Source organism: Natrinema halophilum, assembly GCF_013402815.2.
GTDB lineage: Archaea > Halobacteriota > Halobacteria > Halobacteriales > Natrialbaceae > Natrinema > Natrinema halophilum.
This window is the reverse complement of sequence record NZ_CP084880.1, coordinates 57672-288357: the sequence shown is the minus strand read 5'-3', so window position 1 is coordinate 288357 and position 230686 is coordinate 57672. Positions and strand designations below refer to the sequence as shown.

Genomic DNA, 230686 nt, shown 5'->3' with positions numbered 1-230686 from the left:
CTGCGAACTCAAACACTCGAACGTCGCCCACCCTGGCAGTACCCCCGTTCACGCGATATGTACGTAGCTATCGACTCTAACTACAACTGAACAGTACGAAAACCACATACTGTAGAGTAGTGTGGAACGGACGCACTATGAATACTACTCGATCCCGCGCTCGAAGACGCGGAATGCGCTCGCCCTGTGCCACATTGTGATTCAAAATAAATCAGTGGTTGTAGGATAATAACCCACAACCTTTGCTCGTGCGTATTATTTTCCGCTGAACCACGGACGACTGACATATCTAACCCGGATATTCCGGAATATATGTCGTATCAGGTAAGGGGATACAACTCTATTCAATGAGATGATAGCTTCAGGATGGCATTGGAACCGGTTGCGTTCTACGGCCGCCCCGGGGAAGGGGGACTCTCTTCGTTCAAAGATAGACGGAATTTTATACGTTGGTCTACAGAGTAGAAGTATGTACGATCTCACTGGATTCCAGCGCGACCTGTTGTACGTGATCGCCGGTCAAGACGAACCCCACGGGCTCGCCATCAAGGAAGAACTCGAAAACTACTACGAGAAGGAAATCCACCACGGGCGACTCTATCCGAATCTGGACACGCTCGTCGACAAGGGGCTCGTCGAGAAGGGGGAAAAAGATCGCCGAACCAACATCTATTCGGTTACTCGACGAGGTACCCGGGAACTCGAGGCCCGACGGGAGTGGGAAAATCAGTTCGTCGGTCTCGAATGACGTAAGCGACGACAGACTATTTCCGGACTCGCTTATATGTGGAGTTTCAATCATAGAGAGTGAGAGCCGCGTCTTGACCCACTGCACTTCCAGATAGCTACGGCCTCTCCGAGGTGCCGTCGTAAATCACGAACCCATACGGGGCGACTGTAGGTGAATCGCCACCGGGCAACGTATCATGCAAGCGGCTTCCGTCCCGCAGCAGTAGTGTAGCGATGGTCTTCGGATACGACGACGCAATAGGAATTCGCGAACTGAACGGTACATTTTTTAGAGACAGTAGCCTCGGTCCGGTGTGGGACGCTACCAGCCGGGAATCCACGACTCGTATATCAAGTGCGATACGCCACGATGTGGTGCCAATAACGCTCCGGAAGAATCCTCAGAGTACGACACGGACTGTTGGCGGTGTGGAGAACCCCTCGGCGGAAAGCCCGAACTCGGGGACACCGTTGCTGTCGATATCGTCGACGAGAAGTCAGACGGCACGCTCGTCTGTAAAACAGAGAGCGGTTTCGTCCTCTTTCTCGAGGCAGACATTTCGGCGATTGAGGCAACAGTTCGCGTCACGTCTGTCGACGAGACGTACGGTGAGGCAGAACTGATCGAAACAGGTTGATACTCGAAACTGCCGTCGTGGCAGCATATTGGGTAGCCCGATCTCCCCTTCACTCGCACCCGACTGGGGCCGACCTGATCACGACCGTTGTCTCGGTGACGCCGCCAGTCCTCTACAGCAACTCCGTAGAAGCGGCAACTGTGTTTCGTACGCATAGCGAATGATCGCGTTGACAACGCTTGAGAAGAAGGAGAGATTTCGGATAGGCCAACTAGTTAGCCCAACCAGTAATGCTACTCGATGAGCCTTTCTGGAAAGATGCACGTCCCGTTCTGTCTCCGTGGTATAACCAGTGATCAGTATTCTGGAAATTGGCGGAAGGGGAAGGCCGTCTGGTTAGGCTGGCCAGATAGGCTATCCGAATATGCTATTTCGTCTCCCTCCGGAAAGCGTCTAACCCGAAGAAACGATTCTGCTATACAACCCCATTATCCTAACCCGTTAGCCTATACGGATACACCGATTAGTTAGGTTAACTAGTAAAGCTATCAAGAAGGCCTGTCTAATAACTACAGCTGGACTCAGTTCCGAGACCTTCCGCCTCCGTGGCCAACACCCCCTGTCTGAGAAAGGAGGGGGAAACTGGTCGAATATGCTATTCGGTTAGGCTATTGGGTTAGTTTCTCAGGATAGGAGTATTCCCGTCGAACTGCCGTTCCTGACGTAATTGGACGGGGCTGTTAACTAACCAGGTTGACTTATTGGTTAGGCTATTCGGATATGCTATTCCGTTCGGCTACTCGACAAAGCCACACGGTATCAGGGACAGGAAACCCGGTATCAGCCGGAGTATACCTATTGAATAGATATACCGGTAAGGCTAATCGATTAGTCTGATTGGATAGGCTGCTTTACGTTATACGGATGGAGCCTGTCGATTTATCAAAACACCTGTGATCTAATCGCACGTGCTTGGCAGGAGTTTCAACCAGATAGGCCAGTTGGCAAGACTTCTTGAATAGGCGTGCCAGTGATCCTAACTAGAAAACGCAGACGAAACCATATAGATCACGTACTCAAACCACTTGCGGCGCATAATCCGGTTGTTCTATCGAATTAATTGGCCTGCGTAAACAGAGTTATCCGAACTCGATCAATCACACGAAAGATGTTATAGAATGGCCAAGAAAACATATTCTGCTAGACAACACATCTGGTCAAGCGTCCCGAGTGGCCTAACCGATCGTAGCGGGTCGAAATGGCGGATACGAACCAAGTAATCGCTCATCTGGAGATGAGCTATTCGGTTAGGCCAACTAGTTAGACTATCCAGACGGTGTGGCGAAGTATTATATTCAAGAAGACTAACCGACAACCATGCTCACATATACGACCTACTCCGAAGCGGGTGGTGTCGGAAAAACCACCATAGGCGCAGCACTGCTCGAGTCCCACGCTGCACACGGACTCGATGTCCTCGCGATCGATATGGATCAACAAAACGGATCGCTCACCTACTTTCTCGACGTCGATGCCCCACGAGACGATAGCCAGGCCGACAACATCGTTCGACATCTGATCGATCGGCCGAAAGGGCCACTCGAGGACCTCGTTCACGAAACCGAATACGGACTCGATTTACTTCCAAGCCATAATATGCTGGAAAACCTCGAGGATCTTCTCAACCGGGCACAGCAGATGGCGGAGGATCTCGGCGAGGGAGACGAGTTCGACCCATACGATCGGCTCCGACAGGTACTCCTCGAATCTGGGCTTCCCCAGAAATACGACGTCATCGTCGTCGACCCGCCTGCGACTGCAGGCCCCCACCTGTACAATGCAGTCTCGGCGACACGGAGTCTGGTAATCCCCGTCGAGCCGACCGGCAAGGGCATGCAAAGCGTCCTCGGACTGGAAGAACTCGTCGATGGTCTCGAGGATCGGCTCGAAGCGGAAATCGGCGTCCTCTCTGCAGTCCCAAATGGTGTCGGTCGAACGTCCGATCAGGAACGGTATTTGTCGGAAATTCGCGATCGGGGCTATCCGGCACCCGTTGCGATCCGCGACCGGTCGTCGCTCTTCGAGGGATGCTGGGATCAGCAGTGTACCCCACGCCACTACGTCGATGCACACAGGGACCGACAGCGCGACCACGAAATGGAGACGCTCGAGAAAATCGATCAACTAGCAACGAAAATCGAGGAGGTGGGCGGTCTATGAAAAAAGGAACCGGGAGCGATCCATTCGCAGACATGGGCCAAGACGATACCGCCGGAAAACAAACTACTGAAGAAAAGCCCACCGATGAAGCAACCGACGATGAACCCGATTCAAAACCGGATCGGCAAAACGAGGAATCGGAATCAACAGCGGAGGCAAAAACGACGACCGATGAGACAGTTACCGAACGGGAAACGGGATCGAACGACTCGATCGTAGACGATCCGCCACAAAACAGTGCGAGCGATTCGGGCGTTCCATGGGTTTACGTCCGCGATAACGTAAAACAGGACCGCGAGATGGTGCAATTTTACTTGCGGGATTATGTGACCGACGCAGAGAGCGATTTCGTTGACGCGGTAAGCGAAGAACTCGGAACTGACGTTTCGAAGACCGACGTTCGAGAGGCAGCCTACGAAGCAGCAATGTACAACGTCGATGACGTCGTCGATCGGCTTCGAGACTGGGGCTTCGAGTCGGTCGACTAGTCCGTATAGTAAGTTCGGTCAAGTTGCGAACGATACCAGCCATTCACGGGCCCGGTTCGTAGTACATGGAGACCTCCGCCCCGTCGTAAACGGAGAGTGATCATCGATCCCTCAAGCGGTTGGGCACAGCCCGACGACGGGGCTTTCCGAACTACACGGCACCGTTGGGATAGTTACCGGTCTACGGTTGGACCTGTTCTTGTGAGGCAACTCCCCCCGATTTGATTGTCGAACAGGCGAACCGATGGCTGGGCTAGATAGCCGTTCCTATCCTGGGCAGGACGCGGAGTTCCCGCCGCACGCATATTCTCAGCCGCATTCACGTCACTATCAGCCACCAATTCGCAGTTCTTCACATGTATAACCCGCGTTCACCGCGATTCGAGGCTGCTTCCATCCCCCATTCACAGCAGGGTTTAATTCATGAACATTCCGATAGCCGACCATGGTTTAAATAATTTGAGCGACCGCCTCGGAACACACACTCGTTTACCCTCTAGTTCTGGGTTCCCGTTTCGGGAGAGCCTTCAGTAGCCAAAACAGTTGTTTTGGTTGATTTCGCCGATGAGTTTCTGTTCGAAGTTTCGTGATAGGTGAACACCTTCTAGTTGGTTGGTCTTCGGATAACAGGGCGGCAAAACGGGGTAATCCCACGAATATCTGTGATGGCATTTACAACGCAACACGCCCGAGATAGATATAGCGCCATTTGGTGTATGGATGTAAGAGTAGCAACCTCGACAGAGTTCAGACAGTAAAGACCACTATCAGTTCATCACAGTATGACCGAAAATAGAAGGCGTTACTGAGCAAACGCCTTCGTGAGACGCTTGCGCATATATTCTCGACGGTGTTGGCGACGCTGCTGTTCCGAGAGGTAATTTTTCAGGACAACGCTTACGTCCGAACTCCCCTGGTCAGCCGCAATCGCCTCGAGGTTGTCGAGGAGGGCGTTTTGCGAATCGAGGTACGTAGTATACCAGAATCTGCGCCCCATCTTCGAAGTTGGCGTCTCCCCTCGGACCTGAACGCTCGCACGGTCCGCGATGCGCTGAAAGCGAGCTTGAACCGTATCGCCGATAATATGACCAGACGTGGACTGATCGGACGGAAAGAGATACCCGTTCCAGTCCCCGTCTCGAGCGCTAAGCGCATCGATTCGATCGACCACTGTCTGGCGACCGTAGATCAACGCGACCGTACCCGGCCCGTTCTTGCGTTCTTCGAAATAGATGTGCGGATCGGATCCGTCGAGTACGAATTGGGACACGTGGAGCGATGCGACCTCGCTCCGTCGGAGACCCCACCCGCAGAGAGCGAGTACGAGAAGTTTTTCTGACGGTGATTCGACGGCATCGTAGATCCGATTGACCTGCTCGTCGGAAAGGGCGACGTTATCGGGCTCTGGTCGTTTCCAACCGTATTCCATATCGATCGTTTCCGCGGGGTTGTACGCTGCTTTTCCACGTCGAACGAGATGCTCGTAAAATTGTGACACGTCGCCCAAGTACCTGAGTTTCGACTCGTCACTATCGAGGTTGCGATCGAGTTCGTCGAAAACGGCGAGAACACGCTCGATTTCGTGAGCTTTCTCTTCGATGTCATCTATGCGACCGGTTAGGTCGGCCCGGCCGTGGACGTCTCGATACAATCGCGCGTACGTGGCGAGCCGGGACTGTTTAGTCGCAATCGTATTTTCGGCGAGGTCCCGCCGCCGATCGAGGGTTCGAATGTACGACCGGAGTTCGTCGACGGTAGATTCGTCCCCGATATGCCACCTGTACCCGTCCGCAGACTCGTCGACGAAACCAACGGATCGAAGAAATTCTGCGAGCGTCAGATCATGCTGTTCTCGAAGCGCATCCTGCAGGCCGCCGAATCCAGCGTCGAGAAGGTCTCGATAGGTCGGCCGATCGTCGAGGTCGTGACCGTGACGACGAAGTTCCGGTTCGATGCGGGCCGTCCAGAACGTTCGAAGCTCTTCGAGTGATTTGTGTGACCAGCGAATCGTGTCGGTATCGGCATCGGTCATGGTTTGACGCGACCAAAGAGTGGATTCGCTCCGTTCAGGGTGGATTTTGAAACTGGCATTTTCGTGCATCTACGCAGTGGTGACAGATATTAAAAACTACCGTGTAGACTGTTGTCGCAAGTGGACAACCGATCTACACCCATTAGTACCCTGAACCCGCCTGCAATCCATGAATTCTATTCCGCTATATGAAATTCGGACAGGGGTGGCGCGAATACCACCCGCGTCTAACAGCAGAGTCTTGCCTCAGACGCATTCTCGACCGTACTCCGACTCGCCTCTGTGCAGGGACCTGCCGTTCGATCCTGACGGAACGCAGTGACGGGATCGGTACGGTAGTGGACGTCTTGCAGGTGGGAAGTACATGCCTGCATAGAATTCAGACCTCGCACAACCAGCTTCGCCAGTCGATAGGAGGGCGGAACGAGCAAGACCCGACACAACTCCGGAGGAGAAGCTACCAACTACACGTGACGGAAAACCGCGAGCGGAACTAGTCCGCCGACTCGCCGACCACGCCGGCGTCCCGAAGGGAGGCGATCTCTTCGTCGTCGAACCCGAACCGCCGGAAGACGCTATCGGTGTGTTCACCGAGGTCTGGCACGGGTCCTTTTCCCCCGTCGAGTCCCTGTTGAACCGACGCGGGAAAGCCGATTCGCTGCGGGCCATCCCCACCGGTTTTGATGACATCCCGCTCACGGAGGTGGGGGTCCTCGAGTGCCTCCTGTGGCGTGTTCACTCGTCCGATCATTACGTCAACGTCTCCGAGTTGGTCCTCCCACGCTGCCAGGTCCTTGGTTCGGAACGTTTCGGCTAATTCGTCCCGTACGGCCGTTCTAACGGCTTCATCCCCTGATTGGTGTTTCTCGAGGAGATGTGGCTTGTCGAGTTCGTCACAGAGCGTGGCCCAGAACTTCGGTTCCAGTGCCGCGAGAGTCAGATACCGGCCATCGGCTGTCTCGTAGACGTCGTAGCACGGATATTTCCCGGTTAAATGCGTCTTGCCTGGGCGGGGGTTTTGGCCGGTCATCGCCAGCACCCCGACAGCCTGGGAGAACGAGAGGACGGCGTCCGTCATCGAGATGTCGATGTAATTCCCTCCGGTAGACCCTAGTTCCCGACTGAGAAGGGCACCGACGATGCTGAGAGCGGCGAAGGTCCCGCCGGCCATGTCGCCGATGGGGTAGCCTGGGAGCCGAGGCCGTTCGTCTTCATCGGCTCGCGTCATATCTATCAGGCCGGCGAACCCTGCATAATTGAGGTCGTGACCCACTCGCTTGCGGTACGGCCCCGTCTGGCCGTATCCCGAAAGCGAACAGTAGACGATTTCCGAATTGTACTCCGAGACGTCCTCATACCCTACGCCTAACCGATCCACCACTCCTGGTCGGAACTGCTCGAAGACGACGTCCGCCTCCGCCGCGAGTCGGTAAAACGCTTCCCGTCCCTCGTCGCATTTCAAATCGAGAGTGACGCTCTCTTTTCCTCGGTTGACAGCCGTGAAAACCGCCCCCTGGCCGCTATCCATCGTCGGTTCGGTGTAGCGTGAGTAGTCACCGCCGTCCGGTTGTTCGATCTTGATGACGTCTGCGCCCATCTCTGCTAACAACTGTGTGCCGTAGGGGCCCGGTAACAACTGCGACAGATCGAGTACCGTGATGGAACTGAGATCCATACCAGCACGATTCGCCCGGACGTGAATAAAACTCCCTTCTGCGTTCCGATTCAGATGGCCTGTATCGAAGCGAGCACTCGATTTTGTTGCAGCCCCGGGTTCGGAGGCCGTACTGACCGGGATGGCTTACGATCGAACGTACCCGCCATTGACGCTCAGCGTCTGTCCCGTGATCCAGTCTGCAGCGTCGCTACAGAGGAAGGTCACGCCGTCGGCGATGTCTTCCGGCCGGCCGAGACGATCCAGCGCGTAGCTCTCGAGGATTTTCTCCTCGTATTCGTCGATCCAGTCCTCAGTCGCGGGTGTCCGCGTCGTACCGGGAGAGATACAGTTGATACGGATGCCTTCGTCGCCGACTTCCTTCGAGACGGTCCCTGTAAAGGATACGTTCGCTGCCTTCGCAGCGCCGTAGACCGCCAGCCCGGGGTCGTTACCCTTGTAGGAGTCGCTTGCGAAGTTGACGATTGCACCGTCACCGCGCTCTATCATGTGAGGTAACACGGCATGCGTGCAGTTCATCGTTCCATAGAAGCAAACGTCGACGGCCGTGTCCCAGTCCTCGGGCTCAGATTCCAGGAAGCTAGGCGTTCCGGCCGCTACGCCTGCGTTGTTGACGAGGTAATCGATCTTGCCGAGGTTGGAGACGACCGTCTCGACCATCGCCTTTGCGTCGTCGGCCGACGAAACGTCGCATTCGACTGCCACCGCATCGACACCGTATTCGGCTTCGATCTCCTCGGCCGTCGACGCCGCCGTCTCTTGCTGGATGTCGGCGATGGCCACATCTGCGTCGCTTGCCGCGAACGCTTCGACTATCGATCGTCCGATACCCTGTGCACCACCGGTGACGGCAGCAACGTCTCCGGCAAAATCACATTTCTCCGCAATGGTAGTGGTTCGCATCTCGTAAAACGATTGACCGAACGAACAAAAAGAGTTGTCATTTGACAGGCCGCCAGCAACCGATCCCAGGGCGGAACACGTCGAGAGCGACTACTCGCTGACACGGATGTCCACGAGGAATTCACACACGAGTTTCGCTGTGCGGTCCAATCGTTCCACCATCGGGTAGTGTCCAGTGTCTTTCATAGTGACCGCCTCACAGTCCGGCAATCCGGTAACGGTCTCCTCGAACACGTCGTCCTGAAAGAAGGAGTCGTCGTCTCCACAGACCAAGAGCACGGGACAGGTCGCCTCGGCCAGCTGGTCGGAAACGTCGTGGTCGGCCCACGCTTGCAAGTCGTTCGCTGCTGCGTGCTGGGATTCGCGATGTTGCCACTTCAATTCCTCGAGAAGGGGCTCGCCGTGGTCGCCTGCCGTGCAGTCGACGACCGAGTAATCGAGAAGGTCATGCCAACCGGGGCAAGCGTGCGGGTGCGACTGGCGTCTGAGCGGGGCGCCACGGGTTCGACAGGCCCTTCTGATGGAGATCGCAAAGGCGATGTCGTCGGCGTGGTTAACGGCGACATCGAGGATGGTATCCCGCCGATTGAACAACCAGCGACGACTGGTTGCTCCACCGCAACTGTCTGAAGGAACGGCCAGAGGAATTCGGCGTGCTGGTGAAGGCGTGAGTGTGGCACCCAGTCGACGGATAGGACGTGCCATGTCCGGGAAGATCCGGTACGAAAACGTGGTAGCCAGCTTGTGCGGGTTTCGGGCCGACGTACCGCCACTGGCGCCCCTCCGCGCCGGCAGTGTGGACGAGGACGATGGCGGGCCCAACGGATCTCCCGCCGTCTCGTAGTAGGTCCTCGTTCCCTCGATATCGACGTACTGTCCGCTCAAATCCGCATCGACGTCCGTCATTGGATCGCCTCCCGCTCGAGCGTCTCGAGATGACGAACCAGCAACTCGAGACAGTCTCGCATCCGGTTCCTTTCGATTTTGTTGCCCTTCGTCCGAAGGCTGCCGTCGTAGAGGAGTTCAGACAGCGATGCGTCGGTGCAGACGAGTCGAGCCCAGTTGTTCGTCTCGCCGACGACGCTGAACGTCTCCCCGGCCATGGGAACGGACGGTTCCGTGGCGATGATCGCGCGCCTGTAAATCCTGAGCCAGAGTGTCCGGGACCCGGTTTCGATGGTGATCGACCCGTCGAACTGTTCGGTCGCCGATTCGAACCGATGATCGTCATTCGCTGCTTGGACGAGATCCTGGGGCCCCTGCATAGCAGTTGTCACGTCGGAGCAACCAAGCCCGCGACAAAATGTATCACTATGTCGTTGACAGCGGTCTCGTAGCCCGAAAGCGCAAGAATGGCAGCTATTCCACGGCCTATTTGTTCGCTTCCGACTACTGCAACTGTCTCGATGGTGTCACTATCGACTACCATTTGTATGCGGCATCAGATACGGATAAAAGTGTCCTGTTCGGGTCAAGGCGTCCATTCGGTCGCCCGTCACCGTTTAGTTCATGTCCCAAAGGAGTAGCTATATGACGTTAGTCAATAATAACCGGAACGCATGCCAACCGAATTCGAAACGACCGCCGTGGAATTTGATGCCGAAACAGGGATTGGTCACTTGACGCTCGACCGTCCCGACTCGCTGAACGCACTCAGCGGTCAGCTTCAGACTGATATTATCGCCGGGCTCGAAAAACTTGACGCGGAGAACGACGAGGCTGACGGGGTCGCACTCCGCGCAGTAGTTATCGAGGGCGCAGGAGGGAATTTCTGTGCTGGAGCGGACATCAACGAATTCAGTGATGCATCCGCAGGTGATCGGTCAGACCGCTCTCACTACGAGTTCATCCGGTCGTTCCCGGTCCCGATCATCGCAAAGATCCGCGGTTACTGTCTCGGTGGCGGGTTCGAGACGGCGATGTCCTGTGACTTCCGGTTGGCTCACGAAGATGCACGATTGGGGCTTCCGGAGGTCGACCTCGGACTGATCCCTGGCGCGGGCGGGGTGCAACTGATCAGCGAACTAGCCAATCCCGCAGTCGCGAGAGAAATCGCGATGACCGGCGACCATATCAGCGCTGACCGTGCACACGAGTTGAATCTCGTCAAACGATTTTCCGATGAGGAATTCGACGACGCCGTGGCCGAGTTCGCGGAAAAGATCGCATCGAAGCCACCGCTTGCGATTCAGGCGATCAAACGATCTGCTTCTGTCGCCACTCAAACCGACCTCGAGGAAGGTTTCAAATACGACCGTCAACAGTTCAAACCGCTGCTGGCGACCGAAGACCACGAAAAGGGTGCCCGTGCGTTCGTGGAGGACGACTACGAACCGTCGTTCACCGGACGATAATAGCTCGAACGCGACAAAGTTTCGACGACATTTTCTAAACGAATCGCTTTCGGATAGACGGCAACGCCATCAGAAAGCGGAACGAACCCCGAAGCTGGTCGTTTTCGCGTCTGGCCAACCATCGATGGCCACCGTCCGCCGAGAGTCAGACCGATTCGAACGTAGTCAGCGAACCATCCGCACAACGATAGTTCGTGGAATGAACCCAGCAGGTCTCTCGTCGGGTAGTTCCCGTTCCGTATTACGGAAGATGAGCTATCGGTCCCGGATCGTTCCGTTCACCCCTTTCTCGGTATCGCCCGATTGTACGGCCAACAGAGCCGTGAACCGTGACCTGAATTCATATCGGAAACCGAATTGTGCGAGTTTTCGCTCCGTCTTTTCCACCCATATGGTTGGTAAGGTCACCGGCGATCGATGACTGAAGTGTGGTACTTGAGCCCATGCTATTCTCTTTCAGGAACGGAGACCATACCGCAAAAACCGCCGAAGCGTACGCTGAGTGAGGATGACGGAACATGAGAAGGAAAATCGACGATATAGTGTGTTCAGCCTGACCGAACTGATAGAAGACGCATGATTATTACAGAATAATAGTACCGAATTGAGATGAAAACTGTCGATCTGAGACTCGTATCGCTGTTTCGACCCTCCATGTAGCCTGACAGCAAGTGTTCGAAAGCAAGATTTTAGGAGAGATGAATTGCTCTGGTTGCGGAATGCCAGAACGCGAATCAGCATATGTTGCTGGTGCCTTCGAACATTCGACACGGAAAGCACCGGAAATGTCGACTCCGCAGTTACCTGCCGAAGTGGCCAAGGGTGCACTCGATGATGCAGGTCTATCGAAAGCCAGTATCAACGGGCTCTTTACTGCGAAGATTCCCGAGTGCCGATCCGGACTGACCCCGCTCCGTCATAGCGGACTATCTCGGAATGAAGCCGTCAAACGTCGACACAACCGATTATGGTAGCTCATCCGATATCGCAAACGTCGGACACACAGTCAGCGCTATCCGTACTGTGAAGTGTGACGTTGCACTCGTCATGCTCGCCGGTCGTCCCCGCTCTCGCGGTTACGCGACGGGACCAGGTGCGAGAGAGATCAAAACAGTACAGGATAATTTCGGGCGGATAGACGGCGCGACCAGCATCACGATGGGTGGCATGGCCGCGCGACGGCACGTGCGCGAGTACGGCACGACGAGCGAACAGTTCGTCGAGATACGCGTCGCTGCCTCCGAGCACGCACAGTACAACGAAGACGCAATGTATCGAGACCCCGTCTCCGTCGAAGACGTCGTCCAATCACGGGCCGTAGCCGATCCACTTCATTTACTCGACTACTGCCTGATTTCCGACGGTTGCGGTGCGCTGGTCATCGTTTTCGACGACGTTCGCGCCGGTCTCATCCGCGAGGCCGTCGAAGTGCTCGGTCATGGTGAAGCTCCCTCACACCACGGTGCCGGACGAATCGATATCACCCACTCCGGAGCCGAATCGTCCGGTAAACAAGCCTTCGCAGAAGCCGAACTCAGCCCCGATGACGTCGGTTACGCGTCGATCGACGATTCCTTTACCATCACCGTCCTCGAGGCGCTCGAGGGCCTGGGCGTCTGCGAAAAGGGCGAGGGCAGTGAGTTCGTCGAGGGCGGAACGTTTCAGGCTCCTGATAGTGCCCTTCCGCTCAATACGGACAGCGGGGGCCTGTGCTCGAATCATCCGGGGAACCGCGGCGGGATGACCAAAGTGATCGAGGCCGTCCGGCAACTCTGCGGCGAGGCGAATCCGGAAGTGCAAGTCGACACTGAGGTCGCTCTCGCCCACGGGACGGGTGGAAGTATGGCGACCCGTCACGGTGCAGCGACCGTCGTACTCGGGAAAGAAGACCAGTGACCTGGAGCCCGCGCCCCGCTCCAGAAGCGAACCTGGAAACTGAGTGTTACTGGCGGGCCGCATCTAACGGTGATTTCCTCGTTCGGGAATGCAACGACTGTGGACTCGTGTATCACTACCCGCGGTCGCTCTGCCCCGATTGCTTCAGCGACGACGTCGAGTGACATGATACGTCGGGCTGGGGCGAAGTATACTCGTATTCGACGGCACGAACGATGAACGGCTGACTGGAAGCTGACTTACCGCTTATCCTTGCGTACGTGGAACTCGACGAAGGGACGCGACTGATGACGAACATCGATGTCAACTCCGAGGAAGTCGCTATGGGAAGGCGCGTTGCGGTCCAGTTCGTCGATACCGAAGACGAGAACGTCTCGATTCCCATCTTCGTTCCGAGAGAGGGGGGAGCGAAACCGGGTTCGACCAGCCCTACAAACGGTCGAGTGGATGAGATGCCAGGAGACACGACTGATACCGACGCAACGATCCGGTATCTCGCCGGGAAATCTATCGACTTCCGATCGAGTGATAACCGAAGGTCGAAGCAGGCGAGTTGCCAGTCTCCCAGTGTTACAGGAGTTTGAAACGTAGTCTGGCCTTTTACCGATGAAGAACTCCCAGACCACCACCGATCGAAAGTGTTGGTTTTCATCGCGGAATTCGAACAGCACGTCGATAAGCGAGTCCCACCGGACCCTGAAAGAAGGATTCATCGGGAAGGTTCGCGTTCGCCGAACATGAAAGAGAGAAGCAAGCCGATATCATCGAGACGATCGGTGCTGCTGGCACGGACGGATTCACTCACAATGCCAAGGCGATCGGGAGTGAATATGAAACGGCAGATAATGCGATTACTATCTGATTGAGCGTCATCGAAGACGCGATGGGAATCACACTGAACGGGTTTTAATTTCATTTCGGCGGTGCAGAAATGTCGAATTCGTTCCGTCGAAGAAACGAAATGCGACCGAGTGCATGAATAGTGATCGAAACACCGAGAACGTTAAACTCGTGGAACCAAGTGGATCGTTCGATGCGGGACTGGTGCAAAAATATCATCGACGAAACTGACATCGGCGACATCGACGACATCGACGACATCGACGACATCGACGACATCGACGACATCGGCGACATCGACGACATCGGCGACATCGACGACATCGGCGACATCGGCGACATCGGCGACATCGGCGACATCGGCGACATCGGCGACATCGGTTATATCGGGGATCGGGTCGTCGAACCAGGCCACGCCGATCCGATCGACGATCGTATCGCGACCGACGAGAGTGATGTGAAGTTTCGACGATAGATATTAGAATTGATGAGGACGGCGCTGCTCGAAGAATCCCGGAGAGTGTACGATTCGATGATAAAGTGATCGATACTGCATATATGAGAATTGCCAGGCATATTCTGGAAGGGGCCACGCGTTTGATGTGGCCGACTAATTCCGTAGTCGACGGCTGACTGATACCGTGGTTGACGGTCGACTAATTCCGTAGTCGACGGCCGACTGATACCGTGGTCGATACTGCACGCTACCATAACTTCCGACGGGACGATACACAGTGAGTCGAAACGATCGAGAGCATCGGATTACTGGAGAAAGATCCTGATAACGTCGGCCACACTACAAGTTTCGATCGTCTAAGAGCAGTCGTTTTCGTACTCGAACGACGAATAACAGTCGTCGGGCATAGCGTCACCAGTAACACGTGCAGTCGGTTTTTCACTCTGTCTGGATCAGCCGGGTGCAAGCGTAACGACGATTTGTCATATTCCAGGTAGGTCCGTATCCCTTCTTCTCGGTACCAAGACGGGCGGATGGCCGACAATCATATTATCATATGGAACCAAGTGTTCCCACAACGATGCACCCCCCCGAAAACGTACCCGAGTTCCTGTGTGAGGAAATCGAAAAAATGGACGACGATATCAGAATGGCCGTAGCCGCATTCGCAGAACGCGGCGGTTCAGCCCCCGCTCAAGTTCCCGATACGATCAGATGGGCATTTGCGGTACAAGAGGACGACGTTATCGAAAAAACCGGCGAGTACGCACAGCGTCTCGCGGAAATGGGCGAATCCGAAGAAGTAAACCCGGTTAAAACCGAATCGGATTCGAACGAATCGGATTCACCGTCCGACAACAACGGATCTGACGAAGCCGGGTCCGGACTCTTCAGTGGTGGGTTTTAACGTCCGTGTAAACCCATCTCGGGTTGATACCACTCTCGTAAGCGAACGAGTCGCGGAAAGTGGAACAGAATAGTTGGCCTCTACACGGCTGGGGCAGATGGGGTCGGGGATTACGTAGCAGTACTCAGAGACATCTGACGGCACGACTACTGGCCGCTCGACGACAACAGGTCTTCGGCGTCGATCCGGTCGACACGAGGGAGTTGTCCAGGTAGCTCTAGGTCGTTTCGTATCTATTGTATCCCGCCAGTCGTCGGCTCCAGAGCGGTCGCCACGAGGCAACTGCTTTCAGTCCGTCCTCGAAATACTACTTTCAGCGACGACACGACGGCGGCCGATCGCATCACGAGATTGAACGCCTCCCCAGAAATCGTTTCGCACGGAGGGGCGATATCGGCGTCTTCTGTCTTCGGATCAATCAGACGGACGTGGTGTCGGAATTCGCTGAACCGCTCGAGGAGCGGTTCGATCTACAGGTCGTCGACAGCGACTCCCCTTCCAGATGAACGCTGTTGGACGTGACTCGATCACCGGCTCACAGTGGCCGGATCGATCGCTTCTTCGGTGGCCATCCCTCCTTGGTCGGCCCGGATGTCGCTTTGAGCGTGTGGGCGATCCAATCCCGGGTTTCGGAAGGATCAATAACAGTGTCGATTCCCATCCCTTCGGCCGCACGGACGGCATCAGTCCGATCTTGGAACGTTTCTACGAGTGTCTCCCGTTTCGCGTCCGGATCGTTGGCCGCCTCGATCTCTGATCGGTATGCGATATCGACGGCTCCTTCGATACCCATCGCACAAATTTCTGCAGTCGGCCACGCAGCTGCGAGTTCACTGTTGTTAGATCGGCCGCTGGCCATAAGGTTGTAGCCGAACCCGTAGCCACGACGGAGCACGACGTTCAGTTTCGGCACTGTGGCTCTGTTCACCTCGAAGAGCATGTTGGCAGCGTGATTGGCAATCCCGGCGCGTTCGGTATTAGGTCCTGGCATGAGACCTGGCGTATCGGTAAGGGTGAGTAATGGGAGGCCGAAGGCGTCACATGTCGCCACATGCTGGGCGGCTTTGTCCGCAGCGTTGGCGTCGACGGTTCCTGCCTTGAACCGGGGGTTGTTGGCCATGATCCCCACCGATCGCCCCTCGATGCGAGCGAATGCGGTGACGAGATTCCGTGCGAACGCAGGTTTGATCTCAAACACTGACTCGCGGTCGACGATCCCGTTGATGACCTCGTGGATGTCATAACCCTTGGTTTTTTTCTCGGGCATAATATCCAGAAGTCGTTCCTTTTCTGCATCGGTCGGCGGTTCGTACCTGTCGCTACGCGGTGGCTCCTCGTTCGAGTTAGTCGGGAGATACGAGAGGAACGTCCGGATGACGTCGAGGCAGTGTTCGTCGTCGTCACAACCGATATCTGCGATGCCGCTCTCGGTGACGTGAATCTGTGCGCTTGCGTAATCGTCGACGTCGACATCGTCGCCGAAGGCTTCCTGCACGAGCGCAGGGCCAGCGACGCCCATCCGCGCTTGTCCGTGAATGACGGGGACGAACGTGCTCTGCGTCGAGTAGTTCGTCGGGCCACCAAAGCTGTCGCCCATGACTGCGGATACAGTCGGCACCCACCCAGAGAGCTTCCGCAACAAGGTAATCGTGTTGTCGCCGGCGACGGTTCCGCTCTTACCGAAGGTTCGAGCGTCCAGTCCTTCCTGGATCCGCTGTCCGCTACCGTCCTGAAGCATAACGACCGGTATCCCCCGACGCAGGGCGATCTGGAGGATGCGGTTCTCCTTCTGGCGGGCTGTCTCGCCCCGTGACCCGCCCTTGACGGTGTAGTCACTCGCGACGATTCCCACGGACCTACCGTCTATCTGGCCAATTCCGGTGACGATTCCATCGGCAGGCGCATCAGCTCTGTCCCAGTTTACCGTCTCCGGCGTGTTCGGAGCTGGAGCTGCGAATAGTCCGATTTCTTTGAATGAGTCGTCGTCGCAGAGGTACTTGATCCGCTCGCGCGCTGTCATCGATCCCTGCTGGTGTTGTTTCTTCACGGCCTCTGGCCGACCCTCGTCACGGATCTCGCGTCGGATCGACTGGACGTATTCGTAGAGTGAACGCGGATCTGTATCCCGGTCTTGGGCCATGCGTAGGCAGAACAATAAGGAAGTTGTTAACGTTTTTGCCCCCGTAGAGTCGTGTTTAGATAAGCGCATTTTGGCGGTGGGCGAGGGCCTGCGATCACGATTCGGAGGGCTCTGGTGGCACGTTGCCGAATGTTTTTGAGAACTGCTTAGTTCGGCGTTTTACTTCTCGATACACACGTTCGACGGTATTCCGATTCTCATGAGTTTATGCTGGAATCGGAGCCCATGGCGATGGAGGGCTACCTGCAACCATGGTGCCGAATCGGCGAGAAACATCGCATCATCGACCTGATGTTCGTCGCGGAGTTTGACGAGGAATATCAGGGTCACTGCCTGATCACTAGTCAGATAGAGTCTGACACACAGCAGGCGGTTGGTCTCAGCATCGACCGCGGCGTACCGCCAAAACTGCTCGTCGTTGATTCGAATCACGGTCCCATCCTCCGCGACGTGATTCGGGTCGAAACCGGAGGTGGGCTGGAGGTCGGCCTTCGTCACCCAGTTGTGAACGGTGGTTCGATGCCGATCTCCACCCAACCTCTCAAGAACAGAGACGGTATCCGAGAGAGATAATCCAGCATGATGGAGATGGATACCAAGCTTCATCGCCAGCTCGGGTGTCACTTCTCACTCCAGTAAGTCTAACCCGATTCAGTCGTTATCCCCGGCGAGGCGATCGATATCGAGCATATACCACTCACAAATCGTTCCCCGCCTCATTCTTCGACCTCATCGCAACACTACCCCCTTGGATGGCAAAGTGCCTATCACTTCCAGTAACCACGTTCTCACTGCTCAGATGTGCCAATGGTGGTGAACAGAAAGACGGAATTGCATTCACGAGTGCAGACGGCGCGATATCTGCCACGGGATCGGAACCGTCGGGATTCGGTGCGCTTGGGAAATGATTCGTTCTTCCATCTGGACCGCAGTTCCCAAGGCAGTAAGTGTTGTCACCGCAGGACACGATGACAGACGCCGTTTTTGTCACAACCATTCGAATGATATACGGTAAGCACGACTGTTCGTTCAGAGTTCAGATCTCGATATCCCGCCGGCTGGATCGTCGTCGAATCTACGTAGATCTGAACATGCGTCATCCTTGTCATTGAATTCATCAGGTTGTCGTTCGCGTCGAACTGGTGTGACACAAACGAATGTGGTAGTATAGCACGAGATCACCCGTCAATCATCGATAATTGGTTCTGAATGATAAGTTTTCTATGAGTAGACGAGCAGTCACTGGGAAAAGTATTTCACGGCAAGTCTACTGCATTCACCATGCCTCTCCCGACTGAAGAGGAGTGGGAACAGTTCGACAGGCTCACCGAGGCTTTCGAGTGGGAGTGGAACCTCCCGGAGAAGTTCAACGCGACGGTGTATCTCTGTGATCGGTGGGCCGACTCCGGTGACCGAACAGCGTTCGTATATCGGAACGAACTCGCCGATGAGGCGGGAACAGTCACATTCCAGGAACTCACTGAATGGACCGGCAAACTCGCGAACTACTTTGAGAGTGTTGGAGTCGAGAAAGGAGACCATATAGCCATCAACGCCCCGCGAGTGGTCGAAACGGTCGTGGCGAATCTCGCAGCTTGGCGGCTGGGCGCCATCTCAGTTCCGATGAGCACGCTATACGGCTCCGACTCGCTAGAGTACATGCTCGCCGACACGGAGGCAGACGTCTGCGTCGTCGACTCATCCAACCTTGAGACATTTCGAGAAGTACGTAGCGAGGTGGATGATATCAGCCAGACGCTCCTGACCGGGGCGGCGGAACCGACAACCGACGAAGCCGCCTTCTGGGACGTGATCGATGCCGAATCCAGCGGGCGCAACCCAGTCGACACCGCCGCCGCCGACGACATGGTAATCATGTATACGAGCGGCACGACTGGTGACCCAAAAGGGGTAGTGCATCCACACAGATCAGTCATCGGGCAGCTGCCGGGGATCTGGGCGAACTTCTTCAACTGCGACCTCCGGGATGAAGACCTCATCTGGTCACCGATGGACCTGAGTTTCGCTGGCGGGTTGACCCAGCTAATCGCCGGGTTATACTTCGGTACGACGGTGTTGCTCTACGAGAGCGGCTCCGGGTTCGAACCCGAAACGCCGCTTCAGCTCGTCGAGAGCCACGGCGTTACACACACGCTATTGCCACCTACCAGTCTCCGACGGATGCAAGGAATGGTTAATCCAGAGGACTACGACCTCGACTCCCTTCGACTGATATTGAGTGGCGGCGAAGCACTCGACACCGGAACCACTGAGTGGGTGCAGCATTCTCTCGACGCCACGATCCACGAATCGTACGCCCAGTCCGAAGCGTGGAACCTGATCGTCGGAGACTGTACAACTCACCAGCCGTTTCGGCACGGCCTGATGGGATATGTGATTCCAGGACATGAAATGGTCGTTCTCGACCCAGACACCCACGACGAACTGGATAACGGGGAAGTCGGGGAACTTGCCATCGACAGGGCAGATCCAGTCATCTTCACCGAGTATTGGAATAAACCTGACCGGACCGCGGAGAAGTTCGTAGAGGACTGGATGCTGACTGAAGACCTTGTCGAGATGCACGAGGACGGTCAAGTGAAATTCATCTCGCGGAAGGACGATGTGATTATTAGCTCCGGGTACCGAATTTCACCCGAGGAAGTCCAAGATTCGGTCGGAACCCACGAAGCCGTGGTCGACGCTGGTGTTATCGGGATTCCGGACGATGAACGCGGCCAAATCGTGAAGGCCTTCATCGTCCTCCGGGACGAATACACGCCGTCTGCCGAATTGAAAGACGAGATACGTCAACACGTGAAACAGCGACTCGCCAAATACAAATACCCCCGCGATATTGTATTCGTCGACGAGCTTCCGTTGAGCCCTCAGGGCTTTATCAAGCGCTCAGTGCTTCACGAGTGGGAAGCGGATGCCGAATCGGATGCCTGACCGAACACCATCGCCCGGGTCTCGGAACAGGGCAAGTTTGACTCGGTGTTCATCGCGGATAATCTCGCTCCCTACGATACCTACCAAGACTCCCAAGAGTCGACCATCACGTCGAGACTGGTCGTATACGGATGGTCAAGCACCGCCCGATACTGGATACTCATGTCGACGTAGTGTGTCGGATAGTGTTGCTGGCGGGACTCGTGGTGCTCGCTGATGGTGAACTCTATTCCGGAACGCTCGGTAACTGTGTCAAGGACATCACGGAGATCGTCTTCTGATCCGTTGTACCGGCCTTCGATGCCGAAATCGAAATCTTCTGAGAATCGCCACGATTGGAGGAAGTACAGTTTGCTCAGCGCCGTTCCACCTTTGAACATGAGGTTCTCGCCAAAGCCACTCGTGAAGATACCCCAGAGAATCCAGGAACTGACGTAGTTCTTCTCAGCATAGCCCTGGCGGCCACCTAGCTCACGGGCAAGGACACGGAGTCGGTTTTGACTGATCATTAGAATCAGGACTCCGTCGGACCGAGCGTGCCCGGGTAGATAGCGTGATGATGTGGCGCTTCTCTCAGAAATTCACTGACTGTTGAGTTAATATTTTATATGTCTGACATTCAGTGTGGATGGATACAGGCCTCTATTGGTGGTATTCTTAAACAGACCGATGACTGAGAATGTAGTAGGAAGGCGAGATGAGCAGGATCACCCATCCACGGCCACCGCTTCCAGAATGGATCTTGGATGCGTACGAGAATCTCTGTACTCATAGCCTGACTCCGACAAGAGTGGTGATCTCAAGTCAAACCACCGAGAGCAAGCGCTCGAGATCCTCGGCAGTTCGGACGAACTGGCCCTCGAACCCGCAGACGCAACCCACGCACTCACTCGATTACTCGAACGTGGGTACTTCTATGAAGTTGATGGTGAACTCCGCGTCACGATGCCGGAAAATGAAGAACCGTAGCCACACTCCTCGTCAGTTTATTGCTGTGCGATGTCCCGAACTTGACGCTCGTGGTCTGCGGACAGTCCAGTTTGCTGGGCACTTTCGAGTTGGGAATCGACCACTGCATTCTGTTTCGGACCCCATACCTCGGGTGGGTGTTCTTTCATGTATTCGACCCACTGACGGACGGCCGTGAACCGCTCTTCCGTGATCTGATCGTGCTTGGCTGCCAGATGCTCAAATTTCTGTGAGTCGCTTATTGGTTCGGGCTAACATCGGCGACGTCTAGATCGGGTTCGTCGAACTCGAGTGCGTCTGCGACAGCGACTGGAAGTTCTGGGCGCGGTGCCGCTTCGTGGCGCTCGATCTTCTCAGTTTTACGAGTATTCTCGTAAAGAGCGCGGGCGGCTGGGAGGCCACGCAGATACTTGTAGTCGTGGAGAATCTCAACGCCGCGTTCCGTGAAGCCGTAGAACTGCGATGGGAGATTACGCGTTCCGTGACTCGGTTCGTAAGTGTACCGTGCGACGATCCCTGCTTCGATCAACGTCTCAAGTTGGTCTTTGATCGCTGCCTGGCTCTTTCCAGTCATGTACTCGAGCTCCGCAAGCGACATGAGATGAGTGGGATGGCCAAGGAGTTCCTGGATGATGAGGTGACGCGTATCCTGGGACAGCAACTTGAACAGTCGCTGCTGTTCCGCGAACGGCCCCGAATCGGGTGTTCCAGTGTGACTCTCGCTCATATGTGCTCCTACGGGGAGCGATGCTATAATGGTTTGGGGCATCCAAGTTGGCTATTATAAGAAAAGCCAATGTGGTTCAGAAGCGATAAGGTGTTCTGGTTTGAACCGTGAGCTGATGAGTGATCCGAATCCCCCGCCCGATGCTGCGGATATTATGACGATAGTTCATGAAGCAGTCGGTGATATCGAACTCGAGCCTGCAGAGAAACGAGAGGTGTGGCGCTTTATCCAGCGGGAATTGCCATATCTCTGGAGTCAACGGACGTCGTACTTCATCCTTGGTAGCTATCGCAACCCCTACATCCGTCACCTCCGCGCCGTACAGAACGAGCTTACGAAGCAACTTGGGGCCTATCCGTTTATTATGGGGGATCTCATCGAACTTCCGACTGAACGGCTCAATACGTTCGATATCATGTTTTCACTGCTGGCGACGTACAGCGACTACATCGTTGGCATCTTCGAGAAGGAAAGCGGTGGCGAAGCATCGGAACTAGGAGAGATCGACGACTCACCGTATTTCGACAAATCGTATGTGTTCCCACGTGACTACTCATGGGTCACTGACGCGAATCTCGAGTCGAAATACCATGTTATCCAAGCAGCCCTCGAAATCGCGTTCACGGACGAGTTGTCAGAGGACAAGATCCAAGCGAAAGTTGACTCGGTCATTGAACGTGCGCAGGACACTGGCGTTAACATCGCTGACCAAGATGTCTGGGACGTGATCACCGTCCGGAAGGACGAGGGAGGGGAACCCGCAACGTACAGCTGGGTTCACCTCAACAAGTTTCGCAAATTCGAATTACATGATCGGTGTTTCTCATGGACGACTGAGGAGGAGCTCCGAACTGCAGTTGCCGACCTTCCGTCGCCAACGCCGCGCCCGGATTGGGAGAAAGACGAAGAATTGTGATAGTGCGGCTGCATACTCGCATCTGCAGTCGCTAGCGCTAGTCAAGCAACCCGTACCTCGTCCTGGGAAACGAGAACACGACATCTTTCAATCGAAAATCGAATTTCGAGATCACTACTTTCGGTCACCGAATCCACGAGTCGCTCGAGCGTTTCGATATCGATCACTCGCAGTTGGTACTCGTCCGGATTGTGTAGTCGATCCGGGTTGATAGCGACATAGTTCCGTTGCGGGATCTCCCGGATTCGTATGGCTCCGGTGTTGTCGAGAAGTTCGATGGCTCGCCATACCGTTGATCGAGTAACCCCAGTTGCATCGACGAGTTCCGGTATCGTATATTCCGTTTCGTGGGCGTTCGCCTGAAGACGGAGGATATCATCTGCAGCCCCGATTCGGAAGACCTCAGTATCCGTATCTGGATACGCGTCGATACACACTGGTATATTTCGTTGCGCAGTTTCAGACGCTATCTGATTTTGTGCGACGAGTTATAGATAGATGGCGGTGCCAATTTACGGTTCATTGCTCCAGTATATGCGCGTATCAAAATTGGCCAAAAAAATAATTAGTATACTGGCATTTGTTTACTAATGTGTTGAAATTAGACAATATCGACCGGCGAAGTTTACTGAAATCCACGGGTGTGCTCAGTGCTGGCACGGCAATGGGCCTCTCTGGCTGTCTCGGGAATAGTGACAGCGACGATGAAACCTTGAAAATCGGCGTCATCGGCGTCCACTCGGGCGTCTTCTCGTCGATGGGACCGCCGCTGCGACGGGGAGCAGATCTCGCAGCGAAACAGATTAACGAGGCGGACGAGGGGTACAACGTCGAACTCATTCACGAGGATTCCGAGGCGAATCCCGACACGGCCGTCACCCGCGCGCGCAAGCTGATCGAAGAGGATAACGTCGACGCGATCACCGGAATGGAGACGAGCAACAGCGCAATCGCCGTGTCGGAATTCTGTGCATCCAGGAACACCCTGCTGGTTTGCAACACACAGTCGATGAACCTTCAGATGGGCGACTGTCAGCGGACGACCTTCCGCGCGCAAGCCAATCTCACCGATAACGGTCGGGCAATGGCGGACATCTTGATCGACCAATATGGTGACGAGATAGACACGATCGCTGGCATCAACCCGGATTACACGTTCGGACACGAATCGTGGGAGGAGTTCACGTCGTATATGGACGAAAATCACGACGTCGAGGTAGCTTACGAGACGTTCACCCAGTTAGGTAAAGGGAACTACCAGAACGAGATACAGGCAATCTCGGACGCCGAACCCGACGTTCTACACACTGGCCTATTCTCGGGCGACCTGATCACGTTCATTCAGCAAGCCAACAGCGTCGATCTGTTCGAGATGGAATCGCTTCAGTCGGACGACGGACCGCAGTTCTGTGCCGTCGGAACCGCGGCCTTTCCAGACGTTCCGGCAGCGTTGGGCGAAGACATGCCGGAGTGCCTGTTGACCGCGACGTACTACCCCTCATTCCCCGACACGGAGGTGAACAACAACTACGTGTCGAGCTTTCAGGAGGAATACGACCGCACGCCAATAGGGTTTGCGAGCGAGGGGTACCAGTTCGTGGACATCGTCAAAGAGGGCGCCGACAAAGCGGGTAGCAAGAATACTGACGATGTCGTCGATGCCCTCGAGGGATTCGAGTACGAGGCGCCCGAGGGCACGATCCGCCTGCGCGAGGAGGATCACCAGGGCATCCAGGAGTACACGATTCAGGGACGAATGGGGCCGGTCGACGAGTTCGACTACTACGGCCTCGCCGAAGTGATTCCTGTCGAAGGCGAGTCTGTCGCCGTTCCGCCGTCCTCAGAGTGTTCCTTAGTGGACTGATATCCGTCACCGTTCGGCCGAAGCGCCGTTCGTCGCCGAAGTGAAAATATAAAATTTCATTTCTCGATTGGTTCTATTGGTTTGATATATAGTTTGTATTTTTGTAATTTGCATTGTTTTATATTATGAACAAGGGCAAAGGTTGGACCGTGTCGGTGAGGTGCGGTTGCTGGCACATCTGCCAGAGAAGTAAGACCCAAGAAATGTCTAACAACTTATGGTATATGTCTCAATCTGAGCGACGACTCTGCGCCAAAAATTGCGTGTTCGGCTTTCGAACCACACTACCGACGATTGGCTGGATGTAGACTTCGAACGCACTCTCGTAGTTCACAACGACGCTTCTCATCACCAGTTTGCGTCGGTGTTCACTCTCACCCGGGAAGTGTTGTCAGTGGTGCTGAACACTCCATCATCACCTATTGGCAGTGATGCTCCAGCATGGACTCCGGAATTCATCCTTCATCACATTCGCGCAATGTTTGACCACGAGTACCCCCTGGCACACAGGTGCGGAGAGAGTTCCGCTAGCGACTAGATCGAGACGTTCCTTCCGGTCGTTCAGTAGTTACGCTGGCCACTCTCGCTTCAGCCTGCACCTCGTGACGCGCTGTGTGCTCCTCAGAAAGCATTTCGTGCCACCACAGTACGGTTCCATCAGCAACGATCACGCTTCTAACCCGGTTGGATTGCACAGTGATGGTGGGAGATGTCATCACCTCGTCGAGCGGAATACTCGATGAGGTCACGGAGGTGCTCAGCGAACGGCGGAGTCGACTGCTGATAGAAATTTCCCGGAGAGAGCGTACCTTCGGAAGTAGAATTGTAACTGCATCAGAAGTCGGAGAGTGTTCAGCGAAGTCGGACGTGACGACCACAAGCAGTGGGAGCAGAAGTAACCCCTCACGCTCGACCACGGATGTCTTTGGCGTGGGTTTCGTACGCTCTGGGGGAAGAAGGGCAGTGAGCCGACATTCAACATCGAATGAGGTGGCTTCAGCCTGTGTTTTTATTTCCACCTACTGCTTCCGAGATGTCGTCCTGATAAGCCGTCGCAGTCATTCAGTTCATCGCTCACAAAAGAGGGGCGATGCTTGGCCAAACGGATCGAATAACGTCGCCCGCCCTGGGAGTGCGTCACGGATGTCTCACCTTCTTCATCGTGTGGCTTCGCCTCGTACTCGATGTAATTCGATCGGGGACTGTCGCCTCTAACGCGTAAACCGTTCTCCGTGAAGATTCATCCCCGTAGTCTGCCGCTAATAAATCAGCTACATTCTATTTTCGATCTAAATATCGGTCTTTTACTTTAAACCGTTGTTTCTTACCCACGGCATTCTTGTCAATTGTATCAATGAACCAAATGTATTTTGGAGCTTGATAACTTGCCAGGTGCTTTTTTGTAAACTGTATTATATCGTTCTCAGTCAATTCCTTATTATTCTTTAGTACGATTGCAGAGGTAATTGCCTCTCCCCATTCTTCGTCATCAACACCGAACACAGCTGCTTCCTGTACGTCAGGATGCTTTTCAATTGTATCTTCTACGAGGATAGCAGAGACGTTTTCTCCACCCGTGATGATAATATCATCTTTTCGCCCAATATATTGAATTCTGTGATCAGAATACCGTCTTACAATATCTCCTGTGTAAAGCCAACCATCTTTGATTTTATCGCTTGTTTTATCGGGCTCTTGCCAATATTCCGTCATCATATGCTCGCCTCGAAATAGTAATTCGCCTCTTTCACCTGGCGGTACTGATTCACCAGTCTCGTCAACCACATCGACTTCACAACGCATCGATGTGCGAACGGCGGAGCAATTCAGATATTTTGGATCATCATTCATATAATCAATGTAGTTGATGAAGCCTCCATTAGCTCCTGCTTCGGTTTGTGCCGCCGCGTTAGTCACATTACATCCAACGAGTTCAATGAATTCACGTCGCTTTTCAGGATCGTGAGGCTCTCCCCCGTCAAAGACCGTATGGAGATTTGAAATATCATATTTATTGAGCAAGTGTTTATTTCGAAGGATCCGATTCATCACAGTTGGCACGATAAATACATAGGATACACATTCATTGTCGATGTGTTTCAACCTATCTTCAAGGGGATTGTCTTCCTCCATTATGATATTTGTACCGCCAAGGTACATTGTGGGAAGGAGTCCGTTAATTAACGCCCCTGCATGAAAGAGTGGTGCCGTTGATAGAGTTCTGATATCGTTATGCAGTTCGTGGAACCCCTTATTTAGAATAATCTGATTCGTGATTGATTCGACTATCGCCTTATGCGATAAGGCAACTCCTTTCGGAATTCCGGTTGTTCCTCCTGTTAAAAATATATTTGCTATTTCGTATTCATCGCCCGGCTGTGCGTCTATTTCCGATAGTAAGGATATATCTGCTGGATCATCATCAAACGGTTTCAACTCTGGATAGGTTCCGTCCATATCTATGAATTTGTCAGGTTTGCCACGGTCATGGATAGGTGAGGCTCGAGAAGAAACAAACGTGAGTTTGGGATCGTATTTTTGGCGTAAATTCGATAGCGTATCCTCATTTAGACGCCAATTCAAGGGCAGTGCGATTGCACCGCATTTCCAAATTGCAAATATTGATTCGATCAGCTTATATGAATTTTTTGAATATATTGCTATGATATCATCAGTGTTAACGTTATAATCACGAAGGGTCTGGGCTAAGGATTCAATACGCTCGGCAAACTCAAGGTAGGTAAGGTCAACGTTGTATGTGAGATCCCGTATTGCGAGATTCTCCGGTGGATGACTCTCAACCACACGCTTAGGGAATTCTCCTAGAACGAGAGGTTTCAAGTGTCGGTAATCTCGAACTTCGTCAGGCACTACCATACATTTGGTATTCAACTTTGGCCATAAATAATTTCCTTGTCGTATTTAGATTGCATTTGATTGGCCCAGATGAATCGCCAGTTATCATCGAATTGAACTGTCACAACATGGAAATTGATTCAAGAAACGGCGGACGCCCTTTGTCCAAAAACGGCTAATTCAAACAATAGTTCCCCACAGCACCCAAACTTTTATGTAATTTTCAATATACTGTACTAACAGGATGAATAACACTTCGGAAAAGGCTGTTCAGTATAGAAATGAAGCCCGCGACTTTATCGAGGACCATTTTGAAGAATTAAGTGAATATAGGGATAAGAATGAATTTCCACATGATTTATACAAGAAGATTTGCCATCTTGGTGGCAATCAGATAATACCGGAAGAATACGGTGGACTCGGCAACGGTGGGATTGTCAGATACCATGTTCTAGAAGGTCTTGGGCCGTATCACCAACTCGTCCATGGAAATAGTTACCACATAGCTAGGATTATTTTAGAGCTCGGTAACGAGAGACAGAAAGGAGAGTTGCTTCCGAAGTTGGCAAATGGAGAAATCATGGGCGCAGTAGCTGTCACTGAACCGGAAGCCGGCTCAAGTTTCGAAAAGATGAAAACGACAGCCGAACGTGAGGGCGATACGTTCAAAATAAACGGGAAAAAATCTCAGCTTCACGAAGGGGCAGAAGCCGACATCATCCTTGTCTGGGCCACGGTCGACGACCAATTGACGACATTTATCGTTCATCAAGATAATCCAGGCTATACACCGACGAAGCAATACGGTATCGTTGGAGGTCGGGAGATTCCTACTTGGGATGCTGAACTCGATGACTGTGTTGTCCCCGATGACCAGGTTCTTGGAGAGATTGGTGATGGATTCGAAGCATTCACAACGGCTTGGGACGAATCGAGGGTCGGAAATGCCAGCGGTCTTATAGGTACTGGAGAGTATGCACTAGATCGTGCATTACATTATGCCAGTCAACGGGAAATTGGAGATAAAGGGTATGTGACTGACTTTCAGGGAAATCGATGGCGAATTGCTGATGCTTATGCCCGTCTCGAGAGTGCGAAGGCACTTCGCGACCGAGCGGTAACCAAAGTAATAGATGATGACCTTACTCCACTAGTATCTGCAACTACCAAGCTAGAGGCAGCAAAGGCTGGAAAAGAGGCGACTGATACGGCGATGGCCATCACTGGAGGCCACGGTATTTATACGAATACTCCTTTCTTTGAGTATATTGGCGATGTCTGGATGTTTCAGACTGGAGGCGGAACTCGGGCAGTGATGCGGAATACAATCGCAGATCGGTTCCTCGAATCCTACGAAGAAAGTCGTGAGAAAGATCAAACCGATGATCAAACGCCTGGCCAGTCATGATGAATAGTAATCGAACTAACAATAGTTGATGCGATATACTCCTGATCCGGAGAAGACGGTACGGGTCACATTTCACAGTCCGCGTTTAGGAAACACTTGAACGGGCACTGTTTAGCATCTCCGCTGGTGGTCGTCCGTTGAGTGGCTGGTGAGGCCGTTGCGTGTTATAGTGGGGGCTATTCAAGCCGTCTACGACGCTGGCCCGACTGCCGACTGTAGATTACCGATCCGAAGTTCGTATCGACCACGCCGGTTGGATCACTCGCTAGGGGTTTCACAGCCCCGATTCCCCCCGCTGACCGAAGGGTGAGGGTCGAATTCGATCTGTTTCACAGTTGCTTCCAGAATCAGGTTCGTATCGAGCCACGCACACCTTCCTGCGGACCTGGGATATTTCAGTCGCTGGGTCGAGAGAGCTCACGGTTCGCCAACAAGAAGCGTATTCTCACGTCTGTTCAACCAGCACTCAACTAGCCGACGTCACGGAACTTCGTCACGATGAACCACGGACTTCTACTGTCGAATACCCGCGGCGTAACGGAACTCGATCAGGTTAAAAAGTCGAATTCCCCGCCCAAGTACGATAGATAGCATTCGATCAGCATCCGAGCCGTGTAACCAGCTAGCATAGAAGGCCCCGTCAAACGGTTCCCTCACAGTGGTACCGGTGATATAGATAAACGGCCACTTCACAGTTGTGATGATACTGAAAAATAGCAGACGGTCCAGGCGATCAATTTCCACGTATTTGCCTGATTAAACCGTACATGAACACGAGGCCAGCTAGAACACCGATCGCGTCGAACAGGCGCAGTCGAACGTCCAGCAACTCCGGAGTCGCCTCGTCACCGTCGCCGAGGACAGACACGAACGGCTTGCCGACACCGATCACATCGGTATTCAAACCCCGGGCGTGTTCGTCGACATGAGCGTCATCTGTGAAGAGTGTGGGGCCCAATTTGATATCGGGGATATCGACGAGGACGTGCAGTGTGACTGTGCCCAACTGGATCAATGATATCGCTGTCGGTACCTGCAGGCCTGCCGTTTGACTCCTGTCGGCCAGTCGTTCAGTCGCTGGCAACGCGAGCAACTCGGTCGCGAGCGCGCGACCGGTCCGAGGGAACGGGGAAAGCCGTACGTTTATGTACTGAAACCGCCAACCTGTCGGTAAATGGATAGTGACGTAAAGCTACACAGAGACATTACAGTCGATGTGAACAACGTCGGCGGTATCGATCAGGCCGCGGTCGAATTCTCACCCGGAGTGACGGTGCTTGCAGGGCGGCACGCGACCAACCGAACATCGTTTCTCAACGGAATCATGGCCACGCTCGGCAGCGACAATGCCTCGATCAAGGCGGATGTCGAATCGGATGCCCGACTGTCAACGAGAGTTATTGCTTTAAGCGTTTGAACCGGATAATTCGTCCAGCGGCAGTAGCGCCTGCTGGCACTTTCGCGGTCGAATCCCGATACAAAACCGGACGAAGATATGGCGATGGCGGCCTTCGAGTGTCGACACTCATTGAACGTGAGATGGCCCGAAACGAGGCCCGTCAGTCGTCCTCTTCCGACCCTCGCCGCCGAACGAGGTTGTGCGAGATAACCGACATCACTTCCTCGTCGTCGTCGGTGTATGCACGCCGCATTAGATCGACGTATCCGCGGTCGGAGTGGCTGTTGCTCGGCGTTTTCTCGAGTACTTCTACGCGTACCGAAAGCGTATCGCCGGGGCGGACGGGCGTGTACCACCTGAGTTCGTCCATCCCGCTGCCGCCCATGTTCGCGATGTTACTCAGACAGGCGTCGATGCTCAACCGAGTGGCGATAGAGAGCGTGTGGAGTCCGCTGGCGACTAGTCCGCCGAACATCGAGTCCTCGGCTGCCGCTTCGTCGACGTGAAATGGCTGCGGGTCGAACTGCTTTGCAAACGAGATAATCTCCTGTTTCGTTACCGTGTGCGAATCGCTATTGAACGTCTCTCCCTCACTCAGATCTTCGAAGTGCTTCGTCATGGGCGGTCAAACGAAGACGACTCGGAAATAGTCTCCGTCATACGTCCGAACAGTAGGTATCGTGCGTTCGAACAGCTAATGCGACTTACCGACCCTGAAATTGCAGCTCCCGCTTCTCGAGGATCGCAGCCATCGCCTCGCTTTGATGGTACGTATCGAAGCAAGCGGCGATCACCTCGAGGCTGTGATTGATGCCCGATTCGATACCGTTCGATCGGAGTGCCCGAAAGACCTGCGACTGCCACTCGAGGATACGAGGGGTCTTGCTGGCTAGCGTCTCGACGAGGTCGTCTACAGTCTCGTCGAACGCGTCCGGCGCGACCGCGGAGTTAACCAATCCAAATTCCTCGGCCTCTCGGCCAGATCGGAGACGGTATCGGTTGAGGACGGACGACCCGCTGTAGCGGGCGAATTCGCCGATTGCCTCGAACTGGTACCGCGGGGATTTGACCGACCGGCGCCGACAGACGCTGGTCGGGCAGGTCACAGGGATTAATGTTCGAGGAGGTGTTGCCCTCCACGATGACGGCCTTCGATAAGATTTCGGTCACGACGGACGAATCGAACGAGCGGATCGTCCACGTTCTGCTCGACAGCGAAGCTCAGCACAACACGCTCGATTTACAGACGATACAGGAGCTGGACGACGCGTTTACGGCAGCCGACCGTAAGACGGATATCGACGCGATCGTTCTCGGGACGACCAGTGACGTCTTCTGTTCGGGGGCCGACCTCGGGACCCTGACCGAGATGTCGTTCGAAGAGGGGACGCGCTGGATGAGCCAATACTTCGAGGCGATCGACGTGCTCAGAGAGACGGGGAAACCGACGATCGCTGCCATTGAAGGGGTCTGCGCAGCCGGCGGAAACGAGCTCGCGATGGGATGTGATCTGATCGTCGCCGGTGAATCGGCTACATTTGGGCAGCCGGAAGTGGGCGTCGGATCGACCGCTGCCGGCGGTGGTGTCCAGTTGCTCCCATTGCTCGTCGGCGAAAAACGGGCGCGAGAGATGCTGTTGCTCGGAGAGATGTATCCCGCGTCACAGATGCAGGAGTGGGGACTACTCAACCGTGTCGTCCCTGACGGCACCGCTCGTGACGAAGCTGTTTCGCTTGCAGAAGACATCGTTTCCACCAAGAGTCCACAGGCCTACCGCACCATCAAATCGATCATGAAAACCTGGACGAACATCGGCATGGTCAATCGAGAGATGGCTCGAGACATGACGGCAGCAGTCTGGGATTCCGAGGAATTTCGCGATCGAGCCGAGTCGTTCGTCAGCGGGGACGAGCACACAGCAAGGTCGTTCACCGGCTCTCAACCGGCTAACAAAGAGTAACGCTGTCGCGGTTTGCCTCGGATCGCCCCGATTTCCCTACTCGCCCGTGAATTCGGGATCACGATCTTCTTCGAACGCGGCAACAGCTTCGGCGTGATCGTCCGTTTCGCGACACTCCCCGATCGCCTCGATCGCGTGTTCGAGACCCGTCTCCAGGTTGACGTCGTGAGCTTCGTTGATGAGTTGCTTTGCGTTTCCGAGTGCGACGGAGGGGCCGTTCGCCAACTCGCGAGCGCGATCGAATGCGACCTCTCGAGTGCGATCGGCACCTCCGTCGACGACCGTCGATGCGATGCCGAGTTCGCCGGCCTCTGTGCCGGAGATCTGACGGCCGGAGAAGATCAGGTCCTTCGCAACCTCTTCACCGACGAGTCGGGGCAGCATGTATGCCCCGCCGTCGCCCGGCGATAGTCCGACGTTCACGTAAGATTGACTGAGCGTGGCATCAGCCTTGACGACTTTGATGTCACAGCCCAGGGCGAGATCCATCCCGGCTCCCATCGCATATCCGTTTATCGCGCCGACAACTGGAAGTGGTGAGCGGCGGAGCGCCTTGAGCACCCGCTGTGCTCGGTGGACGGTATCCAACGCCTCCGGCGTCGATCGGCTGAGCCCACCTTCCTCACCGAGGTCGACGCCGGCGCAGAACGCTCGGTCGCCGGCAGCCGTGAACATGATCGAACGAACGTCGTCGTCCGCCTCGAACGTTCGGATCGCGTCGTGTAGTCCCTCGAGAACACGAGGAGTAAACGCGTTCATATTCTCCGGCCGATCGATTCTCATTCGGCCGACTCCTTCCGTGATCGTAGTGGTAACGACATCAGCAGACATGATCGGAGCCACGAAACGTCGACGAATAACGTTTTCCCTCGATGATTGATGTGCTACGTACGAGGTCGGAAACCGTACTCAGCTGAGCCCGAATAGATTGCTCCGAGAGTGCTCTAGAGGGGTCTTGGTGACTCTATGGGAGTCTTGGTGACTCTATGGGAGTCTTGGTGACTCTATGACTACCGACGGAGGTCCTCCTGTAGCGAAACTAATATACCACCGGTCGCAGACCTATTGGGTATATTAATTGATAGTAAACCCTCACGTCAGCTCCGGCAGGATATCGATTACCAGTTCGTAGACCAGAAGAACGCCACCGGTTACTGCCGCGAGTTGACTGGGATTCGAGAGCATTCACGCCGATTGCTGCCGCGACTGGGACACCGTTCGGGAGCAACAGCGTCGACTATCGAGACATTCCCGGTGAAACAACAGGAGAGGTAAACGATGACCGCACCCCGTTCGTCGTATCGAACGACCGCCCCCCTGAGAACGGGTCGGATACGAATTCTGCGACAAGAATTGGCGCCGGAACGCACTCAGTGATGGACATGACACGACAATTCGATGATCGGTACTAAATCGACACCACAATTTCCGCTGTCCGACATCACTGTCGTAGAATTCGATTATCTCGTCGTAGCACTCTTCACAGGACTTATGCTCGGCGATCTCGGTGCCAAAGTGATCAAAGTCGACCAACCGGGAATCGGGGACATGAACCGTCAGTCGGGCGATTCCGGCTCTCAGTCTTCACCAAGGAACAGGATTTGAGAGGGAGCATTCACATCGAATAAACTGCCGCCCTCTCGCACTGAGACACCCCCTTATCGATCTGTTTCTGAGATAACTAGTCCATCGGCAGTGAATGTTTGGCTACCGCGACAGGTGCCAATTTCCAGCGTCGTTTTAGAAACCTCGAAACAGAGTTCGGATCGGTCTCTACCCCTGTCCTCGATTGTTTCCGGTCATATCCTCGCCGATGTGACGCATCCAGCTAATTGTGGGTGGTAGTTACGTAAGCAACGCGTCAGCGATGATGCGCTTTTGAATCTCGTTCGTTCCTTCAAAAATACGCGTCAATCGTGCATCCCGCCAGTATCGTTCGACGTCGAAATCGGTCGTATAGCCGTATCCGCCATGAATCTGAATCCCTTCGCTAGTTACTTTCTCGGCGATATCGCTGGCAAATAGTTTCGCCATCGCAGCTTCGGCGTCGGCTCGTTCACCGGAGTCGACCGAATCTGCAACGAGCAACATCAACGCGCGCGCAGCCTCAACCTGCGTGGCCATCTCAGCCAGTTTGAACCGGATTGCCTGGAATTCGGAGATTGGTTCATCGAACTGCACGCGCTCTTGAGCATAGTCAACCGAGTCTTCGATCGCTCCTCGGGCTAATCCCACCGACCGAGCTGCAGTGTGAACGCGGCCTTCCTCGAAGAAATCCATAATCTGATAGAAACCGTTCCCCTCTTCACCGCCGACGAGTTTATCGGCGCTGACGCGCACGTCGTCGAAGTTTACTTCCCACGTTTTCCATCCGTGATAGCCGATTTTGTCGATCGATTGTCCGCTGAGCCCGTCACGATCAAACGTGCCAGCCGGTTTTTCGACGATAAAACCCGAAATACCGCGATGGGCTGGCTCCGCGTCCGGATCAGTTACCGCGTACGTGAGAATGAAATCAGATCCTTTCGCGAACGTCGTCCACGTCTTCTGACCGTTGAGGACGTACTCGTCACCGTCGCGCTCGGCGCGGGTCTGCATATTCGCGACGTCACTACCCGCGTTCGGCTCGCTGATTGCGATACTTTTGAGCGCGTCACCGGACGCCATCTTTGGCAAATACTCTTCTTTCTGCGCTTCAGTGGCCCCGGCCAGACTCTGCCCACGAGCGATGATACTCCCCACACTGAGCCACCCTCTAGATAGCTCTTCGGCGATTATCGCATACGATTTCAGATCCATTCCGAGTCCACCATACTCTTCATCGATCAAAATACCAAAAAATCCCATTTCTGCCAGTTGATCGACGAGATTGTCTGACATCTCTTCTTTCTTCGGATCGCGTTCGCTCGCCTCGGGAATTACCTCGTTCGCGACGAACCGCTTCGTTTCATCGCGCAGCATCCTATGTTCGTTTGACAGGATAGTATCCGAAATATTGTTCATGCAGGTATCTCGTCCCGCTATCGTTTATTAAATCTTTTAATATCTTCCCGAACGGACGGGAACTGACAGAAAGCAAATGATATTATTGGACTGTTTTTGTTGCGTTTCTTTGTTCAATATGTTCAAACCCTCCAGCGGAGATTCATATTGGGTCCGACTCGATCGCACGCATATATGATCGTTCGAACAATTGGTATGTGGCTGATCCACTCTCGCACCCGGTCCATTCTCCAACGAATAGTAACGACGCGTCCTATCTTTGAGTAGACGCAGACGGCGATTCGATCAATTGAGGAATTTTAATAGCACACGTCCACCATTCTTGATTTCCGTCAAACCAGTCGTCTCGATTTCCGTCAAACCAGTCATCGATACTATATCAGGTCGAAATGGCGAAATCTCTACACCACACCAGAATAAACAGAAGACTTTACTGTGCATGTTGTGACCCCCGATAAAATACTATCCCTATCAGCGGAGCAGGAGATGGTAGTATTATCACTAGAGGAACTCGCCCAAACGAAATTTTTGGATATTGCGTTCTCCTGGGACGGCGAGGTACCGATGGAGAACATCGAGTTGCTCGCCGACCGGGGGTATCTTGGATTGAATATCGCAGAAGAGTACGGCGGCGGCATGGGCGAATTCGAAGCAGTGCTCAGTATCGAAGCTGTCGGACAGGTCTGTCCTGAAACGGCCGAATATCTCTACAAACAGCAGGTGGTCGCACCCCGAACGATCTAGATGTTCGGGAGTGACGCTGTCAAAGAGCGGTACCTTCCTGGGGTCACGTCGGGTGACGACGTAATCGCGATTGCCATTTCCGAACCCGAAGCCGGATCGGACGTCGGTGCGATGGTTTCATGTTCATAATGGCGGAACGCATCACAGTGATAGCGATTGCCTAGGGTGGCCGGTATCATCATTGGGCGAGGCGACCAGTAGCGTGACTAGTCGAGACGACAGAGAATGCAAATATTCGAGACTTGCTTTACAATAGTACTGGTGGAAGGAAGAGAAAGTGAGTACTGGTGGAAGGAAGAGAAAGTGAGTACTGGTGGAAAGCGGCGAAGGTCAATTACTCACCGACTATTCGAAGGGAAACGATTTTGAGGATGATACACCAGAAGTACGATGAGCATGACGATCAGGAGACTACGGAACTGGAAACACGAGATCTGGAGGGAAGACTCAGATGGGTAACCCTATCGACAGCGAACGACGATGCGCGTGCAAAATCGGTCGAACGATCGAACAGTACGGTCTTACTGATCTCAACGAGGAGATTCGACACCGTCGTGACGGACAGAATGCGAGTCTTCGGGTTCTAGCCGATTACATTAATAAACAAATTCTCGAAGCGGCACTTGCCGAGGCGGAAACTGACCTCACGAACGTCGCGTACGGTGCCGTGAGCGCCGATGATGCACTATCAGCAGTATATGAAACCCTTGCAGACGACCAGATACCGGCCGATCGTGAAGCGAGAGTTCGCAAACGCTTCGAACAGAACGGTATAGATCTCGGTGAGATCGAGTCGAACTGGGTCACCCACCCGACCGTTCGGTCACATCTCAACAACTGTTTAGATATCGACACTTCGCGTGGAATTCGCATTACGACCAACGCAGCCCGAAATACGATCGAATGGGCACGCACCCGATGCGGACAGGTCGTCGAACAGACGATATCGCGACTAGTTAGCGCGGACATCGTTACAATGCAGAGCACTGATGTTTCGGTCATGATACAGATAACGTGCCCGGAGTGTGGCAATACGTACCGATTCGGGGAGTTACTCGAACAGGAATCGTGTGCGTGCAGTTCAGATGAAACGGCTGAACCCACCCCTAAATGAGTGTGACTTGCTTCGTCGCTGCTTGACTTGCTTCGTCGCTGCTTTTTCACCCCTCGCGCTTCACCCCTCGCGCTCAATTATGATTTTCGGGCATATTCAGTGGGACACGTTTTGAACTTCGAGATTTATTTTTCGTTCCCGATGTGGAATTCGATGACATCAATAAGCGAGTTCAGCCACTAATCTGAAATTGAATTCCATCGTTCTCCCCTGGAATGACACTGTTATTTTCCGGAGGAACCCTGTTTCGTGACGATTTGTCTCATGACGGTCCGTTTCATTCATACCTAATGTATTATACAGAAACAATATATTATACAGAAAGAATTGAAACGAGACATTATACAGAAAGAAGCGGCGTAGAATTTGTGAGAGTGGAAGCCGTAGAATTTAAATGGCACGGTGCGATAAAGAGGAATAATGTCATATCCGGACGAGACTGTACAGAAGCCGACTATCGACGAGCGGGTCGAACTGGACGTTACTAACTTGGGCGGCATCAATTCGTGCTCCGTCGAATTCCAGAACGGGGTCAATCTTCTCACGGGGAGAAATGCAACCAATCGAACAAGTCTTCTACGAGCGGTCAGTGACATTCTCGGTGGGACGAATGCGACGCTCAAAAGCGATGCTGACGAAGGCCACGTTACACTCACCGTTGGTGACAGGGAGTATTCGCGCCACTACAAACGGACGGAAACCGGGGTTCAGGTGACTGGAGAACCCTATATGGAGAACAATGAACTGATCGATCTTTTCATCTCGCTTCTCGAAGATAACCCGGCACGCCTCGCAATAGAGCGCGGTGACAACCTCCGAGAAATCATCATGCGGCCAGTAGATACAGCAGAAATCGAACGCCGCATCCAGCATCTAAAAAGAGAACGCGAGCAAATCAGTGCAGAGCTCGATCAAATCGAACGGCGTTCGAATACGTTACCGAACCTCGAGGAAAAGCGGCAGACGCTTTCAGCGGAGATCGAGTCGCTCGAAGAGGAGATCGAGATGCTTCGGTCGAAAGTGACCGAATACGAGGCTAACGCCGAGATGGCAGAAGAGGCCGAAGAACTCGTCGATAGGCTCGACGAACGGCGGAAAGAACATAGCGAACTCACGGACCAGATCGATCTCATTGCAGCGGAAATCGATGCCCTAAAAGAACGGCCAGCGGAACTTCGCTCGAAACGTGACGATCTATCAGAGGACACTCAAGCAGATTTGAACGCAATACAGGGGGAACTCCGATCCAACCGGAACCGAAAGCGAAAACTCGAGAATACGGTATCAGATCTCGCTTCGATCGTCGAATTCAACGAAGATATACTCTCCGAGAGTATATCCAATTTGCCCGATGAACCATCCACCGATGGACCTGTTACGGAACTCGCCCCCGAATCGGACCAGGAAGTCACCTGTTGGACCTGCGGAAATCGAGCCGATAGAGGAGCGATAGCAGATCGCCTTGAGAATCTTCGAAATGTCGTCACTGAAAAACGAAACGAGATCTCCGATCTCGAGTCGCGAATTAACGAACTAGAGAACGAACAAATGGAGATTCGAGACGCGATCGAGGAGCGAGAACGCCTTAGCAGTGAAATAAACGATGTCGAACGCAAACTCGAGGCAAAAAAAGAGCGCAAGGCAGACCTCGAAGCGGAAGTAAAAGAAGTGGGCAAAACGATTAGCGAACTCGAATCCGATGTCGCCGACACTGAGGAACTTCGCGACAGCGATCTATTAGAAACATACGAGCAAATAAGCGATTTACAGTACGAACAGGGCCAGAAGCAACAGGAGCTAGCATCAGTCGAAGAAGAGATCGACGAGATCGAATCGCTACCAGATAAATCGACGCTGCAGGATCAACTCGACGAAATCCGCCAAGAACTCAATCGCGAGCGCGGTCGAGTGGCTGAAATCGAATCCGAATCCGTTTCAAAGTTCAACAAGCACATGGACGAAGTACTAAATATCCTCAATTATCGAAACATATCACGTGTCTGGATTGAACGAAAAGAATCGCAGGCGAGAAGTGGGGATGAAACGACGTTCGACCTGCACCTCGTACGAGAATCGGGAACCGGATCCGTTTACGAAGACATAGTAGCAAACCTAAGCGAAAGCGAACGCGAGGTGATCGGCTTGGTAGTTGCACTCGCAGGCTATCTTGTTCACGAGGTATACCAAGAAGTACCGTTCGTGTTGTTGGATTCGTTAGAGGCGATCGATTCTGAACGTATCGCAGACCTGGTCGAATACTTTTCTGCGTATTCGTCGTACCTTATCGTCGCACTCCTCCCCGAAGATGCGTCTCGTATTACGGATCAATATACACAGATAACGGCAGATCAACTGAGTTAACGCAGTCAGCCGGCAGTAATATCTGATCACAGATACCTTATGTCTCGTACGTTCTTCTCTTCGGTGACCAAATTCGGTCCTAACCCTTTCAGTGACCAAATTCAGTCCTAACCCGATTTGGATCTAAACCGTTCAAACACGGAGATCTGGCCTAATACGGTGATAACACAACGTTCATATCCGTGATTTGTGAATCGATTCTCATGGGACTCAGTGCCTTCTCGCTGAAAGGCAATGTAGCGGTAGTGACGGGAGGTAGTCGCGGTATTGGCGAAGAAATCGCGGTCGCCATGGCCAAGTCAGGAGCAGACGTCGCCCCAGTCGCTCGGTCCGAAGACGCTCTCGAGGCAACGGCGGACCGTATCGAAGATGCCGGCGGGACTGCCCACCCGTGTACGCTCGACGTGACTGACGGGGCATCCGTTGAGGCGATGTTCGACGACGTCGAGGCGTCGCTTGGTTGCGTCGACGTGCTCGTAAACAATGCTGGAGTCAACCCATTCTTCGGAGACGCCCGGAACCTGGACATGGAGACATGGAACAAAATTCTTGGAGTTAACGTTACAGGCGCGTTTCGTTGTTCGCGTGAGTTCGGCCGTCGAATCGATGATCGGGACGGAACAGGTTCTATTGTGAACGTCGCCAGCGTCGGCGGTGTCGTCGCACTCCCATACCAAACGCCGTATACAGCCTCAAAACATGCTCTGGTCGGAATGACGAAATCACTAGCTGTCGAGTGGACTCCAGAGATCCGTGTAAACGCCCTGGCACCGGGATACGTAAAAACCGAATTCACGAAGGGCGTCCGTGAAAACGAGAACATTCGCGAAGACATCCTCGAGTCAATCCCGCAGAACCGATTTGCAGATCCCGACGAAGTTGCTGCGAGCGCCGTATACCTTGCAAGCGATGCTGCTGGGTACGTCACAGGTGAAGTTCACGTTGCTGACGGAGGGATAGCAGCCCAGTAAGTGTCACTGCGAACTGAGCATCGATCTGAATTACATTTCAAAAGAAATAATACCGAACCGTTTAGGTACTGCTGCTGAGAATGAATACACTTCGATAGAGGGGTGTCTGATTTCTCAGAATCTGAAATTACACATCGAAGAATGAGTTCGGAGCGACAGTTACGCGAATACCCGTCCTAAGAGTACGGCCGTTCTCAATGAACAGAATTAGATCTGGTTATACGAGAGAAATAGCCTCTTGTACAAAACGAATTGTCCATAGTTATTCGTTCTAGGTACACTTCGATAGAGGGGTGTGGTACTGCTCGTCGTTCGAACCCACTACGTGTGTCCGGGTAGAGTATCGACGTGTGATCGGATACTGAAACCGAATACCGAATTCAGGCGCGAGAGCAAATGATATGGCAGTATATCGGCATGAGTGTACGAGGTCGTATTCGAATACATATACAGCTGACATACAGATGAACTACTAATTTAAAAATGTAGTGGGTACACTTCGATAGAGGTGGGTAATCCTCGGGTGGGTTATCCTCGGGTGGGTTATCCTCGTTTGCTGTCGCTTCGTCAGCTTACGTCTCGTTCATGATTTGGGCTTTGACTACACTCGAGACCTCGCTCGGCGAAACCATATCGATACGCGAATCCTCACGGAGTGTTTCGAGAATTGTTTCGGGACGCTCGCCGAACTGGAACTCCAAGAACATCCCTGAACTTGGTCCATGACTTCGTCGCTCGAAATTGACCAGCGAATACGTCGTCATTTCCTTCATTTTATTCACATACGTTTCCTGATGATATTGCTCGGCGTCGATTGCCTCCGTGAGGAACTGGTACACACGGTACCCGGTGGTGCTCCGAGCAGCCTCGTTGTTCGTTTCAGCAGCAACCGCCGCCGTCGCATAGAGGCAGAGTTTCTTCTGAGTGCTGATACCGCGAACGACTTCGAGGACTCGATTCTTCTCGACTTTGTCCTGTGCTTGCCGAACGTGTTCTTCGCGAACGTTAGTATCGCCTTCCCGTTCGGCGAGTTCGCCGGCAACGCGCATCAGATCGATTGCTTTGCGCGCATCACCATGAGTCTGGGCTGCGAAAGCCGCCGCTAATGGAATTACGTCCTTATCGAGAACGGCTTCGTAGAACGCATCCTGGCGCCGACGAAGAATCGACTGCAGCTGGTTCGCGTCGTAGTCGTCGAAGTGAACATCTTCAGGTGTAAATGAACTCAACGCTCGACTTCCAACGGATTCCATCATTTTCGTATCGTTGGAGATAGCAACAACGGATATGTGTGCGGTGAGTTCGTTGTTCGCGCCGGCCCTCGAAAGTTGATAGAGGAGACGAGAGAATGCCGGCTCCTGTTTGTCTCGACGTCCGACGAGCATATCTAGTTCGTCTAAAACGAACACAGCTGAATCGAAGTTTTCATTGACAATTCGATAGAGTTCGTCCCATTTTTCCTTCGTTGCGACTCCGTGCTTGGGAACCTCAACCTCGACATCTGCTTCCTCAGCAGCGCAGTTTACTAGTTCGTATACAGCAACGCCTAGAGTGTCTAGATCCTGACAATTGACTTCGATAGTTCCAAAACGGATATCTCGTGTTTCGCAGATACCACTGATATTCTTACAAACAGCCTTTGTGATTAATGATTTTCCAGTCCCAGACGGCCCGTAAAGAAAAAGATTCGGCGGTCGATTATCACCAAGAGCAACACGAAGCATTTTTGTAACTTCCTGTAGTTGTCTGTCGCGGCCAACGATCCGATCTTCTTCGACGATATGATTTGGATCGAGTAGCGACCGGTCGCGGATAAGACCCTCTTGCTGGTCGAACTCTAGTAGCATATCCTCGATCGATTGTGACTCACCCGCATTCGTCGGATCACTCGAGGATAGAGATTCCGACGCCTCGGAAGAATCCGATGAAGAAACATCCCCCTCTGTTGTCTCCTCATTCGGTCTCCCCGTCGTGTCTCGAGGATCCTCGAAATCATCTGTTCCCATACGGAGGTCCATACAGGGCGCAACCAAAAGTGTTACCCACCTCTATCGATGTGTGTTCTTCCGAATGAGGCGGCAGAAAGGCCGGGAAGAAGACTCTCACTTAGCTCACCATCAACCCATCGAGAAACTGAGGGAGCGTCTGATGAAAACTCTTGAAGTTCGAAGAGACACGATCCGAGTAACAGACACCCCTCTATCGAAGTGTTTTCTCTCTCAGTGAGAAGAACTATCTGATGGGTACACGACGAAAAACAGCGTATCGAAATTTAGATGTGCAAATTTGAGGTGCTATGAGTTCTAGAATACACATTAGTTAGGTATTTCGTGGATATTATCCGTGAAATAGATTAGATATAGGCTATTATTGGAATGAACATATTTTGAGTAGATGAGTAGATGACCCCACTCTGTGGTTAGGGGAACAACAGAATAAAAGAGTGAGTGAACACATCGAACACATCGATAGAGGGGTGTGGGGGTTCATTCTAGACTAGTCTAGTCTAGTCTAGTTAATAGAGGGTAAGAATGAAAAAGGCGTAAATACTCTCTTTTGTCCATCTGTATGCCAATCTTGTTTTAGGATCGGAACATAATACTACTGATTTCGGCCATATGATCGGTAGAACATCCGGTGGATTGGCACAAAGTACTTAATATCGTCTGCCCCACCCCTCTGTTGAGTAGTTGAACACATCGATAGAGGGGTGTGGGTGTTCGAAAAATAAAGAAGGTCTTTCAAGTTTTCTTGTGTCACCGGTCAGCGATAAGACTATTATTACTGAAATCAACGGCCAGCTCCAAGGACACTAACAACGAATGCTCCCGGTAGATCGTCTACTTCAGTCGAGGAAACCATCCACCTCAGCCGGTCTTATACACATCGATAGAGGGGTGTCTATGCGATTACTGACGTCAGGACGTTCGCTTGAGAACGAACTTCACCGTTAGCCGGAATTATAGGGACCTTTTAACTGACGGATAGATCAGTCTCGATTCCACAATTCTCGCTCTATTTCTTCCTTCCAGCTCTTGGATTATATGGAGATGGCATATTATTCGAAACTGAGTAAGTATATTGTTATTCCGACATGAGTGAAAATATTATTATTATAGGGTTTTGAGTATGAAAATATTATTATAGGGTTTTGAGTAATTTGTCGAGTGCTGTTTTGACAAAACCGTCGGATGCTCGCTGGAGTTGTGTGGGATTCACTCACTGTACACTTCGATAGAGGGGTGTCTGAACGTTCGACCGACTAATAATATAACAACCATCGATACTTACTCTGGGAAATGAACGGGCAACCGGTGGATAGTCACGATCTCGATAGGCTCCTCTAATACTGGTGTAAAAAGCGACAATCTGCATACTGATCGTCATCACATAGTAGCGAAAGCACCTGAACGTCGCATGGGCAGGAGTTAGTTCTCATGCTGAGATGGAGGTCATGTCGTTATGGGATGGAGGTCATGTCGTTAGTTATTCCAACCCAGCCGTATATCTGAACATTCATGATAATATGTGAGTTAATCTCGGAACCGGCAGAAACACATCGATAGAGGTGTGTCCGTGCATAACCCTCGGTCGAGACGGAAAAGGACAATAGAGTATCCACAAATAGGAAACACGCTTCTTTGGCTATCATTCAACTATTTTATTTTCAACCAGTCCTACGTGTGATGTTTCAGTACGAATTCGTAGTTTGTCAGGCGAGTGATGCGGGGTTGGTTTCAGAAGCTCGGAACCCACATCGAACTAAAACACTACTGCAGCCAAGCGGACGAATTCGCGTTCCATTACTACCTTTACTCAGCGCATCGGTCTATTTGACGTCTAAACCGATATCAGAATCCAACTCGCGGCGGCAATCGCTAACCGAGGAGATGAAGTCGACGCCGTCTTCGTGATAAAGACATACACGTATGACATCGGCATTCCCTTTCACACTCGTGGCTCGAGTGCGATTTTGGAAGCGGCGATCACACCTATTACGGACAAAATACAGCGTCCGCTGTATTTTCTACCTTCGTGTGTGAACTGCGCGTTCGACCAGAAAGACGTTGCGGGTGATTCCGTCTGGTCGCCACGACGTTCGTTCACTGGAGTTTCTCAGCGAACCACTCGCCTGCGTGATCGGCGACCGCCTCGAGCGCCCCTGGTTCTTCGAATAGGTGTGTTGCACCGTCGATGACCTCGAGAGACTTCTCCCCCGCCAGTAGTTTGTATGCTTCTTTGTTCCATTCAAGAACCGGTTGGTCATCACCACCGACGATGAACAGCGTCGGTGCCGTTACTTGATCGAGGACGTCTTCAGCCATGTCGACTCGTCCTCCTCGCGAGACGACGGCTGCGATGTCCGTTTCAGGTCGTGCTGCGCCACGGAGTGCCGCCGCAGAACCGGTACTCGATCCGAAGTATCCGATCCGGAGACCGGCAGTATCGTCAAGTCGGCGGACCCACTCCGTTGCGCCGACGAGACGATCGGTCAGTAATGCGATATCGAATCGCGTTTCATACGTTTGATCCTCTTTCTCGGTGAGCAGGTCGAACAGTAACGTCCCGACCCCGCGCTCACGAACCCGCTCGGCGACGAAATTGTTTCGCGGGCTGTGTCTGCTGCTGCCGCTCCCGTGGGCGAACAGGACGAGGCCAGTTGCGTCTTCTGGGACGAGCAACTCCCCCTCGAGATCGACGTCGCCGACGGTGACCGTGACGATCGAATTATCAATCATTCCCACCGTCGTTCGTCCACCGGCCATGCTATTGAATGTGGAGGGCTGTGCTAGTCGTTCCCTCAGGGCAGCAGCATCCAAACAGGGGACTGGCGAACCTCGACAGCCTGCTCGAACTTCTCACCGAACACGACGTATTGATTTCGCTTTATTTCACCTCCATTCCCAACGGCATGCAAGACGAAGCGGGCGGCCGCATGATAGACGATCGGAAGCGGTAGCCAATCAGGATCGAAAGGGAGGTCTCGACTCGTTTGCTCGTCTAAGTTATTTCGTTCCGGTCGTCGTCAGCATTCGTGTAGCATATGACTCAGCCGACGCTCGGCCACATCGATTCGCACGACCTTTCCGTGTTCACCGATCGATACGAACTTTCAATGATGCAAGGGTATATCGAATCGGACCACACTCCAACGGCGACCTTCTCGATGTACTTCCGGCGTCTCCCGCCAGATCGGGGATACGCAATCGCAGCCGGACTCGAGCAGGTAATCGAGTACGTCGAGACGCTCGAGTTCGGCGATCAGACGATTGATTTCCTCGCTGAGGAGGGATTCAGAGATGACTTCCTGTCGTTTCTCGAGTCGTTCGAATTTACCGGGGCGATTCGTGCCCTTCCCGAAGGATCGCTCGTCTTCCCAAATGAGCCCATGCTCGAGGTGACTGCGCCGATCCACGAGGCGCAGTTGTTCGAGACGCTCATCCTCAATCAGATCGGGTACCAGACGCTGGTCGCGACGAAGGGGGCTCGGATGGTCGACGTCATTCGCAGACAGGGTGATGGCCAGGACCTCGTCGATTTCGGATCGCGTCGTGCTCACGGAACTGATGCGGGACTCAAGGCCGCGCGAGCGGCATATATCGGCGGATTCGACGGGACATCGAACGTGCTGGCTGGCAACCGATTCGGTGTGCCGACCTACGGGACGATGGCACACTCGTGGGTGCAGAGTTTCGACAGCGAACGCGAGTCCTTCGAGGCGTTTGCCGATTGCTACGGCGACGACGCGATCTATCTCGTCGACACGTACGATACGATCGGTGGTGCCGAACGCGCGGTCTCCGTGACCGAAGAGCGCGACGTCAGCCTGGGTGGTGTTCGATTGGACTCGGGCGATCTGATCGACCTCTCGAACGAAGTGAACGAGATCGTCGGCGACGCTGGCATCGTCGTGTCTTCGGGCGTAGACGAGTATTTTCTCGTGGAGTTCTTCGAGGAAGGCGGCGTCGCATCAGCGTTCGGCCCCGGAACGGCCGTGACGACGAGCAAGGACGCACCGGACAGCGGCGTCGTCTACAAACTAACTGCAGTCGAGCGCGATGGCGTACTTTCCCCGAGCATGAAACTCTCGCCCGGCAAAGTGACCTATCCCGGCCGAAAGGAGATCCATCGCGTCGAACGAGATGGGTCGTATCAGTACGACGTACTCGCGCGCCACGACGAGTCACTCGAAGGAGCAGGCGAACCTTGCCTCGAGACGATTTTTGAGGACGGCTCGATCGTCTACACGCCGCCAGATTTGGAATCGATTCAGGAACGGGCTCGACGAGAACTCGAGGCGCTTCCCGAACGATACAGACGTATTCGAAACCCCGACACGTACGAGGTCCGAATCAGTAATGAACTCGAAACGACAACGGTGGAGACAGAACGGTCGACCCGAGACAGAGAGATGTAACAGCGAACATGGGGCGGACACCTGTCTCGAATCAGTCGGCGCTATTCGCCGAACTCGGGTTCGTCGGTTCCAAACAGCTGGTCGAGGAGTCGTCGCTGCCCGAGCCGGAGATGACGGTTGATAGCGTTCCTCGTATTACTCCCTTTCACGAGACCCGCGACTGTGACTGTCAATACGATTGGGAGGAATGCATTTGGAATTGGATGGATCGCTCCACCGGTTCCATTCCGGACACCAACGGCCGCGAAAACCACGAACGCACAGCCAAGTACCACCCAGGTCCATTTCGAGCGGACGCGCCGTGGTATCCCTCGTCCGTCACTCCACTTCATCCTGGTTTCGAGCGGTATTCACTTGCGCGGTCGGGATAGTGGGCCCGGGAAAATACGACGATCGAACCCGTCGACCGGTTCGCTATTCGCCGTCGTGTCCGTCTACCGATGAGTGATACTGATACTGACGAGCGGCGAGCGATTCGTTCGCCGACGATGTCGAAGTGTGTTGCGCTCGACTGGCTCGAAACCGAGTCTAATCACGAACTGTTCTGTGCACGGATCGCGATACGTAACGGTAGTACCGACCCCGCGACGAGCGGGATTGCTATCAGTTCCCGGTGGGAATCGTCCGGTTCCGAAACGACTTCTCGCAGTACGAGCTCAGACCCGATCGTTCTGAAATCGTTCCGGACCCATTCACCGTGTCCGGTTCGAAAAAACATCTGTCGTCCGTGAGACGCGAAATCCGCTTCAGCGGCGCCACTGGCGACTAGATTGCTGCCCGCCAGTCGGCTGCGTCTGGAGGCCACTGCTAACCGAGTCGAGCGTCTGCTGTGCCGTTTCGACGAGTTCCTGAATCTCCGGCTGTTGCTGGTATTGCTGGAGTTGTTGTATCCCGCTCTGGATAACCTGTTGACTACACTGACCGAATTCCTGGGCAAGGGGGTTTTCCTCGACGATGTGTTCCTTCTGGATGTGGGCGATGTCTTTCATCGCGTCTGCAATCTTTGCGACCTGACGGTTCCCTTGCTGCATGGCCTGTGCGTCCGCAAACTCCGCGACCGTCTCGAGTCTATCGAGGCTTTCGACGGCTGACAGGATCTGTTCCGGAGCCGATTGGGCAAACTGCTGGCCGAACGGTGCCTGTTGGGGCCCCCGCTGTTCCCCCTGCTGGGACGGCTGACTGAGTCGACCAGTTCGCTGTGGCTGTTCCTGTTGATACTGTCTGGTTTGCTGTGGCTGTTCCTGTTGATGCTGTCTGGTTTGCTGTGGCTGTTCCTGTTGATGCTGTCTGGTTTGCTGTGGCTGTTCCTGTTGATGCTGTCCCGTTTGCAGTGGTTCCTGTCGCTGATATCGGCTTTGTCGTGGCTGTGACTGGTGTTGATTCATGGTGTTTCGTTTGTTCGTGTACCCGAACTAGATCCGTACGATGGTAATCGTCTATCAACACGGTCTATTCGAGCGCTCAAATATCGGATCGTTCATCGACGGTACATCGCCCGTTTTCCCTCGTGGCTTTCAACTCCTGATTTCGGATCACCACCGGTATGCTGGCGACCATCGGCGAGGGTATAATACCATTGTGCAAACTGGTGGAATTATCTCTGGCTCTGTACTCTAATCGCGCCGATACTATCGGCTGGCACAACGATACGACACCGGACCCTGGTTTCCCTCTGCCTTCGATATAGTCCCACTCGACTTCAATACAGTCTCACCTGACTTCATTGCTGGTTCACGGCTATTTCCGACGATCGTCTCCTGCCGATTGTTCTGTGCACTCTGTTACTTCGAGGCTGATAGTGATGGCTCGAGCCCACTGTAGCGACAATTCAGAAACGTCACCGCTGTATGGAGCGTGAAGCGGAGAGAACTATGCGGGGTTCGGACAGGTCAAACCCCTGCTCGAATTCTTCGGTGTCAGCACGATTTGGCGTGTTCTCAGTGTGTTGTCGACGTCACCACCGCTGCGATCTCTGCGGGAAGAACCACGGTATCAGTGGGGATCTTCGTTACCACGTCGAGTACCTCGATCTAAAGTCGGTGTCCACTGATGGGTTGTCGCGGAAGATCCCGCGAACGAACTCCGACTTCCTCTGGAATAGCAGGATCTGTTGGGACACTCCGGCAAGGATGTCGCTCCCTCCCAGATACGGTCGACCGAGACGAGTGTGTCTCGGCATTTTTGATATTCGCCGTCGAGAGGAGTGATATGGCTCTCGATGACAAGATAGCGATCGTCACTGGCGGCTCGTCGGGGATCGGCAATGCGACCGCAGCCAGATTCCTCGAGAACGATGCCAGTACGACCAGGTAACGGCCCTCGTAGAGGACGTCGTCGACGAATACGACCGACTCGACGTCATGGTGAACAACGCTGGCATTTCTCGCGTCGAAACGCTCGAGCAAATGTCGCTCGAGGACTGGCACGACGTCATGCAGACGAATCTAGACGCCGTCACGCACGGATCACTGGCAAGACTGCCGCATTTCGAGGAACCAGGGGGCTGTATCCTCAATATCGCGTCGATTCGCAGACTCGTCGGTGGACCAGACATGGCGGCGTACGCTGCCTCGAAAGGCCGTGTCGTGAACCTAACTCGAGAGGTTGCCGTCGATTACGCCGATTGCGGTGTTCGCGCAAACAGCATCTGTCCGGGCTTTGTCGAGACACCGATGATCGATGCGGAATTCGACGATGCGAATTTCTACAACCTCGTCACCATCGAGAAAGAATCCGTGTGTCACCGAGACAGAGCGTCGATTCTCCGATCGGGCGCGCCGTCGTTAGTTGCTTGCAGACCGTCCAAGCTGGTGTTCGACTGTCGCCACTCGATCCGACGTGTGCTGGTCCCGATCTGGTTGCTGATCGATTTCCACGAGGTGATCACACGGTTTTCGTCGATAGCCTCGTGTGCAGCCGCGGCGGCATCGAAGATTTCACTTACGTCGTCGGCTTCGATGACCGTGTCCATCGGCGTCAGTTCGTACGTAACGTCGAACCCAACGAGCGTCTCGATCGCGTCGGCGATCTGGTCCGACATGTGTCTCTCTCGAACTGGAATGATCTCGAGTCGGGTTATTGCAATCATGTTCGTATCCTCCAACAGGTACACGGTAGTTTCGCTTGCGTTTTCTGACGTCCGGGTCGAATAGAACTGGTGCATCGGACTGGACACCGGGTATCTCAAAGAACAATGAGCAGTACTGGGGCGATCAGAAGGGTGATGAGAAATCCGACGAAATACCCTGTATCGTTGAGCAGTTCCGACTGAGCCGAGCTGATCACCTTCGTATATTTTTTGTAGAACACCATCGGGATTAGAGACGACGAAACTGATGCCGAGCAAGAGAGCCACGGTCATGACACCGACGGGTGTATTGAGAGCGATTGCGACGATGAGGGTGTCGACCAGGGTTCCGATGTTTGCACCCAATACGTACGGGATTATTTCGTTCCGTTTGACGTGACCACGGTTGTAGAGCGGAACGATGACGCCGAGGGAAAACGCAACGCTCGTCGTCAGGCCGGTGAACACGAGACCGATTCCAAAGGACGTCCACTTGTTATTGAGTTTGGTCACGTACCGATTCCGCAATCGCTGCTTATCAATAGCGTCGAGCGTTCTATCGAACAGTTGCATACTCAAAAAGATCATCCCAATCGCTACGAAAAACGCGATCGCTCCTCCAGACCAGCTACTGAATCCGTCGGTGACTGCGGAGAGAACGTCGGGAATGGCCGCCTTGACTTCTACCACGTTGTGATCGAGTATCACTGTTCTGCCGCCAGAATCCATAGATAGGGTCATCACCCTGTCCGTTTCCAGTAACGTGCGTTCAAATACTGGTACCAAAACGTACCCGACAATCAGCACGGGTACGTAAATCGAATGCGTCAGCAAAAAAGTAAGAAGGCCGAGGCTCACTGAATCGCTGAGTGATTCAAGTTCTTCGTTCAAATAATCGAACGCTCCGATGAAGATGATGACCGCTGCGCCGCCGAGCCGGGACCCAACGACCATGAGGAACAACTGCGATGGAACGATGAGATCCGAACTTAACAGGGATAGCGAAAGGGCAGCGACGATTGACCCATTTGCCAACGCGTACGAAGCGAACCAACTAACACCGAGCGCTGAACGGTCGCCGACGATGATTCGGTTGAGAGAGCGCCTGAGGAACGGGGCCAGCGACTCGACTGCCGAACCCAACAACAATCGTATCGCGACCAGGAACAGGACGACTGTTATAATCGCTTGAAACGAAAGCAACAGCCTCGACCGGGTCGATACCACGCTTCACCTCTCGACGCATATGCGCCAGTCTCACTAAAGAGTTGCATATGTATGGACAGAGTAATCGAAAATGTGGACGATTAGTAGACGATACGATCTAGGCAAACTATCTACTCGTAGCTCGAAGACGGGCTGACCCAACCGATTGCTGTCACGAGAGTTCCTCTATCTCCAATCGCCAAGTAATTCTCGTGTTCTGTGACTCTCGTGTGCTGTGACTCTCGCGTTCTAGGGCGGAGAGACTATCATCCAGCAGGTATATACATAAACCAGCATTCGTGGTACTGCGAACCGGTGTACGTCCACGTCCATAGACATAGCAGATATCGACACCACAGAGTTCACAGCATTCGACGCATACGCACCGGTTTCCGAGACAGCGGCGCGTTCGAGGATCCGACGGGGGAGGGGATCGGAGAACTGTTCGGCTAAGGGTTCTTTCATTTTCGATGCTGCGCATACTGACCGCTCAGGGCTCCGTTTCGTTGTTCGTCCTGCCGCTGTCGTCCGAATTATACGCTCGCGAGTCACCACACCCGTATTGTACGCGTACGTGTCACGTCAGCCACGTCTCAGAACCGAGACCCACTGCCACGTCTCAGAACCGAGACCCACTGTGTCGGTACTGTTTGATCGAGGTTCACGCGTGCCTCGCTATCCACTGATCGTCTCGTCATCGTGTTAGGACGATCCGTTTGCTCGTCCCCGTACCAGTGTCGTGGGTATCGTGGATCGGCGTGATACGGTCTCGGCGACGCTTCCGGTGATGATTCGGGTTGGGAGTGATCGGCCGTGGCTACCCATGATTATCTGATCGAATTCGTTGTCTCCGGCGTAGTCGACGATGCAGCGTGAGGGGTCACCGAATTCGAGATTCGTCTCGACGACGACGTCATCATCGTCGACCGATTGCTCGGCTGCATCGAGAATCGCATCACCTCGGCTGGACAGATTGTCGACAACCTGGTCGAGATAGGTTCCGTCGACGGTGTCTCTCTCGTACTCGAACGGGAGCGCCACCGCGTGGAAGATCGTTATCCGCGCATCGGAAAACCGGCTGGTGGCGTACTCGAGTGCGGCGAGTGACTGCTCGGAGCCGTCGACCGGAACCAAGACCCGACCGGGTAGATCCCTCTTTTGAAGTTCCGTTCGTGACTCCGGAACGATCGTCGTGGAAACGGGTGTCCGCCGAACGACAGCCTCACTTACGTGTCCGAGGAACGGTCGCACGATCGGCGACTCCCCATGGCTCCCCATCACGACGTGATTAATGTCGTGTTCGACGGTATACTCGACGATAGTCCGGTGTGGGATTCCCGACTCGAGTACCGTCTCGATCGACCGTCCGTGGTCTGTAGCGACCTCAGCTGCCCGGTCGAGGATCCGTTCCCCCGCCCGCTGGACCTGTTCGTCGTGCGATTCGGGGGACCCGACCTCTGCGTACGCGTCGTATTGGCTATCGAGAACGTGCAGTGCAGTGACGGTCGCATCCGGAAACGATACGAGCGCATACACGAGACCGGCGATCGATTGTGACGACCTATCGACCGGTACGAGAACGGTTGTGGTCATGGGTACTGGGTGATCGCATCGTCCGTTTGCGATGCGAGATGGTGCCATCGACGACGCCCAATCGAATAAAATCGGGGTGTCCTCACCCTACCACTCGTCTTCGATTGGCGCCGTCTCGGCAATTCGAGGTTGCGACTCCCGAGTCGCGTTCCGATATCGACGATGCTTTCGAGTGTTCTCGAGGCCATACGGAGTTGGAACGGGGTGAAATGGGGATGCACGAACGCACCGTCCGAATCAACTCGGTAGCGTGAGTGTGGTGCTTCGGTACCCGCGCTGCCGTCGAGCGAATCAGGTTCTACTGATGGTTCGCTGCACGGGACCTCGGTCGCTACACGGGATCTAGCATCGTTCGGGTCGTTATCCACAGATCAGCCGAGTCACGATACCGTCGTGCGATTACGAGTCGAGATCGAGTGCGGATTTCGTCCGTCGGGCGGTGTCTCGCAACAACGCGACGTCGTCGGTAAACACTTCAACTGCGACGGTCCCGTCGAATCCCGCGAGGTGCTCGGAGACGATGTCGTAATCTACCTCGCCAGCGCCGATCGGGAGATGGGTGTCGCCACGGCTTCGAACGTCGTGGACGTGGAGGTGCGAGACGAGGTCGCCGTACCGCGAACAGAATCGTTCGACGCCGTCGTCTCCGTCTTCCATAAACGCGTGGCCGACGTCGAAGCATACGGCCGTTTCCGTTTCGCGTGCGAGGTCACCGAGCACCGTCAGCGGGACCCCTCGTTTCTGATGACCGACGTTCTCGACGACGAGTTCGACGCCGGCATCGTCAGCAGCCGTCGCGATCCTCGTCAACTGATCGGCGAAGAGAGGCCGGAGATCCGTATCGTGTGGATCTCTGGCGGTTCCGTGAAGGACCGCTTTTTGTGCACCGACTGATCCTGCCCACTCGAGCAGTCTCGTGAGATATTCGACGATCGCGTCGTTGATTTCGGGAACCGGTGTCACGAGAACCTGTTTGAACGGCAGGTGGACGCAGAGATCCGCGTGCGCATCGGCGAGTATCGCTTCGAGACGGTTCACGTCGATGTCGTCGGTATCGACACTATCACCGATCGACAACTCCGCGAATTCGAATCCCTCGATCGTTCGGTCTGTTCGCTCGAGTGAGTCACCGACAGTGAGGCCGACGTCCATACTGACATATCTATTGCTACCGACTTAATGGCGCTGGAGACTGGTATCGATACTGCCGTAAGGAGCGTCTACCTTACAGTACACCGACTGACGACGAATATTTACAGGATACGGGCCTTGTGCTTCGATGGCACGTATTCGTCGCGGAAACGGAGAAAGAACGGTCACAGAATAATTCTTCTCCCTCCGCAGAGAAACTCCTGTCATGGCCCGGGAATTCGGATACCGACCGACGGAAGCACGACTCGTTCCGACGCCCGACGAACTCGTCGTCCATCTACGAGAGGCGGGTGCATCAGGGGTTTATCTCTCACGAAACGACGCCTTTCGTGACGGTGTGATTCCCATCACCGCAACCTTCGCAGCAACTCCCGGCGAGTCCGCATACGGATGTGAATCCGGGGCTGTCCGTGAGATGCTACGAAGCGTGTTCGAGTCGATCGGCGATCAGCTCCGGTTTCACGGTCACGAATGGTTTCTCGAGTGGACCGTCGAACCTGCGTTCGCTGAACCGAACACGGACCTCTTCCCGCTGTACGATCGCAGAATCGAACAGACGTACGGTGACGGGTTCAATCTGTGGAATCTGGTTTTCGTTTACGAGGAAAGTGACAAATAACGGACCGATCCGTGAGCCGAACGGTCACCGTGGTTTCAGCGCAGGCCCCATCGTCTCGTATCGCTCTTCCTTCGTGACACAGGCTACGTCGTCGTGTCGCGGTGGTCTTCACCCGATGTCGGTGCTTCGAATCGGGTGTCGGTAATTCGCAATCGGCCCCAGGCGCCGTCCCACTCCCGCTCGAACTCGAGGGCGATGGGTTGTGACATATGTGGACCGTCGGTAACGATCGTTTCGAACTCTCCTCCTTCTCCCAGGAGGTGGACACCGTACTCCTGGTGGAGTGATTCCAGATCATCCAATGCAGTCCTATCCAGTCGCCGGCCGAGCCATGATTCGTCGAACCCTGGTGCCGCTACCTCGGCGAAAACGATCTCCAACCCGCTATCGATCATCGTCTCGAGAAGCCTGTGCGGGTCCGCATGCCACAGCGGCGCGACGAAGTCACACCCGATGCGGTCGCACATCGACCGGAGTCGATCGGCCCGGTAGTCGCTCTCGACGATTCCCGCGATGACCCCCCTCAAGCCACCGTCGAGTTCCGAATCCAGCGTTCGAAGACCGGACTCGAGGGTTTCGATCGCGTCGCCGTCTCGCGTTTTCGAGCGCTGGTCACTGCGTCTGCCAATATCCGGTGGCTCGACGTCGACGGGAGGGATCGTGACGTCGACGATGGGGATTCCGGTGCTCTTCGCAGCCAACCGGATCACCGACATTGCGGGCGCGTGGTAGACGTGTGAGCCCGCCAGGGGATGGACGATAATCAGTCTGTGAACCTCACGACCAGCGTCCTGGGCCGTGCAGAGTGCCCACGAGGACTCTTTCCCCCCGGAGAAGAGCGCGACCCATCCGCCGTCATGTTCGGACATACGGCCCGTATTCCATCGTGGGCTAAATTCCTGTGGTTCGGTGATGGAATCCTACCCGTCGCTGAAAAGAGTTCGTGAACGGAAGTATACCCATCGCACCGACACGAAGCTGAACTCGGTCATTGGAAATGTACTATCCCCATTATTCGTTCTATCCCTCCCCTGTAAAATGGCTGAACGAATCTGGAAACACCATATTAATATCACCGAGTCAGAAAATCGGCTGTTTCGTCCAACTGGACCAAATTCTGAATGCAAACCGGGGTCGATCGGCTACACGAGTCGACTGTATGGTGATCTACAGGCAGGGCAGGCCGAGTGCCTCGGAGTCGTTCGGCAAGTTTTCGATCTTCCGCGATGACAACGGGACGAAGGCCGTTTGACCGACATGATCCGAGGCGGTTCAGTACTGGCGAGAGGTCGTCGGCGTTCCCTGGATTGAAGACGGGTAGCTCTCCTTCACGGGGAAGTTTTAACCCACCACGAATGGCCCACTCAATGGGCACTAGAGCGCCCGTGAGAAGTGTTATGACTGATGAAAGTGACCCGTTCGACGGGTTTGAAAAGCAACTCCACCGGTTACAGCAACAGTTCGAGAACATTACGAGAATGTGGGACCGTGAGCGATTCGGGCTCTCCGAGTCGGAAATGACAACGATGGGGATAGATCTGGTCGATCATGGGGACGAATTCGTGCTTACAGCGGACGTTCCGGGCTTCGAAAGCGACGACATCGACGTTCGTCTCTCGAATAACACGCTACACGTCACGGCAGAACGCGACGAGACGACCGAAGAACAGGAGGAACTGTACATCAAAAGCGAACGCGCGCACAGGTCGATCAGTCGCTCCGTTCGACTTCCGGAACCAGTCGACGAGGAGAACGTGAGTGCGGCGTACAACAACGGTGTGCTCACGCTTACGCTCCCGAAAAGACAGCCGAGTGATATCGGCAGCCACAGGATCGAGGTCGAATAGCCATTTCATCCTCCCTGTGTCGAAGTCGTAATTCGTGATGGAGCATCGGGACGGTCCGATTGTCGTCTGTGGGACCGTACTGGGGGCTGGTTCGAGAACCCCCGCATGCGAATCACCCCGGCTCTGATCCAGTTGTGTGCCGCACAGACTCACCCCGGTTCATCGATCGACATGGTCCGAACCCAGCACGCTCGCTATTTTCGCGGCCTTTCGGGTCGCAAGCACCGATGGTGGGGCCGTCCGGTAGGCGATTTTCGTCCGTTCCTCGTTCCCGTTGGCGTCACCGTTTTTGAGCCGATCCGTCGTCCAAAACGGCTTGTGGACATCCTCGCGCGGAACAACGTCGCTCCGCATCCGCTGATTTGATCCCCCCGACGTCCCGACGTTAGTGATTCGTCACCTCCCCGTTCCGATTTGGATCGAGTACCTCGATACCGATGAGTGGGTCTCCAGTAAGCGCGCGTGTGTATGCCCCGCCAGCGATCGAGACTCGGGAGAAGTCGTTCTCGTCTAGTTCGTACAGTTCGATCGAACGAGAGGTGTCTCCACCACCGACGACCGAGAAGCAGTCCGTGTCGGCGATAGCTGAGAGAACATCGACGGTACCGTCGGCGAATCGTTCGTCCTCGAAGACGCCGAGTGCTCCTTTGACGAAGACTGCAGCGGAGTCGGAGACGAGATCGGCGTAGCGTTCGGCCGTTTCGGAGCCGATGTCGAGAAAGGATGTTTTCTTCGTGATGCCTTCGACGGGCGTTTCCGTGCGCGTTCCGTTTTCGTCCTCGAAGGCGAGGTCGATCGGAAGGAACAGACGGTGACCGTACGCCGCGAGCACGCGTTCGATCGTCTCGTGGTGGTCTTCCCACTGATGATCGAAGAGCGTCGTTCCCTCGACGTCGTATCCGACGTCGGAGCCGCTGGCCCGCAAGAAGAGTTCCCCGACGATGCCACCGAGACAGAACTGGTCGACGGTGTCGGCGACCCGTTCGATGATCGGGATAGCGTCTTCGGCTTTCCTGCCGCCGAGGATCATCGTCACAGTGCCGTCGAATGATCGTTCCCGGATGGCGGAGTTTGCCGAGTATTCGTGTTCCATCACGCGACCCGCATAGGCATCCATAACGTGCGGGAAACCGACGATCGAGGCGTGAGAGCGGTGGGCGGTCGAGTATGCGTCGCCGACGTACGCGTCGAACATCGGTGCGAGCGTCCGAACGAACTCGGTTTCTGCTTTGACCGACGGCTCTTCCTCGGGCAGTTCGCCGTCGCACATACGCACGTTCTCGAGAAGGAGTACGTCATCCGATTCGAGCTCCTCGATCGCCACGAGAGCGTCCGTTCCGTAGGTGTCGGCGACGAAATCGACAGTCTGATCGACGTAATCGCCGAGGATTCCGGCGTGTTGCTCGAGAGAGACGAACGTGTTACGGCCCGGTCTCCCCTGATGGGCGAGGAGAGCGATCGCGTGATCGTCGTCAAGCAGTTCCAGGATCGTCTTGGCGTGGCGGGCGAACCGACGATTGGCCTGTACGATTCCGTCCTCGACGGGCGCGTTGACGTCGATACGTGCCAGTAGCCGCTGATTCGAGTCGAGGTCGTCGATAGTTCGAAACGTGGTCATGGGATGGAGATGCGAGGGAGCCGCCGTCGTCCACGGACGTCGTCAGTGCGCGATCGCTTCTCCGGTATCGATAGTTTCGCTTCGGGTTGCGACGTACTTCGCGAGTTTCATCATCTGCACCGAGAAGCCGTACTCGTTGTCGTACCACGTCAGGACCTTCACGAGGTCGTCGGCGACGACCATCACGGATTCGAGGTCGACGTACGAGGGGAAGGGTAGTCCGATGACGTCCCGTGAGACGATCTCTTCGTCCGTATACCCGAGAACACCCGCGAGTTCGCCGTCGGCGGCGTTGCGAATGGCATCAGCCAGCTCGTCTTTCGTGACGTCGGTTTCGAGATTGATGGTGAGGTCGGTAATCGATCCGTCTGGAACCGGGACGCGCATCGCCATTCCGTCGAGTTTGCCCTCGAGTTCGGGTACGACTTCGGTGGCGGCTATCGCAGCACCGGTCGTCGTTGGAACGATGTTTTCGGCGGCCGCGCGGCCACGGCGGCGTTTGTCGAGCGGGCCGTCGACCAAACCCTGGCTCCCGGTATAGGCGTGAACGGTCATGAGCAGGCCGGAGTCGATGCCGAACGCCTCGTCGAGTACCTTTACGACCGGCGCGACGGAGTTCGTCGTACAGGAAGCGTTCGAGATGACGTCTGCGCCGTCGTACTCCTCGTGATTGACTCCGTAGACGAACATCGGTATTTCCGTCTCGCCTTTCGGCGGGGCCGAGATGATGACCGTATCGGCACCGGCTTCCAGATGCTGGGCTGCCTCGTCGTACGTCTGGAACAGGCCGGTCGCCTCGAAGACGATGTCGACTTCGAGGTCGTCCCACGGAAGTCTCGACGGGTCGTGCTCGGAAAGCAATCGGATCTCTCGAGAGCCGACGAAGAGGGTGTCTCCCCGACGGGTAACGTCGTCGAGCCGTCCGTGAACCGAGTCGTATCGGAGTAGATACTCCATATCGTCGTCGTCCATAACGTCGTTGACGGCGACGATTTGGATGTCGTCGTCGGACAGCGACGCACGTAAGACTGTCCGACCGATCCGCCCGAATCCGTTGAGCCCGATTCGGAGCGTTTCGCCCGATCCTGTGACATTGCTGTGTGAATGGGTCCCCATGTATGACGTGTCTCCGTTCGTCGTTAAACCCGTTGTGCCGGAACGGTTAGAAAACAGTAGATATCGGCCGTATAGCATGGCGGCTCAGACTGAAAACGATATACGTGTACGAATATTGATTACTAGAAATTGGGCTTGCCTCAGCTGGAGACGATAGGTATGCGCTCGCCTCGGTTCGATCGAGTAGCCGATATGAGCACAGAGGAGTCGTCGTCCGATGCCTCTCCCCATACGGTCGATTGCTTCGCGGCTGGTGATTGTGGCGTCGCCTGGACCCGTTCGGTGAGCGCAATGACGGTGGCTCGGTATTCGAGCGCTGGCCGGCCGACGTGGGTCCGATCGTGAGACGCTACTGTTCCGCCCGCACCGGACAGTCACTTCCCGTATCGAACGTCCACTCCTGGGCGAGTTTCCGTGGACTCTTCGCCGCTTCTCTTAGGCGAGTTTCGGGGGGATCTCCACCGTTTCGTCGGGTTCCTCAGGGACGGTACGGGCGCCACGAACCGGTACGATGAGCGTGGTGATCGACGAGGCTGTCCGTCTCGATCGCGTTCAGTAGCCGGAAGCCGTACCCGATTGGGAGTATCGAAGGGATCTGGAATCACTATCGCTCCGTCTCGAGGAGAGTAGCAGTCGCCGCTGTGTCGCGTTCGTCGAATTCGGTTGGATGTCGAGTGCGGTCGCGGTTGCGGAGCGTTCGTGAAGAGCTGTGGACGACGAAGACATCGTGGCATCGAGACCTGATGAGGACGTCATACACCGTCGGCGGCGTCTGTCGACAAGATCGCGTGGATACCCTCTCCGATCGTCAAATCGACGTCTCTATCAGTTACTCGAGGCGAGCCCGGTTCGCGCGGTCGCGAAAGCTGTTATGTCACTGTAACGGTCTATAGAGACTCTGACTCTTTTAAAACGGGGATGAAGCAACCGGATTACCTTCTGCAAGGATCGCTGGTGACATGTGATCTTTCCGTCATACCGTGTCAGACTCCGTCAGACGGCGACGAAATGGCGTGAAACTTCTCTCAGGGCCGACTGGTGTTGACGGTGAGGGAGTGAGCGGTACCGATCTATTTAGTTTTTCCGTACAACTGTGATATCGGTTCGCTCGAGCCCCGTGAGAGAACACTGGTTAGCCGCTGGCGATTTCGGTCCACCGAACTACCGTGTCGAGTTGGAGAACCGGGTGATACGGTCGAAGTCGGTATCTGGTATCTCTATTACTGTTGGGATGCTTTGTACCGATGAGGGAAAACGAACCGATGACAGGGAGTCAGTCTACAGCAGCAGTTATCGGCGGTTCCGTTTCCGGTCTCGCTGCGGCGACGGGATTAAACGACGTACCGTCGATCTCCCGAGTGATAGTCTACGAGCGTCAAGGATACGAGGAGAAGCGGGTCGATTGTGGCGAGGCGATAAATAACGCGGCGCTGATACCGCTCGAGAAGACGCCTGAGAACGGATTTGTCAACGATATAGACGGGTTCCAACTCCGCGTCTACGCCGATACTGATCGCCCTCCTGAGACGAACCCATTGACGACATCGAATCTGCGATGCGATTCTGGATACATCTGTGAACGAGACGTCGTCGAACGTCGATGGGCGGAATGGCTTGCATCGCAGGGCGTCGAATTCCGTACCGGTCGATCCATTTCTCCGGATGAGTACGAGGACATCGTCGCGTTACACGACTACGTCGTCGATGCATCGGGACAACCCTCTCTGACTCTCAAATCGAAGGGGAAAACGCGGGAATACACGGGTGACATGGTTGCTCTCAACGCAACAGTCGAAGGCGACTTCTCGTCGTACGTGAACCAGCCGCGGATCTTTTTCGAGGGATACGTCGGCTACTCGTGGTCGTTCCCGAAGTCAGATCGCCATGCGAACGTCGGGATTGGGTGGGCGGGTAACAGGCGACCGGATGATTATTTTGCCGCTTTCGAATCCGCGGCCGAGCGGAACGTGGTTCCGATACCGGAGCGAGAGCGAGTAAACATCGCCACCATCCCGAAAGGACCGAGCCTCGACCCCGAAACTGCGTATTACCCCGAACAGAACGTCTTTCTCGTCGGTGACGCGGCCGGGATTGCCAATCGATATCAGGGGGAAGGCATCTGTCAGGGGATCAGATCGGCATATCTCCTCACCGACCTAATCGCGGACGGGAACGAGTCTCTGTATCCGCGAGCACTGTACGAACTGATGCAATCGGAATACAGACTGGCTCATCTGATGCGCGGTGTGTGGGTCGAACACGAGAATCCCGAACTGTTGGCCGCGGTTGCAGAGACGCTCGACGGGCTGACTATCGACAATATAACCCGTCGACCTGCGGTCGTCATTCGCCGCGTCACGAGTCGGCCGATGACCGCGGTCAAACTCGTCTCTGAAATCGGGATGATTCGGCGACTGTACGAATCCTATACCGATTCGTGGGAATACAGCACAGAGAACGGACCGTGACGTGACCGACGACAGTCCAACAGTTCGAGTGCCCCCTTTCGGCATCGAAGTGTTAAACAATGATGACTATTATCGACACGGGCGAACGTATTCCCGGCGGAGAGGCCGCTACACAACCGTGTGGTCACCGGTGGAAATACGGATATCGTCTTATACTCCGAATAAGGAAGTCATACTGGCCACACCGCTATGTTGCCGATCAAAATGAATGATCGATCTCGACGGAGTATACTTGGTATAGTTGGCGGTGTGACCGTAGCCGGTCTTGCTGGTTGTCTGGGCGGCAGCGACGACCCAGCGGACGATGACAGCAGTGATGGGGATTCTGACACCCCAACCGATGGAAATGACGGCCAGGAGGACGAGGACGGCAATCAGTCTGGAAACGAAAGCGATACTGACGAAACTGATGGCGCGTCCGGTGGTGCCAACGTCACGATGCTGACGAACGATTCGGGCACCCATTTTGATCCCCACGTCGTCCGAATCGAACCCGGGGAGTCGGTTACGTGGACCCTCGAGAGCGGAAGTCACACGACGACCGCGTACGCGTCCGCGAACGATAGGCCCCAGCGGATTCCCGACGATGCCGAGGCCTGGGACAGCGGAACGATATCTGAACAGGAAACGACCTTCGAACACACGTTCGAAACCGAAGGTATCTACGACTATTACTGCAGTCCGCACGAACGTTCGGGGATGATCGGAAGCGTCGTCGTCGGCGATCCCGACCTCGGTTCCCATCCGGGCATGGCCGAACCACAATCCGAACTGTCTGACACAGCACAGGAGAAGATTCACGAACTGAACGAAATGGTTCGAAACGATGGCGACGGCGGGCATAGTCACGAAAACGGCCATTAATGGTCGCTGACTGACTCGCGTGCTCCCTTTCGCCGGGAATTCAGCCGAGTGATGTACCGCTACTGGTATCCGCCGGTTCTGGGACCAACAGCCGATGGGCCCAACTCCCCCGATATCCAGTATCCGACTCTCACCCGGTGAACCTTTCGGCGGATGGCGGGTAGCGATGATCACGACTGAGACTGCTGTCCACCACGAAGCTTTCCGCTGGTGTGCGGCCGTGACGGTGGATAGGATCTTTAGTGATTCGCACGTACCCGCTCACATGGCTATCGAAGTACGGTCCAACGACCGAGTCGACATCGTCGACGTTACGTCGGACGTCGCGGACATCGTTGCCGGCGAGATGCAACGCGGTATCTGCACCGTGTACGTCCCGCATACAACGGCCGGGGTGATCGTCAACGAACGCGAGGAACGGCTTTGTTCGGACATCAAGAACGCCCTCGAGCGACTCGTTCCTCGAGACGAGGGGTACGGACACGATTCAATCGACGATAATGCGGACGCTCATTTGCGCGCAACGCTTCTCGGTGAGAGCGTCACGATTCCGGTCCGTAGCGGAGAACTCGCACTCGGGACGTGGCAGTCGATTCTGTTCGTCGATTGTGATGGTCCCAGAACTCGTCGGCTCCAAGTTACCGTGGTCGAGGGCTGCGTAGGGGAGTAATTTATGCCGCTTGCGAGTGGTATGGTCTCTCATGGGCCGAACGATAGAGCTCGATGACGACCTCGCGAAACGAATGGAAGCCCACCTCGAGGACGACGAGACCATCGAAGAGTTCGTCGAGGAACTGGTCACGATATACGAACAGGAAGGGAGGTTCCTCCAGGAAGGTGCATAACACCTCCTGACGGTAACCGACGGGCCACTCATCGCCCGATGTCGGACGTGGAATGAGAACCTCCCAGTTGGGGTAGGCAGATATTTCAGATAGCGCTCCGACGCGCCCCGTCTGTCAGAAGAATCTGAAGCAGTGCTGCACGTTCCACATTGTGTGGCAATTGACAAACACTTTAGGTGGACCCCGTTCTCTTGGGTGATGATGCCGGTCGATAAACTCAGTGACTACGGTATAGATCGGATGGATGACGACCAGATCCACGGGTTTCTGTCCAGTCAGAGTGTCGGAGTCCTGGGGCTCCCGGCCGAAGGTGCCCCGAGTATGCGCCCGCTGTCCTTTTGGTACGATGGAGAGTCACGAGTTTACTTTGTGTACGTTCGGAGTACCGAGAACCGGAAAGAAGAACTAAGTGACCGAGCGGATACCGCTCGATTCCTCGTGTACCGACAGGATACGCCGTTCAACTGGACGAGCGTTCTTCTTACGGGTCCGATCGAGAACGTTCCCGAGAGCGAACGGGATGCCGTCGAGGACGCCATAGAGATGCGGTGGCGACCAGACGTGTTCGAACAGGCGAGCTCGTCGGAGAACGTCAAACTCTACCAGTTCCGGATCGAAGACCAGGTCGGAATCAGACAAATGGGACTTCCGCCCGAGTTCGAAACGGATTCAACCGATGACCGGTCGGAGTGACGATGCGAGGCGGTGACCGGTACGCCTCACCCAGGCCCAGTTGAACGTTTGCTGGATACGACACCCCGTATACTACGACGGTCTCCTTCGTCGAGCAGTCGTCACGACCCTGCGGCGTTCAGCCGACAGCGGTCGGATCTTTCGAGTGCGTAACGGTTACTGTGCTGATCGGCATAACTGATTAGCATAACTGATCGGACTAACGTAGCAGGGTACTCGATTGGCACATCTAGTTGGATATTTGGCTGGTACGGCCGAACGCCGTCAGTGCTGCCGGGTGAGTGGTCGACTGGTTTCCAGGGGCGAAGCCGGTGGGTGTGGCCTCGGAGATCGGCACGTAAATTCGGCGAACAATCACCTGGGACGGGGTGGCACGTCCCAAAAGCGAGAGTCCTGGCCATTCGCAGGCCCGGATTGAATGACGGTGAGTCGGTTTTCGGACAGGACCTTCGATCAGTACGGAGGTCGTTGGGCCCGAATGACTTCCGCTAGTTCCTGCTGTTCGTCGGCGAGTAACTCGTTTAAATCGTCGACCGTGATGATACCGGCCAGGTTGCTTTCGGCATCCATAACGGGAAGTCGTCGGACGCCGTGTTCACTCATCAGACCGGCGGCTTCAGAAAAGCCAGCGTCGTGATCGACCGTCTGCAGCTCCTCCGACATCACGTCTTCGGCAACGACTTCGTCAGGGTCGGTTCCCTCAGCGAGTACGTGCATCGTCAGGTCGCGGTCAGTGACGATGCCGGCCGGTGCATCACCATCGGTGATGACGATGCTCCCGACATCCTCCTCCTGCATGGTTGCTGCGAGTTCGTGGATTGCATCGTCTGTCGAAGCTGTAACGACGTCGCTTCGTGCGAGGTTTTCAATGGGCATTTGTTCCCTCCGTTGTCTTTTCTACAACCAGCACCATAATTAGTAGAGGGCCGTCTCGGTGAGAGTCAAATTGTATGACCAGATGCCGCTCGTCGATTCAACTGATCGTATCTACCCTGCCTCGAGGTGGACACGAACGACGCTTCGATCCGGATGGAGATCGAGGATATACGGTTTGTTGATAAAGGGGGAAACGAGTACGATGGGTACGTCTTGTATCTGATCGGCAAGCGGCTCGTAGTGTATCAGTCTGAGTCCGTTTTCCGCGTCGACTTCGTCGTGAGGGGTCCGACCGTCGTCCCGAGCGATCGATTCGAACGACCGTGCTGCCATCCTCGTTCGAAACATAGAAGACGTCGTGATGGCAGTTCCGATAGCAGCGCCGGTCGTGTCAGGTGGGTAATTCGGTCTCATAGGTCTCTCTTCGGTCTGGGGAACTTTGAACAGCATCGACGAAGTGTGAGACGGAGGCCGGTACTTCCACTGGCTTCGGCCATCCATCACGGGTAATCGTTGCCCGCGCCAAGAACGACGACGCGATGGTACGAAGAACACCCGGAGATGACGTGATCGATCGACAGTTCGACGACGTCGAAACCGCGCGTCGGTACTCACCCCACCTGTTCTGAGAACGTCCGTCCGATGACCGTCCTGTACGGCTCTCGTAGACGGCGGAGCGGATTCGCTGATACTCTCGGGGGATTCTTTCTTCTCACTTCGTCTCTTCAGTCGGTGACTGTTCGTGCTCCTGCCATCCGCCAGCGTCGACGACTTCGAATAGTTTGCCCCAGTTTTCGTCTTCCTGGCTCTCCGGAAGTTGATCGCGTAGTTGTTGAAAATCCGACGACGCCACTTGTGTGCTCACGAGATCGATGATGACGCGAGCGTGATAGGCTGCCGTGGACTGATCGACCTGTTCGATTTCACTGACTCGGGAGACGAACTCGTGCCAGTCGAACCGCTGGCCGTGATCGGAGACGGCCCCAGTCATATACCAGCGAATCTCCATCGGCAGGGAGCTAGCGAGATCCTCGGTCGCGCCCGCCGGGATTCGCTGCCCGAGCGTCATGAGCGTCGCCCGAATTGCCCGCACGGTCTCCCCGGTGCCCGGAAGTTCGAGACGGTGCTGAACCTGGCCTGTGAATTCGTCGAAGTTCATGCTCTCACTCTTCGGACGATAATCATCGACATAAAACCTCTATCACGAAGGAGCGACTTTTTCTCTCGAAATACTGAGACCCTGTCTCGTGACGAACCGTAACACAGTATTCGATGCGACTCTCATCAAGTCGCCCTCAGGCGATCCATATCGCAGCGGGTCCACGCTTTCAATAGCGAAACGGAAACCACACGCTGAAGAACGAGTGATTCGGATCGTAGCCGTGGGGTACCGCGGGCTATTCTGTCAGGGGTACGGTCGCCCCACTCGCCGTACCCGATGTTCGGCCAGTACCCGACGGCACGGTGGTGAACGATGACGACAGCCTCCCGATAACCGATTCTGACTAATATTAAAGAAATTTACATTTGGGCAGATAGATGCGGAGATGGACTGTTCAAGAGAATGCCAGCCGTCCTGCAGTCGCCCGTAATCTCGTTCGGTTCCCGCGTTTCATGCTCTCGATCCGAGTTTATGAAAACTTCGCGCTCGTCAGTGAGACGCCTGTAACCGGCAGCTCGTTCATCAATCCGAATTTCCGCGAGGAACACGGCATCGTTTCCCTCGTCTTCGCCGAGAGCGACTGATACCCCGAAAACATCCGCTTTTGGCACAATACCGGTTTCACGTCAAACGTGACGAATCACGGGACGGCACGACGTATCGTTTCACAAGCAAGTGGTCCATCGCCGTCACTGATGAAAATAAATTCGTCGGGAAAGGTCGTCAAACGTACTTGTTTGAATGGAGGTCTTGGGAGACACGTGGGACTGTCGATCGGTGATTCGTCCGTTTGCGTTGAATACCGACTCCGAACACGATGGCGTCATCGGAGACCGCGACCACGGATACGTGTTCGTCCACGGGTCGACCACCGATTCTGTCGCCGCCAGTCGGGCTGTTTCGATAGGATTGCCGCTTATGGAGTTGGTAGTCGATTCGATCGGTTCGTCGCTGTGCTGGATGGATCGGCCGGAATCGGCGTCGAAGAGGTGCGTCTTCGACGATGGAATGTGCATGTCCAGACGCTCGCCGGGGTATAGCACTGACGTTCTCTTCGGCGGTGACCCTCACCGATACTTCGCCAACGGGTAAATATATGATCGTACTATTTCCCATCGGCTCGGTGACGGCGACTTCTGTTTCGATAAGCCGTTCCAGTTCCGCATGCGAGCCCGGCGATTCTGCGAGCGAAACGTGTTCCGGTCGGATTTCGATGACGAGGTCTGTGGAATCTATACCGGTTGCGATCGAATCCATCAGCGGCACGGAAAACCCCGGATGAACCGAGCGTTCCCTCCTCGTTGTCGAGTTCGACGTCTCGTTTACATCGTCTCGGGCCCCGATCTCGATATAAAAAATTTGGAAATCGAAACGCTGCCGAACGCCTCTGTCAAGAGAGCAGACGGCGTAGTCCGCAGCCTGGAAGGTATTTCAGAAACGCCGATTCAAAAACCGCCGAACCATCGTTGCAGACCTCTACATATTCTGGAACCAGCAAAGCTGAACGATGTCCCCTTGCCCGAATCACAGAACCGCATCGTCGGACTAGAGAACGGACAGACGAGATCCCAGGTGCAATTTTCCGAGGCGTCCTGATCTCACCCGCCGTTGCAGGTGTGTATCCTCAGACTTAATGCGTGTTCCTCCCCATTCAAAATATCAGATGCCAACCAACGGCGAAAATCAAAACTCATACGGGGAGTCCGATACCAAAGTAGCACGTCTAATTAAGTCGTATAACTTAGATGCGGATACTGGTGATCGCCTTGAAGAACTCTGGACAGCAGACGGAGACAGACGAGAAAGCTTGCGAGACCTTGCCGATCGATTCAACAAAGCGTTGCTCGAAACGGCGGTGGCAGCCGCTGGGGTGTCGACAGTTGATGGCGAAATCGACAATCTATACCGGCTGTTGACGAGCGACGACGTCAGCAGTGGAAACCGAACCGAAGCACGAGCACGACTCGAGAAGAATGGTGTAGACGTCGACCAACTGGAACACGACTTTGTCACATACCAGGCCATTCGTTCGTATCTCAAAAAGGTCTACGGAGCTGAATACGAGCGTGACAGTGAGACGACTCGAGTAGACAAAGTTATCGAGACGAGTCAACGACTGCAATCTCGGATTCGCTCTGTAACTGAAAAAAGTCTTACCCAGCTCAAAGAGACGAACCAAATTTCGCTCGGAGAGTTCCATTTGTTCATCGATATCACCGTCCTCTGTGAAGACTGCAACACTCAGTACGGCCTCGTTGAATTGCTCAGAGAAGGTAGCTGTGAGTGTCAGTCGGAGTAGCCCCGGTCGAGAAACGACGGACGGATCAGACGCAAACGGTCCTCAAATACCGATGATGCTCGCGCTGTATATCGCCGACACGTCGTCGATATCGGTGTCAGCGCGCTCTATGGCCGTCTCTGCGGTCTCGCAGGCCATCGTGATGAGATTTTCATCGCTTCGAGGACGCAGATTACGTCTCCAGCACTGACATCGTCTCCCTCAGCGACGTTGACTTCGAGGATGGAACCTTGCATCTCTGCGGTAATCTGCTGGCCGTTCATGGCGACCGCCGTATCGCCGTTCGAACTCGAACTGGAAGCGGAGCCCGTATTGGCACTCGATCCACTCGAGGCTTCTTGTGCGGAATTATTGACAGCTAATCCTGGGTCCCGAGTACCACTTCGAACCGCTGCCCGTCTACTTCGACGGTCATTTCCTCGACAGTCGTGTCACTGTCAGTGCCGTCGAAGGACTCTGCTGAGGAGCCCCACTGCGACTGTGCCTCCGAGATCTCTTCTTCCTCGAGGTCCTCGTCGAGGTAGTGACATTCACCGACGAGTTTGTCCTTGCAAGCCGTGTCGCTACGACCGGCGAGTCAGCAATCATCTACCTTCTTATATGGTGTGATAACAAATTTCATGAGTTATTATCACACACTGGCGTTCCGATTAAACGCCTTTCTGTTGGTGCTCTATGGGAACATCTTCCTGTTCAACAGAGCCTGGGAATGCGACCAACGTCTGATTCTTGAGACCGAAATCCACCCATTGACGTACAAACTGGCTCAAGAACAGTAATGCTGCTGGAAAATATCGGCGTCGAAGTCCAGCAACTTTAGCATAATCCCGTCTCTTCGGGCAAACCGTCTATACCGTATGCAAGATCGAACCCCGATGCGATCAGAGAGGGAACATCGTAACGTGGGCGAGCAACGACGTCGAAACCGTTCAGCGCCTTCGATCGAAAGTCGACGAGGGCGGTCGGAACGACCGTACGCAGTTACGACAGACGGATTTGTTCGATCGCCGGTTCTACCTTTCCCATTTAGGTCGATGATGGTGTACGTATATGACCCCTCCATCGTGACGTCGAATTGTCTAAGTTGGTGCGATTAGGGCCGCGCAGGCAACCGACTCTCGAGCTATAACAGGAATAGGATTGTTATTTCCCTCACCAGAACGTCGAGGCGCATTGGCGACTGGCTGGCCGCAATTCGAGGATTCCCGTCAGCGCGCTCATAGTCGCACTTCGAGTACTCTCGTCGTTGCAAGAGTACTCCACTTTCAATCGCTAAACCGTCTGGAGCGGGTTTTGACCCCAGCCACTCGCCTATCGCCCATTCACTATTGTAGATCAAAATACGTTGTGCGTCGCTAGAAGTGTTCCCAACACGAAACGTACGACGAGTATATCGACTAGCTGATACGGGGCCCGACTCGAGTACGCGGGTAAAGCGGTTCCAATAGTCAGATTTATAGAAACACATATGAGTAGATAGTAGTGTAGATACTATACAATATATAGTGGCTCCACAAGAAATCTTTTTGCTACTGTCGCTGGATGCCAGGACGAAGATCGTGACGTATCATTTCGTCGTAAAATACGTGTGGCGAAAAATCACGATAATACTAATCATCGCCGATAATTTGACGAATTATTCAATGGCTTGCTTTATATATCTAATCATTGTAACTCTACCAGACGGAATGTACTCCGCAAGTGGCCTCAGACCGAGTCCATACGATACGCAGATTCACGACTCACCGATCTACCTGGTGAGTGGCGAAGTTGTATTGCAAAAGTATAACATTACTATTATGTGTAATACATCTACAGGTCATATACTGTGGATTTATAGCGTGTTACTGAAGTAGCCGCGAAAACAGAAGTAACTATGTACTGTGGTATTTGGGTAGACATGTTTGAGAGACGTGCCGGCCGGTAAGTTAGTTTGGAGGCGCTGTTCGTAGTTCAGTTCCGTGAGTGCCACGCAGCGGGGACAAGAATCGCACGTATGAGAACAGACGGCGACAGCCGTTCGGATAGTTGTCGCTCGACTGTACGCACTCGGACAGTCGCTCTGAGGTACAGAGGCATTCTTCGCTCGACCGGCGTCGAACGCACTTGTATCCACTTCTGAAGCGGAACCAACGGACGGATGACAACAGTCCAGATTCGCCGAGGGTTGCGTTGTCGTAGATCGGAACTCTCAGTTACAGGTACCCGCTCCTGTCAGCGATGACTGCGCTACTTCAAGCCCTTTGAAAATATATTGAATCTGACCAATATTTGTAGCAAACAGGCTAATACCATCAAACAAATGGAGGGATTCGATCCGATATTGGCCTCTTTATATTCACTAATCGGAAGAGGTATCTCCAATCATTAAATAAGTTAATAGGCTATCCATTCAATAGTTCGGCTGGCCGGGGGAAGGAAACGATCGTAGATCCACTCTCGATCATCTCCGAGACATTCAAACCTCGCCTCCCTGGGAGCACTTCAACGTCATAGCACCGACATACCGTAACTCGGTCCCAAACCCGCCCATTGGTAGATTACCGACGGGAATGGGCGGTTCGAAACGCCGACGCGATCGGCGTTTTTGCTACCAGTTGATGTGATACAATACGTGAATTACCACCTATGTCAGTCCAACAACCCCGCGATGATCTCTTGATTGCCGTTGCGTTAGCCGAGTTTTCATATCGTCACGAGGAAACGAATCCCGATATCGCCGAAAGAGCATGGACTATTGCTACCGGATACACATCAAAGTATGATATCCATCCGTACGAAGCCATCGATGCGCTCAGAGTTCTCGACGAACTCGAAGCCGGCAACGCGGCCCCTCTCGAGATTACGGACGGAGAACAGTGACTCGGATATCATTTTCTCCCGTTGATCCGGTTGGGGGTGGGAGATAGTACTCTACTACGGTGAACACGGCGTCGTATACAGGGCGATGCCGTTTCATATAGAGCGGACTGCTTTCGACGACTCCTGGATCAAATTCACCTGCTAATGCGCTAGTCGACGAACGTGACGTCCGAAAACTCGAAGCGAGCGCCTCCGTCAGTTCCGTCCGTGACAGCGAGTCTCCAGCCGTGTGCGTCTGCGACGTTTTTTACGATAGCGAGGCCGAGACCAGTGCCCTCGACTCCCGGTGAGTACCCAGTTTCGAATATCCGATCTCGATCGTCCGGTGGAATACCGGGACCGTCGTCCTCGACGTAGAATCCAGTTTCCATCGTCCCGACTGTTACCGTAACTGAGTCGCCCCCGTGTTCAACCGCGTTCCGGAAGAGATTCTCGAGCACCTGAGCGACTCTGCTCTCGTCTGCCGTAAGCGTCTTGCTGTCGATACATCGAATCGTGGCGGTTTCTGTGGCGATATTCCGCTTACAGTCTTCGACGAGTCTGCGCAGGTCGATGCGTTCGGTCTCGCCTACATCGACCCCTTCGCAGGCGAGGGTCAGCATGTCTTCGATCAGCTCATCCATTCGATCGTGGGCCCATTCGATGTTAGCGATGTGTTCGGAATCGACCTCTCGCGTTAGCTGATCGAGTTCTCCCGACGCAACGTTCAATGGATTCCTGAGATCGTGTGAGATGATACTTGCGAACTGGTCGAGCCGTTCGTTCTGTTTCGCCAGTTCACGTTCCCGTTCGCGAAGCTCGTTCGTTCGATCGACTTGCTGGAGCGCAGCGGTGACGTTGTTCGCCAGTATTTTCGCGAGAACCTTGTCCTGTCTATCGAACGTGTTGCTCGTCGGAGAACCGGCAATCATGATGCCGTAGTCCCCGAGGGGGAGGAACATCTCGCTTCGCATCGGTGTGCCCGGGTTGTAGACGTCCGAATCATCCCTGATGTCGTCGTAGACGAGCGGCTCACCCTCCTTGTAGACCCGCCACGCGATGCTTTCGCCACCAGTAAACGTCGGCGGGTCTCCGATTAACTCGCGTAACACGTCCGTCGCAGCAACGGGTGTGAGTGCTGTCTGCTCCTCAGTTCGGAGGTGTATCGCCGTTGCGTCGAGTCCGAGAATATCTCGAGCGGCTCGTACACCGGTATCGACGACAGATTCGCGGCTACTCGCTGCTACCAACTCTTGTGTCGTTCGACTCAATTCTTCGAGTTGACGTTCGTGTCGCTTCCGATCGGTGATATCGACCGCTGCGCCGGTGAATCGGTTCGGATTTCCATCTTCATCACACTCGACTGTGCCGCGTGCCGATATCCACCGGAGTTCGTCGTCGTCGTTTCGGACGCGATACTCTTCGTAGTAGTCACCGCACTCGTCGAGGGCTTGTTCGACCGCCCAACTGACACGGGGCGTGTCGTCTTCGTGGATGGCATCGAGGAACTCGTCGATGGAAATCGCATCGACTGGTTCTGCCTTGGCGACGTCGAACTGTCTCGCAAAGCTAGGGTTCGTGACGATTGCATCGTTTTCTACGTCCCATTCCCAGGTACCGACGGAACCAGCTTCGATCGCGGCTTCGAGTTTCGTCTTCGCATCTCGAATGGTTTTCTCCCGTTCTTTCTCGTCAGTTACATCACGATAGAGCCACAGGTGGCCGCTATCACCAGGGAGGTCGATCGGAAGGTAACTCCGTTCGAACGTTCGACCGCCTTCGAGCGAGAGTTCTTCCCGTCGAACCGGCTCACGGGCGCTTACTAGTTCGTCGATCCGATCGACGAACCCCTCTGGGTCCGAAAACTGCTCGCTGACTGTTTCAGCGAGGCGCTCACAATCTCTGCCAAGGGCATCTTCTGGCTCGCCCTCCCAGTCGAGTAATTCCACCATTCGCCGGTTCATCGTCAGCACCGATCGAGAGGCGTCCTCTACCAGTATCCCGATCGGCATCGATTCGATCAGCGTACTGAGTATCGCGTTCGTTCGGTCGAGCTCGCGTTCGCGTTCTTTCTGGGAGGAAATGTCGCGACCGGTCATGACGTACCCGTCAAGCGACGAGTCGGTCATGTTGCTACCGATCGACTCGAGCCAGACCCACGAACCATCCGCAGTCTCGAACCGGTGTTGTACCCGATCAGTTCGAAGCCGATCGGAGTTAATCAAACTCGAGAACGTCGACCAGGCGTTGTGTCGGTCTGCTGGATGCATGTACCCGAACGCGTTCTCTCCCCGTAGTTCAGCAGGCTCGTAGCCGAGGATGTTCTCGACGGAGGAACTGACGTAGGAGATACAACCGGATCGATCGATGACGGCCATCACGTCCTGTCCGTGCTCGACGAGTGCCTCGTACCGGTCCTTGAGCGCCTGCAACTCCTCTTTGCGCTCTTTTTCCTGGGTGATGTCACGCACGTATCCAACGATCTGGAGAACGGTGCCGTCTTCGACGACCGGTTCCGTTTTTCCGCGAATCCACCGGAGTTCACCGTCCGGTCGTTGGACGCGATACTCGACCTGGTCCGGCTCGCCGGATTCGAGCCGTTTCATCGATTCTATGGCCTTCTCCCTGTCTTCCGGGTGAATGTAGTCGAGAAACGATTCGGGGTCGTTACGCAGTTCGGACACCGGTACTCCCCAGATATCTTCGTATGCTTCGTTTACGAAGTAGAGCTCGCTCCAGTCTCCAGAGTAGACGAAGAAAACGTCGCTCGCCTGTCCTGCGATGGCTGACAGTAAGCGTCCTGCTCTCTCGTTGGAATACCTGGTATCGGCTGGCTGAACGGTTTCCAGCAGTCGGTCACGAAATTCACGCGACTGACGCTGGTCCGCCGGCACCTGTATGCAGTCCGTGACTGGCGCTGGAACGTCTTCGTCCACTGTCTCTCCCATACTACTGTTCACGCCGTCTGCCTCCTCACCGAGTCGGATGATCGGGATGTCGAGTCCGTGGTCAGTGACCGTGCCGAATAGCTCGGCCCATTCGTCGTCGGGAAGGCCAGCCTCATACACGAGACCCTTGTAGGATGTTCCAAAGAGGTGGTCGATCGCTTCGGCCGCAGTGGATACCACGTCGATACGAAGTCGACCGTCCCAGGTACCGAGTCTTCCTACCGGATCTCCCTCCACCTCCGATCGGCTATTCACGTAGAGAACCCGGATTGGTAAATTCACTATCGGAACACATTCCGAACGTGGTGATAACTGTGTTGGAATTGTTTGGCTTTTGGTGATTATTCCCCAACGTTATTTCTGTCCCGGATGAAAACAGACTAGAATTATATCGAAGAGGGAATATCAATATGAAACATTCGCATCTCTTCTTTTCACCCTCACTGGATGTGGTGTGGTCCGCATCTCGATTACTGTCAATTGGTTACCTGAAACCTCATCTCCGTCTGCAGTTCCTCGAAGCTCGATCCGAGGTTTGGCATTGTGGTGTTACTGATATCCACGTACTTTTTCTGAACGCGAGTCATGAACGCTCGAGACTAATTCCCGGCGACGACCCGATTAATTCCGTTCTCGCCGTTGTGAACCTCGTGATTAAAGCTCTCACAGAACCACCCACACCACTCCGCTCTGTAACTACTCCGTTTGAGAGACATATGGTGTCACTGGGACCACTTCCAATCGCGTCTCGAGCACGGACCGACGACGACCGTGACGCTCGAGGTGGCTACCGTAGTCCTGCAAGCGCGGCTGGTTCTCGCGAACTCGCGACCATCCTCGGGGCGGTCGTCCGCCGTCTCGCGCTCTAACTGCGGTGGAGCAACCGAGCCAGCGCCATCAGACGGGCGGACGCCGATCCCGCAGAATGGCTCGTCACTAACGGGGAGTGCGAGGCCGACGGTGGCGTCAATCATCGGCCACCCTCGTGAGATCCTCGACGTCGGTCTCGAGTCCCTCGTATACGCCGATCGTCATCTCGATGTGCGTAATCGCCGGTTCGAGGGTCAGCGGCTCGAGCAAGTGCCGATCGAGCGTTTCCATCTCTGCGAGCACTTCCTCGAGGCGAACCCGCGTTCGGTCACGGTCGCGGGGAGTCATTCGCGACCACCCTTCTGACTCCCGTCGTTGAGTGAGAGGTCGGTTGCCGGCGGAATCGCCCACTCGAGCGGCCGTCAGCCCCGAAAATAGATGCCTGCGTCGGCACTCGAATTCGGGTATTCGATGCTGGTTTGTTCAGTCGGTACTACCGAAACGGTTTCGTAGGTTGGTGTTCGAATATACATTGTCCCTGAACGGTTGGGACGCAGGTCGGGTGTCCTACCACCCGGCCAATTTTACGCAAATTGGCGGTACTGCGCCACTAATTTCGCTGATCATCGGTAGTTACTTATAGTTTCCTGTATAGGATCAAGCAAGGTAACGAGATGAAGTAAACTAACCCGGCTGTAGTAGCCACGATTCGATCCGTCGTCACGAGTCAGTCGCGGATCGGGTTCGCTCTCGAGTGCGTATACTCTGGTCCCACCGTAGAATCTCCACCTCTCGCAAGTCGCCTTTCAGCAAGAATGGATGGAACCAATCCAGCACTTCATCCAGACCGTCCAGTGGCTCTCGAGGAAGGTGTTCGAACGGGGTTGCTATAGCAACTGTTAGAACTTTCTACTCATAGATGGTTTCTGAGGCTGGTGGATCATCTCGACGAGGTCTCTGTCGAGGAATTGCAAGATGCTCTCGACAACGTGGTGGAAAAGAAGCCGATACAACGGCTCTTAGTGGCAATTGCGTACAAAAATAGTATTACACAGACTGAACTAGCCGAGTGGTACGACAGTCAGCGACGCACGATCTATAGCTGGCTCAAGCGATTCGACACGGACGAGTCACTTGAGCAGGCTGTGACTGATGATCATCAGTCTGAGAGAAAGCGAAAATTCTCAGGAAAAGAGTAAAAGAATTCAGAGAAGCTATCCACGACTCACCCGAAGAAGTTGGGGTTGACGCGCCGGCGTGGACGCCGGCGCTCGTCCAGCAGTATTTCGATGAGATCGACGATGTTGATTACTCAGTCCCGAGTTGCCGGCGGTTGCTCAAAGAGGCGAGATTGAGCTATCAAAAACCACGCCGCACAGCCGCTGAAGCTGAGACTGACGAACAAGAAATGTTCCACGAAGAACTCAAAAAGTGGCGGGCGATGGACGCCACAGTAGTCTGTATCGATCGAACGAAGCAATCTGTGCAAGTTGAGCCGCGTGCCGAATGGTTTCCGCGCGGCACGCGGCCGACGGTCGAACTCTCCAGACACCGCGATGAGACGTGTCTGTTGGGCACGATCACCGAGAACGGTGATCGCTTTTTCTCTCAATTTGAAGAGTACGCGACCGCCGAACATGCGGAACATCTAATCCTAGTGTCATGAAAAGAGTTCAGAGATGATTTGATCATTGTGTTAGAGGGAGCACCGTATTTCCTGGCGTCGGCCGTCACGGACCTGGCGGCCGTGACGACTTCGCCTTCGTCACGTTACCAGCGTATTCACCGGAATTCAACCCAGTCGAAGAGTGCTGGAGACAGCTGCAATCAGCCCGTAGCAACCGATCCTTCGGCCCTCTTTCTGAGCTCACAACAACGATCGATACCGCTTTTGATAAATTCTCTATCCCTGAAACGAGCAACTATTTCTAACGTCTACTTTAGCCCGGATGGCGCGGATCAGCAACGAGCCGTCCGACGGTTTCCCCGCCCGAGAAGTGCACATCCAGTGAATAGATATATACAGTGGATGAAAGTAAACATAGTGTGTCAGATATGGATAGCCAATTCACGTACATGGGCGAGGACTACTCCTTCATGCACGAAGATCGCACCAAGAAGCCACGACAACGAGGACTTACGATGGCGGAAGGGGCGATGTTTCAGATCGAGGGAGAACACTACGTAGAGGACCTCTGCCAGTACATCGGGCCCTACATCGATCTGTACAAGTTTGCCTACGGCGCCTTCGCACTTGAGCCACCGGAACTGCTCCAGTCGAAATTGATGATGTTCGACGAGCACGATATCACCGCGTTCCCCGGTGGAATTACAGTCGAGGCCGCCTTCCATGAGGGATGCACGACCCGGTACATGGAACACCTTCGCGACGTCGGGATCCCGGGCATCGAGATCTCCTCGACCGTCGTCGATATGGCGCCCGAAGAGAAGATGGAACTGATCGAGCGAGCCGACGAGCTCGGCTTCTACGTCATCTCGGAGATCGGCAAGAAGGCCGTTCGAGAAAACGTCGACGAAGGGATAGACATCGGGGACGCTGTCGACGAACTCCAACAGAGTCTGGATGCCGGAGCGGACATGACGATCTTCGAGATGCAGGAGGTCGAGAGCCAAATTCGGGACGAGGAATCGAGTGACAAGGCCGTCGAGGTGGTCGATGCGATCGTCGATAACGTGGGAATTGAGAACGTCATCTTCGAAGTCCCCTTCGGTGATTACTACGACGTTCTCGGAACGACGTGGTGGTTCATCGACACCGTCGGGAAGGAGGTAAATCTTGGAAATGTGAATCCGGAATACATCATGCCACTCGAACAACAGCGCCGGAAGATGGGCACGTTCTCCTTCTCGAACCGAGTTTCCTGACACCGCCGAACGAGTCGCTCTCGGTGTCGCCTCCGGAGGACCATCGACGAGGGAATCCGCTTCGATCGATTCCTCCGGTACGAGCCACGTAATCAGCACCAGCGACGTGATACTATTGCCCATCAACGCCATGGGCACGACGATCACTGGGACCAATCCAGCACGCTCGAGTTCCCCGAGGCGAATCTCGGCTCCGAGTCCGACGAATGTGGCTGTTGATGAAGCTCAGTATTCCGCTCCATCTTGCTTGGCTCTCGCGTTCGAATACTGTTCGAGCGCCCGAAATATTTGGTGTTGAGGCACCGCCTAGCAACGATCTTCGAGTAGAATATTCTAACAGTTACGATAGCTTCTGAGGATTTCAACGGAGCTCGAATGTCGGATTGAAAGCGACAAACCACTACTATCCAGGTCCGAAGGCCGCGATATCGGCTCCCACTGTCGCCAGTGCGTCGGCGGGGTTTGGGTCGCTATCGCTCAGATGCGTGTATTGGTGTTCCGGGATGCTCGACAGTGCCGCTGTGATGGCCTCGCTATACGTCTCAACGCCCGATTCAGTCGGACCATCGCCACCCCAGACGTCTCGGATAACCGTCATCGAGTCGATGCGCACTTCCACCCTCTGTGGCTCGTAGCGAGCTACCAGTTCGGAAAGCCCGAGTTGGAGGGCGACGTACTCGGCAGTGTTGTTCCCCGTTCGGGAGCCGACAGGTCGACCGAGACGAGCGAGCTGGTCCTCCGCAGCGTCCATGATCACAGCGCCCGCACCTGCGGGGCCGGGGTTGCCGCGCGAACTGCCGTCGACGTAGAGAACGAATGTGTCGCTCGTTGACTCGGGAACGGGTGGCCGGGTGACCTCCGACGCCAGTAGGCTTTCGAGCGCGCGACGCAACTCGGCCGGGGTGGTCGCGGGGTCGAATAGACCGCCGTAGCCGGGGACAGCGTCGTCGATGGCGTCGGCGGCGGCCGCCACCTCGTAGCCGACTTCCGCGAGTACCTCGTCGGCGAGCGTGGCGAGCGGCGAGAGGTGTTCGGCCGGAAGCGGGTCGTCGGTCATGTCACTCGCCCCTTCAGGCTTCGGTTTCGGGCCCTCCTACCTTCGTTCCCGGATGATATCGTTGGCTGGTCGCACCACTGCATATCGGTCCTCGGTGGTCGAGCGGGATAATCTCTTCAGGTGGCACTGGTTGCAGAGTGTTTTGAATCGGCCGCTCAGTAGAACTGCGTCCTGAACAGGTGAAAACGCTACACGATTTCAAAAACCACTGCCAGGCCAAGTCCAGCGGCGACGAACGACAGACCGGCCAAGAACGACCAGGCAGCCCCGAACCCGCTTGCATCGATGAGGTATCCGAATGTCGGCGGCGCGAACAACCCGCTGACGGTCATGGCTAACTGTCCCGCGGCCGAAGCGGCACCGAGTTTTTCGTCGCCGACGAGCGTCGAAATGCAGGAATAGTATAATCCGGACGACCCGAGGACGAACACGCCAAGGCCGGCAAACACCAAACCCGCCGTGAGCGGCGTCTCGGTCACCGGAAGCACCAGAAACAATACGCCACCACCCGCCGCCTGGACGACCAACATCGCGCTCGTTCGGGCTCGCGGCGTCCCCGGAAGAATGTCCGCCAACATGCCGACGCCGATTTTGCTAGCGCTGTTGACGACCTGCACCGACGCGAGGACAAGCCCGCCCGTTGCGACGGTCGCTCCGATCGATTTGTCGATAAAGAGGACGGTATATCCGACCGTCGTGTAGAATGCGGCGCCGATACACACGCCTACCAGTAACAGGACGACGTACGCGTGATTTGATAGTAACCCTCGAAAATCAGGCGCTGTCGTATCGCCCTGGGATGCCCTGCGGTACACGACGAAGAATACGCCAGTGGTCACTAATCCGGCCCCTCCAGCGACGAGGAACCCGAATTGCCAGAAGAACCGACCGGCGAGCCCAGTGATAATAACAGCGCCGATGGCGCTTCCGACGGTTGGCCCGATCTGCTTGATCCCGATTGCACGGTGATGACGTTCCGCGTTGATCTGGTCGAAAATCGCCTTGTTCGTTCCCGGCGTGGCGCTGCCGTACATCGACCCGAGTAAAAAAACGGCAGCCAGAAATAGCCAGTAGGTGGGTGCGACGGCGACCAGGAGCATGCCCAAGGCGAGTCCGGCTAAGCCGACGGTTAGTGTCCGACGTTCACCGAACCGATCGGTCGCAACGCCGAAGGGCAACAAGAAGATCGCGTAGCCGAGTGTAAGTGCACTGATCACGAGGCCGACCCTGAAGCCGGACAAACCGAACGCGTCTTGAAAGAGTGGCGTTCCGGCATAGATCGCATAGTAACAGACACTTGCGGCGATGTGCCAGCCAGTCACGGCAAATACGATCCGCCAAAACCGAGAGACCATGATGAAGATTCCGACTATGGTTTGTTAACTATACCGATCACACATACTTGACACATACTTTACAGTCTGTGACAGCGGACCTCTGTATCGAACGACTCCACCGCTCACGCTTGTGGGCTACTGCCATGCGAGACTCGTTCCCTATCTCGCACAGTCGCCTCGAATACCATAGATTCTGTCAGGATCGCCGTGACCGATACAGAGGGTATATTAACCAGCTAGATGTGAGCCATACCGCGATAATGTTTGTATGGTGGCCTAAAAAGGATGGACTGCGATCGAACACGTCACCAAGGGAGCAACTATCTGTAGGAGACACGTGAGTGTGTAGATGTTTCCAAGTGTCGGCACGGCATCTACCCTGTGGATAATTGTCTGTATACAGTGGTTTGCTTTGTTGTACGGCCTCTCGGTGTTCTGGTGGTGGTACGAAACGACCGTGTTTGCCCGCGGTTGATAAGTCGACGATGACGAAATCGACGGGGAATTTAATGACATTCAAATAAGCACCTTGACAATTGGTGCAGAGGCAGTCATCCAAGCGACAGTCGGTGCTATCCAAGACGAGATTACTGATGTGCATGTCATTGTAGAAGTGGATATCTCGATCGAGGGGGGTGTCCGTTCATGTCGTCCCCGACGAGTTTGACTGGCACGCGACTAACAAAGGTCGAGCCGTCGAGCGGGCGCGGCGACACGTCCCCTGCGACAAAAAGTACGTTCTCTACTTGGATGAGGACACCCTCATGGCTGGGTTCGGGGGAGTGTCTGACGAAGACGTTATTCAGTTCACTGAAAAGCCGCTATACACTGGCTCGAAGCTAACATATCTCTCCGAGGTATTCCGTGTCGGGTACCAATTCGAACAGCTCGGTTTCCATCGGCTCCAATATCCGTTGTATGTGGGGTGGTGGTGTGGCTGTCCGCACCTCGCTCGAAGATCAAATCACATGGGACGTTTCGACGATTACCGAGGATACGAACTTCATCTGGCGGGCAGCACAAGCGCTGGATGTCTCCTTCCGTGTGCTAGACGTGCGGTTTCGGAATCAAGCGCCCCCTCACTTTATGCGATGGTCAAGCAACGACGTCGGTGGATTTCGGGGACAGTGAGGGATGGAAACATGCTCCCGCTGTGGTATCGACCGCTCTACTACACACGTATCATCGCGTGGGCATTTTCACCGTTTGTGCCCCCTGTTGTTGGTTGCAGGATTTTTGCTGCCAGGGACTGTTCCGATTCTATCACGCTATCAAGTAATTTCACTGGCGCTGGCAGGCATGTTGTTCGTATATCTGCTCGCCGGTCTCTGGGCATATCGGAAGCGCCCGGTATTATGTCTGGTGTTCGTTCCGCTCACACCGGTTGCGGTCCTGGTTCACTCGATTGGTGCATTATGGGGACTGATTCGGCCCGTGGAAACCGTCGAAGTAACTGAAAAAGTGACACCAGAAACCATCGAAAACGTCCATGAATCTCTCGATGAAGGCGACCTGTCTGCCCACGATAGGGCCGAGCGCCTCCTGCAAGAGTCGGATACTCAGTTTCAGGTTGCCGGTTTTGACGACTGAGCCATGGCGGGAGACAGGTCACAATACGCGTGACTGGCTTTGTTGAAACCCTCGAAGGTTGATATAGAGCGTGTGCTGCATAGAGAGTGTATCTGTCGATATCATTTCGCTTGTCCGTGGTCCTTATTTCGACAGGTGGGCAGTGATATCGGTTGAGGAGACCATTCCGACGTAATCGTTGTCGACGACCGGGAGGTGTTTGATACCGTAAGTGGTCATCATCGCGGCGACTTCCTCCATATAAAGGTCCGGGGAAGCGGTCTCGACATTGGTGATCATTACGTCAGTTACCTGTAACTCCGCGACGTTTCGTCCGCCAGCAACGGCGTCGAGTACATCAGTACTGCTGATGATAGCTCGCGGCGTGGTTCTGACAACTAGTGCGTTGATGTCCTTCTCTCTCATCTGCTGTGCGGCTTCCATGACCGTCGCCTCCTCCGAGATCGTCTCCAGGGGTGTGGACATCACATCTTTGACAGTGACTCTATCGCTGGGACACATACTTCTAAGAACAGACGCGTCCACTAAGATGTGTTCCTTCTAAGTGTAACAGCGACGGGGTCCCCTTTCGTAGCAGATAGAATGCGGGAGGACTCCACTGATGGGTGCAAGGGCGCGAGATACGCACGCTCTAGCCAGCACACCCGCCGAAACGTGTCACTGCGTGAGGGTTTCAACAAGGCCGCGTGACCACATCCATCCCGGTCTAAATGCGCCATCACCAGGCGATGATGCCTCCCATCCTGTGGATTGGCGAGCCGTACTTTCGATGGGTATCATGGAGATCGAAGAATGCCAGCATAGCTTTTGGACGAAATAAACCCATTTCTCCGCAACTTCCGGTCTAGAAATGCTAAACGTACTCATGTAACCCCTTCTTGGAGTACCAACTCGACTAATTCTGCTCGCGAAAGGATCTCAATTTCTACGAAGTGACCCATTGCAGTATAGAAGATGCCGACGGACACATCCCGGTCAGCGAACCACTCGTCTAAAAATCCAAATTTCGGGGTAAAATTACTTACTACATCGACTGGAGAAACAGAACTAATCCTTCCATAGTCCTGTATGTGGGGCTGTACGCCCAATTCTAACGAAGGAAACTTTTCGCTACATCTGACCGAATATTCGATCAACCTGCGGTGAGATATAGTGATTGATACTACATCGACCCTGATCTGTGGTATCGAGAGCCACCTCCGACTCTGACATTATTGTGGGAAATATACAATTCAAAGCGACGTCAACGCTATCAATACTATCAGTTAAAACGCCATACGACAGCGAAGTTGTCAGCTTCTTGTCCTATCGTCTGCCAGTTTATAATTTCATGTTAGGTCAATCGAGGGGGAGGTCGATGAAAGAATCAGCCTGTACTTGGACGTGAACACCTGATGGGATCGACGCCCGTTTCTGCTTCCAATATCCGTCACAGTCTAGTACGTTGTACTCGCCGAGCTTGTCTGGAAGCAATACGGACGGTCCATCAACCCCTTGCCTTTCGAGTTGGGTTTGCAGAGAGATGCAACTCTCATCATGGATCTGAATCACTCGGTCCTTTTGTACACGAATATTCGAAATTTCATCCGATCGAACCAGTAGGTCCTCTCACATTCAACTGAAGAATTCGGGATCAGTATCATCGCAGCCGTCGACCTGTTGGTTTACGGTCCCTTACAAACTTTCAATCAATCGATGCCTCGAATTTGTATCGGGCACCCCGAGCGCAGCCTCAGATAGCCATCGATCAGCCTACACTACCGTTTCCGTAATCCATCATCGCTCCATAACTTCGGCAACAGATGCTCTTTATTTAGGAAATCCATATACAACTTCTACCATGAGATTGATAATGATGCACATATATAATCAAAACGTCGCGTGCTAGCCGCACGTGACTAGCTACCTCAGCCTTATCCTTCGATCTATCCCTCTCAGTATCGTGCTAAATACTGAATAAGGAGTACCGTTCCCCGTCTCTCATAACCGACCACGTTCGAGCGAAAGGATTTCTGAACTGTATGTATCTTTATCTCTTAACAGTCAAATTCCAATCAATTCTATTGAATTGAGGTTCTGCCATCTGACTGTTCTCTTGCATCGATCGCTTCGACGATGAGTTCGGCGACGTCGACGATTTCGATTTCGTCTTCGTAGCCGCCGGTTTTGCGGCCGTCTTCGTACATCGTCATGCACATCGGACAGGCGACGACGAATTTTTCGACGCCACTGCCGGCGTCGGTGTCCTCTAAGGCCTCGCGAATGCGTTCTTCGCTGGGTTTGGGTTCTTCTTCGAAGTCCATCCAGAGGCCGCCGCCGCCGCCACCACAGCAGAACGAATTGCTGCGGTTGCGCGGCATTTCGTCGAGCGTACAGCCCGTCGCCGTGATGAGTTCGCGTGGGGCCTCGTACTCGTCGTTGTAGCGGCCGAGGTGACACGGGTCGTGGTAGGTGACCGTATAATCGAGTTCGGTGCCGGTAAGGTCGAGTCTGCCCTCGGTGACGAGTTCTTCGACGGCCTGGGTCCAGTGGAGGACGTCGATGTCGCCGTCGTCGTTCCACTGGTCGTCGTAGTCGAACGGCATCATCGGGTCGTCCGAGAACTCGTCGAAGTTGAGTTCGGGGTATTCGTTTTTGAAGGTGTTGTACGAGTGCGGGTCGGTACAGACGATCGTGTCGAACTCGCAGTCCTCCCAGGTTTCGACGTGGTGGCCGGCCAGTTCGACGTAGAGCAGTTCCTCGCCGACGCGGCGGATGTCGTTGCCGTCGAACTTCTCGTCGTCGAAGAGGATGCCGAAGCTGACGTCGGCTTCCTTCAGGATGGTCGCCAGCGAGCGGGCGACCTGCTTGTTGCGCTCGTCGTAGCTCGGGAAGTCGCCGACGTACCAGAGGTAGTCGACTTCCTCCTCGCGGGCGTCGGTGACGTCGAACTCGAGTTCGTCGGTCCAGTCGCCGCGGTTTCGGGGTGATTCGCCGAAGGTGTTGCCGTTTTGCATGACGTTCTGGAAGACATCCTGCATGCTGGGGGGAACGTCGCCCTGGTCGGTCATCTGGCGGTTGAGCCGCGTGAAGCTCTTGAGGTGCTCGATTTCGACGGGGCAGGCGTCCATGCAGGCCATGCAGGCCATGCAGGACTCCATCGTCTCCGTGTTGATGACGGACGTTCCGCCGTCGGCGATGATGGGTTGGTCATCGCCGCCGGCCTCGAGGTCTTCGCGGTAGGATTTCAGGTCGAGGATGACGTTGCGGGGATCAAGTGGGCGGTCTGAGGCCTTGGCGGGACAGACCGACGAACACCGACCGCACTTGGTACAGGCGTCCTGGTCGAGGATTTCCTTCCAGGTGAAGTCGTCGATGGATTCGGCGTTGGTCGCGTCGAGATCCGAGGGGACGTTCGGCAGGCGCCGGCCGGCTTTCTCGTCACGCGTGACGACGTTCGCGAATGAGGAGATCATGTGGAACGGCTTGGCGTACGGAATCCAGGCGATGAAGAAAAAGGCGATCAGCGAGTGGGTCCACCAGGCGAGCCAGTGGAGGTTCTCGACGTTGAATCCGGCGCCGTTGAGCCCGGCCTGTTGTGCGCCGAGCGTCGAGAGTCCGATCGCATCGAAGCTGAGTGCCATCCCGTAGGCGACGAAGCTGACGACTTCGTGGTCGGGGATGCCGGCGCTGTAGACGCGCAGTCCCTCGAGCAGGAAGCCGCCGGCGCCCAGCGCGAACAGCGTCCAGATGAAGAGGTCGTCCTCGACGGAGGTGTGTCGATCCCAGAGGCGGTGATTGCGCACCCAGTAGCGCCGGTACATCGCCATTCCGATGCCGACGACGAACAGCAGTCCCATGGCGTCGACCATGAACTGGTAGGCGAGATAGAAGTCGCCGTCCCAGAACGACATGTGCAAAATCTTCTTTGCGCCGTACTCTTCGACCATCAGAATGGACGTCGCGATGAACAGCGAGAGAAATCCCCAGAGGATAAAGGAGTGCATCAGGCCGCCATAGAGGTCCCTGTTGAACTGTTTTTCGTTGGAAAGCACGATCTTGGCCGCGCTTCTGATCCGGTTCGACAGATCGTCGAGTCGGGAGAACGAGTCGTCGTCCCCGTCGGAATAGCGGGCGAATCGCCGGTAGACGCCGTACGCGAAGACGGCGACGGCGGTAAAGGCGAGGAGATAGAACACCGCGTACTCGACGCTGGTGATCCCCCAGTACGTCTCCCTCGCCACGTCCGACTGTGCTAAGGCGTTCATATCAGATATGGGGCAGTATGTTCACTGGAACTCGTCGATAAGCGCCGGGACGACGTCGAAGAGGTCGTCGTGGATCGCGTAATCGGCGATGTCCATGATCGGTGCGTTGGGATCGGTGTTGATCGCAACGATCGTATCCGACCCCTTCATGCCGGCGACGTGCTGGACGGCACCGGAGATGCCGATCGCGATGTAGACGTCGGGCGTGACGACTTTGCCGGACTGGCCGACCTGGCGGTTTTTGGGCAGCCAGCCGTTGTCGACGATCGGACGCGAGGATGACAGCGTCGCGCCGAGGGCGTCGGCCAGATCCCGGATCAGGTCGAGGTTCTCCTCTTCTTCGATTCCGCGCCCGATCGAGACCAGCAGTTCGGCCTCGCTGATGTCGACGTCGCCGCCGCCGACTTCCTCGAAGCCGCTGACGGTCGAGCCGATGGCGGCTTCGTCGATGTCGGCGTCGAAGGCGTCGATCGTGGCGTCGCCGGTCCCTTCGGCGGCCGGCCACTCTGCGCTGCGGATCGTGACGACGGCGTTATTTTCGAGTTCGTTCGTCGTCTCGACTTTGCTGCCGTACATTTCACGGGTTGCGATCAGGGTTTCGCCGTCGGTTTCGAGGCCGATGGTGTCGGTGACGACCGGGAGGTCGAGTGCGTTGGCGACGGCGGGGGCGTAGTCGAGTCCGTTGACGCTGTTGGGCGTAAGGACGTACTGGGGGGCGAGTTCGTCGTAGAGTTGCGTGATCGCCTGCGTGTAGACGTCGTGGTTGAACTCTTCGCCGTAGGGGACGGTGTGGATGGCGTCGACGCCCTCGCGGTTGAGTTTGTCGGCGAAGTCGTCGACGGTGCCGCTGATGACCGCGAGGTGGAGGTCGCCGCCGGTTTCGTCGGCGAGGCTGCGGCCGGCGGTGATGAGTTCGTAGCTGACGTCGCGGAGTTCGCCGCGGCGGTGGTCGGTGACCGCGAGCACGTCGGTCATTGTGCCACCCCCTTGTCGCGGAGCAGTTCACCGAGTTCTGCGGCGGTATCGTCCGGGCCGCCCTCCCAGACGGTGACGTCGCTTTCGCTTTCGGGTTCGTACATGTCCGTCAGTTCGAGGTCGGCATCGATGGCGCTCTCGTCGACGCCGAGGTCGGCCAGGTTCTGGACGTCGAGTTCCTTGCGCTGGGCCTGGCGGATACCGCGGAGGCTGGCGTAGCGGGGCTCGTTGATCCCGGTCTGGATCGTCAGCACGGCCGGCAGCTCGATTTCGTTCAGTTCTTCGACGCCGCCCTCGAGTTCGCGGCGCACCGATACGGTGTCGCCGCTGAAGTCGTGCTCGAGGTGATTGACGACGGCGCCCCACTGGAAGCCGACGTTTTCGGCGACGGACACGCCGGTCGCGGCGAAACTGTCGTCCCCGGCCTGGACGCCGCTCAAGACGAGATCGGGCTCTTCTTCCTCGACGACGGCGCTCAAGATCTCCGTCTTCGCGTTGACGTCGAGCAGGTCGACGCCCTCGAGGGAGTCGTCCCAGACGCGGACGGCGCGGTCGGCGCCTTTGGCAAGCGCCTGGCGGATGGTCTGTTCACAGTCTTCCGGCCCGATGGTGACGGTTACGACTTCGTCGGCGATCCCGGCTTCCTGGAGCTGGACGGCTTCTTCGATCGCGTAGTCGTCCCACTCGTTGAGATCAGCACCGAGGTACTGATCTGCAATCTCGGTGCCGTCGATTTCGAACTCGTCTTCGACGGTCGCCACTTCTTTGACCGTTACGAGAATTTTCATTACGCTGCGGACGATTGGGACTATACATATAAAATCCTTACGTATCAAGTGTCACATGTCGATTTAACTGCTACTTTCCGAAATCTTCCAGTATCTCCATTCAGCCGAATAAGAAAAATAACAGTAATAATGAAAAGACACTCACAGTAGACAATCCGATTAATACGACCAGTGCGGGAGAGATCCCCGTAGAGCGCAACTCCGAAAAGCGAATTTCTGTCCCTAGACCAACGAACGCGAGTAAAAACAACCAATTATACACATTTACCAGTGACGATATTTGATTCGTCGATAGGAAACCAGCACTCGCAATAAACATGAACGCAATGAATCCCAGTATGAATTTCGGGAATTCTGCCCAGAGTATCCTGATTTGTGACTGGCTTGCATTTGTCCGTTTTCGTGTATAATACGCGGCGTATGCGACTGCGACTACACCGATCAGGGCATTCCGTGCGAGTTTCGTTATCGTTGCCCATTCCCCTGCTTTTGCCGAGTGCATGAATCCGACCGCGATCACTGGCCCCGTACTGAACATGCTCACACCTGCCCACATCCCGAATATTTTTGATGGTATTGCAAATATATTTCCAACAATTGGATATATGAATAGCGTAACTGCGTCGAATAACAACACCGTCGCCGCAGCGTAGGCGATATCTTCCTCAGAAGCACGAATACTCCCTGCAACTGCTACAACTGCAGAGACACCACAAATGCTCGAGCCTACCGCCAACAACGAACTTAGTTTCTCCGAGAAGCCGAAAACGACTCGAGATAAGAACTCAACATAAAAGATCGTGAAGGTTGTCACGGATAGTACTATCGCCAGTACAAGGATGCCTCTTGCAAGTATCGATTCTACCGTCAACGAAGCACCCATCAACACGATCCCCGTCGCAAGCCAGAGTTTGTGTGTTTGAACGCCTGGGCGGGCTACTGATGGAACTCCCGTGGTATTCGCGATGGTGATACCGATAATAACCGCGATTAATAGGTTATTGGCTCCGGGAATGAACGGGGCGGATACTTTCGCGAGGATTGCACAAACTCCTAGCAACGATACTCCAAGTATCAGTTCAAAAAAGAGCGTCCGATTCATCTTACCATGGAATCTGGATTTCAAAGAATACCACCGCTCCTAGCAATAGCAGTCCAATAATAATACTTTGCCAGTCGGTATCCAGACTCCTGAATCGCGAAATAAAGGCGAGGTCAATACTGCTCATAGGGTCCAATACGAAACCGAATATTCCACAGCTATATTAGACTAACGCTTTTTTGGATGGGTGACCGATCCCGACGCCGGTGGCGACTTTATACTGATGGTTCGTACGTGGGACAGAGTGCTGGGCGTTCGTCTCCCAGAGCCAAATCCATCCTAAATTACCGCTCTGCTTGTATTTCTGTAACCACTTCGTATTGTCATCCAAACTTGCCGCTGAAAGCGGGTTGTTCCTCAAAGATTAGCCGTCGGTGAGAACAAGAACACCAGTTGGTAGTCGACTGCGGACGGGATCTCTGGTTGCAAAACGCTATTATGATATCAAAATAGAAACTACCATATCCGAAAGATGAACCGCTGCCCAGTCATCCAAGCCGCCAGCGAACGAACCTATCACAAATTGACTCGAGCGACTCGAGTTCTCGGTACGGTGATTTCAGCATAATGGCGAACTCGCACATCCAGACTTTCTACGAACATGCGAGGGCGGTAGTCGGTGATCTTCAGAAGGATGGCCGCGGGTGGATGCTGATGGCGGTCTCGCTTGGATGGCTCGTCAGTCTTGGCGTCCGACTCGTCTTCCCAACCCTCCTCTCCAATATTCGGAGTGAGTTCGGGATGAGTCTCTCGACTGCGGGGCTTCTCCTGTCGATGCTGTGGGCCGCCTATGCATTGATGCAACTCCCTGGTGGGATCATTGCAGATCGAATGGGGGAACGAACCGCACTTGTTTTAAGTTGCTCAGTTTCGATAGCAGGAATTATATTCGTCATACTCGCGCCTTCGATCGAAGTGCTCTTTCTTGCAATAGTGCTGGTCGGTGTAGGAACAGGTCTCTACGGAACGACGCGCGTAACGGTAGTAGGTACTGTGTTTCAGGACCGAGGTGGCGTTGCGATGGGTCTTACTCAGGCCGCTGGTAACGTTGGAACGACACTCCTGCCAACGTTGGCCGGATTACTCGCCGTCGCGGTCGGATGGCGATGGGGCCTCGGAAGTATATTGCCGTTTTTCATCCTGGCACTTACCAGTCTCTGGATTACGCTCCCCCAGACTACTGCTACAACGACCAGAGGGGACAGTGAGCGGTCTTGGGATGATTTGCGTCCCTTCCTGAATAGCCTCCGCCATCGTCCCCTGATAATCGTCAATATTTCGATGGCGTTGAATGCGTTCGTTTATCAGTCATTTACCAGCTTTTATCCAACCTATCTCGTCGTCCGGAAAGGTCTTCATTCGGGGACCGCAGCAACGCTTTTAGGGCTGTTCTTTGCATCGGGGATCGTGATCCAGCCGGTAGCTGGCATCGTTAGCGACCGGCTTGGAACTCGGGTTACACTCGCTGGTGTCTTTGGCGGCACAGTGGCTGTGTTGGCGGTGCTTCCGTTCGTAAGTGGACTCTGGACTCTCGTCTTGATCACAGTTCCTGCGGCCCTCTTACTCGCTGTCTGGCCGATTACCAACTCGTACGTTGTCTCTGTCGTGCCAGGGGAGAGTAACAAGGGCGCAATAGTCGGCACAACCCGTTTCGCCTACCTTCTATTCGGGGCGACCGGTCCGATCGCCGTCGGAATCATAGCCGAGGCTGGAAGCTTCGACCGTGCATTTCTGTTGCTTGCCGGGATCGCACTCGTTGCCAGTGTCACGTCGTTGTTCCTCTCATCACCGTCGTCGTAGGTCCCACTCTCTGGCTAAATCGTCAAACAACGTGTTGCGGTTCCGTATGGGATCCGCTGGGGAAAATCAGAGTGCTCTCGTTTCGAGTTGATCCTCGCTTTCACTCGATGGTGGCGAAGATAGGGGAACTCCACGCCATTTCTCCGTCAGTCTGGCGAACCCGTACATAGTAGGGATAGGTGTCGGGGTCCGGATCGTCTTCGAACGCGATCTTGGTGTCTACTGTAGAAGATTGACCCACCCTATTGAGTTCGAGTCTCCGTTCTATGCGGCCCGCGTCGAAAACGACGCTGTCCTCGACCGAGGAAAGAGCGACAGATTCGGTGACAGGTGGCGTGCTAATGGAAAGCATCGCGTCCGTAGGCGCATCGAGCTGAAGCCTGACCCCCTGATAATTCCCTGCTGTAGCCGCATCCCATTTGACGGCCGTATCGGTCACGCTCTCAATACCCTGTTTCGGATGATCGAAGCCGAACGGTTCCACGTCGTCGATTCGCCCCCGGTCGAGGCTCACGCCGCCGGTCCAATTTTGGACTTTGTGACGCGTCTTCGACCGGGCGCCGGTCCACAGAACCTCCAGCCAGTCGTCTCCGTCTCTGAACGTCTCGGTAGCGACGCAATCGGTTCCCCGGAACAGATCTACTTCGGAGATCGGTGCAGTCCCCCTCACTTCGACATTGATCGTCGGAGACCCGGTGACGTCAACTGTAGATCCCATCGGGTGGCCGTCGATCGACGTGTTAAGGTCAATTCGAGCGCCAGTCGTCGCATAGCACCGCCGATTCTTGAACGCGTTCCAGAGCGATTCCCGGGTAAGCGAATCGGCGTGAATACCCATCAATCCGCCCTTGATCGGGAAGGACCATCCCGTTACGTTTGCTGGACGACTCGCACCAGGCCTCCCGGTGTGGTCGTCACTACCGCCAACGAACCCGACCTGGTATCCACGTTCGAGTGCCTCCTGTCCAAACCACTCGAAGACACCCCAGACCGAGAGCAGTTCGAGAAACGGTGTCAGCTCCGGATCGAATGCATCTAACGTCGCCGGTCGGCCGCCTTGATGGGGGATGATGAGGACGTCATCTCGACCACTGTACGTTTCGTAGAGTTCTTCGGCGGTATTGATCCCCTGGTGGCGCTCGTACCCGTTCTCGACTTGCCAGCTCGAACTCCGATTGATCTCGGCCTCGTCATCGAGGAAATAGACGTTGTGATCGCCTCCGTTCGGTGTGTTCGCCGACCACTCGTAACAGAGAAACGTCACGAATTCATCGGGTTCGTGAAATTCTTTGACGGTATCCTGGATCGTTTCCCAGAACGCGTCGGTGATCTGAAAGTCGTTGCCGGCGTGAGAGACGAAATCGAGAAACGCTTTCTCCTTGGCAAAGTCGAAGTATTCAGTGATCGTTCCGGTGCCGACCGTCTCTCCGGATTGCCCGTGGATATCGCCCCAATATGTGCGAGTACCGACGTCGGTGTCGCGACAGCACACCGGATTCGTCGTCGTCTCGGCACCGCTTTCATCGTCACTGACGGTTACTCGATAGACGCCGGGTTGGTCAAACGAGGCTTGAACGTGAACCACGCCGTCCGAGAGCGTGGCCGTTTCTGGAAGCTTGATGCCATCATCACCCTCGAATCGGACTGTGGTCGTATCGTCGGTAATCGGGTTCCCCCAGTAGTCCTCACCCCGAACGGAGAGAGTGACCGTTTCATCAATCGACGCCGTTGAAGGGACCACTGCGCGGAGCCTATCGAGTGTACCGGGAACGAGATCAAACGACAGGTCATCCGCTATCCGAACGTACTCTTCGGTTTCGAAGGCGTCGACGAGAACGATGAACTGAAATCCGGTCTCCGGATAACTCTGAGCGGACAACCCCATGCTTCCTTGACTTCGATCACCGAGCGTAAGCGTGATCGTGTCGCCAGGAGAGAGTGCTCCATCGTGCACATCGACGTCTATCGTGTCCGTCCAGGGGCGGGAGTAACCCCTCGAATGATACTCAGCTGTCACGCTCGCATCACCCGAGGTCGTCACCGAGCAGTAATTATCTTCTGTAGGATCGTCAAACTGCGGCGGGCCCCAGTCACTTGCCACGTTTGCGGCAATTTTCAGCCGAGCGCCATCGTCCAGACCGAGTTCACCAGCTGTGTACGTAATCGTCCACGTCCCAAACGACCCAACGACAACATCATTCTGCGGTGTAATCGTCGCTGTGCCGTATGTTTCGCGGATTGCTTCTTCGTCCATAGCCTATGTGAAACGTGGTGGCTTACTATTTATTAGTATGGGTCGTCTCATAGAACGTGGCGCGATTCTCCCCTCGGGATCGGACGTCCGGTACCCCTTCTCGCAGATACTCGAGCTAACTGGAGACATGAGTGAACATCTGAGGCAAGTACCTAGGCAGCGGTCGTCGGCCGATATCAACAGAGGCTATCTCACTGCAGATTCTTCAGCCCAACAATCGTATCCTCGCTCGAATCCGTTTCCGGGGCATCATAACGCCGATGCTTGGTACGGGAAGACGGTCGAAGCGAACAAAGCCCAGTCTCCTGGCCCGAGGAGTGGATCGTAGTCAGATATATCGCGTTCCATACTGTGGAAAGCTGATCGTGTCGCGGATCGTGTTACTGACGGGCACGAATAGCGAGCAACTGCCAGTGACTGAGAGGGCTCTGAATAGCCGCTCTTTCGGAAGAACAGTTCCAGAGTCCGTGATTACTTAGCATGTCGAGAAGATTTGCGTGGTATATATTCACTTTGTCCTGCTCAGAATAAATTGGTAGCAGTTAACTACGATATAGGACGCTCAGCGTTCCTCTCAGGTGCAATAGAGAGGATTTCACCGATGTAGTTAGAAATCTTCTGTAAGTTCCATATTATGGAATCCACAGAACTAATTACATTCATATGATCGTAACACAGCATTCGCTCACTGGGAAACCGACAGCGGATGTCAATTGACCCCATACGTCCTGAAACGACTCGGACGTTGAATTACAGCCATATGATTGTAATGGAGTTTGCGTGACCACCTCTACCAACGATCAGGTTCAGAAAGATAACAGTAGGGCTATGAAATCGTTTCGGTTGCATCTCAGTCCTTTACGTCGTGGAATTGTAATAGGCCGAGTAGCCATCCCTACTGCCACTCTCGATCCCGAGAGATCTAGATCGGAGAATTCCATATTGTGGAACACGGTCGGAGAAGCCTTCGCCACGATTTGTAGCGCAGAGAGGGAAAAGCAGGCACAACAGCATCTACAACCGGTGAGAATGAGACGTATTCAATTCGAGTTCATTCGCTGTTCCCATCAACAGACTCGGGAGGTCTTCTTTGAACCACTCTCCTTTCATTCGATGAGTTGGACCAGAGACGCTTAGCGCCCCGATAGCACGTTCATTTTCGTCCTGGATCGCAACGCCAATAGCCGAAAGTCCTTCGAGGATTTCGTTTTCGTTGATCGTGTATCCCCGGTCGCGAGTGAGCTCGAGGTCCTCAAACAGTTCCTCGGGATCCGTTATCGTATGCTCGGTCATTGCTGGCAATCCTCTGGTTTCAATGATGTGTTGCACCTTCTCTTCTGGCGTATATGCGAGGATTGCTTTTCCTGCAGCTGCAGCGTGAATCGGAATCCGTTTACCGAGACCAGGATCGGTCCTGACGGCGTTGTTGCCGATCTCCCGATGGACGTACACAGCTTTTCCGTGCTCTTCGACGACGAATTGCGCCCTCTCCTGTGTTTCTTCGGCAAGTTCGGCAACCTTTGACTCTGCCATTGTATACGCTTTTTTGCGCGTAGCCGCGTGTTCTCCAATATCTAAGAATCGAAGTCCAATATGATAGGTTCCTCGCTCCTTCACGACGTACTCTTGTGATTCAAGCGTGGCTAGATAGCGGTGGACCGTGCTTTTGGTGTATCCGAGGTGGTCGGCGAGTTCGGAAACACGGGCGCCATCGAGTTCCTGAATGGCCTCGATAACGGTCAGGAGTTTTTCTCCCGCTTGGATGGTCTGGCTTTCTTTTTCCATAGTATGGGTTAGAGGTCGGCACCATATTATATTTTCCATATTGTGGAACGGCCACATATTCGGAAATGGTTGTTAGGGCCTCCCTCTCGGCCGGTTAGCCAGAGAAATGAATTCGTCTGAACAAAACCATTATATACCCCGAGCTAATTCGGTCACACGTACCATGACGCAGCTTGACAGCGAGCTAGAAATGCTGAGGAATGAGACTCGAAACTTCGTCGAAAACGAGGTCATTCCCGAGGCAAACGAGCGCGATACAAAAGGCGAACGAATGAGTGATGAACTGATCGACCAGCTGGGCGATATGGGGTATTTCGGCCTCATGATTCCAGAAGAGTACGGCGGACTCGGAATGGGCCCACTGGCATATTCCCTCGTCGTCGAAGAATTGTGCCGCGGGTGGATGAGCGTCGGCACGCTGATCGCTCGAGGGCAGTACATTCCTGGAGCGACGGACGAACAGAAAGAAGAGTACCTCCCGAAGATGGCTACAGGTGATAAGTTCAAGGCCGTCAGTATTTCCGAATCAGGTGCCGGAAGTGACGTCGCTGGACTGTCCACAACAGCTGAAAAAGACGGCGACGAGTACGTTATCGATGGCCAGAAGATGTGGTGTACCGGAGCAAAACTGTCCGATTTCATCTGTGTATACGCAAGAACAGGGGATCAGAGTCGCGGTCACAAGGGCGTTTCCGGATTTCTCGTAGACAAGTCTAGAGGCGAATTCGACGTCGACGGTCTGTCCGGACAGAAATTGGACACGATCGGGTTCAAAGGATGGAATACGTGGGAGTTGAATTTCGACAACGTCCGTGTTCCTGAGAACAAGCTCATCGGGGAAGAAGAAGGGAAAGGGTTCTACCAGATCATGAACTTCTTCGAACCGGCTCGCATTCACGTCGCTTCACGCGGGATCGGGCTAGCGAGGGGTGCCCTCGAGGACTCGCTTGCGTACGCACAAGAACGCGAGCAATTCGGTGAGGAGATCGGTAACTTCCAGGCAATCCGTTTCAAACTAGCGACGATGGCGACGAAAATCGAAGCTGCGAGACAGTTGACCCACGACGTGGCACGAAAAAAGCAGACGGAAGACGGTCGGTTAGATCTCGAAGCGCGGTGTGACCACGAAGCTGCGATGGCGAAATACTACGCCAGCGAGATGGCTGAAGAGGTGACCAGCGAAGGTATCCAGATCCATGGTGGGAACGGGTACACAACAGATTATCCGCTCGAACGGTACTGGCGGGATGCACGTCTACTCAAAATCGTCGACGGGACGAGCGAGATTCAACAACGCATTATCGCAGACCGCCTCTTCGAAAAGGGAGTCAAGTGACAGCGATGAATTGCCTCCGTTGGACCACCCACCCCTCTAATCGCCCACTATCTAGTCTTCGATAACCGTCTTGGCACCGTCGTCCTTCCGGTATCGTAGATAACTGTGACACAATTTTCCGCTATGAATCGTCAGGGAGACTGAGACGTGGCTGGAGACGAACTAGTCACTGACGTAAGCCACCGAAAATTATAAATAGCAACGTGATTGTTCCCCCAGTATGGGAGACGCGTTAGAAGAGCAGTTAGCTGAACTTGAAGAGATGCCGCCGATGGAGTTTACGTTCCCGGTAGAGGCAGGCAAGATCGAGGAATTCGCTGATGCGATATACAGCAACCACGAGATATTCAGAGATGAAGCGGCTGCCGCCGAAGAAGGGTATTCTTCGATTCCAGCACCCCTTACGTTCGTAGAGACGTACCGATTCGAACGGTCTCGTCACCCGTCGTACGAGCCTGACGAATTCTTCGACGAACAGCTTGCGCTCCATGGGGCCCAGGAGTACGACATTCATCGCCAGCCGGAAGCGGGCGATCAACTAACCGCCAAACGTAGCCTCGAGGAAACCTTCACAAAAGAGGGATCGAACGGCGAGCTCATCTTCGGGATCTTCAAGACGGAGTACGAAGATGCAGATGGCGAGCCCGTTGTTACCACTAGAAAAACGCGGATAATCACGGAGTGAAATATGACACACGTACCTTCAACTGACGTAACACTAGGCGAATCGCCGGGGAAAACGTATTTCGAGGATCTCGAGGTCGGTGATCGCAGTCCAATGCTGGAGATAAGCGACATCAAGGTCTCTGACTTCGTCCGATATGCCGGTGCCTCTGGTGATTTCAACCCCCTTCACTATGATCACGACTTCACGACATCACAGGGATATGACGACGTATTCGCCATGGGAATGCTGAACACGGCATTTCTCAGTAACGTCGTCGTCGAGTGGCTCGGTCTCTCGACCGTGACTCACTATCGGACGCAGTTCGACGCAATCGCATGGCCCGGCGACGATCTAACTGGATATGCTGAAGTCGCATCGGTAGACGATGATGACGCGAGTGTCACCTGTGACCTCGTCATGGAAAACGGGGAAGGCGAACGTGTAATTTCTGGAACCGTCTCTGCAGACCTCCCAACGAGAGATAAGTAATCCGACGGTGGATCAGCGAAAAATATGGAAAGACACTCTCTACAGCGACTCTGGTCCACGGGAGACGGTGAAGAGACGGAGATACAAGCAACTGGATGACCAATGGTAGATAACTCAGAACAGACGAAGAAGGAAAACGGTGACGCGGGACCTCTCGCAGGCCTTCGTGTGATCGATATGACACACGTAATGGCAGGGCCGTTCGCGACAATGACGCTCAGTGATCTCGGTGCAGACGTGATCAAAATAGAATCTCCCGATGGGGATCTCGTCCGGGACAACGCGCCTCACCTCCAGCCGGATGAGGCGTACGGCGGATACTTCAATAGCGTCAACAGAAACAAACGCAGCGTCGTACTGAACCTGAAGACGGAAGAAGGCAAAGAGGTGTTCAAACTACTCGTCGAAGACGCCGATATCCTGATAGAGAACTTCACCGTGGGAACGATGGACGGTCTGGGACTTTCCTACGAGAGGCTCTCTGAAATCAACCCAGAGCTAATATACGCCTCCATTCGGGGGTTCGGTGACCCACGAGTTACTGATACCCCATATGCAGATCAACCGGCGTTCGATCTAATCGCACAGGCCATGGGTGGTATCATGAGCATCACTGGTACCGAAGAAACCGGCCCACTGAAGGCAGGTCCTGGTATCGGAGACATCTTCCCAGCGGTACTCACGCTCGTCGGGATCCTATCGGCCCTCCATCATCGTGAACGGACTGGCGAGGGCCAGTACGTGGACACTGCGATGGTCGATGGAGTCCTATCGCTGACTGAACGGATCGTCCATCAATACTCGGTAGGCGGCGATACACCCGGCCCTCAGGGGAATTCTCATCCGCTTCTGTTTCCCTACGATCGGTTCCCGACAACTGACGGATACATCGTCATTACAGCGATCACCAACGGCCAGTGGCGTTCGCTTTGCGAATACATGGACCGTCCTGACTTGGCCGAGCAGTATCCCGAGAAGGCAGACCGGCTGGAAAACAAGGATACGCTCCGTCCAATCATTAGTTCGTGGACCGAACAATTCTCGAAGAGGGAACTATTCGAGATGTTAGGAGACGACGTACCGTGTGGGCCGGTGTATACCGTCGAAGACATCGTCGACGACCCCCACTTCAAGGCAAATAACATGCTTCCCGAAGTGGAACACGCAGACACAGGTGAGGAAGTCATGATCGCTGGAAGCCCGATCAACTTTTCGAAGACGCCGAGTTCGGTCTCTCGGCGCGCCCCATTCCTTGGAGAACACACTGAAGAAGTCTTGGCTGAGATGGGGTTCGACGAAAACGATATCACGGAACTACAGGACAGCGGTGCGATCGACATCCGTAACGATGATTGAGTCCGTTCTGGGGATTGAACTCACCTACTCACTGTTGCTAGCACTCACGGGCATTCTGCTCGCAGCGTTCGTCAAGGGTGTTCTCTCGTTCGGAATCGGGCTCGTTGCGATTCCCATTCTCATCCAGATATTTCCGCCGCATCTCGCGATTACAGCGTTCATCGTGCCGATCTGGCTTAGCAATATGATCCTCATCATGGAAGTAGGCATCCCGTTTGAGATACTTCGGCAGCAACGCTGGTTGGGTGTCTCTCTCATCGCTGGCACGCTCGTCGGTGTTCTCATTTTCACGATTTCCGACGTGGACGTCCTGTACGTTATTGTTTCGCTGTACGTGCTTGCATATCTTCTATACATCAACAGCGGCAAAGACGTCGACCGATACGCCACGACGCGAGGCGCGAGCATATTCACTGGTGGCGTCAGCGGATTTCTAACGAGCGTCAATATGCCCGGCCCGCCAATGATCACCTATATGCACGCGCAAAAGGTCGAAAAACGAGTGTTCACAGGCGTCCTTGTGACGTGGTTCGGCCTGTTGCATACGATCCGATTCGGTGCATTACGTGCCGCCAACCAACTCGGTCTCGAAGAAGTCGTTCTAGGGGCGATCTTTTGTGTCCCAGTTGCGATCGGCATCCCCCTCGGCTCAAGAGTTCGACCGTACATCCCTCAGCGAACGTTCGAGAAATTAGTCGAGGTGTTCTTGGCGTTGATCGCTCTCCGGATGCTATCCAATGCGATATTGTGACAGAAATTGGTATTGCGCGTAGTACCGGCCCCGGTGTATCGTCAGGCCTCCGTATTTCAAATCGTTCCGCAAGTCGAAACCTAACATAAACGCTTATCTTTTCGCTGCTGTGAATTGTTACCTATGCGCTTTGGACTATACCTCCTCAACCACGCACCACCACGCACGAATCTCTCGACGCTATTTCAGGAGGTAGCCGATCAGACCCGTGTCGCCCAGGAGATGGATTTCGACATGCTCACGACCGGGCAACACTACCTTGCCGACTACGCGTATCTCCAGCCGATTCCGTTGCTCTCCCGATTGACGAGCATCGCCGGATCGATGACGGTTGGCCCTGCTGTGCTTTTGCTCCCACTCCATCACCCCATTCAGGTCGCTGAAAACGTTGCCACGCTCTCGGCCCTGGCCGACGACGTCGTTCTCGGTGTCGGCGCTGGCTACCGCGACGTCGAATTTCAAAGTTTCTCTATCCCGAAAGCACAACGGTCGAAACGACTTGAGGAGGGGATAGCGGTAATCAAGCAGCTGTGGACGAACGAATCGGTCTCGTTCGATGGTGAGCACATCACGGTGGACGATGTATCGCTCCACTCACAATCTGAACAGCCAGTACCGATATGGGTTGCCGCTCACTCACAACCGGCTGTCGAGCGCGCAGCACGCATCGGAGATACATGGATCGTTGGCCCGCACTCGACGCTTACTGAAACGGCCGAGCTCGTGTCGTCGACGTACCAACCGACGTGCGAAGAGTATGGAGCGGATGCCTCTGTCTCGATTATTCGAGAAGCGTTCGTAGCATCGACGACGGAAGAAGCTGAACAAGTAGCCAAAGAGTACCTTGCACCACGGTACAAAAAGTACGTGGACTGGGGCCAAAACAAATCGATGGCAGACGAATCAGAACTGAGTCAGCAGTTTCAGGCACTCTCAGACGATCGCTTCCTGATTGGAACACCAGCCGATATCTGTTCAGAACTCGAGCGATACCAGGACACCCTCGATGTCGACCACGTCCTCTTTCGAACGCAGTGGCCAGGTCTCTCCCACGAACGAACGATGGAGTCACTCCGACTGCTCGGAGACGAGGTTTTGCCACACGTCTAACGGCCAGCGGTATGAGCAACACTCGAAAACGACCAGGCAAGCCAACCCGAACAGGTGTACCTTAGAGTTAGATATAAGTAAATGTGGTTTGATGGATTACTATGGCAGAACATAGTCTAGATAGCCGTTTTGACTTCATGATAGACGAGCGGGAAACGAAACCACGACAAACTGGGTTGACGATGGTGATCGGGGATGGCCCGTTTAACGTCGGTGGAAAAAACGGACTGGAAGATTTAATCGAGGTAGCTGGCGAGTGGATCGACTGGTACAAGATCGTCTGGTCATCGTTTCCGTTCCAACAACCAGACGTAATGTCGGAAAAACTTGCGTTGCTCGATCAGAACGATATCATCGCGTTTACTGGCGGCAATTTCCTCGAGGCTGCCGTCGCTGATGGGCAAGAAGCGGAGTTCTTCGAGGCCGTTACAGCCGCAGGCTGTCCAGGTGTGGAAGTCTCTTCGACAGCGATCGATATGACGATCGAGAAAAAGACAGATTTGATCGCTGACGCCGCAAGAAATGGACTTCACGTCCATGCAGAGATTGGAAAAAAGGCTTCCGAAACGGATGGTGAAAGCCTCAAATCGGATGCCGTCATCGACGAAATGACTGCCTGTCTCGACGCCGGTGCTGATATTGTGATTTACGAGATGGAAGAGGTTGAATCGGCGATTTCCGGACGGAACGAGTCGGTTGACGATGGGTACGTAGAAAAGATCCACACAATTCTTGACACAGTTGGAAAAGAAAAAGTCCTCTTCGAAGTGCCATTGGGGAGTTTTGCTGAAGTGATGGAGGTATCCGGTTGGTTTGTCGAGAATATTGGTACGGATGTAAATCTCGGGAACGTCAATCCGAACCATGTTTTGCTAATCGAACAACAGCGCCGTGGTATCGGCCCACACTCTCTGTGAGTAAGTCCGCCCTGTAGGACCCTCCATCATATCTCACAGATCAGTTTTATCGATACCAACCATAACCTATAAGACGGCTTAGTTCGTTTTTCTTGCTATATGTTGATCAATGGCAGCGTAGTGAGTGATAGAGACAGTACGATCTCTGTAGTAAATCCAGCGACGGAAGAAATTGTTGACACTACCCCGAAAGGAACGGTGGAAGACGTCGATACCGCTGTCGAAGCAGCGTGGGATACGTTCGAAGAGTGGTCCGAGACCGATGCAATCGATCGAGGTGCTACGCTCTCAGCGGCAGCCGACCGCATCGAATCTGAAATTGATGATCTGGCCGTTCTCCTTACGAAAGAGCAGGGAAAACCAGTCCGCGAATCGAAGCTTGAATTACAGCAGTTTATCCGGACACTGCGGTACAATGCTGGGCTCGCGCGTGATATTCGGGGAGAACAGACCTCGCTTGCCCACGGGGAAACAGGAATCGTCGTAAAAGAACCATACGGTGTCTGTGGTGGCATCACTCCGTGGAACTTCCCTATATCCCTCTTTGGAAATAAGATCGCTCCGGGACTTGCTGCCGGGAATACAATGGTAATAAAGCCAGCATCGACGACTCCACTCACGACTATCCGCGTAACGGAGCTGATGGAATCAGCTGGGCTACCGGCCGGAGCAATCAACATCGTCACTGGCGATGGAAGTACTGTCGGAAACGCGATCGTAGAGCATGATGACATCAAGAAAGTCGGATTCACCGGGTCGACCGACGCTGGACGAACCGTTATGCGATCTGCAGCAAGTACGTTAAAGCCAGTCACCCTCGAGCTGGGCGGGTCAGATCCGATGATCGTCTGCGAAGACGCTGAGTTTGATGACGCAGTCCGAGCGGCTTCGGTGGGGCGATTCTTTAACAATGGCCAGGCTTGCCTCGCCATCAAGAGACTGTTCGTTCATGAGTCGATCGCCGAATCGTTCGTCGACGAACTTGAGTCGAAAGTCGAAGGGCTGGCCCTTGGAAACGGCCTTGACGACGCGATGATTGGCCCACTGCACGCAGATTGGTTAGCCGACGAAATGGACGAATTCGTCGACGATGCCGTAAGCCGTGGCGCAACGGTGCTGACGGGTGGTGGAAGATCCGAAGAGCACGAAACCGGTTATTTCTACGAACCAACGTTACTCGAGGACGTGAGCGAGGAAGCAAAAATCTCCAACGAAGAGTGCTTCGGGCCCGTTCTTCCGATTTATACGTTCAGCGACCTTGATGATGCGATTGAGCGTGCAAATGACACGATCTATGGTCTCGGCTCCAGCGTTTGGACCCGTGATATCTCAAAGGGCAAGCGAGTTGCAGAAGAACTCGAAGCCGGCTACACCTGGATCAATGCTAGACAGATCGAACGTAACGAATTGCCGTTTGGTGGGCTAAAACAAAGTGGTATCGGAAAGGAACATTCGCGTCAGGGGCTTGATGCATATCTTCAGACGCGATCCATAGTCGTTGGAAACTGAAGAATAACAGCAGAGGATTTCCTCGATTTTGCTTTTTCATCTGCCGACACATTCGACACTAGTCGTCGGGCGGTAACATCAGCACGATAAAATCCAATCACATATGAAAATCGGAATGCACTACTTCTGGCACAACGGTTCGCCAGAGAAGATGCTCGCAGATGCACAGCGAAGCGAAGCGATCGGTTTCGACCTATTCGGACTTACGGACTCACAGTTGTTGTTTCGGGATATATACTCTAGTTTGGCTCTCGTAGCAAACAACACGGAAGATCTCGTCCCCGGACCGATGGTGACGAATCCAGTTACCAGACATCCCGCCGTAACAGCAGGCGGTATTTGTTCGATAGCCGAACTCGCTGATAGAGGTGCCGTTTTAGGGATCGGTACGGGCCACAGCGCAGTAGATTCGGTAGGAAAAACTCCAGCCACGCTTTCGGAGATAGAGGATGCAGTATCGACAATCCGTTCACTCTGTCGGGGGAAAGAGGTGGAATATGACGGGTCCACTTATGCCTTAGATTGGGTGCGCCACGAGCACGAGGGTTTCACTGTCCCAATCATCATGGCTGCAGAAGGGCCGAAGATGCAGCGACTCGCTGGAGAGATTGCGGACGGTGTGATCTTTAACGGGCCGCACCCGGACCTGGTACGCGATTCTATAAGCCGGATTACTACCGCTGCAGAGAACGTTGGCCGGGACCCGGCTGATATCGAGAAATGGGTAAAGGTCCGAGCAAACGTGGCAGATGATCGATCGGCAGCGATAGCAGAAATAGAGACCTCATTAGCGAACTACGCTAACGTTTCATTGAAGATCCCGTCCAATAGAAAAACAATTCCAGATTCGTATAGAGATCAGATTGAATCGTTTATGGCAGAGTACAAATCACACAGTGGCTATCACGACAAGAACACTGCTAACGATGAAATTATCAGCGAGTTAGGCCTCTCTGGATTTTTCGCAGACCGGTTTGCCATTGTCGGAACGCCCAGTGAATGCATCACCCAAATCCGAGAACTGGAACAGATTGGCGCAGATGGTGTTTTGATGGCTACTGAGCCCGATATTCAACGACGCTTCATCGAGAAGATGGGTTCTGATGTATTGTCTAGCCTCTAAGAATCCGCCCGGCTTGTATATTACTAACGGATATCGGTAAACCGAATCATCTACGATCATCACAGGTCTCCTAAAGTCACGTGGATCGGTAAGAAACTCAATCACATCCAGTATCTCACAGTAAATATACATAATCTTTATTTGGTTATGCGAGAGGAGGGTTAATATGGCCCACAGTGGCAATTTCGATAGACGTACAATTCTGAAAACTTCAGCGAGTGCAGTTGCTGTCGGTATCGCCGGTTGTACCGGGAACAACCAATCATCAGATGACGGAGAAATCACGCTAGGCTGTTCCACACAAGGATCAGCAACGATGGCTGCGGGGCAAGCAATCAAGCGAGCACTGAACGAATACAGTGACTCTGTTCAGATAAACACGACCCAAACCCCAGGAGCCGGACCTGCTAATTTCCGTCTGTTTGACAGAGGACAAACCGACGGCGGTGGCTACGATAACTTCTCAGCACCTGACGCGTATGCTGGAACTGGTCCTTTCGAAGACCAGTCTGTAGAGGACGTTCCGCAGCAGGGATTCCAGTATCTTACTGTACAGATGTTCCCCCTTGCGCGCAAAGATACGGACATCGAAACGATTGACGATCTGAAAGGGAAGAATGTCTACCTCAATCCACCGGGAGTGGGTGTCCGACCCCCAGTAGACGCAGTGCTTAAATCGGCTGGCCTCTGGGAGGATATTTCGAAGCTCCAGATGAGCCGGAGCGACGTCCCCGGCGCACTGGAGGAAGGCCGGGTCGACGCGCTATTTATCTACGGCATTAATCGGAAAGGCCTCCCAGGATGGGTGAAACAAGTCGACTCCCGAGTTGAATTGAAAGGCATCCAGGGAACTGATAGTTGGGAGCAGGCGATCAAAGACACGCCGGGCGTTCCATATACAACGGTCGAGCCCAGTTCGTTTGATTTCAACAACGATCTCGGCTATGACAGCTTACCTGCTTGGCTACAGGCATACCAATTCAGATTCGGAGGGTATGTCTCGGAAGATAAGATCCAAGAGATTGCGCGAGTCGCTGTTGAACACAACGATTATATCTTGGAGGCCGACTCGAACTTCTCGGAATTCACGGAACCCGGTGGCCTCAAAGCTGGGTACCTTCAGGACCAACCAGTTCATCGTGGAGTTGCGAATTACCTGAAGGAAAATGATGCCTGGGATGACTCTCTCGAAGTTGGCGAAGAGACCCAGAAAGACTAACTCTTAATCCCACTCGCATATAGAAGATTTAAAATGAACAAGAGAATGACTAGTTTATCAAAGGGTGTTGAGACAACATTTTCTATAGCAGCTGTTGTCTTTTGGATTGGGCTACTTTACTATGCCTTCACCCAGAGCACAGCGCGAGCAAAAGTAGGTGTTGCATTTCTTGGCGCGGTCTTTTTCCTTTTTTTCCTTAGCGAGTTGAGCGATGCACTAGAGGAGAATAACGTAGTAGATGTTGTACTACTCGCCATATCTGGAGTTGCTGTGGTCGGAGTATGTATATACATGTTTGACAACTTTACTGTCCTCTATACGGTTCGAGTCGGCTATGCTCTCAGCCATGAGCTAACTATGGCGAAAATATTCGTTCCGGCAGCGATATATTTCGTCTATCGGGCGTACGGATGGAACTTCGTTATGATAATTCTTGCTGGCTTAGTATACGGTCTTTATGGAAACTACATCCCTGGTATTCTGGGGCACGGCGGTATCCCACTCGGTCGGATGGTACAGCTTCTGGTCCTCGATATTGAGGGTTTCTTCGGATTCCTAACGCGTTTGACGGCTGCCTGGATCGCACTATTCATTTTGTTTGCAGGCCTTTTGGAGGGGTACGGAGCGTTCGATTTGATGATCCGTTTTTCCCTCACTGTGTCTAAGCACATAAAATCCGGCGTAGCGCAGTCTGCCGTAGTCGCTAGCATGATTATGGGGATGATCAATGGAAGTACAGCGGCCAACTCTGCGATGACTGGTGCAGTGACGATTCCATTGATGAAAAAGAACGGCATGAAATCTGAGACTGCAGCGGGTATCGAATCAGTCGCCTCTACCGCGGGGCAAGTTCTTCCCCCAATAATGGGAGCGACGGCCTTCGTCATTGCAGCGATTCTATCAGTGTCCTATTTAGAAGTGATCGCTGCTGGATTTGTGCCTGGACTAATTCTCGTCGGGACGATCGCAATCTCCGTTCACTTCATTTCCGTTCCTCAGATATCCCAGTCAGATGTCTCTACTGAATCTGTGGAACCAAAATCGAAGCGGACGCTCATGATCGAGAGTGCGCAGTTTCTCTTCCCCTTCGCCCTACTTGTTTACTTCCTCGGGATCGCACAGTGGACCGTTCTGTCAGCTGCACTCTACTCTTCTATCGCGTTGATGATCTCGGGCTCCCTCGTTCGGATCGCGAAACCGTCTTCGAAATCACTTTCTGGAATTGCAGAAAACGCGAAGATTGCGGCTATAGATCTCAAAGATGGTCTCGTCGTTGCTGCGGAAACGCTTATTCCTATCGCGATTATTCTTGCAGCAATTAATGGCGTGGTCGACATTCTATTAGTAACCGGCGTGCCCGGTTCCTTGTCCCTCGCAATAATGGGTGTTTCTGGTGGATTCTTGCTGTCTGCTTCGATTTTGGCTATGGTCATATGTATTGTCCTCGGTATGGGGATGCCTACGGTGGCAGCATATCTTATCGTTGCAACACTCATCGCTCCCACCTTGATCAATCAGTTGGGAGTGCCGGAGATGGCTGCTCACTTTTTCGTGTTCTACTCTGCGATTCTGGCAGCGATCACACCCCCAATTGCCACCTCAGTCGCCGTCACAACTGGAATCGCGAACAGCGACTTCTGGAAAACCGGTTTCGAGGCGATGAAAATATCTGCGTCCCTATTCATATTACCCTATTCTTTTATCTTCCGACCCGAGGTTATCACTGGTACGCCAGTTCAGAAAATCACCATCGGATTGTTCATTTTCATCGGAGCGTGTGGCGTCGTGTACGCCATCAACTATGATAACATGTGGTCTGATATCGACGGGAAATATATGTCCGGTATTCGGGTCCTGCTTTTCGCCGTCGGGATTGTTACGATGATTTATCCCAGTCAATTACTCTCTCTGGGAGGATCGATTGCCATCGTGATATTGTACTTGATAATCACACCAACACCTATCGGAAAGGCGAGAAAGTATATATCTGCTAATTAACTATCGACATATTCGTTTCTTGAGGTCAGTCCGTCAGCGGCTCTGTTTGTGATCGAACTGGTGAGAAGATCAAATATTACAGCGGTGTTCGTTCGAATACGCTATTGAACAAGACGTTGAGTGTTGTTGCCTACTGCTATCAGAGCCGTTCTCTAAAATTTCACTATAGGCTACGATGTACCGGAAGGTGGTATTTATTACCGTGTGTACAGATGGGGTTCTTGTATGACAGTCGATAGTGGACGTGTAGATACGGTTATGTTTGATTCATTTAGTACTATAGTTGACGTCGACGTAAGTAGCGTCTTAGCGGAGTACGTAGAGGATCCGGAACTCACATCTCAGTTGTGGCGAACACAGATAAGCAGGTTTCGGCCCTTGGCTAACTTTATCGGCTACGTCCCCCATGAAGAAATAAACAAACAGGCGCTTCGATACGTTTTCGAGATGCTCGACGTCCCCTATACTGATGAGGATCTGGACCAGATTGGCAGTATATATCATCGCTTGGACCCGTTTGACGATGTTCGAGCCGGAATGGAACGGCTGAGCGACATGGGGTACGACCTCTATATTCTTTCGAACGGAGATCACGACGTTCTGGATTCAATGGTCGAGAATGCGGAAATTGACCACGTTTTGACCGACGTTATCAGTGCTGATGAAATAAAGACGTACAAACCCCATTCTCGCCTTTACAAATATGCGGCACGGCGTACAGGCGAGTATCCAGAGAACATCGTTCACTGTAGTGCGGCGTGGTATGATGTTCAGGGTGCAATGCACGCGGGAATGCAAGGTATCTGGGTCAACAGGAAGGACCAACCGCAAGGATTGCGCCCATTTGACGGTGAGATCGACAGTGAGGTGCGTGATTTCGACGAAATAGCCGATATACTTTCTGCCAAATAGGATTCTGTCTCACCGTCACTTTCAGTTTGATACGTTAACACGATTTCTGTCGGTACCGCAGCACCTCGAGAAACTATATTGCGAAACAAGCAAATCGGAGTGATGAGGTAGCTACGTCGCTCGCAGCCCGACTCAGCGAGAGCTGCATGACGAAATTTGTACATCGCTTGACCGTGAGTAAATGGTGATACGCGACCGACCGTTCGCTACGAGTGACACGGTCGATTCTTCGCACAGGCGACGTCGAACAGCCTGATCGAAAAATCCGGCAACGAGTACGTCGGGTAGCTGTCACCGTTCTAGCCCCGCAGTCGTTCACGAACAATTCGCTCCCGTGTCCCACATCCGCAGCGGGATTTTCAGAGGACGGCGAAGTCGTCAGGGATCACAACTAATGTGTCCGCCGGCAGGATCAATAGCGAACGGATTTGGGGGATACTACAAGAGACATCGACTCGATTCCGATTTTCGACGTCGCAGCCTTCAGTCGCCGAATCACTGATCTAACCGCTGCGTTTCTCGACCAATCGTCCGTGAGTCACGTTTTCACCGGTACTGTGTTTCTCGTCGATTTCGACGGCTATCTGACTGCACTCTCTCGAGTAGGATTGGCCGACAACCCGCCCCCGTCGAGCGATACCGCAACAAAGAGTGGTTTCTCCCCTAACCATGCGCAGCAACTACTTTTAGTGTCTCACGTAGAAATCCGTGGTGATCGCTTTCGTTCTGGGACTAGTAGAGCAATCACCGCCGTCCACACTATACGTATGCCACAATATTAATAATCGAACGGACATATACAGTATAAAATGGTATAAATGTTGAATAATGGGCGGAAAACCTTTTCTCTTTTCACAACAATTTCGAGATTGTGTTCCGAGTATTACTACCGATCGACTCTGACGAGGAACGTTCAGCTGCTGCAGCAGAGGTCGTCACCTCATTACCCGAAGCAGCAGAAACTGTACACGCTACGATTCTGAACGTTGAAGAAGAAATGGAAGTCCGGAACGAGGCAGTCGTAACGTCTGACGAGTGGTATGACGAAGAAAATTTTCCCTCGAGTCTTAAGCGGGTAAGAGACGTATTAGAAGATGCAGAGATCACCGTGGAGGTGCAACGAAGGCATGCGAACCCAGCAGAAGCGATTGTCATTGTTGCCAACGAAATCGACGCTGACCGGATCGTTATGGGTGGTCGGAAACGATCACCTGCCGGCAAAGCCTTATTCGGTAGCGTTACACAATCTGTGTTATTGAATTCGGACACTCCTGTAACGGTGATAACAAAGTAAACGAAATTTTGCACCAACTACGAGAAACACGCCGTCGCGTTGACGAGTGAAACACCAATTCGAGGCGAAACCATCGCGACTTCTTGTACAAACTCTCGAACTACTACACGCGGGAGTACGACCACGTCGCAGTCGACGATTTTGACGCGAAAGGCTTGATCGAACTCAACGGAAACCCTCGGAACCGGAACGGTGGGGCATGGGGAACGTTCCTCCAGATGTTCGTGTACAAGTGCGAACGTGACGGGATGCACTTCGTGGCCATCAATCCGGCTGGCACGACCGAGGAGTGTGCGACGTGTGGCATTTCGACTGAGAAGCCGCTGTGGGTCCGTGAACAGGAGTGTTCCTCGTAGGAGTGTACAGTTGACAGGGCCTGGAACGCAGTCGTCAGATTCCATGTATAAGATGGCGATCTGCGGTGGGAAAACCATCCAGCCTGGATCGAATATTGCCGTTCAATCAGCCATTTTGGGCGGATAAGTGCTGATCTGTCTGATGGGTTCGAGGATCGTGACGAATGGGAACCTTTCCCCCTGTTTACAGACATCCTTCCGACCGGGTCGCCAGACTGGCGGTCCGTAGTCCACAACTCGGATGTTGATCATTCTGTAAGGAATCAGTGGATGAGGGGGCTGAACGAGGGACCTGGCAGGATGGGGGGTACGTAGACCGTTGAAGGTCCTGCATTCCCTGCCGACCGGCAGTGCACCGGCCGTGCGAATGTTCCACATGGTTGCTAAAACCACTTCGGTTCGCGTGTGCAAGTCACACCTGTTAATATATTATACTATATTTCATGGAGAAAATCGTGGTGTCCGGGTGCAGGATGTACACTACCTGTGCGCTATCACTGGCACGGTAACCGCAAAAGAACTGGGGTCCGGTCCGAAACCACTGGGAAGACTGCACACCGACGAGCGTCGACCAACCCTGCCTCATCTTCAGAATAGACGATGCGACTTCGAGGTCGGAGTTTCGGAACCGGGTGACGCTCACGGCGTTTCGAGAGTCGGGTCCCTCTGCCAGCGACGAATGAGAGAACTCCATGCGTTAGGAACCCCACCGTCTATGGTATGGAGATGTCTCTGTCGACCAGTGCCTCTTGCAAGAAAGAGTAGGAGAGATAACACCCGGATACTGACTGATCCGTGCCAGCACTGATCCACGACTACCGTTTGTGGCGTCGACGAACGGGAAGCTTTTCTATCATCTCGTCAGAACACTAGTGTATGCCTGATAACACCGATACAGGCGTAGAAAATAAGTTTCAGGATCGGATTCACGAGCAGTATCCAGAACTTGACATCGTTCCTTCAGATGGCGAGTCAGTAGGTGCGGGACCGAAAGATCGATCGACGTATACTACTGTCGAGACACCCATCGAGGAGTTTTATGTCCTCAATCATCATCCCGTACCTGACATCGATGCAGACGAATGGTCTATATCGCTTACCGGTGCCGTCGACGAACCCACCGAACTATCGATGGACGAACTCCGCGAAGACTACCCTACTACCACGACTACCCACACCATGGTGTGTGCAGGCAACGGTCGAACGTACTTTTCGTCAGTCAACGACGAACCCGAACGGTATCTTCAGTGGGAGTACAACAGCGCGGGTACGGCACGCTGGACCGGAACACCACTTTCAGCCATCCTGGAAGACCATGGCGCCGAGACCGACGAAGGGTCGTGGCTGGCCGCTATTGGGGGTGACGCCCCCAACGATGATGCCGACGTTTTCGCACGCTCGCTACCAATGTCGAAAGTGCAGAACGACTGTTTGTTGGCGTACGAGATGAACGACGAACCGCTTCCGCCAGATCACGGCTTTCCGGTCCGGATTATCGTCCCTGGCTGGTATGGCGTCAACAGCGTCAAATGGGTAGAGGAACTTCGCGTGATGGACCGTATGCTGGCCGGTGAGAAGTGGGAGCAGTACACCCACTGGCAGCAGGATTTCTATCGGATGAAGTTCGATCCGGATCGCGAGGCGACCGAGCACGACGACCTGGCGGAATTTGACACCTGGGAGCAATTCACTGGCGATGCGGTGGCCAGTCCCTACCTGTACGATCAAAACGTGATGTCGCTCATCGGTTACCCGACCGATAACTCGTCGGTCGAACCGGGGCCGGATGGGAATATCGAGATCATTGGCGTAGCGTGGGCTGGTGACGACCGAGTCGAATCGGTCCACCTGTCCGCCGACGATGGTGACACTTGGCACGAGGCGCGGTTCGTTTCGCCCGACGAGGGGCCAGGTGTGTGGCGGCTGTTCCGATGTGTACTCGATTTGCCGGCCGGCGATCACTATCTCGTCTCGCGAGCCACTGACGAACACGGTCGGTCACAGCCATCTCGCACTTCTGACCCGGGAACCGAAAAGAAGGAAGTTGATCCCGACGAATACCCGTGGAACCGCGAGGGATATGGGAACAATGCTTACACGAGTTACGGCGTCGATTTCACCGTCAAGCGGTAGTAACTCGACAATCCCGACCGTGGCCGAAGGGCTCGCTCGAGCAGTTCGATCTGACGCCTTCTCCGATGTAGTCGGCCGTTCGCACCATCCGATTTTCGGAGATGTCGTGATTCGTTCACCGAAAATGGTCCTCCGTCTCCCGATGAGGATCTCACGACCGATTGCGTAACGTGGCGTCGTTCGCTGACCGATGGCCCCACTTTCTTGGTTACTCGTTCCAACCGCGCCCGACGCAGAACGGCTGCTGCGTGCCGGAAGTAACAACGTATTTTCAAAATGCGCTTTGAGGGAGATGGGTAGATATTGGCTGCCGCGGTTCGATGGCTCGCAAATTCACTCTATCGGATGTTGTATCGCTCAATCTCGATTTTGAAACGGTTCTGGTAATATATCAAATATTCTATAATACTTATGTGGGTCTCGAATGACCCTCCGTTTGAGTGATCCGCTTCAATGACTCCAACCACAGCGACTGATCGTGCGTATCGAACCAGAATTGACTGTCGCCGAACGAAAGGTCACAGGAGGGCCGATCGATGAACGACGCGCTCCGGAGAATCTACAGGTTCATTACCGAACACAATCTAATAGTGCTCGCTCTTCTGTTGGTTCTTACAGCTGGTATCGGTGCGGGGACGACTCAGCTCCAGGTTGGCGACGGAAGCGACGCCAGCGACACCGGGGGCGACACCCGTGTTGCCCAGAAAATGGAGTACGTACAGGACAGCTACGGGGACGAAAACGGATCGACGGGTGCTGACACCAGCCAGGTTGCCGTCTACGTCCGCACAGAGGACACCGCTCTCTCGAAAAGGGCGTTGCTAGACTCGTTGCGCTTCCAGCGGACGGCCCGAGAGAACGAATCAGTCGCGGCCGCTCTCGGTGACCGGGAAGTTCTTGGCGTCGCTAACCTCATTGCCAAGCGAGTAGCAGGAGATCCGGACGCGAGGATCGACGAGCAGATTGCGGCGCTCGAGGCCGCAAGCGAGCCGGAAGTCGAGCGCCACGTCAGGCAGACGCTCATCGAAGGTTCGTCCGCAATGGCGCTGTTACCAGAAGATTACGAGCCCGGGACGGCGACAGCCGAAAGCCACCGGATGGTCTTCCCGTTGGCTGACGACGACACTCGGTCTGCGGCGACCACCGCCCTCTACGAAATCGCCTCCAAGCGAGACGGCCCCGAGTACTTTACTACAGGCGAGCATGCGAGCGACGCGAGGACGGACGAGTACCTCCAGAACACGATGATGCTCATCGTCCCTGCTGCACTCTTGATGATACTCCTCGTCCTCGCGTTCTCCTATCGCGATCTCGTTGATGTCCTCGTCGGCTTTACCGGTGTCATCCTTTCGGTAGTGTGGATGTTCGGTATCCTCGGGTGGCTACGCATTCCAGCCGGTATATCGCTGATCGTCGGCCCAGTACTCATCGTCGGTCTGAGCGTCGATTACGGTCTCCACGTGTTCATGCGCTACCGCGAACAACGCGGCGACGGGGCGATCCGAGAACCGATGGTTCGCGGGCTTTCCTCGGTTACGACCGCGCTCGGACTGGTGACCCTGACTGCGATGGTCGGGTTCATGTCCAACGTCACCAACGACGTCACGTCCATCAGACAACTCGCGTACGCAATCTCGCTCGGGGTCCTCTCGACGTTCGTGATTTCGCTGACCCTGGTACCCGCGCTGAAGGTCACGATCGATCGGTTCCTCGAGAGGTTCGGCCTCGACCGGCAGAACCAACCACTCGGAAAGACCGGACGGATCAAGCCGCTGCTGTCGAGTGGCGCGTCGCTCGCCAAGCGCGGCGCGCCCGTCGTAATCGTCTTCGCGCTCGTGGTCGGATCGGCTGGTGCGGTCGCCTGGACGGACCTCGACCGGCAGTCGGTCCAGCATGGCGACAGCGACGTCGCAGAGTGGAAACAGAATCTCCCTGGGCCGCTCGCCTGGGAGGTCTCCGAGGAGTCGAAACAACGAACCTACGTGAACGACCATTACCGGGCCGCCGACGAAGACGCCCGGAGCCGGTCGAGCGTACTCATAGAAGGGGATGTGACCTCCTCGGCGGCTCTCGAAAGCGTTCAAACCGCTCACGATTCTGCTGCCGATTCCGCAGTCGTCTACCGACAAGGTGGCACTGTCCCGGTGACGTCACCGCTGACCGTGATGGCGGAGGTTGCCGCTGAAGACGAAGCGTTCGCCGAAACGCTGGCGGCTGCCGATACTGACGGTGACGGTGTTCCAGACCAGAACGTCGAGGCGGTGTACGACGCGCTGTACACCGCCGCGCCGGACCGGACTAGCCGGGTTATCGACCGCGATGATGGCGAGTACCACTCGGTACGCGTGGTCGTCCCGGTCGAATCCGACATCACAATTGCTGACCGGGCCGACGGTATGCGAACAATCGCCACCGCGGCCGACGGGGTTGATGGCATGTCGGCAGTGGCGGTCGGGTCCGGCACGCTCAGAGAAGCTAAACTGTCCCAGACTGCTGACAGCATCCTTCAGACGCTGATCGTGGCGCTTGTAGCGGTCGGCGTTCTGTTGACGGTAGTCTACAGGCTGCTCATCGGCAGCGCCTCCCTCGGGGCCGTAACGGCCGTGCCGATCGTGCTCGTATCGGCGCTGGTCATCGGTGGCATGTGGCTGTTCGCCGTCCCGCTGACGGTACTGACGGCCCTCCTTTTGAGTCTGGTCATCGGTATCGGTATCGACTACAACATCCACATTAGCGACCGCTTCGCCAGGGAACGTGACCGTGGGCGCTCTGTCCAGGCAGCGCTGGTCGAGGCCACGACCGGCACGGGTGGCGCATTGCTCGGAAGTACGCTCACCTCTGCCGGTGCGTTCAGTGCGCTCCTCTTACACCCTCACCCGCAACTTCGGAATTTCGGGACGCTAGTCGTGCTCGCGATGACCGCATCCTTCATCGTTGCCGTATTCGTCCTCCCGAGCATGCTCTCCGTGTGGGCTCACTACGGCCCCTCCCTGCCGAACGATCCCGACACTCCACCCGAACCCTCCGTTCCCGGGGACGACTAAACCAGTCGATCCTTCCTGCCGCCTCGTCGGGTCTCTACAGGCGGAGCAGAACGAGTGCCTTGGGATCGTCCGGAAATTTTCGATTTCCGTGATCAGGCGAATCGGAGATTCTCGAACGACTTGCCCTCGAGGCGGTTCGCAGTGTGTCCGTCGCTGGTAGTCCAACACACCGTGAATAGATCGCCTCTCGTCTCCGGGTGACGACATCGATCAGGACAGGTCCCGCATGAGATCGCGCCAGTGCGGGTCTATCTTTCCTCAAGGAGAGAATCCCGCCGTTTACGGCAGGAGTGAATCCGACACGTCCCACACAACCCACCGTCGATGGCATGGTGGATATTCAACGCTAATCCGTAGCACTAAGTAACTCTACCTACATAGGCTATGTATGGCGATTCAGGCCACTCGTACCTACGTTGGTTCCATTCAGAACCACCGGCAGGTCTGCGATGGCCTTGACTCGCTCGGAGATTCCGCCTCGAAAATCTGGAACGTCGCACGCTGGACAGCCGACCGCGTATGGGACGCAACTGGTGAAATCCCAGACGAAGGTCCGCTCAAATCGTATATGAAGAACCAAGCGTGCTGGAAAGACTTGAATGCACAATCCAGTCAAAAAGTCATCGAAGAACTTTCTGACGCTTTCCAGTCATGGTTCGACCTGCGACACAAAGACGACAAGGCGAATCCACCCGGCTACCGCAAACACGGCGACGAACGACCACGTTCCACGATCACGTTCAAAGCAGACGGGTTCAAACACGACCCCGGAACAATCGAGTCAGACTCAGGAAGGGGAAGAACCTCAAAGAACACTTCTCGGACTTCATCCTCTGTGAGTACCAGACTCGTCCCGACGTAGACCTTACAGAAGTCAATAAAGTACAGAACGTTCGCGCGGTCTGGAACGGCGACGAGTGGGAACTACACTTTGTCTGCAAAGTCAGTCTCGAAACGAACGACTCAGCAGGCGACGAAGTGGCTGGTATTGACCTCGGTATCACGAATATCGCCACGGTCGCGTTCCCTGACGAGTACGTCCTGTATCCCGGCAACTCACTCAAGCAGGACAAACACTACTTCAAACGTGCCGAGTACGACACGGAAGGTGAGAACGGCCCGTCTGAGAAGTCAATGTGGGCGCGTCGCAAACTCACAGACCGTGAGACACACTTCTACCACGCTTGCAGACACCATCATCACAGAGTGCATCGAACGCGATGTTGGAACGCTCGCAGTGAGTTGGCCCGAAGACGTGCGAGAGTCGGACTGGGGGAAGACGGGAAACAAGAAACTCCATACGTGGGCGTTCGACCGCATCTACCAGTACCTCGAATACAAAGGCGAAAAACGTGGTGTTGAGGTGTCGAAGGAGAACGAGTGGGACACCTCAAAGACCTGCTCGAAGTGTGGTGACGACACGAAGTCCAACCGCAAACATCGTGGGTTGTACGTCTGCTCGTCGTGCGGGTTAGTCGGAAACGCGGATTGCAACGGGGCAGAGAATATGCGACAGAAGATAACTCCGAGTCCTCACGGTGAGGATAGGAGTAACGGCTGTGTGGCACAGCCGTCGGTACACTTGTTCGACCGCGAGAGCGGGATGTTTCACACGAGAGAACAAGCCGTGTCGTAAACCAGCAAATATCCCACCTGCGGTACGGGAAGCCCCGTCGTCGTCGGGCTCTGCCCGACTGCCTGAGGGATCTTCGATCCCGCTCCGTTTACGACGGGGGGATGTCACCTCGTATGACGTTGATGGACTGTCGTCACCGTCTAGTTTCGCATTTCCGCCGATATTTATAATGGTATTGATTAGTATAGGTACTAGATGTTGTAGTAATGCACAGACCACACAAAACACCTGCTGACAGTCGATCGACAGCTCTTCCACGAGTTTTGGAAGCGGCCGACACGCATTTTGCTGGAATGAATCCCTTCTCAATCAGGTCTTGGTCGTTGTAACCGAACTGACCCGGTCAGTCCTCTTCGAGAGTGGGAAGTCAGACGGCCGTCTCCACCGACGAGAGATACGGCCCAGATGGGGTCGATTCCGCGGCCAATCGGTAAACGAAAACAGCAACTGGATTCGTCCCCACCGACCGATGACTGCGATATCGAGAATCACCCTCTAGTCGAGGAAATTGTAATACATGCACAATTCCAATCCCCATCGATATTGTCAGGAATAACATCAATACTGGGCCGCGACGGCAAAGCCGTCCTCAGAACGCTTCGCGTTTTGATGGGCCACACGAGAGTGTAACTCTCGTGGACGTCAGTGGGTCTGGTACGCTGGCAGCCAGCCGATGTACGTACTGCCAGATTATGTGATGCGTGCGTCCGTCGCTAAAAGTGCGAAGAATTGCTCGCGACTTCTGAAGCGAACACGCCCAGCAGATTAGCCCACGGAGTGCCGCTATGAGTGCAATGGGCTTCGGCGTATAATAGCGATCGGGGAAAAGAGCCGCAATTCGGGACCGAGACTCGAGTCACAACCGAACGAATGGCCGCCAACATCCGCTGATGTTGGTTGGCCCAGTTTCGTGCGGGTCACTCAGACGTCTCGAGCCTGACGTTGTCGTACATGCGTTTCACGCCCGTCTCCCAGATAATATTCATTCCGATCGCAACGGTCGCGGCTCCGTCGACGTCGCTTACGTCGTAGCGAAACGTCTTCCAGCCGGAGTGATTCTCGACGTCGTTGCTCCGGTCGAAGTCCGTTTCGACGAGTTCATCCGAGGCTTTCGGCCCGGCGTAGAACGCGACCTCCGTGAGGATGTTGAACGACTTCTGCTCGCTATGCACGTCGAAGAGCACAGAGTTGGCATCCGAGAGATCGACCGTCTGGGCGACCCAGATCGTTCCGTCGTCGGCGCTCCCGTCTAAATAGAACTGGGTCGATGCATTCCCGTCTGAGGCGTTCCTCGTAACGGTTTTTACACCGTGGTCGATCTTGCCGGACGAGTCACCCGGCTTCACGGGGAGATCTTTCCCGATCATCCAGCCGTCGAGGTCGTTCTCGAACGAGCCGTTCTGCACGGTCGTCGGCGCCTCAAACCCTGGATCTGTCTCATCGCCACCAGGATCGTTCTGGTTCGGGTCTGACCCGTCTGGGTCAGAGTGAGGTTCGTCGTCTTCGTTCGACGGTTCGCTCTGTAACATGCCCGTGCAACCGGCGAGAACCGCACCGAGGGCGGCCGTGCCAGCGCTCAGGAATTTTCTGCGCCGCATCGATCGTGATCGACGTGCGTTCGGGTAAGGTGTCTTGTGGAAGCTAAAACGGGCTTTTGTGCTACTGCTGAACGGTCGGATAACCGGTTGTTACCATGATACATGGTGCCGTGGAGATTTCCCGGTCGCTCCACTAGAGACGGGAGATGATCTCAGGACGGGAAACGGATCCGAGATTAAAAATCACGAGAACGACACCGGCAATCACGGTATGAACGTTCCCAAATACGCCGATTGAGGGGTTCTGCCCGGTCGCACCGAGCCCAGCAATCACACTACCGATGAGTATGAGCGTCCTGCCGCCAACGGATGGCGAAATGCTGATGTCGGGGTCGACGATGCGGATGATTCCGTCTGCAAACAGAGCACCGAAGGGGCAACAAGCGAAATGTCGATTGTACGGCGCGTTGACGGTACGAGGGCGGCGATCAATCCAACCACGAGGTGATCGACCACAATGGAAACGATGCCTTCTCGACGTGCGGGAGCCGCCAGGCCGCATAGTACTACACGCCGGGCAGGAACAACAGAATCACACTGCCGACGGCGCGAAGTACAGTTCTCCCGTTGGAGATGTCGTCAATCGACCGAATCACGAGTCCGAAGAAGATGATGCCGAGGATCGTGAACCCGGCTTTGTTGAGCAGGTCGAAGCCATTTCGATCCCCGTCCACGTCTACAGGCGGAGGAGGCCGAGTGCCTCGAAGTCAAGCCTCGAGGCGGTTCACGAGCGACATAGCCAAAGTAACTCTACAACCTGCTTGCTTCTCGAACTGGCCTAACTAGATCGTGTCTGGGCGTCCCAAGATGTTGAGCGGAGCTATATTATCGAATAGATGACTATCACCACGACTGGAACGGCGAGTAACGTAATCGCGCTAACGACTGGTTTTTCGCGACGAGACGCCGCTGTGGCGTACAATGCAGCAAAGACGGCGATCATTCCGAGATAGCGCAACAGTTCCGCCGTGCGGAGCTCAGCAGCGCCGGACAGCAGTATGGCTGAGACCGAAACCTCTCCCGCAAACGCAGGCCCGATAATGAACCAGACGAAATCCACAAACCACTGGGCGAGATACCCCCATACCGCGACAACACCAATTTCCCAGGTCGCCGCATCTGGTCGGTTTCGCGCGTATGCGAGGGTACCAACCACAACTGGCAACAAAGCCGCAATTCGTTCCAGTTCGATCGTCCACGCTGTCGTTTTCATCAATAAGAACGACTGTAAAGCCAGGCCGAGCGCGACGATACTGCCCATCAAACAAGCGAACGTTCGCCTGTCCAAATCGGCGACTGACGAGCGAGACGATAGAGAAGTGGGCATGCCACAACTTTCTTCGCAGAACCCAAGCACTTTCTGTTTTATGTTTACCGCTCGTTAGCTCCTCTGCCTGGTATCCAGGTTTTTACTGAGAGCCGTTATCAGTCGCCACTCTTTTGCGATAGAAGCCGTGAATCAGAAGTGTGTCTGACAACGATACTGACGGCAGCAACGAACAGACCCACGGTGCTGCGGATGACCAAGATGGATCCGACGGACCGTCCTTCCGAGAGCGCGTCGAAGAAATGCGCCAAGAAGGCGGTGAAGACGGTGACGGCGAGCAGCCCCAAAGCCCGTTCGGCGGTGGAATGGGTGGCATGATGGGCGGCGGAAACCCGATGGCGCAGATGATGGGTGGCATGATGGGTGGCGGTGGCGGCCCACCAGGCATGGGTGGCGGTGGCGGCCCACCAGGCATGGGTGGCGGTTCCGGTGGTCCTGACGGTCGCGGCGAAGAGGTCGGCAACGAGGAACTCGTTCAGGAAGTCCGACAGCTTCGTGACGAGATGCGCGACCAAACGCGTGCGCTCGGGCGCATCGCTGACGCTATCGAAGACTCGTAGAACAGGTGTAACACAGCCGAACCGGATGGTATACGACTCCATTCTGCACCTATAAACACCGCATTCATCTGTGCTCTCCCCAGTTTTCACACGTATCGGGGAGCTTATCAATTTGTGATACACGATACGTCTCGAACTCGAGATCAATCGTGTTTGTCCTACTTCTAGTGAATTCTGATGAATACCCTCATCCTACGCGCTCGCTTACTTGCCCTCTGTGAGGATGGGGCCTCTCAAGTACGGCACGTACATGAACCGACGCTTGCACAAACTGCCGTTCCACAAGTTTGAGCAACACGTTCGTTACAAAGCAACGTGGAACCAGATTCCGTGTGAGACTGTTGAGTCGCTCTACAACTCGAAGTCGTGTTCGTGCTGTGGACACCGTGGCTACCGTTAAGGGAGACGATTCCGGTGTACGAATGATTCGTGTGAGGTTCAGCAAGACCATGCTGACCGGAATGCGAGTGTGAATGTGGCGTGGCGAGCGTTGGCGAAATACGCTGCCGGAGACGTTGAATCGGTGAATTACCGGACTCAACCCAACAACCGGCTGTTCGGAAGGTGAGCCTGTCTAAGTCGGGACGTTCTGTAAATCACCCAACCCCATCCCGCGAATTCGCCTCGCGTGGAGTGCTATCAGAATAGACTGCGGGAACAAGAAAAGCCACGGTCTCCCCGACCCGTGGTCGGTTACCGAAGAGCGGAGACTCCCGTTCCACGACAACAGTGCCGTCTTCGTCCAGATTACAGCGCAGACGGATCGATCCGAATTCGAACCTCGATCTCGTCGGGGTCGTGGATGATGAAACCGCCATCCGTCTCGCTTACTAGAATCTCTCGGCTTTCCAGTCGCGATTGCACAGCAGTGAGAGCGTCCTGATCCGGGACAATCACCTCGAACCACGACAGCCCACGCCCATTGACAGGGGCTGTTCGGTGCTGCCAGGTATTCGCGCCGATATGGTGGTGATATCCACCCGCGGACACGAACGCTGCGGCAGGCACGGTCGTTTGCAGGTCGAACCCGAGGGTGTCCACGTAGAAGTCCCTGAACGTGTCCAGCGAAGAGACTTCAAGATGGATGTGTCCGATATCCGTTTCGGGAGGGGCCTGCGTGTCGCCCGTGGCCACGGCTTCGATGCTGTCGAGGTCAAGCGGCTCTGTACTGATCCGAACACGGCCGTCGTCGCTGCGGGGCCACTCGTCGCGTGGGAAGTCGCGGTAAATTTCGATCCCATTCCCTTCCGGGTCAGTGAGGTACAGGGCCTCGCTAACCCAGTGGTCGGACGCGCCGCCGAGGTGCCAGTGGGTCCGTATCCGAGCCAGCGCATCACCGAGCGCCGCCCGCGAAGGCACTCTGAAGGCGGTGTGGTAGAGCCCGGCACCCGACCGGTGCCGTGTCGGTGCGTCTGCGTCACCCTCCAAGACGAGCAGCGGGTTGTCCGCATCACCGAGAACGGAACGTGTTTCGGATTCTTCGAGCACACTAAGGCCAACGACGGTTCGGTAGAACTCGGTCAGCTCGTCGAGGTCGTTGACACGGAGTGCAGTTCGACCGATACGTGTCTCCTGCGGGAGCGTGTCAGTATTCGATGGCGTGGTCATGGTGGACATCTCAGAGGCCGATGTTGAGCGCGTACGGCCAGGCGGTTCCACTGAGTGCGACGAGTACGAGCGCAGCGCCAAAGAGCGTAGCGTTCTTCAGGAAGTCCGTCATCTCGGACTGGCGTTGTTCGGGGTCGTCGACCGTCCAGAAGCCGCGCATGACCGGCGTCACGCCCTAGAAGAATAGCGCGATCACCACTGCCCCGGGAAGTGGGTAGACGCCGAGTGCGATGGTAAGCCCACCCACGATGAGCATGAGGCTGGACACGATAACGGCAAACTGCAGGTCTGGAACGCCCTTGGCCTTGGCGGAGCCACTCATCCCGTCGAGGTCCGTGAAGTGACTCAGGCCCATGAACCCGAGCAGCAGACCGAAGACGAGACGGCCGACCAGGAAGGGGAGGCCGCCAGCTGTAGTCTCCAGCGCCATTAGGCTACCATCTCGGGCTGGCCGCCGGCCATTTGGACGATCTGCCCCGTCACGGCCTCATTCGAAAGCAGGTGGAGCACGTCATCGACGATGGCCTCGGGGGCCGTCCACTCCGAGAAGTCGGCATCAGGAATCGCTTCGCGATTCCCTGCCACGTCGATGAGAAACGGGGCGATCGCGTTGACGCGGAAATCGAGTTCGACGTCGAAACAATTAGGGACGCCATCGGCATCGCCGGAACCACCCACAACGCCCTCCGCGTAACCCGCACGGGTGGCATTAACGAGTGGAAGGGTATCGCGTCGGCCACTGCCGCCCGCAACGCCGTCTACGCGTCCTTGTTGGCCAGCGATGGTATGGAGGGACCCAAGAACCTCTTCGAGGGACAGAAGGGGTGGAAACAGGTGATCAGCGGCTAGTTCGAGGTCGATCTAGACCCAAGCTGCACCCGCATCCATGACGTCATGACGAAGCGATACGTTGCGGACACGTACGCCCAGTTTGCTGTCGAGGGCATCATCGAACTGGCCGAACAGGAGAATCTCAATGGGAGCGACGTCGAACTTGTCGACCTAGAGACGTTCGCCGGCGCGAAGCTCATCATCGGTGGTGGCGAGGGTGATCGCCACACGGTTGAGACGAAGGCACAAGCCGACCATTCGCCTCCATATATGCTGGCGGCAGCACTTCTCGACCGTGAAATGGGCAACGGCCAGTACGAACCGGAACGTATCAACCGTGATGACATCCAGTACCTCCCTCGGCACGTCACCGTCGAGGAGGACGAGGCAGTTACTGAACGGTTCGAAGCCGGGGAGATGCCTGCTCGCGTGACGGTCGAACTCGAGGACGGCACTACCCACGTAGTCGAGACGGACGCCTTCCAAGGCCATCCGACGAACCCGATGAGCTGGGATCAGATCGAGTCCAAATTCCACGACACGGCTCTGGCACTCACCTCGACGAAGATCGTCGGGACGATGCCGTTGCGACGGTCAGGAAGCTAGAGTCGCATACCGTTGACGACCTCGTTAACTTGTTGACGGAGGCCGTTTTCCCGTCCGTTGAGTCCCGCTAAACGGTCTATCCGCGTCGCTAAGTTTTCCGTAGACATCCCTCATATTCAGATCAACCTGATCATTGCCCCCCGCACTAAGAATACAGACACCGAAGCTGCTACCGGATTATGGTCGACCGCACGTTCGAGTTCCTGCATCACAACGAGCGCGAAGAGAAGCCCCGGGAGAAAGGTATCACGGAGATTCGGGGACCGTATTACGATCCCATGGGGCCCCGCGAACTCCGCGACATCCTCGAGACGATGGGGCAGTACGTCGACATCTACAAGTTTAGCGGCGGCTCGTTCGCCCTGATGCCGGAGGAGGCCGTGACGGAGCTAATCGACGTCTGTCACGAGTACGACGTCAAGGTGTCCACGGGCGGGTTCGTCGAGAATGTCCTTATCCGCGATAACGACAAGGTCGAGCAGTACTTCGAGGAGGCCGAACGGCTCGGGTTCGATATTGTAGAGCTTTCGAGTGGTTTCCTCGCGATTGGAACCGACGACATGGTACGGATGACTGAAGTCGTGGCAAATGACTACGAAATCGATCCAAAACCGGAGATCAATGTCCAGTTCGGAGCAGGCGGCGCTACCGATCCCGAGATTCTCGAGGAGCAGGGCCAACAGGACCCCGAGCAGGCCATCGAGGAGGGCCGTCGCCACTTAGATGCCGGCGCCGAGTTACTGATGGTCGAAGCCGAAGGCATCACTGAGGAGGTGACTGAGTGGCGAACCGACGTCGCCTACCAGATCGCGAACGAACTCGGGATCGAGAATCTCGTGTTCGAGGCGCCGGGTCCCGAGATGTTCGAGTGGTACATCAAGAACTTCGGCCCCGAGATCAATCTGTTTGTGGACAACTCCCAGATCGTCGAACTGGAATGTATGCGCTCTGGCCTCTGGGGCAAGGCAACCACCTGGGGGCGGACTGTTACCTGGAAGGGTACTGATCAGTAGCTAAAACCTATGTTGGTTGGGCAACAGCAATCACCATTCACTACGATAATTTCTATACAAACCTTCATTCTACACATTGTGTCAATCAGCATAATGGATTAGGTTACGGTACAGTCTGGCCGGAGTCTTTGTCGATTCGGTGTACCAGGAGACAAGTAGTGGTCGTGACTCTCAGACGCCCCTCCCTTGGCGGTCTGTGGCTGTTTATACGAGAACGCGATCGGATTTGTCTCGAACGACTGCTTGCATCGGTTCGAACAGAAGTAGTACATCTCACTGTCGTGGGTGACGCTCGGGCCGCTGTCGTCGATCCGCATCCCACAGACTGGGTCGCGGTACTGACCGGCCACTCCGAGCCCACGACGGTAGACGTAGTGGAGAAATCCGGAGAGTGCGAACGCGGTGATGTTGAGGTAGAACGTATAAGGAACACGTCTTCTTCAAGGAGCGACTGGAATCCACGGCGACGCCGGTGTGATCACCGGCGTCCCTGTCGGGGCTGCATTATCCCAACGAACCGATGACCACGAAGAGATAGTAGATCCCGACGTAGCTGGCGTTGATCGTACAGGCGATACTGATGCCGATGCCGATTCCGATGCCGATGCCGATGCCGCCGACGAGCGCGTTCCTTCTCACCCCAATAATAACTTGAGGCGAACATAACCGCCTCCGCGACGACGATGAACAGAGGCGCGTGCCCGATCCAGCCCAGCGGGGCTGTCAGATACGTCCATCCACCACCCTGGCTCGCAAGTAACTCGTAGCCGCTCTCCGTGACGAACGCGAATATCGCTGGTCCGAAATACGTCGCTGCCGTCCCGTACTCGCCGGCCAAGCGAAGGCCGACGTATCCCATGAACGTGATGAGGAGCGCCCACGCAAACGGCATGTACGCCGGCCCATGTGAACGCGGAGAAAAAATGGAGCGTGAGATGCTTCCAGTCGGCGAATCCGTAGCCTGCCGACTGACTCACCACCCCCGTTGGCTGACAGCATAGTGCTTTTGGACTAGCGACGCCGCTTGTTTCACGAACCGGAAGAGTGTCTTAGGCATATTCACTCACACACACTCTCTCTCCGCTTCGCTTTCACCATTAGAGCGACGCTATCCTCTCGCAGTCTGGGGATTCCATAGAGGAGTGCCGTTCCGAAAGGTACTGACTTGGAATACATCTCACACGTAGCAGTCAGGGAGCTTTTAACGGTCCCGAGTCCAGGATACGTTTGTGAGCACGACGGATCCGAAAGCGATGGCGAAATCTGTGTTCAACGGTGACGCTCTCGAACGGTTTGTGGTGGCGAGCACGTGGTTGAACCTGCTATTTGCGGTTCAGGTGATCGCCGGACTCTCGTTCGCGTACGCCACTGGGGAGACGGGACACCGAATTACACTCTTTTTGATCCCATTTATCTGGAGTACTGCCTCTGTCTGGGTCGTCTGGCACACGCAACCCACCCCAGCACAGCGTCGCTTTCGAATTTTCGCCGCAGTCGTTGTCGCGGCGTATCTGCTGGTGCTGTTCTACCTCTCGGGGTTACTTCAATCGAGTACGCCGCTCATGGAACAGATAACCGGACCGAACGGGATCGCGATCACCTGGGGTCGGTCGCTGGGTTGGAGCCCGGTACTGATGTATACCGGAGAGCGGATCGCGTTAACGATCGTTCCGTACCAAGCGATCGGACTGGCCGCGCTGGCCTATCTCGTCTACGATGCGCTCCTCGAACTCGCCCGGTCGACGATCGGGGGCGTTATCGGAGCCGCTGCGTGTCCGGCGTGCGTCGGACCGGTACTCGCCCCGCTGCTCGCAGGCGGTGCCAGCGGTTCCTCGTTGGTCTTGGCAGTTGGGCGGTACGGGTACGAAATCGCAACGGTCCTATTTCTCGTCGCGATCACGATCCTCTATCACCGACGGCGTCTCCACCGTCTCTACGCAAGCATCCGGTGATGAGCGGACGAGTCCGGCATAAGTGAGCGGATTGTAGCCGCGGGCCTACTGACGGCCCCTTCGCTTGCCTACAAACCGAACTTTGCCGACGTACTTGTGTGTTTGATTGTGAGTAAAAGACAATACATCGCGGGAACGGGCGTACTGGTATCGAGCGGAGCGATCGGTGCTACGGAGACTGGTCGCGCACACGAGAACAACAATTCCTCCGATCGGACGGTCGACTCGTCGTCCTGAGCGAGATACGCGTACAGCTGGGCCGGCTGTGGCTCCTCGAGGAGATCTGCAATCCAGAGGAAGTCTTGGACGATGTCGTCGTCGGCACGGTGTAGGGTGCGTGACACAGGCCATTCTTGATTACAGTTTACAGGGAACTAATAAAGGGTATTTGAGCCACTCCGCTGGCGTCGCGACGAGATGCTCCTCGAGGTCGCGCGTCCAGTACGTCGTCAGTCCACCCGGGCTACACCGCTCGCACAACTGCAACGGGCTTTCGAGATCACCGAGTTCTACCTGGAACCGCGTCAGTGCTACGAGCTCGTCGACGACGAGACCGCAGCCGTCGCAGGCGTGGTGGTCGCGCTCGTTGGGTTCCGGCCGCGTCTGAATGGAGTAGTCGACACAGATCGGGTGGGTTACCCGCTCGTTTTGCCCCAGATATGCGCCTCGCCAGTCTCGGTGCCGTGCGGGGCGTACAGAAGGCACACACCCAACGTGCGTTTGCTGCATCACTCGTCCTCCGCGTCGGCGTCGCGGGCAGCCGTCCAGCCCCGGTGGAAGACGGCCAACTGGCTGGTCGAGTCGAAGGCAGTGCTGCTCGGCTCGTGGACGAGGACTTGGTTCTCGGGAATGGGTGTGACGATGTTCGTGTCGACGAGCTCACTGACCAGATTGTGGGCCGTCGTATCGTCGACGTCCCCCGTTGCGATGCTGGCGGCGTCACGGTCCTGAGCGAGCCGCGCTTGCTCGAACTTTTCGTAGTCGGCACTCGTGTTGTCGCGAGGATTGGGATCTGCCACGGTGTATGACACCGCGCACGCTGCTGCACGCTGCACGCCTGTCGGCGCAGACAAAATCCCACCGGAGCATCTCAACGGCGGTAGTCCCTTCGCTTGGCCTAGACCAGTATTACCCAACGGACCAATGGTGTAGCAGACTGTGTAGGTCAATGGGCTACTTAGGAGGATTCGATATTCTCGAGTCGGCTTGACGAAGAACGTCCATAATTCCTTCACCGTCTGCCGGTCGAGGAGCTGACGGCCCGACAGCGCGAGGTTCTGGAGACTGCCTATCGGGCAGGATACTAGGCCCGGCCGCGAGAGAGTACTATCGACACCCGGGAGATGACGGCGCAGTGAGTGAGCGACAGCGCGGTGCTCGCTAGGTACGTCGCGTCAGGATTCACGTTCCTCGGCCCGCTGGCACGTCCATGGACAGTCCGGCCGACGGCGGCAACGACGGAACGGGACGAGTGACCAGGCGGCGCGTGCTGTTGACCAGCGCGACGGTGGCGACGGCCGGCGTGCTGGCGGGCTGCAGCAGTGGCGACGGCAGCGACGATTCGTCTGACGGCGGCGGTTCGACCTCGTCCGGGGACACGCCCGAGGCGACGGAGACGCCGAATTCCACCCCGCCCGGCGCCGACATCCTCGGCGGTCCCGACGACCTCCAGTCCAGTGCCGAGGTCCGCGCGACGGTCCTCGAGGAGGACCAGGGCGCCGGCCGGTACGTCTTCACGCCGGCAGTCGTCTGGCTGGAGCCCGGCGGGACCGTCTTCTGGAACTTCGAGGAGACCGACCACACTGTGACGGTCTATCACCCACAGTACGACAAGCCGAACCGCATCCCCGAGGGCGTCGAGACGCCGTTCAGTTCCGAATTCGCCAGCAGCGGCGAGCCAGGCACGGGGTTCAACTTCGTCTTCGACGTCGAGGGCGTCTGGAACTACTTCTGCAAACCCCACGAGGATCGCGGCATGGCGGGCATGGTGATCGTGGGCGAACCGCAGGGGGGCGGCGGCACTGCCCCGCCGACGGACGTCGAGAGCGCGAACGCGTCCGAGAAGCTGGCCCGCCTGCTCGAGGTCGCCGACATCGGCGAGTCGAGCGACGTCGTCGATATCCCACGGTACGAGTTCTCGGAAGGAGAATCCTACACCTTCGAGACGCTCTTCCGGACGAACGACGGGACCCGCGAGTCCACTGAGACGTGGCGGGTCACGGCGGTCGACGGCGACGACGTGACGGTCGAGGTCACCTCGGAGGTGGACGGCGAGACCACGACGCAGACGTTTTCGGGGACTCATGAAACGATCTACGACGCCGCTGCCCGGCAGCTCACCTTCGACGCCTTCTCGGTCGCCCGGAGTCCACTTCGGGTCGCCGAGATGGGCGATCTCTCCACCGGCAACAGCTTCACCGTCCAGCGTAGCCAGTTCCCCAATCAGGACACCATCGACTGGAGCACGGCGACTGTCGAGGTGGCGGGGGAGACGACCTTCAACGGCGTCACCTGCACCGAATTTACGCTGCGACCTGACGACGCGGATCAGACACAGACGGCCTGCGTGGCCGACGACTACCCGTTTGCCGTCTCGCTACGCGTCGAGCAGGCCGGCACGACGACCATGGAGTTGACGCTCACCGATTCGGCTCGGCGATGACAGTAAGTAAATTTCGTCAAATTTGAAATTTCGCAGCTGTGATAGTATTAGCTGCGATACTCGTGATGGGAGCGATACCTACGTCAGCCGCAGCCGCGAATGCCCCTTTCCCTCAGCCTGCGATCCAGGAAACGGATACTGGAATCAGGGAAGTCACGACTGATCAGGTATTCAACGCTAATGGGAGTGGTGGCGATGGATCAGGGGCTATCGGCAGTGGTTTCGATGCCGACGACGATGGTTGGCAAATCACTGGGGATGCCAAGGGAGAAGGAGAATGCCACTCCTGGAGGGGGATCTGGTTCGATATGGACGACGCCCGCGTACGCGAACGGTGTCACTCTCCCTCGGGACGAACGATTACAAATTCCACGCGATCGATGCAGCGACGGGCACGGAACTCTGGAACTACTCGACGCAAACCAACGTACGGGCTGGCGTTTTTGATCTCGAGCGTCATGGCGAGCGCAACGATGGTTTCGCGATCACAAACCTCGATTAGCGGTCGCTCACCAGAAGACGTGGATCGATACTGACACACGCCGTTGGCATCGCCGTGAGACCACTCCCGCTCAGGGACGATTTCTGCGTCAACCCTGAGTCGGTCAGCAGCCTCGAGATAGTCGTACCACCACTCAAGTACGCTGTGGGCACTGTCGGGAAACGGGGCCTCCTCGTACTCGCGAGATTTTCCGTACGCTTCGAGCCGGCCACGCTCGAGGTCGACGTCACCCCACCTAACCACCATCGAGAAGGGCGTCTACTGGTAAACACTGGCGACAGCCGTAGACTTCGTGGTCGTTGTTTCCGAACATTCGTGCGAATCTGGGTGTGACAAACCACCCACATGATCGGCAGTCGGGCATGATTGCTCCCTTATATCGGTTCTAGGGGCACCACCGGTACAAATCATAACCGGACGTGTGCTACGGTTACACTACCGGCCACCCGAAACGACGAGCCTTCTCCGCCGACAGTCATGGGAGATCTCCGAATACAAAAGCCGTTGGTCGATTGTTGTTTCGAACGAACGGTTTCCGTGATGCTATGTGAGGATTCGATTAGCCGGAGATATCCTCGAGAGAAGGTGGTTCGAGGACACTCAGTGAAGAGAACCGAAGGTGAAACGTACCCTTGTTGGTGGGCCGAATTCCATGACAACACGGCCATGTTACAAACTACCTATTCCCACAGTCATATCTACCTGGGGGGTTTCGACGGGATATGGGATTAGAAGGAGAACATGCGCCAGACTTCACGCTACCGAGCACCGGCGGCGGCGAGGTATCGCTCTGGGACCGACTCGATGACGGCCCCGCCGTCGTCATCATTATCCGCGGTCACTGGTGTAGCTTCTGTGCCGAACAGCTCCAGACGTTCAGCGAGGTTGCCTACGACCTCTGGTTCAACGACAACGTCGACATTCTGCCAGTCGTGACCGATCCGCTGGAGCGGGTGACCGAAATGCGCGACCAGTACGACATCGAGATCCAATTGCAGGCAGATCCCGATGGGGAGGTCGCCGACCAGTACAGCGGCACCGAGGAGACGAGACACGGCCTCACAGGCATCGCAGCCGTCTACGTCATCGACGAGGAGGGAACGATTCGCTACGAACAGATCGCCGATCACCCGGCCGACCGAACGTACGGCAACTGGGTTCGGTACTTCATCCGCAACGATTACGAGGATCGGTTCGCCCAGTAACCGGCGGTCTCACATTTTGACGACCATTGTTACGAGGGTTTCACGACCTCCGAGTATGCGTTGTCATACGTGTCCTGTCGCAGAATTCCCCTCCTCAGTTTCGCGTTCTCACAGGAGGCGAGCACACGGTCGTACTTGTCGAGCTGTTTTCCGTAGTGTTCGGTGACGACGTCGGACACGGTCGCAGTTGGTACGCCCCATGGCTCGTGGACGACATCGCATCGAATTCTTCGCCCACGAGCGCCTGCAGTCGGTCGAACGAGCACCCGACCCGAACGGCAGCGCAAAGTTCGACCGCGTCCTCTCCAGACTCGAGCCGGGCCGGTAGAACGAGATGGGCTCGAACGTACGGACTGTGATCGCGACGTGACCCGTTCTCGTCACCCGTGTTCGGAGGGGAATTGGCGAATACAGATCAGGGGATGAGACGATCACGCGACAACTACTGTGTCTCCGCTCCACGTAACAGACGTATGACGTTCAATTTCGACCGTGTCATGACGATCACGTTCGACTAGTACAGCACCATCGTCGACATCGACGCCGCCGTCCAGGCCCTCGCCGACCACGTTGGCGACCCAGAACCAGTGTCGACCCTCTGGCGGCTCCGATCGCTCGAATACACGCTCGTGGCGAACCAAATCGACGCCTACCAGCCATTCTACGAGATGAACCGTGACGCGCTTCAGTACGCTCTGGACGTGTTCGATATCGATATACGGAAGAGGAACGCCACGACGTACTGGGAATCTACCACGAGTTCGAGGTCTTCGACGACGTTCGTGACGGTATCGATCGACTTTAGGAGGCTGGCTACGACTGTTACGTCGTCTCGAACGGTGATCCTGACATGCTGTCGTCGATGATCGCTCATGCCGGGATCGGCGACCTTCTCGAGGATTCAATCAGCGCCGACGAGGTGGAGACGTTCAAGCCCGCTGCGGAACTGTATCGCCACGCGGCCACGAGAACTGGGACACTGATCAACGAGATCTTCCACGTGACCGCTGGCTGGTACGACGTCATGGGTGCAAAACACGCCGGTATGCAGGGTGCGTGGGTCGACCGGAAGGGCTGACCCTGGGAGACAGTCGCAGGAAATCCTGATCTGACCGTCAAATCGCTCTACGATCTTGCAGAAGCACTCGACGTCTAATACGTCTTGGCCGCGTCAACTGACTTTCTCTGTGGATTCCGTCCACGAACGCGACTATGACTTTTTGACAGCAATCAAATCCTCATCAGCAACATCTCGAGGATCTTCCGTCCGTCCTCGATTCAGTCACCATCTACGGCGATCTCTCCGAAGGTGAAAGTGACCCCATTCGACGCCCGGAAGACCGACTGACTGGGCAAATCGATACGCGTGTCTCGGAGTCACAGCCGGTTCTCCGTCGCGTTCTCTCCTCGTTGCCAGTTCGAGATATCAATTGACACCAAACCATTCGACCGCACGAAGGGAGTCGGCCACCGCTCCGAATGGCGTCGCCGTCCGTTCTAGCCCCCGACCTTCAAAATCGACACCACGGCACTCGCTGAAAACATCTGCGAGCGTCAGATTCGACCTCGTACTACGGCCCCGTTCACTTCTCGAATCAGACCAGCTTGCGCTCCAGTTCCACCGACGGGGTATCTGTGAAATAGTTCGGATGGAGTCCGGCAGCTCGAGTTGCCAGTCGACCAGTTTATCACCAGTGAGAGAAACGGAAGGGTGAAACGAGTATCACCCACATTGAGCGTCGCGGGGGTCGCTGGGAAGCGGAATCGAACGCAACGGTGGCCTTTTCTTGTCCGAAGTTCTACTAATGGTATGCCCGTTGAAACAGATGCCGAAGTCCGGAACATACTCGACGAAAATACGGTCGCCGTCGTCGGTTGCTCGTCGACGCCTGGCAAGGATGCCCACAAAATTCCGAAATATCTCCAGGCACAGGGATACGAAATTATCCCAGTCAATCCCACAGTGGACGACGTTCTGGGCCAGCCTTCCTACGATACGCTCTCGGACGTCGAGGAGGAAATCGACATTGTGGACGTCTTTCGACCGAGTTCTGAGGTTTCCGGGGTTGTCGACGAAGCCCTGGCCCGTGACGACGTCGAGGTCATCTGGCTCCAACTCGGCATTCACGACGACGAGGCCGTTGCTCGAGCCGAAGCGGCCGGCCTGCGCGTCGTCCAAGATCGATGTATGAAACCCGAACATCAGCGACTGATCGCCTCGGCTTGAGCTACCCACGACTGAAGTCGTGGGTAGCTCAACGTTCCCTGCAGCATCCTCGTGGATCGTCGCGACCGACAACGTGCTTTCTTCTCCATCAGGATCTGTTAGATCGGTTGCCGTCCCGTTCATCGGGATCACTGTACGGACCTGCACCGGGACGTCAGAACCTGGTTCAACTGAGTCCCCGTCTCGAATCTCGAGGGGCGCAGTTGGAGCATCGTACTGGGTTGCGATCGTGATGGCGGACCCGTTGCTTGTCAATCGAGTATTTCCATGGGTGGCTGTCCAGTAGGTCCGAATCGACCGCTGAGAAAACCGCTCGAGGACGTCGTCGTGGGGGTGGCCGTACTGAGAGTCATACGAGCTCGAAATGACGGCGATGCGCGGCTGGGTGGCGTCGAGGAACTCGTTCCCGAACTCGATTGACTGCCGTGATGGCCAGCACTCAAGACAGTCGCGTTTAGTTCCGACCCGTACTCGTCGACGAGGTACTGTTCACTGGCTGTTTCTCCATCCCCGGGGATGAGGAAGCTCGAGTGGCCGAACTCGAGTTGGACGACGATACTGTTCTCATTTCGATCGCCGCTTGCGAGATACTCCGCAGGTGGTGCACGCACATCGGTTTGGGCCCCGTCGATCGGGATTTGATCACCTGCTCGTGTTTCGTACAGTGTCACGTTGTGCTGGTCGATCGCATCGAGGTACTCCTGGGAGATTTGGGAACTCGAGGTGATCCCAGGGTCGTATACTGCACCGATGCCCTCGCCTTGTGTCTCGAAGTACTCGATAATGGCATCGTGGCCACCGATGTGGTCTGCATCGGCGTGTGTTGTGACGAGGTGGTCGATTCGGTTGATATTGTGTTTTTGAAGATACGAGAGTACGTGTTCGCCGTCATCAGTCCAATCCCCTGAATCGATGAGCATGGTCTCGTTCGTCGGTCCAACGATCAGCGTACTTGTCCCTTGGCCGACGTTAATGAAATGGACTGATACCGTCCCATTTGGACTCGCTGAGAGTCCATCCTGTGTCTCGTTCGGCGAGTCGGATGCCGGGCCCGACGTGGCGTCGTCACCAATGAACCCGCCACATCCCGCGAGGACAACGAGGGTAGCTACAGCAAGGGCAGTGAGAAGATGGCTCCGCTTCATGGGCCCAAAATAGGATGCAAATGAATAGAACTATCGTCATTCCAACATACTGTGTTTTCTGTTGATCCTGTCAAGGTTGTCGATGAAATTGAAATCGTACTTCACTGTGGGAGCGGTGAAGGTCGGTTTACTCACCTTCTTGCCTTGCAGAAAGAGCAAATCTTTGGAAAAGGCGAGAAAGGAATTTCCAGTCCCGAGTCAAGGATTGGGTTGTACCTCGGTCACACGCTAACGAAACAGTATGGTGGTGTTTGGGCCGAAGACAACGATCCAACCAGTGCAGAATTTGTCGTTGAACCTCCAACATACATGTATATTGACACTGGGCCTGATACAACAAAAACCCAAGAAAATGTCATTTCATAACAACATCATATTTTCAGTCGGCTGTCTAGTTATCGCAGATTGAGATGCGACTGGCTGTAGAAATCGATCGAATATCTGGTTTTGGTTCTAATTCTCGACTGAGATTACTGTTTCTAAAATATTAGATTGGTATTGCAATTCATACTGGCATAGTAGTTGAATTTTCAATGATTAGTCATCCAGGTCGAATTCCAGTCATCTCCCCTTAAAACATCATGAGGAGAATTTCATGTTGCATATAGTCAATTCGGAAACATATTTTGATATCATCCAAATTTTTTAATTTATAGCTGAGGGAAACGTATCAACAGAGTTATATAATCCTCGATTCTACACTTAGTTGGCGAGGGGGAAAGGAACTGGTCGTAGACCCACTCACGATCACCTCCGAGACATACACCCTCGCTATTCCGGTTCCGAGATCAGACCCGATCACGTGAAGTCACTGTCGATCACCCGATCACGTGAAGTCACCACCGATCACCCGATCTCGGCACCCCTCCCTTAAATCTCACTCACGGCGTGTACTGAATACCATTCACTGCTGTGATTGATTTCTCAGTAATCGGCATGGCTTTAGCTATTTCTTTTCCTTGAAAGAGATTTTGAAGGGGGAAAGGAAGATTAATTTCAACCCTTTTGATGCTTGTCTGGACCAATTAGGGCATATACTAATACTTGTGGTTAGTATAAAGAAGTAAGGTTGAAATCAATCTTTGAATCCGGAATATGATACAGTAGAATAAACGACCCTGTCCTTCATTCATATACATGGACGAGACGTGTGACTCGGTGACGAACGTAGACACGGACGGTACGTGCATGATATTCTCTTGTTCCTTGGTAAATTTTCAGGGATTCTTGTTCGTCACTTTCAGAGATCACACGATTGCCTTTCTAGGTATCCAGCAGACAATGTGTCGCACCTGAACGAACGTCTCACATGTGAAACATCGCAGTATGGGAAATACGCGAGTTGGTTGAGGGTGGAGAAAGACCAAATAAATTGAGACTCACCGCCTGTTTGCGAACCGAATTTGCCCACAACAATCTTGAATGAGGCATCCATTCCACCCGAGAGACACCTGATGTCCTCGGGGAACACTCCAACCCACGTCTCGAGTAAGGACCGACGTCGACCGATCGAACGAGAGACCAGCAACTAACGAGACCGTGCAAACAGTCACAAGCGCGGTGGATCAGATGTTTCGTAGACCTGAATGATCCCGGTTGGGCGGTAGTCGCTCCCTGTGGCCAGTCCTATCCGTGGACGCCAGCCGTCTCTGGTGAATCAGCCGATTCAGCGGTCTCCCCTGGGATCGATGCATCAGACTTCAGCAACACCCGTCGCTCCGTGTACGGCAGTCCGTTCTTGCGTTCGGTCTGCTTGCGGATCGCCAAGCGATTCTTCGAGAGTTCGAGCAAGGCGTCGATCGTCCTCGAGACGAGTTTCTTTGCGTAGGCATCACTCACACCCGTTTCTTGCCGCCGGATCCAGTGTTTCATATCGCTGGCCTTGACGTACTCGCGGACGCCCTTGCAGCCCTCTTGCCACGGATCGTCGCCGACGCTTGGATCAGTCCGTGCCTTCCAGAGTTTCGCGGCCAATCGAGACGGCAGTGAGTTCGTCGCCGACCGGAGCATATCGTCGTCCATCTGTGCGAGTTGCTGAATCGGCAAGAGATCGCCGTGGGACAGTGTGACTGAGCCACCCCGATCGAGTGGATCATCAGAGTCGGGGATACGCATGTACGTATCGTCTTCTTTGGTGAATCGCTCGAGGCGGTCGACGCCATCCGCAAGCGAGTCTGGGTCGACGTGATCGGCGAGGAGATGCGCACCTTTCTCGAGTTCTCTCGTTTGTAGTTCGGCGATGCGGTCTTTGTTCGCATCGGCTTTCTTCAGGGCGGCCTGGGTGACTGCTTCCAGTCGTGTGTTCTCTTCCTCGAGAGTCTCGATCTGCTCTTGTTGTGCTTCGATCTGGTCGCTCTGTTCTGTGACGGTCTCTCGAAGGGACTCGTTCTCGCTCTCGAGATCGTCGATACGAGCCTCGAGCTGCTGGAGGTGGTCTTTGATCGATGCGTCACTGTCGGAACTGTTGGGTGTCATCGGTGAAATGGGGAAAGTCGAAGATCGTTCGCCAGAACGGAGCTCGAACTCGGCAACAGACCGGTGATCACGGCGCTGTCGCTATCGCGACGGGGACTGTGCCCGTCTCGAAAGTGGGGCGACTGCTGGCGACGTAGCCACTGGAGACTGGCCGTTCGTGAAGGGAGCACCGTTCAGGGAGGCTGGACTGTTGAGTGGTGCTCAGGCAGTGGCCACGACTGTCGGATCGACGAGGATCGTCCAGTGCGTCTGCCTGGCCATCGCGAGCCCAAGGTTGGCCTCGAGGAGGCCGTCCCTGCGACCGTGCGCAGTCTCCGTCAGATTGGTGGGTGCGCAGCCGGCACAGTAGACGGCCGCGATCGTGTAGGTGGGCTCGTCGGAGTACCGACAGGCGCGGGCGCTTACCGGACGTCCTTCGTGGAGGTGACCTCCGCAGTCGTAGCAAGGGACGCTCTCGCCTGTCGTGATGCGTGCGCCCTCGAACTGCTGCTCGAGGAGATACCGATGATGGGTCTCAGTCGGCTTTGGTTGGGTGTCCAGGGATTCGAGAGCGCCGTCACAGACTGACGCTAGCCAGCCAGCGGAGTCCGTCATTGGTCGCCCTCCGTGGAGTAGGCGTCATCTGCTTCGATCCGTTTGTACACCTCGATCGTCTCCTCGATATTCCGAATCGCCGGCTCGAGCGACAGCGGCTCGATTATCTCGCCGTTGAGCATCCACACGTCAGCGAGTACCTCCTCGAGACGGACACGGACCGGGTGCTCGGGTCCGGACGTCATGCTTCGACCTCCGAGTTTGAGTCAGAGGTCGGAGTGTCAGTCGTCGTGGGAGTAGGATCGTCGGGCTCTGGCCTGGCGACTGCCTTCGCGTCTGCGAGGAGGCGGGTTTGGCGCTCTGCTTCCCGATCGAGCTGTTCGCTACGGAGGCTCTGGTGTCGGTCTCTGGCCGACATCGTTAGAGTTCCTCCTCGAGGACGTCCTGTGCCTGGTCAGCTGCGGAGACTGGTCGGTCAGCCCACCCGCCACACTCCTGGTCGATGAACTGGGTCCAGCGCTGGAGGTCTTCGCCCCCTTCGCCCATCGGGCCGAGTTCGATGGCATCGGTGTGGAGGGTCGGGCCTTCAAGTGAGAATACTGGCACGGCGCCGGAGTCGTCGCGGTTGGCTCGGGATTTCGTGACGACGACGCGTTCGAGCTTTCGGTCGACGTGGTGGTGTCGGCCTTCGTTGTCCTCGCCGACGTAGCCGTCGTTCCACGAGCGACGCTCGAGGACGACATCGTCGGTCTGTGCTGCTCTATCCGAAACTTCTTCTGTTGATGGAGTCGTAGTCGACATTGTCCTGGTACAGGACACAGGTCGGGTGCTCCAACACCCGGCCGAGAATCAGTTTTCCCGACCATCCTGTGTCTCTACATCAAAGTCTAACAACCACTAGTATAAAGATTACGTTGTAAGCTTCCTTATGAACAGTATAATTGTAAGCTTACATTGATAGAGTTTACAACGCTGGCTTTCATCGGTACATATGTGGGTGCGACAATCCAAAATGGGTACGTGCTAACAGCCGACGATTTACGAGCAGTCGATGAACAGATCCTCGAATACCTCGAAGAAGGGCGCGTCACGCCACGTTATGTGCGCGCGAGATTAGAAGAGGACCTCGACGGCTACTCGCGGGGGTATGTCCAGCAACGCCTCGCCCGACTCGAGGAACACAGCCACGTGGAGAATTTGCTCGATCTCGGCCTGTACGAGCTCGTTGATGATCCTCGCGAGGAGTCCGATGATGAGTAGCCAGCAGTACACCAACAACGATATTCTCCTGGAGTGGCCCGACGGCTACAATCGGAGCGATCCGGCCGACCGCGAACCATATCCCGGGAACCTCTCCGTCAGCCACACGCAGGCGTTCGAGAGCATAGGCGAGCAACTCAAGCACTAGGGGAAGGCCGATGGCCAGATCGAAACAGCCAGCCAGCACTACGCGAACGATCCGAACATCCCGCACAAGTCCGACTATCTCGACGACTTCGACGTTGTGGCCTGCCACTGCGACCTCGAAACGCGAGATGATGAGCAATTGGTGACCGCGTGCGATAACTGGGAATCGCAGGGAGAGAATGGCCACCCTGACGGTGACGATCCTGATGTCGCAGAGTGCAAACAGATCCAAAAAGCGAAAGAGAGGATACTGGATTGGATAGTGCTGTGAGCGAGCTCTGGTGGATTAGATTCAAAAGCCGAGGCCGAAGCGAGAATAATAGTGATTTATTGCCCATGCGAGTGGCCACCTAATGTACAACATCACATCAGTCACTAGGGGAGATCAATGACAGGTAACGAACTAAATAGTCCGACAATTGCTGTTGTAGGATCGATCGCAGACAAAGAAGGAACAGCCCCTACCGATCTTCATCCGCCACTTCATGATGTAATAGATACTGATGCATTGGACAGAGTAGTCGAATCATTTTCTGAAAATGATTCTATACAATTTCAATATTTAGAGTACACGGTCACAGTCTACAATAACAATGAAGTCGAAGTACTAACGGTAACAGGAGCCAAATCCGAATGTGAAAATCCTTCGTGATATTTTCCTAAGATTTCACCACCTTCCTTAGAAACATTTCAGAATATTTTAATATGGATGGTGTTATCGTCCCACAAGTTATATCCTTCCATCAATAGTAATCTGATACATGTCGGATGACGAACCTAGTACTCGACGAGATGATACTAACTGCCAGTACAAAGAAAGCAAAATCAAGAAACCGGTTCGAAACGGAGGTGGCAGAATAAAATTAGATGCTCTTCTATATACAATTTCTAGTCAGAATAGAAGGTATTTACTGTACATACTGAGAGAAAGAAAATCCTCTGATGTCGAATCTCTTGCGAGACAGATAACAGCACTGAAACAAGAAAAAGCTCCAGCAAAAGTAAGTGATCAGAGAGTTTCCAGCCTCAGATCTAAATTACATCATTCAGATATCCGGAAGTTGGAAGAGGCAAACCTTGCAGAATATGATCCTTGCAGTGGGGTGGTGGTTTATTCAGATTGTCCACCGCTTCTCGATTCATTTCTCGACCTCTGCGCGAAGGTGGATGATTTGTCAGATCACATTTGAATTCCACCGTTGCCGGGATTTTTGAGTCGGTGTTTGGTGCTTCTATGATGTCGTTGGCTTCGACGTCGCTCTCATACTTCGGCGGTTTTTGTCCGCATCATTGCTGACCGTAACGGCGGATGCTGAGCAGAAGGTAACGGTGGTTCTACCCCTCGCAATAGTCCATACTTGACTCCTGCTCATGACAAGGTTTGAGTGTGGATTTTTCGATTTATTTTCTCATCCCAATCATCCATATGAACGTCTTTTCACGTCCTTTGGTATAATAAGCCCACTTCCTCGCTGATCTACTCCTCGAGAGACCCTTCTAACTCCCGAATCCGACACTCCTGAGCTAACAGCACCGACACAAGAAACGGCTCCATCACCCTCCTTTCATTCTGAATCCCGGCTGCATCCGCGAACTGCCGCGCATCATCAAACAACTGATCGAACTCCTCCTGGTACTGCACGCGCAGCGCCTGCCGGAACGGTTGCCAGTCCTCCTCAAGCCGGCGCAACTGATCGCGATAAGTGGGATTCGTCTTTCCCATCTATGCCACCTCCCGGATCGATCCTGCAGTGAGCGGCGTCGGATACGCGGGCTCACGGGCCTCGAGTATTTGCTTCCAGAACGCGAGCGTCGTCTGAACCATCCCGTTGCCGACCGGATAGACCAACGACTCGAACTCCCTACCAATGAATCGAGCACCCTCGTCGGTCTCGAGACACTGAATCCGCTCGTCGACGAGGTTGTCGACTGGCGCCGTGAACTCGTCATCGTGAGCTTTCGAGATCAGCACCGGACACTCATAGCACCGAGCCGCAGTTGCCAATCGAGCCAGCGCCGACACGACCATCCTCTCAGCCTCAGTTCCGTCCAGATCGTCGTCGCGATAGAGGCCATCCACCGCCGGCACCACGATCAGGCCGACGTCGTTCCGGTCGACACTCGCAAGCACACCGTAGTCGGAATCCTCCAGAAGCCTCGAGCACAACGTGTAGTGCTGATACGCCGTAAAGGCGCGAGCGATCTGGATGTTCCTAAGGACGCGCCGACTCGGTGTGACGTCTGCGAGCGGGGCGGTCTGTGCGTGGTCATGCGTGTCAATCCACCACGCCGTCCCCGGTCGCTCGAGAAGCAGATGGTCGACGACGAGTGCGTGGAACGCACCTCGCGAGGATGATTCCAGGAGTGTGATACCTTCCTCGAGGGATGGAAGGTCGGGAATTTGGTCGATCGACTGTACGACGTCTGTATTCCTACCCATGCTCGTATTGGACTGTCTCGGATGTTAACTGTTCGAGGGCGGATTCCGAAACTTCCGATTTCCGATTTCACGTGTGGAAAAGGGTTCATACCACAGGGTAACCCTGATTGGTCCGTTGCTGAATCCTTTGGAGAGAGTCGTGAAAGAACTGGAGTGTTGGAACGCTCTCCAGTTAATTGGATTCGATTGGCCAATAGGTTGATGATGAATGCCCTTTAAGGGATGGGCGGCGATAGGGTCGGGTCGATACTCATATAATCGACTTCAAGACATTCAGACCTAACCAACTTGAGATCGGTTCAGCGTGAAGTTAATAGCCATATAGTTGCCCGATCTCAGCTCTCTCTGAGTATACACCACCCACCAAAGAACTCGATGCCAGCCTTTGTCGGCGTTCTTCTAGGACGATAATTCAAATACTAAGCTGCGGCCAATGCTGGCGTCGCAACTCACCGATCGACAGGAAAATCTCCTGATTGCCGTCGCACTGACTGAGTTCTCAGTTCACTACGAAGCCGTGGATCTAGAGCTATCGCAATGGGCGTGGCAGTTGGCCGCTGATCGCTTCATCGAGTATGATGTTCGGCCGGGAGAGGTCGTCGGGTAATTCTAAATTAGGAGCCAAGAAGCTCTGGATCGTCTTAATATGAAACTCGCCTCTTGTAAATACTAAGATATCCTGGGTTTTCTCTCTGTAGCAATGACTTTCCCGGGAACATCGGCAGTTGCCTGCTCAAATTTCAATCCAGAACGAGATTGAAACAAGTATTCCCAAGCGACTGCGTTTCCCCTTCGTTCACGTAACTCACCCCCTCGAGGATCAGGTGATCGCGCCAGGAACAGACCGCCGCGCCTCGAACCGCCGTATCACTCTTCTCCCGAATCGTACAGTCCTGAATCCGCGCAATCGCCTTATCATCACCATCCTCCCCCACACTGGCCCGAATTGACCACTGATCGGTTTCGTTGATGATCTCCATGCCGATCATCGTGAACCGACCGGCGTCACCCCACGTCCGAACGAGATCGTTCCGCCCCGTTCGAGAAACTGCCTTCCTACCGATGAACATCGCTCCATCACCGTCACTCGAGAGGAGCGTCCCAAACGCTCCCTGCCCATCACCAACACCCTCGGGATAGTGCTCGTGATCGGAGGCCAAATCCCAGATGGACGTCGGCTCGATCGCCACATCACGAGCACCCAGTCGAATATTGGACCGACCGCGGTTCTCTGCTCGAGGCGACAAAAGGACGTTCACACCATCGGGTGAGTTCCTGATATAGAACCCATTGTCCCAGTGTTCTACAACGTGGCAACTGACCCAGAGTTGCGTCCCGACGTGAGGCGGATCAGCAGCGATCCCGATCGCATGACCGTTCTCGTCATCGCCCATCCAGGTGTCGCCGTTCGGGAGACACACCCGTCGATGCACCCCAACCCCGTCCTCGGACGTGATACAACTGAGATAGCTGAACTTGTCCCCCTTCTGCTGGTGTCGATCGCGACGGCCTCGCAGCCTGACGTCCAAGACGTCGAGATAATCGTCGACGAAAAAGCGACCGACCCCCGCGTCGTGGCCGTTCAAATCGACCTCGAGGTTCTCGAGGACACACGTCAAGATTCCGTCGTGCCAATTCCCGATTCGGAATGCCGCGTCGACGTCGTCGTGGTCGACACGGAGACGAACCCGATCTGACGACGTCGTCCTGATGACGAGCTCAGCGTCACCCGGTTCGATACCGATCTCGGACTGCAGTGAGTAGACCTCACCGTCGAGGATTATCGTCTCGTCCAGGTGCTCGAGGATGAACTCCCCGATATCGCCATCCTCGCCGTCGCCGGCGAACTCGTGATTGCTCGCGACCACTGTCTCGCCGTGACTGTGACCGATATTCTCGAGGTCATCTCCTTGATCGCTTTCAGCAGGTGATCGTCGTCGACAGTAACTGTCTCAGAGAAATATCGGGTAGTGCAATGCGAAAATCCTCTGTGCCACCAGTCACGGAAGCAAATCGTTCGAGAGATACTGCGAGCAATCGACCGGGATCGCTTCCCAGGCGGCCTGGATAGCTACATATCCGGTCCAGCCTTCTCCTCGAAGCATTTCACCACAGGCCTGGCAAAACTCTTCTACGGAACATTCACCCGCATCCAGTAGCAGATAGAGCAAAAACGTCGGTGCCACCGCTTTCCCAGTCGTCTCTTCAGCCCCATCGAAAACACGGTTGATAGACCGCCGCCCGTGTTTATCCATCAAAATCGCGAATCTGTACAACTCCAGATGTTGGTGAACCTCTGTTTGCACCGATGTTTCTCCACCATCCTCTCCGTGGGGCCGTGGTACACACGGAACTGCTGTGAACGAGGTATTTTCATCATCGTCGAACGGTTCGAGCGCCGTCTTACTCCCATCGTGGAGCCACCGCTCCTGAGTCCCTTCTGGCGCATACTCGGAATTCTCTCGAACATGGCGCTTGAGTTCATGATAACAGACATTGGTCGTTGTTACGTTCAGAGTCGCTGTGATACGCGACCAGAGGCTTGTATTCGCAACAGCAATCAAAGCGTCTGTATCGACGATAACAGGGTGGCGTATATCATCATCCACCATCCTTACTCTTGGAAGACACCGGACGTATCAAGCTCTGAAGCCTCTTCGAAGGCTTTCTGCTCTCGCTCGATATCTTCTAAGGAATCACCAAGAAGGATCCTCGCTACTTCCTCAGGAAGTTCACCTTCCTTGTATCGCCGATGAAGAGTTATCTTCTCCTCATCAGAAAGCGTTTCCCGAAGCTTTTCTTGGAGTCCCTGTCGCGCAAGCTCGCTGATATTAATCCCACCAAGCCGCATTTGATCGACAATTTGTGTGGCCTCCTTCTCAGCACTTCCTCGGAACTGGATCTTATCATTGTTTGTCGCCATCTTTACTAGCTATTCGCTCTTCGCAAATATAGATGTTGTGACGCGCCATCCGTGTCATGACAAATTAACCAAAGCAACTCATCCAGCATGTTTTCGACTGCTACGACAGGTGTGTGATATTGTTTGAACTGTTCTCATCATCGCCGACGCCCGCCTCCTCGAGGAAGTCTGGATTGGCATCAGCGAGTTCCTCCGAATCCACACGAACGAACTGCACCAAATTCTCTGCTGCGGTTAGCTTCTCCGTTGCACGTTGGAGATGCGTATCGACAGTGCTCGGTGAAATATTGAGGATTGCAGCTGTCTCGTCCCGACCGAAGCCTGCTTTTTCTCGGAGCGCGTAGACGTGGGCTTGCTTATGACTGAGTGTGGTTAAATCGCCGAAGTGCCACGCCTGCAGAAGTGCTTTCCCCACACTCGAGAGTTCAGTCTCTGCGTTGGCAGTACTGAATTCTCGAACGCAGGCCGACATCAATCGACACTTACACTCGATTGCGTACTCCGGCATGAATTCTCGAGACGTATACTGACCGAGCAGGATACTTCCGCGACCGTGAATGTAGTAGGCTGCCAACCCACTGAATTCACCGTCGCCAACGACGCGTCCGATGAGGACTGCCTTCTGATCGGGTAGCCGACGAGGCAGACCATCGAACTCGGTTTCTTCAGAGACAGTTGGCTGGTGGGGCATCGTCTTACTACATATATGTAGCAAGTATCTAAAAGTCTATCGCTGGTCAATTCACTGGAACCTTTTCTGGCTCACACATCCATCACATGCCTCTCCCTGCAGTGTAGTCATCTAATTCGATCAAATGGAGATAGTTCAGATGAACCTCGGCATGCCGGACGGAGATTTTCACGATTTGATCGAACCAACAGCCGAAGGAGTGGACATAATACCGAGTCACGATATGTTCGGTGATTTCACTTCGAATCTAGAGCAAAAGATTTCTTACGAAACAGGGATGCGAAACATGAATCGTGACGAGTATCCACGGTTCGAACTCCTGTACGAACCTCTCTGGAATACGCATGAATTGCAAGAAGAGTACGATGCCGTTCTTATCGATCCGAATGCACGGGCAGAAGACCTTCTCTATAATGCGATATTTGCATTACGGACACTCGTTGCCCCTGTCAAACCAGCCGGAAAAGGGAATCTGAGCTTAGAAGGCCTCGAGGAACTCGTCGGGAATATGGGGAAACAGTTAGATATCGATATTGGGTTGTCTTGCGTTGTTCCCTCGGGCGTTGGTCAAACAAATGCCCACCAACAGTACCAGCAGCAATTCGAGAATACGGAGGCATTTGCCACGCCAGTCACCATCGCGAACCGAGAAAGCCTCATGGATGCAATGTGGGAAGCTAGAGGATCGGCGTTCAAGGTGGTCGAAGAACGGTGGAAGACCTACAAAAAAGACGGTCAGATGGTAAGTGAGCCTGGCCAACGACGAGTTCGCGATAGGGAGATTGAGACACTACGGAACCTCTACGAACTCGCCTGGTTCATCGCAACCGACACATTCGGTGCTGACGTTGACCCAGTCTTGGAACTTGATATTCAGGATTCTGAAAAGAGGATAATCAATCTCCAGGAGGACACTGCGGAGGTGTCGACTGCATGAGCAACTTTAAATCTGGCTCTGGGAATCTCGATTTTGGTGGGAATGATAGCGAGGATAGTGAAAACGAATCCTCGGCGGGAATTTCACAATCACCGGTCGACGCTGATGAAGATTCAGAAGGGTCAGCTTCTATACAATCTACACCAACTAACAAAGATAGTGAATTCTCTGATACCAATAATTCGTCACACCGAACATCAACAAAACCAGCACCTCAAAAAGAGTCGGCACAATCGGACTCTGCAGAGTCGTACCCATACTTCATTCGACGGAGTAATGTTGGCGATGAACGCGATACACGTCTCGAACTCCATGTCCGTGACAAAGTTGCGGATCATGAGGCCGAGTTCCGGAATGATTTAGCTGAACACCTCGGAGTGAACGAGGTCTCAAAAACGGATGCTCGAGAATTTGCTCTTCTCGCTGCGTTTCGACACCCAGATACTGTTGCTGAATTGATGGAAAAGGAAGGGTTTGGTACTCTCAAATGAGTTTTCCACAAAATTCCGACTGGTGATATTCGATTTTCAAAGTGTGCCAGCAGTGTTTCTAGCAAATTCTCCACAGGGGCAATCATCCCCTCTTTCCAGTAAAGCCATAACTCACTAGTGATCGACCTACCCCATTGTTTCCAGTAATTCGTGGTGATCTTAGCTAGCTGGAAACGAGAGGGAAGACCACGGGATTCCAGTATTTCCAGTAAATCCACTGCTGAACCTCGGACTTCGGCTTGACTGTCCAGGACCGCGCCCGTGACAACCTCACAACGTCACGTGTGGTGGCGTTGTACCGCAAACACTCGAAGTGTAATCTGTCTGTCGATGAATTGCTCGAGCGCGTCCACGAAGCGACTGCCGACGAGGTACCGTCGGCTCCGTCCACCGACGCCCGTCCAGTCGCAACGGATGGAGGAACCGACTAATGAGCAAGACACTCGAATCGACGATATTCGCAGATTTCGGTGGTATCGACCCCGAAGACCCCGGTTGACCGTCGTTCCCGACCGATACCCGCGACTATACGGAACAGTCGAGTGTGTTCACGTACCCGCGCAAATGGTGACGCGATGCGAACCGACTTGAGCGACTGTTCTGCGAGCGCGACCACAGTATCGACGAGAGTGCGGACTTTTTCGGAGATGATATCTGGTACGAGGTCGTTTGGACGCACATCAACGAGAACAAAATTCGGGACCCAACAACGGATGGATCGTTAGCAGCCCGACTTGCAGCGATGAACACCGGTGACGCCGGTGATCCGCTGCCGGATGCGTTTAACGACGACAATAGGGGTGCGTCGGCATGAATTCCTCTGACAGTCTCGGAACCTTCGACTGGGTTTCGCTCGACGAAAGTCAGGTCGACGATGTCCTGGTCGAGAACGACGACTATCCCGACGAGTACGTACTGTACAACGTGAGCGAACGGAGGGCGAAGGAAATGTGGATCGCAGCGAGCGGTGAGGGATTCGTCAATCTCCAAAACTGGCGCTAAACCGAGAATCTACTCTAGCCTTGCATGTTGTGTCGAGATAAGATATCATCTGCACTGATCCTGTGGAGTCTGATCCCGAGCAGTACAGAATCTTGCTTGAAATCGTGACTTCCGAGAGTCGAGGGTCTCATGCAGACGACGTCGTCGCAGCCACTGGAATAAATCTCCACATCATATGAAAAGGGATTGTCCCTGACTTCGAGAGAAAACCGAATGGATCGATACGACCATTCTATACATCAACCAAAACCATCTAACTTTCTCGAGATAAGTTGTGATACAGCTGAGAATCCAGTCAGTCAGCAGTACTTTATTGGTTACACAGATAGTACAGATACATGATATCAATCTGGTAGGCGGTGGTTTTCTACCACCGCTCTCAAAGTTGCCTCGAGCGACAGGTCTGGTTGTGAAATTCACCGCAGAGAAACATATACGCAGCTACCACCACGCCTATCCGGGCCTTCCGGCAGCGGCGTTGCAGACCCTCTTCAGTTGGAGTAACCGACAGACAGCGTAGAAATACCTTCGACCCAGCGGCGGTACAACAGCGAAGGTGCTGAAGAACGCTCACGGAGACTAACGATGATTGCTGAATATGGATTCACGCAGGCGAAAATGAGGGCGCTTTCTGGCTTGCAAGAGCAACCGAAAGCAGTTACGGCAACCACGAATCGAGCATCAATAAGTCACAAGACACTTGTCATAACTGGCTGAATCCGAGAACAGTGTTCTCCGCTAATCCCTCCTCCACGCAGGGTGATCCTGTGCGGTCAGAGCCGCCACGAGCAGATTCATCACGATTCCACACGTCACGTCGAGCGGTCCTCGCGGCCGTCGGAACCACGACGGTGAGTGCGCTTGCCGGGTGTAGTGCCTTGAGTGACAACTCAGATCCAGCACCGTTCCACGACGGCGACTGGCTCTCGTACGGAAACGGTCCGGCGAACGCGAATCGCGTCGCAAGCGGCGCACCTGAAGCTGGAGACTACGATATTCTCACCTCGGGTGGCTGGCCGTACACGCCGCCCGTCGTCCAGGATGGTGTCGTGTATTTTGCTGCCGACCGGCGGGTGGTCGCAGTCACGCCCGGCGGTGACGAGCAGTGGGAGCGACGCCTTGACAGCGAAATCTCCGGCGCGCCGGCCATTGACCGAGGTCGGAATCGTCTCTACGTCCCGACGCGCGTCGTCCGGACCAGCGACGCCCCAGACCCGGTACCTGCGTCGGTAACTGTCCTCTCGCTTGCCGACGGCGAGGTCATCGGGACAATCCGCGTCGGTAACAGGCGGACGTACGGCGTTACCGTTGCTGAAGGCGACATGTACGCTCGGAGCGCAACCGCATGCGTTCGACTTGCACCTGATGGCACCGAGCGGTGGCGCCAGTCACTCGACCCGCTCATATACGACGAGTACAAGCTGGGGGATTTCACCGCGACGCAGGTCGCGCCCGCCGTCAGCGCGGATGGCGTGTATGTCCCTGACAAGAACGCCCTCGTGAAATTCGACCCCCAATCCGGCGAAGAGCGCTGGCGTGTCTCTGTCGATACACCGTACGCCGCGTCAGTCATCGATCAAGACGGCGTCATTCAGACCGGTTGGCAAGAGACCGTTGCGGTCGATCACTCAGGTGAGGTCCGCTGGCGGCGCAACCTCCATAGTCGCGCTGGAGCGACAACGGCTGCCAACGGTGATATCTACGTCAGCGCAGACGACCTCCATGAACTAGATTCCGAGACCGGCGAGACGACCTGGCAAGCCCATCTCCCGAGCGAGGGTACAGCCGCCCCGGTCGTGACTGACGAGGATGTACTCGTTGTGACTGGCGATGTCCGTGTCTTCCACAGGGAGACCGGCGGCTTTCTCGGCCCAGACCGTGAAAACTGGCGAATCTCATCCGTTCACGCAGTGGAGTACTCGTCACCAGTCATCGCGGCCGGCCGAACGTTCGTTGTCGGCCCCGCCGGACTGGTGGCCCTTAAGCCCACAAAGGACGATTGAGAAATGACACGAAATCACCTCTCCGGAGTATCGTGTGGAGGAAGATAGATCAATCGTTGTCTCAACAACTGTTCCCTGCAAGCACGAGTAGCATACGTATGATTGGTGAATGATCTAGACGAGTACCTCGCCATCCAAAGAGCGCGACATCGAGAATGAGTTTCGTGTCGAGATCTACTGCAGCGGACATCCACGATCGATCGCCGTTAATCCTGACAGCGTTTCGTCAACCGCGACCCGCGGCGGCTTCGCCGTCCTCAGAACGCAAAGCGTTCCGATGGGCCGCACGAGAGTGTAACTCTCGTGGATGCCGGCGGGTCTGAATTACTGTTAGCAATCTGGTGTACTCAGTGCCAGATCGATTGATGAGCGGATTCAACGCCGAATAAGCGAAGAATCGCTTGTATCTCTCGAAGCGAAGCACTTGTCGCGTGGAGCCGGACGGCGACCCCCTAACGAGCGTCGCCGTCCGCTCACGCTCCCAACATTCATCAAATTCCGTTGCGTAGCTCTAGCTGAGCAGGGCTATGGGCATCACTTCAAACTAACTCTACGACCTGCTCACTTCTCAAACCGCGCTAACGTTCCGTACCCTGTTGCTTCGTCCGTGACGCTTTCTATGACTCGCTCAAAGTTGGGGTCCGATTTCGCTCAGTGCTTCGCTGCTCGCAACTGCATCAGCGAGGTCGGCGGTCGCGAGCCCCAAGGTCTGGAGCCGGTTTTCCATTTCGGTGTCGACGATCATATACTCCCCGTCAATATCTTCGTCAAAGTGGTCCGAATACATGTAGACCCCTCCTCCAACGCAATGAGCACCAAAGAATGCCATAATCGGCCTGAGCGTGGTATCGATGCTCAGATAGTGATGGGCCGTTGCGCCAGTGGCGATCAGTCCGACAGCGCTGTTTTCCAAAGGCGCTACGTCAGCTTGCCACTGACCACGTGGGATCATATCGAAGAGATTTTTGAGAAGTCCGGAATATGCTGCTCGATACACTGGCGTACCGATGATGTAGGCATCGCTCTCGACAATCTGGTTGAGGGCTTGCGCGGTATCACCGGTGTAGTCTTCTAGCATACGTCCGTCTGCGGTGACCATATCATATTCCGATAACGAGAGGAGATCTGCTTTGATTTCACTATTCTCGGTAATAGCCTCGAGTGCTACCTCGACGGCGGTTTGCGTTTTGGACTGTTCCAGCGGACTTCCCACGATACCAAGTACAGTTGTCATTTAGTTCACCGGGATAGTCATGTAGGTCATTTATCCGAAACACAAAAAGTGTTCCCTGAGAGCCTAGTTGCGGCTCGTGTAGTAATATTGTATGTATGTCAGAATGTATGATGATAGCAGACTGGGCCGCTAGATCAAATCCATTTACGTTTGCTCGACCGCCTGCCGATTGATCAACTTTGGCTGCGGCATCCACCGTGACGGTGATACGCCGACGAAGAGGTCCACGTCAATACCTGCGAGGGCCACTGTCGCATCAGTGACGGCAGCTCTCGCCGCATCGAGGTATCTCGAAAGTTGCCATCCCCCCGTCCTGAAGGGCGGGGTTTTAGCCTTGAATTTTCCATAAGGTCGGAACCAACGGTCTGGTTGGCGAAGTGCTTGGATGGTGCGTTTCACGGGTGATCGCTATCGCATTCGAACGCGCCGACATGCGCGGGCCTGACGGTGACAAGTCTCAGTGTCTCGGCTTCCTCGCGGGGATTCGCCGCGGAGACGGCGACCCGTTTGCAAGTCCATGTGGGCTCGGTTCTATCCGGCAGTTGCCTTGAAAGACCGTGGCGGTTCCCATCCCAGAGCTGTTGATCACTGACGTACTCGAGGTGGCGAGTGAGTGCGTAGTCGCCGGTGCTGACGAGGCTGCTCGCGCTATCGATGTGGCCAGATTTTACCGAGAAAAGAACCCTCAGTACCATTGGCCTCTCCGAGAACGGCATCTTCCGACAAGCGACAGACGTCGAATTCAGTGCGTAGTTCGGTGTGTCAGGAATCGCGATGGTCATTACGCTGAAGGTGGGTTTAAGGGGCCAGTAGGCGTGTATGGCGGTATGGATGTCTCAAAATTAATAGGAGAATCCGAACCACCGTACTACGAACTGATCGGCTTCGAACTCCTCGAAGCCGATGACGGATACGCCCGCGGCCACATCCCGCTGACCGAGCGCAACTCTGGCGTGAACAACCGGTTGATCTCCCACGGGGGGCTCACCGCCTCGATCGCCGATATTGTCGGATACTGGGCTGTCTCATCTGCCAACGACTTTGGCCTGACGCCGACGGTCGATCTCCGGATCGACTATGTCGCGCCCGCACTTGATGACCTGTACGCTGAAGGAACCGTCCAGCGTAACGGGGACAGCACTGCGACGGTAGACGTCACGGTGACGGCCGACGACGAGGTCGTCGCCCTCGCACGCGGCCAATACAAGACGAGCGGGGCGTCAGCCGAGACTGCCTGGGGACTGTAAAGCAGCCAACGACCCGCCAGACAGATGATGCCAACTTGATAACAAGGTCCAATCCATAGCGGTTGCGAGCTATCGGCGACTCGTTGAGCCGTCCTGCGGGTCAATGGGGCCCATTCACGCTGTTTTCCCGACTGATGTCGCGTCTGCCGCACTCGGCAGCCGAGATCCATCTCAAACGAATCGACACTGTCAGGTCCAACAGCGCCCGGATTACCCGGTTTTTTGATCCCCCAATCTTTATTAGAGTATGAAAGGAACCTTCCGGGTATGGCCGACGAGCCACTCCATATTGTCGGATTCTGGATGAACACGAAGTCGTCTCATACAGACACGCAGTGGACCCATCCGCGTGATCGATCGCTACAGTACAAAGATCTGGAGTACTGGAAAGAAATCGCTCGCACCGCGGAACGGGGGAAACTTGACGCTGTGTTCTTCGCAGACGGGTTCGCCCGAACATCTCTTTCCTATGAAAGTGGCCTTGACAGAGCAACCTATCACGGCATACAGTGGCCAGTAAACGACCCGCTTCCGGTCATCGCCGCCATGGCCGACGTCACCGATGACATCGGTCTCGCCGCAACCTTCCCCACGGAGCTTTTCCATCCATTTATCGCCGCGCGTCGGCTGGGAACGCTCGATCACCTCACCAACGGGCGGTTCGCGTGGAACATCGTCACCTCTGCCAACCCGACGATGGTCGAAACGATCGGCAAGGAACCCACAGCGCACGACGAGCGATACGACAGGGCTGAAGAGTACATGGACCTGTGTTACAAGTACTGGGAGCACGCCTGGGAGGACGGTGCGATCGTCGCGGGCCAACCGGACGTATCCCCTCATCAGTACGCCGACCCCGAGAAGGTTCACAAGGTCATTCATCATGGAGAATACTTCGACTCGGAGGCCTATCCCCAGGTCGAACCGCTCCCCCAGGGAACGCCCGTGCTCTACCAGGCCGGGCAGTCTGATCGTGGCGTCGCGTTCGCGGCCAAACACGCTGAAGTCGCATTCACCCGCCAGTTCAGTCCTGATGGCATGGAGTCCTACGTCGACCGCATTACCACGGAAGCGAAGAAAAACGGCCGGAGCCGTGACGACATCAAACTCCTGCTCGGTATCGTGCCGTTCGTGGCGCCGACAGAACGAGAGGCACAGGCCAAGTACGAGACCGTCTACGACCTGATCGACCCCGAGGCGTCGCTCGCAAAGATGTCGGAGCACATGAATTACGACTTCTTGCAACACGACCTCGACGAACCTATCGATAATATCCGCGAAGGCATCAGCAATAGCGCAGATGGGACCGTTGGCCTGTTCGACGCGTTCGCGCAACTCGGTGCCGATGAAGACTGGACCCTCCGCGAAGCCGGCAAACGCTATGGCATCGGCAATGGAAGTCCCACTCCGGTCGGCACCCCACAACAGGTCGTCGACGAACTTCTCCCGTGGCGAGATGCGGGGGCAGACGGCTTCATGATTACGCAGGCGGACTCCCCGGGGACTATTCAGGACGTCGTCGACTTCCTGATTCCCGAACTGCAGCGCCGCGGCCTCTTTCGTGAAGAGTACGACGGCGGCACTCACCGGGAAATCGTCGGCCGTGGCGGGCCAGAACTTCCCGAAAATCACCGCGCGAAGTCCGACGAACTCCGCGAAATAGTTCGAGACAACTGAGACGCGCCCTCAGAAATCGCTGTCTATTCTGTTCGCGTCCTTCGTAGCCGAACGTTCCCAGGAGGGTCGGCTGTGCTTCACTGCAGGCTGTTCGGAGCCATCGACATCGAGGGCACCCCGACGCTTCGATCAGAGGCTTACGGATGCAGACGGGTCATTCACCGCGCCACTCGGGTTCCCTGCCCTCGAGGAAGGCTTCGATCCCGATATCGGCATCTTTGGATGCGAACAGGAGACGGTTGCGGCGGAATTCGTACTTTCGTCCCTCGGCAAGCCCGGTTTCCAGTGAGTTGTCGACGACATCCTTGATCGCCCGAACGGCCAGCGGCGGGCGATCGGCGATCTGTTCGGCGAACTGGCGAACCTCTGCTTCCAGCCTGTCTGCGGGATATACGTAGTCGACGATCCCCTCCTCGAGAGCCTGCTCGCCGGAAATCTCCTCGGCCGTCATACAGAGTTCCTTCGCCCTGCTCGGCCCAACCAAGAGCGAGAGGCGTTGAGTCCCGCCTGCACCGGGATAGATCCCGATGTTGCTCTCTTTCATCGCGAACGTGCTCCGGCGACTTGCGATGCGAAAGTCCGACGCGAGCGCGATCTCGAACCCACCAGCGAAGCAGATGCCGTCAATCTTCGCGATCACTGGCGGGGCGAACTGCTGTATCGCGTCATCCCAGATCCGTGGCAGTTCGGACTGCGCGGGATCGACGTCGGGGAACTCAGAAATGTCGGCTCCGGAGGAGAACGACGCCTCGCCGGCGCCTTCGATGATGACTGCCCGGACGATCGCCTGGTCGGCGTCCTCGTCGACTGCCTCGAACGCGTCGAGGCCGGCACCCAGTTCCTCGGCGACTTGCTCGGAGATCGCGTTGTGCTTTTCCGGCCGGTCAATGACGAGTCGACCGATCCCCGAGTCGCGATCGAACGACCAGCGGACGGTCTCGAAATCTGTACCAACCATCGGTAACGATTCATGGGTCACAGGCCATCGATAAATAACTATCTTCGCCTGCAGACGCAGTAGCCCGCTAAGATCGGTGTCGGTGCTGGGCTTACAGTCGAGACAGGAAGACGTCCTTGTTCTCGACGTTTTCGATGACGTAGGACATGAACTCGGCACCGGTCACACCGTCGATAAGCCGGTGATCGTACGAGACCGTCAGTGGGAGGCACTTTTGAACTTCGACATCCGTGTCGTTGACCGGGACGGCTTCGTTGCGGATGGCGTTCATCCCGAGTATCGCGGTTTGGGGATAGTTGATGATCGGCGTGCCGAATGTGCTTCGACCGTGTCCCCTGTGGCTCCCGGTGTTCGTGATAGTGAACGTTCCATCCGTGATGTCCGAGGTGTCCAGCGATCGTTCCCGGGCCGATTCGACGACCGTTTCGAGTTCCCTGGCGATCTCGACGATCGACTTCTCGTCGGCGTCGTGGATCACGGGCACGATGAGACCATCCTCTGTGTGCGTGGCGACGCCGATGTTGTAGTAGTGCTTCTCGACGATTTCGCCTGCTTCATCATCGATGGAGGCATTCAGCTCGGGGAATTCCTGTAACGCGGGGATTACAGCCTTCACCATCAGTGCTGTGTACGTGATTCGGGTGTCGTACCGGTCGTCGAGTCGGTCTTTGAGCGACATGAATTCGCTCGCGTTGGCCATGTACCCCGACGATACATGGGGAATTTTCGACTTCGACTCCGCCATGTTATCAGCGATTGTCTTGCGCAAGCCGCGCATCGGGGTCCGGACCACGTCTTCGGATGAAGAGGCGGGTGCCGGGTCGTCCGTCCCGCCGACGGTATCCGATTGAACCTCGGCGGTAGAGCTGTCTTGCTGCAGGTGCGCTTCGACGTCGCCCCTTGTGACGCGACCGCCGGGGCCCGTCCCGCTCACCGCCGTCAGGTCGACGTCGTTTTCCCGCGCGAACCGACGGGTGTGCGGCGCGGCGAATACTCGACCGTCGACACCAGACTCGTTGTCTGTTCCTTCGTCAGCCGTTCTAGCGACCGGCTCGTTATCGGCGGATGCCTGCTGGGCGGCGGCACCTTCGGCCGTCGTGCCTGGATTTGCACCGGTTCCGGCAGCGTCTGTAGCGGTGTCACCTGCTGCATCGTCGGCGGATTGTCCCCCCACATCCTGGTCCTCGTGCCCGATCTGTTCTGGAGGGTTCTCAGTTTCAATGACGGCGATCACGTCGCCGACATTCGCGGTTTCACCGGCCTTGAACCGGATTTCAGTGATCTCCCCCGGGCAGGGGGACGTTATCTCGACGAGCGCCTTGTCTGTCTCGATCTCGAGCAGGAGGTCGTCCGTTTCGACCTCGTCACCGAGTTCGGCGTTCCAGTTAGCGATTTCTGCTTCCGTGATGCCTTCGCCGACGTCAGGAAGGCGGAATTTGAATTCAGTCATGGTTCTCGTATCGGGGGGTCATGTGCGTTTGGAAACTATTCAGACGAGCATATTTCGGATCAGTACTCATAGTCCATTACTGCTTCAATGGCACACTCGGCACGCGTCGAGTCGGGCAAATAGTCGTCTTCTATCCGGTAACCCGGGTAGTGGATGTCGAATCCGGTTGCCCGCTTGATCGGCGCTTTCAGACAGTCGATCGCGTGCTCGTTGATTCGGGCCGAGAGTTCCGAGCCCAATCCTAGTGTGCGTCGGGCCTCGTGTAACACGACGCAGCGTCCCGTCTTCCGTACGGAGTTTAATATCGTCTCGTAGTCGATTGGCGAGAGTGCACGCAGATCGATAAGTTCCACGTCGGCGTCGACGTTCTCAGCCGCCGTGATTGCGTGATTGACCATAGCACCCCAGGTAAGCACAGTGACGTCACTTCCCTCGCTGACAACGCGGGCCTCGTCGAGGGGCAATGTGTAGGACTTTTCCGGGACAGGTTCGGTCTGTTCACGGTAGATGGCCTTCGGTTCCATGAAGACCACGGGGTCGTCACACCGGATGCTCGCGGCGAGCAGTCCCTTCGTTTGGTACGGCGTACTCGGACAAACTACCCGTATACCGGGCGTGTGGATCAGGTACGTCTCGGTCGATTCTGAGTGGAAGGGCACGGCCTGAATGCCGCCACCGTAGGGCAGCCGAATCGTCATCGGGAGATCGATGCTGCCGCCGGATCGCTTGTGAGCTTTCGCCACGACGTACATGAACTGCCCGAACGCGGGGTAGAGAAAACCCATGAACTGGATCTCTGGAACGACCCGTTCGCCGCGCATCGCCATGCCGGCCGCCACGCCGAGGATGCCGTTCTCGGACAGCGGTGTGTCGACGACGCGGTCCTGGCCGAACTCTTCGACCAGGCCATCAGTCGCCCGAAAGACGCCGCCGATCGGGCCGATGTCGTAGCCGAGCAGCCGAACGTCGTCATCTCGGCTCATCTCCTGATAGAGCGTCTGGTTGACCGCGCTGATGATGTTCAGATTTTCGTGTGATTTGCCGACTTCCTGAGGCTCGCTCATTCGTGATCACCCTCCTGGACGTCGACGAACGGATTCCGTCCATCGAGTTCTGCGGAGAGTTCGGCGCGCTGTTGGCGCATGTTCCAAGAGTCGCCGCGGATGTGGCTGTCGAACATCCGTTGGGGGTCACTCGTCGGGACTTCGCGAGCCAGTTCGAGCGCTTCCGTTATCTCCTGTTCGACTGCCTGTTCGATCTCCGCCTTCCGGTCTTCGTCGAGCATACCTTCCCTTTCTAGATATTTCTCGAATCTGTCGAGTGGATCGCGTTCTTCCCAGTATTCGCGCATCTCGTCGTTGTCGCGGTAAACTCGCTCATCGTCGGATGTGTTGTGTTCCCGCCGACGATAGGTGACTGCCTCGATGAAGGTCGGTCCGCCACCGTCCCTGGCATGGTCGACTGCTTCCTGGACCGTCTCGTAGACGGCGAATATATCGTTCCCGTCGACTCGTTCGTGGGGAATGCCGTACGCTTCTCCCTTCTGTGCGATCGTCTCTGAGCCGGTTTGGCGATAACGCGGAACTGAAATGGCCCATTGGTTATTCTGACAGATGATCACGGTCGGCACGTCGAACACGCCGGCGAAATTCATCGCGTCGTGGAAGTCTCCCTGGCTGGTTGAGCCGTCGCCGAGGAAGGTGAGCGTGACTTTGTCGCTTCCGCTCAGGGCGTCGACCATACCGCTGCCGACGGCGTTGGTCACGTTCACCGTCAGCGGCGGGCCGGTCGAGACGACGTTCACCGAAGGATTGGCGTCGACTGACAGGTATTCGTCGATGGTCTCCGGTTCGGCACCCAGCGACCCTGCGAACATGCCCGCCATCGGCACCCCCCAGTACAGAAGAGCGCCCGTTTGGCGATACGACGGGAACGACCAGTCGTCGGGCTCCATCGCGATGGCCGAACCGATCGCCACCGCTTCCTCGCCGAGCGTCCGTGACGCGTGATGGACCTCTCCACGGCGTTGCATCCGCATCCGCTTCTCGTCGAATTTCCTGGTCTTGATGAACGTGATATAGGCCTCAAGAAGTATCTCTTCGTCGAGGTCTGGCGGTTCTCTCTGCAGCGTTCCGTCCTTCGTCAGTATCTGGCGGAAGTCCTCCAAAGGAGTAACTTCGCTCCATGTGGACATACCCAACCGTTAGAAAGGAATCAGTAAATAACTGCCGTCCGGATGATTCGAAACGGCGACCGGTTCGAAGCTGATCCCCATCCAACAGCCGTATGATCTACGTCATTTGTGAGACCAGTAACATCTACATACATTTACAATCACCGCATGCGAGGATCCGCTATGTCGTACGCATTAGACGGACGTGTCGTCGCGATAACGGGTGGGAGCAAAGGGATCGGCAAAGCCACAGCCGAGCGCTTTGCACGAGCAGGCGCCGACATCGCGTTGTGCGCTCGAAGGACGGATGCCCTCGAGGAGGCCGCTGCCGAGATCGAGGACGAGTGCGTCGCCTGTCACCCGATATCTGCCGATCTAAGCACGGTTGCAGGGCCGAAACAGTTCATCGCGGACGTGATCGATCACTACGGCCGGCTGGACGTCCTGGTCAACAACGCAGGTAGTTCCCCTCCGGGCCAGTTAGAGCAACTGAGCGAGGATGATTGGTCTCAGGCGATCGATCTGAAATTGATGGGCTACGTCCGGAGCACGAAGGCAGCACTCCCACATCTCGTCGAGAGCAACGGCGCCATTGTCAACGTCATCGGCACCGGTGGTATTTACCCGCAGCCGGACTTTTTGACCAGTGGAATGACCAACGCGGCTGATATCGTCTTCACCCGCGCGATCGCGAAACAGTACGGGGCGGACGTCCGGATCAACGCCGTGAATCCGGGGCCAGTTCGAACCGATCGGTGGGACGAATTCACTGCGACAGTCGCCGAGCAGTATGATCTCCCGATCGAGGACGTCGAAGAGCAAGTCCCTGACGTTTTCCCCCAGGGCCGGATCTGTGAACCCGAAGAGATCGCGAACGTCGTGACGTTTCTCGCATCTGAGGAAGCCAGCTTCGTCAATGGGGCCTGTATCGACGTCGACGGGGGTAAGGAGTGGCAGTGGATCGATTAAGTTCACCGCTAGGTCAGATCTGACTAGCCAGTAACAGGCGTTCAGTCGTCGAAGAGCAGGTCGTCTTGTGGAATACACCGTGATAATTGTCACTCACAGCGCGTGCAGAACCGCCGAGCGAAGAACATTCCCCATCATAGGTAGCATCTGAGTTTTCTTCCTGAGCATGCCAGATGATTCGACTCGTGGTAATGCCGGAATCGGTGCGGTATTTGACGGGTGAAAACGTTGGGTGGTGATGCTGGCCTAATTATCGTCTGCTGCTGAGCCGTAGATTGACCTCTGCCTTGTTTTTACACTGGCGGACGCGGTTTGCAATCTCTGTTTCGCGATTCGTGCCGGTCACTTCGGACGACGGAACAGCGACACTGATGGAGGCGAGGACACAGCCATCCTTGTTCCTGAACGGTACTCCGATGCCGACCAGGCCTGGGATTTTCTCTTCGCGATTGACGGAGTATCCGCGTTGGCGTGTCTTCTCTAGATCTTCGAACAATTTGTCCCGATCGGTAATCGTGTTCTCCGTTGGTGCGGGAAGCCCATGCTGGTCGAGGATGTCGGAAACTCTTTCCTCCGGTAAGTGCGCCAAGATGGCCTTCCCGGCTGCGGTGTAGTGGAGATGGTCGAATTCACCGGTAGTGAGCGACTGTTTCATTGCGTTTGGTCCCGAACTGACATACAGGCACACACCTTTCCCGCCTTCACTGACGAGCACCTGCGCTCTGACGTCCAAATCGTTAGCCAGTTCTTCGACCTCTCGAGACAGGATGTCGGAGAAGTCGTACCGTTGCCTCGCACTCTCACCGAGCTTTAGAAATTGGAGACTGAGATAGTACGTCTGTTCGTCCTTGGTCACGAACCCATCTCGGCGCAGTGTGTTTAGATGGGTGTGAATAGTCCCTTTGCTAACGTTCAGAAGATTGGCAAGTTCTGTCACACCCGCTCCGTTCTGGCTCTCTAGCGCGTTTATTATTTTCCCGGTTGTCTGGATTGCCTTGATCGACCGCGGTTCGTCCGGAGTCTTTTGTGACATATGCAAACAGCAACGTTTTATCGGCGATAAAGCTTTGGTAAGAGATACCAATATCCAGTAGAATTGTCTCTTTCAGGCCTGTGGCTATGTGGTATCCGGTAGGCCATTTGTGTTTCCCATCACTGTCTCACTCAGTCAACGAGAATTCCTTACAAATTAAATATGTAATTATTAATTTAGAAAATTGTAACTTGCGGTAGTTTCAGGATGTATTTTGGGATTCAAATCAGAATTTCGGGGGGTTAGAAACAATTATCCGTCGAATGTGGCGTACGGCTCAGTTATATCTACTCTCAATAGCATCGCAGCAAATGTTTTTCCTTGGACATCGGTTCGGAGCGATTCGCTGGCTCCGCCGTCCAGCGAGCCGTAGAGCACGAAGTTCAGGCCTCCGAGTTCGGGAAGTACAAACCGGTCGACTGAAGACGACTCCGGATGCTGCAAGAACGTTTCGAATACGTCGGCTACCAGTTCTTCGGTCAGGAAGGATCGGAGAAATGCGAAGTCATCGTCATCGTACGCGACAATGCCGATGTTAGCACAGTCACCCTTATCACCCGATCGACCGTGAGCGATGTCGGCGAGTTTCACGCCGACACGACCTCCGTTTCCGGATCGAATTCGGATTTCGGAACGAGTACGGGATGATACCGAAAAACCGGTCGTGGTTTCGGTCGACCTGGGGTGAGGGGCGCTGATGCCGGCGGTCCGCCGAGGCCGAGCGCGATGGTGCGCGAGGCGAACTCACGCGCGTCCTGGCGGGTCGGTGTCTCGATACTAACGCTGGCGACGACTTCCTCCGGGTTCGTCATTGCTGCCATTCCGTCGTGGAGTGCGTTCATCCCGATCCGTTCAGCTTCCATCCGGTGATATTCGATATCTGCCTTCTCAGGGATGTGTTTCATGTATTCGATGGCCCGTTGGGCTTTCTCTCCTGCATTCGGACTCGCATACACACGAGCGCCTCGGACTCTCCAGCCGTCCTTGTAATGGAGACTTGCTTTGTACGTATCAGTTGGCGGTTTGCCAGTTATGCCTGTCATACGTACTTGGTCGGGACCGACGTTTGCGAGTTCGACGTGCTGAAAATCTGCGGTTACGTCGGGACCGGTGTACGCCGCCGGATCGCCGACTTCGTACAGGAGCTGTTCTGCAATCGTCCCTCGCGTTACCTTGCCGCCGGTTCCGTCCGGCTTCGTGATTTCTGCCACCCCGTCGGGTTCGACAGCGACTACGGGAAAGCCGATAGTTTCGAAGTCCACGTCACGCCAATCGCCCATGTAATTACCGCCGGTCGCCTGGGCACCACACTCGATTACGTGACCAGCTATCATCCCCCTGGCCAACTCGTCGTGGTCTGCTGGCTCCCAGCCGTATTCGTGGATGAGTGGGCCCATGACGGTTGCTGCGTCGATTACGCGGCCAGTGACAACGACATCTGCACCGTCATCGAGTGCGCTGGCGATGGGGTAGGCACCGAAGTATGCGTTGGCGGCCGTGACGTCCGCATCACTGGGGAGCGGTTCATCGGTGATCATGTGACGGAGGTCGTCGAACGAGTCGATGTCGTCGCGGAAGTCGTCGTTCGAGACCGTTCCGATGCGTACCGAGAGGCCCTGCTCGGCTGCGATGTCGAGAATTGCATCACGACACGCAGACGGGTTAAGTCCGCCCGCGTTCGCGACTATTGTCACGTCATCGTCAAGCGCTGTCGGGAGGATGTCCGCCAGGAGGCGCGGAAAATCCCGAGCGTACCCCAACGACGGATCCGACTCCTGCTGGCGAGCCAGGACCGTCATCGTCACCTCGGCCAGGTAGTCGAACGTGAGATAGTCCAAGCCGGTACAGTTCTCGAGCATCGATTCGGGTGCGTCCGGGTTATCTCCCCAGAAACCGGATGCATTCGCGATTTTCACCGTCATCTGTTTGCCCATGCAGGATCGCGGTCGTCTCTGAACGCCTGGATCCCCTCGCGCGCCTCGTCGCTGACGACGAGCACTGCGAATGCGTCACGTAGATATTCAAGGGCGGCGTCGTAATCCATGTCACGTTGCGTGTAGAACGCCCGCTTTCCCATCTCAATAGCGACTGGGTTGTTGTTGGCGAGGGTCGACACGTACTCGCGAACTGCCGATTCGAAGTCACCACTTTCGAACAACTCGGTCACGAGGCCGATTTTCTCGGCTGTTGCGGCGTCGACGGGTTCGCCGGTGAACAGCATCTGGAGGCCTTTCCGAGTGTCGACCACTCGCATGATCGCGGCCATGGCCTGCATCGGAAATAGCCCGGTGTTCATCTCCGGCGTGCCGAAAGTCGCCTCCTCGTCGGCGACGACGAAGTCACACGACGACGCCAGACCGAGACCGCCAGCCAGACAGTACCCTTCGACGGCGGCGACTGTGAGCGCGCTCAAGTCGGCGAAGGCCGAAGCGAGGTCGGCCAGTGACAGATCTTGTTGATAGTCGGTCGCCTTTGTCTTCTCGCCCATCGAGTCGAGATCTCCGCCGGAGCAGAACGTACCGCCTGCTCCGCGGATCACGAGCACGCGCACTGGTGAGTCGTCGATCGCCCGGGCAGTGCGGAGCAGTCCCTCACGAATCTGCATCGATAACGCGTTGTGCGATTCGGGGCGATTGAGCGTCGCCCATACGACGTACCCGTCATCTGACTGCTCGACGCTGAGGTGGTCGTTGCCAGTTTCGATCGCGTTCGTCTCTTCGGTCATGTAGTTCGAGATGTTACTTCCATGTTAATGGTTGTCTATGCTCGGCTGTGGCGTTATATCGGAATGAGTGGGTAAAAAGGTTTAGCTCGCTTTCCATTTCCGCCGATTACGCGCGGATGTCTCGCGGGAAATGGCGAGGCGGCAGCCCTACTTTCGGCCGCCGGCGAGTTGGAGCGCTTCCGGCGTTATCCGCAGGTACAGCATCGAGAGGATGCCAAATGCTGGTCCAATGGCCAGCGGGGCGAACGCCCACTGCCACCCGACGACGTCGGCTACAATCGGTGTGAGTTGAATCGTCACAGTCGTGAGCAAGAACCCGATCGCAGTCTGGAACGTCAACGCCGAACCGACGTACCGTTTGTCCGTGAGTTCGGTGATGCAGACGGAAAACTGGGCAGAGTCGGCTACGATGGCGAAGCCCCAGATCAAGAGGAACGGGATGAGAACGAATACCGAACTGTGGAAGAGGAATCCTGCAGCGAGACAGGCTGTTCCGCTGATCGCCATGCTCGCGCTCGTGACCGCCGTCCGCCCTACCCTGTCGGCCGCCCATCCTGCGACGATGGCGCCGACACTGCCGACGGCGATTGTGGCGAACGCGAGAAACGACACGAATTGGGACGTCTTGTCGACGTTCCCGTTCGCGGCAAAGCTCGCCGTCAGATATGCAGGAATCCAGGTCCATACGGCGTACAACTCGAGCATATGGCCGAAATATCCACCGTTCGCGAGCATCGTTCCCCGCTCCTTGACGATCCGTCCAATGGCACGCGGGTCAAACGGTGCTGCGGGCGCCTGGTGCGGTCCCGATTCGAGGAGTAGTGCGAGCAACCCCCCAACGACTGCCATGGCTGCGGCGCCGTAGAGGACGACCTCCGGTCGCCCGACGCCGCCGAATCCCCTGAGGAAAAACGGGAGCGCAGAACCGAGTGTCAAAGATCCAATCAATACACTCACGGCAAATCCGCGTCTTTCCTGGAACCAGCCGGCCATGATCTTCATTCCAGGTGGATACACGCCTGCCAATGCCATTCCTGTGAGGAACCGGAGGATGATGGCCGGTACTGCGCTACTTACGAACCCAGCAATGATCACCGTGACGCCGGCTCCGAAGAACGCAGAACCGGCGAACAGATGTTGTGGTTTAAAGACGTCAGAGAGGGTGAAAAGGGTCGACAGAAGTGCTCCAACCACGAAACCCAGTTGGACGGCGATAGTGAGCCACGCGGTTTCGCCTGGGGTCAATTCCCACATAGCCGCCAGTTCTGGTGCCGCCGCCGTGGCGCTGAACCAGAGTGACATAGTCAGCAGTTCCGCCAAGGCGAGCACGAAGCTAACCTGTCGCCTGCTAGACAATTTTTGTACACTCATCAGGTGCCGCCAGCAAATTCAGTATGTCATGATATAACGCTTGTGTAAGTGGTCACAGGACAATCCGTCATCGGTGCGAAACTGGGTGGGATGAATCGAGTTCAGATGATCGGTGGCGGACACCGACGTTACGGCTGACGGTTCGTGGACGTGTTGGGGGCCGACTCCTGAATGATATTGTTTGACATGGAATTCGAAAATTATTTGTCCTTGATTTGCGGGGGTGTTCTATATGGAGGAAAACTTACGACAGAAAGTTGATGAGTGTGGGGAAGTGCTCAAAGAGCGCTCTGTTGCAGTCGATCAGGAAGGCGAATTCCCCGCGGAGAACTTCGAACTGCTCCACGAGAAGGGTTTGCTTGCCCTCGGAGGTGGAACGGACTACGGAGGATACGATGCCGGACCTGGCGGCGATTACCGTCTCTTTCTGGAGGTGTTAGAGGAGTTCGCGCGAGCCTGTGCGAACACTGCTCACAGTTTTGGTACGCACTCCGTCGCGCTGGCGACGATCAAAGAGATCGGGACCGAGGAGCAACATGCGTACTTCACGGAGCAGGTCGCCGAAAACGGAGACGTCTTCGGGTTCTATGCGACCGAACCCGAAGTGTTGAAGGAAGGGACCAGTTTCGCGGAGTTCGATACGACGGCTTCTCGCGTCGACGGCGGCTGGGAGGTCAACGGAGTCAAAGGGTTCGCGACGAACTCGACATACGCTAACTACCACATGGTTTACGCGATCGAGGAAGGCGGGGATATGTCCGATATCCGATTGCTCGTCGTCGAGGACGACGCCGATGGCCTCACCATCAAGGACACGTGGGACTCCATGGGACAGCGCGCGACCGCCAGTGGTCTCGCCGAGTTCGACGGCGTCTTCGTTCCAGACGACCACGCCATCGGCGGGCCAGGGGACATTTCCGCATACGCCCACATCCCGCAGTCGTTCGCACTGATCTTCGGTATGCTCATGACGGGTATCGCTCAATCGGCACTGGATTTCACAAAGTGGTACCTGGAGAACGAATCCAAGCCGCCAGCGAACTTGCCCTCACTGAGTCACGACGAACAGGTCCAGCTGAGAGTCGGCGACATGCGGAGCCAAATTGAAGCCGCGCGACAGCTGAACTACTGGGCCGGCGACCGCCTCGCAGCCTTCGAAGAGGATCCCGACCTCGGACAGGAAGCCTCCAAAGCCATCAAGATCGCGAAGGTGACGGCCGCAGACACGAGCGTCGAAGCCGCGACGCGGATGTTTCAGGTGTGTGGCGCACGGGCCACCAGTGAACGCTACCGCTCGGGGCAGATCCTCCGGAACGCTCGAACGCTTTCGCTCGAAGACATCGTCGACAAACAGAAAGGCGACATCGCGAAGATAGAGTTGGGTGTAGAGTCGGACGGCGGTCGATACGGATAACTCCCGATCAGATCGGTGTAACTCCGTGTTTTTTCGACGGCCAGCCATCGGGGTTCCGGGACGAAGATCTCGCTAAGACTCTCGAAACGACTTTTCGTGTTTCCCTCGGATCTAACACTTTGTCGACGCCGAAGTGCTCTGCAGCCCGAACCGGACCGGTCCGATCCGTGAACTTGTCAATGATCTCCTGTCGTTTCTGTTTGGGATCGTCGGCGGCTTCGATTTCGCGCCGGTAGGCCACGTCGACAGCACCGTCGATACCCATGACGGCGATCTCCGCCGACGGCCAGACTGCCCTGAGTTCGTTGTCAACAGTTTCGCCTCCGGCCATCGCAAAATACCCAAGTCCGTAGGCCCGGCGGATGGTCACATTAAGAATGGGAGTCGTCGCCCGGCTCAGTTCGTACAGGACCTTCGCACCGTGGCGGGCGATCGCCTCGCGTTCCGAGTCGAGACCGGGCATGAACCCAGGGGTGTCGGCCAGAAACACGATAGGAAGATCGAAGGCGTCACACAGACTGATAAACCGGGCTGTCTTGTGGGTGGCGTTGACGTCGAGTGATCCCGCGAGGAATCTCGGATTGTTCGCGACGATGCCGATAGGTTGGCCTTCGATGCGCGCAAAGCCGGTGACGATGTTTCGCGCGAAGTTTGGCTTCAATTCGTATAGCGAGTTTCTGTCGACGATCCCATCAAGGACGCCGTGAATGTCGTAGCCCTTCTTCGGGTTGGACGGCACGACGTCGATGAGCGCTTCAACGTCATCGGTGTAGGGTTGTTCGTACCCCTCGTCGACCGGCGGTTGGCCGTCAGCGTTTTTTGGGAAGTGCGATAGGAACGTGGTGATCGAATCGAGGCACGCTTCCTCGGTCTCGAAGGCGCGGTCGGCCATGCCAGTCTCGCGGGTGTGAAACTCGGCGTCGAAATCCTCGTACTCGACGTCGGTTCCGAGACCAGCGCGAATGAGCGGCGGGCCAACGATACCCATCGACCCGCGCTCTGAGTGCATGACCACGTAGTCTGCGAGCGCTGAGAAGTTCGTCGGCGCACCGAAGCCCGGGCCGAGGATGGCACAAACGATCGGCGCCCAGCCCGACAGTTTCGTGAGTCTATCGAAAATGCCGACGTTGTCACCCTGTGCGAATGCGCGGGAGTCGAGGCCTTCCTCGATCCGGCCACCCGTGCCTTCCATGAGCAGGATCACGGGGTGACCGTTGCGGACTGCGATATCGAGCACGCGCTGTATCTTCTTGTTGCCGGTGTTCCCGACAGACCCGCCTTTGACGGTGAAGTCGTTCGCTGCGATCGAGACTGGCGTTCCGTCGATCTCGCCGACCCCGGCGACCAGGCCGTCGGCGGGTGCGTCTTCTCGGGTCCAGTCGTACGTCTCGGGTGTGCTCGGCATCGGCGAAACCAGTTTCCCGACCTCCTCGAAACTGTTATCATCACAGAGATGATCAATGCGCTCCCGCGTCGTGAGTGCGCCAGATTCCCGGCGCTGTTCGACGGCTTCCGGCCGGTTGCCGTCGGATACTTCCGCTTTGAGCTGTTGGATTTCCTCAAGTTTCTGTTCGATACTCAACCGGTCGTCAGAATCCATAGTGGCGGTTTCACTTATGCAAGTTAAAATAGTTGTGAAAACCAGCCAACTGCTCATCGATTCAGGGTGTTCTCGCCAGATCTGGTTTCTGACCGACCATCACATAGTAGGATGTACAGTCCGTTTCTCATCGTTGTTCAACTCCAGTCGTGACCCGGACATCGAGATTTGATGCGTGAACGAAGGCACTGTTCGGAGGCAGTCCGAATGATGATCCAGCCCATCCCGACGCGTGACTGCCCGAATTCGTTCGTATCGTCGACTCTAACGACTGTCTTGAGTCAGATTTGACAGACGAGAAGCGACACTGAAGCCATCGATGGGGTCCGTGGTCATCTCTATGCGACTTGATCATCGCGTTCAGATACTGTCCGTGTTCTCGGAACCTTCGATATCCGATGTGGTCGCGTGCATCCGGCTAATCTGAACAATACCTGAGCAAACACCCAAAAGATAATAGTAAGCCCTGGAAATTGTGGCGGCATGGAAATCTCGATAGACGATACTGTGACATCTGACGAAGCGATAGCCATCGTCACGGCTGTCGCGAACCACTTCGGCCACTCTATCGAACTCGTTGATACGACGAGCGACGAAACGGTCGTAACAGCAGAGCCGGGTGACGACGGGCCAGCAGAGACGGGTGACGACGGGCCGACCGACGAGGAGATCCAGACGGAACGAGAGCGGCGGGTGGTCGAAGCGATCGACGACATTCTCACAGGTGGCCCCGAACGGGGCCACGAGAAGATCGAGCAGTTAGGGAAACTCTTCGTCAGGGAACGACTCGATCTGATCTTCGACGAGATCAATTGGGAGGATGGAACCTTCGCCAGATATGACTCAGACGACCGGCTTCCGGCAGATGGTATCGTCACGGGAAGCGGAACGATCGACGGCCGAACGGTGTTTTTTATCGCGAACGACTACACGGTGAAAGCCGGCACCCGGAGCACGATGAGCACCGAAAAACAGCTTCGCATCCAGGAACGAGCGGAAGAAGTCGGTGCTCCGATTCTGTTTCTGGTCGACAGCGCCGGTGCCAGGATTACCGATCAATCGGGGCTGTTCGCCGATCGTTACCGCGGCGGCAAGACGTTTTTCAACCAGGCCCGCTCCTCTGGGAACATCCCTCAGATCGGCGTCCTGTACGGTCCGTGCGTAGCCGGGGCCGCGTACACGCCCGTCTTCTGTGATTTCTTGATGATGGTCGACCAGATGTCTGCAATGTCAATTGCGAGTCCTCGCATGATCGAACAAGTTACTGGCGAGGAAACGACCTTGCAGAATCTAGGCGGACCGGACATACACGCGACCGAGTCGGGTAGCGTAGACCTCGTCGTCGACGACGAATTCGAAGCCGCAGATCGGATCAGGGATGTTATCTCGTACCTTCCGCAGAACCACACAGAACTGCCGCCGAAGACGTCACCATCCCAACCGTCGACGAACCCGTCACGGACGAATTCGGTTATCCCGGCCAACCCGAACACTCCCTACGACGTCCACGAACTCATCGATTGCGTCATCGACGACAATTCGTGGCTCGAATTCAAACCCACATTCGCTTCCGAACTAGTCACAGGATTCGGTCGCATCGACGGGCGGCCCGTCGGCGTGCTCGCTAATCAGCCTAACACGCGGAGCGGGGCGATCTATCCCGACTCGAGTGAGAAGGCAGCGGGTTTCATCTGGAAGTGCGACGCGTTCAACATACCACTGGTTTATCTGTGTGATACGCCCGGTTTCATGGTCGGGAGGCAAGTCGAATCCGAAGGGATCCTCCAGAAAGGACGGAAGTTCATCTACGCGACTTCGAACGCAACCGTGCCGAGGTTCTGTGTCGTCGTCAGAAAAGCCTACGGTGCCGGCATCTTTGCCATGAGCGGTCCGGCCTTCGAGCCTGACTCGACCATCGCCCTTCCGAGCGCCGAAATAGCAGTAATGGGGCCGAAAGCGGCAATTCACGCCGTCTACGCGAATCAAATCGAGGAGATCGACGATCCCAAGGAACGCCAACAGTTCATCGAGGACAAACGCGAGGAGTACAGACAAGATATTGATATTTTCAAACTGAGCTCCAAGATGGCTATCGATGAACTCATTCCCGCTGCGCGACTCCGCAAACAGTTGGCAGCCAGGCTGGAGACGTACGAAACGAAGCCGTCACCGGATCAGAAGCACGGCAGCATCCTGTTTTGACGGTCGGCGCCAGATGCTGTCGTCCCCACGCAGGGAAGCGAGACAACGCCCTTGATTTTATACCGGTTGAATTGGTATTGCATGCCATGACAGGTTCGGAGTATACATATGGCGTCTCGGCGGAGACTGTGGACTTTCCTGACGGCATCCCGGATGAACCAGACTACCCCCTCGGGAAGGTACCGGTCCATCAGTACCTCCGCCATCATGCCCGAAATCAACCGGACAGCGTGGCGATAAACTACTACGGGCGAGAAATATCCTATCGCGAGTGGGACAGGTTTTCGGATCGGCTTGCCACCCATCTGGCCGCACAGGGATACAGTGCTGGTGACGTCTTGCTCCTGTACCTGCCCAATTGTCCACAACTCTACATCGGCTACTATGCGGCGTACAAACTCGGAATGATCGCAGTCCCGTGTGATCCGCTCTCGAAGACCTATCGGCTCAAGTATCAGATCGAAGACACAGGTGCAAATGTCATCCTGGCGCACGATTCGCTCTCAGACGTGGTCGAATCAGTCGTTGATGAGGTGAGCATTCGTGACGTGATCTACACTCGTTACGAAACGTTTCTCCCCGACGAGCCCGCGGTTGACATTCACGAATCGATGTCGGCGGCGACCCAACAGGATCGCAAACCTACGGACGAACAAAATAGGTACCTCGCGTCGGTGTTCCAGACCACGCAGCCAGATCCGCCTGAGGTGGACGTATCGATGGATGATACGGCCACGCTGGTGTACACCGGCGGAACGACCGGGCTGCCCAAAGGCTGTGAACATACACACGAGACGATGCTGATCGAGTCGGTGAACATCGCCACTGTGTGGGAATTCAATGTCGACGATCGCCACCTCGCGACGCTCCCCATCTATCATATCGGCGGGAAGTGTCTGAGCCTCGATGCCGTCGTCATCCATGGTGGAACGGTCATCCTGATGACCCGCTACGATCCAGAGACGATGATGGCGCTGACCGAGGAATACCGGCCCACGCGAAATTACATGACGACATCCATCGTCAACGACATTCTCGATCATCCAGACCGCAACGAGTACGATCTTACATCCTTCAAGTACAGCGCGGCGGTGAGTTTCTCCGAGAAATTGACCGAACAGATCAGTGATGAGTGGACAGAACTCACCGGGTCCAGGGTACTCGAAGGCGGATACGGCTTTACCGAGGCGCACAACGGCGTCACATTCACGAACCGGATGGATATCGTCGAAGAAGGGTTCGTTGGCCTTCCGCATTACGGCGGCGAAATCGTCATCAGAGACCCCGAGACTGGGGAGGAACTTCCGCGTGGGGAAGAGGGCGAAATCATGTACCGCGGTCCATCGTTACTGAAGGGGTACTGGAACAATCCGGAGGCGACCGCTGACGCCCTCGAGGACGGCTGGTTCCTGACAGGTGACATCGGCTACCTCGACGACGACGGCTACCTCTACTACCTGGGTCGCCAGAAGAACCTTATCAAGTACAGCGGTTACCAGGTCGTCCCCGAGGAAGTGGAACTCGTCCTCCAGGACAACGAGCACGTCGAGAACTCCGCCGTCGCCGGGAAGACGCACCCGGAGAAGGGCGAAGAACCTGTTGCGTTCGTCGAACTATCCGACGAATCTGTCACCGAGGAGGAGATCATCGAGTGGGCGAAAGAGCGTCTGGCTCCGTACAAGCGGCCGCGGACCATCGCGTTCGTAGATGCCGTCCCAACGACCGAGATCGGCAAAACAGATCGGACGGCCATAGATGAGATGGCCGACGATGTGTAGTGTAGATGCCTCCCACAGCAATTTCAACCGACTCGATTCACGACTCGGACGAGAGGACCACGAACCGACGGACTACGCGTGTTCGCGGAGTTTCGCTCGCTTGATTTTCCCCGACGCCGTCATCGGCAGTTCGTCGACGAATTCGATATCACGTGGGTATTCATACTTCGCGAGACGGTCTTTCACGAACGATTTGAGTGACGATTTCACCTCGGTGCTCGGCTCCGTCTTGTCGGTGAGGACGATGAACGCTTTCGGAACGTGGCCACGTTCGTCGTCGGGGACGCCGACGACGCCGGCGTCGACGACGGCGTCGTGACTGGCGAGCGTATCCTCGATCTCTTCTGGACCGATTTTGTACCCGGAACTGATGATGATGTCGTCTTTCCGACTGTGGAAGTAGAAGTACCCGTCTTCGTCCTGCACCCCCAGGTCGCCTGTCAGGAACCAGCCGTTCTTGATGGTTGCCGATGTTTTCTCTGGTTTGTTCAAGTACTCTTTCATACAGACTGGATCTCCCTCGTACTGAATTGCAATCTCGCCGACGTCACCCCGATCGACGGTCGGTTTGGCGGTCTCTGGGTCCAGGATTCGGACGTTGTGGCCGGGCATCGGCACCCCCATACTGTCTTCTCGGACCTTGTCGAATGCCGCTGTTTCTGCGACGATGTTCTGTGCTTCGGTGAGTCCGTACCCGTTGTGGACGGCGATATCCTCATCGCCGCCGAACGTCATTTGGACCCAGTCGAGGATGCCCTCGCCGACGAGTTCACCGCCGACGATCATCGATCGGGTGCTAGTTAGATCCCACTGTTCGGTGGGATCGTCGATTTTGCGCATCATTCGGAGGGCGGTTGGCGCGAAAAACGCACCCGTTATCTGGTACTCCGACATCAGCGAGAAGGCGACTTCCGGGTCGAACGATCCACCGTTATACGCGAGAACTTTTCGACCGTAAATCAAGCCACCGAGCAGGGGATTCAGCAACGATCCGATCCATGCCCAGTCGGACGGCGTCCAGAATATGTCGTCGTCATGGAGCTCGCCGTTACAGAACACCAGTGAAAACCCGGTTAGCGCGCCAATAACGTAGCGGTGGGCGTGGACGACTCCTTTCGGATTCCCGGTAGTCCCGCTCGTGTAGACGATGAGTGCGTTGTCCTCCGCATCTGTCTCCGTTGTCTCGAACGTGGGAGCTGCCTCCTCGACCACGTTCCAGAAAGCCGTCTCGCCGTCGGTCGGGGTTACGTCGCCCACCGTGAGCGTAACTGATAGGTCGTCTAGCCCGGCTGCGACTTCGCGTAAGTTATCGATATTGTCTTCGTCCACGATACAGGCCGTGGCGTCGCAGTCGCTGAGCCGATATTCGAGGGCTTCAGGCCCAAATAGCGTACTCAGCGGAACTGATACCGCACCGATCTTCCACGTTGCGAGATGGCTGATGATCGTCTCGATCTGCTGAGAAGCGATAATCCCGACGCAGTCTCCCGTTTCGATACCTCGCTCGGTGAGAACGTTGGCCAGTCGATTTGCAGCATCCTCTAACTCTTTGTAGGTGTAGGTTGCCCGACTGCCGTCTGCGTCTTCGAGGTAGATTGCGTCTCGCTCGCCCTCGTCTGCGGCCCACCGGTCACAGGCGTACTCTGCGATGTTGAACTGATCCGGTATCTCCCATTCGAATTCATCGTGGAGGTGCTCGTAGTTTCGAAACTCTCTTTCGAAGAAATAGGGCTCGTCTCGGTTTACGATGTTAGACATGGCATCGTTTACAGTTGCGATGAATTACTAATAGAGTTTTTGCAAACGATCGAACAGTATGCAGTTCGCTGTAACCGTATACGGAGATCGCAGATTACCTGACAGAGGGGGAGAGCTATCTGTGATTACGGTAGCTATCCGACCGATGGCTCGGAAGAAGGGAAATTGGTGGCCTAAGCGACGGTGCAAACCGTTTCAGCTGCGCGACTGATCTTCTCGGAAATCTCTTCTCTGGACGGCGGTAGTTGGCCGGAAACGCACCTCACTGAATCTCGACGCGTCCAACGCCATCCTCGTAAACGACTTCGGTTCCGAAGTCGGCTGAAAGGGAGGCGACATCCTCGAGAATTCTGGTCGATTTTTCCTCGTCCGCCAGTACGGGGATTCCGCGCTGTGGCCGGGATTGACGTTGCTGCAGATCGAGCGGATGCAGTTCGATTTCTTCGAGATCTCCGGAACCGTCGAATCGACAGACCGGGATGAACGACTCGAACCAGCCGTCGTTGGCGACGTACGCCTGAGGAGATCCGTCCTCGTCGAACCCCCAGGCGTCGTAAGCCACGGACGCTTTCGAATACTGGTCGATCCCGAACATATCGTACGTGACCGGCCCGAGGCGATCGAGCGTGTCGAACTGGATGATGAAATTTCCAAGCGAGTAGAAGATGGGGCAGTCCTGATAGAGTTCGATTCCCCGGATGACGTGTGGTCCCGTCCCGATGAACGCATCTGCGCCGGCGTCGATGCAATTTTTCGCGAACTCTGTCATGAATCGGGGCGTCTCCTTCGTCGCGTTAGTCCCTCCGAGACCGTCGACCCCTTCGTGTCCATGATGAGCCATGAGGACCCAGTCTGCGTTATTGCGAGCTTCTTCGATCCAGTCGGTTATCCGGGATTCGTCTGCCTGATTGGCGCGATACTCGATTCCGCACTCGGACACCTCGTCGACTGATTCGAACTTGAGATCCATGAAGTGGAAGAACTCCTCCTGGTCCCAATCGTGCCCAGCCTGGATTGCGCTATCGTGCCAGATTTCTTTTAGATTTTCGATGCCGACTTCCTCGCTGATTTTTTCGAGCGCCTCAATTCGCTCCGCAGTGGCCTTATAGATCTGCTCGACGTGTAACGGGTTCATTCCGGGACGTCCCGGCATCGCGGCGGTCTGCTCGCCGGCCTCGCTCCCCGGTATCACCGTACTACAGCTGTTCACCAGCGCGACCCGCCCGGCGGCCGTCTCCAGATATGCCGGTTTCTGTGCCTCGAACAGGGTCCGCCCCATCCCGGCGAACGGAACGTCTCGGCTCCGGAATTCGGCGATCGTGTGCTCGATGCCCGCATGGCCGAAATCCATGGTATGGTTGGACGCTGTGCTAAAGATGTCACACCCCATCGCGGTTAGTTCGTCGATCATTTCGGGAGAGACGCCGATGTGAAGCCCCGATGATTGAGCGTTCGGGTATCCGTCATCCGGTCGTACCATCTCCTCGAAGTTGGCTACCGTCGCGTCAGTTTCGCGAAGCAAAGATAACATCTGATCGAACCGATCCGTCACGCCTTCGTAGGGGAGGATTTCGCGCGTGGGAATAGCATCTCCCGTCGCTGCTAGGACGAACTGGTCTCGTTGCTGGATTGCCATACATTTCTGATCATGTCGATGGTTCTTATAGCCACTGACTGTACAAATCCACACGAGACAGAAACGAGTCGCTGCAGCGCGTGCCAGGCACCCGATTCTGACAGTTATCCGTCAGTTCCGAACGGATCTATCCTGGACGAACCGTTAGCAGCCAGGAATCGAGCAGTTCTAGTTGCCGTGGATCTCAAGCCTTGCCGAACGGTCGAGGGCGAGGTCGACGAGTGGCGCAAAACCATCGAATTCGGGGGAATCAGAGGTTTTACTTCGATATCAGCCGATAAAATTCGCCTTTCCGTATCACTACCAATCGTCCCTAGATGAGTTACACCAGCGATCGATTAGAACAGCAGTGGTCCGCATCCGCTCACTCGAACATCCAGATGAGAACCTTCCTGACTAGCCACGCGTCCAAATCCTTATGAACCAGAAGCGCGATATACCTTAGAAACTATGAGTGTTGGTCGTAACAATATAAAAGATCCGAAAAGTGTAACCGATTCTAAGAAATTTTCAGAGCTCGATCAATTGGCCCGTGATAAATTTCGGTCGCGGGCGAAGGAGTACAACGATTCTTACGAGATACCCACAGAGAATCTACAGGAATTAGGCGAGCGAGGGTGGCTGGCAGCGTCGGTGAGCGAAGAAAACGGAGGCTGGGGGAGTAACACCGACGAGGGTGACCCCGCCGAGTACCTGCAGGCGATCCGGACAGTCGCTCACGGCTGTAGTTCGACCGCACACTGCCTCCAACTCCATTACCATACCGCCTGGTTCTTCGATAAGATCGCCACGGACGCGCAGGTCGAACGGTACCTCGAACCGATGCTCGACGACGTGACGGCTACCGGGACGTTCACCTTTGCCGAACCGAATATGACCAATCAGTACGATCTGAGCACGACCGCGACGCCGGTCGACGGTGGCTACGAGATCTCCGGAACGAAGCTCTACGCCACCAACGCGCCGATCGCCGACTTCCATCTCATCTTCGTCTCTTTGGATGGGTTGGACGGTCCAGAATCCGTCACGATCTTCATCGTCGACGATGACCGAGACGGCGTCGAAGTTGACGAGAGCTGGTGGCGCCCGTTTGGCATGCGAGCCGCCGTTAGCCCGCGCATCGAATTCGACGACGTCTTTGTCCCCAAGGAGAACATGCTCGGTGAACCCGGACAATACCTCGACGAACGGTGGCAAGCGAAGTTTCACACAGCCTTCTGTGCGAACTACCTCGGCTCGATGGAGGGCGTCTACGACTTCTACCGTGAGTACATGGAGGAGCGAGGCAAGGCTGACTTCGATTCCGTGCAGTTACGAACCGGCGAAGTTCACGTCGAAATGAAAGCCGCCGAAGCGTTCTTCCACGACGCCATCCGCACGTGGCAAGATCCGACTGCAAGCCAGAAAAACGGAGAAGTGATGGCGATGAAGGCCAAGTGGTTCAACGCCAAAACGGCGATGGACGTCGGCCTCCAGATCGCCGAAACCGCCGGTTCCACAGCACAATTCGAGCAATTCCCCATCGGCCGATATCTTCGAGACATGCACACCCACACCCAGCACTCGGGACACGACATGACCGCGACTCAGATCGGCCGGTCGCAATTCGACATCGAATACGACACCACGCGGGAAGTATGAAGACGGCCAATTGAGCCGTCTTTTAGACGACGAGATTTCGCAGGGCCGCCTTGTGTTCGATCTCAGCCCCGTCGTGTGCGAGCGAAGTGAATCGCGAACAATCCTAAATTCCGATTAGTATCGGTACTGGAACGCACGATTTGCGATCGCCGCAACGACTCCCGTACCGTTATCAGGTCGACGAAGTCGGATACGTTTCCACACACTGTGTCGGAAGCGGGAAATAACTGGGTATCCTATCGTGGCCCTACGGGGACGGGATCCGCTGGCTACTAGCGATTAGTGGTCTCGATCATCGGTAATAGCGGTACCGTGCTCTAGCGTGCCGATGCCTTCGATCTCGATCTCGATATCATCACCGTGGGCTAGCGCATCGGCTCCTGACGTGGTTCCGGTCGCGATCAGGTCACCCGGTTCGAGTGTCATGTACCGCGTCACCTCTTCGATTATCTCAGGCACACCGAATCTGAGACGGGATCGGTCAGTGGTCTGTTGGACTTGCCCGTTGACTTGAAGTTCGATGTCAGCGTCATCGGGGACTGCATCAGGATCGACGATGACGGGTCCGACGACTGCAGAGTTGTCGAATGCTTTGAAACGCACGCCGTACACATCGTCGTTCGACTTGTCTGTAAGATCGTTCAGGATGGTGAATCCCCCCACGACGCTCATGGCGTCGTCGCGGGACATGTGACGGCACTGGGTGTCAATGACGACAGCCAGTTCTGCCTCGTACTGGATCTCCGCTCCAGAGGGTAACGAAACTGTGTCACCGTGTCCGGAAACGGTATTCGGTGGTTTCAAAAAGAGCTTCGGTCGATCCGGAAGTTCGTAGCCATACTCGTCGACGAGATCGTAGTTGTTCGTTGAGACCCCTACGATCTTCGTCGGCTCCGTCGGTGGAAGGATTGTCACTTCGTCGGGTCGATACACCGTTCCGCCGGCTTCGAGTCTGCGGTCGGTCCACGTTCCGTTTCGCGTTCTCCCGCTCGGGGTACGAAATCTTGCACGTCGCATTATGCAATATATTGATATGATAACCAATAACCTTTCTAAAGTACTGAATCAGGTGGCTGGCGACCCGGTGGTGTGCCGGCACGACCGACAAGTAACGGAGAAGTTCAACGTGAGTGTACTTGGGGGTCTCGTTGACCATGAGATGAGAACCAGCGCACTACTCACTACACGAACACGCTCTGTCGACGCGCAATGGCGCATCCTGGACTGGTCCAAGAACTTAACGACGGGTTCACGACGCAAACGGCACCTCAGGTGCCAGCCAGATCGCATGGGCAAGCCTATCAGGACAGTGCCGACGCCGCAATGCGCGTCGTCGTATAGCCTCTCCCTGGGTTCGCTTGAAAGTCAGCTTTTTATATATCCGGTCATGTTCTGGTGAATTGTAAATAATAGTATAACTTTGGTATTCGGATGGACTTTAAAGGGGAAGCAAGATAGAGCTGAATACTGCAATCATCGCCAGTCACAGCGTTGCCTCTCGTCTACGAAAACACGTCGAACTGGCCGATACTACACTGAAGCATGCATGTTCAGTCATAGACCGCATTGAAACCGCCATACGCCATTCCTTTCACTTGAATCTGAATGCCATCGGATACCAAAAGAGTAGTTATATGGAGGTTCATGGCACTATCGTAGAACTGATAGAAATGTTTGACAAGGTACTCGTCGCAAACCGCGGAGAGATTGCCGTCCGGGTGATGCGCGCCTGCAAGGAATTGGGGATCGATACAATCGCCGTCTACAGCGAGGCGGACAAACACTCCGGGCACGTCAGATACGCCGACGAGGCATATAACGTCGGTCCGTCGAGAGCGGCCGACTCCTATCTCGATCACGGTGAAATCCTGGACGTGGCCCGGAACGCAGACGCCGACGCGATCCACCCAGGCTACGGATTTCTCGCGGAAAACGCAGAGTTCGCGAGCAAAGTCGAAGCCGCTGACGGAATCACGTGGGTTGGTCCGTCTGCGGGTGCGATGGAACGCCTCGGAAAGAAGACCGAAGCTCGCAAAGTGATGAGTGATGCGGATGTCCCCATCATTCCCGGGACGGTAGATCCGGTCACGGAACCCACAGAAGTCGGAAAATTCGCAGACGAACACGGCTATCCAGTCGCTATTAAAGCCGAAGGAGGCGGCGGCGGGCGCGGCATGAAGATAGTCCGCAGCGAAGACGAGATCGAAGATCGACTCGAAGAAGCCAAGCGCGAAGGTGAAGCGTACTTCGACGATTCAACGGTCTATGTCGAGAAGTATCTCGACAATCCACGCCACATCGAGGTCCAGATACTCGCCGACCAGCTTGGGAATGTCTGTCACCTCGGGGAGCGGGATTGTTCGCTCCAGCGCCGTCACCAGAAGGTCGTCGAAGAAGGGCCGAGTTCCGAGCTTACAGACGACTTACGCGAACAAATCGGCGAAGCCGCACGGCGAGGCGTGAGCGCCGCCGACTACTCTAACGCCGGGACCGTCGAATTCCTCGTCGAAGATGACCCTAATCGGGACCCAAGCGAGAAGCTCGATATCGACGATAACTTCTACTTCCTCGAGGTTAACACCCGTATCCAGGTCGAACACACGGTTACCGAAGAGATCACCGGGATCGACATCGTGAAATGGCAACTGCGAGTGGCAGCCGATGAGGAACTCGCCTTCTCCCAGGACGATATCGATATCGACGGCCACGCCATACAATTCCGGATCAACGCTGAAAACGCTGCAGAGGAGTTCTCGCCAGCGACTGGCGGCACCCTCGAGACGTACGATCCACCGGGCGGTATCGGTGTCCGGGTCGACGACGCGCTTCGACAGGGTGACGAGTTGGTAACCGATTACGATTCCATGATCGCGAAGCTGATCGTCTCAGCAGGCGATCGCGACGAGTGTATTAGCCGCGCCCAGCGGGCGCTGGCCGAGTACGACATCGAGGGCATCACGACGATCATCCCACTCCACCGGTTACTGTTGACTGACGAGACGTTCGTCGGCGGACTCCATCACACGAAGTACTTGGACGAGGAACTGGACCCTGAACGCGTCGTTGACGCCCAAAATCAGTGGGGGTCGGAGGCAGCGTCGGCGAGTACCGAGGAAGCGTCGGACAGCGTCGAGCGGGAGTACACCCTGGAGGTCGACGGCAAGCGCATCGATGTAACACTCGAAGAGCACGGTTCGGCTCGAACGCCGAACACTACCGCTGTCATGAATGGCGGCAGTCAAAAACAAGCGCAATCCGACCAAGCCAACGGAGGCAATAGCGGCGGTGACGCCGCTGCAACCACGATAGCCGACGGCGAACAGGTCACTGCCGAGATGCAGGGCACCATTCTCGACGTCGCCGTCGACGAGGGAGATGCAGTGGAATCCGGCGACGTACTCTGCGTGCTGGAGGCAATGAAGATGGAAAATGATATAGTGGCCCCCCGAAGCGGCACCATCGCACAAGTTGCAGTCTCTGAGGACGAGAGCATCGACATGGGCGACGTGTTAGTCGTCCTGGAGTGACTGAACGGAGAGTCAGTACGATCGAGGTAATCCGAGTCCGTGTTGGGCCAGGTAATTTTTGATCATCTCGTTGGGGATGGGTGCCAGAACTTCGATCATGACCTCCCGCCAGTATCGTTCGACGTCGTACTCCTTGGCGTATCCCATGCCACCGTGGGTTCGGACGGCCCGTTCGCAAGCCTCGAGCGCGTGTTCGCTCGCTCGTAGTTTGGCCGCGTTCGCTTCAACTCCACACTCTCGGTCACGATCGTACAGCCACGCCGCTTTCTGTACGAGGAGTTCGTCTTGGAGCAGCTTGCTCCAGGAATCGGCAAGCGGATGCTGGATTGCCTGATATGACCCGATTTTGTTTCCGAACACTTCACGCTCGTTGGCGTACTGGCTCGCTTTTTCGACTGCCGCCTGGCCGATACCGAGCGCGCTCGCGGCGAGACTGATCCTCTCAGCGTTTGCAAACGAGAGGAGGTACTCGAATCCCGCCCCCTCCTCTCCGATTAAGTCGTCCGCCGGCACTCGGAAGTCGTCGAACCACACTTCGTTGGATTCTGCTGCGCCGCGGCCCGCCTTCGGTATTTCCTGAACGTCGACGCCGTCACTGTCCATGCTGAATTCGGTGAAAAACAGCGACAGACCGCCGAAACGATCGCCAGTCTCCTGGGAACTCGTTCGGGCCAGAAGCATGATGACGTCGGCTTCCTGGGCCTTCGAGGTCCAGATCTTCTGCCCGGTGATTCGGTACTCATCGCCGTCTCGCTCGGCGTAGGTCTCGATCTGGGACGTGTCGATTCCGGCGTTCGGTTCAGTCACCCCCGTACAAACCATCACGTCGCCCCTGGCGATCGCCGGAAGGTAGCGCTCCTTGTGATCGGCAGTGCCGTATTCGACCAGCGGTGCGGTGCTGAACACGTGGTGGGACGTCGTCGACGTGGCAGCCATCGCTCCGCCTGAGCGTGAGACCTCTTGCTGGACGAGCGCTGCTTCAAACACGCCGTAGTCCTGGCCGCCGTACGCCTCGGGAATGGTGAGCCCGCACCAGCCCGCGTCTGCGAACGCATCGAAGAATTCCCAACCGAACTCATGATTGTGGTCCTTTTCACGCCAGTACTCGTCGCCGAAATCCGCGCAGAGCTCCTGAATCTGACTGCGGATCAAACGCTGCTCGTCTGACAATTCGAAATTCACGTTGTACCTGTTCAACCTATTTTTTTAAAACTCTATGCTTGTGAGCGATCGTGACGAGATGCGTACGTCGTGTGATGCGAGCCATCCTCGGGCTTCGGACCGTGTTGCGGGCGAATCACAGCCTTGTCACTCGACGCACCGGGCTACCGTTTCCATCGTTTCCCGCACCTGATCGTTCGTCGCCCTGCTCGGGATGTATAGCGAAACGGCGTCGACGACGTCGACGCCTGTAAACGCCTCTAGCCGCGGTCGGACGTCGTCCGCCGTGCCGGCGATGGCCAGCGAGTCCAGGAGGTCGTCGTCGAGCGCTTGCCTCGCCCGATCCGTCTCACCCGCCTGCCAGGCATCGTGGATCTCGGTGGCGATATCCTCGTAGCCCTGGGCGATCAGCGCATCCCGGTAGAACGTGCCCATGGCGCCGACGTAGAAGGCGATGTGTCCGCGAGCGAGGTCGCGGGCTGTCGCAGCATCCTCGAGCACGCAGCACGGAACCGTCAGCGTCGTGTGAATGTCGGCAGGATCGCGGTCACCAGCGCTGGCACCGCGCCGGAGGTCGCTGGCCCGATCTCGGAGGCCATCCGGCGTGAGCATGAGGGCGTGCCAGCCGTCCGCGAACCGACCGGTCAGTTCGACAGCTTTCGGTCCCATCGCCGCGACGTCGACGCCTGGCGGATCTTCGGGTGGGTCGCACCTGAGGCGAAAGCCTGAGAGTTCGAAGAAGGTCCCGTCGTACGACACCGTCTCACCGGCGAGCACCTGCGTGACGATCTCGACGTACTCCCGCGTCCGGCGGAGCGGCCGTTCGAACGGGATGCCGTGCCAGTTCTCGATGACCGCCGGGCCGCTCGGGCCGAGTCCGACCCGGAATCGCCCGCCGCTTGCCGCCTGCAGCGTCGCTGCGGTCTGTCCGACGAGGGCCGGCGAACGCGAGTAGGTCGGAAAAATGCTCACGCCGATGCCCAGTTCGTCCGTCCGCTCTGCGAGGAGCGTGCTGACCGTGACAGCGTCGATACCCCAGGTCTCCGGAATCCATACGCGGTCGTAGCCGAGCGATTCCGCGAGCGTCCCGAACGACGTGATCGTCTCGAGATCGCCGAGAGCACTCGTCTGCAGCCGGACATCGATCTCTGTGCCATCGTGATCCATGGATATTCGTTGGTGTTGGGGAATATAGTGGTTTCCGTGCCGACGCTGCAGACGCCGTCTGGCAGCCCCGTGCGATCCGCCTCGCCGGTCAGTCGTCGCCGACGGCTGGCGGAAGGAGATCCCCCAAGATGCGATCGATCCGACCGCTGTGGCCAGTTGCGAGGCGTCGATCAGGGGACGACGACGGAATGCCTTAGAACTCAGGCGGCCTGGCGTGGCCCGCTCCGAATCACCGCGTCGAGGCCTGTTGTTCCTCTATCCCCAGTGCATCCTTGGCGACGCTCGTCTTCTGTTTGTCGAGGATATCGTGTAGCGTGAGTGTACGAGCGTTGCGCCAGAAGCGGTCGGCGTCGAACTGTCGACTGGTCGAGCGTGCGCCACAGATCTGGAACAACCGATTCGCGACGTCGATCGAAACTTCAGAGGATTTCACTTTCGCCCGGTAGACGGCGGTGCCCATGTTCGACAGCGCCTCGGCGTTGGCCCCGCCTTCGGTCTCGTCGAGCAGTTGGGCGGCACGGTCGACCAGCTCCCAGGCGGCCCTGATATCGATGTCCATCTCACCGACGTGGAGCTGCACGTGGGGGTCGTGTGCGAGGCTCTCGAGATCGCTCGGCGGTTTGGATTCGTTCTCCAGGTACCACGTGGTGAACTCGAATGCACCCTTGGCGAGGCCGACGAAGATAGCTGCGAACAGAAGCTGGAAATTAAAGCCGATGAGTCCATGTTCGATGAGGTCGCCTGGCTCGCCAATGACGTTCTCGTCGGAGATGTGTACGCCGTCGAACTTCGCGATGCCGCTCGCGGTCGCGCGCTGTCCCATCCCGTCCCAGGTGTCTTCGATGGTGACGCCATCCGCACCGGCCGGCACGATAACCGGGAGCAGCCCCGTCATGTCTTCCGAACCGGCCTCCATGACGTGGAGCATGTGGTAGTCTGCGTGCGTGGAGTTCGTGGCGAAGAACTTGTCAGCGTCGATGATCCAGCCGTCGTCGACCTGCCGAGCTTCGGCGTTGTACCTGACTCTGTCGCCGGAGTCGGAGTCGAATTCCTGGTCAGGCTCGCTCCCATAGTACCCAAAAATAGCCCCGTCTGCTACCGCCCGGGCGTAGCGCTCGTGTTGCTCAGCCGTACCGAGCACCCGGGTGATGGCAAGGGCGATCGAATGCGTCGAGAAACACTGCGCAGTGCTGCTGCAGGCAGCACCGAGCTGTGCGGTGGCGGCGTAGTACGCTCGATTGCTCGTGATCCCGGCGTCTAGGCCGCCGTGTTCGCTCGCTGCGGTAATATTGAGGACATCGTGCTCGTGGAGCAGTTCGAAGTTCTTGGCCGGGAATTCTCCGCCGCGGTCTACGTCCGGCGCTTGGCTGACGATTTCGTCCAGGCACGGTTCGAGGCGACGCTGCATCTCCTGGTCCATATTCTCTGCGAAAATGGCATCCATGAGATTACGCTTCGAGTGATTGTCTCAAAAGTGTTGGGTATCGCTCACCAAATAATACGTACGGAACTAACAGAACACCGTCTCTGGTATTTGTACGGGAGATTCAACTCACGATTTGGAGCCGGAAGATCAGTTGTCGACGCCTGGGTCGAGTAAGGCTGGTGTCACTCTCTCCACATCCGGTCGAAAATGCTCAGAAAGGATTTCTAATTTCCATGCGTACCTGAACACGATCCATATCCGTCGCCCAGAAATCGGCAAATCTGGCGCATACTGGGACAATGAGACGAGATTTTTTATAGTTGTAGTCTGTTCACTGATGCACTGTATGGTTGCGATACGTGGATACGGTACGTATATCCCAGTTTACCGGATTGAACGAGAAACGATCGCCACACAACACGGTGACTATCCCTCGAGCGGCGAGGTGTCCGTTCCAGCCAGCGACGAAGGAATTGTCTCCCTAGGCGTAAACGCCGCGTCGAACGCCCTCGAACACGCAGCCGTCGAGGCAGCAGATCTCGATGCAGTCTTCGCTGCGACGATGTCAGATCCGTTCGACGAACGCGGCGTCGCCTCGAACGTCGGCTACGCTGTTGGCATCGACCCTCAAACCCGCATCGCCGACTTTGAGGGATCACAGCGTGCGGCAGTGGATGCCATACTGGCCGGTCGAGACGCGATCGAAGCCGACCGTGCCAAGACGGTGCTGGTCGTGGCGACCGATATCCGGCGAGCAACTGCCGGGTCCTCAGCCGAGCAGACCGCAGGCGCCGGCGCAGCCGCAGTCGTCCTCGATGCGGACGGGGATGTCGCGTCCCTGGACGGCGCGGCCGTCAATACGACCGGCTTCGTCGGTCGGTTCACCCCAGCGGGTGGGTCGCCGGTCGAAGGCAAAGTTCCATTCAACCGCGATCGGTTTGTAGAGGAGGTCGCCGAGGCAATCGGAGAGATTGGCACAGCCGATATCGCAGCGATTCCCGCTCCCGGCGACGATTGGGGCGATCGGGTCCTCTCTGCGCTCGACAGCGACGCCGAGCGTCCGTCCACGTTCGCCGACATTGGCGATGCCGGCACGGCGAGCGTCCTCCTTGATCTGGCGCTCGTCCTCGAGAACGCTGCTCCGGACGACAGGCTCCTCGTCGCAGCCGGCGGTCCTGGCGGCTGTGCCGCACTCGCCCTCGAAGTAGACGATGTTACCCGAGCGACACCTATGACAACGCAAGACTATATCGAGAGCAAAGATTACGTGACGTACTCGAAACACCGTTCGTTCCGCGAACCAACAGGAGGGAACGCCTAATGCACGAACCGCCACACTGGCGCGATCGGCCGCAGAACGAACGGCTTCTCGCCCGGGAATGTCGCACGTGTGGGTACGTCTCATTCCCGGAACACAGGCGTATCTGCAAGCGCTGTCAGGATGAAGTCGAATGGGACGAGGTCCGTCTCCAGGAACGAGGAACAGTCCGTTCGTACGTCGTCCAGAACCGTCTCCCAGATGAATTCGAGACTCCGCTCCCGCTCGCCGTGCTTGATATGCCACAGGAAACCGACGGCGAACCAGCCCGGGTGTACGGCCTGTTTACGGAGACTGAACCCGACGACATCGAGATCGGAATGGTCGCCGATGCTGATCTCCGGCAACTGTTCGACATCAACGGGCTACCGGTCCACTCTTTTAAGTTCAAGCTCCCACGAGGTGAGCGCTAATGAGGGACGTCGCCGTGATCGGAGCCGGGATGATTGAGTTCGGTGAACTGTACGAGCAATCGACGGACGATATGGCCGAGGCAGCCTTCCTCAACGCGCTCGATGACGTTGATTACGGCATTTCGCCTGACGAGATCGACGCTGGATGGTTGGGAACGAGCAATATAGCCGGAGACGCGAATAGCGGTCTCGGTCTCGCGCATCCGACTGGGCAGTTCGAAATTCCGATCATGCGGGTCGAGAACGCGTGCGCAACTGGCAGTTCAGCGTTCCGGGCAGCCGTCGAAGCGGTACGTGCGGGCAGCGCCGATGTCGCCCTCGTCTTGGGCGTCGAGAAGATGCACGACTCTGCCGAGGGACTCATCGCGAACGCAGCGCTCGATCAGGTCTGGCGGGGACGTGGGGTGACGATGCCTGCTTTCTTCGGCATGCGGGCAACGAGGCACATGCACGAGTTCGGTACGACTCGCGAACAGATTGCCGAGGTCAGCGTCAAGAACCACGAAAACGGCTCGAAGTACCCGTACGCGCACTACCAGTTCACCTGTGACGTCGAAGATGTCGTCCAGAGTCCACAGGTCACCTACCCCCTCCAACTGTACGACTGCTGTCCTGTCACTGATGGCGCAGCTGCGACGATCATCGCGAGTGAAGATGTCGCCGACAACTACACGGACGATCCAATATGGGCGGCTGGAAGCGGACTCTCGACGGACAGCCTCCTTCGTGGCAACGACTCGGCGTTGGTAGGGTTCGAAGCGACGACCCAGGCAGCGAACCAAGCGTATGACCAGGCCAATATCGGTCCCGAGGACATCGACGTCGCCGAAGTCCACGACTGTTTCACCATCACCGAACTCATCACGTACGAGGATCTCGGTTTCTGCGAAAAGGGCGAGGGCGGACAATTCGTCGAGGAGGGAACCGTACATCTCGACGGCGAGAAGCCGGTCAACCCGAGCGGTGGTCTGCTCGCCAAGGGTCATCCAATCGGTGCTACCGGTGTCGCACAGATCAACGAAATTTACGAGCAACTGCGTGGTGAAGCAGGAGCCGTACAAGTCGGCAACGACCCGCAGTACGGCCTCCAGCACAACATCGGCATCGGCCGAAACGCAACGGGCAGTGTCTCTTGCGTGAACGTGCTCTCACGAGAGCGCTGAACACACCCCTAGTATTTTTGGGGTGTAGTGCGTAAGCTTCGGTATGACGGAACTGACAGTTGACGTGTCGGAGCAAACTCTCGACGAAATCGAGAGTAGAGTGACTGGCAACGACGATCGCGAGGACGTTGCACGGCACCTGATCAACCTCGGTATCAAGTACGAGCGACTCCGAGAGGAACAGCACCAACTCGACCAGCACTACCAGTCGTTCGGACCCTGACCGCCCGGTTCGGGACGGCCCGATAGTGAGTTCATGTTCTGCGGCGAATTCGACGAGTACAGTTAGCGCCTGCTGAATCTCGAGCGAAGCTTTCTGGTGTCGTCGAGCGTTGACTCGGTGTTCACGTCGCAGCCGAGTCACATACCGTCAGGATCGCTCCCCATCTAGCGTGGCCGAGTCCGTACCGTTTCCATCCGCAGTGGGACGGACAGAGGCTCAAAAAAGAAAAATTGTTTTACCTTTCGGGTCTGTCAACATACTATGCACGGAGAATTAGCAGAGCGAATTGTCCGCTGTTCAGAGATATTCGAGGATCGCGCAGCAGAGGTCGACCGGCAGGCGTCATTCCCGGCCGATAATTTCGACGTATTAGCGGAAGAAAATCTCCTGGGACTCGCTTGCGGTAGCGATTTCGGTGGGTTTGACGCGGGAATGGCCGGCGATTACCAACTTTTCTTCGACGCAATCGAAGAATTTGCAAGAGGATGTAGCAGCACGGCACAGTGTTTCGCCACACACTCTATGGCTGTGGGAACGATCCGTGCGCTCGGCTCGCAGGAATCACGCGAATTCTTCAGCAATGAAGTCACAGAGAACGGGGCCGTGTTTGGATACTATGGAAGCGAACCCGATCAAGTCTTCGAGGGGAACACCCGCACTGACTACGACACGACAGTTACCAGAACCGACGACGGTTGGGAGGTTAGCGGTCGAAAGTTCTTCACCACGAACTCGACACACGCCGACTATCACATGGCATTCGCGATGAAAGAAGGCGCCACGGATATGAATGGGTTGATGCAGGTCGTCGTGCCTGATGATGCCGACGGCGTAACGATCCACGATACGTGGGACGGGATGGGGCAGCGCTCGACAGCCAGCGGTATGGTCGAATTCGAAGATGTATCCATCCCCGATAAGTGTATTATCGGAGATCCTGGCGATCTCACGGAGAATCCCTACATCTGGAATAGCTTTCAACTTTCGTTTGCCAGTATCTTCGTCGGACTCGCAAGGGGTGCGCTCGATTTCACCAAGTGGTACCTCGAAAACGAGTCGAAACCCCCGAAAGATTTGCCATCCCTCTCTCACGACCCGCACGTGCAACTCCACGTCGGCGACATGAACGTTCGGACGGAGGCAGCAAGTCAACTCGTCGAGCGAGCGATCGAACTGCTGGAGGACCACCACGACGATCCAGACCTCGAAGAGGAGACGACAGCAGCCGTATCGCGGGCGAAAATCTTCTCGTCAGAGGTCGTACTGGATGTTACAAATAGACTGTTTCAGATCTGTGGCGCACGTTCGACCAGTCGACAGTTCGATGCCGATCGCTTCTGGCGCAACGCCCGCACGCTCGTACTCCACGACGTCGTGGACAAGCAGAAGGCGGAGGTTGCTCAGCACGAACTCGGCCTCAAGACGAAAGGCCGCTACGAGAACTGACGCATCGATTCGCCGGGTAACTCACCCCCTGTTTTCTATCGAGCCCACAAGTCGCCCCTCTACACCGAGATTACCCAGCAAGAAAACGGGTCGTGCTGGCATCACGGACCGATAGATGGAAAAACGCGAAGTGACATCCGACCAGGTGGCATCTGCAAAATGGCAATTCAGGATCGCTCATCTGCGATTGCAGCCCGGATGATGGTTATTTGATGCCGGAACCCAGACCGACTTCGTCGGCTATTCGTTCCTTTTGCATCTCGGACGTCCCTTCTGGAATTCGAAGCGTTCGCGCGTAGCGGAAGACCCGCTCGAGCGGGTAATCGAGCGAAAGGCCGTTTCCACCGAACACCTGTACCGCGTTATCGGCAGCCTGAAACAGGGTCTCGGTGGCGTAGTACTTGGCCATGGCGCTCACCTTGATGGGATTTTCGCCCTGCTCGATGAGCCAGGCAGTTTTCAGCGCGAGGTTCTCGACTGTTTCTTGCCAAACTGCGATGTCGGCGATCATACCTCGGACATGCTGTCGCTTGCCGATCGGTCTGTCCCAGGAGGTCCTGCTGTTGGCGTACTCGACGCATTCCTCGAGCAGAAACTCCATGAGTCCCGCACATCGAGCAGCGATACGCGCCCGTCCATAGTTGATCTGTTCCATCGCGGTGTAGAATCCGGACCCTACCTCGCCAATGACGTTGGTGTCAGGCACCCTGCAATTGGTGAAATCGAGTTCGGCGTGCATCCCGTCGAGTTCGATAGTGTCGATAACTCGAGTGACGGTGAATCCGGGATTGTCGGCATCGACGAGGAACGACGAAACTCCACCGGGACCTGCGTCAGGGTCTGTGACGGCGAATACCTGCACGAAGTCGGCGTATGGGCTGTTTGTGATCCACATCTTTGAGCCGTCGATGACCCACTCGTCGCCGTCTTTCTCCGCGGTCGTGGACATGTTCAGCGCGTCCGACCCGGAACTCCCTTCGGTGAGCGCGAAACAGCCGTCCTTTTTGCCTTCGATGAGGGGATAGAGGTACTCGTCTTTGAGGCTATCGTCCATCTCGAGTAGCGTCGGGTGCGGCCCGGGAGTGTTCTCGATAAGGTGCTCGTTGAGCCCCAGCCCTTTCGAGTAAATGTGCTGGAGAATATCCACGAGATCGACGATGTTCATCCCCCCGCCGCCGACGTCTTCGGGCATGTGCATGGCCCAGTAACCGGCTTCTCCGGATTTCCGGCGCACTGTCTTGATGATGTCGACGACTTCGTCTTTCAACCGACCATCGTCACGGAGCTTTCGATAATCCGGCGTAAGGATGTCTTCGTGTTTTTTTTCGAGCGGTTCGATTTCCTGTTCCAGAAATCCATCTATACTCCGTTTTATCATATCGACATCATTATTCGGCTCGAAATCTACCATATAGTACTATATCACTTCTTTCATATTAAAGAGTTTTGACGCTCCTCCGGCATTTCAGCCGTCTTTCGTCACTGAGAATTCCACTTTGGGATCTGAATCGAGGGGTCCGTTTCCTGGTGGTAACGCGATTGAGGTTGCCTAGTGCTGAGAGCGAAACCCTCGTTCAGGGAGACACGCGTCGACGTCGCGGCTACTCGAGTTCGCAAGCCGCTTCAGCGACCCCACAGCCAACCATCCGAATCGAACCGAAGCCGCATCTGGAGGAACACAAACAATAAATACTCTGAATGGATTTTCACCTTGTGAAGATTATTGAACTTGACAGAGTGATCGTAGCGACCTCAGATATCGAAATGACGAAGCGAAACTACGAAGAGTTGCTCGATCTCTCGTTCGCAGAGACGGAGCAACTAGACGAGGAACTGGGCGGGCTCGAACTGACGTTCAGTTATCCCGGCATCGAACTGATCGCCCCAGGTGACGACGACAGTCCGATCGCAAAGTACATCGACGAGAACGGTCCGGGCCAGTACGCCGTCGTGTTCCGCGTCGCCGATCTCGCCGCTGCGAAGGACGAACTATCGGCGAAAGACGTGACGCCGATCATCGAAGTAGACGAGAGTGAGGCACCCGAGGCGTTCTATCATCCGAAGGATTTCGACGGCGTCATGGTCATTCTCACCGAATACAGTCATCCCCACGGCGAATGACGAGACGGGCACGCTCCGGTACACAATAGGCGAGACGCGGTCGAGAACTGGCATGGGGGGGTTTCGGAAATCCCCTCTCTCGAACCTGCGAGCGAGAGAAGTGGTCGAGCAGGTTCTCCTGGGACGACAGTATCCTCCGACGGCGAGTATCGCGATTTCCTAGCACGAAGCGGGGCGAATCAGCCGCTCACGAAATCTACGATCTGTAACAATCGGGACCTGAGACGAAGCGACTGCGCCACTCCAGGGTGGGCATCTCGATTCGCTGGCAGTCGCCGGATTTCCCCGCCGAGTTGCGGGAGCATCTCGAGTCGTTCGCAACGGTGGACGGTAGTGACGCAGCCTCGATCTCGTTCTCGCAGCGGAGCCGAGGGTAACGAGATCGAGCTACCGATGCAGGTGCTGTCCCCGACGTAACGCACCTGTGGTGCTGCCCGCCGACGGTCGTTCTCTCACACATGCTCGTACGACCGACAACCGTCTTCGTCGATCGTCGACCTGAGTTCCCCTGATTCTTCGAGGTACGACAGGGCGCCGATGGCTTCGATGAGTAGCGCGTACACCGCCCCGGAGCGTTCGTTCGCCACAGCGTACGCCGTATCGGCCCCTTGAGCGACGAGCGTCGCGGTGGTTTCGAGCATTTCATCGAGGCTGTCGCGGTCGCGTTCGATGATCGCCTGGTACTCGGTGTGGATTGGTCCGTGTCCTGGAAGCACCAGATCGACATCGATCTTCTCGAGTCGATCCAGGGCTGTATAAAAGGCGCCGATAGCATCCTCGACACCTTCGACGAGATCGCCGTGTGCTGAGACCGATCGGAACGGTTTGTTCGCCATATCTCCGGAAAAAATGACTCGCTCACTGCCGAGCGTAGCCACGTACACGCAGTGATCCGCTTGGTGACCAGGGGTATGGACGACTTCGAAACTGAGACTGCCGATATCGACGCAGTCGCCGTGGTCGAGCCACTGATCGACCTGCTGGGCGGGAAGTTTCTCCGGGAAGACTCGCTGGCGCTCGGTGGCCTGATCCACGATAGATTCGAAGGCATCGGTGCCGACACCAGCACGGATCGCGTTCGTCCGTATGGCGGCTTCAACACGCTCGTAGTCACGTTCGAATTTCTCCCGGATGCTTGCCGGCGCATACATCGTCGGATCACCGGCGTCCAAGATTGCGCGGACCATCCCGGTATGATCAATGTGCTGGTGCGTGACGATCAGGTGGTCGATTGCGGCAAACTCGTAATCATAGGCGGATAGCGCATCATCGAATTCCTCGACGGTTCCGTCACTCACCATCCCGGCGTCGACCAGGACCAGATCCCCGAAATCCAGTAGATATGCTGCGACGTGACCCGGTCGCCAGCCGACATCGAACTCGATTCGAAAGACATCGCCGGTAGCACCAGGGATGCTTATTCGCTGCATCTCCACCATTTACGGAAGAGTAGCAGCATACTGCTTATAAACCTTCTGAGCCTATTCACGGCGGCACGCGGACAATACACGCAGATTATCGTCTCCGGAATTTGTGTGGAGAGCCAACCTGGCACGAAAATCGGGGGTCCGTTGACGACGCCAGAATTGTGTGAGATCAGTGACAATCTCTCCATATCCGATCGTGAGCGGTCAGAAGAGCCGATCTACAGGAACGTGCAACTCTGGATCTTAGTCTGAAAACGACCTATCCGTGGACAAAACTTTTATTTCCCTTTCCCTCTTGAACCTACGTGTAAGTTGGTAACACAATGAGTACTGGTAATAAATTTGTCAACAACCCATCTAAGCTTCTCGAAGAAGATCGGTTCCAGGAACTAGATGAATTGGCCCAGAACGAATTCCGCTCGCGGTCGAAAGAGTACAACGATAACCACGAGATCCCGGTCAAAAACCTCGATGAGTTAGGAGAGCGCGGCTGGTTGAAAGCGGCGGTGAGCGAAGAGAACGGCGGCTGGGGAAGCAACACTGACCTGGGTGACCCTGCCGAGTATCTGCAAGCAATCCGAACAGTCGCACGCGGTTGCAGTTCGACTGCACACTGTCTTCAACTCCACTATCACATCGCGTGGTTCATCGATGCTATCGGAGACGATGACCTGATAGAACGCTATCTCGAACCCATGCTGGACGGGACTTACTACGGTACATTCGTTGCCGTGGAACCCAATATGACCAACCAGTACGAACTCGACACGACCGCAACGCCGGTCGACGGTGGGTACGAAATGTCGGGAACGAAACTCTACGCGACGAACGGATCTATTGCCGACTTCCACCTCGTATTCGCGAGTATGGAGGGGATGGAAGGACGTGACTCGGTAACGGTCTTCGTCGTCGAGGATGATTGGGACGGAGTGGAGGTAGACACTAGCTGGTGGCAGCCATTCGGCATGCGAGCCGCAGTCAGCCCCCGTATCGAACTCAACGACGTGTTCATCCCAGAAGAAAACATGCTGGGTGAACCCGGTCAATATGCTTCCGAACACTGGCAGGCGAAATACCACACGGCCTTCTGTGCAAATTACCTAGGTTCGATGGAAGGCGTCTTCGACTTTTTCCTCGAATACATGCACGATCGAGGCAAAGCTGACTACGAGTCAGTTCAGCTTCGGACTGGTGAAGTTCACTTCGAGATGAAAGCTGCCGAGGCATTCTTCCATGACGCCATCCGAAAGTGGCAGGATCCGTCCATCTCCCAAGATGATGCCGAAGCAGTGGCGATGAAGGCCAAGTGGTTCAACGCCAAAACGGCGATGGACGTCGGCCTCCAGATCGCCGAAACCGCAGGATCGACCGCACAATTCGAGCAATTCCCCATCGGCCGATATCTCCGGGACATGCACACCCACACGCAGCACTCGGGACACGATATGACCGCAACGCAAATCGGCCGGTCTCAGTTCGGTCGGGACTTCGACACTACCCGCGAGGTGTAACGGACACTCGTCCAGTTGCGAGTCGCACCCATTCCATTTTCCGCCCCAGTCCGGTATCTCCGGCAGGAAAGCGCGTGCTGGGGTATAATCATGGCCGATCCAGATGCGATCGCTCCGCTCGGTGGGGAAACAGTAGTTTTTAGACCCAGCATTCCGATTGATCGATAATATGGTCGACAGAATCAGCGACGTCGTCGTCCTCGGTGCTGGGAGCATGGGACACGGAATCGCCGAGGTAACTGCCATCGCAGGCTACGACGTGACGATACGGGACATCGACGAAGACATCCTCCAGGAAGGGCGCGAGGAAATCGAACAGAGCCTCGAGAAACTCGAATCTAGCGGCCATCTTGACGAATCCCCCGCAGAGATACTCGCGCGACTCGATACGACCATCGACCTCGAAGCAGCCGTTGCCGACGCTGACCTGGTTATCGAAGCCGTGCCCGAGAACTTATCGCTCAAACTGGACACGTTCGCCGACGTTGAAGACGCGACCGCCGAAGAGACGATCATCGCCTCGAACACGTCTTCGTTCGCGATAACGGATATTGCAGAGGCATTAGCGAAGCCAGAACGAGCAGTCGGTCTCCATTTTTTCAATCCACCAGTGATAATGGACCTCGTAGAGGTCGTCTACGGAGACGAAACGAGCGACGATGTCGCTGAAACAGCGTACGAATTCATCGAATCAATCGACAAAACGCCGATATACGTTCGCAAAGACGTCCCCGGCTTCGTCGTCAACAACGTGTTAAGACCGTTCCTGGACGAAGCAGCCTGGATGGTTTCTGAGGGAGAGGCGACTATACGCGAAGTGGATGCTGCCATGGTGCACGAACGAGGCTATCCCATGGGTCCGTTCGAACTCGCCGACAACGTCGGTATAGATGTCGCGTACCACGTTCGTGATGAGAATAACCTCCCTATAGCTCCCGCTCTCGAGGAAACCTATCAGGCCGGGAACTACGGCGTCAAAACTGGTCAAGGGTACTACGATCACGAAGACGGTGTCGGCGCAGACTACGAGGAAGGACAGGGAGTGGACGTAAACACGCTCAGAATTGAGGCGACGATGATCAACAAAGCGGGCAAACTGGTCGAGGATGACGTCGCGTCACCGTCAGAGATCGACACAGGCATGCAACTCGGAACTGGATTCCCGGAAGGGATCTGTGAACGGGCCGATCAGATCGGGCTGGATGTTGTCGTCGAGAAACTCGAATCCCTCCATGAAGAGACTGGCGCAGACCGGTATGAGCCGGCAGATCTGCTCGTTGATCTCGTCGCAGACGGGAAGACTGGTACTGATGCTGGAGAGGGATTTTACGAGTATAACGCGGACGGAACCAGGCAGTAGTACTGCCCCTTTCGCAGGCACCGTTTTCGTCAGTATTCGAATAACTGAATCGATAACGTCGGTCGAAAGGCAAACCGACGTCGTGTGTTCGGTCGATACTGCCGGACATCAGTCTGAACTGTCTACCGGCGGTCGTCCCACCTCTCTACCGCTGGCGATACGACTACCGGCCGGGCATGTACGAGGGAGAAACAGGAATAGACGACAGAATGGTTTGTTTCAGGCGTCAAAAGTCCAGCTGACAGCACTCCTTTCGCCCGTATCGGTTCTCCAATACTGAGATTTCGCCCGTATCGGTTCGTCCAATACTGATATTAGGATGGACATGTATCATATACGTGCAACATCATTGATCAATTATGGAATTCGGAAGCGTCTACATGCCGTTCGACATCGATGAAACGATCGAGTACGCCCAATACCTCGAAGATAGCGAGTATTCCACGCTGTGGATGGCAGACTCACACGAGGTGTCTGCTGAACTCTATGTCGCCCTGACTGCCTGCATGTGCTCGACCGATGATCTCCAATTCGCACCAGGAATGACGAATCTCGTTACTCGTCATCCGTCCGTTACCGCGAGCGCCGTCAAGTCGCTCGACGAGTACGGCCCTGGTCGGGTCGACGTTGGCGTGGCGGCCGGCGACAGCGCAGTCTTCGCTGTGGGTGAGACACCCACAAGTGTGGGGGAACTTCACGAGGGCATATCGACGATTCAAACACTGCTCGACGGCGGAGACGTGACCTTCAATGGCCAACACTTCCAGTTTGAGCAGTCCCACGAGGACGTCGACGTCTACGTTGCAGCCGAAGGGCCGGTTACGCTGCGTATGGCGGGTGAAGTGGCAGATGGTATCATCTTCGGCGGCGGAACCCATCCGGAAATCATCGAGGATCTGTTTCTAGATAACGTCGCTGAAGGCGCATCGAACGCCGGTCGATCCCTGGACGATATCGATCTGGTGGTCGCTGCTCCGACGTACGTCGCCGAATCGAAAGACGTCGCGTTCGAGGAACTGAGACAGAGCATTGAGCCGCTAGCGGCGCATAACTTCCAGCATTCTGCTGACGAGGCGCCCGAAGAGTTCCGTGAGGAACTCCGGTCTATAGCAGAGAATCACGATGTCAGTGAACACGGGAAGGCTGACGCCGAGGCCCACGAACAGATCTCGGACGAGGTACTCTCGTATCTGGGGGACAGGTTCGCAGTTGCAGGAACGCCGGCACAGTGTCACGAGCGGATCGAAACGCTCGAAGCACTCGGCATCAGTCAACTTGTTTGCTGGTTCCCGACCGATGAACCGCTCAAACACACACAAACGTATCATTTGGAGGTTATCGAACCGTCCACTTGGTGATGATACGGACCTGACCAGATACAGGATTCAGCACCGAGTTACTGCGGTTATTGGCCATTTCGGACCACAAGTTCTATATGTACGACAGTGATTTGGCTAACTATGTCAGCAATCGAAACTGATTTTGATGACGAAGTCCTGACTGTAACGCTCAATCAACCGGACCGTCGAAACCCGCTCAGCGAATCGATCGTCGAGGAGTTCAACGACGTCCTCGACGAAATTCAAACCGATCGCGACGACGTTCGATGTTTGGTCGTCGAAGGTTCTGGCGGGATGTTCTCTTCAGGGGGAGATCTCGACGCCATGAAGGAAGGCATCGAAGATCCGAATCCGATCGATCACGTAGACGAGCACAAGCAAGGCATCCACCGGCTTATTGGCCGCCTGTACGAGGTTCCGATCCCCACGGTAGCCTGTGTCGAAGGTGCCGCGGTGGGTGCCGGTCTCTCCCTTGCACTCGCTTGTGACATCATCATCGCGACAAAATCGGCGAAGCTAGGTGTGCCGTTTAACAACGTCGGGTTGGTCGTTGACATGGGAGGATCGCACACGCTGACCGAAGCAGTCGGCCCGCACAAGGCCAAGGAACTCCTCTTTACATCTGATCTGATCACAGCCGACGAGGGCGAGCAACTGGGACTCGTCAACCACGCGTATCCTGAAGACGAGTTCGAAAGGGAGTGCAGTGAGATTATCGATCAGCTGGCAAATGGTCCTACCGCAGCCTACAGCCTCACCAAACAACTGATCAATGCCAGTGGCGAGGGTGACATTTGGGCGGCACTCAAGCGCGAAACCAATGCTCAGGCTATCGCCGCTACGACCGAGGACCATCGCGAAGGCGTCGAAGCGATCCTGGAGAAGCGAAATCCGGATTTCGCCGGACAGTAGGTTTGCAGCGTCCGTGTTTGTCGAAGCCGTACTGCCGTCAATCTCCCGCACCGGTTGATCTGATCGACAGCTGGCACAGTTCATCTCCGGGGACCGTTCAGTGAGTGGCTCCCAGTCAGACGCTACCCAGACTGGCAGTGACCATGAAAAGTTTTATTCTCTTGAACTGCTCCTTATGTCTCATGGCTTCTGAGTTAGATGTGCAATTCGAATTTGACGATAAACCGGCACGTGAACTGACGCTCGGCGAAGCACTCGGAAATCGAGCGGACCAGATCGGCCAGCATCCCTTCCTGATTTACGGTCCTGACGAGCGTGAAATGACCTACGCCGAAGTCGACGATGCGGCCAACCGAATCGGTAACGCGCTTCTCGAACTGGGGGTCAACCTCGGTGATAAGGTCGCGACAGTAATGGAGGATTCCCTCGCAACAGCACTTACGCTGTTCGGTTGCATGAAGAGCGGAAGCATCTACGCGCCAGTCAACTACGAGTACAAGGGTGACGCTCTGTCCTACCAGATCAACGATACTGATCCCGACGTGTTGATCGTCGAGGATCAATTCATCGGCCGTATCAACGCAATTCTCGACGACTTGCACTCAGTCCCGACAATCATAGTTTACGAGACTGATGCAGATTCGGTACCACTCTCGACAGACCAACCTCATCGCGGATTCGACGAACTGCTCGAAGGAGACGCCGCCGAACCTGATGTGAACGTCAGATGGAACGATCCTGCCTGGATCATCTATACGTCCGGAACGACCGGATATCCGAAAGGAGTTATCCTCTCTCACCGCTGGGTGGCCTTTCACGACGTAATGTGGTCGAAAATGATCAACACTGACGACGTCGCACACAATTGGATGCCGTTGCATCATATCGGTGGCGCGTCGAATGATCTCTGCACCACCCTGTTCGCAGGTGCGTCGATAGTCATGTGGAACCGATTCAGTACGTCATCATTCTGGGATCGAGTCGATCGTTTCGGCGCCACGCGAGTCACGCTCGTATCCACGTTGATGCCCTGGTTGATGAACGAACCCAGACGGGATGACGACAGTCACACAACTCTCACCAAAGCGCATTTCCAACCGCTGTTGTCGAATTACGAGGAAATTGCAGTTCGATTCGGATTCGACATTGTGAGCACTGGTTTCGGTCAGACCGAGTCCGGTCTTCCAGTAGCGGGGGTCATTCGTGTGCCCGACGCAGCCGATCGAACGCCTGACCGGTTCCGTACGGGCCGCCCGATCGATGACGCCCTCGACAATATGCGTGAACTGGGTATTCCAGTCACCACAGAGACACCGGGCGAAGGATACCTCGGCAAGCCACGTTCCGTGTACGATGTCACAGTTCTCGACGATACCGACGAAACGCTTCCGCCGGGTGAGAGCGGCGAACTTGCAGTTCGATCCACAATTCCAGGAATCACCTTCGATCGGTACCTAGGAAAACCCGAAAAAACGATCGAAGACACGAGCAATCTGTGGTTCCACACCGGCGATGTCGTTTCCCGCGATGAATCGGGCAACTACTACTATATCGATCGGAAAGAGGATTTCATACGAGTTCGAGGCGAAAACATCTCCTCCCAGCAAATTGAGGACCTCCTCAACGAACACGATGCGATCGAAACGAGCGCGGTCTTTCCCGTCCCAGCGGAAGAGGGTGGCGAGGACGAAGTCGGTGCCGCCGTTGAACTCACCGAAGACGGACTCCTCACCGAAGACGAACTGCGCGCGTTCCTGCAGGACCGATCAGCGGACTTCATGGTGCCGAAGTACGTCTGGTTCGTCGACGATATACCGACGACACAGACGAGCAAGGTTCAAAAAACCAAACTTCGCGACACGCTCCTCGATAGCTGATCCTGGTGCAACTGTTCCAGTAGGTAGGCTTGTACTATGCGTCGAATTCCGGATCGCGATCTTCGACGACTGCCGCTATCGCTTCGACAGTGTGCTCGTGTGTCATGTGCTGTTCGCCGAATTCGACTTCACGGTGATAATCTTCGATCGGCCAGTCCGGCTGTTCCTCGATAGCAAGTGCCTTGCCTTTGCGAACTGCAGACGGGCTTTTCGATGCGATCGTATTTGCCATTTCGACTGCCTCACCCTCGGCATCGGGTGCTACTTTCGCTACCATACCGAGCTGGTGTGCCCGCTCTCCCGAGATTGATTCGCCGGTGAACGTCATCCACCGAACAACCCCGTCAGGGAGCACCCTCCGCAGCGGCCCCAGGCCACCGATTATCCCGACATCTATTTCCGGCAGGGAGAACGTCGCATCGGGCGACGCAACTCGGATATCACAGAGACTCGAAATGATGGCTCCGATCCCTGCCGCCGGGCCGTCGACTGCGGCGATCGTCGGTACTGGGAACTCGTAAATCGTCTGTACGAATGATCGGTAAGGGTCCCACTCTGGTGGCGATGAGCCGTCTGTTTCGTGGAATTCGTTGATGTCGTGGCCGGCCATGAAAATGTTCCCACCGGTCCGAATGACGAGCGCGAGTTCGTCTTCGTTCGGGAGTTCATTGAGAAACTGATCCAACCGTTCGACATCCTCTAATCGAATGGCGTTGACCGGCGGACGATCGATTGTGAGGATTCCAACGCGAGATTCGACTTCGTAGTCAATTGCCAAATTCGACATACTATCGGACACGACCTCAGCGTATATTGGTATTTCGGAAGGCGAACCCGGTAACAGCGGTCAGCAGTTCACTGCCGACTGATCGTTTCCGGTCGGACCATTCCGCTGTCATAGATCCGGTTGGAGGGGCCGATCATCTCATTATCGGAAATTATATCATGATGTATAATCATAAATAATTATAAAATTCATATATGAGGGTGTTTGTCAATGCCAAACGGAGTGATGGCAGTAGATGCAGAATCAGTATGGGTAGTAGTAACAATGGCTGGAAGTGACGTTCAGGCGTCGAAAATGCGAAAATTTTGTATGAATTGAAAGAACTTCAGTTAATCTGATTATTAATACCGGAATTTGTTACAATCATATGATTGTAACAAAGCCCTCTTCGATCGCATTCCTCGGAATCAGATGTTTGATGATGACATACGCCATATGAGCTGAAAGAGCCGATATATTTTCAACAACAGTGACTACCTTCTGGTGAACTGGCGGTAGTGAACGATAAACTCAGTGATGGGCGAAGGATGCTGGATCGAGTGTACATGGCAGAAACAGCGGCTGGCAGTGACGTTCAGGCTGTTGAATATGCGAAAATGTCACAATATTTCAGGAGAAAGTTTGCTGTGCTGAAGATTGTTGACGGTTGTAGTTACAACCATATGGTTGTAAGAAATTGTACTCCAACTGTATTCGTCACGATATAATGTTTGACAATGACATACAGAGAATGCGCTGAAAAGACGTTCTACATTCAACACCAGGACGATCACCGGATGGGCTGCGATAGTGAATGTCAAACTCAGTGGTGGTCCGGAAGAAGTACACCTAGACTGGCGTCTGACACCTGAACTGATTACAATCATAGAGTTGTAACAAACCACCCTGCAAGCTGTATTCCTCACGATATGGTGTTTGACAATGCCATACAGAGAATGTGCTGAAAGTGCCGATCCATGGACGACCACTGGGACTATGTCCTACTAGATCTCCGGCAGTGAACGTCAAACTCAGCGGTGGATATTGGATGTGGAATCGGTGTGCCTAGCAGTAACAGTGGCTGGAAGTGATGTTTGGACTGACGAATGCGCGATAATTACGTAAAGCTTCGGAAGAATTTCTGCAGGGCTGAGTATTGCTGATGGAATTTCTCACACCCATATGATTGTAATAAATTCGATTACAGTCATTTTCGTCAGGATGATGTGTTTGACAATGACATACGAAGAATGTGCTGAAAGGGCCGATACACCTTCAACTATCAAGATTAGCTCCTGATGGAATAGCGTTAATGAACGATAATGAAGGATTTGATAACTGCAAACATTAATCGCTATTCGATACCCGTTGAAGAACACAGCTCCTGTACCGAACGCAATAGATTATGGCAGCAGGTACGAGGCGCAGGAAGATGGCCATAGATTAGATAATTTGACAGGAAAAAAAGCAGAGACCGTTCGTACTGGCGTCCCAAGAGAGTGCGAGTGCATTCAGCTGGTCCGTTACAGCCGGACGAAATGCATTGTGACCAGCCATCGGAGTATACCCGCCAAAGAAACTATTATGTGTGCGTCGCATTATAGTTCTAACCAGAGATGCTCGATCTATCAGATGAGCAACAAATGCTCCTCACATCCGTTGAACAGCTCGCTGAAGACAAATTCGAGAAGGACGCTTTCAATTGGGAAGGAGAAACGCCGTGGAAAAACGTCAAACTACTCGCCGATCGAGGCTACTTCGGGATCAATTACGACGAGGAACTCGGCGGCGGTGGGCTAACGGAGTTCGAGGCAATTCTCGTCGTGGAGGCGATCGGTCGCGTCTGTCCAGACACGGCGAATTTCTTTCACAGCCAGCATCTCGTCGGGCCCCGGGGCATCGAAATGTTCGGGACGCAGGAAGCGAAAGAAAAGTATCTCCCGCCGGTTATCAACGGCGAAGACTCCATTGCTGTGGCCATCTCCGAACCAGAAGCCGGCTCTGACGTAAAATCAATGAAGACCACCGTTGAAGAGAAAGACGGCGAATTAATTCTTAACGGTGAGAAGACCTGGGTAAGTAACGTGTACAACTCCAGCGCCGCCGTCGTCTGGGTAAAATTCCCTGAAGGGCTTGGCTCCGTTGTCATCGAACTTGACCAGCCAGGTGTTGAGATCGGTGAGCACTTCACCAACATGGCAGGTGCCACCCAGACGCAGTTCTTCATGAACGACGTCGTCGTTCCTGAGGAAAACGTGCTCACCCGGGAACGCGACGCGTTCAAACGCCAACTACAGGCGCTGAATTGGGAACGACTGGGTGCCACCGCAAAGGCGAACGCCTGGGCAGTCAACGCGTTCGAGAAAGCGCTTGAATACTCGAAAAATCGCGAACAGTTCGACAAACCGATCGCGGACTTCCAGGGGAACGAATGGAAGCTTGCTGACATGGCGAAAAATATCGAAGCATCTCGAATGCTCACGTACTCTGCAGCACAAAACGCCGTGGAAGAGGGACGGATTCCCGACAGACTGGAGACGTCCATTGCCAAACTGTTCTCCACGGAAATGATCATGCATGTTACCGACGAAGCGCTCCAGCTCCACGGGGCGAACGGATACATGCAAGATCACCCGCTGGAATACCTCTATCGCCTCGCCCGCGGCCGCCGGTTGGGCGCCGGCAGTGACGAGATCCAGCGCAACACCATCGCCTCGGTCATCAAGAGTAACGGCCTGCCGTCTCACTGGTGAAGGACGGAAGAGGACATCATACTGAATAGTCGACATCCTACCACTCGAGCACGAGGGTAGAATTCTCGAGGCAGCGCCTACCGCATCGTGATCGGTCAACAGCATGTCGTCATGCTACACTCGAAGGAATGGTATTCGAATCGACAGTGGACTGTACTAACTGTTTATCGCCGACGTTTCCCGGATGAATCCGCTCTCGTACACTGGTATCTCGACCCGAATCAATCGCTGGGATGGCAGGGTTTCGTACGAACTGGATACTCGTTTCGCTCCGTTGGTTTCGAATGCCGGTGATGACAGTGTCTGAAAACAGTCAAATGAATTGCTATAATTCATTATCACTTATACATTTTCGCAGTACTGGAGGCCCGTTTTTCAGCCCATAGATATAAGTAAAGCCACTGCCATGCAAACTATTATATGGATTATGTTGACAGGCGTTCATTCGTCAAAGCAGGCGCAACCGCTGGGACTATCGGCCTTGCTGGCTGCTTGGGTGGAGGCGGCAGTAATAGTGAGGACTTCAAAATAGGGCTTTGTACGCCACTTTCGGGCCCCTTTGCCTCTCTCGGGAAACGGGAAGTGCGGGCAATCGAAATGGCAGTCGAAGAGATAAATTCAGACGACGACAGTCTGAATATCGACTTCAAAGCCAGTGACGACGAGGGTACCCCCGACACGTCCGTTAAGCGCGCACGCGAATTCGTCGAGCAGGATAACGTGGATCTCCTGCTCCAGGGCGCGAGCAGTTCCGTCTTGCTGGCCCTCTCCGAATTCGCCGCAACGGTCGATACACCGCTGATTGGAGTCTCGGCGACGATGCGTCCGATCCGCGATCAGTGTCGCAAGCAAGTGTTCCGGCCGAGTTTAAACATTCAGGACGAAGCACACGCCTGTGCCAAGGCCGTCATCGAACGGTACGGCGACGACATCGACACCATCGCCGGCGTGAACCCGGATTATACGTTCGGCCACGAAGTGTGGGAGATGTCGAAACAGTACTACCAAGACGAAATCGGTGCCGAGGTCGTCTCCGAAACATTCCCGCAGTTCGGCAAGGGGAACTACCAAAACGAGATTCAATCGACGATGAACGCTGATCCCGATCTCGTCGTGAGCGGACTGTGGGCAGGTGACCTGATTACGTTCATGAGGCAGGGGAAGGAAGTGGGCTTTTTCGAGTCGCTCGAAGTCGAAGGGGATGATCCGCTGTTTACCGCTCCTACCGGTGCGAACATGGACGTCGCACAGGCGCTCGGAGACGGTCTCCCCAAGTACATCGGCGTGGAATACTACTACCAGGAATATCCGCAAACCGACCTGAACAAGGAGTTCGCCAGGAACTACTACGAGAAGTACGATAATATCCCCGTCGGTGGTGCTGCACTCGTATACGGCTGGATATACGCAGCGAAGAAGGCGGTGGAGCAAGCAGGCGGCAAGAGCACGGACGACATCATCAGCGGTCTCGAAGGGCTCTCCTACGAGTGGCCAGGCGGTGAGATGAACATCCGGCCCGAAGATCACGAAGGGGTCGAGGACGAGATACTCGTCGGCCGGTTCGGAGACGTGGGCGAACCCTGGCCCGAGGGCACTCCTGAACTCGATCATTACGGATACAAGGACATCTGGACGGTTCCCGGCGAGGAGGTCGCACCCGAGATCACGTGTGACCTGACGTCCGAGTAACGACATCGGATCGGCTGTCCGAACTAGGGGACGTAACTGGTTTTCACCCGGATTGATTGGGGACGGGAACGTGGAGAGTTATTGGGTGCGGTCTTGAACCCGCCGAAAATAGAGCGTCGATTATCCGTATTCGCTGTCAAACCGCTTCGAGCGACGGTGCCTACGCCAGCGATCCCCACTCGCCCCGGAAAAACGTCAGCGCCTCTGCATCCTCCGACAACACGTCCGCACCCTGAACTTCGCCGATGTAGAGTGTGTGATCACCTTGCTCGACTGCGTCGTACACCTCGCAGTCGATATAGGCGAGACTTTCCTCGAATATGACTGCACCGGTCGGGCCTGTCGTCGTCGCCTCCGATTCGAATGGTGATTCTTCGTCATCGGCCATCCCGGCGAAGTACTCGCCGAGGAACTGCTGATCGGCACTGAGTATATTGACGCAGAACCCATCGACTTCGCCGCTTTCGAGGAGTTCGTACGTTTTCGTCTCGTGATCGACGCTGACGAGAACGAGCGGTGGATCGAGCGAGACACTGGTGAAGGCGTTCGCAGTCAAACCGTGTGGTGGATCACGTGCAAGTGTGACCACGTTAACGCCTGTTGAAAAATTCCCGACAACTCGTCTGAGTCGATCGCCATTTACTGACATATATTCGAATCCGTACCTAGGTATTTATGTTTTACTGTCTGAATAGGAGTCTCGATCACCAGTGCGTTCAGTTCCGATCGGGTCGATCGATGGTGACTGGCGGTGTTTGTCCAGTTTTCGTATACGAGTCTCATCGAAAGCGTCGGAATCGTCTCGGTTATGCTCTGTGCAGTCGGTCGGGATTGGATCGACGACATCGGGACCGCCTCACTTTGGTGAGTGATGAAACGAAATCAGGGAAAATCGAGGGGGCTGACCGGTCTGGCTTTCGTACGTCTAGACGGTGCTTCGAGAACCAAATTCGGTACAACTCGCCTCATTCCTGTACGGAGACCGTGAGTTCGTCGCCGTTTTCCAGATCCATCTCGTCTCTGAGTTTGATGGGTGCGATAACTTCCAGTTGCTGCTCGTCGTGGAGCGTCCGTTCGGGGACGATGACGTGAGCCGAATCGTACGTTCTTCCACCGGCTGATTCCAACTCGGCCTCGTAACATTCTACCGCCCCGTACGTACGGTCTTCGTCTTCCCAGCAATCGATCCGGATTGAACGGAGGTAATTCAGCCCTGGTTTAATCAAAATGCTTTCGGAGTCGAGTTCGATGTTGAGGGTGCCAGGAAACGGTGTGTAGCCGAGACGGTTTTGGAACTGCTCAACGTACCCGGGAAGGGAAATGTAGTGGTGCCCTTCCTGCATTCCGGTAGTGACGTGCCCCTTCAGCTGGATGCTATCGGAAGGATTGAAAATGCGGCGGTACGCATTGTAATTGAGTTTCAGGACGTGCTCTCCCTCCGGTTCGAGGGAGACCCGCTGGCCGTCGTTATCCATCTGGCGGGTTATCAGTCCCTCTCGTTCCAAATTCTGTAACCGACGCGAGACAGTCTGAGTGGATACGTCGAGTTCGTCGGACACCTGAGCGGTCTGAAGCAAAATTTCGTCGTCCAGTGCCCCATCAAGTGCTAATTGTTTGAGCATCGCCAGGTCCTGCTGGGCTAACTCTGCGTACGGCATCGTCTGTTTGCCGGAATCGTTTTGAATCTCGTGAGTCATGAGACGGATATCTAAACCGGAATCTGGTTCAGGTTGTTCGTACCAGCGACTGGACAATAAATGTTACCAACGAAAATCTATACATTCGCTAACAGAAATCCGGAGAGGGTCGCTCGAAATCGGTCGTAGTGAAACTCAGTCAAGGATATATTCTCGTGTCGCTCCTGCTCGAGTTTTAATCAGCAAGAGGACGACCAAAGCGCTTGCAAGACATGCGATTGTCCCGAGAAGCCTGAAAGCCAGGGCGAACCGACCAGACTGCGCCAGCCAGCCGATGATCACTGGACTCACCGTACTGCATCCGAAGGCGAGCGTTCTGACAAACCCGAAGATGCTCCCCTGGAATTCGTCTTGTAACCCATCAACCAGGTGTGCCTGTGCGAGCGGTCCGAACCCCAAAATAGCACTAGCGAGGATGATAATCGGTACGATAGCCATCGTGTCATCGATGAGCGGAAGAAGCAGGTAGGCGGGCACACTGACGGCTGCAAAACTGATTAGCATAACGAGTCGACCAAATCGTTCCGATAAAACGCCGCTCGATACCTGGGCCAGCATGCCGGTCGTGAAAAACAATCCAAAAAGGAGAGTCGACGTGTCCTGTTGAATCCCTTTGACCTCGACGAGGTAAGTCGGGAGAAAGCCAGTCGCTCCTTGGTAGACGAATAGCATGCAGAAGAAACTAGTCGTGATCAGCAAAATATCCCAGTTAAAGAGTGTTTTTTTGATGGCCAGTATCTGATCGATGACCGAATGATCGGCGTTTTCCACGACTGATGACGATGATTTCGGGACGACCATCCAGAGTCCGACAGCCGTCACTATGAACAGCGGTATCAAGTAGGCGAACCCGACCCGCCAACCGAGGTAGAACGCGACAAATCCCGAAATCACTGGTAACGTTGCTGTTCCCACCGACCCTGTTGCTTGGGAAATGCTGATGGCGACGTCGCTGCGCTCAGGAAACGTGTTTGAGAGGACTGTGATTCCAGTGGTGCCGTAGAAGCCGAGGCCGATGCCGACCAAACAGGTCGCCAGAGCCATCATGAGAAACGAAGGGGCGAAGGCAATTCCACTGAGGCCGAGGATCGTAATGGAGTTACTGATAACTAACACGTTTCGCTCACCGATCCGATCAGCGACGATTCCTCCCGGGAACTGCAACAGCGCATAGCCAACCCAGAGTAAACTGAGTAGTACCCCGGCAGTATCGTAACCGATCTCGAACTCGGCCACCACCTGTGGAATGAACACGGGAAACACGAGACGGATACCGAGGGACAGGAACCACCCTGCCGCCACCACCAGCAGGGTTTGTCTGCGTCTGTCGTCACGAATATCTGTCGGGAGAGACCGAACCTTATGTAGTATTGGTGTTAATTCCATATCCATTATCTAAAGGAGATTATATACGTTGTCTCCAATGTTCCTTATATTTACCGCTCGTATTAATTGCACTGATACGATAACCTGCCATTCGCTTGCTACTCACATAACAGTTTTTTTGTACAATCCGCATACTTGGATCTGTTGTCGTCTGCCTGCGCTACGCGCTCGGCGAAGACAGCTAGCGCTGATCACCGACTCGAGAGCAATGCGTCGTCCAGTAGCTGATCCCGTTTCGGATAGATTCTACATCGATGAGCCGGATCGTATTCGGACACAAACGTGAGTTACAGACCATTTCAAAGCGATTCTTCCGAGCGATTTCGATCGAATGTGGAGGGAGTGACACAGGTCTCACTCGGCATTTGCATCGATAACTGACCTTCCGTTTACCCATATTGAGTTGGCTCTCATTCACAAATACCAGTGGCAGCGTTCTGTTAAGATTGTGTACATTATCTGAACACCACCGTGGTATCGCCCGCGGTAGTCGTCTAGCAGAACTATAGGAGCAGAACTATAGAATCGTACTGATCTGGACTCTAATCACAAACATCGGTAAGCGAGCTCCGTATATTTTCGAAGGGACGTTCACAGTCACGTGCCGTCCAGATTAGAATCTGTGCGCGTATCGTGTCCGAACAGAACCAATAAACGAAAATAATAAATAGTTTGAGTTGATTGTCGACTACTGCTATGGAACCAGGCAATATCGACCGGCGAAGTTTACTAAAATCCACTGGTGTGCTCAGTGCTGGCACGGCAATGGGCCTCTCTGGCTGTCTCGGGAATAGTGGCAGCGACGATGAAACCTTGAAAATCGGCGTCATCGGCGTCCATTCGGGCGTCTTCTCGTCGATGGGGCCACCGCTGAAGCGGGGGGCTAATCTCGCAGCGAAACAGATTAACGAGGAAGACGAGGGGTACAACGTCGAGGTCATTCACGAGGATTCCGAGGGGAATCCCGACACAGCCGTCACCCGGGCACGCAAGCTAATCGAAGAGGACAACGTCGACGCGATCACCGGAATGGAGACGAGCAACAGCGCAATCGCAGTGTCGGAATTCTGTGCATCCAGGAACACCCTGCTGGTTTGTAACACACAGTCGATGAACCTCCAGATGGGCGACTGCCAGCGGACGACCTTCCGCGCGCAAGCCAACCTCACCGATAACGCCCGGTCGACGGCTGACATTTTAATCAACGAGTACGGGGATGAGATAGACACGATCGCTGGCATCAACCCGGATTACACGTTCGGACACGAATCGTGGGAAGAGTTCACGTCGTACATGGACGAAAATCACGACGTCGAGGTGGCTTACGAGACGTTCACCCAGCTAGGTAAAGGGAACTATCAGAACGAGATTCAGGCAATCATGGATGCCGAACCTGACGTCCTCTACTCCGCCCTGTTCTCGGGCGACCTGGTCACGTTCCTCCAGCAAGGCAACAACGTCGATCTGTTCGAGATGGAATCGCTCCAATCGGACGACGGACCGAATTTCTGTGCCGTCGGAACCGGGTCATTCCCTGACGTCCCGGCAGCCCTGGGCGCAGACATGCCGGAGTGCCTGTTGACCGCGACGTACTACCCCACATTCCCTGACACGGAAGTGAACAACAACTTCGTGTCGAGCTTTCAGGAGGAATACGACCGCACGCCGGTCGGGATTTCGAGCGAGGGGTACCAGTTCGTGGACATCGTCAAAGAAGGCGCCGACAAAGCGGGTAGCAAGAATACCGACGATATCGTCGATGCTCTCGAGGGATTCGAGTACGAGGCCCCCGAGGGCAAGATCCGCCTGCGCGAGGAAGATCACCAGGGCATCCAGGAGTACACGATTCAGGGGCGAATGGGGCCGGTCGACGAGTTCGACTTCTACGGTCTTGCTGAGATGATGCCTGTTGAGGGCGAATCTGTCGCCGTTCCGCCGTCCTCAGAGTGTTCCTTAGTGGACTGATATTCGTTACCATTCAGCTCATAGCACCGTTCGTCGCCGAAATACGGATGTGAGGACTCGTTTTCCGCGTCGGACTGATCATGGTGCTGGTGAGCGATTCTATTGCGTATTACTGCTCGGATTTCACCATCGGATTGGATATCTCGAAACCGCCAACGTGAGATTGTCAGCGAGTTCCACAGCAGTGGTGGCTGCCTGTACCCCTGCAAACCCCGGGACGAACGTCAACGGTGCTGACTCCCGGGGCAGGGGGTCATCCTGTGTCGCGCTCCAGGCGACGTGATCTCATAAATTTTCGGTGCGTCGATGCGCGCAACATCGCCGTCGATTATGCTCTATTTCCCTAGAAATCGGTGACGAACCCCTTCTCTCTGACTGCTCGCTATCTCGCATGGCACAGTCGAGCGCATACTCGTCGGTACCAATCACTCCGCTGGATTTTCTGATCGGAATTCGTTACAGCCACCGGAAATCATCTCATATCCCTCAGCCGGATCGCTGAATATGCAGCCGTCAAGGATACGGCATTTGCTCGACTTCACTGTCGTCATTTCACAGTCGCTTACGATGATTGCTCTGCTGTCAGCTCGTTACCGGAGTAATGTCCTGTCAGAGGGAAAATCTACGTTCAACGTTGCCTCTCTGCAAGAGGAGACAGCAGTTAGCCACCCCTCGCCGGCCAATGATACGATGAATGGGTTTGAGGCGGTGCTCACGTTAAGGGGCAGCATCCGTCTGCGAACCCGAAACGTCCGCCGTCGAACACGGTGGTCGGAAATCCTCGATTCCATCCACTCGGGTGCCACGGCCTGTACCCCGCGGAGGGTGTCAATTACAATCGGTACACTCTTCGACGGTAAATTCTCACCTTCTCATGGGAACTTCTGCCGATGGGAACGCCAACTGTGAACCACCCACCCTCCGGTGGCAACAATGTACTGACCGGGAAATGTTGCTTACATTCTTTACTATTGGCGTCAATGAATATGATATCGTTAATCATCAAGCTCTCCTGTTAATTTCCATGATGTATTCTAAGCAATTATTCAAAACTGTTATATATTATCCTTTAGAAGAACACGGCTATGCTTACCCGCATAAACCCGTGGGAATGCTTGTTACATGTGCGATCAACAGATGACCGGCACGCAGAGGCGTCATCTGCGCGCAAAACAATAAGTCACCGAAATAGAAAAACATGGTAAATCTTAGCACAGTTATATTGGCAGTCCTTAACGGATTGTCAGACGGATTGTTGTTGTTCCTGATAGCCGGAGGGCTCACGATCATCTTTGGCGTGCTAAACGTCATCAACTTCGCCCATGGGTCGTTCTTCATGGTCGGTGCGTACGTCACATTCTTCTTGGCCGGCGAGAACGCCATCCTCCCGGCCATTCCAGGGCAATTCTGGATCGCCGTGTTGCTGTCGGGCATCATCGTCGGCCTCCTCGGAGGCCTCATCGAACGGTTTCTCATCCGTCCGATATACGACATAGACCACATCTATCAGTTGCTGTTAACGTTCGGGGTGTTACTGTTGATCGATAACGGCGCCCGCATTTATTGGGGGACACAATTCAAATCAGTCAATACTCCGCCGGGGCTCGACTCTCACATGTCGATCCTCGGAGGGGCTATCCCTCGGTACAACCTCTTTTTGATAGTTGCCGGGTCCGTCTTGGGCATCATTATGTGGTACATATTCCGGCGGACGAAGTTCGGAAAAACCACCATCGCTGCGGCGGAAAACCAGGATATCGCTGATGCCGTCGGAATCAACGTTCCCCTGGTTTATACGGCCGTCTTCATCGCCGGTAGCGCGCTCGCAGGAATCGGTGGAGCACTCGCCGCACCGTACGTGTCTATCCATCCAACGATGGGAGAGAATTTCGTTATCGAAGCCTTTATCGTCGTCATCATCGGCGGTGTCGGATCGATGTCCGGTGCGTTCATCGGGGCATTGCTGCTCGGCGTGGGTGGAGCTCTCGCATTCATCTTCGCACCGGCGCTCCAACAATTCATCCCGTTCATCCTCCTTGTGGTCGTGTTACTTGCTCGGCCAGAAGGTATAATCGGGGAGGCTAAAGCATGAGCATGCCTTCACTCGATACTCGTGACCGGAGCATCTCTCTGAGGCAGATCTGGTACGTCCTGCTCATTGCCTTCATGTTAGTACTGCCCCTGACCGGATTGCTCGGGCCGTACTATGTCGGTCTGGTGGTCGACGTACTGGTACTGGCCCTCTTCGCGACTAGTTTCAACATCCTCTGGGGATACACAGGTCTCTTATCGTTCGGTCACACGGCCTACTACGGCCTGAGTGCCTACACTATCGCTATCATCTTCAACGACATGTTCAGTGGCATCCCCGGGTTCTTCCACTCGTTCATAGTGGCTGTGATACTCGGCACGCTCGTTGCAACAGTCGGCGCCGCCATTTTCGGTGCACTCTGTGTTCAACGCGACGAGTTCTACTTTGCGATGCTCACGCTGGCGTTCAATATGATGCTCTATCTGTTCGCCCGAACGTACACTGACATCAGCGGCGGCGTCAACGGACTATCCGTTGCGGTGACGGAGATTAATCTTGGCCTCTTTTCGTTCAGCCCACTTCAAGGGTGGAACTATTACTACTTCTCATTAGTAGTCATCACCCTTGCGATGATAGCTATATGGAGGATCGTTAACTCCCCGTACGGGGACCTGTTGAAAGCAATTCGGGAAAGCCCCGAACGTGCCGAATACATCGGCGTCCGTGTGAAGTACTTCCAATGGAGTTCGTTCGTCATATCCGGATTCTTCGCCGGTCTCGCCGGAGCGCTGGGAGTCGTTCGGACGTTCCTCGTCTCTCCCGATATGATGCACTGGTCTGTGAGCGCAGACCCGGTGTTTGCAACGCTTATCGGTGGATCATCCGTGTTTGCCGGACCAACTCTTGGTGCCCTGGTCCTCATCGGATTGGAAATATTCTTGACACAGATGACGGAACACTGGCATATCGCGCTAGGTCTTATCCTCATCCCGTTAGTTCTATTCGCTCCGAAAGGCATCTTGGGGACCCTGGTTGACCAGGACCAGAGCTGGTCTATCAACGAAATCCAGAACAAGATTACGAGCAAGCAGAATCGCGATCCGAAATCAGAACCAGAGGTGAAAGATGACTGAACTACTCGAATTACAGGATGTAGGCAAGAAATTCGGCGATTTCATAGCCGTGGATAAGGTTACGATCGATGTGAACGATGGAGAAATAACGGCCCTAATCGGGCCCAACGGAGCAGGAAAGACGACGCTCTATAACATGATTACGGGGAGACTCACCCCGACGAGCGGGTCCATCCTGTTCCGTGACGAGGATCTGACATCCATGCCACCAGCCCTCCGGACACGCAAGGGGCTCGGTCGTTCGTTCCAGATCACGAATATCTTCACGGAGCTCACGGTGAGAGAGAACCTCCAGGCGCCGGTTATTGCTCGCACATCAGATCGGTTCAAATTCTATCAAAGTACCGAATCAAATCCCGAACTGAAAGAGGAAACGGACCGGTTACTGGACCTAGTCAATCTTCACGATGTTGCCGACAAGGAATGTGATACGCTCGCGTACGGCGAGCGTCGGCGCGTCGAACTCGGTATCGCACTGGGAACCGACCCGCAGTTGTTGCTGCTAGACGAGCCGACCGCCGGCATGAACCCGAAAGGGACTCAAGAAATGGTGGATCTCATTGACCAAATCGACGATGAGACAGACACGACGTTCATGATCACGGAACATGACATGAACGTCGTCTTCACCATTGCAGACCGAATTCTGGTACTGAACAACGGAAGCATTATCGCGGACGGCACCCCCAAAGCGATCCAGGAAGATTCCACGGTACAGACCGCGTACCTCGGAGGTGAAGTATGACCAATCTTGACATCGATAACATAAACACCTACTACGGCGAAAGCCACGTGTTACAGGACCTCTCGCTGTCCGTCAACGAAGGCGAGATCGTTGCCATCCTCGGACGGAACGGGGCCGGGAAGACGACGACACTCAAAAGCGTGATGGGGCTCACACCGCCCCGGACCGGTGAAATCCACTTCAATGGCAAGGAAATAACTGGCCTGCAACCGCACGAAATGGCACAGATGGGTATCGGGTTCGTTCCCGAGGATCGTGACGTGTTCCAGGACCTGAGCGTCGAGAGCAATATCACTATCATCAGCGATCCGGATACCGATTGGCCGCTGGAACGAATCTACGATTACTTCCCCAGATTATCAGAGCGGAAAGACAACAGAGCCGACAAACTCAGTGGCGGTGAACAGCAGATGCTTGCCATCGCTCGAGCCCTCGCTACTGATCCGGACCTCCTGTTGATGGACGAACCGAGTGAAGGACTCGCACCCGTGATCGTCGACGACCTGCGTGAGATGGTCAGGACACTGGTCGGAGAAAGCGGCATCACGACGTTGTTTACCGAGCAGAACATCGAGTTCGCCTTCGACATCGCCGAACGGTGCTATATTATCAACGAGGGCCATGTCGCTTGGGAGGGGACCATGGAGGAACTCGAGGCCAACGAAGAAGTCATCCAGAAGTACATCACACTCGAAGAGATCGCGACGGAGTAACGGCCGCGTCCCGAACCAACGTTGGTGGCTTTTGCTGGTGTTGCGACATCGATTTCGGAGCAACCAACGTCGCACCTGCGGTAATCCACTCTCGATGCTATAACTGGCGAAACGCATGCAGGCCGGTGAAGTTAAAGTCACCTCCCTGCTAATGAGTTCATATCATGCCAGACAGACATGACCGAAGTCCCCGGGAACTCCTCGACGACGTTCTAGAAGAAAAACGAAATGTTTCCGACGAGGGACGGCCTGAGTCGGTTGATTCCCAGCATTCGCGCGGAGCTCTCACTGCTCGTGAACGGATCAAATACCTGTGCGACGACAATACCTTCTTCGAGATCGGCAAGCTCGCAGCTCCGAGCCCGACGACACCCGAAGTGTATGACTGGACGAGGGAGGATGCACCGGCCGACGGTATGGTGACTGGCGTCGGGAAAGTCCTCGGAAGATCAGTTGCGATCGTTGCCCCCGACTATACTGTTAAGGGCGGATCGCTCGGTCGGACTGCGGACAAAAAGACATCCCGAACGCTCGAACTTGCGCTTCGTCGCGGGATCCCAGTGGTGATGCTCCAGGAGGGAAGCGGACGTCGTATCCAGGAAGGGCTGGATGCACGAGCGTTCACTCAGGGAGATCAGGACACACTAAAGCACCTGTCTCGGCTCTCGGGCTGGGTGCCGCTCGTCGGTGCGATGATGGGGCAGGGCTTCGGCGGTCCCACGAACGCAGCCGTTATGTGTGATTTCATTCCGATGGTCGAAGATCAGTCGACGATGGGCATCGCAGGGCCCACGCTCGTCGAAGCTGCGTTGGGACGCGACATATCGAAGCAAGAACTGGGCGGGCCACAGATTCACGTCGACGAAAGCGGCATCGCCGACGTTGCATGTGAAGATGAAAGGGCTACGCTCGATACGATCAAGCTCTTTCTGTCGTATTTCCCGAAAAACGCCAGTACATCTCCGCCGACAGAGGATTCATATACCGATCCATCGCGCTCGGTGAGAGAACAGCTCCTGGACATCGTGCCGACAGATCCGAACAAAGCGTATGACATGTACACCGTTATCGAGGGCCTCGTCGACAAAGGCTCCACTTTCGAACTCAAATCCACGTACGCCAAGAACATCATTACGACACTGGCTCGAATGGGTGGTCGTCCCGTCGGGATCCTCGCGAACAATCCGCAGGTAATGGCGGGAACTATCGACGTTGACGCAGCAGTCAAGGCTTCCCACTTCGTGAGCTTGTGCGACGCCTTCCACATCCCGCTCGTCTTTCTGTGTGATATTCCGGGGACGTTACCCGGCCCCGAGTCCGAGAAAGAAGGCCTGGCAAAGTACGGAGGGAAAGTCGTATTCGAATTGAACCGGGCGACAGTCCCGAAAATAAGCGTGGGCATCAGACGAGCTTACGGTCTGGGACAGTACGTCATGGCCCTCGGCGACTGGACGGATACCGACCTCACGGTCGTCTGGCCGACGGCAGAAATCTCGGCGATGGGAATCGAAGGGGCCGTCGACATCGCGTACCATCACCAAGTTGAGCAAGCAGACGACCCTGAGGCTGAACGCGAAGCATTGATCGAGAAATTCACCGAACGGTCCGGCGCACTCCGCGCTGCTGAAGGGATGGGTATCGACGAAGTGATCGACCCCCGTGAGACCCGCAAGTGGATCCTGCACGCACTCGAACTCGGACAGGATGTCGAGCATGGCACTTGGCCGCCGAAGAAACACGGGATCAACCCGATCTGACCTGTGTGACGTAACCGCTTTGACGGCGATCGACGCCCAGCCAGGACGAAGTTTCTGCACAGTTCCGGAAGTACCGAGCCATGAGCCTCGAGAAAATGCGTGTCTGCCACCTCCCCCGCTTCTTTACAGGTCGTCCGAACCGTAGATGTACAGGACGGCCGGCGGATGGGACGTGACGCTCGTTGCACTCGACGGCAAGTTCTGGCGACCGGTGTATTGCCATCGGTCGCCAGGGGTGAGAGGGTACCACAAGGCAGACGATGCGGCGATATGCGAAAAACAGGTTACGGAGTTGGCTGATGTCTTTCGGCCGAAAACACGAGACGAATGGGAGTCATCACTCGCTGACGAAGAATCGAAGGTGGCCTCGAAAACACGCCGGCGGTGGTAACGGCTGGCCCATAGCTCACGGTGCGAAACGTGGCAGAGGTTGACAGTCAGCCTGAGTTGTCGGTTTCGCTGAACTGGGACGACCGTCGATTGGGAAGCACATGAAGGAGGTGCTGGGAGTGTAGTGCGAGCCAAGTAAACAGAGATCTACTCCGTACCAGCGACGCGATCAAACTGTCGAGGGGGCTGCGGTGAGTGTCTCCCGGTAGACGGTCGCTCTCGGTCCAGCGAGTTCGGATCGAACAGTCTGTGGCCTTGACACACAGTATCACCGACAGTGATTTACTGAACTGGGCGAAACGAGGGTACATGCGAATTAGCGAAAGCTCGGACGTACAGGCGTGGCGCAGAACCGTAAGGGAGTTCGTGGATGAGGAATTCGGCGTCGAGTATTTCCGGAAGAAATACCAGAACCGGGAATATCCCCACGAATTATACGACGCAGTCGTCGATCGTGGCTGGCTGGGCCTCTTGATACCCGAAGCGTACGGTGGAGAGGGAGCTGGACACGTGAAACACGTTGTTCTCCTTGAGGAACTCGGCACGTACGGCTACGACTTCGGGATTCCGGTGCTACTGTCGGGTTCCGTCGCAGAAAACATCGTCAGGAACGGCACTGACGAGCAGATCGAACGGATGGTGCCCCCACTGCTGGACGGCAAACGGAGATTCACGGTGGGCGTCACGGAGCCAGATGGCGGAAGTGACGCTGCGAGCCTGCAGACCCGAGCCGAGCGCGATGATGGGACGTACATCGTCAACGGCGAAAAGACCTACCAATCAGCTGTCGTATCCCAGGATACTGTGGTTAATCTGTACGTTCGGACCGATCCCGGCGGGAGCAAGTACGAAGGTATCTCCACCCTCTTGGTACCAACCGAACTCGAGGGGGTGACGGTCGAGGAACTGCCGTTTGTTACCCGGAAAGCAGCCGGGACGTCGCGGCTGCAGTTCGATGACGTCGTCGTTCCGGCGACGAACCTGGTGGGTGATAGCGGCGACGGGTGGCAAATGATGAACGAACACCTCGTCACCGAACACACGCACATGGCCGCAGTTATGGTCGGGAACGCTCGGACTGCCGTTCAGACGGCCCTTAGCCACGCCACCGAGCATGAACGATTCGGACAACCGATAGCCGAGTTCCAGACGATCAAGCACCGCCTCGCTGATCTGCAGACCGAGGTAGAAGCAGCCCGTCTACTCGTCTATCGTGCGGCGTCGAAGCTCGACGAGGGCGACCGATCCCGCCGCCTGGCTGCCCAGGCCAAACTCAAGGCTGGCGAAGTCCTACAGGAAGTAACCCAGGAAGGAATGCAGATACTCGGCGGTCAGGGGTTCCTGTCAGAGAACGACATGGAACGGTACTGGCGCGAAGGCAAGAGCGCAACTATCGCAGGGGGAACGAGCGAAATTCAGCGTTCGGTGATTGCTGCCAGTCTGCTCGATCAGTGAAAACACCAGCCCCGGATTCATGTCGGTTCGATGGAACGCGTTTCCGGGGACAGAAACGACATGATTTATCGCTCTTCGGGATTACGACCAACCCGTGACTGAACATACCGACGCCGAGTCGATTCGAAACTGGATCGACGACGATCTCGTGGAGAACGTCGACCAGATTTCGGACGACGCTGCAGAATTCAACTTCACGGTCAAAATATCGAACTTGCTGATCCACGTGATCCGACGAGAGCCGAACGGTCCGGTGCTCATCGGCCAACAGATCGAGTACGGTGAATCGATCCAGGCAAGTATCAACCAACTGTCTGATACCCAGCGAAACAAGTTGATCGCGAGAATCCGCGAGACGCTCACCGCAGTCCCGGTCATCTACGGATTCCACGACGAACACGACAACAACGTCCGGTTTGGGGACATGCACCGAATCTTCCTGGAGCATCGCATCTACCCTGGGGAGATGAGTCAACATGCCCTTATGAACGGGCTTATCGCGGTCTGGAAGACCATGCGATATCTCGACGATATCACGACACTGATCGATAGCGTCGATGAATGATCGCCCATCAGTTTTCGGCAGCCGATACTGATCCGATGACTTGGCAGCGAGTGTATATGTTCGATACCACGCCGCATCTCAAATCCCATGATAAGACGGTATCTCGCTCGTTCGTAGGAATTGCCGAATGACGGCGCGACCGCCTTGGAGTATTCTATCGAGATAGATTGATAATAACATTTAGTATTTATTTACTTAGTTTTTGTTAAATATTAAATATTCCCAACACAAGTATTTTTCTCAAGATTTAAGTGGTGTTCGATACACGTTCATACCAACACGTACCGGTGGTCACTATTACCAACTACGGATTCATTATTGATAACCGCAAATGCATCGGGTGCCACGCCTGCACAGTAGCGTGCAAGGCTGAACACGACGATCCCATCGGTGTCAACAAGACCTGGGTGAAACAGATCGAGAAGGGAGAATTCCCGAATACGAACCGTAACTTTTCGGTGATGCGATGTAATCACTGCGACGATTCACCGTGTACCGATGTCTGCCCGGTAACAGCACTCTGGGAGCGCGAAGACGGCATCGTTGACTTCGATCCGGATCGCTGTATCGGCTGTGTCGCGTGTATGCAGGGCTGTCCCTACGACGCGCTCTACATCGACCCGGAGACATCGACTGCCGCGAAGTGTAATTACTGCTCGCATCGCGTGGATGCAGGTCGTGAACCGGCCTGCGTCACCGTCTGCCCGGAAGATGCGATCATTTCAGGAGACATGGAGGACAATGATACTGAGATCACAGCAACCATGTCCCGACAGGAAGTTCAGGCGCGAAAACCGGAGAAAGGGACCGAGCCAAAGCTCTTCTACGTCGACGGTGACGAGGGGAGCACCACGCCCGGCACATCTGGCCGTGAAGACCACTATATGTGGAGTGACGCACCACACAACACCGAGGTAGAAGGGGGTGAACGCGAGGACTTCGACCTCCAGCGTGCCGCCGAGTCGCTGGCAGAGTCCGATATCCGATTCTCAGGGGATGAGGACGAAGCCAGGGCCGCGGTTGAGTCCGCGGCCAGATCCGACGGTGGTTGTGCTTGCGGCGGGAACTGCGGCTGTCAAAGCGAACGCGACTCGCAAGTTGCTTCGGACGGCGGTGTCCCTTCGAGCAGTACCGCTAATGGGACACGTACCACCGAAGGGCCTGAGAAATCCCGGACCGAACGGGCCTATGAACTCATCCACGAGGAGGTAACGCGCGTCTACGATATCGGCGAAAACCATTACAAATCCTGGGGTTGGGAGGTATACTCCTACACCTGGACGAAATCGATCTCCGCTGGTGTCTTCATGATTCCAGCCCTGCTGATGATCGCCGGATTTATCGATCCAAACGCCACGCTTGTTGGCGTGAGCGCCGTCATGAGTACCGTCTTCCTCGGGCTCACCGGTGTTTTACTCATCCTGGATCTTGAACAGCCGAAACGGTTCCACTGGGTCCTCTTGCGACCGAACTGGACATCATGGCTCGTGAAGGGCGCGTACATCATCACCGCATTTGGCGGCTATCTCGCCCTGGTGCTCCTCGGCTGGTTCCTGGGCCTCGAGTCGCTTGTGACGAATCCAGCAATCCTGGCCGTTGGTGCAGTACTCGCCGCTTCGACGGCCATCTACACTGCGTTCCTCTTCAGCCAGTCGAAGGGACGCGACCTCTGGCAGAGCCCCGCGATGCCGCTGCACATGTTCACCCAGGCGATCATCGCGGGCAGCGCGACGACCGCCATGCTCGGGATTGCAGGCTACGACGGACTCGTCGATCCATCACGGCTCCTCCTCGGGGCTGGCCTGATCCTCCACCTGGCCCTCGTGACCTCGGAGATCTTCACGCCTCACCAGACCGAAGACGCAGAGGAGGCGGCCGCACGGATCACCCGCGGCGAATTTGCACGGGCATTCTGGATCGGCGGCATGGCCGTCGGAATCGCCGCCCCGCTTGTGATACTCGCCGCCAGCGGGAGTGTCGCTGCCATCGTTTCCGCTGGGCTCCTGGCGCTCGCCGGGTTATTCGCCTTCGAGTACTGCTGGATAACTGCACCGCAGACCATTTCACTCGCATAATACCATGGGACAAGATTTTGATCCAAGTCGGATAGAAAAGTTCGCCGAGAAACTCGGCCTGATATCGAACCGATCGACTGACACGCCGAAGCAACGACAAGGACAGAGCGACAGAGTGACGCCGGCTGGAATCGACGGCCTGAGTTCCTACCCTGATCCGGAAAAGTGGAACGACTGGACGGAGTACGAATCGTCAGGCGAACCACGCGACTATTCGGTCGTCCCGACGGCCTGTTTCAACTGTGAAGCCGGTTGCGGCCTCCTGACCTACATTGACAAGGAAACTGGCGATATCCGGAAAATCGAGGGGAACCCCGAACACCCCGGCTCTCGCGGGCGTAATTGTGCCAAGGGGCCTGCAACGATCAACCAGTTAAACGACCCGGAGCGGATCAAGTATCCACTCAAGCGGGACGGGCCGCGCGGGTCGGGCCAGTGGAAACGCATCTCCTGGGAAGAAGCCCTCGACGACATCGCCTCGGAGATGCGCGAGACCATCCTGGACGAACGAGAAAACGAGATCACGTACCACGTCGGACGTCCCGGCCACGAGGAGTACATGGACCGCGTGATCGACGCGTGGGGGCTTGACGGACACAACTCTCACACAAACATCTGTAGCGCTGGTGCACGGGCGGGCTATGGCCTCTGGCACAAGTACGACCGGCCGAGCGCCGACTTCGCCAACGCCGACTTCATCCTGCTGCTATCGGCCCACCTGGAGTCGGGCCACTACTTCAATCCGCACGCACAGCGCATCATGGAGGGGGTCATGGAAGGCGGCGAACTCGCCGTCCTCGACCCACGATTGTCGAACACCGCAGCCATGGCGAACTACTGGCTGCCGTCCCAGCCCGGCAGCGAGGCGGCGGTGCTGCTGGCGATGGCCAACGTTATCATCGACGAAGGGATGTACGACCGTGAATTCATGGAGTCGTGGGTCAACTGGCAGCAGTTCCTCGAAGAGAAACATCCAGACCGCGAAGTCACCTTCGAGACGTACATCGAAGTTCTACAGGAGATATACGCCGACTTCACGCCCGAATACGCCGAAGCTGAAAGCGGCGTCGACGCCGAGAAGATCCGGAAGATCGGCCGCAAGATCGGAAAAGCCGGTAACCAGTTCGCCAGTCACATCTGGCGGTCGGCTGCCTCGGGCAATAAGGGCGGCTGGCAGGTTTCACGGACGCTTCACTTCCTATCGGTACTCACCGGAAGCGTCGGCACAGAGGGGGGTACCTCCCCTAACGCCTGGCACAAGTTCGATCCGGAGCTTCCGAACGAACCGCCGCGCCAGAAGCTATGGGATGAAATGCAACTCCCGGAGGAATGGCCGTTCGGTCATTACGAGATGAGCCAGCTCCTCCCGTACTTCCTCAAAGAAGGGCGAGGGAAGCTCTCGGTATACTTCACGCGGGTATTCAACCCCGTCTACACGTACCCCGACGGATTCTCGTGGATCGAAGCACTCACCGACGAGGACAAGGTCGGCATGCACGTCGCGCTCACGCCCACCTGGAATGAGACGGCTTACTTCGCCGACTACGTTCTACCGATGGGCCACAGTCCTGAACGCCACGACATACAGAGTCAGGAGACCCACGCCGGCACCTGGGTCACCTATCGACAGCCCGTCCACCGCGAGTACGCCGAACGCGAAGGTGAGAACATAGATCGGACGTACGAGGCTAACCCGGGTGAAGTGTGGGAGGAAGACGAGTTCTGGCTCGACCTCTCCTGGAAGGTCGACGAGGACGGCGAACTCGGCATTCGCGAATACTTCGAGTCACCGTACCGCGACGGAGACGGGGATGAGCCGGTCAAAATGACCATCGACGAGTACTACCGGTACATCTTTGAGAACGAGGACAAACTCGTCGAATTAGCCGAGGAGAAGGATATGACCCCGCTGGAGTACATGAAACACCACGGGGCATTCGAGGCATCGACGAACGACTACGAGATCCACGAGGAACCCCTCGACGAGAGCGTTCTGGAAGAGGATGACGTCTGGGTCGACGACTACGGGACGATTCGACGCGGGGAGGAACCGGAGTACTACTCCGAAGTAGATGGCTCGGATGTGCTCGGTGTGATGGTCGACGGCGAGCCAAAGCGAGGGTTCCCCACTCCGACCGGGAAACAGCAGTTCTACTCGAAAACGATGGAAGAATGGGGCTGGGACGACGACAAGTACACACTTCCTCACTACATCAAATCCCACGTCCATCCGGAAGAAATCGACTACCACGAAGATGAGATGGTTTTCGTGCCGACTTTCCGGCTGCCGACTCAGATTCACTCGCGCTCTTCGAACTCCAAGTACCTAGAGGAGATATCCCACAACAATCCGGTCTGGATTCACACGAAAGACGCGGCCCGACTCGGCGTAGAGACTGGCGACCTCGTCCGTGTCGAGACTGACATCGGTTACTTCGTGAACGAAGCCTGGGTGACCGAGAGTATCAAACCCGGAATCATCGCGATGTCCCACCACATGGGGCAGTGGAAAATCGACCGGGAAGACGTTGATACCGACTCCAAGGAGGGTGGTGACCCCTACGGAAAGGTCACAGTCGATCTCGACAACGAGCAGAATCAGTGGGGGATGCGCCAGACAGAGGGGATCAAACCCTTCGAGAGCACCGATCCGGACAGCGAACGCGTCTGGTGGAACGACGGCGGCGTGGCCCAGAACCTCACGCACGCGCCGCATCCGGACCCCATCTCGGGGATGCACTGCTGGCACCAGCACGTCACCGTTATTCCCGCGAAAGAGGACGATTACTACGGCGACGTCTACGTGGACACAGACAAGTCGATGGAGATTTATCGGGAATGGAAGGAGGATACGAAGCCTGCACCCGGCCCGAATAAGTTGCGTCGTCCGAAATGGCTGAAGCGGCCGGTCGCGCCCCCGACCGAAGACGGCCAAGACGACGCGTGGTACGTGGACGGTCCCGTGGGACGGCCCGATAAGTGGGATGTCGACCGCGGTTCGGACTATGCCGGTTCCTCCTCGGCCGCCGGCGACGATGACTGATTCCATGCAGGAAGACCAGTCCGATACCGCCGAGGCGGTATCGAGCGCGCTCGCAGCGGCCTCGATTGGAGAGGATGTCCGGTTCCCGGACGTCACCGCGCTCGAGGCGTTTGATGTGACAATCATCGACGACGCAGTAATAGTGACGGTGACCCTCCCAGTTCCGTCGGATAGCCTCCGAGCAGTCGTCGAACGCGACGTGCGACGTGCCGTACAGGCCATCGATAGCGTCTCGACGGTCGAATGCCGGTTCGAGCCGGTCGTTTCCGATCCCGGTACTCGGGTCGAGTTCATTCCCGACGTCAAGAACGTCGTGGCAGTCAGCAGCGGCAAAGGTGGAGTCGGTAAAAGTACCATCGCGGTAAATATCGCAACTGCACTCTCAGAGGCCGGTGCCTCCGTTGGACTTCTGGATGCGGACGTGTACGGCCCGAATGCGCCTGCTATGCTTGGCCTCGGAGAACGGAAGCCAGGGGCAACGCAGGCTGACGAGATGGTCCCACGTGAAGCTCACGGCGTGAAGGTCATGAGTATCGGATTCATCACCGGAGAAGACGATCCAGTCATCTGGCGTGGACCGCTCGTCGACGAGTTCATCAAGCAACTGTTCGGCGACGTAGCCTGGGGCGCACTGGACTACCTGATCGTCGATATGCCCCCGGGGACCGGCGACGCCCAACTGTCGCTTATCCAGCATTTGCCGGTTACGGGCGCAGTCATCGTTACGACACCGCAGCTAGTGGCTCTCGACGATGCGCGCCGTGGTCTCCGTGGCTTCGCCGAGTATGACGTTCCCGTGCTGGGCATCGTCGAAAATATGACGAGCTTCGAGTGTCCTGATTGCGGTTCCGCCCACGAAATATTCGATTCTGGCGGGGCCAGCAGGTTGTGTGAAGAGTTCAGCGTCCCGTTACTTGGTGCCATTCCGCTCGATTCCGCGGTGGGGACGCTTGACGGTGAGACCGACGACGACTCGAAACCGCCCGGTGTGTCGGTCCCTGGTATCGGACGACTCCAACTCCCCCAGACGCGCGCAGAACGGGAGCGGCCGTCGAGTCTTCCGCCGATCTCACTCCGTGATGACGGCGGTGGGGCTCGAGGTGCGCTAAACCTCACAGCAACCCGAATAGCTGCCCAGATTAACAAGCTTTGACGTGGCCACGATGAGTCGGCATTTGAATGAACGAACCGCTGTTTTGACAGTGTTCAGATCGGCTGGTTCCATGCGGAAGACCCTGCAGTAATCTCTTCTCTAAGCATTTCTTCGACGGGAATTCGGGGATCAAGGACTCCGTTCCAAGTGCGCTCCGCTCGACTCCAACTTTTAACGCTCTTGTTCTGTGAAGGTGATGGGAAATTCCGCGTCTCCCAGCTAATCGGCCTTCGTCATCCAGAACAGCATGTTTTAGCTTACCGTCGTCAGTGCATTAGGCGCTGCTTCGGTGCTACTGATTCGGCCGAGATGACGTCGTCACAAGCGGCTAATGGGACCGGTTGAGCGAATGGATCGCCTCTCCGCGTGCGTTCGCGGCGGCTTCCTTGACTGCTTCGGATAGCGTCGGGTGGGCGTGGACGGTAGCGGCGACGTCTTCAAGCACGGCACCAATCTCGATCGCCAGGCCAAGCTCCGCCACGAGCTCGGAGGCGTCCGGGCTGACGATTTGTGCGCCGAGGATGAATTCGCCGTCGCTCGAGGCAACAACTCGAACGAACCCGTTGGACTCGTTGCGAGTGAGCGCCCGCCCGTTCGCGCTGAGCTGGAACTCCCCGACGTTGGGATCGAAGCCCGCTGACTCTGCCTCAGCTTCAGTCAGCCCTACCGTTGCTACCTCGGGGTCGGTAAAGACGACGGCTGGTATCGTCCGGGCGTCCAGCGCCGCCGGTTCGCCCGCCGCGACCTCCGCGGCGACGTGGCCCTCGTGCATCGCCGCGTGGGCGAGCATCGGTTCACCAGCGACGTCACCGATGGCGAATACTGTTTCGACGTCGGTCCGCGCCTGGTCGTCGGTCGGGAGGAACCCGTTCTCATCGGGTTCCAGGCCGATGGCGTCCAACCCCAGCGTGTCGGTAACTGGCCGGCGGCCCACGGCGACGAGAATCTCGTCGCACTCGTACTCGGACACTTGTCCGTCCTCGGACTCAGTCTCGACGACGAGGCCATGGCCAGTATCCTCGTAGCTACTGGCGGCTTCACCGAAGTTGAATTCTATGCCGCGGTCGCTGGCGCTTTTGCGGACGATTCGAGTGATGTCGTCCTCGTAGGTCGGCAGAGCCTCGTTGAGTTGTTCGACGACGGTGACCTCGCTGCCAGCCGTCGCAAACACAGTGGCCAGTTCCATACCGATGTAGCCCGCACCGACGACCAGCAGGCGATCCGGGAGGTGGTCAAACGCGAGCGCTTCCCGCGAGGAGTGGACGTGCTCGTCGGTGAACGGGAAGCCAGGAAGTTCGATCGGTCGGCTTCCAGTTGCGACGATGGCGTGCTCGAACTCGATGGCTTGGGTGCCCTGGCCTTCGCCATCGTGGACGATACGCGCTGTGGTCTCGTCGGCGAATTCGGCTGTGCCCTCGATTAGATTGACGCCGTTGCCCTTGCAGAGTTTCTCGACACCGCTCGTAAGCTGCTCGACGACGTCGTCCTTCCAGTTGATCACACCCTGGAGGTCGATGGCGGGGTCGGCATGAACGCCCATGTGTTCGGCAGTACCGGCGCGATGGGCGAGTTCCGTCGCCGAGACGAGCGCTTTCGAGGGGATGCAGCCGTGATTGAGGCAAGTGCCGCCGTAGGCCTCCTTTTCGACGAGCGTGACGTCGAGGCCGAGTTGGGACGCACGGATGGCGGCCACGTACCCCCCTGGTCCACCACCGATTACCAATACGTCTGTGCTGGTAGTATTGTTGCCGACAACCATGTGGTCGGTGAACGAACCCCCAGGTTTTGAATCTACGGATTGGCCTATTTGTCACTTTCCATACACGTACAGAGGATGTGCCATCGATCCTGTCGAGGCTTGCGTTGCGAACTGTGATTGCTTTCGGTGCTTGCCAACCGGTGAAAACAGCGGAGCCGAAGCGTCGCTCTGATTGAGGAAGATGTCTAGTTCGGTAAGTGCGTTAGATCTCCCCGAACCAGACGGTGTTCTTTCGGCGACAGATGCCAAAGAAGTAGCGGCTGATGTGATCGGATATCACCCGATGGATGGAATCGAGAGGTGAGCCCTTGATTCCGGAGATATCTGGCCTGTCGTCACTCTGGCCAGTGTCAATCAGTCGTCCGTTTGGGACGTGACTATCCAGACAGACGACACGTCCTGCGACGACACTGTCATGGGCTGGCTCCACACGCTTCGCTTCAGGGTGACCAGTTCGAAATGGCCGCAAACACCTGTTTCGCCACCTCTCCATGACAATTCTCGACTGGTCAAGGTCGAGAATCGTCTCTACCGACTTCGTCGATAACCCCTACCACGGATCTCCTGACGAGGACAGCAGTGAACTCTGCAAAACCATGCCAACTGACGGTACACGAATTGATTCCGCTACTTCACTCAGCTACAGCCCTGAGATTGAACGACTCACGCCGATTCAACTCCGTTCCCGAATCTCCGATCAGAGAGTACCGATGCTGTCTCCCCTTGACTGGAATTAGAACGACATCCATGGACTCAAACAATCTGGTTCGTCGGAGCGAGGGACAGAAAAGTTAAGCACATTTCCACTGCGATTCCGGTTTCCAAATCACACCGACGATTCCGGTTTCCAAAAGTCGGAAGTTATGGACACACCCACCCCATTGTGTCCAGTGTCTTTGCGCGCCGGTTTGATCGGAAAGCTGTTATAGTCTCCTCAATCCAAGAAATCTATAACTCAGTGCTCCGCTAGCTATCATTCGGCTAATTCATGAATACCACCCTTAAAACTTCTTATTTTAGAGTTGTTCGTCAGCAGAGTCTCCTGTACTATTCCGGGGAGGCACTGGACATAGTAGGGTGAGGGGGGAGGGTAGACAACGCGACACTAGACACACTGGACGCACTTGACACGATGTTGGTTCCCAAATACGCTATGGCAAGATACTATGGGCTTGTTCCAGCCTGACACAGATATCTTTCAGGAGCGAGATGTCCTCCGAGAAGATTACCAACCAGAGGAGATTGTCGGTCGCGATGAAGAGCTACAGCAGTATATTTCAGCCCTACAGCCCGTCATCAACGGCGATCAGCCTGCGAATATCTTTCTCTATGGCAAAGCAGGCGTCGGGAAAACCGCTTGTACGCGCTATCTTCATCGGGAGCTCAAAGACGACGTGGCTGAATTCGATGTCGATCTCACGACTATCCGTACGAACTGCGAGGATCTGAGTACGAGCTATCAGGTCGCGATTCAACTGATCAACGATCTCCGCGATCCAGAGGATCATTTGAAGCCGACCGGCTATCCTCGACGACAAGTCAACGAATGGCTTTGGGAAGAACTCGACGCGATCGGGGGCACCGTCATCATTGTATTCGACGAGATCGATCACATCGACGATGATTCGATTCTGTACCAGATCCCACGCGCTCGAGCCAACGGCAATCTAGAGGAATCGAAGGTCGGGATCATCGGTATTTCAAACGACTTTAAATTCCGCGAGTCGCTGAGTTCGAAAGTCCAGTCGAGCCTGTGCGAAAAGGAACTCCAGTTCCCTGCCTACAATGCGAATGAGCTCCGTGATATCCTTCGCCAACGTGCTGATATCGCGTTTTTCGATTATGTCGTGCCGCATGAAGTCATCGCGAAGTGTGCGGCGTTCGGTGCTAAAGACGCCGGAGACGCCCGACAGAGTCTAGATTTGCTTATGGAAGCAGGGGACGTGGCTGTTGAACAGGACGCCACGCAGGTAACCGTCGACCACGTCGACCAGGCTCGAAAGTCCCTCGAGCGGAGTCGGATCGTCGATGGCGTTGCTGGTCTCACTCAGCAGGGACATCTCGTGCTGTACGCCCTCCTGATGTTACACGAAGAGGGTGATACACCGATTCGGGCGCGTGACGTGCAAGATCGATACGAAATTATTTGTGGTCGAGCTGCAGTTGACTCGCTCGTTCCCCGACGGATGCGTGACCATCTCGGCGAGCTTTCGATGTTAGGGATCGCGAGTCGTACAGAGCGGAACAGAGGTGAATCGGGTGGTTGGTACTACGAGTATGCTCTCGACACAAATCCCGATCTCTTACTCGAAGCTCTCGACGAGACAGTGGACATGGTGGGGGTAACCGACGCCGTTCAGCAGCGTCTCGAGCAGGACCTCTGCCACCCGAAAGACACTGGACACAATGGGATCTATTCTGTCGCCTGATGGTGATTTTGGACACTGGACACGATGGGGTGGCCTGCTACTTTCGAGCTTTTCGAGACACTGGACGTAGTGGAGTGGGGTGGGGTGCAGTTCGGTTCGCAGATTGTGAGAAGACACTGGACACGATGGGGTGTGGACAGTGGATTAGGACTCGAGATCCAGATAGTCGGTAAGCGTCATGTTTGGCGCTGGATCTCGATCGCAGTTCTCGTCGACCGGCTTCTCGCTGTGACAGTCCGCACAGAGCGTCTGGAGGTTCGATTCCTCAAGCAGGCGACCGCCGTCCGCGATCTGTTCGAGGTGATCAACCAGGCAGTGGTAAGTGCATACAACGACGTTCCGCTGTTCGTCTAGGCTATCTGTTGGGTCCTCAAGTGCGATACGACGGGAGCCGAGTGCGATACGACGGGAGAACCAGCTAGATTCTCCTACTACGGGCCCGCAAGAACCTGCACATCGGACTGCGTCATGCAGAGACGATACTCATCAACCGAGAATTTGACTTCGAGATCAGCCCCTGCTGATTCGACGATTTGTTCGAGTGCTTCGATGTCGATCACCCGCTGTAGTTGGTACTCGTCACGACCGAGCCCCTGCTCTTCGAGCACAGTGACGATCTCGAGGAAGAGATTTCGATCACACATCTTCTGTCACCTCGTCAACGGCATCGATGATCTCCGCTGTTGTTCGACTGATTCGGTCGAGCCGATCGCGAACGGCCACCGGATCGTCAGACACCCACGCAGCCAAATAGAACGTCGACCAGGGCGTCGGAATCGCCTGCGATCGGTCGACCCGCGAGTGCCATCCCGAATTCCGTCGTTTCCTCGTTCGTGTGAAAGGTGTCGGGAGCCAGTACCTGTTCGTCCGGCTCGGAGCGTGACGCGAAATACGCGACAGCACCACCGAACACGATGGTTCCACCGCCAGCGAGGAGTCGTAATATTGTCCTCTGACTCCATCAATGCACAGTAGTGTAGGAGGTTGACTGATAAGCTTTACGACCGATTGCCCGTCGTAAGGGCGATATGATACGGAAGTTTCTCTCGGCTGAGGAACTGCTCTGGGCGCTCAACCTCTCATCCGATGAGGTCGTAGTCGATCTTGGGAGCGGGATGGGATTCTACACCGACGACGTAGCGCCCAACGCGCGGACCGTGTACAGCGTCGTCGTGCAGGAGACGATGCACGACTACTATCGCGAGAAGGGCATCCCCGAGAATGTACACCTCCTCACCACCGAGGTGAGCGACCTGCCGGTCGACACGGATTCAATCGACGCCGCTTTCTCGACGATGACCTACCACGAGTTCGCGACCGATGACGCGCTCGCCGAGATCAATCGCGTCCTCGCGCTGGAGGGATGACTCGTCATCGTCGACTGGAGTGCGACGGGGACCGGGGACGACGGCCCAATCCTTGATGAGCGGTTCACTGCCACGGAAGCGGCGGACGCACAGTCAGACGCCGGGTTCCGCATCGAGCACGAGGCCATCTGGCCGGAGACGTTCCTGCTCGTTGCCACGGCTACATAGAAGTATTGGGGGAAGGGAGGCACGACCCAGTTGGAGTGAAGAGTGGTGCCGAGCACCTATCGCTCACGCTCGTTTCCGGAGTCGGCCTCGAACGAACGGTCGTATCGGCGCCACGCCGAGGTTCATCCGATCGACCTTGACGACGTCAAACGATCGGTCGGCGGTGAACACCGATGCAATCTGTCTCGTCAAGTAACATTCGCCTGCAGCCCGCTTCCAGAGCGGTGCGATACGAGACTGGATGCGAGCGCGCCACCCGTCGTCCAGTACGTGTTCGAAGAAACGGAACTCGCCGCCGGGCCGTAACACACGGGCCACCTCCGAGAGTGTCGCCTCGATATCCGGGATCGTACAGAAGACCATCGAGGTGATCACAACGTCGAACGAGTCGTCCTCGTACGGGAGCGATTCCGCGCCCGCTGACCGGAGCTCGATTTCGAGTCCCAACTCATCTGCTTTCTCGATGGCTGGGGCTAGGAGGTCGAAGCTCGGCAGCGCTCAACCCCACCGTTCATCGGGGACGTCCAGCGGGACTGTCTCGAACGGTTCGACTCGACCCGGTCACCGAACGCTGTGCTCGACTGTCTTCAGAAGGCCATCAGCCGACTCCACGCTGGAACGGTGCCAGTTGAACAACTCGTCGAGCGGAATCGCGTCTCCGAGCCACTCGAAGGATACACGCAAAACACCCAGAATGTGGCGGCGCTAAAGCGGGCTCGCGAGCAGGACCTCGCTGTCCACCCAGGACAGGACCTCGAGTACGTCGTCGTCGACGACGAGAAGAGCTCGCGAGAGCGGGTCGCGTTGGCTCACGAGGAAATCGAGTCGTACGATGCGTCATACTACGAGATTCAACTCGTCAGAGCTGTCGAGAGCGTGCTGTCACCGCTCGGCTGTGATCGGACGGAGATTCAACGTGAAATCGCGGAAACTCGGGAAACGAACTTGGCCGCCTTCACCGAGGTTGAGAGGAATTAACCAACAGAATCAGGGATTTCAGGAGATGGGTTGGTTAATGGCGAACGGATAGACGGACTGGAAGCCGGAGAGGATACGTCGCCCACACACCCCTTGTCCAGAGTGAAAACCAATCAGGGGTGTGGGGGAAGGTCTACGGGAAACGAGGGTTCTCGTAGGGAGAAACCAACGAGAATCATGGGGAGACAGCCTGAGACGGAGAAACACGGAAGAAGTAGAAAAGCGAACACGAGCAGCGGTTCAGAACCACCTGGACAAATGCCGCCTTCGTCCTCCTTACCGTGCTGAATGCACTTGAAGAGTGGTAGGAGGTAGGTGGTAATAAAACCTCTAGGTAATATTTTGAAGATTGGTATGTTTGGTGGATCATCGGCTGTGTGACGACTGCTGTAATAGGTGTACTCATCCCACGTCTTGTGATTTCGGTGCTTTCCTGCGGACCTGCCGTGTGGTTTCCGCCGGTCCCACCGAGGGACTCTTTCACCGTTTCACTCTGGACGAGGGGTGTGTGGTTCCAATCTCGTCGTTCGTGTATTGTGAAACGTTGAAGGACCAATCGTCGTTTTGACTATTTTCTGGCCAGCAAACCGTCCTCAAAGCCGGTGTCGGGACCGGTATCTCTTGATCTCCCCCTGTCAGTACGACATCAGATACCTGATTCCGACTGATCCGATTTCACCCTGCTTTGCTTCAGC

The 230686-nt window shown here is 55.4% G+C and carries 197 protein-coding genes and 22 pseudogenes; 118 read left to right on the top strand and 101 right to left on the bottom strand.

Translation table 11 applies throughout. The features are described 5' to 3' along the window. The first annotated feature begins 469 nt into the window (after positions 1-469). The 4 genes from HYG82_RS43180 (at position 470) to HYG82_RS43165 (ending at position 4015) form a co-directional block, all read left to right on the top strand. On the top strand, positions 470-748 hold the full coding sequence (locus tag HYG82_RS43180; protein ID WP_235217973.1) for a PadR family transcriptional regulator: 279 nt from the start codon (positions 470-472) through the stop codon (positions 746-748). Positions 749-1043: 295 nt separating this feature from the next. Next, a complete protein-coding gene (locus HYG82_RS43175; protein ID WP_235217972.1) occupies positions 1044-1367 on the top strand; it encodes a TRAM domain-containing protein in 324 nt (107 codons plus the stop codon). A gap of 1317 nt (positions 1368-2684) precedes the next feature. Continuing rightward, positions 2685-3527, top strand: a complete 843-nt coding sequence (locus HYG82_RS43170; protein WP_235217971.1) for a ParA family protein — start codon at positions 2685-2687, stop codon at positions 3525-3527. Next, positions 3524-4015 carry a DUF7970 domain-containing protein gene (locus tag HYG82_RS43165; protein ID WP_235217970.1) on the top strand — a complete coding sequence of 164 codons (492 nt, stop codon included), beginning with the start codon at positions 3524-3526 and terminating at the stop codon, positions 4013-4015. The genes HYG82_RS43170 and HYG82_RS43165 overlap by 4 nt, the downstream gene beginning before the upstream one ends. An 802-nt stretch (positions 4016-4817) precedes the next feature. Here the strand turns inward: HYG82_RS43165 and HYG82_RS43160 are convergent. The 7 genes from HYG82_RS43160 to HYG82_RS43135 all read right to left on the bottom strand — a co-directional run bounded on the left by HYG82_RS43160 (position 4818) and on the right by HYG82_RS43135 (position 10054). Continuing rightward, a complete protein-coding gene (locus tag HYG82_RS43160) occupies positions 4818-6047 on the bottom strand; it encodes a tyrosine-type recombinase/integrase (protein ID WP_235217969.1) in 1230 nt (409 codons plus the stop codon). A 493-nt stretch (positions 6048-6540) separates the two neighbouring features. Further along, positions 6541-7722, bottom strand: a complete 1182-nt coding sequence (locus HYG82_RS43155) for a CaiB/BaiF CoA transferase family protein (RefSeq protein WP_235217968.1) — start codon at positions 7720-7722, stop codon at positions 6541-6543. Positions 7723-7848: 126 nt separating this feature from the next. Next, positions 7849-8625, bottom strand: a complete 777-nt coding sequence (locus HYG82_RS43150; protein ID WP_235217967.1) for an SDR family NAD(P)-dependent oxidoreductase — start codon at positions 8623-8625, stop codon at positions 7849-7851. 90 nt (positions 8626-8715) lie between these two features. Further along, positions 8716-9219, bottom strand: coding sequence for an alpha/beta fold hydrolase (locus HYG82_RS44795; RefSeq protein WP_425495432.1), 504 nt, complete (start codon positions 9217-9219; stop codon positions 8716-8718). Next, positions 9179-9436: an alpha/beta fold hydrolase gene (locus HYG82_RS44790; RefSeq protein ID WP_425495442.1), complete on the bottom strand. Its 258-nt coding sequence runs from the start codon at positions 9434-9436 to the stop codon at positions 9179-9181. Before HYG82_RS44790 ends, HYG82_RS44795 begins: the two co-directional genes overlap by 41 nt. Positions 9437-9527: 91 nt before the next feature. After that, entirely contained in the window at positions 9528-9890 is a 363-nt protein-coding gene (locus HYG82_RS43140; protein WP_235217965.1) for a hypothetical protein, read from the bottom strand. A gap of 8 nt (positions 9891-9898) precedes the next feature. Beyond that, a complete protein-coding gene (locus HYG82_RS43135) occupies positions 9899-10054 on the bottom strand; it encodes a hypothetical protein (protein ID WP_235217964.1) in 156 nt (51 codons plus the stop codon). Positions 10055-10184: 130 nt separating this feature from the next. Between HYG82_RS43135 and HYG82_RS43130 the strand changes: the two genes are divergently transcribed. From HYG82_RS43130 to HYG82_RS43110, 6 genes and pseudogenes are all read left to right on the top strand, one after another. Next, on the top strand, positions 10185-10979 hold the full coding sequence (locus tag HYG82_RS43130) for an enoyl-CoA hydratase/isomerase family protein (protein WP_235217963.1): 795 nt from the start codon (positions 10185-10187) through the stop codon (positions 10977-10979). A gap of 719 nt (positions 10980-11698) precedes the next feature. After that, positions 11699-12875 (top strand): annotated as a pseudogene (locus tag HYG82_RS43125) (thiolase domain-containing protein). Next, positions 12872-13039: a Zn-ribbon domain-containing OB-fold protein gene (locus HYG82_RS44415; RefSeq protein WP_284145047.1), complete on the top strand. Its 168-nt coding sequence runs from the start codon at positions 12872-12874 to the stop codon at positions 13037-13039. The pseudogene HYG82_RS43125 and the gene HYG82_RS44415 overlap by 4 nt, the downstream one beginning before the upstream one ends. Positions 13040-13102: 63 nt before the next feature. After that, the gene (locus HYG82_RS43120) at positions 13103-13459 is read left to right on the top strand and encodes a Zn-ribbon domain-containing OB-fold protein (RefSeq protein ID WP_284145060.1); all 357 of its coding nucleotides are present in this window, start codon (positions 13103-13105) and stop codon (positions 13457-13459) included. A gap of 449 nt (positions 13460-13908) precedes the next feature. Then, positions 13909-14190 carry a hypothetical protein gene (locus HYG82_RS43115; protein ID WP_235217961.1) on the top strand — a complete coding sequence of 94 codons (282 nt, stop codon included), beginning with the start codon at positions 13909-13911 and terminating at the stop codon, positions 14188-14190. Between the two features lie 562 nt (positions 14191-14752). Continuing rightward, positions 14753-15079, top strand: coding sequence for a hypothetical protein (locus tag HYG82_RS43110; protein ID WP_235217960.1), 327 nt, complete (start codon positions 14753-14755; stop codon positions 15077-15079). 535 nt (positions 15080-15614) lie between these two features. Here the strand turns inward: HYG82_RS43110 and HYG82_RS43105 are convergent. Together HYG82_RS43105 and HYG82_RS43100 are read right to left on the bottom strand one after the other, a co-directional pair. After that, complete coding sequence (locus HYG82_RS43105; protein WP_235217959.1) at positions 15615-17219, bottom strand: acyl-CoA carboxylase subunit beta; 1605 nt, start codon at positions 17217-17219, stop codon at positions 15615-15617. Between the two features lie 94 nt (positions 17220-17313). Continuing rightward, positions 17314-17870, bottom strand: a pseudogene (locus HYG82_RS43100) (IS6 family transposase). Positions 17871-18500: 630 nt separating this feature from the next. Between HYG82_RS43100 and HYG82_RS43095 the strand changes: the two are divergent. Beyond that, positions 18501-20171 (top strand): acetate--CoA ligase, encoded by a 1671-nt coding sequence (locus HYG82_RS43095; RefSeq protein ID WP_235217958.1) that lies wholly within the window; start codon positions 18501-18503, stop codon positions 20169-20171. A gap of 92 nt (positions 20172-20263) precedes the next feature. Here HYG82_RS43095 and HYG82_RS43090 read toward each other — a convergent pair. Further along, positions 20264-20680 (bottom strand): annotated as a pseudogene (locus HYG82_RS43090) (nucleotidyl transferase AbiEii/AbiGii toxin family protein); the annotation flags it as partial. 188 nt (positions 20681-20868) lie between these two features. Here HYG82_RS43090 and HYG82_RS43085 point away from each other — a divergent pair. After that, a pseudogene (locus HYG82_RS43085) lies at positions 20869-21140 on the top strand (hypothetical protein). A 17-nt stretch (positions 21141-21157) separates the two neighbouring features. Here HYG82_RS43085 and HYG82_RS44840 read toward each other — a convergent pair. Continuing rightward, positions 21158-21355 carry a DUF8150 family protein gene (locus HYG82_RS44840; RefSeq protein WP_484549572.1) on the bottom strand — a complete coding sequence of 66 codons (198 nt, stop codon included), beginning with the start codon at positions 21353-21355 and terminating at the stop codon, positions 21158-21160. 23 nt (positions 21356-21378) lie between these two features. Next, positions 21379-21867, bottom strand: coding sequence for a winged helix-turn-helix domain-containing protein (locus tag HYG82_RS43080; RefSeq protein WP_235217957.1), 489 nt, complete (start codon positions 21865-21867; stop codon positions 21379-21381). 115 nt (positions 21868-21982) lie between these two features. Between HYG82_RS43080 and HYG82_RS43075 the strand changes: the two genes are divergently transcribed. After that, positions 21983-22783 (top strand): DUF8170 family protein, encoded by an 801-nt coding sequence (locus HYG82_RS43075; RefSeq protein WP_235217956.1) that lies wholly within the window; start codon positions 21983-21985, stop codon positions 22781-22783. Between the two features lie 182 nt (positions 22784-22965). Here HYG82_RS43075 and HYG82_RS43070 read toward each other — a convergent pair. Beyond that, a pseudogene (locus tag HYG82_RS43070) lies at positions 22966-23253 on the bottom strand (helix-turn-helix transcriptional regulator); the annotation flags it as partial. A gap of 194 nt (positions 23254-23447) precedes the next feature. On the opposite strand from HYG82_RS43070, the gene HYG82_RS43065 reads away from it, so the two are divergent. After that, positions 23448-24647: an ABC transporter substrate-binding protein gene (locus tag HYG82_RS43065; protein ID WP_235217955.1), complete on the top strand. Its 1200-nt coding sequence runs from the start codon at positions 23448-23450 to the stop codon at positions 24645-24647. Positions 24648-25925: 1278 nt separating this feature from the next. Here the strand turns inward: HYG82_RS43065 and HYG82_RS43060 are convergent. Then, complete coding sequence (locus HYG82_RS43060; RefSeq protein ID WP_235217954.1) at positions 25926-27524, bottom strand: class I adenylate-forming enzyme family protein; 1599 nt, start codon at positions 27522-27524, stop codon at positions 25926-25928. Between the two features lie 223 nt (positions 27525-27747). Here HYG82_RS43060 and HYG82_RS43055 point away from each other — a divergent pair, with 223 nt between their 5' ends. Further along, complete coding sequence (locus HYG82_RS43055) at positions 27748-28911, top strand: acyl-CoA dehydrogenase family protein (RefSeq protein ID WP_235217953.1); 1164 nt, start codon at positions 27748-27750, stop codon at positions 28909-28911. A gap of 733 nt (positions 28912-29644) precedes the next feature. On the opposite strand, the gene HYG82_RS43050 is transcribed toward HYG82_RS43055, so the two are convergent. After that, the gene (locus tag HYG82_RS43050; protein WP_235217952.1) at positions 29645-29995 is read right to left on the bottom strand and encodes a hypothetical protein; all 351 of its coding nucleotides are present in this window, start codon (positions 29993-29995) and stop codon (positions 29645-29647) included. A 90-nt stretch (positions 29996-30085) separates the two neighbouring features. On the opposite strand from HYG82_RS43050, the gene HYG82_RS43045 reads away from it, so the two are divergent. Then, positions 30086-30328 carry a P-loop NTPase family protein gene (locus HYG82_RS43045; protein WP_425495431.1) on the top strand — a complete coding sequence of 81 codons (243 nt, stop codon included), beginning with the start codon at positions 30086-30088 and terminating at the stop codon, positions 30326-30328. 142 nt (positions 30329-30470) lie between these two features. Here the strand turns inward: HYG82_RS43045 and HYG82_RS43035 are convergent, their stop codons facing one another. Continuing rightward, positions 30471-30929 carry a MaoC family dehydratase gene (locus HYG82_RS43035; RefSeq protein ID WP_235217951.1) on the bottom strand — a complete coding sequence of 153 codons (459 nt, stop codon included), beginning with the start codon at positions 30927-30929 and terminating at the stop codon, positions 30471-30473. 85 nt (positions 30930-31014) lie between these two features. Beyond that, positions 31015-31416, bottom strand: coding sequence for an enoyl-CoA hydratase/isomerase family protein (locus HYG82_RS43030; RefSeq protein ID WP_235217950.1), 402 nt, complete (start codon positions 31414-31416; stop codon positions 31015-31017). Positions 31417-31451: 35 nt separating this feature from the next. Between HYG82_RS43030 and HYG82_RS43025 the strand changes: the two genes are divergently transcribed. Continuing rightward, positions 31452-32270: an enoyl-CoA hydratase/isomerase family protein gene (locus tag HYG82_RS43025; protein WP_235217949.1), complete on the top strand. Its 819-nt coding sequence runs from the start codon at positions 31452-31454 to the stop codon at positions 32268-32270. Positions 32271-32306: 36 nt separating this feature from the next. Here the strand turns inward: HYG82_RS43025 and HYG82_RS43020 are convergent, their stop codons facing one another. After that, positions 32307-33101 (bottom strand): enoyl-CoA hydratase/isomerase family protein, encoded by a 795-nt coding sequence (locus HYG82_RS43020; RefSeq protein ID WP_235217948.1) that lies wholly within the window; start codon positions 33099-33101, stop codon positions 32307-32309. Between the two features lie 567 nt (positions 33102-33668). Between HYG82_RS43020 and HYG82_RS44785 the strand changes: the two genes are divergently transcribed. Then, positions 33669-33875 (top strand): CoA transferase, encoded by a 207-nt coding sequence (locus HYG82_RS44785; RefSeq protein WP_425495430.1) that lies wholly within the window; start codon positions 33669-33671, stop codon positions 33873-33875. A 240-nt stretch (positions 33876-34115) separates the two neighbouring features. Here the strand turns inward: HYG82_RS44785 and HYG82_RS43015 are convergent, their stop codons facing one another. Further along, positions 34116-35273: an acyl-CoA dehydrogenase family protein gene (locus HYG82_RS43015; protein ID WP_235217947.1), complete on the bottom strand. Its 1158-nt coding sequence runs from the start codon at positions 35271-35273 to the stop codon at positions 34116-34118. A gap of 435 nt (positions 35274-35708) precedes the next feature. Here HYG82_RS43015 and HYG82_RS43010 point away from each other — a divergent pair, with 435 nt between their 5' ends. The 4 genes from HYG82_RS43010 to HYG82_RS42995 all read left to right on the top strand — a co-directional run bounded on the left by HYG82_RS43010 (position 35709) and on the right by HYG82_RS42995 (position 40463). Further along, entirely contained in the window at positions 35709-36017 is a 309-nt protein-coding gene (locus HYG82_RS43010) for an acyl-CoA dehydrogenase family protein (RefSeq protein WP_343233117.1), read from the top strand. Positions 36018-36468: 451 nt separating this feature from the next. Beyond that, entirely contained in the window at positions 36469-37131 is a 663-nt protein-coding gene (rdfA, locus tag HYG82_RS43005; protein ID WP_235217945.1) for a rod-determining factor RdfA, read from the top strand. A gap of 420 nt (positions 37132-37551) precedes the next feature. Further along, positions 37552-39492 (top strand): archaea-specific SMC-related protein, encoded by a 1941-nt coding sequence (locus tag HYG82_RS43000; RefSeq protein ID WP_235217944.1) that lies wholly within the window; start codon positions 37552-37554, stop codon positions 39490-39492. Between the two features lie 203 nt (positions 39493-39695). Continuing rightward, positions 39696-40463, top strand: a complete 768-nt coding sequence (locus HYG82_RS42995) for an SDR family NAD(P)-dependent oxidoreductase (protein WP_235217943.1) — start codon at positions 39696-39698, stop codon at positions 40461-40463. A gap of 572 nt (positions 40464-41035) precedes the next feature. On the opposite strand, the gene HYG82_RS42990 is transcribed toward HYG82_RS42995, so the two are convergent. Beyond that, complete coding sequence (locus tag HYG82_RS42990) at positions 41036-42469, bottom strand: orc1/cdc6 family replication initiation protein (RefSeq protein ID WP_235217942.1); 1434 nt, start codon at positions 42467-42469, stop codon at positions 41036-41038. A 2097-nt stretch (positions 42470-44566) separates the two neighbouring features. Continuing rightward, positions 44567-45202 (bottom strand): dienelactone hydrolase family protein, encoded by a 636-nt coding sequence (locus HYG82_RS42985; protein WP_235217941.1) that lies wholly within the window; start codon positions 45200-45202, stop codon positions 44567-44569. 47 nt (positions 45203-45249) lie between these two features. Between HYG82_RS42985 and HYG82_RS42980 the strand changes: the two genes are divergently transcribed. Together HYG82_RS42980 and HYG82_RS42975 are read left to right on the top strand one after the other, a co-directional pair. Then, positions 45250-45423 carry a hypothetical protein gene (locus HYG82_RS42980; RefSeq protein WP_235217940.1) on the top strand — a complete coding sequence of 58 codons (174 nt, stop codon included), beginning with the start codon at positions 45250-45252 and terminating at the stop codon, positions 45421-45423. An 84-nt stretch (positions 45424-45507) separates the two neighbouring features. Continuing rightward, positions 45508-46881: a nicotinate phosphoribosyltransferase gene (locus HYG82_RS42975; RefSeq protein ID WP_235217939.1), complete on the top strand. Its 1374-nt coding sequence runs from the start codon at positions 45508-45510 to the stop codon at positions 46879-46881. Positions 46882-47627: 746 nt separating this feature from the next. On the opposite strand, the gene HYG82_RS42970 is transcribed toward HYG82_RS42975, so the two are convergent. After that, a complete protein-coding gene (locus tag HYG82_RS42970; protein WP_235217938.1) occupies positions 47628-48266 on the bottom strand; it encodes a hypothetical protein in 639 nt (212 codons plus the stop codon). 894 nt (positions 48267-49160) lie between these two features. On the opposite strand from HYG82_RS42970, the pseudogene HYG82_RS42965 reads away from it, so the two are divergent. After that, positions 49161-49514, top strand: a pseudogene (locus tag HYG82_RS42965) (SDR family NAD(P)-dependent oxidoreductase); the annotation flags it as partial. A gap of 107 nt (positions 49515-49621) precedes the next feature. Here HYG82_RS42965 and HYG82_RS42960 read toward each other — a convergent pair. From HYG82_RS42960 to HYG82_RS42950, 3 genes are all read right to left on the bottom strand, one after another. After that, positions 49622-50677 carry a thiamine-binding protein gene (locus tag HYG82_RS42960; protein WP_235217937.1) on the bottom strand — a complete coding sequence of 352 codons (1056 nt, stop codon included), beginning with the start codon at positions 50675-50677 and terminating at the stop codon, positions 49622-49624. A 1179-nt stretch (positions 50678-51856) separates the two neighbouring features. Beyond that, the gene (locus HYG82_RS42955; RefSeq protein ID WP_235217936.1) at positions 51857-52747 is read right to left on the bottom strand and encodes a universal stress protein; all 891 of its coding nucleotides are present in this window, start codon (positions 52745-52747) and stop codon (positions 51857-51859) included. A gap of 399 nt (positions 52748-53146) precedes the next feature. Then, on the bottom strand, positions 53147-53899 hold the full coding sequence (locus HYG82_RS42950) for a sugar phosphate isomerase/epimerase family protein (protein ID WP_235217935.1): 753 nt from the start codon (positions 53897-53899) through the stop codon (positions 53147-53149). Positions 53900-54104: 205 nt separating this feature from the next. On the opposite strand from HYG82_RS42950, the gene HYG82_RS42945 reads away from it, so the two are divergent. Then, positions 54105-54518: a hypothetical protein gene (locus HYG82_RS42945; RefSeq protein ID WP_235217934.1), complete on the top strand. Its 414-nt coding sequence runs from the start codon at positions 54105-54107 to the stop codon at positions 54516-54518. 83 nt (positions 54519-54601) lie between these two features. Here HYG82_RS42945 and HYG82_RS42940 read toward each other — a convergent pair whose 3' ends face one another. After that, positions 54602-55387, bottom strand: coding sequence for a diphthine--ammonia ligase (locus tag HYG82_RS42940; RefSeq protein WP_235217933.1), 786 nt, complete (start codon positions 55385-55387; stop codon positions 54602-54604). Between the two features lie 528 nt (positions 55388-55915). Between HYG82_RS42940 and HYG82_RS42935 the strand changes: the two genes are divergently transcribed. Beyond that, a complete protein-coding gene (locus tag HYG82_RS42935; RefSeq protein WP_235217932.1) occupies positions 55916-56365 on the top strand; it encodes an Hsp20/alpha crystallin family protein in 450 nt (149 codons plus the stop codon). A 159-nt stretch (positions 56366-56524) separates the two neighbouring features. On the opposite strand, the gene HYG82_RS42930 is transcribed toward HYG82_RS42935, so the two are convergent. From HYG82_RS42930 to gap, 3 genes are read right to left on the bottom strand one after another with little or no spacing between them, the layout of a single operon-like run. Then, complete coding sequence (locus HYG82_RS42930; RefSeq protein WP_235217931.1) at positions 56525-56719, bottom strand: hypothetical protein; 195 nt, start codon at positions 56717-56719, stop codon at positions 56525-56527. 31 nt (positions 56720-56750) lie between these two features. Further along, entirely contained in the window at positions 56751-57983 is a 1233-nt protein-coding gene (locus tag HYG82_RS42925; protein WP_235217930.1) for a phosphoglycerate kinase, read from the bottom strand. 42 nt (positions 57984-58025) lie between these two features. Then, the gene (gap, locus tag HYG82_RS42920) at positions 58026-59099 is read right to left on the bottom strand and encodes a type I glyceraldehyde-3-phosphate dehydrogenase (RefSeq protein ID WP_235217929.1); all 1074 of its coding nucleotides are present in this window, start codon (positions 59097-59099) and stop codon (positions 58026-58028) included. Positions 59100-59291: 192 nt separating this feature from the next. Here gap and HYG82_RS42915 point away from each other — a divergent pair, with 192 nt between their 5' ends. The 6 genes from HYG82_RS42915 to HYG82_RS42890 all read left to right on the top strand — a co-directional run bounded on the left by HYG82_RS42915 (position 59292) and on the right by HYG82_RS42890 (position 63969). Further along, positions 59292-59444 carry a hypothetical protein gene (locus HYG82_RS42915; protein ID WP_235217928.1) on the top strand — a complete coding sequence of 51 codons (153 nt, stop codon included), beginning with the start codon at positions 59292-59294 and terminating at the stop codon, positions 59442-59444. A 917-nt stretch (positions 59445-60361) separates the two neighbouring features. Continuing rightward, positions 60362-61567 (top strand): NAD(P)/FAD-dependent oxidoreductase, encoded by a 1206-nt coding sequence (locus HYG82_RS42910; protein ID WP_235217927.1) that lies wholly within the window; start codon positions 60362-60364, stop codon positions 61565-61567. A 249-nt stretch (positions 61568-61816) separates the two neighbouring features. Then, positions 61817-62431, top strand: coding sequence for a plastocyanin/azurin family copper-binding protein (locus HYG82_RS42905; protein ID WP_235217926.1), 615 nt, complete (start codon positions 61817-61819; stop codon positions 62429-62431). A 265-nt stretch (positions 62432-62696) separates the two neighbouring features. Continuing rightward, complete coding sequence (locus HYG82_RS42900; RefSeq protein WP_235217925.1) at positions 62697-63101, top strand: secondary thiamine-phosphate synthase enzyme YjbQ; 405 nt, start codon at positions 62697-62699, stop codon at positions 63099-63101. A gap of 31 nt (positions 63102-63132) precedes the next feature. Next, a complete protein-coding gene (locus HYG82_RS42895; protein WP_235217924.1) occupies positions 63133-63276 on the top strand; it encodes a DUF7557 family protein in 144 nt (47 codons plus the stop codon). A 201-nt stretch (positions 63277-63477) separates the two neighbouring features. Further along, on the top strand, positions 63478-63969 hold the full coding sequence (locus HYG82_RS42890; RefSeq protein ID WP_235217923.1) for a pyridoxamine 5'-phosphate oxidase family protein: 492 nt from the start codon (positions 63478-63480) through the stop codon (positions 63967-63969). Between the two features lie 453 nt (positions 63970-64422). On the opposite strand, the gene HYG82_RS42885 is transcribed toward HYG82_RS42890, so the two are convergent. The 3 genes from HYG82_RS42885 to HYG82_RS42875 form a co-directional block, all read right to left on the bottom strand. After that, complete coding sequence (locus HYG82_RS42885; protein ID WP_235217922.1) at positions 64423-64845, bottom strand: CBS domain-containing protein; 423 nt, start codon at positions 64843-64845, stop codon at positions 64423-64425. Positions 64846-64956: 111 nt separating this feature from the next. Further along, the gene (locus HYG82_RS42880; RefSeq protein ID WP_235217921.1) at positions 64957-65178 is read right to left on the bottom strand and encodes a hypothetical protein; all 222 of its coding nucleotides are present in this window, start codon (positions 65176-65178) and stop codon (positions 64957-64959) included. 379 nt (positions 65179-65557) lie between these two features. Then, a complete protein-coding gene (locus tag HYG82_RS42875; RefSeq protein WP_235217920.1) occupies positions 65558-66004 on the bottom strand; it encodes a DUF2267 domain-containing protein in 447 nt (148 codons plus the stop codon). Between the two features lie 380 nt (positions 66005-66384). Between HYG82_RS42875 and HYG82_RS42870 the strand changes: the two genes are divergently transcribed. From HYG82_RS42870 to rdfA (HYG82_RS42860), 3 genes are all read left to right on the top strand, one after another. Further along, positions 66385-66591 (top strand): hypothetical protein, encoded by a 207-nt coding sequence (locus HYG82_RS42870; protein ID WP_235217919.1) that lies wholly within the window; start codon positions 66385-66387, stop codon positions 66589-66591. A gap of 157 nt (positions 66592-66748) precedes the next feature. Next, positions 66749-67099: a hypothetical protein gene (locus HYG82_RS42865; protein WP_235217918.1), complete on the top strand. Its 351-nt coding sequence runs from the start codon at positions 66749-66751 to the stop codon at positions 67097-67099. A gap of 541 nt (positions 67100-67640) precedes the next feature. Further along, positions 67641-68306 carry a rod-determining factor RdfA gene (rdfA, locus tag HYG82_RS42860; RefSeq protein ID WP_343233115.1) on the top strand — a complete coding sequence of 222 codons (666 nt, stop codon included), beginning with the start codon at positions 67641-67643 and terminating at the stop codon, positions 68304-68306. A 107-nt stretch (positions 68307-68413) separates the two neighbouring features. Here the strand turns inward: rdfA (HYG82_RS42860) and HYG82_RS44780 are convergent, their stop codons facing one another. Continuing rightward, a complete protein-coding gene (locus HYG82_RS44780) occupies positions 68414-68542 on the bottom strand; it encodes an acyl-CoA carboxylase biotin carboxyl carrier protein subunit (protein ID WP_484549571.1) in 129 nt (42 codons plus the stop codon). Between the two features lie 2392 nt (positions 68543-70934). Between HYG82_RS44780 and HYG82_RS42855 the strand changes: the two genes are divergently transcribed. Then, on the top strand, positions 70935-71168 hold the full coding sequence (locus HYG82_RS42855; RefSeq protein WP_235217916.1) for a hypothetical protein: 234 nt from the start codon (positions 70935-70937) through the stop codon (positions 71166-71168). Between the two features lie 149 nt (positions 71169-71317). On the opposite strand, the gene HYG82_RS42850 is transcribed toward HYG82_RS42855, so the two are convergent. The 3 genes from HYG82_RS42850 to HYG82_RS42840 form a co-directional block, all read right to left on the bottom strand. Beyond that, positions 71318-74377, bottom strand: a complete 3060-nt coding sequence (locus HYG82_RS42850; protein ID WP_235217915.1) for a PAS domain S-box protein — start codon at positions 74375-74377, stop codon at positions 71318-71320. Positions 74378-74817: 440 nt separating this feature from the next. Continuing rightward, a complete protein-coding gene (locus HYG82_RS42845) occupies positions 74818-75069 on the bottom strand; it encodes a hypothetical protein (protein ID WP_235217914.1) in 252 nt (83 codons plus the stop codon). Then, complete coding sequence (locus HYG82_RS42840; RefSeq protein WP_235217913.1) at positions 75062-75253, bottom strand: hypothetical protein; 192 nt, start codon at positions 75251-75253, stop codon at positions 75062-75064. Before HYG82_RS42840 ends, HYG82_RS42845 begins: the two co-directional genes overlap by 8 nt. Before the next feature lie 587 nt (positions 75254-75840). On the opposite strand from HYG82_RS42840, the pseudogene HYG82_RS42835 reads away from it, so the two are divergent. From HYG82_RS42835 to HYG82_RS42825, 3 genes and pseudogenes are all read left to right on the top strand, one after another. Then, positions 75841-76837: pseudogene (locus HYG82_RS42835) on the top strand (IS630 family transposase). Positions 76838-76960: 123 nt separating this feature from the next. Next, positions 76961-77791, top strand: a complete 831-nt coding sequence (locus HYG82_RS42830; protein WP_235218228.1) for a phosphosulfolactate synthase — start codon at positions 76961-76963, stop codon at positions 77789-77791. 215 nt (positions 77792-78006) lie between these two features. Further along, positions 78007-78090 (top strand): annotated as a pseudogene (locus HYG82_RS42825) (IS6 family transposase); the annotation flags it as partial. A 104-nt stretch (positions 78091-78194) separates the two neighbouring features. Here the strand turns inward: HYG82_RS42825 and HYG82_RS42820 are convergent. Beyond that, complete coding sequence (locus HYG82_RS42820) at positions 78195-78848, bottom strand: ribonuclease HI family protein (RefSeq protein WP_235218227.1); 654 nt, start codon at positions 78846-78848, stop codon at positions 78195-78197. Positions 78849-79036: 188 nt separating this feature from the next. Next, positions 79037-80203 (bottom strand): MFS transporter, encoded by a 1167-nt coding sequence (locus HYG82_RS42815; RefSeq protein ID WP_235218226.1) that lies wholly within the window; start codon positions 80201-80203, stop codon positions 79037-79039. Between the two features lie 1218 nt (positions 80204-81421). Here HYG82_RS42815 and HYG82_RS42810 point away from each other — a divergent pair. Further along, the gene (locus HYG82_RS42810) at positions 81422-81775 is read left to right on the top strand and encodes a hypothetical protein (RefSeq protein ID WP_235218225.1); all 354 of its coding nucleotides are present in this window, start codon (positions 81422-81424) and stop codon (positions 81773-81775) included. Between the two features lie 123 nt (positions 81776-81898). Here the strand turns inward: HYG82_RS42810 and HYG82_RS42805 are convergent, their stop codons facing one another. The 5 genes from HYG82_RS42805 to HYG82_RS42785 all read right to left on the bottom strand — a co-directional run bounded on the left by HYG82_RS42805 (position 81899) and on the right by HYG82_RS42785 (position 88887). Continuing rightward, a complete protein-coding gene (locus tag HYG82_RS42805) occupies positions 81899-82276 on the bottom strand; it encodes a CBS domain-containing protein (protein ID WP_235218224.1) in 378 nt (125 codons plus the stop codon). A 1559-nt stretch (positions 82277-83835) separates the two neighbouring features. Then, complete coding sequence (locus HYG82_RS42800) at positions 83836-86022, bottom strand: (Fe-S)-binding protein (RefSeq protein ID WP_235218223.1); 2187 nt, start codon at positions 86020-86022, stop codon at positions 83836-83838. Positions 86023-86043: 21 nt separating this feature from the next. After that, positions 86044-86997: an electron transfer flavoprotein subunit alpha/FixB family protein gene (locus HYG82_RS42795; RefSeq protein ID WP_179261223.1), complete on the bottom strand. Its 954-nt coding sequence runs from the start codon at positions 86995-86997 to the stop codon at positions 86044-86046. Continuing rightward, positions 86994-87785, bottom strand: coding sequence for an electron transfer flavoprotein subunit beta/FixA family protein (locus HYG82_RS42790; RefSeq protein WP_179261222.1), 792 nt, complete (start codon positions 87783-87785; stop codon positions 86994-86996). Before HYG82_RS42790 ends, HYG82_RS42795 begins: the two co-directional genes overlap by 4 nt. A 100-nt stretch (positions 87786-87885) precedes the next feature. After that, positions 87886-88887, bottom strand: a complete 1002-nt coding sequence (locus tag HYG82_RS42785; RefSeq protein WP_235218222.1) for a YeiH family protein — start codon at positions 88885-88887, stop codon at positions 87886-87888. A gap of 567 nt (positions 88888-89454) precedes the next feature. Between HYG82_RS42785 and HYG82_RS42780 the strand changes: the two genes are divergently transcribed. Continuing rightward, complete coding sequence (locus tag HYG82_RS42780) at positions 89455-90687, top strand: MFS transporter (RefSeq protein ID WP_235218221.1); 1233 nt, start codon at positions 89455-89457, stop codon at positions 90685-90687. A gap of 100 nt (positions 90688-90787) precedes the next feature. Here HYG82_RS42780 and HYG82_RS42775 read toward each other — a convergent pair whose 3' ends face one another. Both HYG82_RS42775 and HYG82_RS42770 read right to left on the bottom strand, forming a co-directional pair. After that, positions 90788-92941: a DUF3604 domain-containing protein gene (locus tag HYG82_RS42775; RefSeq protein WP_235218220.1), complete on the bottom strand. Its 2154-nt coding sequence runs from the start codon at positions 92939-92941 to the stop codon at positions 90788-90790. A 1014-nt stretch (positions 92942-93955) separates the two neighbouring features. Further along, positions 93956-94765: an IclR family transcriptional regulator gene (locus HYG82_RS42770; RefSeq protein WP_235218219.1), complete on the bottom strand. Its 810-nt coding sequence runs from the start codon at positions 94763-94765 to the stop codon at positions 93956-93958. 124 nt (positions 94766-94889) lie between these two features. Here HYG82_RS42770 and HYG82_RS42765 point away from each other — a divergent pair, with 124 nt between their 5' ends. The 17 genes and pseudogenes from HYG82_RS42765 (at position 94890) to HYG82_RS42685 (ending at position 116576) form a co-directional block, all read left to right on the top strand. Beyond that, the gene (locus HYG82_RS42765; protein ID WP_235218218.1) at positions 94890-96062 is read left to right on the top strand and encodes an acyl-CoA dehydrogenase family protein; all 1173 of its coding nucleotides are present in this window, start codon (positions 94890-94892) and stop codon (positions 96060-96062) included. 220 nt (positions 96063-96282) lie between these two features. Further along, positions 96283-96747 carry an FAS1-like dehydratase domain-containing protein gene (locus tag HYG82_RS42760; RefSeq protein ID WP_235218217.1) on the top strand — a complete coding sequence of 155 codons (465 nt, stop codon included), beginning with the start codon at positions 96283-96285 and terminating at the stop codon, positions 96745-96747. Between the two features lie 3 nt (positions 96748-96750). After that, positions 96751-97218, top strand: coding sequence for a MaoC family dehydratase (locus HYG82_RS42755; RefSeq protein ID WP_235218216.1), 468 nt, complete (start codon positions 96751-96753; stop codon positions 97216-97218). A gap of 102 nt (positions 97219-97320) precedes the next feature. Further along, positions 97321-98574 (top strand): CaiB/BaiF CoA transferase family protein, encoded by a 1254-nt coding sequence (locus HYG82_RS42750; protein ID WP_235218215.1) that lies wholly within the window; start codon positions 97321-97323, stop codon positions 98572-98574. After that, the gene (locus HYG82_RS42745) at positions 98567-99325 is read left to right on the top strand and encodes a sulfite exporter TauE/SafE family protein (RefSeq protein WP_235218214.1); all 759 of its coding nucleotides are present in this window, start codon (positions 98567-98569) and stop codon (positions 99323-99325) included. Before HYG82_RS42750 ends, HYG82_RS42745 begins: the two co-directional genes overlap by 8 nt. Before the next feature lie 123 nt (positions 99326-99448). Further along, positions 99449-100435 (top strand): LLM class flavin-dependent oxidoreductase, encoded by a 987-nt coding sequence (locus HYG82_RS42740; RefSeq protein WP_235218213.1) that lies wholly within the window; start codon positions 99449-99451, stop codon positions 100433-100435. A 101-nt stretch (positions 100436-100536) separates the two neighbouring features. Next, positions 100537-101352 carry a phosphosulfolactate synthase gene (locus HYG82_RS42735; RefSeq protein WP_235218212.1) on the top strand — a complete coding sequence of 272 codons (816 nt, stop codon included), beginning with the start codon at positions 100537-100539 and terminating at the stop codon, positions 101350-101352. 120 nt (positions 101353-101472) lie between these two features. Continuing rightward, on the top strand, positions 101473-102861 hold the full coding sequence (locus tag HYG82_RS42730) for an aldehyde dehydrogenase family protein (RefSeq protein WP_235218211.1): 1389 nt from the start codon (positions 101473-101475) through the stop codon (positions 102859-102861). Positions 102862-102964: 103 nt separating this feature from the next. Further along, positions 102965-103984, top strand: coding sequence for an LLM class flavin-dependent oxidoreductase (locus HYG82_RS42725; RefSeq protein WP_235218210.1), 1020 nt, complete (start codon positions 102965-102967; stop codon positions 103982-103984). A gap of 166 nt (positions 103985-104150) precedes the next feature. Then, complete coding sequence (locus HYG82_RS42720; RefSeq protein ID WP_235218209.1) at positions 104151-105203, top strand: TAXI family TRAP transporter solute-binding subunit; 1053 nt, start codon at positions 104151-104153, stop codon at positions 105201-105203. A 33-nt stretch (positions 105204-105236) separates the two neighbouring features. Further along, positions 105237-107201 carry a TRAP transporter permease gene (locus HYG82_RS42715; RefSeq protein ID WP_235218208.1) on the top strand — a complete coding sequence of 655 codons (1965 nt, stop codon included), beginning with the start codon at positions 105237-105239 and terminating at the stop codon, positions 107199-107201. A 225-nt stretch (positions 107202-107426) separates the two neighbouring features. Further along, positions 107427-108113, top strand: a complete 687-nt coding sequence (locus HYG82_RS42710; RefSeq protein ID WP_235218207.1) for a haloacid dehalogenase type II — start codon at positions 107427-107429, stop codon at positions 108111-108113. A gap of 871 nt (positions 108114-108984) precedes the next feature. Next, the gene (locus tag HYG82_RS42705; protein WP_235218206.1) at positions 108985-109407 is read left to right on the top strand and encodes a universal stress protein; all 423 of its coding nucleotides are present in this window, start codon (positions 108985-108987) and stop codon (positions 109405-109407) included. 62 nt (positions 109408-109469) lie between these two features. Next, a pseudogene (locus HYG82_RS42700) lies at positions 109470-109760 on the top strand (zinc ribbon domain-containing protein); the annotation flags it as partial. A gap of 879 nt (positions 109761-110639) precedes the next feature. After that, complete coding sequence (locus HYG82_RS42695; protein WP_235218205.1) at positions 110640-111896, top strand: sulfite oxidase; 1257 nt, start codon at positions 110640-110642, stop codon at positions 111894-111896. A gap of 536 nt (positions 111897-112432) precedes the next feature. Beyond that, positions 112433-114940, top strand: coding sequence for an efflux RND transporter permease subunit (locus tag HYG82_RS42690; protein WP_235218204.1), 2508 nt, complete (start codon positions 112433-112435; stop codon positions 114938-114940). 388 nt (positions 114941-115328) lie between these two features. After that, positions 115329-116576 (top strand): annotated as a pseudogene (locus tag HYG82_RS42685) (RNA-guided endonuclease InsQ/TnpB family protein). Between the two features lie 917 nt (positions 116577-117493). Here HYG82_RS42685 and HYG82_RS42680 read toward each other — a convergent pair. From HYG82_RS42680 to HYG82_RS42670, 3 genes are all read right to left on the bottom strand, one after another. Further along, complete coding sequence (locus HYG82_RS42680) at positions 117494-118174, bottom strand: hypothetical protein (protein WP_235218203.1); 681 nt, start codon at positions 118172-118174, stop codon at positions 117494-117496. Between the two features lie 506 nt (positions 118175-118680). Further along, positions 118681-118848, bottom strand: coding sequence for a hypothetical protein (locus tag HYG82_RS42675; RefSeq protein ID WP_235218202.1), 168 nt, complete (start codon positions 118846-118848; stop codon positions 118681-118683). Positions 118849-118994: 146 nt separating this feature from the next. Continuing rightward, the gene (locus HYG82_RS42670; RefSeq protein ID WP_235218201.1) at positions 118995-119435 is read right to left on the bottom strand and encodes a hypothetical protein; all 441 of its coding nucleotides are present in this window, start codon (positions 119433-119435) and stop codon (positions 118995-118997) included. 206 nt (positions 119436-119641) lie between these two features. Between HYG82_RS42670 and HYG82_RS42665 the strand changes: the two genes are divergently transcribed. Next, entirely contained in the window at positions 119642-120061 is a 420-nt protein-coding gene (locus HYG82_RS42665) for a hypothetical protein (RefSeq protein ID WP_235218200.1), read from the top strand. Between the two features lie 232 nt (positions 120062-120293). After that, positions 120294-120709, top strand: a pseudogene (locus tag HYG82_RS44515) (zinc ribbon domain-containing protein); the annotation flags it as partial. Positions 120710-120808: 99 nt separating this feature from the next. Here HYG82_RS44515 and HYG82_RS42655 read toward each other — a convergent pair. The 4 genes from HYG82_RS42655 to HYG82_RS42645 are packed head-to-tail and all read right to left on the bottom strand — an operon-like array spanning position 120809 to position 122347. Further along, positions 120809-121669: a VOC family protein gene (locus HYG82_RS42655; RefSeq protein WP_235218199.1), complete on the bottom strand. Its 861-nt coding sequence runs from the start codon at positions 121667-121669 to the stop codon at positions 120809-120811. A 10-nt stretch (positions 121670-121679) separates the two neighbouring features. Beyond that, positions 121680-121829, bottom strand: a complete 150-nt coding sequence (locus HYG82_RS44775; RefSeq protein ID WP_425495441.1) for a hypothetical protein — start codon at positions 121827-121829, stop codon at positions 121680-121682. 15 nt (positions 121830-121844) lie between these two features. Continuing rightward, on the bottom strand, positions 121845-122099 hold the full coding sequence (locus HYG82_RS44770; RefSeq protein ID WP_425495440.1) for a DoxX family membrane protein: 255 nt from the start codon (positions 122097-122099) through the stop codon (positions 121845-121847). Further along, entirely contained in the window at positions 122099-122347 is a 249-nt protein-coding gene (locus tag HYG82_RS42645) for a Rossmann-fold NAD(P)-binding domain-containing protein (RefSeq protein WP_235218242.1), read from the bottom strand. The genes HYG82_RS44770 and HYG82_RS42645 overlap by 1 nt, the downstream gene beginning before the upstream one ends. On the opposite strand from HYG82_RS42645, the pseudogene HYG82_RS42640 reads away from it, so the two are divergent. Continuing rightward, a pseudogene (locus HYG82_RS42640) lies at positions 122300-123177 on the top strand (MmgE/PrpD family protein); the annotation flags it as partial. The gene HYG82_RS42645 and the pseudogene HYG82_RS42640 sit on opposite strands and share 48 nt — an antisense overlap. A 108-nt stretch (positions 123178-123285) precedes the next feature. After that, positions 123286-124119 carry a phosphosulfolactate synthase gene (locus tag HYG82_RS42635; RefSeq protein ID WP_235218198.1) on the top strand — a complete coding sequence of 278 codons (834 nt, stop codon included), beginning with the start codon at positions 123286-123288 and terminating at the stop codon, positions 124117-124119. 98 nt (positions 124120-124217) lie between these two features. Here the strand turns inward: HYG82_RS42635 and HYG82_RS42630 are convergent. The 3 genes and pseudogenes from HYG82_RS42630 to HYG82_RS44765 all read right to left on the bottom strand — a co-directional run. Beyond that, positions 124218-124544, bottom strand: a pseudogene (locus HYG82_RS42630) (YHS domain-containing protein); the annotation flags it as partial. Positions 124545-124623: 79 nt separating this feature from the next. After that, a complete protein-coding gene (locus HYG82_RS44410) occupies positions 124624-124758 on the bottom strand; it encodes a hypothetical protein (protein ID WP_284145057.1) in 135 nt (44 codons plus the stop codon). Between the two features lie 40 nt (positions 124759-124798). After that, positions 124799-124978: pseudogene (locus HYG82_RS44765) on the bottom strand (hypothetical protein); the annotation flags it as partial. 370 nt (positions 124979-125348) lie between these two features. On the opposite strand from HYG82_RS44765, the gene HYG82_RS42625 reads away from it, so the two are divergent. Next, positions 125349-126071, top strand: coding sequence for a DUF7546 family protein (locus HYG82_RS42625; RefSeq protein ID WP_235218197.1), 723 nt, complete (start codon positions 125349-125351; stop codon positions 126069-126071). A 212-nt stretch (positions 126072-126283) separates the two neighbouring features. Here HYG82_RS42625 and HYG82_RS42620 read toward each other — a convergent pair. The 3 genes and pseudogenes from HYG82_RS42620 to HYG82_RS42610 all read right to left on the bottom strand — a co-directional run. Then, positions 126284-126415, bottom strand: a pseudogene (locus HYG82_RS42620) (ArsR family transcriptional regulator); the annotation flags it as partial. 13 nt (positions 126416-126428) lie between these two features. Continuing rightward, a complete protein-coding gene (locus tag HYG82_RS42615) occupies positions 126429-126800 on the bottom strand; it encodes a DUF7558 family protein (protein WP_425495439.1) in 372 nt (123 codons plus the stop codon). Next, on the bottom strand, positions 126800-127090 hold the full coding sequence (locus HYG82_RS42610) for a DUF8069 family protein (RefSeq protein WP_235218196.1): 291 nt from the start codon (positions 127088-127090) through the stop codon (positions 126800-126802). The genes HYG82_RS42615 and HYG82_RS42610 overlap by 1 nt, the downstream gene beginning before the upstream one ends. 410 nt (positions 127091-127500) lie before the next feature. On the opposite strand from HYG82_RS42610, the gene HYG82_RS42605 reads away from it, so the two are divergent. Beyond that, positions 127501-128733 carry a cupredoxin domain-containing protein gene (locus HYG82_RS42605; protein ID WP_235218195.1) on the top strand — a complete coding sequence of 411 codons (1233 nt, stop codon included), beginning with the start codon at positions 127501-127503 and terminating at the stop codon, positions 128731-128733. A 337-nt stretch (positions 128734-129070) separates the two neighbouring features. On the opposite strand, the gene HYG82_RS44835 is transcribed toward HYG82_RS42605, so the two are convergent. Further along, on the bottom strand, positions 129071-129481 hold the full coding sequence (locus HYG82_RS44835) for a hypothetical protein (RefSeq protein ID WP_484549570.1): 411 nt from the start codon (positions 129479-129481) through the stop codon (positions 129071-129073). Beyond that, positions 129471-129599, bottom strand: coding sequence for a DUF7563 family protein (locus HYG82_RS44760; protein ID WP_425495438.1), 129 nt, complete (start codon positions 129597-129599; stop codon positions 129471-129473). Before HYG82_RS44760 ends, HYG82_RS44835 begins: the two co-directional genes overlap by 11 nt. Positions 129600-129957: 358 nt before the next feature. On the opposite strand from HYG82_RS44760, the gene HYG82_RS42590 reads away from it, so the two are divergent. The 4 genes and pseudogenes from HYG82_RS42590 to HYG82_RS42580 all read left to right on the top strand — a co-directional run bounded on the left by HYG82_RS42590 (position 129958) and on the right by HYG82_RS42580 (position 132667). Further along, complete coding sequence (locus HYG82_RS42590; RefSeq protein ID WP_235218193.1) at positions 129958-130440, top strand: peroxiredoxin family protein; 483 nt, start codon at positions 129958-129960, stop codon at positions 130438-130440. 199 nt (positions 130441-130639) lie between these two features. Beyond that, the gene (locus HYG82_RS44405) at positions 130640-130768 is read left to right on the top strand and encodes a hypothetical protein (RefSeq protein WP_284145056.1); all 129 of its coding nucleotides are present in this window, start codon (positions 130640-130642) and stop codon (positions 130766-130768) included. 199 nt (positions 130769-130967) lie between these two features. Beyond that, positions 130968-131596 (top strand): annotated as a pseudogene (locus HYG82_RS42585) (haloacid dehalogenase type II). Between the two features lie 654 nt (positions 131597-132250). Next, entirely contained in the window at positions 132251-132667 is a 417-nt protein-coding gene (locus HYG82_RS42580; protein WP_235218192.1) for a CoA-binding protein, read from the top strand. A 251-nt stretch (positions 132668-132918) separates the two neighbouring features. Here HYG82_RS42580 and HYG82_RS42575 read toward each other — a convergent pair whose 3' ends face one another. Further along, the gene (locus HYG82_RS42575; RefSeq protein WP_235218191.1) at positions 132919-133812 is read right to left on the bottom strand and encodes an MBL fold metallo-hydrolase; all 894 of its coding nucleotides are present in this window, start codon (positions 133810-133812) and stop codon (positions 132919-132921) included. A gap of 51 nt (positions 133813-133863) precedes the next feature. Between HYG82_RS42575 and HYG82_RS42570 the strand changes: the two genes are divergently transcribed. Continuing rightward, positions 133864-134178, top strand: a complete 315-nt coding sequence (locus HYG82_RS42570) for a hypothetical protein (RefSeq protein ID WP_235218190.1) — start codon at positions 133864-133866, stop codon at positions 134176-134178. A 1260-nt stretch (positions 134179-135438) separates the two neighbouring features. On the opposite strand, the gene HYG82_RS42565 is transcribed toward HYG82_RS42570, so the two are convergent. The 4 genes from HYG82_RS42565 to HYG82_RS42550 form a co-directional block, all read right to left on the bottom strand. Continuing rightward, complete coding sequence (locus HYG82_RS42565) at positions 135439-136287, bottom strand: DUF8008 family protein (protein WP_235218189.1); 849 nt, start codon at positions 136285-136287, stop codon at positions 135439-135441. A gap of 201 nt (positions 136288-136488) precedes the next feature. Continuing rightward, a complete protein-coding gene (locus tag HYG82_RS42560; protein WP_235218188.1) occupies positions 136489-136881 on the bottom strand; it encodes a DUF8112 family protein in 393 nt (130 codons plus the stop codon). Next, positions 136878-137066, bottom strand: coding sequence for a hypothetical protein (locus tag HYG82_RS42555; protein WP_235218187.1), 189 nt, complete (start codon positions 137064-137066; stop codon positions 136878-136880). The genes HYG82_RS42560 and HYG82_RS42555 overlap by 4 nt, the downstream gene beginning before the upstream one ends. 175 nt (positions 137067-137241) lie before the next feature. Further along, positions 137242-137622, bottom strand: coding sequence for a hypothetical protein (locus HYG82_RS42550; RefSeq protein ID WP_235218186.1), 381 nt, complete (start codon positions 137620-137622; stop codon positions 137242-137244). 192 nt (positions 137623-137814) lie between these two features. Between HYG82_RS42550 and HYG82_RS42545 the strand changes: the two genes are divergently transcribed. The 4 genes from HYG82_RS42545 to HYG82_RS42530 all read left to right on the top strand — a co-directional run bounded on the left by HYG82_RS42545 (position 137815) and on the right by HYG82_RS42530 (position 139418). Next, positions 137815-138081: a hypothetical protein gene (locus tag HYG82_RS42545; RefSeq protein WP_235218185.1), complete on the top strand. Its 267-nt coding sequence runs from the start codon at positions 137815-137817 to the stop codon at positions 138079-138081. Beyond that, a complete protein-coding gene (locus HYG82_RS42540) occupies positions 138074-138229 on the top strand; it encodes a hypothetical protein (RefSeq protein ID WP_235218184.1) in 156 nt (51 codons plus the stop codon). Before HYG82_RS42545 ends, HYG82_RS42540 begins: the two co-directional genes overlap by 8 nt. A gap of 387 nt (positions 138230-138616) precedes the next feature. After that, positions 138617-138880, top strand: a complete 264-nt coding sequence (locus tag HYG82_RS42535; RefSeq protein ID WP_235218183.1) for a HalOD1 output domain-containing protein — start codon at positions 138617-138619, stop codon at positions 138878-138880. A gap of 109 nt (positions 138881-138989) precedes the next feature. Then, complete coding sequence (locus HYG82_RS42530) at positions 138990-139418, top strand: DUF7344 domain-containing protein (protein ID WP_235218182.1); 429 nt, start codon at positions 138990-138992, stop codon at positions 139416-139418. 287 nt (positions 139419-139705) lie between these two features. Here HYG82_RS42530 and HYG82_RS42525 read toward each other — a convergent pair whose 3' ends face one another. Then, the gene (locus HYG82_RS42525; protein WP_235218181.1) at positions 139706-139951 is read right to left on the bottom strand and encodes a DUF8156 family protein; all 246 of its coding nucleotides are present in this window, start codon (positions 139949-139951) and stop codon (positions 139706-139708) included. Continuing rightward, the gene (locus HYG82_RS42520; RefSeq protein ID WP_235218180.1) at positions 139952-140668 is read right to left on the bottom strand and encodes a hypothetical protein; all 717 of its coding nucleotides are present in this window, start codon (positions 140666-140668) and stop codon (positions 139952-139954) included. Between the two features lie 433 nt (positions 140669-141101). Here HYG82_RS42520 and HYG82_RS42515 point away from each other — a divergent pair, with 433 nt between their 5' ends. Next, positions 141102-141275, top strand: a complete 174-nt coding sequence (locus tag HYG82_RS42515; protein ID WP_235218179.1) for a hypothetical protein — start codon at positions 141102-141104, stop codon at positions 141273-141275. A gap of 133 nt (positions 141276-141408) precedes the next feature. Here the strand turns inward: HYG82_RS42515 and HYG82_RS42510 are convergent, their stop codons facing one another. The 4 genes from HYG82_RS42510 to HYG82_RS42495 form a co-directional block, all read right to left on the bottom strand. Continuing rightward, on the bottom strand, positions 141409-142536 hold the full coding sequence (locus HYG82_RS42510; RefSeq protein WP_235218178.1) for a hypothetical protein: 1128 nt from the start codon (positions 142534-142536) through the stop codon (positions 141409-141411). A 132-nt stretch (positions 142537-142668) separates the two neighbouring features. Further along, entirely contained in the window at positions 142669-143280 is a 612-nt protein-coding gene (locus HYG82_RS42505) for a hypothetical protein (protein ID WP_235218177.1), read from the bottom strand. 2 nt (positions 143281-143282) lie between these two features. Then, on the bottom strand, positions 143283-143591 hold the full coding sequence (locus HYG82_RS42500; protein ID WP_235218176.1) for a DUF8065 family protein: 309 nt from the start codon (positions 143589-143591) through the stop codon (positions 143283-143285). Between the two features lie 100 nt (positions 143592-143691). After that, complete coding sequence (locus HYG82_RS42495) at positions 143692-144282, bottom strand: RNA polymerase sigma factor (protein WP_235218175.1); 591 nt, start codon at positions 144280-144282, stop codon at positions 143692-143694. A 124-nt stretch (positions 144283-144406) separates the two neighbouring features. Between HYG82_RS42495 and HYG82_RS42490 the strand changes: the two genes are divergently transcribed. The 5 genes from HYG82_RS42490 to HYG82_RS42470 all read left to right on the top strand — a co-directional run bounded on the left by HYG82_RS42490 (position 144407) and on the right by HYG82_RS42470 (position 148715). Further along, positions 144407-145219: a ParA family protein gene (locus HYG82_RS42490; protein WP_235218174.1), complete on the top strand. Its 813-nt coding sequence runs from the start codon at positions 144407-144409 to the stop codon at positions 145217-145219. Continuing rightward, the gene (locus HYG82_RS42485; protein ID WP_235218173.1) at positions 145216-145710 is read left to right on the top strand and encodes a DUF7970 domain-containing protein; all 495 of its coding nucleotides are present in this window, start codon (positions 145216-145218) and stop codon (positions 145708-145710) included. Before HYG82_RS42490 ends, HYG82_RS42485 begins: the two co-directional genes overlap by 4 nt. A 239-nt stretch (positions 145711-145949) precedes the next feature. Then, positions 145950-146141, top strand: a complete 192-nt coding sequence (locus HYG82_RS42480) for a hypothetical protein (RefSeq protein ID WP_235218172.1) — start codon at positions 145950-145952, stop codon at positions 146139-146141. 379 nt (positions 146142-146520) lie between these two features. After that, a complete protein-coding gene (locus tag HYG82_RS42475; protein WP_235218171.1) occupies positions 146521-146712 on the top strand; it encodes a hypothetical protein in 192 nt (63 codons plus the stop codon). 878 nt (positions 146713-147590) lie between these two features. Beyond that, positions 147591-148715, top strand: a complete 1125-nt coding sequence (locus HYG82_RS42470; protein WP_235218170.1) for an outer membrane protein assembly factor BamB family protein — start codon at positions 147591-147593, stop codon at positions 148713-148715. A gap of 121 nt (positions 148716-148836) precedes the next feature. Here the strand turns inward: HYG82_RS42470 and HYG82_RS42465 are convergent. Both HYG82_RS42465 and HYG82_RS42460 read right to left on the bottom strand, forming a co-directional pair. Continuing rightward, positions 148837-149205 (bottom strand): annotated as a pseudogene (locus HYG82_RS42465) (transposase domain-containing protein); the annotation flags it as partial. 138 nt (positions 149206-149343) lie between these two features. Further along, entirely contained in the window at positions 149344-149949 is a 606-nt protein-coding gene (locus HYG82_RS42460; protein WP_235218169.1) for an NADPH-dependent FMN reductase, read from the bottom strand. Positions 149950-150156: 207 nt separating this feature from the next. On the opposite strand from HYG82_RS42460, the pseudogene HYG82_RS44755 reads away from it, so the two are divergent. Continuing rightward, positions 150157-150266, top strand: a pseudogene (locus tag HYG82_RS44755) (IS1595 family transposase); the annotation flags it as partial. Positions 150267-150344: 78 nt separating this feature from the next. Here the strand turns inward: HYG82_RS44755 and HYG82_RS42455 are convergent. Then, positions 150345-150644 (bottom strand): hypothetical protein, encoded by a 300-nt coding sequence (locus tag HYG82_RS42455; protein ID WP_235218168.1) that lies wholly within the window; start codon positions 150642-150644, stop codon positions 150345-150347. Between the two features lie 132 nt (positions 150645-150776). Between HYG82_RS42455 and HYG82_RS42450 the strand changes: the two genes are divergently transcribed. Further along, complete coding sequence (locus HYG82_RS42450) at positions 150777-151196, top strand: PaaI family thioesterase (RefSeq protein ID WP_235218167.1); 420 nt, start codon at positions 150777-150779, stop codon at positions 151194-151196. Positions 151197-151463: 267 nt separating this feature from the next. After that, positions 151464-152873 (top strand): NtaA/DmoA family FMN-dependent monooxygenase, encoded by a 1410-nt coding sequence (locus HYG82_RS42445; RefSeq protein WP_235218166.1) that lies wholly within the window; start codon positions 151464-151466, stop codon positions 152871-152873. A 154-nt stretch (positions 152874-153027) separates the two neighbouring features. Here HYG82_RS42445 and HYG82_RS42440 read toward each other — a convergent pair whose 3' ends face one another. The 4 genes from HYG82_RS42440 to HYG82_RS42425 form a co-directional block, all read right to left on the bottom strand. Further along, positions 153028-153831 (bottom strand): enoyl-CoA hydratase/isomerase family protein, encoded by an 804-nt coding sequence (locus tag HYG82_RS42440; protein WP_235218165.1) that lies wholly within the window; start codon positions 153829-153831, stop codon positions 153028-153030. Between the two features lie 91 nt (positions 153832-153922). Next, complete coding sequence (locus HYG82_RS42435; RefSeq protein WP_235218164.1) at positions 153923-155281, bottom strand: dihydrolipoamide acetyltransferase family protein; 1359 nt, start codon at positions 155279-155281, stop codon at positions 153923-153925. A gap of 59 nt (positions 155282-155340) precedes the next feature. Further along, entirely contained in the window at positions 155341-156345 is a 1005-nt protein-coding gene (locus tag HYG82_RS42430) for an alpha-ketoacid dehydrogenase subunit beta (protein WP_235218163.1), read from the bottom strand. After that, positions 156342-157475: a thiamine pyrophosphate-dependent dehydrogenase E1 component subunit alpha gene (locus HYG82_RS42425; RefSeq protein WP_235218162.1), complete on the bottom strand. Its 1134-nt coding sequence runs from the start codon at positions 157473-157475 to the stop codon at positions 156342-156344. Before HYG82_RS42425 ends, HYG82_RS42430 begins: the two co-directional genes overlap by 4 nt. A 162-nt stretch (positions 157476-157637) precedes the next feature. Between HYG82_RS42425 and HYG82_RS42420 the strand changes: the two genes are divergently transcribed. Continuing rightward, complete coding sequence (locus tag HYG82_RS42420) at positions 157638-158423, top strand: SDR family NAD(P)-dependent oxidoreductase (protein ID WP_235218161.1); 786 nt, start codon at positions 157638-157640, stop codon at positions 158421-158423. Positions 158424-158673: 250 nt separating this feature from the next. Here HYG82_RS42420 and HYG82_RS42415 read toward each other — a convergent pair whose 3' ends face one another. The 5 genes from HYG82_RS42415 to HYG82_RS42395 form a co-directional block, all read right to left on the bottom strand. Beyond that, positions 158674-159456, bottom strand: coding sequence for an IclR family transcriptional regulator (locus tag HYG82_RS42415; protein ID WP_235218160.1), 783 nt, complete (start codon positions 159454-159456; stop codon positions 158674-158676). Between the two features lie 252 nt (positions 159457-159708). Then, positions 159709-160047 carry an AtuA-related protein gene (locus HYG82_RS42410; RefSeq protein ID WP_235218159.1) on the bottom strand — a complete coding sequence of 113 codons (339 nt, stop codon included), beginning with the start codon at positions 160045-160047 and terminating at the stop codon, positions 159709-159711. After that, a complete protein-coding gene (locus tag HYG82_RS42405) occupies positions 160044-161390 on the bottom strand; it encodes an acyclic terpene utilization AtuA family protein (RefSeq protein WP_235218158.1) in 1347 nt (448 codons plus the stop codon). Before HYG82_RS42405 ends, HYG82_RS42410 begins: the two co-directional genes overlap by 4 nt. Next, the gene (locus HYG82_RS42400; protein ID WP_235218157.1) at positions 161375-162181 is read right to left on the bottom strand and encodes an enoyl-CoA hydratase/isomerase family protein; all 807 of its coding nucleotides are present in this window, start codon (positions 162179-162181) and stop codon (positions 161375-161377) included. The genes HYG82_RS42405 and HYG82_RS42400 overlap by 16 nt, the downstream gene beginning before the upstream one ends. Positions 162182-162328: 147 nt before the next feature. After that, positions 162329-163552, bottom strand: a complete 1224-nt coding sequence (locus tag HYG82_RS42395) for an MFS transporter (RefSeq protein WP_284145053.1) — start codon at positions 163550-163552, stop codon at positions 162329-162331. 232 nt (positions 163553-163784) lie between these two features. Between HYG82_RS42395 and HYG82_RS42390 the strand changes: the two genes are divergently transcribed. Then, positions 163785-164966, top strand: coding sequence for an acyl-CoA dehydrogenase family protein (locus HYG82_RS42390; protein ID WP_235218155.1), 1182 nt, complete (start codon positions 163785-163787; stop codon positions 164964-164966). Positions 164967-164973: 7 nt separating this feature from the next. On the opposite strand, the gene HYG82_RS42385 is transcribed toward HYG82_RS42390, so the two are convergent. Next, the gene (locus tag HYG82_RS42385; RefSeq protein WP_235218154.1) at positions 164974-166566 is read right to left on the bottom strand and encodes an acyl-CoA carboxylase subunit beta; all 1593 of its coding nucleotides are present in this window, start codon (positions 166564-166566) and stop codon (positions 164974-164976) included. 483 nt (positions 166567-167049) lie between these two features. Here HYG82_RS42385 and HYG82_RS42380 point away from each other — a divergent pair, with 483 nt between their 5' ends. Beyond that, positions 167050-168768 (top strand): acyl-CoA carboxylase subunit beta, encoded by a 1719-nt coding sequence (locus HYG82_RS42380; RefSeq protein ID WP_235218153.1) that lies wholly within the window; start codon positions 167050-167052, stop codon positions 168766-168768. Positions 168769-168854: 86 nt separating this feature from the next. After that, positions 168855-170546: an AMP-binding protein gene (locus tag HYG82_RS42375; RefSeq protein WP_235218152.1), complete on the top strand. Its 1692-nt coding sequence runs from the start codon at positions 168855-168857 to the stop codon at positions 170544-170546. A gap of 72 nt (positions 170547-170618) precedes the next feature. Here HYG82_RS42375 and HYG82_RS42370 read toward each other — a convergent pair whose 3' ends face one another. Further along, positions 170619-172304 carry an acetate--CoA ligase gene (locus HYG82_RS42370; RefSeq protein WP_235218151.1) on the bottom strand — a complete coding sequence of 562 codons (1686 nt, stop codon included), beginning with the start codon at positions 172302-172304 and terminating at the stop codon, positions 170619-170621. Between the two features lie 262 nt (positions 172305-172566). Continuing rightward, positions 172567-173940, bottom strand: a complete 1374-nt coding sequence (locus tag HYG82_RS42365; protein ID WP_235218150.1) for a CapA family protein — start codon at positions 173938-173940, stop codon at positions 172567-172569. A gap of 525 nt (positions 173941-174465) precedes the next feature. Here HYG82_RS42365 and HYG82_RS42360 point away from each other — a divergent pair. Beyond that, positions 174466-175581 carry an acyl-CoA dehydrogenase family protein gene (locus HYG82_RS42360; RefSeq protein WP_235218149.1) on the top strand — a complete coding sequence of 372 codons (1116 nt, stop codon included), beginning with the start codon at positions 174466-174468 and terminating at the stop codon, positions 175579-175581. Positions 175582-175860: 279 nt separating this feature from the next. On the opposite strand, the gene HYG82_RS42355 is transcribed toward HYG82_RS42360, so the two are convergent. Beyond that, positions 175861-176598: a fumarylacetoacetate hydrolase family protein gene (locus HYG82_RS42355; RefSeq protein WP_235218148.1), complete on the bottom strand. Its 738-nt coding sequence runs from the start codon at positions 176596-176598 to the stop codon at positions 175861-175863. Positions 176599-177251: 653 nt separating this feature from the next. On the opposite strand from HYG82_RS42355, the gene HYG82_RS42350 reads away from it, so the two are divergent. Then, positions 177252-179108: an acetyl-CoA carboxylase biotin carboxylase subunit gene (locus tag HYG82_RS42350; RefSeq protein ID WP_235218147.1), complete on the top strand. Its 1857-nt coding sequence runs from the start codon at positions 177252-177254 to the stop codon at positions 179106-179108. Between the two features lie 12 nt (positions 179109-179120). On the opposite strand, the gene HYG82_RS42345 is transcribed toward HYG82_RS42350, so the two are convergent. The 3 genes from HYG82_RS42345 to HYG82_RS42335 form a co-directional block, all read right to left on the bottom strand. Beyond that, on the bottom strand, positions 179121-180290 hold the full coding sequence (locus tag HYG82_RS42345; RefSeq protein WP_235218146.1) for an acyl-CoA dehydrogenase family protein: 1170 nt from the start codon (positions 180288-180290) through the stop codon (positions 179121-179123). Between the two features lie 126 nt (positions 180291-180416). Next, a complete protein-coding gene (locus HYG82_RS42340; RefSeq protein WP_235218145.1) occupies positions 180417-181436 on the bottom strand; it encodes a TIGR04024 family LLM class F420-dependent oxidoreductase in 1020 nt (339 codons plus the stop codon). A gap of 229 nt (positions 181437-181665) precedes the next feature. Then, positions 181666-182880, bottom strand: coding sequence for an acyl-CoA dehydrogenase family protein (locus HYG82_RS42335; protein WP_235218144.1), 1215 nt, complete (start codon positions 182878-182880; stop codon positions 181666-181668). A 328-nt stretch (positions 182881-183208) separates the two neighbouring features. Here HYG82_RS42335 and HYG82_RS42330 point away from each other — a divergent pair, with 328 nt between their 5' ends. From HYG82_RS42330 to HYG82_RS42310, 5 genes are all read left to right on the top strand, one after another. Further along, a complete protein-coding gene (locus HYG82_RS42330; RefSeq protein ID WP_235218143.1) occupies positions 183209-184183 on the top strand; it encodes a hypothetical protein in 975 nt (324 codons plus the stop codon). Next, positions 184183-184593, top strand: a complete 411-nt coding sequence (locus HYG82_RS42325) for a Zn-ribbon domain-containing OB-fold protein (protein WP_235218142.1) — start codon at positions 184183-184185, stop codon at positions 184591-184593. Before HYG82_RS42330 ends, HYG82_RS42325 begins: the two co-directional genes overlap by 1 nt. Then, entirely contained in the window at positions 184593-185756 is a 1164-nt protein-coding gene (locus HYG82_RS42320; protein WP_235218141.1) for a thiolase domain-containing protein, read from the top strand. Before HYG82_RS42325 ends, HYG82_RS42320 begins: the two co-directional genes overlap by 1 nt. 43 nt (positions 185757-185799) lie before the next feature. Continuing rightward, positions 185800-185979 carry a hypothetical protein gene (locus tag HYG82_RS42315; RefSeq protein WP_235218140.1) on the top strand — a complete coding sequence of 60 codons (180 nt, stop codon included), beginning with the start codon at positions 185800-185802 and terminating at the stop codon, positions 185977-185979. A gap of 261 nt (positions 185980-186240) precedes the next feature. Next, positions 186241-187425: an acyl-CoA dehydrogenase family protein gene (locus tag HYG82_RS42310; RefSeq protein WP_235218139.1), complete on the top strand. Its 1185-nt coding sequence runs from the start codon at positions 186241-186243 to the stop codon at positions 187423-187425. Between the two features lie 205 nt (positions 187426-187630). On the opposite strand, the gene HYG82_RS42305 is transcribed toward HYG82_RS42310, so the two are convergent. Beyond that, positions 187631-188836 carry an acyl-CoA dehydrogenase family protein gene (locus tag HYG82_RS42305; RefSeq protein ID WP_235218138.1) on the bottom strand — a complete coding sequence of 402 codons (1206 nt, stop codon included), beginning with the start codon at positions 188834-188836 and terminating at the stop codon, positions 187631-187633. A gap of 287 nt (positions 188837-189123) precedes the next feature. Between HYG82_RS42305 and HYG82_RS42300 the strand changes: the two genes are divergently transcribed. Then, complete coding sequence (locus tag HYG82_RS42300) at positions 189124-189546, top strand: VOC family protein (protein WP_284145052.1); 423 nt, start codon at positions 189124-189126, stop codon at positions 189544-189546. Positions 189547-189998: 452 nt separating this feature from the next. Here the strand turns inward: HYG82_RS42300 and HYG82_RS42295 are convergent, their stop codons facing one another. After that, positions 189999-190985 (bottom strand): MBL fold metallo-hydrolase, encoded by a 987-nt coding sequence (locus HYG82_RS42295; protein ID WP_235218136.1) that lies wholly within the window; start codon positions 190983-190985, stop codon positions 189999-190001. A 311-nt stretch (positions 190986-191296) separates the two neighbouring features. Here HYG82_RS42295 and HYG82_RS42290 point away from each other — a divergent pair, with 311 nt between their 5' ends. The 5 genes and pseudogenes from HYG82_RS42290 (at position 191297) to HYG82_RS42270 (ending at position 197973) form a co-directional block, all read left to right on the top strand. Further along, a complete protein-coding gene (locus tag HYG82_RS42290; RefSeq protein ID WP_235218135.1) occupies positions 191297-192484 on the top strand; it encodes an acyl-CoA dehydrogenase family protein in 1188 nt (395 codons plus the stop codon). 169 nt (positions 192485-192653) lie between these two features. Then, a pseudogene (locus tag HYG82_RS42285) lies at positions 192654-193829 on the top strand (3-hydroxyacyl-CoA dehydrogenase); the annotation flags it as partial. Between the two features lie 374 nt (positions 193830-194203). Next, the gene (locus tag HYG82_RS42280) at positions 194204-195202 is read left to right on the top strand and encodes an LLM class flavin-dependent oxidoreductase (RefSeq protein WP_235218134.1); all 999 of its coding nucleotides are present in this window, start codon (positions 194204-194206) and stop codon (positions 195200-195202) included. A 102-nt stretch (positions 195203-195304) separates the two neighbouring features. Then, positions 195305-196096: an enoyl-CoA hydratase/isomerase family protein gene (locus HYG82_RS42275; protein ID WP_235218133.1), complete on the top strand. Its 792-nt coding sequence runs from the start codon at positions 195305-195307 to the stop codon at positions 196094-196096. Positions 196097-196239: 143 nt separating this feature from the next. Continuing rightward, positions 196240-197973 carry a class I adenylate-forming enzyme family protein gene (locus tag HYG82_RS42270; protein ID WP_235218233.1) on the top strand — a complete coding sequence of 578 codons (1734 nt, stop codon included), beginning with the start codon at positions 196240-196242 and terminating at the stop codon, positions 197971-197973. Between the two features lie 34 nt (positions 197974-198007). Here the strand turns inward: HYG82_RS42270 and HYG82_RS42265 are convergent, their stop codons facing one another. Then, a complete protein-coding gene (locus HYG82_RS42265; protein ID WP_235218132.1) occupies positions 198008-198760 on the bottom strand; it encodes an enoyl-CoA hydratase/isomerase family protein in 753 nt (250 codons plus the stop codon). Between the two features lie 1595 nt (positions 198761-200355). Between HYG82_RS42265 and HYG82_RS42260 the strand changes: the two genes are divergently transcribed. Together HYG82_RS42260 and HYG82_RS42255 are read left to right on the top strand one after the other, a co-directional pair. Next, on the top strand, positions 200356-201492 hold the full coding sequence (locus tag HYG82_RS42260; RefSeq protein ID WP_235218131.1) for an acyl-CoA dehydrogenase family protein: 1137 nt from the start codon (positions 200356-200358) through the stop codon (positions 201490-201492). A gap of 420 nt (positions 201493-201912) precedes the next feature. Continuing rightward, positions 201913-203181: an ABC transporter substrate-binding protein gene (locus HYG82_RS42255; protein WP_284145051.1), complete on the top strand. Its 1269-nt coding sequence runs from the start codon at positions 201913-201915 to the stop codon at positions 203179-203181. A 160-nt stretch (positions 203182-203341) separates the two neighbouring features. On the opposite strand, the gene HYG82_RS42250 is transcribed toward HYG82_RS42255, so the two are convergent. The 3 genes from HYG82_RS42250 to HYG82_RS42240 all read right to left on the bottom strand — a co-directional run bounded on the left by HYG82_RS42250 (position 203342) and on the right by HYG82_RS42240 (position 206270). Next, positions 203342-203830, bottom strand: a complete 489-nt coding sequence (locus HYG82_RS42250) for a flavin reductase family protein (RefSeq protein ID WP_284145050.1) — start codon at positions 203828-203830, stop codon at positions 203342-203344. Positions 203831-204146: 316 nt separating this feature from the next. Further along, complete coding sequence (locus tag HYG82_RS42245) at positions 204147-204878, bottom strand: DUF120 domain-containing protein (RefSeq protein ID WP_425495437.1); 732 nt, start codon at positions 204876-204878, stop codon at positions 204147-204149. Positions 204879-205013: 135 nt separating this feature from the next. Beyond that, positions 205014-206270 carry an MFS transporter gene (locus HYG82_RS42240; protein WP_235218128.1) on the bottom strand — a complete coding sequence of 419 codons (1257 nt, stop codon included), beginning with the start codon at positions 206268-206270 and terminating at the stop codon, positions 205014-205016. Positions 206271-207029: 759 nt separating this feature from the next. Between HYG82_RS42240 and HYG82_RS42235 the strand changes: the two genes are divergently transcribed. From HYG82_RS42235 to HYG82_RS42180, 12 genes are all read left to right on the top strand, one after another. Next, complete coding sequence (locus tag HYG82_RS42235; protein ID WP_235218127.1) at positions 207030-208229, top strand: ABC transporter substrate-binding protein; 1200 nt, start codon at positions 207030-207032, stop codon at positions 208227-208229. Between the two features lie 1222 nt (positions 208230-209451). Then, entirely contained in the window at positions 209452-210321 is an 870-nt protein-coding gene (locus HYG82_RS42230) for a branched-chain amino acid ABC transporter permease (RefSeq protein WP_235218126.1), read from the top strand. Next, positions 210318-211394 carry a branched-chain amino acid ABC transporter permease gene (locus HYG82_RS42225; protein ID WP_235218125.1) on the top strand — a complete coding sequence of 359 codons (1077 nt, stop codon included), beginning with the start codon at positions 210318-210320 and terminating at the stop codon, positions 211392-211394. The genes HYG82_RS42230 and HYG82_RS42225 overlap by 4 nt, the downstream gene beginning before the upstream one ends. Further along, positions 211387-212139, top strand: a complete 753-nt coding sequence (locus HYG82_RS42220; RefSeq protein WP_235218124.1) for an ABC transporter ATP-binding protein — start codon at positions 211387-211389, stop codon at positions 212137-212139. The genes HYG82_RS42225 and HYG82_RS42220 overlap by 8 nt, the downstream gene beginning before the upstream one ends. Continuing rightward, a complete protein-coding gene (locus HYG82_RS42215; protein ID WP_235218123.1) occupies positions 212136-212852 on the top strand; it encodes an ABC transporter ATP-binding protein in 717 nt (238 codons plus the stop codon). The genes HYG82_RS42220 and HYG82_RS42215 overlap by 4 nt, the downstream gene beginning before the upstream one ends. Positions 212853-213016: 164 nt before the next feature. Then, the gene (locus HYG82_RS42210; RefSeq protein WP_235218122.1) at positions 213017-214609 is read left to right on the top strand and encodes an acyl-CoA carboxylase subunit beta; all 1593 of its coding nucleotides are present in this window, start codon (positions 213017-213019) and stop codon (positions 214607-214609) included. A 145-nt stretch (positions 214610-214754) separates the two neighbouring features. Beyond that, positions 214755-215000 carry a hypothetical protein gene (locus tag HYG82_RS42205; RefSeq protein WP_235218121.1) on the top strand — a complete coding sequence of 82 codons (246 nt, stop codon included), beginning with the start codon at positions 214755-214757 and terminating at the stop codon, positions 214998-215000. A 308-nt stretch (positions 215001-215308) separates the two neighbouring features. Then, positions 215309-216454 (top strand): acyl-CoA dehydrogenase family protein, encoded by a 1146-nt coding sequence (locus HYG82_RS42200; protein WP_235218120.1) that lies wholly within the window; start codon positions 215309-215311, stop codon positions 216452-216454. A 94-nt stretch (positions 216455-216548) separates the two neighbouring features. Next, positions 216549-217019 (top strand): DUF2299 family protein, encoded by a 471-nt coding sequence (locus tag HYG82_RS42195; RefSeq protein WP_235218119.1) that lies wholly within the window; start codon positions 216549-216551, stop codon positions 217017-217019. 251 nt (positions 217020-217270) lie between these two features. Beyond that, positions 217271-219094 (top strand): NrfD/PsrC family molybdoenzyme membrane anchor subunit, encoded by a 1824-nt coding sequence (gene nrfD / locus HYG82_RS42190; protein WP_343233126.1) that lies wholly within the window; start codon positions 217271-217273, stop codon positions 219092-219094. A 4-nt stretch (positions 219095-219098) separates the two neighbouring features. Continuing rightward, positions 219099-222137, top strand: coding sequence for a molybdopterin-dependent oxidoreductase (locus HYG82_RS42185; RefSeq protein ID WP_235218117.1), 3039 nt, complete (start codon positions 219099-219101; stop codon positions 222135-222137). Beyond that, entirely contained in the window at positions 222130-223290 is a 1161-nt protein-coding gene (locus tag HYG82_RS42180; protein ID WP_235218116.1) for an Mrp/NBP35 family ATP-binding protein, read from the top strand. The genes HYG82_RS42185 and HYG82_RS42180 overlap by 8 nt, the downstream gene beginning before the upstream one ends. Positions 223291-223618: 328 nt before the next feature. Here HYG82_RS42180 and lpdA read toward each other — a convergent pair whose 3' ends face one another. Further along, entirely contained in the window at positions 223619-225049 is a 1431-nt protein-coding gene (gene lpdA, locus HYG82_RS42175; protein ID WP_235218115.1) for a dihydrolipoyl dehydrogenase, read from the bottom strand. A gap of 181 nt (positions 225050-225230) precedes the next feature. Here lpdA and HYG82_RS42170 point away from each other — a divergent pair. Continuing rightward, a pseudogene (locus tag HYG82_RS42170) lies at positions 225231-225663 on the top strand (ISH3 family transposase); the annotation flags it as partial. 552 nt (positions 225664-226215) lie between these two features. Further along, entirely contained in the window at positions 226216-227478 is a 1263-nt protein-coding gene (locus tag HYG82_RS42165; RefSeq protein WP_235218114.1) for an orc1/cdc6 family replication initiation protein, read from the top strand. Positions 227479-227622: 144 nt separating this feature from the next. On the opposite strand, the gene HYG82_RS42160 is transcribed toward HYG82_RS42165, so the two are convergent. The 3 genes from HYG82_RS42160 to HYG82_RS42145 form a co-directional block, all read right to left on the bottom strand. Then, positions 227623-227769: an HNH endonuclease gene (locus tag HYG82_RS42160; protein ID WP_343233131.1), complete on the bottom strand. Its 147-nt coding sequence runs from the start codon at positions 227767-227769 to the stop codon at positions 227623-227625. Positions 227770-227909: 140 nt separating this feature from the next. Further along, positions 227910-228122: a hypothetical protein gene (locus tag HYG82_RS42155; protein WP_235218113.1), complete on the bottom strand. Its 213-nt coding sequence runs from the start codon at positions 228120-228122 to the stop codon at positions 227910-227912. 86 nt (positions 228123-228208) lie between these two features. Further along, a complete protein-coding gene (locus HYG82_RS42145; RefSeq protein ID WP_235218241.1) occupies positions 228209-228391 on the bottom strand; it encodes a hypothetical protein in 183 nt (60 codons plus the stop codon). Positions 228392-228515: 124 nt separating this feature from the next. Between HYG82_RS42145 and HYG82_RS42140 the strand changes: the two are divergent. Then, positions 228516-229013, top strand: a pseudogene (locus HYG82_RS42140) (class I SAM-dependent methyltransferase); the annotation flags it as partial. A 63-nt stretch (positions 229014-229076) separates the two neighbouring features. Here the strand turns inward: HYG82_RS42140 and HYG82_RS42135 are convergent. Continuing rightward, positions 229077-229478: a class I SAM-dependent methyltransferase gene (locus tag HYG82_RS42135; protein ID WP_284145059.1), complete on the bottom strand. Its 402-nt coding sequence runs from the start codon at positions 229476-229478 to the stop codon at positions 229077-229079. A gap of 15 nt (positions 229479-229493) precedes the next feature. Here HYG82_RS42135 and HYG82_RS42130 point away from each other — a divergent pair. After that, positions 229494-229991, top strand: a pseudogene (locus HYG82_RS42130) (DNA polymerase domain-containing protein); the annotation flags it as partial. Between the last annotated feature and the right edge of the window lie 695 nt (positions 229992-230686).

Bases quoted from the DNA above. Each gene is read 5' to 3' on its own strand.
- HYG82_RS43180 (WP_235217973.1), top strand. From the start codon at position 470: ATGTACGATCTCACTGGATTCCAGCGCGACCTGTTGTACGTGATCGCC.
- HYG82_RS43170 (WP_235217971.1), top strand. From the start codon at position 2,685: ATGCTCACATATACGACCTACTCCGAAGCGGGTGGTGTCGGAAAAACC.
- HYG82_RS43165 (WP_235217970.1), top strand. From the start codon at position 3,524: ATGAAAAAAGGAACCGGGAGCGATCCATTCGCAGACATGGGCCAAGAC.
- HYG82_RS43160 (WP_235217969.1), bottom strand. From the start codon at position 6,047: ATGACCGATGCCGATACCGACACGATTCGCTGGTCACACAAATCACTC.
- HYG82_RS43155 (WP_235217968.1), bottom strand. From the start codon at position 7,722: ATGGATCTCAGTTCCATCACGGTACTCGATCTGTCGCAGTTGTTACCG.
- HYG82_RS43150 (WP_235217967.1), bottom strand. From the start codon at position 8,625: ATGCGAACCACTACCATTGCGGAGAAATGTGATTTTGCCGGAGACGTT.
- HYG82_RS43140 (WP_235217965.1), bottom strand. From the start codon at position 9,890: ATGCAGGGGCCCCAGGATCTCGTCCAAGCAGCGAATGACGATCATCGG.
- HYG82_RS43135 (WP_235217964.1), bottom strand. From the start codon at position 10,054: ATGGTAGTCGATAGTGACACCATCGAGACAGTTGCAGTAGTCGGAAGC.
- HYG82_RS43130 (WP_235217963.1), top strand. From the start codon at position 10,185: ATGCCAACCGAATTCGAAACGACCGCCGTGGAATTTGATGCCGAAACA.
- HYG82_RS43115 (WP_235217961.1), top strand. From the start codon at position 13,909: ATGCGGGACTGGTGCAAAAATATCATCGACGAAACTGACATCGGCGAC.
- HYG82_RS43110 (WP_235217960.1), top strand. From the start codon at position 14,753: ATGCACCCCCCCGAAAACGTACCCGAGTTCCTGTGTGAGGAAATCGAA.
- HYG82_RS43105 (WP_235217959.1), bottom strand. From the start codon at position 17,219: ATGGCCCAAGACCGGGATACAGATCCGCGTTCACTCTACGAATACGTC.
- HYG82_RS43095 (WP_235217958.1), top strand. From the start codon at position 18,501: ATGCCTCTCCCGACTGAAGAGGAGTGGGAACAGTTCGACAGGCTCACC.
- HYG82_RS43080 (WP_235217957.1), bottom strand. From the start codon at position 21,867: ATGAGCGAGAGTCACACTGGAACACCCGATTCGGGGCCGTTCGCGGAA.
- HYG82_RS43075 (WP_235217956.1), top strand. From the start codon at position 21,983: ATGAGTGATCCGAATCCCCCGCCCGATGCTGCGGATATTATGACGATA.
- HYG82_RS43065 (WP_235217955.1), top strand. From the start codon at position 23,448: ATGGGCCTCTCTGGCTGTCTCGGGAATAGTGACAGCGACGATGAAACC.
- HYG82_RS43060 (WP_235217954.1), bottom strand. From the start codon at position 27,524: ATGGTAGTGCCTGACGAAGTTCGAGATTACCGACACTTGAAACCTCTC.
- HYG82_RS43055 (WP_235217953.1), top strand. From the start codon at position 27,748: ATGAATAACACTTCGGAAAAGGCTGTTCAGTATAGAAATGAAGCCCGC.
- HYG82_RS43045 (WP_425495431.1), top strand. From the start codon at position 30,086: ATGGATAGTGACGTAAAGCTACACAGAGACATTACAGTCGATGTGAAC.
- HYG82_RS43035 (WP_235217951.1), bottom strand. From the start codon at position 30,929: ATGACGAAGCACTTCGAAGATCTGAGTGAGGGAGAGACGTTCAATAGC.
- HYG82_RS43025 (WP_235217949.1), top strand. From the start codon at position 31,452: ATGACGGCCTTCGATAAGATTTCGGTCACGACGGACGAATCGAACGAG.
- HYG82_RS43020 (WP_235217948.1), bottom strand. From the start codon at position 33,101: ATGTCTGCTGATGTCGTTACCACTACGATCACGGAAGGAGTCGGCCGA.
- HYG82_RS44785 (WP_425495430.1), top strand. From the start codon at position 33,669: ATGATCGGTACTAAATCGACACCACAATTTCCGCTGTCCGACATCACT.
- HYG82_RS43015 (WP_235217947.1), bottom strand. From the start codon at position 35,273: ATGAACAATATTTCGGATACTATCCTGTCAAACGAACATAGGATGCTG.
- rdfA (WP_235217945.1), top strand. From the start codon at position 36,469: ATGGGTAACCCTATCGACAGCGAACGACGATGCGCGTGCAAAATCGGT.
- HYG82_RS43000 (WP_235217944.1), top strand. From the start codon at position 37,552: ATGTCATATCCGGACGAGACTGTACAGAAGCCGACTATCGACGAGCGG.
- HYG82_RS42995 (WP_235217943.1), top strand. From the start codon at position 39,696: ATGGGACTCAGTGCCTTCTCGCTGAAAGGCAATGTAGCGGTAGTGACG.
- HYG82_RS42990 (WP_235217942.1), bottom strand. From the start codon at position 42,469: ATGGGAACAGATGATTTCGAGGATCCTCGAGACACGACGGGGAGACCG.
- HYG82_RS42985 (WP_235217941.1), bottom strand. From the start codon at position 45,202: ATGATTGATAATTCGATCGTCACGGTCACCGTCGGCGACGTCGATCTC.
- HYG82_RS42975 (WP_235217939.1), top strand. From the start codon at position 45,508: ATGACTCAGCCGACGCTCGGCCACATCGATTCGCACGACCTTTCCGTG.
- HYG82_RS42970 (WP_235217938.1), bottom strand. From the start codon at position 48,266: ATGAATCAACACCAGTCACAGCCACGACAAAGCCGATATCAGCGACAG.
- HYG82_RS42960 (WP_235217937.1), bottom strand. From the start codon at position 50,677: ATGGATTCTGGCGGCAGAACAGTGATACTCGATCACAACGTGGTAGAA.
- HYG82_RS42955 (WP_235217936.1), bottom strand. From the start codon at position 52,747: ATGACCACAACCGTTCTCGTACCGGTCGATAGGTCGTCACAATCGATC.
- HYG82_RS42950 (WP_235217935.1), bottom strand. From the start codon at position 53,899: ATGGACGTCGGCCTCACTGTCGGTGACTCACTCGAGCGAACAGACCGA.
- HYG82_RS42945 (WP_235217934.1), top strand. From the start codon at position 54,105: ATGGCCCGGGAATTCGGATACCGACCGACGGAAGCACGACTCGTTCCG.
- HYG82_RS42940 (WP_235217933.1), bottom strand. From the start codon at position 55,387: ATGTCCGAACATGACGGCGGATGGGTCGCGCTCTTCTCCGGGGGGAAA.
- HYG82_RS42935 (WP_235217932.1), top strand. From the start codon at position 55,916: ATGACTGATGAAAGTGACCCGTTCGACGGGTTTGAAAAGCAACTCCAC.
- HYG82_RS42930 (WP_235217931.1), bottom strand. From the start codon at position 56,719: ATGCGGAGCGACGTTGTTCCGCGCGAGGATGTCCACAAGCCGTTTTGG.
- HYG82_RS42925 (WP_235217930.1), bottom strand. From the start codon at position 57,983: ATGACCACGTTTCGAACTATCGACGACCTCGACTCGAATCAGCGGCTA.
- gap (WP_235217929.1), bottom strand. From the start codon at position 59,099: ATGGGGACCCATTCACACAGCAATGTCACAGGATCGGGCGAAACGCTC.
- HYG82_RS42915 (WP_235217928.1), top strand. From the start codon at position 59,292: ATGAGCACAGAGGAGTCGTCGTCCGATGCCTCTCCCCATACGGTCGAT.
- HYG82_RS42910 (WP_235217927.1), top strand. From the start codon at position 60,362: ATGACAGGGAGTCAGTCTACAGCAGCAGTTATCGGCGGTTCCGTTTCC.
- HYG82_RS42900 (WP_235217925.1), top strand. From the start codon at position 62,697: ATGGCTATCGAAGTACGGTCCAACGACCGAGTCGACATCGTCGACGTT.
- HYG82_RS42895 (WP_235217924.1), top strand. From the start codon at position 63,133: ATGGGCCGAACGATAGAGCTCGATGACGACCTCGCGAAACGAATGGAA.
- HYG82_RS42890 (WP_235217923.1), top strand. From the start codon at position 63,478: ATGCCGGTCGATAAACTCAGTGACTACGGTATAGATCGGATGGATGAC.
- HYG82_RS42885 (WP_235217922.1), bottom strand. From the start codon at position 64,845: ATGCCCATTGAAAACCTCGCACGAAGCGACGTCGTTACAGCTTCGACA.
- HYG82_RS42880 (WP_235217921.1), bottom strand. From the start codon at position 65,178: ATGGCAGCACGGTCGTTCGAATCGATCGCTCGGGACGACGGTCGGACC.
- HYG82_RS42875 (WP_235217920.1), bottom strand. From the start codon at position 66,004: ATGAACTTCGACGAATTCACAGGCCAGGTTCAGCACCGTCTCGAACTT.
- HYG82_RS42870 (WP_235217919.1), top strand. From the start codon at position 66,385: ATGCGGAGATGGACTGTTCAAGAGAATGCCAGCCGTCCTGCAGTCGCC.
- HYG82_RS42865 (WP_235217918.1), top strand. From the start codon at position 66,749: ATGGAGGTCTTGGGAGACACGTGGGACTGTCGATCGGTGATTCGTCCG.
- rdfA (WP_343233115.1), top strand. From the start codon at position 67,641: ATGCGTGTTCCTCCCCATTCAAAATATCAGATGCCAACCAACGGCGAA.
- HYG82_RS44780 (WP_484549571.1), bottom strand. From the start codon at position 68,542: ATGCAAGGTTCCATCCTCGAAGTCAACGTCGCTGAGGGAGACGATGTC.
- HYG82_RS42855 (WP_235217916.1), top strand. From the start codon at position 70,935: ATGTCAGTCCAACAACCCCGCGATGATCTCTTGATTGCCGTTGCGTTA.
- HYG82_RS42845 (WP_235217914.1), bottom strand. From the start codon at position 75,069: ATGATTGACGCCACCGTCGGCCTCGCACTCCCCGTTAGTGACGAGCCA.
- HYG82_RS42840 (WP_235217913.1), bottom strand. From the start codon at position 75,253: ATGACTCCCCGCGACCGTGACCGAACGCGGGTTCGCCTCGAGGAAGTG.
- HYG82_RS42830 (WP_235218228.1), top strand. From the start codon at position 76,961: ATGGATAGCCAATTCACGTACATGGGCGAGGACTACTCCTTCATGCAC.
- HYG82_RS42820 (WP_235218227.1), bottom strand. From the start codon at position 78,848: ATGACCGACGACCCGCTTCCGGCCGAACACCTCTCGCCGCTCGCCACG.
- HYG82_RS42815 (WP_235218226.1), bottom strand. From the start codon at position 80,203: ATGGTCTCTCGGTTTTGGCGGATCGTATTTGCCGTGACTGGCTGGCAC.
- HYG82_RS42805 (WP_235218224.1), bottom strand. From the start codon at position 82,276: ATGTGTCCCAGCGATAGAGTCACTGTCAAAGATGTGATGTCCACACCC.
- HYG82_RS42800 (WP_235218223.1), bottom strand. From the start codon at position 86,022: ATGAACGCCTTAGCACAGTCGGACGTGGCGAGGGAGACGTACTGGGGG.
- HYG82_RS42795 (WP_179261223.1), bottom strand. From the start codon at position 86,997: ATGACCGACGTGCTCGCGGTCACCGACCACCGCCGCGGCGAACTCCGC.
- HYG82_RS42790 (WP_179261222.1), bottom strand. From the start codon at position 87,785: ATGAAAATTCTCGTAACGGTCAAAGAAGTGGCGACCGTCGAAGACGAG.
- HYG82_RS42785 (WP_235218222.1), bottom strand. From the start codon at position 88,887: ATGAATCGGACGCTCTTTTTTGAACTGATACTTGGAGTATCGTTGCTA.
- HYG82_RS42780 (WP_235218221.1), top strand. From the start codon at position 89,455: ATGGCGAACTCGCACATCCAGACTTTCTACGAACATGCGAGGGCGGTA.
- HYG82_RS42775 (WP_235218220.1), bottom strand. From the start codon at position 92,941: ATGGACGAAGAAGCAATCCGCGAAACATACGGCACAGCGACGATTACA.
- HYG82_RS42770 (WP_235218219.1), bottom strand. From the start codon at position 94,765: ATGGAAAATATAATATGGTGCCGACCTCTAACCCATACTATGGAAAAA.
- HYG82_RS42765 (WP_235218218.1), top strand. From the start codon at position 94,890: ATGACGCAGCTTGACAGCGAGCTAGAAATGCTGAGGAATGAGACTCGA.
- HYG82_RS42760 (WP_235218217.1), top strand. From the start codon at position 96,283: ATGGGAGACGCGTTAGAAGAGCAGTTAGCTGAACTTGAAGAGATGCCG.
- HYG82_RS42755 (WP_235218216.1), top strand. From the start codon at position 96,751: ATGACACACGTACCTTCAACTGACGTAACACTAGGCGAATCGCCGGGG.
- HYG82_RS42750 (WP_235218215.1), top strand. From the start codon at position 97,321: ATGGTAGATAACTCAGAACAGACGAAGAAGGAAAACGGTGACGCGGGA.
- HYG82_RS42745 (WP_235218214.1), top strand. From the start codon at position 98,567: ATGATTGAGTCCGTTCTGGGGATTGAACTCACCTACTCACTGTTGCTA.
- HYG82_RS42740 (WP_235218213.1), top strand. From the start codon at position 99,449: ATGCGCTTTGGACTATACCTCCTCAACCACGCACCACCACGCACGAAT.
- HYG82_RS42735 (WP_235218212.1), top strand. From the start codon at position 100,537: ATGGCAGAACATAGTCTAGATAGCCGTTTTGACTTCATGATAGACGAG.
- HYG82_RS42725 (WP_235218210.1), top strand. From the start codon at position 102,965: ATGAAAATCGGAATGCACTACTTCTGGCACAACGGTTCGCCAGAGAAG.
- HYG82_RS42720 (WP_235218209.1), top strand. From the start codon at position 104,151: ATGGCCCACAGTGGCAATTTCGATAGACGTACAATTCTGAAAACTTCA.
- HYG82_RS42715 (WP_235218208.1), top strand. From the start codon at position 105,237: ATGAACAAGAGAATGACTAGTTTATCAAAGGGTGTTGAGACAACATTT.
- HYG82_RS42710 (WP_235218207.1), top strand. From the start codon at position 107,427: ATGACAGTCGATAGTGGACGTGTAGATACGGTTATGTTTGATTCATTT.
- HYG82_RS42695 (WP_235218205.1), top strand. From the start codon at position 110,640: ATGCCTGATAACACCGATACAGGCGTAGAAAATAAGTTTCAGGATCGG.
- HYG82_RS42690 (WP_235218204.1), top strand. From the start codon at position 112,433: ATGAACGACGCGCTCCGGAGAATCTACAGGTTCATTACCGAACACAAT.
- HYG82_RS42680 (WP_235218203.1), bottom strand. From the start codon at position 118,174: ATGCGGCGCAGAAAATTCCTGAGCGCTGGCACGGCCGCCCTCGGTGCG.
- HYG82_RS42670 (WP_235218201.1), bottom strand. From the start codon at position 119,435: ATGGGCAGTATCGTCGCGCTCGGCCTGGCTTTACAGTCGTTCTTATTG.
- HYG82_RS42655 (WP_235218199.1), bottom strand. From the start codon at position 121,669: ATGACCACGCCATCGAATACTGACACGCTCCCGCAGGAGACACGTATC.
- HYG82_RS44775 (WP_425495441.1), bottom strand. From the start codon at position 121,829: ATGCGCGGCTTCTGGACGGTCGACGACCCCGAACAACGCCAGTCCGAG.
- HYG82_RS44770 (WP_425495440.1), bottom strand. From the start codon at position 122,099: ATGGCGCTGGAGACTACAGCTGGCGGCCTCCCCTTCCTGGTCGGCCGT.
- HYG82_RS42635 (WP_235218198.1), top strand. From the start codon at position 123,286: ATGGTCGACCGCACGTTCGAGTTCCTGCATCACAACGAGCGCGAAGAG.
- HYG82_RS42615 (WP_425495439.1), bottom strand. From the start codon at position 126,800: ATGCAGCAAACGCACGTTGGGTGTGTGCCTTCTGTACGCCCCGCACGG.
- HYG82_RS42605 (WP_235218195.1), top strand. From the start codon at position 127,501: ATGGACAGTCCGGCCGACGGCGGCAACGACGGAACGGGACGAGTGACC.
- HYG82_RS44835 (WP_484549570.1), bottom strand. From the start codon at position 129,481: ATGGTGGTTAGGTGGGGTGACGTCGACCTCGAGCGTGGCCGGCTCGAA.
- HYG82_RS44760 (WP_425495438.1), bottom strand. From the start codon at position 129,599: ATGCCCGACTGCCGATCATGTGGGTGGTTTGTCACACCCAGATTCGCA.
- HYG82_RS42590 (WP_235218193.1), top strand. From the start codon at position 129,958: ATGGGATTAGAAGGAGAACATGCGCCAGACTTCACGCTACCGAGCACC.
- HYG82_RS44405 (WP_284145056.1), top strand. From the start codon at position 130,640: ATGGCTCGTGGACGACATCGCATCGAATTCTTCGCCCACGAGCGCCTG.
- HYG82_RS42580 (WP_235218192.1), top strand. From the start codon at position 132,251: ATGCCCGTTGAAACAGATGCCGAAGTCCGGAACATACTCGACGAAAAT.
- HYG82_RS42575 (WP_235218191.1), bottom strand. From the start codon at position 133,812: ATGAAGCGGAGCCATCTTCTCACTGCCCTTGCTGTAGCTACCCTCGTT.
- HYG82_RS42565 (WP_235218189.1), bottom strand. From the start codon at position 136,287: ATGACACCCAACAGTTCCGACAGTGACGCATCGATCAAAGACCACCTC.
- HYG82_RS42560 (WP_235218188.1), bottom strand. From the start codon at position 136,881: ATGACGGACTCCGCTGGCTGGCTAGCGTCAGTCTGTGACGGCGCTCTC.
- HYG82_RS42555 (WP_235218187.1), bottom strand. From the start codon at position 137,066: ATGACGTCCGGACCCGAGCACCCGGTCCGTGTCCGTCTCGAGGAGGTA.
- HYG82_RS42550 (WP_235218186.1), bottom strand. From the start codon at position 137,622: ATGTCGACTACGACTCCATCAACAGAAGAAGTTTCGGATAGAGCAGCA.
- HYG82_RS42540 (WP_235218184.1), top strand. From the start codon at position 138,074: ATGAGTAGCCAGCAGTACACCAACAACGATATTCTCCTGGAGTGGCCC.
- HYG82_RS42535 (WP_235218183.1), top strand. From the start codon at position 138,617: ATGACAGGTAACGAACTAAATAGTCCGACAATTGCTGTTGTAGGATCG.
- HYG82_RS42530 (WP_235218182.1), top strand. From the start codon at position 138,990: ATGTCGGATGACGAACCTAGTACTCGACGAGATGATACTAACTGCCAG.
- HYG82_RS42525 (WP_235218181.1), bottom strand. From the start codon at position 139,951: ATGGGAAAGACGAATCCCACTTATCGCGATCAGTTGCGCCGGCTTGAG.
- HYG82_RS42520 (WP_235218180.1), bottom strand. From the start codon at position 140,668: ATGGGTAGGAATACAGACGTCGTACAGTCGATCGACCAAATTCCCGAC.
- HYG82_RS42515 (WP_235218179.1), top strand. From the start codon at position 141,102: ATGCTGGCGTCGCAACTCACCGATCGACAGGAAAATCTCCTGATTGCC.
- HYG82_RS42505 (WP_235218177.1), bottom strand. From the start codon at position 143,280: ATGGTGGATGATGATATACGCCACCCTGTTATCGTCGATACAGACGCT.
- HYG82_RS42500 (WP_235218176.1), bottom strand. From the start codon at position 143,591: ATGGCGACAAACAATGATAAGATCCAGTTCCGAGGAAGTGCTGAGAAG.
- HYG82_RS42495 (WP_235218175.1), bottom strand. From the start codon at position 144,282: ATGCCCCACCAGCCAACTGTCTCTGAAGAAACCGAGTTCGATGGTCTG.
- HYG82_RS42490 (WP_235218174.1), top strand. From the start codon at position 144,407: ATGGAGATAGTTCAGATGAACCTCGGCATGCCGGACGGAGATTTTCAC.
- HYG82_RS42485 (WP_235218173.1), top strand. From the start codon at position 145,216: ATGAGCAACTTTAAATCTGGCTCTGGGAATCTCGATTTTGGTGGGAAT.
- HYG82_RS42475 (WP_235218171.1), top strand. From the start codon at position 146,521: ATGAATTCCTCTGACAGTCTCGGAACCTTCGACTGGGTTTCGCTCGAC.
- HYG82_RS42460 (WP_235218169.1), bottom strand. From the start codon at position 149,949: ATGACAACTGTACTTGGTATCGTGGGAAGTCCGCTGGAACAGTCCAAA.
- HYG82_RS42455 (WP_235218168.1), bottom strand. From the start codon at position 150,644: ATGGTACTGAGGGTTCTTTTCTCGGTAAAATCTGGCCACATCGATAGC.
- HYG82_RS42450 (WP_235218167.1), top strand. From the start codon at position 150,777: ATGGATGTCTCAAAATTAATAGGAGAATCCGAACCACCGTACTACGAA.
- HYG82_RS42445 (WP_235218166.1), top strand. From the start codon at position 151,464: ATGGCCGACGAGCCACTCCATATTGTCGGATTCTGGATGAACACGAAG.
- HYG82_RS42440 (WP_235218165.1), bottom strand. From the start codon at position 153,831: ATGGTTGGTACAGATTTCGAGACCGTCCGCTGGTCGTTCGATCGCGAC.
- HYG82_RS42435 (WP_235218164.1), bottom strand. From the start codon at position 155,281: ATGACTGAATTCAAATTCCGCCTTCCTGACGTCGGCGAAGGCATCACG.
- HYG82_RS42430 (WP_235218163.1), bottom strand. From the start codon at position 156,345: ATGAGCGAGCCTCAGGAAGTCGGCAAATCACACGAAAATCTGAACATC.
- HYG82_RS42425 (WP_235218162.1), bottom strand. From the start codon at position 157,475: ATGTCCACATGGAGCGAAGTTACTCCTTTGGAGGACTTCCGCCAGATA.
- HYG82_RS42420 (WP_235218161.1), top strand. From the start codon at position 157,638: ATGTCGTACGCATTAGACGGACGTGTCGTCGCGATAACGGGTGGGAGC.
- HYG82_RS42415 (WP_235218160.1), bottom strand. From the start codon at position 159,456: ATGTCACAAAAGACTCCGGACGAACCGCGGTCGATCAAGGCAATCCAG.
- HYG82_RS42405 (WP_235218158.1), bottom strand. From the start codon at position 161,390: ATGGGCAAACAGATGACGGTGAAAATCGCGAATGCATCCGGTTTCTGG.
- HYG82_RS42400 (WP_235218157.1), bottom strand. From the start codon at position 162,181: ATGACCGAAGAGACGAACGCGATCGAAACTGGCAACGACCACCTCAGC.
- HYG82_RS42395 (WP_284145053.1), bottom strand. From the start codon at position 163,552: ATGAGTGTACAAAAATTGTCTAGCAGGCGACAGGTTAGCTTCGTGCTC.
- HYG82_RS42390 (WP_235218155.1), top strand. From the start codon at position 163,785: ATGGAGGAAAACTTACGACAGAAAGTTGATGAGTGTGGGGAAGTGCTC.
- HYG82_RS42385 (WP_235218154.1), bottom strand. From the start codon at position 166,566: ATGGATTCTGACGACCGGTTGAGTATCGAACAGAAACTTGAGGAAATC.
- HYG82_RS42380 (WP_235218153.1), top strand. From the start codon at position 167,050: ATGGAAATCTCGATAGACGATACTGTGACATCTGACGAAGCGATAGCC.
- HYG82_RS42375 (WP_235218152.1), top strand. From the start codon at position 168,855: ATGACAGGTTCGGAGTATACATATGGCGTCTCGGCGGAGACTGTGGAC.
- HYG82_RS42370 (WP_235218151.1), bottom strand. From the start codon at position 172,304: ATGTCTAACATCGTAAACCGAGACGAGCCCTATTTCTTCGAAAGAGAG.
- HYG82_RS42365 (WP_235218150.1), bottom strand. From the start codon at position 173,940: ATGGCAATCCAGCAACGAGACCAGTTCGTCCTAGCAGCGACGGGAGAT.
- HYG82_RS42355 (WP_235218148.1), bottom strand. From the start codon at position 176,598: ATGCGACGTGCAAGATTTCGTACCCCGAGCGGGAGAACGCGAAACGGA.
- HYG82_RS42350 (WP_235218147.1), top strand. From the start codon at position 177,252: ATGTTTGACAAGGTACTCGTCGCAAACCGCGGAGAGATTGCCGTCCGG.
- HYG82_RS42340 (WP_235218145.1), bottom strand. From the start codon at position 181,436: ATGGATCACGATGGCACAGAGATCGATGTCCGGCTGCAGACGAGTGCT.
- HYG82_RS42335 (WP_235218144.1), bottom strand. From the start codon at position 182,880: ATGGATGCCATTTTCGCAGAGAATATGGACCAGGAGATGCAGCGTCGC.
- HYG82_RS42330 (WP_235218143.1), top strand. From the start codon at position 183,209: ATGGTTGCGATACGTGGATACGGTACGTATATCCCAGTTTACCGGATT.
- HYG82_RS42325 (WP_235218142.1), top strand. From the start codon at position 184,183: ATGCACGAACCGCCACACTGGCGCGATCGGCCGCAGAACGAACGGCTT.
- HYG82_RS42320 (WP_235218141.1), top strand. From the start codon at position 184,593: ATGAGGGACGTCGCCGTGATCGGAGCCGGGATGATTGAGTTCGGTGAA.
- HYG82_RS42315 (WP_235218140.1), top strand. From the start codon at position 185,800: ATGACGGAACTGACAGTTGACGTGTCGGAGCAAACTCTCGACGAAATC.
- HYG82_RS42310 (WP_235218139.1), top strand. From the start codon at position 186,241: ATGCACGGAGAATTAGCAGAGCGAATTGTCCGCTGTTCAGAGATATTC.
- HYG82_RS42305 (WP_235218138.1), bottom strand. From the start codon at position 188,836: ATGGTAGATTTCGAGCCGAATAATGATGTCGATATGATAAAACGGAGT.
- HYG82_RS42300 (WP_284145052.1), top strand. From the start codon at position 189,124: ATGGATTTTCACCTTGTGAAGATTATTGAACTTGACAGAGTGATCGTA.
- HYG82_RS42295 (WP_235218136.1), bottom strand. From the start codon at position 190,985: ATGGTGGAGATGCAGCGAATAAGCATCCCTGGTGCTACCGGCGATGTC.
- HYG82_RS42290 (WP_235218135.1), top strand. From the start codon at position 191,297: ATGAGTACTGGTAATAAATTTGTCAACAACCCATCTAAGCTTCTCGAA.
- HYG82_RS42280 (WP_235218134.1), top strand. From the start codon at position 194,204: ATGGAATTCGGAAGCGTCTACATGCCGTTCGACATCGATGAAACGATC.
- HYG82_RS42275 (WP_235218133.1), top strand. From the start codon at position 195,305: ATGTCAGCAATCGAAACTGATTTTGATGACGAAGTCCTGACTGTAACG.
- HYG82_RS42270 (WP_235218233.1), top strand. From the start codon at position 196,240: ATGAAAAGTTTTATTCTCTTGAACTGCTCCTTATGTCTCATGGCTTCT.
- HYG82_RS42265 (WP_235218132.1), bottom strand. From the start codon at position 198,760: ATGTCGAATTTGGCAATTGACTACGAAGTCGAATCTCGCGTTGGAATC.
- HYG82_RS42260 (WP_235218131.1), top strand. From the start codon at position 200,356: ATGCTCGATCTATCAGATGAGCAACAAATGCTCCTCACATCCGTTGAA.
- HYG82_RS42255 (WP_284145051.1), top strand. From the start codon at position 201,913: ATGGATTATGTTGACAGGCGTTCATTCGTCAAAGCAGGCGCAACCGCT.
- HYG82_RS42250 (WP_284145050.1), bottom strand. From the start codon at position 203,830: ATGTCAGTAAATGGCGATCGACTCAGACGAGTTGTCGGGAATTTTTCA.
- HYG82_RS42245 (WP_425495437.1), bottom strand. From the start codon at position 204,878: ATGACTCACGAGATTCAAAACGATTCCGGCAAACAGACGATGCCGTAC.
- HYG82_RS42240 (WP_235218128.1), bottom strand. From the start codon at position 206,270: ATGGATATGGAATTAACACCAATACTACATAAGGTTCGGTCTCTCCCG.
- HYG82_RS42235 (WP_235218127.1), top strand. From the start codon at position 207,030: ATGGGCCTCTCTGGCTGTCTCGGGAATAGTGGCAGCGACGATGAAACC.
- HYG82_RS42225 (WP_235218125.1), top strand. From the start codon at position 210,318: ATGAGCATGCCTTCACTCGATACTCGTGACCGGAGCATCTCTCTGAGG.
- HYG82_RS42220 (WP_235218124.1), top strand. From the start codon at position 211,387: ATGACTGAACTACTCGAATTACAGGATGTAGGCAAGAAATTCGGCGAT.
- HYG82_RS42215 (WP_235218123.1), top strand. From the start codon at position 212,136: ATGACCAATCTTGACATCGATAACATAAACACCTACTACGGCGAAAGC.
- HYG82_RS42210 (WP_235218122.1), top strand. From the start codon at position 213,017: ATGCCAGACAGACATGACCGAAGTCCCCGGGAACTCCTCGACGACGTT.
- HYG82_RS42205 (WP_235218121.1), top strand. From the start codon at position 214,755: ATGTACAGGACGGCCGGCGGATGGGACGTGACGCTCGTTGCACTCGAC.
- HYG82_RS42200 (WP_235218120.1), top strand. From the start codon at position 215,309: ATGCGAATTAGCGAAAGCTCGGACGTACAGGCGTGGCGCAGAACCGTA.
- HYG82_RS42185 (WP_235218117.1), top strand. From the start codon at position 219,099: ATGGGACAAGATTTTGATCCAAGTCGGATAGAAAAGTTCGCCGAGAAA.
- HYG82_RS42180 (WP_235218116.1), top strand. From the start codon at position 222,130: ATGACTGATTCCATGCAGGAAGACCAGTCCGATACCGCCGAGGCGGTA.
- lpdA (WP_235218115.1), bottom strand. From the start codon at position 225,049: ATGGTTGTCGGCAACAATACTACCAGCACAGACGTATTGGTAATCGGT.
- HYG82_RS42165 (WP_235218114.1), top strand. From the start codon at position 226,216: ATGGGCTTGTTCCAGCCTGACACAGATATCTTTCAGGAGCGAGATGTC.
- HYG82_RS42155 (WP_235218113.1), bottom strand. From the start codon at position 228,122: ATGTGTGATCGAAATCTCTTCCTCGAGATCGTCACTGTGCTCGAAGAG.